217 protein-coding genes, 1 other RNA gene, 7 pseudogenes and 3 riboswitches (2 of these 228 running past the window's edge) are annotated in these 224,273 nt (G+C 70.7%); of the genes and pseudogenes, 104 read left to right on the top strand and 121 right to left on the bottom strand.

Annotated elements, in window-relative coordinates:
- Positions 1–821: the 3' portion of a deoxyribonuclease IV gene (locus tag P3G67_RS04900; protein ID WP_276092442.1), read on the top strand. Its footprint begins 52 nt before the window's first position; 821 of the gene's 873 nt are visible here — the last part of the coding sequence; the start codon falls outside the window, past its left edge; its stop codon occupies positions 819–821.
- Between the two features lie 111 nt (positions 822–932).
- Here P3G67_RS04900 and P3G67_RS04895 read toward each other — a convergent pair whose 3' ends face one another.
- Positions 933–1,547 carry a sulfite oxidase-like oxidoreductase gene (locus tag P3G67_RS04895; protein WP_269854344.1) on the bottom strand — a complete coding sequence of 205 codons (615 nt, stop codon included), beginning with the start codon at positions 1,545–1,547 and terminating at the stop codon, positions 933–935.
- Between the two features lie 171 nt (positions 1,548–1,718).
- Here P3G67_RS04895 and bfr point away from each other — a divergent pair, with 171 nt between their 5' ends.
- Positions 1,719–2,201 (top strand): bacterioferritin, encoded by a 483-nt coding sequence (gene bfr, locus P3G67_RS04890; RefSeq protein WP_269854343.1) that lies wholly within the window; start codon positions 1,719–1,721, stop codon positions 2,199–2,201.
- A gap of 7 nt (positions 2,202–2,208) precedes the next feature.
- On the opposite strand, the gene P3G67_RS04885 is transcribed toward bfr, so the two are convergent.
- Both P3G67_RS04885 and P3G67_RS04880 read right to left on the bottom strand, forming a co-directional pair.
- Positions 2,209–2,505, bottom strand: coding sequence for a (2Fe-2S)-binding protein (locus tag P3G67_RS04885; RefSeq protein WP_276092327.1), 297 nt, complete (start codon positions 2,503–2,505; stop codon positions 2,209–2,211).
- A gap of 128 nt (positions 2,506–2,633) precedes the next feature.
- Positions 2,634–3,983, bottom strand: a complete 1,350-nt coding sequence (locus P3G67_RS04880; protein WP_269854341.1) for a class II 3-deoxy-7-phosphoheptulonate synthase — start codon at positions 3,981–3,983, stop codon at positions 2,634–2,636.
- Between the two features lie 255 nt (positions 3,984–4,238).
- On the opposite strand from P3G67_RS04880, the gene P3G67_RS04875 reads away from it, so the two are divergent.
- Positions 4,239–6,149, top strand: coding sequence for an anthranilate synthase family protein (locus P3G67_RS04875; protein ID WP_276092326.1), 1,911 nt, complete (start codon positions 4,239–4,241; stop codon positions 6,147–6,149).
- A 47-nt stretch (positions 6,150–6,196) separates the two neighbouring features.
- Here the strand turns inward: P3G67_RS04875 and P3G67_RS04870 are convergent, their stop codons facing one another.
- Positions 6,197–7,225, bottom strand: a complete 1,029-nt coding sequence (locus P3G67_RS04870) for a 6-phosphofructokinase (protein WP_276092325.1) — start codon at positions 7,223–7,225, stop codon at positions 6,197–6,199.
- 161 nt (positions 7,226–7,386) lie between these two features.
- Entirely contained in the window at positions 7,387–8,112 is a 726-nt protein-coding gene (locus P3G67_RS04865) for a lysophospholipid acyltransferase family protein (RefSeq protein ID WP_269854596.1), read from the bottom strand.
- Positions 8,113–8,404: 292 nt separating this feature from the next.
- Between P3G67_RS04865 and P3G67_RS04860 the strand changes: the two genes are divergently transcribed.
- Positions 8,405–9,190, top strand: a complete 786-nt coding sequence (locus P3G67_RS04860) for an alpha/beta hydrolase (RefSeq protein ID WP_276092441.1) — start codon at positions 8,405–8,407, stop codon at positions 9,188–9,190.
- Positions 9,177–9,698 (top strand): hypothetical protein, encoded by a 522-nt coding sequence (locus tag P3G67_RS04855; protein WP_276092324.1) that lies wholly within the window; start codon positions 9,177–9,179, stop codon positions 9,696–9,698. Before P3G67_RS04860 ends, P3G67_RS04855 begins: the two co-directional genes overlap by 14 nt.
- Positions 9,699–9,702: 4 nt before the next feature.
- On the opposite strand, the gene P3G67_RS04850 is transcribed toward P3G67_RS04855, so the two are convergent.
- From P3G67_RS04850 to P3G67_RS04825, 6 genes are all read right to left on the bottom strand, one after another.
- A complete protein-coding gene (locus tag P3G67_RS04850) occupies positions 9,703–10,449 on the bottom strand; it encodes an endonuclease/exonuclease/phosphatase family protein (RefSeq protein ID WP_276092440.1) in 747 nt (248 codons plus the stop codon).
- Between the two features lie 25 nt (positions 10,450–10,474).
- Positions 10,475–11,416 carry an ROK family glucokinase gene (locus tag P3G67_RS04845; RefSeq protein ID WP_269854337.1) on the bottom strand — a complete coding sequence of 314 codons (942 nt, stop codon included), beginning with the start codon at positions 11,414–11,416 and terminating at the stop codon, positions 10,475–10,477.
- 55 nt (positions 11,417–11,471) lie between these two features.
- Positions 11,472–11,873, bottom strand: coding sequence for a DUF5304 family protein (locus tag P3G67_RS04840; RefSeq protein ID WP_276092323.1), 402 nt, complete (start codon positions 11,871–11,873; stop codon positions 11,472–11,474).
- 133 nt (positions 11,874–12,006) lie between these two features.
- Positions 12,007–13,158 (bottom strand): ArsA family ATPase, encoded by a 1,152-nt coding sequence (locus P3G67_RS04835; RefSeq protein WP_276092322.1) that lies wholly within the window; start codon positions 13,156–13,158, stop codon positions 12,007–12,009.
- Between the two features lie 5 nt (positions 13,159–13,163).
- A complete protein-coding gene (locus P3G67_RS04830) occupies positions 13,164–13,604 on the bottom strand; it encodes an SRPBCC family protein (protein ID WP_269854334.1) in 441 nt (146 codons plus the stop codon).
- Between the two features lie 135 nt (positions 13,605–13,739).
- Complete coding sequence (locus P3G67_RS04825; RefSeq protein WP_276092321.1) at positions 13,740–14,501, bottom strand: metallophosphoesterase family protein; 762 nt, start codon at positions 14,499–14,501, stop codon at positions 13,740–13,742.
- Positions 14,502–14,800: 299 nt separating this feature from the next.
- On the opposite strand from P3G67_RS04825, the gene P3G67_RS04820 reads away from it, so the two are divergent.
- Entirely contained in the window at positions 14,801–16,600 is a 1,800-nt protein-coding gene (locus P3G67_RS04820) for an AMP-dependent synthetase/ligase (RefSeq protein ID WP_276092320.1), read from the top strand.
- Between the two features lie 130 nt (positions 16,601–16,730).
- On the opposite strand, the gene P3G67_RS04815 is transcribed toward P3G67_RS04820, so the two are convergent.
- Positions 16,731–17,864, bottom strand: coding sequence for a glycosyltransferase family 4 protein (locus P3G67_RS04815; protein ID WP_276092319.1), 1,134 nt, complete (start codon positions 17,862–17,864; stop codon positions 16,731–16,733).
- Between the two features lie 266 nt (positions 17,865–18,130).
- Here P3G67_RS04815 and P3G67_RS04810 point away from each other — a divergent pair, with 266 nt between their 5' ends.
- Entirely contained in the window at positions 18,131–19,204 is a 1,074-nt protein-coding gene (locus P3G67_RS04810; protein ID WP_276092318.1) for a mannosyltransferase family protein, read from the top strand.
- Here P3G67_RS04810 and P3G67_RS04805 read toward each other — a convergent pair.
- The 6 genes from P3G67_RS04805 to P3G67_RS04780 all read right to left on the bottom strand — a co-directional run bounded on the left by P3G67_RS04805 (position 19,192) and on the right by P3G67_RS04780 (position 26,240).
- Positions 19,192–20,337 carry a M48 family metalloprotease gene (locus P3G67_RS04805; protein WP_276092317.1) on the bottom strand — a complete coding sequence of 382 codons (1,146 nt, stop codon included), beginning with the start codon at positions 20,335–20,337 and terminating at the stop codon, positions 19,192–19,194. The genes P3G67_RS04810 and P3G67_RS04805 overlap by 13 nt on opposite strands.
- A complete protein-coding gene (locus P3G67_RS04800) occupies positions 20,334–21,557 on the bottom strand; it encodes a hypothetical protein (RefSeq protein ID WP_276092316.1) in 1,224 nt (407 codons plus the stop codon). The genes P3G67_RS04805 and P3G67_RS04800 overlap by 4 nt, the downstream gene beginning before the upstream one ends.
- 86 nt (positions 21,558–21,643) lie before the next feature.
- Positions 21,644–22,726 carry a C40 family peptidase gene (locus P3G67_RS04795; protein ID WP_276092315.1) on the bottom strand — a complete coding sequence of 361 codons (1,083 nt, stop codon included), beginning with the start codon at positions 22,724–22,726 and terminating at the stop codon, positions 21,644–21,646.
- Positions 22,727–22,988: 262 nt separating this feature from the next.
- Positions 22,989–24,014, bottom strand: a complete 1,026-nt coding sequence (locus tag P3G67_RS04790) for a C40 family peptidase (protein WP_276092314.1) — start codon at positions 24,012–24,014, stop codon at positions 22,989–22,991.
- A gap of 10 nt (positions 24,015–24,024) precedes the next feature.
- Positions 24,025–24,177: riboswitch (cyclic di-AMP (ydaO/yuaA leader) on the bottom strand.
- A gap of 382 nt (positions 24,178–24,559) precedes the next feature.
- Complete coding sequence (locus P3G67_RS04785) at positions 24,560–25,924, bottom strand: NYN domain-containing protein (RefSeq protein ID WP_391858198.1); 1,365 nt, start codon at positions 25,922–25,924, stop codon at positions 24,560–24,562.
- 61 nt (positions 25,925–25,985) lie between these two features.
- Positions 25,986–26,240 (bottom strand): hypothetical protein, encoded by a 255-nt coding sequence (locus tag P3G67_RS04780; protein WP_276092313.1) that lies wholly within the window; start codon positions 26,238–26,240, stop codon positions 25,986–25,988.
- 297 nt (positions 26,241–26,537) lie between these two features.
- On the opposite strand from P3G67_RS04780, the gene P3G67_RS04775 reads away from it, so the two are divergent.
- Together P3G67_RS04775 and P3G67_RS04770 are read left to right on the top strand one after the other, a co-directional pair.
- Entirely contained in the window at positions 26,538–27,233 is a 696-nt protein-coding gene (locus P3G67_RS04775) for a rhomboid family intramembrane serine protease (RefSeq protein ID WP_276092438.1), read from the top strand.
- A 39-nt stretch (positions 27,234–27,272) separates the two neighbouring features.
- Positions 27,273–27,554: an Lrp/AsnC family transcriptional regulator gene (locus P3G67_RS04770; protein WP_269854323.1), complete on the top strand. Its 282-nt coding sequence runs from the start codon at positions 27,273–27,275 to the stop codon at positions 27,552–27,554.
- A 4-nt stretch (positions 27,555–27,558) separates the two neighbouring features.
- On the opposite strand, the gene P3G67_RS04765 is transcribed toward P3G67_RS04770, so the two are convergent.
- From P3G67_RS04765 to ctaE, 6 genes are all read right to left on the bottom strand, one after another.
- Positions 27,559–28,923 carry an aminotransferase class V-fold PLP-dependent enzyme gene (locus tag P3G67_RS04765; protein ID WP_269854322.1) on the bottom strand — a complete coding sequence of 455 codons (1,365 nt, stop codon included), beginning with the start codon at positions 28,921–28,923 and terminating at the stop codon, positions 27,559–27,561.
- A gap of 138 nt (positions 28,924–29,061) precedes the next feature.
- Positions 29,062–29,178: riboswitch (SAM riboswitch) on the bottom strand.
- Between the two features lie 81 nt (positions 29,179–29,259).
- Positions 29,260–30,324 (bottom strand): anthranilate phosphoribosyltransferase, encoded by a 1,065-nt coding sequence (trpD, locus tag P3G67_RS04760; protein ID WP_276092312.1) that lies wholly within the window; start codon positions 30,322–30,324, stop codon positions 29,260–29,262.
- A 210-nt stretch (positions 30,325–30,534) separates the two neighbouring features.
- Positions 30,535–32,178, bottom strand: coding sequence for a cytochrome bc1 complex cytochrome b subunit (gene qcrB, locus P3G67_RS04755; RefSeq protein ID WP_276092311.1), 1,644 nt, complete (start codon positions 32,176–32,178; stop codon positions 30,535–30,537).
- A complete protein-coding gene (gene qcrA / locus P3G67_RS04750) occupies positions 32,175–33,230 on the bottom strand; it encodes a cytochrome bc1 complex Rieske iron-sulfur subunit (protein ID WP_269854319.1) in 1,056 nt (351 codons plus the stop codon). The genes qcrB and qcrA overlap by 4 nt, the downstream gene beginning before the upstream one ends.
- The gene (qcrC, locus tag P3G67_RS04745; protein ID WP_269854318.1) at positions 33,227–34,033 is read right to left on the bottom strand and encodes a cytochrome bc1 complex diheme cytochrome c subunit; all 807 of its coding nucleotides are present in this window, start codon (positions 34,031–34,033) and stop codon (positions 33,227–33,229) included. Before qcrC ends, qcrA begins: the two co-directional genes overlap by 4 nt.
- A 63-nt stretch (positions 34,034–34,096) precedes the next feature.
- Positions 34,097–34,717 (bottom strand): aa3-type cytochrome oxidase subunit III, encoded by a 621-nt coding sequence (gene ctaE / locus P3G67_RS04740; RefSeq protein ID WP_269854317.1) that lies wholly within the window; start codon positions 34,715–34,717, stop codon positions 34,097–34,099.
- Positions 34,718–34,987: 270 nt separating this feature from the next.
- Here ctaE and P3G67_RS04735 point away from each other — a divergent pair, with 270 nt between their 5' ends.
- Positions 34,988–35,395, top strand: coding sequence for a hypothetical protein (locus P3G67_RS04735; protein ID WP_269854316.1), 408 nt, complete (start codon positions 34,988–34,990; stop codon positions 35,393–35,395).
- Between the two features lie 3 nt (positions 35,396–35,398).
- Here P3G67_RS04735 and P3G67_RS04730 read toward each other — a convergent pair whose 3' ends face one another.
- From P3G67_RS04730 to ctaC, 4 genes are all read right to left on the bottom strand, one after another.
- The gene (locus P3G67_RS04730; protein WP_276092310.1) at positions 35,399–36,682 is read right to left on the bottom strand and encodes a L,D-transpeptidase; all 1,284 of its coding nucleotides are present in this window, start codon (positions 36,680–36,682) and stop codon (positions 35,399–35,401) included.
- A gap of 168 nt (positions 36,683–36,850) precedes the next feature.
- Complete coding sequence (locus tag P3G67_RS04725; RefSeq protein ID WP_269854314.1) at positions 36,851–37,249, bottom strand: cytochrome c oxidase subunit 4; 399 nt, start codon at positions 37,247–37,249, stop codon at positions 36,851–36,853.
- Positions 37,246–38,973: an aa3-type cytochrome oxidase subunit I gene (ctaD, locus tag P3G67_RS04720; RefSeq protein WP_269854313.1), complete on the bottom strand. Its 1,728-nt coding sequence runs from the start codon at positions 38,971–38,973 to the stop codon at positions 37,246–37,248. The genes P3G67_RS04725 and ctaD overlap by 4 nt, the downstream gene beginning before the upstream one ends.
- Positions 38,970–40,001 (bottom strand): aa3-type cytochrome oxidase subunit II, encoded by a 1,032-nt coding sequence (gene ctaC / locus P3G67_RS04715; protein WP_276092309.1) that lies wholly within the window; start codon positions 39,999–40,001, stop codon positions 38,970–38,972. The genes ctaD and ctaC overlap by 4 nt, the downstream gene beginning before the upstream one ends.
- Positions 40,002–40,326: 325 nt before the next feature.
- Here ctaC and P3G67_RS04710 point away from each other — a divergent pair, with 325 nt between their 5' ends.
- Positions 40,327–41,715 (top strand): cysteine desulfurase/sulfurtransferase TusA family protein, encoded by a 1,389-nt coding sequence (locus tag P3G67_RS04710; RefSeq protein ID WP_276092308.1) that lies wholly within the window; start codon positions 40,327–40,329, stop codon positions 41,713–41,715.
- 65 nt (positions 41,716–41,780) lie between these two features.
- Here P3G67_RS04710 and P3G67_RS04705 read toward each other — a convergent pair whose 3' ends face one another.
- Positions 41,781–42,755, bottom strand: a complete 975-nt coding sequence (locus P3G67_RS04705) for a carbohydrate kinase family protein (RefSeq protein WP_276092307.1) — start codon at positions 42,753–42,755, stop codon at positions 41,781–41,783.
- Positions 42,756–43,015: 260 nt separating this feature from the next.
- On the opposite strand from P3G67_RS04705, the gene P3G67_RS04700 reads away from it, so the two are divergent.
- Together P3G67_RS04700 and P3G67_RS04695 are read left to right on the top strand one after the other, a co-directional pair.
- Positions 43,016–43,252 carry a hypothetical protein gene (locus P3G67_RS04700; protein WP_269854309.1) on the top strand — a complete coding sequence of 79 codons (237 nt, stop codon included), beginning with the start codon at positions 43,016–43,018 and terminating at the stop codon, positions 43,250–43,252.
- 179 nt (positions 43,253–43,431) lie between these two features.
- Entirely contained in the window at positions 43,432–44,946 is a 1,515-nt protein-coding gene (locus P3G67_RS04695; protein WP_276092306.1) for a hypothetical protein, read from the top strand.
- A 66-nt stretch (positions 44,947–45,012) separates the two neighbouring features.
- On the opposite strand, the gene P3G67_RS04690 is transcribed toward P3G67_RS04695, so the two are convergent.
- Entirely contained in the window at positions 45,013–45,366 is a 354-nt protein-coding gene (locus tag P3G67_RS04690; RefSeq protein WP_269854307.1) for a HesB/IscA family protein, read from the bottom strand.
- A 307-nt stretch (positions 45,367–45,673) separates the two neighbouring features.
- Between P3G67_RS04690 and nadA the strand changes: the two genes are divergently transcribed.
- Complete coding sequence (nadA, locus tag P3G67_RS04685) at positions 45,674–46,861, top strand: quinolinate synthase NadA (protein WP_276092305.1); 1,188 nt, start codon at positions 45,674–45,676, stop codon at positions 46,859–46,861.
- A gap of 11 nt (positions 46,862–46,872) precedes the next feature.
- Here nadA and P3G67_RS04680 read toward each other — a convergent pair whose 3' ends face one another.
- The 5 genes from P3G67_RS04680 to P3G67_RS04660 form a co-directional block, all read right to left on the bottom strand.
- Positions 46,873–47,739, bottom strand: a complete 867-nt coding sequence (locus P3G67_RS04680) for a GNAT family N-acetyltransferase (RefSeq protein WP_276092304.1) — start codon at positions 47,737–47,739, stop codon at positions 46,873–46,875.
- 62 nt (positions 47,740–47,801) lie between these two features.
- On the bottom strand, positions 47,802–48,467 hold the full coding sequence (locus P3G67_RS04675) for a response regulator (protein WP_276092303.1): 666 nt from the start codon (positions 48,465–48,467) through the stop codon (positions 47,802–47,804).
- Positions 48,464–49,735, bottom strand: coding sequence for a sensor histidine kinase (locus P3G67_RS04670; RefSeq protein WP_391858196.1), 1,272 nt, complete (start codon positions 49,733–49,735; stop codon positions 48,464–48,466). Before P3G67_RS04670 ends, P3G67_RS04675 begins: the two co-directional genes overlap by 4 nt.
- Positions 49,736–49,812: 77 nt before the next feature.
- A complete protein-coding gene (gene pspAA / locus P3G67_RS04665) occupies positions 49,813–50,091 on the bottom strand; it encodes a PspA-associated protein PspAA (protein WP_269854302.1) in 279 nt (92 codons plus the stop codon).
- A 31-nt stretch (positions 50,092–50,122) separates the two neighbouring features.
- Positions 50,123–50,917, bottom strand: coding sequence for a PspA/IM30 family protein (locus P3G67_RS04660; RefSeq protein WP_269854301.1), 795 nt, complete (start codon positions 50,915–50,917; stop codon positions 50,123–50,125).
- Positions 50,918–51,132: 215 nt separating this feature from the next.
- Here P3G67_RS04660 and P3G67_RS04655 point away from each other — a divergent pair, with 215 nt between their 5' ends.
- The 3 genes from P3G67_RS04655 (at position 51,133) to P3G67_RS04645 (ending at position 53,684) form a co-directional block, all read left to right on the top strand.
- The gene (locus P3G67_RS04655) at positions 51,133–51,729 is read left to right on the top strand and encodes a DUF3043 domain-containing protein (RefSeq protein ID WP_269854300.1); all 597 of its coding nucleotides are present in this window, start codon (positions 51,133–51,135) and stop codon (positions 51,727–51,729) included.
- A gap of 62 nt (positions 51,730–51,791) precedes the next feature.
- On the top strand, positions 51,792–52,514 hold the full coding sequence (locus tag P3G67_RS04650) for a methyltransferase domain-containing protein (protein ID WP_276092301.1): 723 nt from the start codon (positions 51,792–51,794) through the stop codon (positions 52,512–52,514).
- Positions 52,515–52,586: 72 nt separating this feature from the next.
- Positions 52,587–53,684, top strand: a complete 1,098-nt coding sequence (locus tag P3G67_RS04645; RefSeq protein ID WP_276092300.1) for a S1C family serine protease — start codon at positions 52,587–52,589, stop codon at positions 53,682–53,684.
- A gap of 297 nt (positions 53,685–53,981) precedes the next feature.
- Here the strand turns inward: P3G67_RS04645 and P3G67_RS04640 are convergent, their stop codons facing one another.
- Complete coding sequence (locus P3G67_RS04640) at positions 53,982–54,191, bottom strand: hypothetical protein (protein WP_269854298.1); 210 nt, start codon at positions 54,189–54,191, stop codon at positions 53,982–53,984.
- Positions 54,192–54,308: 117 nt separating this feature from the next.
- Between P3G67_RS04640 and P3G67_RS04635 the strand changes: the two genes are divergently transcribed.
- Positions 54,309–55,514, top strand: coding sequence for a bifunctional adenosylcobinamide kinase/adenosylcobinamide-phosphate guanylyltransferase (locus tag P3G67_RS04635; protein WP_276092299.1), 1,206 nt, complete (start codon positions 54,309–54,311; stop codon positions 55,512–55,514).
- On the opposite strand, the gene P3G67_RS04630 is transcribed toward P3G67_RS04635, so the two are convergent.
- A complete protein-coding gene (locus P3G67_RS04630) occupies positions 55,511–56,464 on the bottom strand; it encodes an IS481 family transposase (protein ID WP_276092298.1) in 954 nt (317 codons plus the stop codon). The genes P3G67_RS04635 and P3G67_RS04630 overlap by 4 nt on opposite strands.
- 188 nt (positions 56,465–56,652) lie before the next feature.
- Between P3G67_RS04630 and cobT the strand changes: the two genes are divergently transcribed.
- From cobT to P3G67_RS04570, 12 genes and pseudogenes are all read left to right on the top strand, one after another.
- Positions 56,653–57,711, top strand: a complete 1,059-nt coding sequence (cobT, locus tag P3G67_RS04625) for a nicotinate-nucleotide--dimethylbenzimidazole phosphoribosyltransferase (RefSeq protein WP_276092297.1) — start codon at positions 56,653–56,655, stop codon at positions 57,709–57,711.
- 404 nt (positions 57,712–58,115) lie between these two features.
- Entirely contained in the window at positions 58,116–58,244 is a 129-nt protein-coding gene (locus P3G67_RS04620; protein WP_276092296.1) for a hypothetical protein, read from the top strand.
- Positions 58,241–58,954, top strand: a complete 714-nt coding sequence (locus P3G67_RS04615; RefSeq protein WP_276092295.1) for a hypothetical protein — start codon at positions 58,241–58,243, stop codon at positions 58,952–58,954. Before P3G67_RS04620 ends, P3G67_RS04615 begins: the two co-directional genes overlap by 4 nt.
- A gap of 38 nt (positions 58,955–58,992) precedes the next feature.
- On the top strand, positions 58,993–59,763 hold the full coding sequence (locus tag P3G67_RS04610) for an adenosylcobinamide-GDP ribazoletransferase (RefSeq protein ID WP_276092294.1): 771 nt from the start codon (positions 58,993–58,995) through the stop codon (positions 59,761–59,763).
- Between the two features lie 73 nt (positions 59,764–59,836).
- Positions 59,837–60,193: a WXG100 family type VII secretion target gene (locus P3G67_RS04605; RefSeq protein ID WP_276092293.1), complete on the top strand. Its 357-nt coding sequence runs from the start codon at positions 59,837–59,839 to the stop codon at positions 60,191–60,193.
- Positions 60,190–64,518, top strand: coding sequence for a DUF6531 domain-containing protein (locus tag P3G67_RS04600; RefSeq protein ID WP_313879559.1), 4,329 nt, complete (start codon positions 60,190–60,192; stop codon positions 64,516–64,518). The genes P3G67_RS04605 and P3G67_RS04600 overlap by 4 nt, the downstream gene beginning before the upstream one ends.
- 158 nt (positions 64,519–64,676) lie before the next feature.
- The gene (locus P3G67_RS04595; RefSeq protein ID WP_276092292.1) at positions 64,677–64,937 is read left to right on the top strand and encodes a hypothetical protein; all 261 of its coding nucleotides are present in this window, start codon (positions 64,677–64,679) and stop codon (positions 64,935–64,937) included.
- A gap of 287 nt (positions 64,938–65,224) precedes the next feature.
- The gene (locus tag P3G67_RS04590; RefSeq protein WP_276092291.1) at positions 65,225–65,842 is read left to right on the top strand and encodes a DUF4291 domain-containing protein; all 618 of its coding nucleotides are present in this window, start codon (positions 65,225–65,227) and stop codon (positions 65,840–65,842) included.
- 833 nt (positions 65,843–66,675) lie between these two features.
- Positions 66,676–68,202 carry a leucyl aminopeptidase gene (locus P3G67_RS04585; protein WP_276092290.1) on the top strand — a complete coding sequence of 509 codons (1,527 nt, stop codon included), beginning with the start codon at positions 66,676–66,678 and terminating at the stop codon, positions 68,200–68,202.
- Between the two features lie 284 nt (positions 68,203–68,486).
- The gene (gene lpdA, locus P3G67_RS04580; protein WP_276092289.1) at positions 68,487–69,875 is read left to right on the top strand and encodes a dihydrolipoyl dehydrogenase; all 1,389 of its coding nucleotides are present in this window, start codon (positions 68,487–68,489) and stop codon (positions 69,873–69,875) included.
- Positions 69,876–69,925: 50 nt separating this feature from the next.
- Positions 69,926–71,716 (top strand): 2-oxoglutarate dehydrogenase, E2 component, dihydrolipoamide succinyltransferase, encoded by a 1,791-nt coding sequence (gene sucB / locus P3G67_RS04575; RefSeq protein ID WP_276092288.1) that lies wholly within the window; start codon positions 69,926–69,928, stop codon positions 71,714–71,716.
- A 108-nt stretch (positions 71,717–71,824) separates the two neighbouring features.
- Positions 71,825–72,613: pseudogene (locus P3G67_RS04570) on the top strand (helix-turn-helix transcriptional regulator); the annotation flags it as partial.
- Here the strand turns inward: P3G67_RS04570 and P3G67_RS04565 are convergent.
- Positions 72,614–73,375, bottom strand: a pseudogene (locus tag P3G67_RS04565) (SDR family oxidoreductase); the annotation flags it as partial.
- A 164-nt stretch (positions 73,376–73,539) separates the two neighbouring features.
- Here P3G67_RS04565 and P3G67_RS04560 point away from each other — a divergent pair.
- The gene (locus P3G67_RS04560; RefSeq protein WP_276092287.1) at positions 73,540–74,058 is read left to right on the top strand and encodes a DUF4240 domain-containing protein; all 519 of its coding nucleotides are present in this window, start codon (positions 73,540–73,542) and stop codon (positions 74,056–74,058) included.
- A 15-nt stretch (positions 74,059–74,073) separates the two neighbouring features.
- Here the strand turns inward: P3G67_RS04560 and P3G67_RS04555 are convergent, their stop codons facing one another.
- Positions 74,074–74,562 carry a GNAT family N-acetyltransferase gene (locus P3G67_RS04555; protein ID WP_276092286.1) on the bottom strand — a complete coding sequence of 163 codons (489 nt, stop codon included), beginning with the start codon at positions 74,560–74,562 and terminating at the stop codon, positions 74,074–74,076.
- A gap of 74 nt (positions 74,563–74,636) precedes the next feature.
- On the opposite strand from P3G67_RS04555, the gene P3G67_RS04550 reads away from it, so the two are divergent.
- Together P3G67_RS04550 and P3G67_RS04545 are read left to right on the top strand one after the other, a co-directional pair.
- Positions 74,637–75,536, top strand: coding sequence for a TIGR01777 family oxidoreductase (locus P3G67_RS04550; RefSeq protein ID WP_276092285.1), 900 nt, complete (start codon positions 74,637–74,639; stop codon positions 75,534–75,536).
- A gap of 244 nt (positions 75,537–75,780) precedes the next feature.
- Positions 75,781–77,040 carry an NAD(P)/FAD-dependent oxidoreductase gene (locus tag P3G67_RS04545; RefSeq protein ID WP_269854282.1) on the top strand — a complete coding sequence of 420 codons (1,260 nt, stop codon included), beginning with the start codon at positions 75,781–75,783 and terminating at the stop codon, positions 77,038–77,040.
- 44 nt (positions 77,041–77,084) lie between these two features.
- On the opposite strand, the gene P3G67_RS04540 is transcribed toward P3G67_RS04545, so the two are convergent.
- Positions 77,085–78,572 (bottom strand): regulator, encoded by a 1,488-nt coding sequence (locus P3G67_RS04540; protein WP_269854281.1) that lies wholly within the window; start codon positions 78,570–78,572, stop codon positions 77,085–77,087.
- A gap of 355 nt (positions 78,573–78,927) precedes the next feature.
- Between P3G67_RS04540 and lipB the strand changes: the two genes are divergently transcribed.
- From lipB to P3G67_RS04520, 4 genes are all read left to right on the top strand, one after another.
- A complete protein-coding gene (lipB, locus tag P3G67_RS04535) occupies positions 78,928–79,710 on the top strand; it encodes a lipoyl(octanoyl) transferase LipB (protein ID WP_269854280.1) in 783 nt (260 codons plus the stop codon).
- Between the two features lie 117 nt (positions 79,711–79,827).
- Positions 79,828–80,802: a lipoyl synthase gene (gene lipA, locus P3G67_RS04530; protein ID WP_276092284.1), complete on the top strand. Its 975-nt coding sequence runs from the start codon at positions 79,828–79,830 to the stop codon at positions 80,800–80,802.
- Positions 80,803–81,018: 216 nt separating this feature from the next.
- On the top strand, positions 81,019–81,252 hold the full coding sequence (locus tag P3G67_RS04525; RefSeq protein ID WP_269854278.1) for an SCO2195 family GlnR-regulated protein: 234 nt from the start codon (positions 81,019–81,021) through the stop codon (positions 81,250–81,252).
- Positions 81,253–81,313: 61 nt separating this feature from the next.
- Positions 81,314–82,000, top strand: a complete 687-nt coding sequence (locus P3G67_RS04520; protein ID WP_269854277.1) for a DUF4191 domain-containing protein — start codon at positions 81,314–81,316, stop codon at positions 81,998–82,000.
- A gap of 89 nt (positions 82,001–82,089) precedes the next feature.
- On the opposite strand, the gene P3G67_RS04515 is transcribed toward P3G67_RS04520, so the two are convergent.
- Positions 82,090–82,557 carry an RDD family protein gene (locus P3G67_RS04515; protein ID WP_276092283.1) on the bottom strand — a complete coding sequence of 156 codons (468 nt, stop codon included), beginning with the start codon at positions 82,555–82,557 and terminating at the stop codon, positions 82,090–82,092.
- Positions 82,558–82,756: 199 nt separating this feature from the next.
- Between P3G67_RS04515 and glnA (P3G67_RS04510) the strand changes: the two genes are divergently transcribed.
- On the top strand, positions 82,757–84,166 hold the full coding sequence (gene glnA, locus P3G67_RS04510; RefSeq protein ID WP_269854275.1) for a type I glutamate--ammonia ligase: 1,410 nt from the start codon (positions 82,757–82,759) through the stop codon (positions 84,164–84,166).
- 110 nt (positions 84,167–84,276) lie between these two features.
- Here the strand turns inward: glnA (P3G67_RS04510) and P3G67_RS04505 are convergent, their stop codons facing one another.
- The 16 genes from P3G67_RS04505 to P3G67_RS04430 all read right to left on the bottom strand — a co-directional run bounded on the left by P3G67_RS04505 (position 84,277) and on the right by P3G67_RS04430 (position 95,094).
- On the bottom strand, positions 84,277–85,545 hold the full coding sequence (locus P3G67_RS04505; RefSeq protein ID WP_276092282.1) for a tyrosine-type recombinase/integrase: 1,269 nt from the start codon (positions 85,543–85,545) through the stop codon (positions 84,277–84,279).
- Between the two features lie 86 nt (positions 85,546–85,631).
- Positions 85,632–85,877: a helix-turn-helix domain-containing protein gene (locus tag P3G67_RS04500; RefSeq protein ID WP_276092281.1), complete on the bottom strand. Its 246-nt coding sequence runs from the start codon at positions 85,875–85,877 to the stop codon at positions 85,632–85,634.
- 88 nt (positions 85,878–85,965) lie between these two features.
- Positions 85,966–87,375 (bottom strand): DNA primase family protein, encoded by a 1,410-nt coding sequence (locus P3G67_RS04495; RefSeq protein ID WP_276092280.1) that lies wholly within the window; start codon positions 87,373–87,375, stop codon positions 85,966–85,968.
- A complete protein-coding gene (locus tag P3G67_RS04490) occupies positions 87,372–87,749 on the bottom strand; it encodes a hypothetical protein (protein WP_276092278.1) in 378 nt (125 codons plus the stop codon). Before P3G67_RS04490 ends, P3G67_RS04495 begins: the two co-directional genes overlap by 4 nt.
- On the bottom strand, positions 87,746–88,651 hold the full coding sequence (locus tag P3G67_RS04485) for a bifunctional DNA primase/polymerase (RefSeq protein ID WP_276092277.1): 906 nt from the start codon (positions 88,649–88,651) through the stop codon (positions 87,746–87,748). Before P3G67_RS04485 ends, P3G67_RS04490 begins: the two co-directional genes overlap by 4 nt.
- An 89-nt stretch (positions 88,652–88,740) precedes the next feature.
- Positions 88,741–89,346 (bottom strand): hypothetical protein, encoded by a 606-nt coding sequence (locus P3G67_RS04480; protein ID WP_276092276.1) that lies wholly within the window; start codon positions 89,344–89,346, stop codon positions 88,741–88,743.
- 20 nt (positions 89,347–89,366) lie between these two features.
- Positions 89,367–89,645 (bottom strand): hypothetical protein, encoded by a 279-nt coding sequence (locus P3G67_RS04475; RefSeq protein ID WP_276092275.1) that lies wholly within the window; start codon positions 89,643–89,645, stop codon positions 89,367–89,369.
- Complete coding sequence (locus P3G67_RS04470; protein WP_276092274.1) at positions 89,642–89,812, bottom strand: hypothetical protein; 171 nt, start codon at positions 89,810–89,812, stop codon at positions 89,642–89,644. The genes P3G67_RS04475 and P3G67_RS04470 overlap by 4 nt, the downstream gene beginning before the upstream one ends.
- A 9-nt stretch (positions 89,813–89,821) precedes the next feature.
- Complete coding sequence (locus P3G67_RS04465; protein ID WP_276092273.1) at positions 89,822–90,289, bottom strand: hypothetical protein; 468 nt, start codon at positions 90,287–90,289, stop codon at positions 89,822–89,824.
- Between the two features lie 14 nt (positions 90,290–90,303).
- Complete coding sequence (locus P3G67_RS04460; RefSeq protein WP_276092272.1) at positions 90,304–90,498, bottom strand: hypothetical protein; 195 nt, start codon at positions 90,496–90,498, stop codon at positions 90,304–90,306.
- Between the two features lie 35 nt (positions 90,499–90,533).
- Positions 90,534–90,785 (bottom strand): hypothetical protein, encoded by a 252-nt coding sequence (locus tag P3G67_RS04455; RefSeq protein WP_276092271.1) that lies wholly within the window; start codon positions 90,783–90,785, stop codon positions 90,534–90,536.
- Between the two features lie 141 nt (positions 90,786–90,926).
- On the bottom strand, positions 90,927–93,134 hold the full coding sequence (locus tag P3G67_RS04450; RefSeq protein WP_276092270.1) for a cell division protein FtsK: 2,208 nt from the start codon (positions 93,132–93,134) through the stop codon (positions 90,927–90,929).
- 100 nt (positions 93,135–93,234) lie between these two features.
- The gene (locus P3G67_RS04445; RefSeq protein WP_276092269.1) at positions 93,235–93,429 is read right to left on the bottom strand and encodes a hypothetical protein; all 195 of its coding nucleotides are present in this window, start codon (positions 93,427–93,429) and stop codon (positions 93,235–93,237) included.
- 29 nt (positions 93,430–93,458) lie between these two features.
- Entirely contained in the window at positions 93,459–93,842 is a 384-nt protein-coding gene (locus P3G67_RS04440; RefSeq protein WP_276092268.1) for an RRQRL motif-containing zinc-binding protein, read from the bottom strand.
- A complete protein-coding gene (locus P3G67_RS04435) occupies positions 93,842–94,828 on the bottom strand; it encodes a DUF2637 domain-containing protein (RefSeq protein WP_276092267.1) in 987 nt (328 codons plus the stop codon). The genes P3G67_RS04440 and P3G67_RS04435 overlap by 1 nt, the downstream gene beginning before the upstream one ends.
- Complete coding sequence (locus tag P3G67_RS04430) at positions 94,825–95,094, bottom strand: DUF6284 family protein (protein ID WP_276092265.1); 270 nt, start codon at positions 95,092–95,094, stop codon at positions 94,825–94,827. The genes P3G67_RS04435 and P3G67_RS04430 overlap by 4 nt, the downstream gene beginning before the upstream one ends.
- A gap of 571 nt (positions 95,095–95,665) precedes the next feature.
- Here P3G67_RS04430 and P3G67_RS04425 point away from each other — a divergent pair.
- Together P3G67_RS04425 and P3G67_RS04420 are read left to right on the top strand one after the other, a co-directional pair.
- Positions 95,666–96,532, top strand: a complete 867-nt coding sequence (locus tag P3G67_RS04425; RefSeq protein ID WP_276092264.1) for a winged helix-turn-helix domain-containing protein — start codon at positions 95,666–95,668, stop codon at positions 96,530–96,532.
- Positions 96,522–97,217 carry an HAD family hydrolase gene (locus P3G67_RS04420; protein WP_276092263.1) on the top strand — a complete coding sequence of 232 codons (696 nt, stop codon included), beginning with the start codon at positions 96,522–96,524 and terminating at the stop codon, positions 97,215–97,217. The genes P3G67_RS04425 and P3G67_RS04420 overlap by 11 nt, the downstream gene beginning before the upstream one ends.
- A 72-nt stretch (positions 97,218–97,289) precedes the next feature.
- On the opposite strand, the gene P3G67_RS04415 is transcribed toward P3G67_RS04420, so the two are convergent.
- Positions 97,290–98,279, bottom strand: a complete 990-nt coding sequence (locus P3G67_RS04415; RefSeq protein ID WP_276092262.1) for an HNH endonuclease — start codon at positions 98,277–98,279, stop codon at positions 97,290–97,292.
- A gap of 406 nt (positions 98,280–98,685) precedes the next feature.
- Entirely contained in the window at positions 98,686–99,141 is a 456-nt protein-coding gene (locus tag P3G67_RS04410) for an SPW repeat protein (RefSeq protein WP_269854256.1), read from the bottom strand.
- A 740-nt stretch (positions 99,142–99,881) separates the two neighbouring features.
- Here P3G67_RS04410 and P3G67_RS04400 point away from each other — a divergent pair.
- Positions 99,882–100,211 carry an antibiotic biosynthesis monooxygenase family protein gene (locus P3G67_RS04400; protein WP_269854255.1) on the top strand — a complete coding sequence of 110 codons (330 nt, stop codon included), beginning with the start codon at positions 99,882–99,884 and terminating at the stop codon, positions 100,209–100,211.
- A 16-nt stretch (positions 100,212–100,227) separates the two neighbouring features.
- Here P3G67_RS04400 and murJ read toward each other — a convergent pair whose 3' ends face one another.
- Positions 100,228–101,835, bottom strand: a complete 1,608-nt coding sequence (gene murJ / locus P3G67_RS04395; protein ID WP_276092261.1) for a murein biosynthesis integral membrane protein MurJ — start codon at positions 101,833–101,835, stop codon at positions 100,228–100,230.
- 98 nt (positions 101,836–101,933) lie between these two features.
- Here murJ and P3G67_RS04390 point away from each other — a divergent pair, with 98 nt between their 5' ends.
- The 4 genes from P3G67_RS04390 (at position 101,934) to P3G67_RS04375 (ending at position 107,379) form a co-directional block, all read left to right on the top strand.
- Positions 101,934–102,566, top strand: coding sequence for a rhomboid-like protein (locus P3G67_RS04390; RefSeq protein WP_276092260.1), 633 nt, complete (start codon positions 101,934–101,936; stop codon positions 102,564–102,566).
- A 64-nt stretch (positions 102,567–102,630) separates the two neighbouring features.
- Entirely contained in the window at positions 102,631–104,562 is a 1,932-nt protein-coding gene (locus tag P3G67_RS04385) for a hypothetical protein (RefSeq protein WP_276092259.1), read from the top strand.
- Positions 104,563–104,598: 36 nt separating this feature from the next.
- The gene (locus P3G67_RS04380; protein ID WP_276092258.1) at positions 104,599–106,269 is read left to right on the top strand and encodes a glycoside hydrolase family 13 protein; all 1,671 of its coding nucleotides are present in this window, start codon (positions 104,599–104,601) and stop codon (positions 106,267–106,269) included.
- A gap of 222 nt (positions 106,270–106,491) precedes the next feature.
- Complete coding sequence (locus tag P3G67_RS04375) at positions 106,492–107,379, top strand: phosphatase PAP2 family protein (protein ID WP_276092257.1); 888 nt, start codon at positions 106,492–106,494, stop codon at positions 107,377–107,379.
- Between the two features lie 8 nt (positions 107,380–107,387).
- On the opposite strand, the gene P3G67_RS04370 is transcribed toward P3G67_RS04375, so the two are convergent.
- The 5 genes and pseudogenes from P3G67_RS04370 to P3G67_RS04355 all read right to left on the bottom strand — a co-directional run bounded on the left by P3G67_RS04370 (position 107,388) and on the right by P3G67_RS04355 (position 112,907).
- Positions 107,388–110,387 carry a bifunctional [glutamine synthetase] adenylyltransferase/[glutamine synthetase]-adenylyl-L-tyrosine phosphorylase gene (locus tag P3G67_RS04370; RefSeq protein ID WP_276092256.1) on the bottom strand — a complete coding sequence of 1,000 codons (3,000 nt, stop codon included), beginning with the start codon at positions 110,385–110,387 and terminating at the stop codon, positions 107,388–107,390.
- 294 nt (positions 110,388–110,681) lie between these two features.
- Positions 110,682–111,044 carry a hypothetical protein gene (locus tag P3G67_RS35980; protein WP_391858195.1) on the bottom strand — a complete coding sequence of 121 codons (363 nt, stop codon included), beginning with the start codon at positions 111,042–111,044 and terminating at the stop codon, positions 110,682–110,684.
- A gap of 22 nt (positions 111,045–111,066) precedes the next feature.
- Positions 111,067–111,753, bottom strand: coding sequence for a DUF4097 family beta strand repeat-containing protein (locus tag P3G67_RS04360; RefSeq protein WP_276092255.1), 687 nt, complete (start codon positions 111,751–111,753; stop codon positions 111,067–111,069).
- Between the two features lie 250 nt (positions 111,754–112,003).
- Positions 112,004–112,090 (bottom strand): annotated as a pseudogene (locus tag P3G67_RS35975) (glutamine synthetase); the annotation flags it as partial.
- A gap of 202 nt (positions 112,091–112,292) precedes the next feature.
- Positions 112,293–112,907 (bottom strand): GNAT family N-acetyltransferase, encoded by a 615-nt coding sequence (locus tag P3G67_RS04355; protein WP_313879558.1) that lies wholly within the window; start codon positions 112,905–112,907, stop codon positions 112,293–112,295.
- A 371-nt stretch (positions 112,908–113,278) separates the two neighbouring features.
- Between P3G67_RS04355 and P3G67_RS04350 the strand changes: the two genes are divergently transcribed.
- Positions 113,279–113,947 carry an 8-oxoguanine DNA glycosylase OGG fold protein gene (locus tag P3G67_RS04350; RefSeq protein WP_276092253.1) on the top strand — a complete coding sequence of 223 codons (669 nt, stop codon included), beginning with the start codon at positions 113,279–113,281 and terminating at the stop codon, positions 113,945–113,947.
- A 345-nt stretch (positions 113,948–114,292) separates the two neighbouring features.
- Here the strand turns inward: P3G67_RS04350 and P3G67_RS04345 are convergent.
- Positions 114,293–114,358 (bottom strand): annotated as a pseudogene (locus P3G67_RS04345) (SAM-dependent methyltransferase); the annotation flags it as partial.
- Between the two features lie 52 nt (positions 114,359–114,410).
- A pseudogene (locus tag P3G67_RS04340) lies at positions 114,411–114,512 on the bottom strand (hypothetical protein); the annotation flags it as partial.
- A gap of 41 nt (positions 114,513–114,553) precedes the next feature.
- On the opposite strand from P3G67_RS04340, the pseudogene P3G67_RS35970 reads away from it, so the two are divergent.
- Positions 114,554–114,688: pseudogene (locus P3G67_RS35970) on the top strand (tyrosine-type recombinase/integrase); the annotation flags it as partial.
- A 75-nt stretch (positions 114,689–114,763) separates the two neighbouring features.
- On the opposite strand, the gene P3G67_RS04335 reads toward P3G67_RS35970, so the two are convergent.
- The 4 genes from P3G67_RS04335 to P3G67_RS04320 form a co-directional block, all read right to left on the bottom strand.
- Complete coding sequence (locus tag P3G67_RS04335; protein WP_276092252.1) at positions 114,764–115,552, bottom strand: hypothetical protein; 789 nt, start codon at positions 115,550–115,552, stop codon at positions 114,764–114,766.
- 319 nt (positions 115,553–115,871) lie between these two features.
- Positions 115,872–117,233 (bottom strand): type I glutamate--ammonia ligase, encoded by a 1,362-nt coding sequence (gene glnA, locus P3G67_RS04330; protein WP_269854247.1) that lies wholly within the window; start codon positions 117,231–117,233, stop codon positions 115,872–115,874.
- A gap of 169 nt (positions 117,234–117,402) precedes the next feature.
- Positions 117,403–118,305: an alpha/beta fold hydrolase gene (locus P3G67_RS04325; RefSeq protein ID WP_276092251.1), complete on the bottom strand. Its 903-nt coding sequence runs from the start codon at positions 118,303–118,305 to the stop codon at positions 117,403–117,405.
- Positions 118,302–119,075, bottom strand: coding sequence for a DUF998 domain-containing protein (locus P3G67_RS04320; RefSeq protein WP_276092250.1), 774 nt, complete (start codon positions 119,073–119,075; stop codon positions 118,302–118,304). Before P3G67_RS04320 ends, P3G67_RS04325 begins: the two co-directional genes overlap by 4 nt.
- Before the next feature lie 88 nt (positions 119,076–119,163).
- Here P3G67_RS04320 and P3G67_RS04315 point away from each other — a divergent pair, with 88 nt between their 5' ends.
- The 3 genes from P3G67_RS04315 to P3G67_RS04305 all read left to right on the top strand — a co-directional run bounded on the left by P3G67_RS04315 (position 119,164) and on the right by P3G67_RS04305 (position 123,230).
- Positions 119,164–119,688, top strand: coding sequence for a hypothetical protein (locus P3G67_RS04315; RefSeq protein ID WP_276092249.1), 525 nt, complete (start codon positions 119,164–119,166; stop codon positions 119,686–119,688).
- Positions 119,689–119,768: 80 nt separating this feature from the next.
- On the top strand, positions 119,769–121,397 hold the full coding sequence (locus P3G67_RS04310; protein ID WP_276092248.1) for a multicopper oxidase family protein: 1,629 nt from the start codon (positions 119,769–119,771) through the stop codon (positions 121,395–121,397).
- Positions 121,398–121,478: 81 nt separating this feature from the next.
- A complete protein-coding gene (locus tag P3G67_RS04305; protein WP_276092247.1) occupies positions 121,479–123,230 on the top strand; it encodes an NAD+ synthase in 1,752 nt (583 codons plus the stop codon).
- A 144-nt stretch (positions 123,231–123,374) separates the two neighbouring features.
- On the opposite strand, the gene P3G67_RS04300 is transcribed toward P3G67_RS04305, so the two are convergent.
- From P3G67_RS04300 to P3G67_RS04290, 3 genes are all read right to left on the bottom strand, one after another.
- Entirely contained in the window at positions 123,375–124,382 is a 1,008-nt protein-coding gene (locus tag P3G67_RS04300; RefSeq protein WP_276092246.1) for an endonuclease/exonuclease/phosphatase family protein, read from the bottom strand.
- Between the two features lie 259 nt (positions 124,383–124,641).
- On the bottom strand, positions 124,642–125,250 hold the full coding sequence (locus P3G67_RS04295) for a TetR/AcrR family transcriptional regulator (RefSeq protein ID WP_269854241.1): 609 nt from the start codon (positions 125,248–125,250) through the stop codon (positions 124,642–124,644).
- Entirely contained in the window at positions 125,247–126,860 is a 1,614-nt protein-coding gene (locus P3G67_RS04290) for an MFS transporter (protein WP_276092245.1), read from the bottom strand. The genes P3G67_RS04295 and P3G67_RS04290 overlap by 4 nt, the downstream gene beginning before the upstream one ends.
- Before the next feature lie 176 nt (positions 126,861–127,036).
- On the opposite strand from P3G67_RS04290, the gene panB reads away from it, so the two are divergent.
- The 6 genes from panB to P3G67_RS04260 all read left to right on the top strand — a co-directional run bounded on the left by panB (position 127,037) and on the right by P3G67_RS04260 (position 132,136).
- Entirely contained in the window at positions 127,037–127,903 is an 867-nt protein-coding gene (gene panB, locus P3G67_RS04285; RefSeq protein WP_269854239.1) for a 3-methyl-2-oxobutanoate hydroxymethyltransferase, read from the top strand.
- A 101-nt stretch (positions 127,904–128,004) separates the two neighbouring features.
- Positions 128,005–128,556, top strand: a complete 552-nt coding sequence (locus P3G67_RS04280) for a sigma-70 family RNA polymerase sigma factor (RefSeq protein WP_276092436.1) — start codon at positions 128,005–128,007, stop codon at positions 128,554–128,556.
- Positions 128,553–129,236, top strand: a complete 684-nt coding sequence (locus tag P3G67_RS04275; RefSeq protein ID WP_269854238.1) for a zf-HC2 domain-containing protein — start codon at positions 128,553–128,555, stop codon at positions 129,234–129,236. Before P3G67_RS04280 ends, P3G67_RS04275 begins: the two co-directional genes overlap by 4 nt.
- A gap of 117 nt (positions 129,237–129,353) precedes the next feature.
- Positions 129,354–130,361, top strand: a complete 1,008-nt coding sequence (locus P3G67_RS04270; RefSeq protein WP_276092244.1) for an ATP-binding cassette domain-containing protein — start codon at positions 129,354–129,356, stop codon at positions 130,359–130,361.
- Positions 130,358–131,209 carry an ABC transporter permease gene (locus P3G67_RS04265; protein WP_269854236.1) on the top strand — a complete coding sequence of 284 codons (852 nt, stop codon included), beginning with the start codon at positions 130,358–130,360 and terminating at the stop codon, positions 131,207–131,209. Before P3G67_RS04270 ends, P3G67_RS04265 begins: the two co-directional genes overlap by 4 nt.
- A 144-nt stretch (positions 131,210–131,353) precedes the next feature.
- The gene (locus tag P3G67_RS04260) at positions 131,354–132,136 is read left to right on the top strand and encodes a site-2 protease family protein (protein WP_276092243.1); all 783 of its coding nucleotides are present in this window, start codon (positions 131,354–131,356) and stop codon (positions 132,134–132,136) included.
- On the opposite strand, the gene P3G67_RS04255 is transcribed toward P3G67_RS04260, so the two are convergent.
- The 3 genes from P3G67_RS04255 to P3G67_RS04245 all read right to left on the bottom strand — a co-directional run bounded on the left by P3G67_RS04255 (position 132,126) and on the right by P3G67_RS04245 (position 133,429).
- Positions 132,126–132,317, bottom strand: coding sequence for a hypothetical protein (locus P3G67_RS04255; protein WP_276092242.1), 192 nt, complete (start codon positions 132,315–132,317; stop codon positions 132,126–132,128). The two genes, P3G67_RS04260 and P3G67_RS04255, sit on opposite strands and share 11 nt — an antisense overlap.
- Before the next feature lie 76 nt (positions 132,318–132,393).
- Complete coding sequence (gene npdG, locus P3G67_RS04250; RefSeq protein ID WP_276092241.1) at positions 132,394–133,119, bottom strand: NADPH-dependent F420 reductase; 726 nt, start codon at positions 133,117–133,119, stop codon at positions 132,394–132,396.
- 70 nt (positions 133,120–133,189) lie between these two features.
- Positions 133,190–133,429, bottom strand: a complete 240-nt coding sequence (locus P3G67_RS04245; protein WP_276092240.1) for a hypothetical protein — start codon at positions 133,427–133,429, stop codon at positions 133,190–133,192.
- 153 nt (positions 133,430–133,582) lie between these two features.
- On the opposite strand from P3G67_RS04245, the gene map reads away from it, so the two are divergent.
- Together map and P3G67_RS04235 are read left to right on the top strand one after the other, a co-directional pair.
- The gene (gene map / locus P3G67_RS04240; protein WP_269854231.1) at positions 133,583–134,440 is read left to right on the top strand and encodes a type I methionyl aminopeptidase; all 858 of its coding nucleotides are present in this window, start codon (positions 133,583–133,585) and stop codon (positions 134,438–134,440) included.
- A 106-nt stretch (positions 134,441–134,546) separates the two neighbouring features.
- Positions 134,547–135,548 (top strand): hypothetical protein, encoded by a 1,002-nt coding sequence (locus P3G67_RS04235; RefSeq protein ID WP_276092239.1) that lies wholly within the window; start codon positions 134,547–134,549, stop codon positions 135,546–135,548.
- 32 nt (positions 135,549–135,580) lie between these two features.
- On the opposite strand, the gene P3G67_RS04230 is transcribed toward P3G67_RS04235, so the two are convergent.
- Positions 135,581–136,309, bottom strand: coding sequence for a bifunctional DNA primase/polymerase (locus tag P3G67_RS04230; RefSeq protein ID WP_276092238.1), 729 nt, complete (start codon positions 136,307–136,309; stop codon positions 135,581–135,583).
- Between the two features lie 283 nt (positions 136,310–136,592).
- Here P3G67_RS04230 and P3G67_RS04225 point away from each other — a divergent pair, with 283 nt between their 5' ends.
- The 3 genes from P3G67_RS04225 (at position 136,593) to P3G67_RS04215 (ending at position 139,850) form a co-directional block, all read left to right on the top strand.
- Positions 136,593–137,261, top strand: a complete 669-nt coding sequence (locus P3G67_RS04225; protein ID WP_276092237.1) for a biliverdin-producing heme oxygenase — start codon at positions 136,593–136,595, stop codon at positions 137,259–137,261.
- Positions 137,262–137,431: 170 nt separating this feature from the next.
- Positions 137,432–138,247, top strand: a complete 816-nt coding sequence (gene ddaH, locus P3G67_RS04220) for a dimethylargininase (RefSeq protein WP_391858194.1) — start codon at positions 137,432–137,434, stop codon at positions 138,245–138,247.
- A 61-nt stretch (positions 138,248–138,308) separates the two neighbouring features.
- Positions 138,309–139,850 (top strand): phytoene desaturase family protein, encoded by a 1,542-nt coding sequence (locus tag P3G67_RS04215; RefSeq protein WP_276092236.1) that lies wholly within the window; start codon positions 138,309–138,311, stop codon positions 139,848–139,850.
- Here P3G67_RS04215 and P3G67_RS04210 read toward each other — a convergent pair.
- From P3G67_RS04210 to P3G67_RS04175, 8 genes are all read right to left on the bottom strand, one after another.
- Positions 139,833–140,855 carry a small ribosomal subunit Rsm22 family protein gene (locus tag P3G67_RS04210; protein WP_276092235.1) on the bottom strand — a complete coding sequence of 341 codons (1,023 nt, stop codon included), beginning with the start codon at positions 140,853–140,855 and terminating at the stop codon, positions 139,833–139,835. The two genes, P3G67_RS04215 and P3G67_RS04210, sit on opposite strands and share 18 nt — an antisense overlap.
- 281 nt (positions 140,856–141,136) lie before the next feature.
- Entirely contained in the window at positions 141,137–141,970 is an 834-nt protein-coding gene (locus P3G67_RS04205; protein WP_276092234.1) for a metal ABC transporter permease, read from the bottom strand.
- Positions 141,967–142,872: a metal ABC transporter permease gene (locus P3G67_RS04200; RefSeq protein ID WP_276092233.1), complete on the bottom strand. Its 906-nt coding sequence runs from the start codon at positions 142,870–142,872 to the stop codon at positions 141,967–141,969. Before P3G67_RS04200 ends, P3G67_RS04205 begins: the two co-directional genes overlap by 4 nt.
- Positions 142,859–143,782, bottom strand: a complete 924-nt coding sequence (locus P3G67_RS04195; RefSeq protein WP_313879557.1) for a metal ABC transporter ATP-binding protein — start codon at positions 143,780–143,782, stop codon at positions 142,859–142,861. The genes P3G67_RS04200 and P3G67_RS04195 overlap by 14 nt, the downstream gene beginning before the upstream one ends.
- A gap of 11 nt (positions 143,783–143,793) precedes the next feature.
- The gene (locus tag P3G67_RS04190; protein ID WP_276092232.1) at positions 143,794–144,759 is read right to left on the bottom strand and encodes a metal ABC transporter solute-binding protein, Zn/Mn family; all 966 of its coding nucleotides are present in this window, start codon (positions 144,757–144,759) and stop codon (positions 143,794–143,796) included.
- 38 nt (positions 144,760–144,797) lie between these two features.
- Positions 144,798–145,988 (bottom strand): serine hydrolase domain-containing protein, encoded by a 1,191-nt coding sequence (locus tag P3G67_RS04185; RefSeq protein WP_276092231.1) that lies wholly within the window; start codon positions 145,986–145,988, stop codon positions 144,798–144,800.
- Positions 145,985–147,355, bottom strand: coding sequence for a multidrug effflux MFS transporter (locus P3G67_RS04180; RefSeq protein ID WP_276092230.1), 1,371 nt, complete (start codon positions 147,353–147,355; stop codon positions 145,985–145,987). The genes P3G67_RS04185 and P3G67_RS04180 overlap by 4 nt, the downstream gene beginning before the upstream one ends.
- A 77-nt stretch (positions 147,356–147,432) precedes the next feature.
- Positions 147,433–147,744, bottom strand: a complete 312-nt coding sequence (locus P3G67_RS04175; protein WP_276092229.1) for a 4a-hydroxytetrahydrobiopterin dehydratase — start codon at positions 147,742–147,744, stop codon at positions 147,433–147,435.
- Positions 147,745–147,823: 79 nt separating this feature from the next.
- Between P3G67_RS04175 and P3G67_RS04170 the strand changes: the two genes are divergently transcribed.
- Complete coding sequence (locus P3G67_RS04170; protein ID WP_276092228.1) at positions 147,824–148,579, top strand: SDR family oxidoreductase; 756 nt, start codon at positions 147,824–147,826, stop codon at positions 148,577–148,579.
- Between the two features lie 105 nt (positions 148,580–148,684).
- Positions 148,685–148,846 carry a hypothetical protein gene (locus P3G67_RS04165; protein ID WP_269854218.1) on the top strand — a complete coding sequence of 54 codons (162 nt, stop codon included), beginning with the start codon at positions 148,685–148,687 and terminating at the stop codon, positions 148,844–148,846.
- A gap of 296 nt (positions 148,847–149,142) precedes the next feature.
- Here P3G67_RS04165 and rnpB read toward each other — a convergent pair.
- Positions 149,143–149,545: RNase P RNA component class A (gene rnpB / locus P3G67_RS04160), an RNA gene on the bottom strand.
- Positions 149,546–149,646: 101 nt separating this feature from the next.
- Here rnpB and yaaA point away from each other — a divergent pair.
- Positions 149,647–150,426: a peroxide stress protein YaaA gene (yaaA, locus tag P3G67_RS04155; RefSeq protein ID WP_276092227.1), complete on the top strand. Its 780-nt coding sequence runs from the start codon at positions 149,647–149,649 to the stop codon at positions 150,424–150,426.
- On the opposite strand, the gene P3G67_RS04150 is transcribed toward yaaA, so the two are convergent.
- A complete protein-coding gene (locus P3G67_RS04150) occupies positions 150,413–150,976 on the bottom strand; it encodes a PadR family transcriptional regulator (RefSeq protein WP_276092226.1) in 564 nt (187 codons plus the stop codon). The genes yaaA and P3G67_RS04150 overlap by 14 nt on opposite strands.
- Before the next feature lie 87 nt (positions 150,977–151,063).
- Positions 151,064–152,413, bottom strand: coding sequence for an FAD-dependent oxidoreductase (locus tag P3G67_RS04145; protein WP_276092225.1), 1,350 nt, complete (start codon positions 152,411–152,413; stop codon positions 151,064–151,066).
- A 194-nt stretch (positions 152,414–152,607) separates the two neighbouring features.
- Here P3G67_RS04145 and eda point away from each other — a divergent pair, with 194 nt between their 5' ends.
- Positions 152,608–153,267: a bifunctional 4-hydroxy-2-oxoglutarate aldolase/2-dehydro-3-deoxy-phosphogluconate aldolase gene (gene eda / locus P3G67_RS04140; protein ID WP_313879556.1), complete on the top strand. Its 660-nt coding sequence runs from the start codon at positions 152,608–152,610 to the stop codon at positions 153,265–153,267.
- Here the strand turns inward: eda and P3G67_RS04135 are convergent.
- The 3 genes from P3G67_RS04135 to P3G67_RS04125 are packed head-to-tail and all read right to left on the bottom strand — an operon-like array spanning position 153,264 to position 156,027.
- Positions 153,264–154,412, bottom strand: coding sequence for a bifunctional RNase H/acid phosphatase (locus tag P3G67_RS04135; protein WP_276092433.1), 1,149 nt, complete (start codon positions 154,410–154,412; stop codon positions 153,264–153,266). The two genes, eda and P3G67_RS04135, sit on opposite strands and share 4 nt — an antisense overlap.
- A gap of 8 nt (positions 154,413–154,420) precedes the next feature.
- The gene (locus tag P3G67_RS04130) at positions 154,421–155,164 is read right to left on the bottom strand and encodes a zinc ribbon domain-containing protein (RefSeq protein WP_269854213.1); all 744 of its coding nucleotides are present in this window, start codon (positions 155,162–155,164) and stop codon (positions 154,421–154,423) included.
- Entirely contained in the window at positions 155,161–156,027 is an 867-nt protein-coding gene (locus P3G67_RS04125) for a Nif3-like dinuclear metal center hexameric protein (RefSeq protein WP_269854212.1), read from the bottom strand. The genes P3G67_RS04130 and P3G67_RS04125 overlap by 4 nt, the downstream gene beginning before the upstream one ends.
- 271 nt (positions 156,028–156,298) lie before the next feature.
- On the opposite strand from P3G67_RS04125, the gene P3G67_RS04120 reads away from it, so the two are divergent.
- Together P3G67_RS04120 and P3G67_RS04115 are read left to right on the top strand one after the other, a co-directional pair.
- Positions 156,299–157,408, top strand: a complete 1,110-nt coding sequence (locus tag P3G67_RS04120) for a hypothetical protein (RefSeq protein WP_276092223.1) — start codon at positions 156,299–156,301, stop codon at positions 157,406–157,408.
- Positions 157,409–157,583: 175 nt separating this feature from the next.
- Positions 157,584–157,739 (top strand): hypothetical protein, encoded by a 156-nt coding sequence (locus P3G67_RS04115; protein ID WP_276092222.1) that lies wholly within the window; start codon positions 157,584–157,586, stop codon positions 157,737–157,739.
- 56 nt (positions 157,740–157,795) lie between these two features.
- Here P3G67_RS04115 and P3G67_RS04110 read toward each other — a convergent pair whose 3' ends face one another.
- From P3G67_RS04110 to P3G67_RS04100, 3 genes are read right to left on the bottom strand one after another with little or no spacing between them, the layout of a single operon-like run.
- A complete protein-coding gene (locus P3G67_RS04110; RefSeq protein ID WP_276092221.1) occupies positions 157,796–158,740 on the bottom strand; it encodes a 3-oxoacyl-ACP reductase in 945 nt (314 codons plus the stop codon).
- A 42-nt stretch (positions 158,741–158,782) separates the two neighbouring features.
- On the bottom strand, positions 158,783–159,859 hold the full coding sequence (locus P3G67_RS04105) for a Zn-dependent alcohol dehydrogenase (RefSeq protein ID WP_269854208.1): 1,077 nt from the start codon (positions 159,857–159,859) through the stop codon (positions 158,783–158,785).
- 14 nt (positions 159,860–159,873) lie between these two features.
- Positions 159,874–160,728, bottom strand: a complete 855-nt coding sequence (locus P3G67_RS04100; protein ID WP_276092220.1) for a MaoC/PaaZ C-terminal domain-containing protein — start codon at positions 160,726–160,728, stop codon at positions 159,874–159,876.
- Positions 160,729–161,191: 463 nt separating this feature from the next.
- Between P3G67_RS04100 and P3G67_RS04095 the strand changes: the two genes are divergently transcribed.
- The 5 genes from P3G67_RS04095 (at position 161,192) to P3G67_RS04075 (ending at position 165,853) form a co-directional block, all read left to right on the top strand.
- The gene (locus P3G67_RS04095; RefSeq protein WP_276092219.1) at positions 161,192–162,346 is read left to right on the top strand and encodes a sensor histidine kinase; all 1,155 of its coding nucleotides are present in this window, start codon (positions 161,192–161,194) and stop codon (positions 162,344–162,346) included.
- 24 nt (positions 162,347–162,370) lie between these two features.
- Complete coding sequence (locus tag P3G67_RS04090) at positions 162,371–163,000, top strand: response regulator transcription factor (protein ID WP_276092218.1); 630 nt, start codon at positions 162,371–162,373, stop codon at positions 162,998–163,000.
- An 82-nt stretch (positions 163,001–163,082) separates the two neighbouring features.
- Positions 163,083–163,748 (top strand): class I SAM-dependent methyltransferase, encoded by a 666-nt coding sequence (locus P3G67_RS04085; protein WP_276092217.1) that lies wholly within the window; start codon positions 163,083–163,085, stop codon positions 163,746–163,748.
- Between the two features lie 137 nt (positions 163,749–163,885).
- The gene (locus tag P3G67_RS04080) at positions 163,886–164,716 is read left to right on the top strand and encodes a DUF5336 domain-containing protein (protein ID WP_276092216.1); all 831 of its coding nucleotides are present in this window, start codon (positions 163,886–163,888) and stop codon (positions 164,714–164,716) included.
- Between the two features lie 126 nt (positions 164,717–164,842).
- A complete protein-coding gene (locus P3G67_RS04075) occupies positions 164,843–165,853 on the top strand; it encodes an LLM class F420-dependent oxidoreductase (RefSeq protein WP_269854202.1) in 1,011 nt (336 codons plus the stop codon).
- A 31-nt stretch (positions 165,854–165,884) separates the two neighbouring features.
- Here the strand turns inward: P3G67_RS04075 and P3G67_RS04070 are convergent, their stop codons facing one another.
- The 4 genes from P3G67_RS04070 to P3G67_RS04055 are packed head-to-tail and all read right to left on the bottom strand — an operon-like array spanning position 165,885 to position 169,994.
- Positions 165,885–166,670 carry a maleylpyruvate isomerase family mycothiol-dependent enzyme gene (locus tag P3G67_RS04070; RefSeq protein ID WP_276092215.1) on the bottom strand — a complete coding sequence of 262 codons (786 nt, stop codon included), beginning with the start codon at positions 166,668–166,670 and terminating at the stop codon, positions 165,885–165,887.
- 60 nt (positions 166,671–166,730) lie between these two features.
- Positions 166,731–167,798 carry a prenyltransferase gene (locus P3G67_RS04065; protein WP_276092214.1) on the bottom strand — a complete coding sequence of 356 codons (1,068 nt, stop codon included), beginning with the start codon at positions 167,796–167,798 and terminating at the stop codon, positions 166,731–166,733.
- A complete protein-coding gene (locus tag P3G67_RS04060) occupies positions 167,795–168,619 on the bottom strand; it encodes a class I SAM-dependent methyltransferase (protein WP_276092213.1) in 825 nt (274 codons plus the stop codon). Before P3G67_RS04060 ends, P3G67_RS04065 begins: the two co-directional genes overlap by 4 nt.
- A 13-nt stretch (positions 168,620–168,632) precedes the next feature.
- Positions 168,633–169,994, bottom strand: coding sequence for a glycosyltransferase family 4 protein (locus tag P3G67_RS04055; RefSeq protein ID WP_391858193.1), 1,362 nt, complete (start codon positions 169,992–169,994; stop codon positions 168,633–168,635).
- A 223-nt stretch (positions 169,995–170,217) separates the two neighbouring features.
- Here P3G67_RS04055 and P3G67_RS04050 point away from each other — a divergent pair, with 223 nt between their 5' ends.
- Positions 170,218–170,823 (top strand): TetR family transcriptional regulator, encoded by a 606-nt coding sequence (locus tag P3G67_RS04050; protein ID WP_276092212.1) that lies wholly within the window; start codon positions 170,218–170,220, stop codon positions 170,821–170,823.
- A gap of 296 nt (positions 170,824–171,119) precedes the next feature.
- Here the strand turns inward: P3G67_RS04050 and P3G67_RS04045 are convergent, their stop codons facing one another.
- Entirely contained in the window at positions 171,120–171,353 is a 234-nt protein-coding gene (locus P3G67_RS04045) for a ferredoxin (protein WP_269854197.1), read from the bottom strand.
- 6 nt (positions 171,354–171,359) lie between these two features.
- Positions 171,360–172,817 (bottom strand): aldehyde dehydrogenase, encoded by a 1,458-nt coding sequence (locus P3G67_RS04040; RefSeq protein WP_276092211.1) that lies wholly within the window; start codon positions 172,815–172,817, stop codon positions 171,360–171,362.
- A 162-nt stretch (positions 172,818–172,979) separates the two neighbouring features.
- Here P3G67_RS04040 and P3G67_RS04035 point away from each other — a divergent pair, with 162 nt between their 5' ends.
- From P3G67_RS04035 to P3G67_RS04010, 6 genes are all read left to right on the top strand, one after another.
- Positions 172,980–174,014, top strand: coding sequence for an MBL fold metallo-hydrolase (locus P3G67_RS04035; RefSeq protein WP_276092210.1), 1,035 nt, complete (start codon positions 172,980–172,982; stop codon positions 174,012–174,014).
- Between the two features lie 19 nt (positions 174,015–174,033).
- Positions 174,034–174,189, top strand: a riboswitch (cobalamin riboswitch).
- A gap of 121 nt (positions 174,190–174,310) precedes the next feature.
- Positions 174,311–175,558: a prenyltransferase/squalene oxidase repeat-containing protein gene (locus P3G67_RS04030; protein WP_276092209.1), complete on the top strand. Its 1,248-nt coding sequence runs from the start codon at positions 174,311–174,313 to the stop codon at positions 175,556–175,558.
- Complete coding sequence (locus tag P3G67_RS04025) at positions 175,558–176,202, top strand: SCO2322 family protein (protein WP_276092208.1); 645 nt, start codon at positions 175,558–175,560, stop codon at positions 176,200–176,202. The genes P3G67_RS04030 and P3G67_RS04025 overlap by 1 nt, the downstream gene beginning before the upstream one ends.
- Positions 176,199–177,335 carry a CbiQ family ECF transporter T component gene (locus tag P3G67_RS04020; RefSeq protein WP_276092207.1) on the top strand — a complete coding sequence of 379 codons (1,137 nt, stop codon included), beginning with the start codon at positions 176,199–176,201 and terminating at the stop codon, positions 177,333–177,335. Before P3G67_RS04025 ends, P3G67_RS04020 begins: the two co-directional genes overlap by 4 nt.
- A complete protein-coding gene (locus tag P3G67_RS04015) occupies positions 177,332–178,951 on the top strand; it encodes an ABC transporter ATP-binding protein (RefSeq protein ID WP_276092206.1) in 1,620 nt (539 codons plus the stop codon). The genes P3G67_RS04020 and P3G67_RS04015 overlap by 4 nt, the downstream gene beginning before the upstream one ends.
- Positions 178,948–179,772: an ECF transporter S component gene (locus P3G67_RS04010; protein WP_276092205.1), complete on the top strand. Its 825-nt coding sequence runs from the start codon at positions 178,948–178,950 to the stop codon at positions 179,770–179,772. Before P3G67_RS04015 ends, P3G67_RS04010 begins: the two co-directional genes overlap by 4 nt.
- Positions 179,773–180,011: 239 nt before the next feature.
- Here P3G67_RS04010 and P3G67_RS04005 read toward each other — a convergent pair whose 3' ends face one another.
- Positions 180,012–180,149, bottom strand: coding sequence for a DUF397 domain-containing protein (locus P3G67_RS04005; protein WP_276092431.1), 138 nt, complete (start codon positions 180,147–180,149; stop codon positions 180,012–180,014).
- Positions 180,106–181,059, bottom strand: coding sequence for a helix-turn-helix domain-containing protein (locus tag P3G67_RS04000; RefSeq protein ID WP_276092204.1), 954 nt, complete (start codon positions 181,057–181,059; stop codon positions 180,106–180,108). The genes P3G67_RS04005 and P3G67_RS04000 overlap by 44 nt, the downstream gene beginning before the upstream one ends.
- 239 nt (positions 181,060–181,298) lie before the next feature.
- On the opposite strand from P3G67_RS04000, the gene P3G67_RS03995 reads away from it, so the two are divergent.
- The 3 genes from P3G67_RS03995 to P3G67_RS03985 all read left to right on the top strand — a co-directional run bounded on the left by P3G67_RS03995 (position 181,299) and on the right by P3G67_RS03985 (position 182,221).
- The gene (locus P3G67_RS03995; RefSeq protein ID WP_276092203.1) at positions 181,299–181,487 is read left to right on the top strand and encodes a hypothetical protein; all 189 of its coding nucleotides are present in this window, start codon (positions 181,299–181,301) and stop codon (positions 181,485–181,487) included.
- A 127-nt stretch (positions 181,488–181,614) separates the two neighbouring features.
- On the top strand, positions 181,615–181,971 hold the full coding sequence (locus P3G67_RS03990) for a hypothetical protein (RefSeq protein WP_276092202.1): 357 nt from the start codon (positions 181,615–181,617) through the stop codon (positions 181,969–181,971).
- A complete protein-coding gene (locus P3G67_RS03985; protein ID WP_276092201.1) occupies positions 181,964–182,221 on the top strand; it encodes a hypothetical protein in 258 nt (85 codons plus the stop codon). Before P3G67_RS03990 ends, P3G67_RS03985 begins: the two co-directional genes overlap by 8 nt.
- A 57-nt stretch (positions 182,222–182,278) precedes the next feature.
- Here P3G67_RS03985 and P3G67_RS03980 read toward each other — a convergent pair whose 3' ends face one another.
- Positions 182,279–183,448 (bottom strand): steroid 3-ketoacyl-CoA thiolase, encoded by a 1,170-nt coding sequence (locus P3G67_RS03980; RefSeq protein WP_276092200.1) that lies wholly within the window; start codon positions 183,446–183,448, stop codon positions 182,279–182,281.
- A gap of 236 nt (positions 183,449–183,684) precedes the next feature.
- On the opposite strand from P3G67_RS03980, the gene P3G67_RS03975 reads away from it, so the two are divergent.
- Both P3G67_RS03975 and proP read left to right on the top strand, forming a co-directional pair.
- A complete protein-coding gene (locus P3G67_RS03975) occupies positions 183,685–184,917 on the top strand; it encodes a cytochrome P450 (protein ID WP_276092199.1) in 1,233 nt (410 codons plus the stop codon).
- A 245-nt stretch (positions 184,918–185,162) separates the two neighbouring features.
- Complete coding sequence (gene proP / locus P3G67_RS03970) at positions 185,163–186,581, top strand: glycine betaine/L-proline transporter ProP (protein WP_276092198.1); 1,419 nt, start codon at positions 185,163–185,165, stop codon at positions 186,579–186,581.
- A gap of 81 nt (positions 186,582–186,662) precedes the next feature.
- Here proP and P3G67_RS03965 read toward each other — a convergent pair whose 3' ends face one another.
- Positions 186,663–188,735 (bottom strand): MDR family MFS transporter, encoded by a 2,073-nt coding sequence (locus P3G67_RS03965; protein WP_276092197.1) that lies wholly within the window; start codon positions 188,733–188,735, stop codon positions 186,663–186,665.
- A gap of 321 nt (positions 188,736–189,056) precedes the next feature.
- Between P3G67_RS03965 and P3G67_RS03960 the strand changes: the two genes are divergently transcribed.
- The 4 genes from P3G67_RS03960 to P3G67_RS03945 all read left to right on the top strand — a co-directional run bounded on the left by P3G67_RS03960 (position 189,057) and on the right by P3G67_RS03945 (position 192,042).
- Positions 189,057–189,572, top strand: coding sequence for a hypothetical protein (locus P3G67_RS03960; protein ID WP_276092430.1), 516 nt, complete (start codon positions 189,057–189,059; stop codon positions 189,570–189,572).
- Between the two features lie 39 nt (positions 189,573–189,611).
- Entirely contained in the window at positions 189,612–189,836 is a 225-nt protein-coding gene (locus P3G67_RS03955) for a hypothetical protein (RefSeq protein WP_276092196.1), read from the top strand.
- 219 nt (positions 189,837–190,055) lie between these two features.
- Positions 190,056–191,201: a serine hydrolase domain-containing protein gene (locus P3G67_RS03950; RefSeq protein ID WP_276092195.1), complete on the top strand. Its 1,146-nt coding sequence runs from the start codon at positions 190,056–190,058 to the stop codon at positions 191,199–191,201.
- Positions 191,202–191,385: 184 nt separating this feature from the next.
- The gene (locus P3G67_RS03945; protein ID WP_276092194.1) at positions 191,386–192,042 is read left to right on the top strand and encodes an HAD-IA family hydrolase; all 657 of its coding nucleotides are present in this window, start codon (positions 191,386–191,388) and stop codon (positions 192,040–192,042) included.
- Positions 192,043–192,102: 60 nt separating this feature from the next.
- On the opposite strand, the gene P3G67_RS03940 is transcribed toward P3G67_RS03945, so the two are convergent.
- Both P3G67_RS03940 and P3G67_RS03935 read right to left on the bottom strand, forming a co-directional pair.
- The gene (locus tag P3G67_RS03940; protein WP_276092193.1) at positions 192,103–192,687 is read right to left on the bottom strand and encodes a TMEM165/GDT1 family protein; all 585 of its coding nucleotides are present in this window, start codon (positions 192,685–192,687) and stop codon (positions 192,103–192,105) included.
- A gap of 221 nt (positions 192,688–192,908) precedes the next feature.
- On the bottom strand, positions 192,909–193,730 hold the full coding sequence (locus P3G67_RS03935; protein ID WP_391858192.1) for an ABC transporter permease: 822 nt from the start codon (positions 193,728–193,730) through the stop codon (positions 192,909–192,911).
- Between the two features lie 84 nt (positions 193,731–193,814).
- On the opposite strand from P3G67_RS03935, the gene P3G67_RS03930 reads away from it, so the two are divergent.
- Positions 193,815–194,249, top strand: a complete 435-nt coding sequence (locus P3G67_RS03930) for a DoxX family protein (RefSeq protein WP_276092191.1) — start codon at positions 193,815–193,817, stop codon at positions 194,247–194,249.
- A 171-nt stretch (positions 194,250–194,420) separates the two neighbouring features.
- Entirely contained in the window at positions 194,421–195,041 is a 621-nt protein-coding gene (locus P3G67_RS03925) for a DedA family protein (RefSeq protein WP_269854176.1), read from the top strand.
- A 1-nt stretch (position 195,042) separates the two neighbouring features.
- Here P3G67_RS03925 and P3G67_RS03920 read toward each other — a convergent pair whose 3' ends face one another.
- From P3G67_RS03920 to P3G67_RS03895, 6 genes are all read right to left on the bottom strand, one after another.
- Complete coding sequence (locus P3G67_RS03920; protein WP_276092190.1) at positions 195,043–195,573, bottom strand: DUF6227 family protein; 531 nt, start codon at positions 195,571–195,573, stop codon at positions 195,043–195,045.
- A gap of 113 nt (positions 195,574–195,686) precedes the next feature.
- Positions 195,687–196,346 (bottom strand): response regulator, encoded by a 660-nt coding sequence (locus P3G67_RS03915; RefSeq protein ID WP_269854174.1) that lies wholly within the window; start codon positions 196,344–196,346, stop codon positions 195,687–195,689.
- Positions 196,343–197,566: a sensor histidine kinase gene (locus P3G67_RS03910; protein WP_276092189.1), complete on the bottom strand. Its 1,224-nt coding sequence runs from the start codon at positions 197,564–197,566 to the stop codon at positions 196,343–196,345. The genes P3G67_RS03915 and P3G67_RS03910 overlap by 4 nt, the downstream gene beginning before the upstream one ends.
- Positions 197,563–198,426, bottom strand: coding sequence for an ABC transporter permease (locus P3G67_RS03905; RefSeq protein WP_276092188.1), 864 nt, complete (start codon positions 198,424–198,426; stop codon positions 197,563–197,565). The genes P3G67_RS03910 and P3G67_RS03905 overlap by 4 nt, the downstream gene beginning before the upstream one ends.
- On the bottom strand, positions 198,423–199,367 hold the full coding sequence (locus P3G67_RS03900) for an ATP-binding cassette domain-containing protein (protein WP_276092187.1): 945 nt from the start codon (positions 199,365–199,367) through the stop codon (positions 198,423–198,425). The genes P3G67_RS03905 and P3G67_RS03900 overlap by 4 nt, the downstream gene beginning before the upstream one ends.
- 182 nt (positions 199,368–199,549) lie before the next feature.
- A complete protein-coding gene (locus tag P3G67_RS03895) occupies positions 199,550–199,909 on the bottom strand; it encodes an ArsR/SmtB family transcription factor (RefSeq protein WP_269854170.1) in 360 nt (119 codons plus the stop codon).
- A 59-nt stretch (positions 199,910–199,968) separates the two neighbouring features.
- On the opposite strand from P3G67_RS03895, the gene P3G67_RS03890 reads away from it, so the two are divergent.
- Positions 199,969–200,994 (top strand): cation diffusion facilitator family transporter, encoded by a 1,026-nt coding sequence (locus P3G67_RS03890; RefSeq protein ID WP_276092185.1) that lies wholly within the window; start codon positions 199,969–199,971, stop codon positions 200,992–200,994.
- 30 nt (positions 200,995–201,024) lie between these two features.
- A complete protein-coding gene (locus P3G67_RS03885; RefSeq protein WP_276092184.1) occupies positions 201,025–201,480 on the top strand; it encodes an ArsR/SmtB family transcription factor in 456 nt (151 codons plus the stop codon).
- Between the two features lie 7 nt (positions 201,481–201,487).
- Here the strand turns inward: P3G67_RS03885 and P3G67_RS03880 are convergent, their stop codons facing one another.
- From P3G67_RS03880 to pabB, 5 genes are all read right to left on the bottom strand, one after another.
- Positions 201,488–202,807: an ABC transporter ATP-binding protein gene (locus tag P3G67_RS03880; RefSeq protein ID WP_276092183.1), complete on the bottom strand. Its 1,320-nt coding sequence runs from the start codon at positions 202,805–202,807 to the stop codon at positions 201,488–201,490.
- Between the two features lie 45 nt (positions 202,808–202,852).
- A complete protein-coding gene (locus P3G67_RS03875; protein ID WP_276092182.1) occupies positions 202,853–204,583 on the bottom strand; it encodes an ABC transporter permease in 1,731 nt (576 codons plus the stop codon).
- A 106-nt stretch (positions 204,584–204,689) separates the two neighbouring features.
- Positions 204,690–205,550 (bottom strand): polysaccharide deacetylase family protein, encoded by an 861-nt coding sequence (locus tag P3G67_RS03870; RefSeq protein WP_276092181.1) that lies wholly within the window; start codon positions 205,548–205,550, stop codon positions 204,690–204,692.
- Between the two features lie 63 nt (positions 205,551–205,613).
- On the bottom strand, positions 205,614–207,353 hold the full coding sequence (locus P3G67_RS03865) for a pyruvate dehydrogenase (RefSeq protein ID WP_276092180.1): 1,740 nt from the start codon (positions 207,351–207,353) through the stop codon (positions 205,614–205,616).
- A gap of 140 nt (positions 207,354–207,493) precedes the next feature.
- The gene (gene pabB, locus P3G67_RS03860; protein WP_276092179.1) at positions 207,494–209,599 is read right to left on the bottom strand and encodes an aminodeoxychorismate synthase component I; all 2,106 of its coding nucleotides are present in this window, start codon (positions 209,597–209,599) and stop codon (positions 207,494–207,496) included.
- Positions 209,600–209,947: 348 nt separating this feature from the next.
- Between pabB and P3G67_RS03855 the strand changes: the two genes are divergently transcribed.
- From P3G67_RS03855 to P3G67_RS03845, 3 genes are all read left to right on the top strand, one after another.
- Positions 209,948–210,595 (top strand): HAD family hydrolase, encoded by a 648-nt coding sequence (locus tag P3G67_RS03855; RefSeq protein ID WP_276092178.1) that lies wholly within the window; start codon positions 209,948–209,950, stop codon positions 210,593–210,595.
- Positions 210,596–210,742: 147 nt separating this feature from the next.
- Positions 210,743–211,564, top strand: a complete 822-nt coding sequence (locus P3G67_RS03850) for a pentapeptide repeat-containing protein (RefSeq protein ID WP_276092177.1) — start codon at positions 210,743–210,745, stop codon at positions 211,562–211,564.
- A gap of 87 nt (positions 211,565–211,651) precedes the next feature.
- Positions 211,652–212,173 carry a hypothetical protein gene (locus P3G67_RS03845; RefSeq protein ID WP_276092176.1) on the top strand — a complete coding sequence of 174 codons (522 nt, stop codon included), beginning with the start codon at positions 211,652–211,654 and terminating at the stop codon, positions 212,171–212,173.
- A 33-nt stretch (positions 212,174–212,206) separates the two neighbouring features.
- Here the strand turns inward: P3G67_RS03845 and P3G67_RS03840 are convergent, their stop codons facing one another.
- Positions 212,207–212,821, bottom strand: coding sequence for a hypothetical protein (locus P3G67_RS03840; protein WP_276092175.1), 615 nt, complete (start codon positions 212,819–212,821; stop codon positions 212,207–212,209).
- 1,518 nt (positions 212,822–214,339) lie between these two features.
- A complete protein-coding gene (locus P3G67_RS03830; RefSeq protein WP_276092174.1) occupies positions 214,340–216,925 on the bottom strand; it encodes a tetratricopeptide repeat protein in 2,586 nt (861 codons plus the stop codon).
- A gap of 959 nt (positions 216,926–217,884) precedes the next feature.
- Between P3G67_RS03830 and P3G67_RS03825 the strand changes: the two genes are divergently transcribed.
- Positions 217,885–219,120, top strand: a complete 1,236-nt coding sequence (locus P3G67_RS03825) for a helix-turn-helix domain-containing protein (protein ID WP_276092173.1) — start codon at positions 217,885–217,887, stop codon at positions 219,118–219,120.
- A 59-nt stretch (positions 219,121–219,179) separates the two neighbouring features.
- Positions 219,180–219,680 carry a flavoprotein gene (locus P3G67_RS03820; RefSeq protein ID WP_276092172.1) on the top strand — a complete coding sequence of 167 codons (501 nt, stop codon included), beginning with the start codon at positions 219,180–219,182 and terminating at the stop codon, positions 219,678–219,680.
- Positions 219,681–219,896: 216 nt separating this feature from the next.
- On the opposite strand, the gene P3G67_RS03815 is transcribed toward P3G67_RS03820, so the two are convergent.
- Entirely contained in the window at positions 219,897–220,283 is a 387-nt protein-coding gene (locus P3G67_RS03815) for a GntR family transcriptional regulator (RefSeq protein ID WP_276092171.1), read from the bottom strand.
- Between the two features lie 1,116 nt (positions 220,284–221,399).
- On the opposite strand from P3G67_RS03815, the gene P3G67_RS03810 reads away from it, so the two are divergent.
- The 7 genes and pseudogenes from P3G67_RS03810 to P3G67_RS03780 form a co-directional block, all read left to right on the top strand.
- Positions 221,400–221,675 (top strand): hypothetical protein, encoded by a 276-nt coding sequence (locus tag P3G67_RS03810; RefSeq protein WP_276092170.1) that lies wholly within the window; start codon positions 221,400–221,402, stop codon positions 221,673–221,675.
- Positions 221,672–221,956: a DUF6303 family protein gene (locus P3G67_RS03805; protein WP_276092169.1), complete on the top strand. Its 285-nt coding sequence runs from the start codon at positions 221,672–221,674 to the stop codon at positions 221,954–221,956. The genes P3G67_RS03810 and P3G67_RS03805 overlap by 4 nt, the downstream gene beginning before the upstream one ends.
- Positions 221,953–222,597 carry a GGDEF domain-containing protein gene (locus P3G67_RS03800; protein ID WP_276092168.1) on the top strand — a complete coding sequence of 215 codons (645 nt, stop codon included), beginning with the start codon at positions 221,953–221,955 and terminating at the stop codon, positions 222,595–222,597. Before P3G67_RS03805 ends, P3G67_RS03800 begins: the two co-directional genes overlap by 4 nt.
- A complete protein-coding gene (locus tag P3G67_RS03795) occupies positions 222,594–223,433 on the top strand; it encodes a DUF2637 domain-containing protein (RefSeq protein WP_391858191.1) in 840 nt (279 codons plus the stop codon). The genes P3G67_RS03800 and P3G67_RS03795 overlap by 4 nt, the downstream gene beginning before the upstream one ends.
- A pseudogene (locus P3G67_RS03790) lies at positions 223,430–223,808 on the top strand (RRQRL motif-containing zinc-binding protein). Before P3G67_RS03795 ends, P3G67_RS03790 begins: the two are co-directional and overlap by 4 nt.
- An 18-nt stretch (positions 223,809–223,826) precedes the next feature.
- Positions 223,827–224,057, top strand: coding sequence for a hypothetical protein (locus tag P3G67_RS03785; RefSeq protein WP_276092167.1), 231 nt, complete (start codon positions 223,827–223,829; stop codon positions 224,055–224,057).
- Positions 224,058–224,150: 93 nt separating this feature from the next.
- Positions 224,151–224,273, top strand: partial view of a hypothetical protein gene (locus tag P3G67_RS03780; protein WP_276092166.1) — the 5' end (the start) only. 1,584 nt of this gene lie beyond the right edge of the window; 123 of the gene's 1,707 nt are visible here — the first part of the coding sequence; it begins with the start codon at positions 224,151–224,153; the stop codon falls past the right edge of the window.

The raw sequence follows: 224,273 nt of genomic DNA, 5'->3' as shown, positions 1-224,273 counted from the left end.
TGGCCGGAGGACTGGCGGCCACCGGCCTGGGGTACGCGCGGGACATCGACGCGGAGACGGTGCAGGTCTTCGTCGCCAACCCGCGCGGCTGGGCGACGCCGGTGGGCAACCCGGCCCAGGACGAGGCGTTCCGCGAACAGTGCGCGGAGGCGGGCATACCGGCGTTTGTGCACGCCCCCTACCTGATCAACTTCGGCTCGCACACCGCGGCGACGGTCGACAACTCGGTGGCCTCGATGCGGCATTCGCTGCGGCGGGGCCGGGCGATCGGGGCGCGGGGCGTGGTGGTGCACACCGGTTCGGCGACCGGCGGGCGCACCCACGCGGTGGCGCTCGCGCAGGTACGGGAGCGGATACTGCCGCTGCTGGAGGAGCTGGCGCACGAGGACGACCCGTGGCTGCTGTTGGAGCCCACAGCCGGGCAGGGCGCCTCGTTGTGCTCGCTGATGGCGGACCTGGAGCCGTACTTCGAGGCGTTGGACCGGCATCCGAGGCTGGGCGTGTGCCTGGACACCTGCCATGTCTTCGCCGCGGGCCACGACCTGGCGGCCCCCGGGGGCATGAAGCAGACGCTGGACCTGCTGACGGAGACGGTCGGCGAGGGGCGGCTGCGGCTGATCCACGCCAATGACTCCAAGGACGTGGTCGGCGCGCACAAGGACCGGCACGAGAACATCGGCGCCGGTCACATCGGCGCGGAGCCCTTCCGGGAGCTGTTCCGCCATCCGGCGACCGAGGGCGTGCCGCTGGTGATCGAGACCCCGGGGCCGAAGGTGAACTACGCGGCCGACGTGGCACGCCTCAAGGCGCTGCGGGCTTAGCGCTTCCAAGGGTCGCGGCCGCTTCGCACCGCCGGTCCACGCCGCGGTGGCTGCCAAGGCGGGTCGGCGGTCCGAGCCAACCGCGACCCGAGGGCGGGATCCGCCGGAAGGCTAGAGCTCTGGGCCGTCGCCCGGTTCCTCCTGGTAGGAGTAGCGCTGTTCGCGCCAGGGGTCGCCGAGGTTGTGGTAGCCGCGCTCCTCCCAGAAGCCGCGGCGGTCGGCGACCATGTACTCCACGCCGCGCACCCACTTGGGGCCCTTCCAGGCGTACAGGTGCGGCACTATCAGCCGCACCGGGAAGCCGTGCTCAGCGGTGAGCAGCTCGCCGCCCCGGTGCGTGGCGAATATCGATTTGTCGTCAGCGAAGTCGTCCAGCCGCAGGTTGGAGCTGAAGCCGTACTCGGCCCAGACCATGACATGGGTGACGTCGGGGGCGGGCGGCGCCAGCTTCAGTACCGTCGAGGTGGCGACCCCGCCCCACTCCACGCCGAGCATGGAGAACTTGGTGACGCAGTGGAAGTCGCCGATCACCGTGGCGTGCGGCAGTGCCGAGAACTCCTCGTGGTTCCAGCAGTGCTTCTCGCCGTCGGCCGTGGCGCCGAAAACCCGGAACTCCCAGCGGTCCGGCTTGAACCTGGGCACCGGCCCGTAGTGCAGAACCGGCCAGCCGCGCTGAAGCCGCTGCCCGGGAGGAAGCTCTCCTTCGCGGCGTTCCGACTGACCCATGACTCCATGGTGACAGACCGGGCGGCATGCTCTTGACCAGCGGTGCGCCAGCCGGTGAGCAATCCGGACAAGCCGCCATGAGTGTGCACTTACTGGATCGCTCCGGGGCTCGGTGCGAGGATGCGCCCATCTGCCCCGCCCCCAGGGCACCAACGAAGGGACGGCGTTGCCATGCAGGGCGACCCCGAGGTGATCGAGTTCCTCAACGAGCAGCTGACCGGCGAACTGACCGCGATCAACCAGTACTTCCTGCACGCGAAGATGCAGGAGAACTTCGGCTGGTACAAGCTCGCGAAATACACCCGGGCCGAGTCGTTCGATGAGATGAAGCACGCGGAGGTGCTCACCGACCGGATCCTGTTCCTGGAGGGGCTGCCCAACTACCAGCGACTGTTCCACGTCAGGGTCGGCCAGACGGTGACCGAGATGTTCCAGGCGGACCGGCAGGTCGAGGTGGAGGCGATCGACCGGCTGCGGCGCGGCATCGAGGTGATGCGGTCCAAGGGCGACATCACCTCGGCCAACATCTTCGAGGACATCCTCGCCGACGAGGAACACCACATCGACTATCTCGACACGCAGCTGGAACTGGTGGAGAAGCTGGGCGAACCGCTCTACATCGCGCAGGTCATCGAGCAGCCGGACGCCTCGTGAACCGGGCTCAGGCCGCCTCGACCGCCGCCGGCACCGGCCGCGGCGCGGCCACGGGCCCGGCGGTGGACGGCATCGCGGAGGGCGCCGCCGGAGTCAGCCGGGCCTGGATCGCGTCACGTGAGGCCTCGCCGCGTGACACACACCCGCCGCCCCGGCCGAGCAGCGCCTGGATGCGGCGGACGCAGGACCCGCAGTCGGTCCCCGCCTTGCACGCGGAGGCCACGTCACGCGGAGTGCAGGCTCCGGCCGCCCGGTGCGCATGCACCTGCGCCTCGGTCACACCGAAGCAGCTGCATACGTACACGCGGTTTCACTCCCAGCGGGTCCCTAGATCAGTGAGGCAAACCTAACCTTACCTGGCGCGGCTGCCCGGGAAAAGCACCGAGGGGCGCGGATCAGTGTGATCCGCGCCCCTCGGCCAGGTCATGGGACCTACTGCTGCCGGTACATCTCCGCCACCAGGAACGCCAGGTCCAGGGACTGGCTGCGGTTGAGCCGGGGGTCGCAGGCCGTCTCGTAGCGCTGGTGCAGGTCGTCCACGAAAATCTCGTCGCCGCCGCCCACGCACTCGGTGACGTCGTCACCGGTCAGCTCCACATGGATACCGCCCGGGTGGGTGCCCAGGCCCTTGTGGACCTCGAAGAAGCCCTTGACCTCGTCCAGCACGTCGTCGAAGCGCCGGGTCTTGTGCCCGGAGGCCGCCTCGAAGGTGTTGCCGTGCATTGGGTCGCACACCCACGCCACCCGGGCGCCGGACGCGGTGACCTTCTCCACCAGTTCGGGCAGCCGGTCGCGGATCTTGTCGGCGCCCATCCGGGTGATGAACGTCAGCCGACCGGGCTCGCGCTCCGGGTCGAGGCGGTCGATCAGGGTGAGCGCGTCCTCGGGGCTGGTCTTCGGGCCGAGCTTGACGCCGATCGGGTTGCGGATCCGGGAGGCGAACTCGATGTGCGCGCCGTCCAGCTGCCGGGTGCGCTCGCCGATCCACACCATGTGCCCGGAGACGTCGTACAGCTTGCCGGTGCGCGAGTCCACCCGGGTCAGCGCCGACTCGTAGTCCAGGATCAGCGCCTCGTGCGAGGAGTAGAACTCGACGGTCTTGAACTCCTCCGGGTCCGTCCCGCACGCCTTCATGAAGTTCATCGCGCTGTCGATCTCCCGGGCGAGCGCCTCGTAGCGCTGTCCGGACGGGGACGACCTCACGAAGTCCTGGTTCCAGGCGTGCACCTGCCGCAGGTCGGCGTAGCCACCGGTGGCGAAGGCGCGCACCAGGTTCAAGGTGGCGGCCGAGGCGTGGTACATCCGCTTCAGCCGCTCCGGGTCCGGAGTGCGGGCCTCGGCGGTGAACTCGAAGCCGTTGACGCTGTCACCGCGGTAGGTGGGCAGGGTGACGCCGTCGCGGGTCTCGGTCGGCTTGGAGCGGGGCTTGGAGTACTGCCCGGCGATCCGGCCGACCTTCACCACCGGCACCGACGCGGCGTAGGTGAGCACGGCGCCCATCTGGAGCAGCGTCTTGAGCTTGCTGCGGATGTGGTCGGCGGAGACCGCGTCGAACGCCTCGGCGCAGTCACCGCCCTGCAGCAGGAACGCCTCGCCACGGGCGACGGCTCCCATACGGCTGCGCAGCAGGTCGCACTCGCCCGCGAAGACGAGCGGCGGATACGACTGGAGGTCCGCGATCACATCGCGCAGAGCCTCGGGGTTGGGCCACTCGGGCTGCTGCGCCGCGGGAAGGTCGCGCCAGGTGTTGCCACCGGCAGTGGATTCAGCGTTCACGGTCACAAGGCCAACACTACGGGGTCCCGTCCAGATCTTTTCTCCGATGCCCGCAAGGTGAGACAACCGGTGTTCATCCGTGGACGTGCGCTAGGGTCGAGGCCATGTACGCACGACCGATGCTCGCCTGCCGCACGGCATGGTGGTGGACCGCTGATCCGGCGGCCCACTGATCACGCGTACCCAAAAGTTTCGCGAAGGCCGCCCGAGGGGCGGCCTTCGGTGTGTCCGGCCGCCCTCCGCATCCCGGAAGGATCCGCCATGGACGCCAGTACCAGCGCACTCGTGGAGCGCCTGTGCTCCCCCGACTGCCCGCCGTTCGCCCTGCTGCACCGCCGTACGCCCGGCCTGGCCACGGACACCGTCGAGCTGCTGCTCGGCCCGGTGACCCGGCACGAGCGGCTGGCCGGCATCCCGCTGCCGTCCGGTGTCCCGGACGGCGGCGCGGCGCTGGACGCGCTGGCGCTGGTGCCGTTCCGGCAGATCCGGGAGCGCGGCTTCGACGTGCGCGACGACGGCACACCGCTGCTGGTGCTGCGGCCTCGGCAGACGCACCGGCTGCCGGTGCCGGAGCTGCTGGCCGCGCTGCCACGGCACGCGGTCACGGTCGAGGGCGGGGCTTTCGACGTGGACGACGAGGCGTACGCGCGGATCGTGCGGCAGGTCGTCGAGGACGAGATCGGCCGGGGCGAGGGCGCGAACTTCGTGATCCGGCGGACGTTCCGCGGCGAGATCCCCGGCTTCACCGCCGCCGACGCGCTCGCCCTGTTCCGGCGGCTGCTGACCGGCGAGCGCGGCGCGTACTGGACGTACGTGGTGCACACCGGCGAGCGCACCCTGGTCGGCGCCAGCCCCGAGGTCCATGTCCGGATGTCGGGGGGCACCGTCGTGATGAACCCGATCAGCGGCACGTACCGCTATCCGGCGACCGGTCCCAGCGCCGAGGGCGTGCTGGCGTTCCTGCGGGACGCGAAGGAGGTCGAGGAGCTGACCATGGTCGTCGACGAGGAGCTGAAGATGATGTGCACCGTCGGTGACCTCGGCGGCCAGGTGGTCGGCCCCCGGCTGAAGGAGATGGCGCATCTCGCGCACACCGAGTACGAGCTGCGCGGCCGCAGTTCGATGGACGTACGGGAGGTGCTGCGCGAGACGATGTTCGCCGCGACGGTGACCGGCTCGCCGGTGCAGAACGCCTGCCGGGTCATCGAGCGCCACGAGCCGCACGGCCGCGGCTACTACGCGGGCGCTCTCGCGCTGATCGGCCGGGACGCGGGCGGCGCGCAGACCCTGGACTCCCCCATCCTCATCCGCACCGCCGACATCACCCCGGACGGACGGTTCGGTGTCTCCGTGGGCGCCACCCTGGTGCGCCACTCCGACCCGCACGGCGAGGTGGCCGAGACCCACGCCAAGGCCGCCGGGGTACTGGCCGCACTCGGGGCAGGCCCGGCCGCCGCACCCGGCACCGGCGGTCCGCGGCCCCGGCTCGCGGACGACATCCGGGTGCGGGCCGCGCTCGACGCGCGCCGGGCGAACCTGGCGCCTTTCTGGCTGCGGATGCGGGAGCGGCGGCAGGCCGAGCCGATCGGCCAGGCGCTGGTGGTCGACGCCGAGGACACCTTCACCGCGATGCTGGCGCACGTACTGCGCTCCTCCGGCCTCGCGGTGACCGTGCGCCGCTACGACGAGCCCGGCCTGCGGGACGCCGCGCTGGCGCATCCCGGCCCGGTGGTCCTCGGCCCGGGGCCCGGCGACCCGTCGGACCGCACCGACCCCAGGATGCGCCAACTGCGCGCGCTGGCCGCCGAGTTGCTCGGCGGCCAGCGCGGCGGCCTGCTCGGGGTGTGCCTCGGGCACGAGCTGATCGCCGCCGAACTGGGCCTGGACATCGTCCGCAAACGGGTGCCGTTCCAGGGCGCGCAGGAGCGGATCGACCTGTTCGGCCGCGCCGAGACGGTCGGGTTCTACAACACCTTCACCGCACGGTGCGACGACGCCGCCGCTCACGAACTGGGCATGCACCGCGTCGAGTTGTCCCGCGACCCGGCCACCGGAGACATCCACGCCCTGCGCGGCCCGGGCTTCGCGGGCGTCCAGTTCCACCCGGAGTCGGTCCTGACGCTGAACGGCACGGGAATCGTCAAGGAGTTGTTGACCACGGTGACGGTCTGAGGGGCCGCGGACGGGTGGGTGGGCGCGAGCCCACCCACCACCGGCGGTCAGCCGAAGAACACCCCGGCTTCCGCGTACAACGCGGGATCAACGGTCTTGAGTTTGGCCGTGGCCTCACCGAGCGCGACGCGGACGATGTCCGTCCCCCGCAGAGCGACCATCTTCCCGAAGTCGCCGTCCTGGACCGCGTCGATCGCATGCAGCCCGAACCGCGTGGCCAGCCACCGGTCGAACGCCGACGGGGTGCCGCCCCGCTGAATGTGCCCCAGGACCGTGGTCCTGGCCTCCTTGCCGGTGCGCTTCTCGATCTCCTTGGCCAGCCAGTCGCCGATCCCGGACAGCCGGACGTGCCCGAAGGAGTCCAACGTGCCGTCCTTGGTGACCAGTTCACCGTCCTTGGGCATGGCGCCCTCGGCGACCACGATGATCGGCGCGTAGCGCACCTTGAAGCGGCTCTCCACCCAGCCGCATACCTCGTCGATGTCGAAGCGCTGCTCGGGGATGAGGATGACGTTGGCGCCGCCCGCGAGCCCGGCGTGCAGCGCGATCCAGCCCGCGTGGCGGCCCATGACCTCGATCACCAGCACCCGCATGTGCGACTCGGCGGTGGTGTGCAACCGGTCGATGGCCTCGGTGGCGATGTTGACCGCGGTGTCGAAGCCGAAGGTGTAGTCGGTGGCGCTCAGGTCGTTGTCGATGGTCTTGGGCACGCCCACGCACGGCACGCCGTACTGGTCGGCGAGGGTGGCCGCCACGCCGAGGGTGTCCTCGCCGCCGATCGCCACCAGAGCGTCCACCTCGTGTTTGGCGAGGTTCTCCTTGACCTTGCGCACCCCGTCCTCCATCTTCAGCGGATTGGTGCGGGACGAGCCGAGGATGGTGCCGCCGCGCGGCAGGATGCCGCGTACCGCCGGGATGTCCAACTGCTTGGTGTGGCCTTCGAGCGGGCCGCGCCAGCCGTCCCGGAAACCCACGAACTCATGCCCGTACTCCTGTACGCCCTTGCGTACCAGGGCTCGGATGACCGCGTTCAGCCCGGGGCAGTCGCCTCCGCCGGTCAGCACTCCGACGCGCATGGATTCCTCCCTGTCTATGACGCTGGCAGCCAACACGGCACACGCTAGCCGTGGTCCAGGTCACAGGGGATCGCCCGTGGCGTGGATTCCCGGCCGTCACAAGGGAGTTGGGGCGCACGCATCACCCAAACGGGTGGCGCGGCCGGTGCGGCGCGAGCCGGTCAGGAACCGGGCCTGTGCTGCTTGGCGGCCTTCTCGGCCTCCTCGGCCTGCTTCTTCGCCTCGGCGATCTGGCGCTTGGCGGCGGTGGCGTAGATGTCCACGTACTCCTGGCCGGAAAGCTTCATGATCTCGTACATGACCTCGTCGGTCACCGAGCGCAGGATGAAGCGGTCGTTCTCCATGCCGTGGTAGCGGCTGAAGTCCAGCGGCTTGCCGATCCGGATGCCGGGGCTCATCAGCTTCGGCACGACCTTGCCCGGCGGCTGGATCTTCTCGGTGTCGATCATGGCGACCGGGATCACCGGTGCCCCCGAGGCGAGCGCGACCCGGGCCAGCCCGCCGGGCTTGCCGCGGTACAGGCGGCCGTCCGGCGAGCGGGTGCCCTCGGGGTAGATGCCGAACAGCTCGCCGCGGGCCAGTACCTCAAGGCCGCTCTTGACCGCCGCCTCACCCGCGCCGCGCGCACCGGAGCGGTCCACCGGCAGCTGGCCCACGCCCTTGAAGAACGCCGCGGTCAGCTTCCCCTTGACCCCGGGTGAGGTGAAATACTCGGCTTTCGCGATGAAGGTGACCTTGCGGTCGAGGACCGCGGGCAGGAAGAACGAGTCGGAGAAGGACAGGTGATTGCTCGCCAGGATCGCCGGGCCTTCCTTGGGGATGTTCTCCAGCCCCTCCACCCAGGGCTTGAAGGCGAGCTTGAGCGACCCGCCGAGCGTCAGCTTCATCACGCCGTAGAACAACCGAGGACCTCCTGTAAGGCGACGGTAGACCTTAACCTGCCCGGGCGGGGGTCCTGCCGCCCGTACATACGAACGCCGCCGCGCGGCGCTTCCGGTGAGGGCGGCGGTGGGCGGCGGGTGGGGAACGCCGACGGCGCGCGGCGCCCGCGTCCGACTGACCTACCGGGTGCCCACCCGGCCGCGTACTGTGAGGTACCTGTCCGTGCCGTGTGCCGTCAGCGCCGCTGAACCGGTACCGCCCCACCCAGGGATCGCGCTCATGAACAGGAGGCCCACGGTGCCGCTCATGCCCGGAGCCGAACCGTACCGCCATGACGGCGGACCGACCGGTGTGCTGCTGTGCCACGGCCTCACCGGCTCGCCGCAGTCCCTGCGCCCCTGGGCGGAGTACCTCGCCGAGCGCGGTCTGTCCGTGTCGCTGCCGCTGCTTCCCGGGCACGGCACCCGCTGGCAGGACCTGGGGGTCACCGGATGGCAGGACTGGTACGCGGAGGCCGACCGGGAACTGCGCGCGCTGCGTGAGCGCTGTGTGCGGGTGTTCGTCTTCGGGCTGTCGATGGGCGGTGCGCTCACCATCCATCTGGCGGCCGAGCACGGCCCGGCGATCAGTGGCATCGTACTGGTCAACCCGTCGGTCAAGGCGGACGGCGGGCGGTTGCGGCTGGTGCCGGTGGCCCGGCACTTCGTCCCGTCGGTGAAGGGCATCGCCAGCGACATCGCCAGGGAGGACAGTGTGGAGCTGGGCTACGACCGCACCCCGCTGCACGCGGTGCACTCCCTGTCGAGGTTCTGGCGGATCGTCCAGGCCGATCTGCCGAAGGTGACCCAGCCCGTGCTGCTGTTCAACAGCCGGGTGGACCATGTGGTGCACCCGGCCAACGGCGACCTGGTGGAGCGGCGGCTGGGCTCCACCGACCTGACCCGCACCATCCTGGAGCGCAGCTACCACGTGGTACCGCTGGACCACGACGCCGAGCAGGTCTTCCGGTCCAGCTACGAGTTCGTACGGCGGTTGGCGCCCGCGCCGGACGGGGAGGCCGAGGTGGCCAGTGGCGGAGCGTGACGAGCCGCCGCAGGACGGCGCGGAGGGCGCGGAGCCGCGGGACCCGGCGGGTGGCGCGGGTGCGCCGCTGGACGAGGAGGCGGCCTGGGCGCAGATCGTCGCGGGGTACGGCGAGGAGCCGGAGCTGCCCGACGGCTGGCCGGACGCCGCGCAGGAGCAGGAGCGGGCGACCAACAGCGGCGTTCCGGAGGTGCCGCGGGAGTTCGTCATACGGGCACCGCGGTCCGGGCCGCGGGACTACGAGGTCGCCGACGACGAGGACGAGGGGCACTTCGTGCCGCCGGAGCCGCCGCCGCTGCCACCGAGCGACGTCACCACCAAGTTCGCCTGGATCGCGGTGCTCGGCGGACCGCTGCTGGTGCTCGGGTTCGTGCTGTTCCAGGAGCCGTTGACCTGGTGGGCGATGCTGCTGGGGGTCGGCGGCTTCCTGGGCGGCTTCACCACGCTGGTGGCGCGGATGAAGGGCCGTGAGGAGGACGACGACCCGCACGGCGGGGCCGTCGTCTAGGCGCTCAGCCCGCCGGGACGCGCAGGGCCGCCAGGACCGGCAGGTGGTCGGTGGCCGCGATCAGGTCGTCCGTCCTGATGCCCGGCAGCTTGTCGGGCACGCCGCAGCCCAGGAACTCCACGCTCTTGGTGGCGAAGACCGCGTCGAGGCGCTGGTACGGGTCACCGGGGCGGGAGGTGAACTCGCCGCCCCACGGCCGTACCGCCCAGCCGTCCTGGAGTTCGCTGGCGATGCGGGAGAACGACCGCCCGTCGGGGTGGTCGTTGAAGTCACCGCCGACCACCAGGTGCGGCTCCCCGGCCGCCGCGACCTTGTCGAGCAGCAGGCCGGACTGCGCGTAGCGCTCGTCGGGGTTGACGCTCAGATGGCAGCTGATCACCCCCAGCCGCGCGGCACCGAACCTCAGCACGGCGGTCGCGAAGCCGCGCTGGTGCAGCCCTGTGGTGCGGGGCAGCAGCAGGTCCTCGGTGTGCTCCACATGGGCCCGCAGATTGGCCAGGATCATCGGCCCGGCGGCGGTGGCCCCGCCGGTGACCGTGACCAGGCCGGACTCCCGGGCCAGCCACGCCGCGTGCTTGCGCCACCGGAAGAAGCGCGGGGCCTCCTGGACGCAGACCACGTCGGGAGCGCAGGCCCGGATCACCCGGGCCAGCGCCGCCCGGTCGTCCCGCATGGAACGCACGTTGTAGCTGAGCACACGGACGACCGCCGAACCGTCCGGTTCGGTACGCGAGTTCGGCAGCTGGTCCACTGTGCCCACGGCGGCTCCTGTTCGGTCAGCCCTGACGTGCCAGGTCGGCCGCGCCGACCAGTCCTGCCTCACCGCCGAGCTGGGCGGCGAGCACCTGGGCGTGCGGCCGCCACTGACCGCCCACCAGCCAGCGGCGGAAGGACTTGCGGATCGGTTCCAGCACCAGGTCGCCCTCGTCGGAGACCCCGCCGCCGACGATGAACGCCGAGGGGTCGAAGAGGGAGGCCAGGTCGGCCAGTCCGGCTCCGGCCCAGCGGGCCAGCTCGCGGAACGAGTCGACGGCCACCGGGTCGCCCTTCCTGGCGGCCTCGCTGATGTGCTTGCCCTCGATGGCGTCGATGGTGCCGTCGCCCAGGCCGAGCAGGACCACCGCGTTCTCCGGCGTGGCCGCCGCGCGCTGCCGGGCGTAGCGGACCAGGGCGCGCCCGGAGGCGTACTGCTCCCAGCAGCCCTGGCTGCCGCATCCGCACAGCAGCCCGTCCGGCACCACCCGGATGTGGCCGAACTCGCCCGCGACGCCGAAGCGGCCTCGGTGCAGCTTGCCGCCGATGATGATGCCGCCGCCCAGGCCGGTGCCGAGGGTGATGCAGACCACGTCGTCGTGGCCCTGGCCGGCGCCGAACCGGTACTCGCCCCAGGCCGCGGCGTTGGCGTCGTTCTCCACCACCACGGGCAGGCCGACCCGCTGTTCGACCTTGTCCTTGAGCGCCTCGTGGCGCCAGTTGATGTTCGGCGCGAACAGTACGGTGGCGCGCTTGTCGTCCACGTATCCCGCGGCGCCGATACCGACGGCGTCGATCCGGTGGGAGGCGCTGACCGTGCGCACCGCGTCCGCGATGGCATCGATGACGCCCTCGGGCGTCGACGGGGTCGGCACCTTGCAGGTTTCGAGGATCGTGCCCTCCTCGTCGACCACGCCGGCCGCGATCTTGGTGCCGCCGATGTCGACGCCGATGGTGAGTCCCATGTGTCCCTCAGATTTTGGTCGAACCCCGCTTAAGGCAACCGTACCCGAGGAGGGCTCAGTCGAGGTCGATGTGTTCACTTCCTGAACGCTGATCTTTGCTGCCGCCCTGGGTCCACCGGCTCTCCTGACCGGTCACCGCGGCCCGGTAGGCGGCCAGCAACTCGGATCCGGCGGCGGCCAGGTGCTCGAACACATCGGGGTTGCGCTCGCGGATCGGCCCGACCGCCGCGCGCACCTGGGAGATCACCGTCTGTGCGGCCAACTCGGCGGCCGGCGAACGCAGTTCGGCGACCTTGTCGGCGACGGCCTCGGCCAGCTTGCGCAGCTCGTCCGCCGCGCTGCCGGGGCGGTAACCGGCCTGCGCACGGCGGCGGGCACGCTCCTCGGCGAGGTCCTCGGCGCAGGCCGCGGCCCATGCGTCGGCGTCGGTTTGCGGACGGTCCTGGCCTTCGCTCATCGCGGACTCCTCAACGGCGTTCCGAGGCGGTGGGTTCACCAGTTGTACTCAATGGTGTGTTCTACACCACTGCGGCGTACCCGGGTGTGGTCATCGTGACCTATCCAACGTTAGCCCGGCGGATACGCCCCGTTCACTGGGGCCACAGCGCCGGATCAGGGGTGAAACGTACCTGCAGGGCACCGTCGCGCAGCGCGGCGCCGGTCACGGTGCAGCGGCGCAGCGCGGACGGCAGCCGCATGATGCGCCGGAACCGCCCCGCGTCCACGACGACTTCGTCGCCCCGCCGGACCAGGTCGAGGGTGTCGCGGGTGGCGCCGGGCAGCGGCAGCCGCCACACCAGTTGCCCCTCCGCCGCCAACCGGTCCTCGACGCTCCACGGTTGGTCGGCCGGTGTGTCGGGCAGCGGACCGACGGCCAGCTCGGGGCCGCCGAGCGCCGCGAGGTCGTCGGGACCGTGCGGATCGCGGCCGAGGTGCGGCAGTTCGCGCACCGGCACGCCGTCGGCGCCGAACTCCTCGTACAGCGCCTTGAGATGCTTCTGCTGCTGTCCGGACAGCGCGGCCAGGAAGGGGTCCGCGGAGCCGGTCGGCAACAGCCGGTTGGCGGTCAGCGACTCCACCCGGTACCCGAACAGGGCGAGGCCGGTACGGGCGGCGCGTACGGCCGCCGCGGCGCGCGGCCCCGGCTCCACGACCAGGCGGACCGTGGTGGCGGCGGACTCGATCACCGTGTTGACCGCGGCGAGTTCGGCGTCCCAGCGGGCGGCCGTCTGGTAAAGCCACTCCGCGGGCATCGGCACCCCGGCGAGCTGGGCGAGCATCGGGCGCAGCGCACGGGCGGCCTGCCGCTCCGGCGGCAGCAACCGGCTGAGGTAGCGGCGCAGTTGCTCCGGCAGGGCCAGCAGGCGGACGGCGCTGTCCACCGGCGGCAGATCGGCCACCACCACGTCGTGGCCGTCCGTGCCACCGAGCGCGTGCAGCAGCGCGAACTCCCGGGAGCCGGGCAGTTCGGTGAACTCCTCGGGGTCGAGCGGGCTGGCGCCGAGCAGTTCGAAGACGGCGGACAGCCGCTGCTGGAGTTCCGCGGCCCGGTCCTGGAAGACACCGGCGCTGTCCAGCGTCCGCACGGTCAGCCCCGGCGTCTCGTCGGCGGTGAGTCCGGGCGGCGGGTCGGCGGTGACCAGCAGGGCGCGGGCACCGGCGCGGGCGGCGGCCAGCGCGGTGGCCGCGGCGACAGTGCTGGTCCCGGCGCCGCCGGGACCGGTGACCAGGACGGTACGCACGAGGGTCAGCCCTGCTCCACGCGCTTCTTCAGCCCGTCGAGCGCACGGTCGATGATGACCTTCTCCGCCTTGCGCTTGATCATGCCGAGCATCGGGATCTTCACGTCGACGGTGAGCTGGTAGGTGACCTCGGTGCGCGTGCCGTCCGCCAGTGGCACCAGGGTGTACGAGCCGTCGAGGGCACGCAGCATCTGCGACTTCACCAGCGACCAGCTGACCTTGTTCGGGCCGCCCCAGGTGTACTTCAGGGTGTGGTCGTCCTTGATCGCCCCGGCGTCGAGCACCAGCCGGACCCGCTCCGCGCGGCCCTCGTCGTCCTTGGCGAGGATCTCGGCCTCCTTGACCTCGCCGGTCCACTCCGGGTACCGCTCGAAGTCCGAGATCACCTTCATCACGTCGGCCGGGGCCGCCTCGATGGTGATGCTAGAGCTGGTGTGTTCCGCCATCGCCGTGGCCCCTCCGGGACTTCGCGTCGGTCCTGCCAGGCGCCCGGCACCGTCGGCGCCGCGCCTGGAGCTTTTCTGGTGCGTCAGGTTATCGCGGGTGGATCGGGCGGTGGGTAGCGCCTCGGTCGGCCTCGTTCACCACTCCAGGACGTACGGGGTGCGGGTGGCGTTGAAGTGGCCGACGTTGACGCACTCGGTGTTCCCTATCCGCATCCGCTGGGCCAGCGGCTGGTGGACATGGCCGAACAGCGCGTACCGGGGGCGCACCGTGTGGATGGCGTCGAGCAGCGCCTGGCTGCCGCGTTCGAAGCGGCGGGCCACGGTGTCGTAGCACAGCTCGGGCACGGCGGGCGGGATGTGCGAGCAGAGCACGTCGACCGGGCCGAGCGCGGCGACCTTGGCCGCGTAGGTCTCGTCGTCGATCTCGTGGGGGGTGCGCATCGGGGTGCGCAGTCCGCCGCCGACGAACCCGAAGACCCGGCCGCCGACCTCGACCGTCTTCCCGTCCAGCACGCGGGTGCCGGGGCGGGCGAACTCCGGCCACAGATCGGGCATGTCGACGTTGCCGTAGGTGGCGTACGTCGGTGTGGGAAGCACCGCGAACATCTCGGCGTACTGCTTGCGAACGGCGCGCTCCACGGCGGCGGCCCGGTCGATGCCGTCCCACAGCATCCGGGACAGGGTGCGGGCCTCCTCGAAGCGGCGGGCGGTGCGCAACTCCACGATGCGGTCGGCGTTCTCGGTGCCGAACAGTTCGGGGAAGATCCCGCGCGAGTGGTCGGCGTAGTCGAGGAAGAGGATCAGGTCGCCGAGGCAGACCAGGGCGTCCGCACCGTCCCCCGCCCTGGCGAGGGGCTCGACGGCGCCGTGGACATCGCTCACCACATGGACCCGCATGACGATCACCCTAACGGGCCGCGCAAGGGGTTCGGCCTGATGGATCGGCGGTTACCTGCGGGTCACCAGACCTCTGCAATAGGGTGCCCGGAGCACCGCTGCGGTCACGTCCGGGCGGCGGGGACGGACAGGGCGGTGGCGCGGGCCACGACGACCGAGGGTGGTGTGACACAGCGAACATCTGCCCCTGACCCCTATCCCGGGAGCTTTACCGATGGGTAACGTCCGGGCCGTCCCATACAGCTCTTGATCACGAGCGCAGCCGACAACGCCGCCGGCGCCGACGAGGAGCATCAGTCTTGCGCGAGTTCAGCCTTCCGGCTTTGTACGAGGTCCCTGCCGACGGCAATCTGACGGATCTCATCCGCCGCAACGCCGCGCAGCATCCCGACGTCCCGGTGCTGGCTCGCAAGCGTGACGGGCTCTGGCAGGACGTGACCGCCAGACAGTTCCTCGCCGAGGTGCACGCGGCCGCCAAGGGCCTGATCGCCTCCGGTGTCGAGCCCGGCGACCGCGTCGCCCTGATGTCCCGTACCCGGTACGAGTGGACGCTGCTGGACTTCGCCATCTGGAGCGCGGGCGGGGTCACCGTGCCCGTATACGAAACGTCCTCCGCCGAGCAGGTGGAGTGGATCCTCAGCGACTCCGGAGCGGTGGCCTGCGTGGTCGAGACCACCGTGCACGAGGACGTGGTGGAGTCGGTACGGGAGCGGCTGCCACGGCTGAAGCACCTGTGGCGGATCGACGCGGGCGCGGTGGAGACCCTCGCGTCGTCCGGCAGTGACGTGTCCGACGCGGAGGTCGACGAGCGCAGCACCATCGCCGACGCCGACACCCCGGCCACGATCGTCTACACCTCGGGCACCACCGGCCGGCCCAAGGGCTGTGTGCTCACCCACCGCAGCTTCTTCGCGGAGTGCGGCAACGTGGTGGCCCGGCTGACGCCGCTGTTCCGTACCGGCGAGTCGTCGGTGCTGCTGTTCCTGCCGCTGGCGCACGTGCTCGGCCGGCTGGTCGAGGTGGCGTGCGTGATGGCGCCGATCAAGCTCGGCCATGTCAGCGACGTCAAGAACCTCACCGATGAACTGGCCTCGTTCCGGCCCTCGTTGGTGCTGAGCGTGCCCCGGGTGTTCGAGAAGGTCTACAACTCGGCGCGGGCGCAGGCGCGTTCGGGCGGCAAGGAGAAGATCTTCGACAAGGCGGCGGACACCGCCATCGAGTACAGCCGGGCGCTGGACACCCCGAACGGTCCCGGTTTCGCGCTGCGGCTGCGGCACAAGGTCTTCGACCGGCTGGTGTACGGCAAGCTGCGCGGCGTGCTGGGCGGCCGGGCCACCCACGCGATCTCCGGCGGGGCGCCGCTGGGCGAGCGGCTCGGCCACTTCTACCGCGGCATCGGCTTCACCGTGCTGGAGGGGTACGGGCTCACCGAGTCCTGCGCCGCGACCGCGTTCAACCCCTGGGACCGCACCAAGATCGGCACCGTCGGCCAGCCGCTGCCGGGCAGCGTGGTGCGTATCGCCGACGACGGCGAGGTGCTGCTGCACGGCGAGCACCTGTTCACCGGCTACTGGAACAACGAGCGGGCCACCGCCGAGGCGCTGGAGGACGGCTGGTTCCACACCGGGGACATCGGCACGCTGGACGAGGACGGCTATCTGACGATCACCGGGCGCAAGAAGGAGATCATCGTCACCGCGGGCGGCAAGAACGTCGCTCCAGCGGTGATCGAGGACCGTATCCGGGCGCACGCGCTGGTCGCCGAGTGCATGGTGGTCGGTGACGGCAGGCCGTTCGTCGGGGCGCTGGTCACGCTCGACGAGGAGTTCCTGCCGCGCTGGGCGGAGCAGCACGGAAAGCCCGCCGGCACGCCGGTGGCCGAACTCCGCACCGACCCGGACCTGTTGGCGGAGGTCCAACGGGCGGTGGACGACGGCAACGCGGCGGTCTCCCACGCGGAGGCGGTCAAGAAGTTCCGCATCCTGCCGACGCAGTTCAGTGAGGAGTCGGGGCATCTGACACCGTCGCTGAAGCTGAAGCGGAACATCGTCCTGCGGGACTTCGCCGACGAGATCGAGGCGATTTACGCTTCGCGCTGAGCGGTTCCGGGCGAGATGGCTGGCGCCCGTCGCGCCCGCTGGCGGTTCTCCGCCCGTCTCCCCCGGTGGGGGAGGGTCTTTCCCCGCCCGTGGGCTTTCCCACCCAGCCCGCAGGCCCCGGCCCCGCCCCCTACCCCAGAAGCCCCCGGAGCCGCTCCGCCAGCAGATCCCAGCGCCAGGCCTCCTCGACCCACTGGCGCCCGCGGTCGCCGAACCGCCGCCGCAGTTCGGGGTCTTCGAGAAGCACGGCGACGCGTTCGGCGGCCTCAGCCGCCGAACCGCCCCGTACGACCCACCCCGTCTCACCGTCGAGGACGGCGTCCGGCGCGCCGCCGGAGTCTCCGGCCACCACCGGCAGCCCCGTGGCGGACGCCTCCAGGTAGACGATGCCGAGGCCCTCCACGTCCAGCCCGCCCCGCCGGGTCCTGCACGGCATAGCGAACACGTCCCCCGCGCCGTAGTGCGCGGGCAGTTCCTCCCATGCCACCGGCCCGGTGAACCGCACGGACTCGGCCACCCCGATCTGTGCGGCGAGCCGCTCCAGTTGCGCCCGGTACGGCCCACCGCCGACGATCAGCAGTACCGCGTCCGGCACCCGTCGCAGGATCCGCGGCATGGCCTGGATCAGCGTGTCCTGCCCCTTGCGCGGCACCAGCCGCGAGACGCAGACGACCACCGGCCGGTCGGTCAGCCCCAGCCGGGCCCGTACCACCGCGCCCCCCGAGGCGGGGTGGAAGGTCTTCTCGTCGACCCCCGGCGGCAGTTGCACCATCCGCGCCGCGGCCCGCCCGCTGAGCGCGGTGGCGATCCGCGACCGGGTGTACTCGCCGAGGTAGGTGACGGTGTCCGTACCCTCGCCGATGCGCCGCAACAGCTCTCTGGCGGCGGGCAGTTGGGCCCAGCCAGCCTCGTGTCCGTGCGTCGTCGCCACGATCCTGCGGGCGCCCGCCGCGCGCAGCGCCGGGGCCATCAGCCCGAGCGGCGCGGCGGCGCCGAACCAGACCGAGGAGCAGCCGTGCTCCCGCAGCAGCCGCACCGCCCGCCGGGTGATCCGCGGCGTCGGCAGCAGCACGCTGGTGCGGTCGCGCACCACCGGGAACGGCTGCTCCGCGTCGAAGGCGGCGACCTCCTCGCCGTCCTTCCAGGTGGAGGCGTAGACAACGACCTTTCCAGGGTCGAGGCGCAACGCCATGCTGTGTACGAAGGCCTGGATGCCGCCCGGCCGCGGCGGGAAGTCGTTGGTGACGATCAGGGTCTTGTTCATCGCCCTCTGACCGTACCCGGTGCCCCGCGGCACGCGCCTGGACAGCACCGGAAGTGGGGGGCGGCGCGGATCGTGGCGTAGCCTCACGGTGACCCCGCCCGACCCGCGCGAAGGAGCCTCCGCTGCCGGACCTCACCGAGAACTCCCCTGTCGCGCCCGCGCACTCCGCGCCGCGCCCGGCGAGGAACGACAGCGACACCGCGCTTTCCGCACCCCTGTCGCGGACCGCCGGCCGGCTGCTGAGTGAGGCCGGTCCCGCGCTCGCCGTGTGGGCGGGCGCGGCGCTGCTGCAACTGCTGATGCTGTGGTGGCTGAGCACCCGTCCGGACTGGTTGCACGCCGCGCTGACGTCGTGGGACAACGAGTGGTACGTGTCGATCGCCGAGCAGGGCTATCCGCACTCGTTCAGCTACGACGCCAACGGCCAGCTGACCGGCAACACTCTGGCGTTCTTCCCGCTCTACCCGCTGCTGATCAAGGTGGTGGCGGCGGTCACCGGCCTCAGCGGGCAGAGCGCGTCCCTCGCGGTCGCCTGGCTGGCCTCGGCGGGCGCGGCGGTGGCCGTGTACCGGCTGGGGCTGCGGCTGTACGGGGAGCGCGTGGCGCTGTGCCTGGTGCTGCTGGTGTTCACCCAGCCGATGGCCATCATCTTGTGGATCGGCTACAGCGAGAGCCTGTTCCTGCTGCTGGCGGCGTGCTGTCTGCTCGCCGCGCACCGCAGGGCGTGGCTGACGGCGGGCGTGCTGGCGCTGCTGGCCGGGCTGGCCAGGTCGACCGGCGCCGCCGTGGCGCTGGCGCTGGCGGTCGCCGCGCTGCCGCCGATGTGGCGGCAGCGGCGGATCGACTGGCGGGCGGTGTCCGGGGTGGCCGTCGGCCTGCTGGGCGTACCGCTGTACCTGGCGTGGGTGGGGCTGCGGCTCGGCAGACTGGACGCCTGGATGGTGATACAGCAGGCGGGCTGGCACACCGCCTGGGACTGGGGGTACGCCACCTGGCAGTTCCTCGCCGACACCCTGCAACGCGGCCACGACTGGGTTCCGGTGATCACCGCGGTGCTGCTGGTGGCGCTGGCGGCGGCGAGCGTGACCGCGGTGCTGCGGCGGCCGTGGCCGCCGTTGGCGGTCTACGGGCTGCTGGTGTTCGCGCTCACCGTGGGGCAGACCAACTACTACCACTCCAAGCTGCGGCTGCTGGTGCCCGCGATGCTCGCCCTGGTGCCGCTGGCCCGGGCGTTCGCGAAGGCGGGGGCGCGCTCGGCGGCGCCCGCGGCGGCGGTGTTCGCGCTGTTCGGCACCTGGTTCGGCGCGTACATGCTGACCAACTGGATCTACGCGATCTGAGCCCGCTGGTAGTCCCGTGCGGCGGCGATGCGCTGCACCGCCGTCGGGTGGGTGCCGAACAGCAGGTGCAGCGCCCTGGGCGGATCCGGGTCGGCCACGTTGGCGACCGTCAGCCGGCGCTGCATCGCGATGAACTCCTCCGGATCCCCGGTCAGTCGCAGGGCGTGCCGGTCCGCGCGCCGCTCCACCCGGCGGGTGAGCGCACAGCCGAACGGCCCGGCGAGCGCCGAGCCGAGCGCCGCCAACGCGGCCAGCAGCGCCATCGACCGAGGGTCGGCGAACCGGTGCACACCGGCCGCCGCCAACAGCGGTGACCACTGCGCCAGTACGGCCAGCAGGCACACCCCGAGTGCCGCGCCCAGCGCGCCCAGCAGTGTGCCGCGCGGTACGTCCCGGTGCTTGACGTGGCCGAGTTCATGCGCCGCGACCAGTTCGACCTCCCGAGGCCGGGCGGTGGCCAGCAGCGTGTCGTAGACGACGATGCGACGCGTCCGGCCGAAGCCGGACACATAGGCGTTGAGCGCGGTGGTACGCCGGGAGGCGTCGGCGACCAGCACCTCGCGCACGGCGATCCGGTCGCGGGCGGCCAGGGCCAGCAGCGCTTCGCGCAGCGGCCCGGGTTCCATCGGCGTGAACCGGTTGAACACCGGCTCCAGCAGCACCGGCGCCAGCCACGACAGCACCACCGCCGCAAGGGCCGCTGCCCCCGCGGCCCAGGCCCACCACCATCGGGTGGCCCCCGCCAGCGCGTAGACCCCGAACAACCCGGCCAGGGCCAGCGGTGCGCCGATCAGCAGCCCGCGCGCCCGGTCGGCGGCCCAGCCCGGCCAGCCCTGGGTCACCAGGCCGAACCGCTGGCGCACCACCCGTACCCGGGCGGCGAACGGCAGCTCCACCGCCTCCGAGGCGAGCAGCAGCGCGAGTCCGCCGAGCAGCACCCGGGCGCTCCAGGCGCCGCCGAACGGCCGTGCCACCGCCGTCACCAGGGCCGCGCCGACCGGTGTCAGCCCGAGCACCAGCAGCAACGCCAGCGACACCACTCGCCCGGCGAGCAGCGGTGGCCACTGCGCCCGGCGCAGCGCGCGACCGCGGGCGATCTGCTCGGCGGAGAAGCCCGGCTGCTCGCCGCTCATCCCAACTCCCTTGCCACATAGGTCTGCCAGCGGGCGGTGAACTGGTCCAGGCCCACGCCCAGCGTGCCGCGCAGCGCGGCGTCGGCGGACTCGCGGCCCGCCGCCCGGTACAGCCGCACCAGCGCGCCGCTCCCCCACTGCTCGGCGACCATCCGGCAGGCCAGCCAGGCGCCCTCGTAGGCCTGCGGCAGGCCGCGGTTGGCACTGCCGAAGTCCGCGTTGGACGGCAGTTGTCGCGGCTGCCGTCCGGCCCGCACGTCGGCCCGCAGCTCGGCGGCCACCTGCTGTACGGGCTGGCCGGTACCGGTGTTGCCCACCCACTCGGCGAAGCCCTCGGTCAGCCACAGCGGGGTGTTCGGGGTGGTCGCGGTGCGGGTGGCCACATGGGTCAACTCGTGGGTGAGCACGACGCGTCGGCCCAGCGGGCTCAGTCCGGAGAAGGCCTGCGGGTTGACGATGACCCGGTCGGCGGGTGCGCTGCCGTTGCCGTGCAGTTCGGCGGTGGTCACCGCGGCGATCCCCTGGTACGCCGACGGCTGGGCACCCAGCAGGGCGGCCATGTCGGCTTCGGTGGGCGGTACTTCGACGATCGCCCTGCCCGGCCACTCGCCCCGCCAGGCGTTCTGGACGACGGGCACGGCGGCGTCGGCGAGGTCCGCGTACCCGGTGAGCCGCTGTGCGCCGCCCTGGCCGAGGACCAGGCTGCGCCGCCCGGCGACCACGGTGAGGCTGCCCTGGTCCCAGGGCTGGACGGTGGTGTGCCGGCCCGCGGGTTCGCCGTCGGTCTGCGCGGCCACGTACCAGTGGCCGCCGCGTTCGGTCATCGTCAGATACGCCACCGAGGAGACCGGCGCGGTGTCGTAGCCGCGCAGCGTGTACTCCAGCTCCACCTGTGCGGCGACCCGCCGTTGGGCGTCCGACTCACTGGTGAGCGGGAAGGCGTCGGTGCGTTGGAGGCGGTACGACCAGGAGCCGACCGGCAGCTTGACCAGGTTGCCGAACACCTGGCGCTGCGAGTCCCGGAACCCGGTGGCCGTGGGGTCGACGCTCGCGAGGAACGCCGCCTCGTCGTGCCGCAGTACGGCGCGCGCCCGTGCGTCGAGCACCGTCCGTACGGCCCGGTCGACGTCCGTCGGGCTCCCCCCGGCGCCGCAACCGGCCAGCACGGCCAGGGCCACCAGGGCGGCAGCCAGCCGGAACCACATCCACCGCGACGGCACGCCTCGATCCTACGGTCGGCGCAACCGGAGCATCACGGGCCCGCACCGGCGCCCCTGACCGCCGCCGACCCGGCGGGAGCGGCCCGTCAGGGCCGGACGACGGCCGCCACCGGCATCATGTTGACCGGGTCGTAGCGGACCCGCGCGCCCGGATAGGGGGCGTGGATGACCTTGCCGCCGCCCACGTACATGCCCACGTGGCTGGCGTCGCTGCGGTAGATGACCAGGTCGCCGGGGCGGGCCTGGGACAGCGGGACGTGGTGTCCCGCGGAAAGCTGCTCCTGGGAGGTGCGCGGCAGGGTCATGCCCGCGTGCTGGTAGGCCCAGTACATCAGCCCCGAGCAGTCGAAGGCGCCCGGTCCGGAGCTGCCCCAGGCGTACGGCGAGCCGATGGCGGCCCTGGCCGCGGCGACCGCCTCGGAGGCCCGGCCGTCCAGCGGCCCGAGGTCCGCAAGGGCCGCCACCCCGTCCGGAGCGGAACCGGAAGCGGAACCCGAAGTGGAATCCGGTCCCGGGCTGCCGGTGCGGTTGTCCGCGGCGGGTCCGAAGCCGATCGCGTCCCGCTGGGTGGCGGGCAGCGCGGCGAGCAGCCGTTGCGCCTCGGCCAGCTTGCCCTGCACGGTCTTCTTGTGCTCCTCCAGGGTGCGGCGCAGCCGGTCCAGTTCGGCGAGCTTGGTGGCGGCCTGGTCGTGCTCCTGGGCGAGGATCCGCTGGGCGTCCTGCAACGCGCGCAGTTGCTCGGCCCGGCGGCTGTCGACGCGGTCCAACGTGGCGGCCCGGTCGAGGTAGTCGCCGGGGTCGGAGGAGAGCAGCAGGGCCAGCGCCGGATCGACGCCGCCGTCCCGGTACTGGGCGCCCGCGACCTTGCCGAGCGCGTCCCGCATCCGGTTGACCGCGTCCTGGCCGCGGGCGAGTTCGCTGCGCAGGTTCTCCAACTCGCCGCGCAACCGGGCGGCCCGCTCCTGGGCGGCGTCGTACTTCTCGGTGGCCTGCTCCGCCTGCTGGTACAGCCCGTCCACCCGCGACTTCACCTCGTCGGGGCTGTCCTGCGGCGCGGCGCCCGCCGGAGCGGTGGCGGACACCGCCGCGGCCATGGCGGCCGCGGAGAGCACCGTGAACCGGGTGGCCCGCGCCAGACCCGGCCGCGTAGGACGGCGATGGATCGCCATGGGGGCCGCACCTCCTTCTGTGCCGGGCAGACAGTAGCGTCGCCGTCACAGTCGGTTCAAAACACCGGTGCCCACCGAAAATTGACGCCGCGTCGGATTCGCAGGTCACCGGCCCCGTAGGGGCTCGGCGCGACACTTCATGTCACCCGTCCGGCGCACTTTCGCCGCGCGGCCCGCGGCCACCCGTGGAGGTGATCCGGGTGCGCGAAGGGCCCCGCTCGGATGAACGGGGCCCTTCGGTGTTGCCTTGGCGAGGTGCCGGTCAGCCGCCGACCCGGACGCCGAACTGGAACGGCATGTCGTTGATCGACTCGAACCGCACGCTGGCACCGGTGTGCGGGGCGTGCAGCACCATGCCGTTGCCCGCGTACAGGCCGACGTGGTGCAGGTCGCCGAAGAACAGCACCAGGTCGCCGGGCTGCAACTGGTCCATGCTCAGGTGCGGGCCGATGTTGGCCTGGTCCCAGGTGGTGCGGGGTATGGAAACGCCCGCCTGCGCGTAGGCCCAGGAGGTCAGGCCGGAGCAGTCGAAGGTGCTGGGACCGGTGCCGCCCCACTGGTACGGCGCGCCGATGACGCCCTCCGCGGCGGCCAGCGCGGCGGCGGCGCGCTGCGAGGCGGCCGGGGAGTTGCCGAGGTTGGGGCGCTGGGTGTCACGGCTGGCCCGGTTGCTCTGGTCGATGCTGGCGCGCTGCTGCGCGGTGAGCGAGTTGAGCAGGTCCTGCGCCTTGGACAGCTTCTGCTGGACGTCCTTCTTCTTCTGCTCCAGCTGCGTCTGGACGCTGTCCAGCTGCGCGAGCTTGGAGGCGGCCTCGGTGCGCTCCTGGTCGAGGACGCGCTTCTGCTGCTCGATCTGCTTGAGCTCGTCGGCCTGCTTGCCGCTCAACTGGTCGAGTGTGGAGGCCTTGTCGAGGAAGTCGCTGGGGTTGGAGGAGAGGAACAGCTGGACCGACGGGTCGATGCCGCCGTCGCGGTACTGGGAGGCGGCGAGCGCCCCGATGTTGTCCACCAGCTTGTTCAGCGCGGCCTGCTCCCGGGCCACCTTGTTCTGCAGGTCGTTGACCTGCTGCTGGAGCTGGTCGTGCTGGGCCTTGATGCCGTCGTACTGCTGGGTGGCCGTCTCCGCCTGCTGGTTCAGATCGTCGACCTGGGACTTGACGTCCGAAGTACTCGGCTTCGGGTCGGCGTTGGCCGCCTGGGTGGAGAGGGCGACGGCTGCCGCGGCGGTCGCGGTGAGCAGAGTCACGCGGGTGCGACTGGCGGGCTTGGGACGACGGTGGGACGCCACGGAGGCGAGCTCCTTCTTCCTGCGGCCGCCTACCGGGTGAGCTGTCGGGTTCGGGCCGGAAGTAGCCCTACGAGGTCTCACCGCGTCCTGGTCGACGCGACCTGACCCCGATTCACCCCGGGAACGGTGGTTCCCCGGCTCCGAGCGTCGGCATCCCCCGTCATACGTACCGGCGCGTCGAACTCGGCGGTAACCCCCACTGCCATCCGGGCTGGATGATCGACTGCGCGGAGGTTCGAGGCCTGACCCTAGTAACCAGGTTGTGATCCGTTCAAATCCTCACGGGAAAAAAGTTGGCCAGTAGACGAGTTCTTTACGGACACCGCACCGCCGGTGACCGCCAATTGACCCAACGTCTAGGGACATTGCACCGGAAACCGGCCGTACCGACTTTCTGTGATGTGCGCCACAAAAATGCGCCGGGCCGTCGGCACACCATCCAACCGGCCCACAGAAAAGCCGCCTTGAATAGCGCAAGCCCCAAAAACGGACTTCCCCGGCGCAATTGGCGAGTCCGGGAAATTCGCGCGGGTCCGCCCGCCCGGTCAGCCGCGGGCGAGTCTGCGCAGCAGCAGCGTGGAGGACACCGGCCGCGCTCCGGCCCTGGCCACCCCGTCGGCCACCTCACGGTCCGCGGAGACCACCACCACCGGGCGGCCCGGGGGCTCGGCCCGTACCAGCCGCCGGATCAACTCGTCGGCGGTCTCACCGGGTTTGCTGAACAGCACCCGCACCCCGCGCGGTGGCGCCAGCAGCACCGGCGCCGCCAGCTCGGCCCCGTCGAAGACACAGGTGACCTCGGCACCGGTCTGCGCGGCGAGCACGGCGAGGCCGCCCAGCAGGCGCAGCCGCTGCTTCTCCAACGGCAGCGTCGGATAACCGGTCTTGGTGACGTTGTAGCCGTCCACCACCACATGTGCCTGGGGCAGCGCCAGCAACTGGTCGAGCAGGGCCGGATCGTCCTCGGACAGCGCGCGCCGGGCCACGTCCCTGGGGTTGATCGCACCGGGCGCCACCGCCTCCACGGTGTCCGCCGGCCGCCCGAAGACCGGCGGCAGCGCCAGTTCGCGGCGGATTCCCTGGGCGGCGTCCAGCACGGTGTCCAGCAGCAGGCGCAGCCGCATGTCCTCCACGCTGCGCCCCTCGCGCACCGCCCGCCGACTGGCCTCCAGCGCGGACTCGGCCTCGGTCAGCCGGGCCCGCAGCCTGCGGGTCTCGCCCTCGGCGGCGGCCAGTTCCGCGGCGGCCGCGGCGCGGGCCTGCGCGGCCTCGGTCTCGGCCTTGCGCAGAGCGGCCTGGCCGCGGCGCAGGTCGCTGGTGACGCTGCGCAGCTTGCGTTGCAGCGCTTCGGCCTCCCTGCGGGCCGTCTCCAGCTCGGCGCGGGCGGCCTGCACCTCGGTCTGGGTGGCCCCGCGCAGCCGGGCCAGCTCCGCCTTGACCTGCTGTAGCTCGCGTGCGGTCTCCGCGCCGACCTGGTCGGCGTGGGCACGCTGGGCTTCCTCGCCCGCGGCGGCGACGAGTTTGGGCCAGCCCGCGGGACGCAGCAGATAGGCGGCCGCCGCGACGTCGATCGGATCGGCGGCGGGCGGCGGGGTGCCCGCCTCCAGCGCGGCGGCCAGTTCCGGCTGGCCCTCACGCAGCCGTCCGGCGATGCGCTGCCGGAACACCGGGTCGGTCTCCAGGGCGGCGGCCAGCGCGTTCCCGGCGAACTTGGCACGGCGGGAGGGGGTGAAGCGGGCGTACTGCCGCAGCTGGGCGGGGAGTTCCGCCGGGGTCAGCGAGCCGAAGGCCTCGGCCGCTATCGAGACCACCCGGTGGCGCACCCCTTCGGGCAGCGGCCGGTCGAGCGGCTCGTCAAACCCGGCGGCGCCCTCCGGTTCCGCCTGCGGATTGCCGCCCGTACGCTCCACCAGTCACTCCCGTCAGTATCCACCCCCGTCGTACGTCCTCATTGTCCCCGCCCGGGGCGGGTCAGACCTGCCCTGGCTCCGTGCCGGGGGCCGGGCGGTCCACCAGTTCGACCTGGTCGGCGGCGTTGCACCAACGACAGCGCACCGATTCCACCGTCTCGCTGAGCACCTCGCGCTCCTCCACCCTCGGTTCGCCGGCCAGGTCCAGGTGGACGTACTCGACGACCCGGCTGGAGCGGGTGACGTCGAACCGGGTGAGGTTGCCGCACAGCGTGCAGCGCCATCTGGTGCTGGCCGTCGGCAGTGGCACCGGCATCTGTCGTCCTCTTCTCAGCTCTTGGCCGGGCTCACGACGGGCACGGCCAGGTCGGCCTGGCTCAAAGAATGCGGTTGCGCTGCGGGCAACCCTACGGCCTAGCGGCTCGCCCGCGCTGCGGGTGTACAGCAGGCGGTCCGGCGAGGCGGCCTATGCCCGTTAGGCCCGTTCCGCCATGATCGGCCTATGCCCGCGCTCCGCCCCGTCACACAGTTCCTGGGCCAGGCCACACACCGGCTGGGGCGTCCGCTGCCGGTGGTCACCTACACGGTCATCGGACTGTGCGTGGTGGTCTTCATGATCGGCCCGATCTCCGGCCTGGACCCCGCGTACGGCTCCGGGCAGGCGCAGCTGTGCGCGCAGGCGCTGTACTTCGACCGCTGGGGGGTGATCCCCAGCGAGCTGTGGCACGGCCCGCTGCACACCGCCACCCTGGGGCTGCCGCCCGGCTGCCACGTACCACCGGGGCGGGTGAAGGTGCCGATACTGTCGGTGCTGACCGCGCTGTTCGTGCACGGCGGCTGGCCGCACCTGCTGGGCAACATGCTGTTCCTGGCGGTCTTCGGCGCCGGAGTGGAGCGGCGGATGGGGCGCTGGCGGTACGCCCTGTTCTATCTGGCGGCCGGGTACCTGGCCACGTTCGGCTACGCGCTCGGCCACGCCCGTTCCGCGCAGACGCTGGTGGGCGCCTCCGGGGCCATCGCGGGGGTGCTCGGCGGCTATCTCTACCTGTACCCGAAGGCCCGGGTGACCAGCCTCTTCCCGTTCCTGATGGGGCTGCCGCTGCGCTTTCCCGCCTGGCTGGTGCTGGGTTTCTGGTTCGCGCTCCAGTGGCTGTCGACCCGGATTCCGCAGCACGGTCCCGGGGTCGCCTACCTCGCCCACGTAATCGGGTTCGCGTTCGGGTTCCTGTGTACGTGGGTGTGGTTCCGGTTCCGGGGGTCGGGCGCCGGGGGCCACCGCCGCGTCCAGGATCCGCCGCACAGCCCCTAAGCTGACCGCACAGGCCGCGACCCGAGGAGACAGTCAGCCGTGATCACCGCGATCGTGCTCATCAAGACCGACGTCGACCGTATCCCCGAGATCGCCGAGTCGATCGCCGCGTTGGAGCACGTGAGCGAGGTCTACTCGGTGACCGGCACCTACGACCTGGTGGCGATGGTGCGGGTGGCCCGGCACGACGACCTCGCGGACGTCATCCCGGGCCGGATCAGCAAGATCCCCGGCGTCGCCGCCACCGACACCCACGTGGCGTTCCGCACCTACTCCCAGCACGACCTGGAGGCGGCGTTCGCCATCGGCCTGGAGGGCTGACCGGTCAGCCGCGGTCCGGCACGCAACGGCCGTCCTCGGTGCGGTAGTTCCACTTCGCACCGTCCCTGACCAGTTCCGCCACCGCGCCGAGGAAACGCTCCACGTGCTCGTCGGGGGTACCGGCGCCGAAGCTGACCCGGATGGCGTTGAGCGAGCGCTCGCCCGGCTCCGCCTCCGGCGCACCACACTCCCCCACCGCGTCCGGCTCACCGCCGAGCAGCGTACGCACCAGGGGGTGCGCGCAGAACAGCCCGTCGCGGACTCCGATGCCGTACTCCGCGGAGAGTGCGGCGGCGAAGTGCGAGCTGTTCCAGCCCTCCACCACGAACGAGATCACGCCCACCCGCGGGGCCTGCTCGCCGAACAGCGAGAGCACCTTGACCTGCGGGATCTCCGCCAGCCCGGACAGCACCCGGGAGACCAGCGCCTGCTCGCGGGCGACCAGCGCACCGAACCCGGCCTCGGTCAGCGCCCGGCAGGCGGAGGCGATGGCGTACACCCCGATCACGTTCGGCGAACCGGCCTCGTGCCGGGCGGCCGTACTGTGCCATTCGACGTCCACCGCGCCGTCGGCGCGCCGGGCGACCCTCCTGCTGGCACCGCCGCCCGCCAGGTACGGCTCGGCGGCCTGCAACCAGTCGGCGCGCCCGGCCAACACCCCGGCGCCGAACGGCGCGTAGAGCTTGTGCCCGGAGAACGCGACGTAGTCCACGTCCAACCCGGCGATGTCCACCGGGTGGTGGGGGGCGAGCTGTGCGGCGTCCAGCACGATACGGGCGCCGTGCGCGTGCGCGGCGGCGGCCAGTTCGCGTACCGGCCACAGTTCACCGGTGACGTTGGAGGCGCCGGTCACACAGACCAGGGCAGGGCCGTACGGGGCGCGGTCGGCGAGCGCCCGCTCCAGGGTGTCGACCGCCTCGCGCGGGGTGCGGGGGGCGTTGAGGTACGTGACCTCGCCGTCGCGCCAGGGCAGCAGCGAGGCGTGGTGCTCGGTCTCGAAGACGAACACCCGGGTGCCGGGCGGCAGTACGGCCGCGAGCAGGTTGAGCGAGTCGGTGGTGGAGCGGGTGAAGACGAGCTGGTCATCCGGGCGGCAGCCGAGGAACTCCGCGACGGTTGTCCGGCTTTGCTCAAAAAGGTCGGTGGACAACTGGGACAGATATCCCGCGCCCCGGTGCACGCTGCCGTAGTACGGCGCGTATCCGGCCACGTCGTCCCATACCCGCTGCAACGCGGGAGCGCTGGCCGCGTAATCCAGTGCGGCATAGGTGACCTCGCCCCCGGTCACCAGGGGAACGAGTACATCACGCCCGAGAACGGGCAGCGGGGCACAAATTGTCTGTTCGACGGCAGAGTTGAGCACGGACATGGCGAAATCTCCCTGGAGGGCAAGCGGCGGCACGAGGCAGAAGCCTCGGGGAAATGGGAAAAAGGGGCCGACAGGCCCTATCGCATTCGCTTGCTCACAAAAACTCCCGCGATAACCAGGACCCCCTGGATTCGCGAGGGTCCGCGCTTGCCGTAGACCTCGCTGCCTACGGCCTGGTCATCACCCGGGGCACCCCGCCACGGACGGAGGGTTGCCGGACAGCAAGCCGGGGCATTTTCGCTGTCGCTCGTGACCTTGGGCAGGATTGTAGCAGCACGTGATCCCTGGGGCTCCGCCCTCCCACAGGAGGCAGGGGGCGGAACCACAGGAGGACCTCTAGCTGTTGCTGGCCGCCACCCAGCGGTCGAGGGCGGCCTGGGCGGCGCCCGAGTCGATGGACTGCGCGGCGCGCCGCATGGCCGCGGCGATGCTGTCCGTCAAGGGACCCTCGCCCGGCGAGAGGGCGACGAGGGCCGCGGCGGAGTTGAGCAGTACCGCGTCCCTGACGGGACCCCGCTCACCCGCCAGCACACGCCGCGCGACCTCCGCGTTGTACGCGGGGTCCGCGCCCCGCAGCGCCTCGACCGGAACGAGGTCGAGGCCGACGTCCCGGGGGTCGAACGGGACCTGGTCGACCTTGCCGTCCCGTACCACCCACACCTGCGAGGTCGCGGTGGTGGTGAGCTCGTCGAGCCCGTCGTCGCCGCGGAAGACCAGCGCGGAGGAGCCCCGGTCGGCCAGCACGCCCGCCAGGATCGGCGCCATGCGCGCGTCGGCGACACCGGTCGCCTGGGCCCGTACCCGGGCCGGATTGGTCAGCGGACCGAGGAAGTTGAAGGCCGTCGGGATGCCCAACTCCCGCCTGGCACGGGCCACATGGCGCAGCGCGGGATGGAACTTCACGGCGAAGCAGAACGTGATGCCCGCCTCCTGCGCGACCTCGGCCACCCGCTGCGGCGACAGCTCCAGATTGACGCCGAGCCGCTCCAGCACGTCGGAGGCCCCGCTGGCGGAGGAGGCGGAACGGTTGCCGTGCTTGACCACCTTCGCCCCCGTACCGGCCACCACGATCGCCGACATGGTCGAGATGTTGACCGTCTTGGCCCGGTCCCCGCCGGTGCCGACGATGTCCACCGAGGGGCCCGGCACCTCGATGAGCCTGGCGTGCTCGTACATCGTCCGGACGATCCCGGACACCTCGTCGACCGTCTCGCCCTTGGCACGTAGTGCCACCGCGAACCCGGCGATCTGGGCGTCGCTCGCCTCGCCGCTCATGATCCGGTCCATCGCCCACGCGGTGTCGTCCGAGGACAGGTCCCGGCCGGCCAGCAGGTCGCTCAGCACGTCCGGCCAGCTGCGCGCCGCCACGGTCTCGCCTCCGGCTGAGGTCTGGGCGTTCATGGTCCACGCTCCTGGCGGTCGACGCTCTGGCTTCCGGTACGTTCCCGGCACCCCTGAGCCTATCGGCGTGCCGAGGCCGCACGGGCACCGCGCCCGCACTGCGGACACCCCGGGACGTGCCGGGAAACGCCAGGACCCCGGCCCGGTCCCTGTGGCGGGGACCGGACCGGGGTCCTGGTCTGTGGCGATCAGTGCCGGTTGACGGCGGGATCAGTGGTGGCCGTGGCCGCTGGTGATCTCGGCGTGCTCGGCCGCGGTCGGCTTGGGGATCTGCGCCCCCTCGCCGTACACCGCGCGCGAGAGCTTGGCGCGCAGCTTGGTCTTGCGGTCCAGCTTGCGCTCCACACCGTTCTCGTCGACCTCGGGGCCGATCTCCAGCGGCTTGGGCTGGTCGTGAGCGGTGAGGGTGTGCAACTGGTCCTGCGGCAGCGGCTCGTGCACCTCGATGAACTCACCGTGCGGCAGCCGCTTGATGATGCCGGTCTCGCGACCGTGCAGCACCTTGTCGCGGTCACGACGCTGCAGACCCAGGCAGATCCGCTTGGTGATCACGAACGTCAGCACCGGGACCAGGAAGAAGCCGATGCGGACGGTCCACGTGATGGCGTTGATCGACAGGTGGAAGTGGGTCGCCCACAGGTCGTTGCCACCACCCACCAGCAGGATCAGGTACCAGGAGATCCACGCCGCACCGAAGCCGGTGCGCACCGGGCGGTTGCGCGGCCGGTCCAGGATGTGGTGCTCGCGGTCGTCACCGGTGACCCAGGCCTCGATGAACGGCCAGACGGCGATCGTCACCAGCACCAGCGGGAAGATGATCAGCGGGATGAACACACCCAACTGGAGGGTGTGGCCCCACAGGTTGATCTCCCAGCCGGGCATGACACGGATCAGGCCCTCGGAGAAGCCCATGTACCAGTCAGGCTGCGCACCGGTGGACACCTGGTCCGGCCGGTACGGGCCGAACGCCCAGATCGGGTTGATCGTGGCGATCGCCGCGATGGCCGCGATGACGCCGAAGACCAGGAAGAAGAAGCCGCCCGCCTTCGCCATGTACACCGGCAGCAGCGGCATGCCGACCACGTTCTTGTTGGTACGGCCGGGGCCCGCCCACTGCGTGTGCTTGTGGTAGAAGACCAGGATCAGGTGGCCCACCAGCAGCGCGGCCATGATGCCCGGCAGCAGCAGGATGTGGATCGTGTAGAAGCGCGAGACGAAGTCGTGCCCGGGGAACTCGCCGCCGAACAGGAACATCTGCAGGTAGGTCCCGACGATCGGGACCGACAGGATCGCGCCCTCCATGAACCGGACACCGGTACCCGACAGCAGGTCGTCCGGCAGCGAGTAACCGGTGAAACCGGTGAACATGCCGAGGACCAGCAGCAGGAAGCCGAAGACCCAGTTGACCTCACGCGGCTTGCGGAACGCGCCGGTGAAGAACACCCGCATCATGTGCACGAGCATCGCGGCCACGAAGACCAGCGCCGCCCAGTGGTGGATCTGACGGATCAGCAGACCACCGCGCACCTCGAAGCTGATGTGCATGGTCGACTCGAAGGCCTCCGACATGCGGATGCCCTGGAGCGGTACGTAGGGGCCGTTGTAGACGACCTCCTGCATGCTCGGGTGGAAGAACAGCGTCAGGTACACACCCGTGAGGATGATGATGACGAAGCTGTAGAGCGAGACCTCACCGAGCATGAAGGACCAGTGGTCCGGGAAGATCTTGCGCATGTTGGCCTTGGCGAGGCCGTAGATACCCAGCCTGCCGTCCGCCCAGTCAGCCAACCGCTCACCGGCCGGGGCCTTGCCCCGCCGTGCGGAGGCGTTCGCCTCATGGCTTGCAGTGCTCATCCGCGCTCCCAGAAGCTCGGGCCGACGGGCTCCGCGAAGTCGCCGAGCGCTTCGAGGTAGCCCTGTGCGTTGACGCTGATCCGCAGCTGCGGCAGGGCGTGGCCCGCCGGGCCGAAGATCACCCGACCACCGTCGGAGAGGTCGAACGTCGACTGGTGGCAGGGGCACAGCACGTGATGCGTCTGCTGCTCGTAAAGGCTGATCGGGCAGCCGACGTGGGTGCAGATCTTGGAGTAGGCGACGATGCCCTGGTGCGACCACTCAAGCTCGCGCTTGTCCTTGATGTCCTCCGGGTTGAGCCGGACGATCATCAGCGCGGCCTTGGCGATGACGGTCTGGAAGTTCTCGTCGTCCTCGCTCAGGCCTTCCGGCTTGGCGAACGTCAGCGAGCCGACGCCGATGTCCTCGGGACGCAGCGGCTGATTGGTGTTCTCGTTGATCAGCTTCATGCCCTTGCGCCACGCCGTGGTCCGCAGCTTCTTCTCCGGCAGCGGGCCGAGGTCGCGCAGCAGGACGACGCCGGACAGCGGGACCAGGGACAGGGCGCCCATCATCGTGGTCCGGATCAGCTTGCGGCGGCCGTACTGGCTCTCCTTGACGCCCTGGCGGAAGTCGGCGAAGACCTTCTCGCGGACCTCGGGCGTCGCCTCGATGGCGTGCCGCTCGTCCGGGATCTCCTCGTCCGACATCAGCGTGCGGGCCCAGTGGACCGCTCCGGCGCCGATGGCGAACAGCGCGACACCGAGGGTCAGGCCCAGGGAGAAGTTCAGCGCGCTGACGTGCCCGAACGGGAAGATGTAGACGATCTTGCCGATCGGGAAGATCACGTAGGAGGCGATGAAGCCTACGGTCGCGATCATCGACAGCACGAACAGCAGCGCCACGGTGCGCTCGGAGCGCCTGGCGGTCTGTTCGTCGATGTCCTGACGGCGCGGCTCGTGGGGCGGCAGGCCCGGGTCGGCGAACGGGTCGCCGACCGGCTCGACCGCACCGTGGTGAGCGTGCTCCCGCTCACTCGGCAGGTTTGCTTCTGACATGTCCTCGTTGCTCATGACTTCCTGGCCTTTGCCGTGTGAGCGGCGACCCAAATGGCCACGGTGATCATTGCACCGAGACCGAAGACCCAGGCGAAGAGACCCTCACTGACCGGTCCGAGGCCGCCGAGCTCAAGACCACCGGGGCTCTCGCTCTTGGAGCTGTCGACCTGCCCGAGGTAGGCGACGATGTCCTTCTTGTCCTTCGACGGCAGGGTGCTGTCCGGGAAGTTGGGCATGTTCTGCGGCCCGGTCAGCATGGCCTCGTAGATGTGCTTGGGGTCGACACCGTCAAGCGTCGGTGCGAACTTGCCCTCGGACAGCGCACCACCCTTGCCGGTCGAGTTGTGGCACTGCGCGCAGTTGGTACGGAACAGCTGGCCGCCGTTGGCGATGTCGGCGCCGTCGGGGCTGTACTGCTGCTTCGACGGGATGGCCGGGCCGGGACCGAGCGAGGCGATGTACGCGGCGAGCTGGTCGATCTGGGCCTGGTCGTAGATGGCCTTCTTCCGCGGGACCTGCGCACCCGGCTGCTGGGCGGGCATACGGCCGGTGCCGACCTGGAAGTCCACCGCGGCGGCACCGACACCGACCAGGCTCGGACCGCTGTGGGTGCCCTGCCCGGAGGTGCCGTGGCAGGAGGCACAGCCCACGGAGTAGAGCTTCTTGCCCTCCTCGGTCGCTAGGGACTGCGCGGAGTCGGCCTGCGCCTTCTCAGCCGGCGCGAACGCGGCATACAGCCCCCCGGTGGCCGCAAGCGCGAAGAGTAGGACGACGAGCGCCGCCAGCGGGTGGCGCCGTCGTGCGGAGAGCTTTTTCACGGATTACCCCGGTGTCAGGATCTTCTGCGTCGATGCTTCTGGTGTGGTCCTCTGCGGACCGAATTACTTGATCAGGTAGATCGTGGCGAAGAGGCCGATCCAGACGACATCGACGAAGTGCCAGTAGTAGGACACGACGATGGCCGCCGTGGCCTGCTCGTGGGTGAACCTCTTGGCCGCGTACGTCCTGCCCAGGACCAGCAGGAAGGCGATCAGACCGCCCGTCACGTGCAACCCGTGGAAGCCGGTGGTCAGGTAGAACACCGAGCCGTAGGGGCTGGACTTCAGGGAGAGACCGTCGTGCTTCACCAGGTCGGTGTACTCGAAGATCTGTCCGCCGATGAAGATCGCGCCCATGATGAACGTGATCACGAACCAGAGGCGCAGCTTCTTCACGTCACCGCGCTCGGCAGCGAACACGCCGAGCTGGCAGGTGAGCGAGGAGAGCACCAGGACCGTGGTGTTCACTGACGAGAACGGCACGTTCAGCGCGTCGTTCTGGCTGTGCCAGAAGGCCGTGCCGGTCACCGATCGCAGGGTGAAGTACATCGCGAAGAGGGCCGCGAAGAACATCAGCTCGGAACTCAACCAGATGATGGTTCCCACGCTGACGAGGTTCGGCCGGTTGACCGACGGGTGCGCGTGCCCGGTTTCTACTGCTGTTGCTGTCGCCACGACCGACATTATGTCGGTCGCTTATCTCGCGCTCACTCCGGGGGGTGCGATTCGGTGTGTCAAGGGCTGTTCGGCGACTCGCGTGGCGTACCGCGCCCGTCCCTCGAAGGAGCGAAGCCACGGCCGTCCTCGGCCCGTCCGCCCAGCCCACGCCCGCTACTGACGGCACGTCGGGAGTTTCCCGTACCGTTCCGGGCGGGCCGTGGCGGGAGTAGCATCGCCGCGACCGCGCCGCGGTCACCGGCCGCGCGGCGAACCTCGACGAGGAGGCTGAAGCCCATGCAGCAGACCGCCACGGTGCTCGTCTACAGCGACGACAGGAACACCCGGGAGCAGGTCCGGCTGGCGGTCGGGCGCCAGCCCGCGGCGGACGTGCCGCGGGTGGAGTTCGTGGAGTGCGCCACGGTCCCGGCCGTGCTGTCCGAGTTGGACAAGGGCGGGATCGACGTCTGCGTGCTGGACGGCGAGGCGGTCCCGGCCGGCGGCATGGGGGTGTGCCGCCAGATCAAGGACGAGGTCTTCCGTTGCCCGCCGGTGCTGCTGCTGATGGGGCGCCCGCAGGATGCCTGGCTGGCCACCTGGAGCCGGGCGGACGCCGCCGTGTCCCACCCGATCGATCCGATGGCGCTGGCCGAAGCGCTGGCGGGCTTGCTGCGCGACCGGGACCGCTCGCCCGCCAACACCTGACGGTCACATCCGCGGGGTGAGCCTTGCCGGGCTGGTCGGCCGCGGCGCGGAGGGGTTCTGGCCGCCGGGCCGGTTGACGCCGCGGGCGCCCATCGCGCTGCCCTTCGTCCACTGGTCCCACGTCAGGTTCCAGTCGCCGAAGCCGTTGCCGAACGGTTCCATGGTGGCGCCCTGGCTGTTGACCACCTGGACGATGTCTCCGTTGCGCACCTGGTCGAAGAACCAGTGCGCGTTCTCGGTGCTCATGCCCGTGCAGCCGTGGCTGACGTTGTCCGAGCCCTGCGAGCCCACCGACCAGGGCGCGGCGTGCACGAACTCACCGCTCCAGGTGACCCGGGTGGCCCAGTGCACCGGCAGGTCGTAGGAGTCCGAACTGCCTTCGGCTATGCCTATCGTGCTGCTCTTCATGCGGACGAAGGACTCCTTGTCCAGCACCACCTTGATGCCGTTGCGGGTGGAGAAGCCCGGTTTGCCGGTGGTCACCGGGATGACGCGCTGGACCTTGCCGTTGCGGCTGAGGGTGAGGTGGTGCGCCGCTGCGTCGGTCACCGCGATGACCTGGTCGCCGGTGTGCAGCGTCACGGGTTTGGCTTCGCCGCCGTAGAGCTGACCCTGTATTCGGGCGCCGAGCAGGGTGCTGGTTACGTTGATCCTGGCGTCGGTCGGCCAGAACTCGCGCGGCCGGTAGTGCAGGGTGCGGTCGTCCACCCAGTGCCAGGCGCCGGTGACCGCCGGGACGGAGCTGACGTGCAGGGCGCTCTCCACGACCACCCGGGCGGCCGGGTCCTTGACCGGCTGGCTGAGTTCGGCGGTTATGGGCTGTCCGACGCCGTAGTCGCCGGAGTCCGGGCCGAGTTTGACGCCGAGGGTGTCACGGGCGGGCCGGGTGTCGAAGGCGATGCTCTGGCGGCCCTGGGCGCCGTTGGCGTTCTCGGTGCTCACCCGGACCGTGTAGTGGGCTCCTGCGGCGAACGGAGAGGTGCTGTGCCATCTGGTGCGGTCGGCGCCGAGTTCGCCGCGCACGAAGTGTCCTGCGGCGTCGGTGGCTGTCACGTCGGTTATCCGGTTGCCGTCGCCCTTGATGGATATGTCCAGAGGCCTGTTCGGGTCGACCTGGCGACTGCCGTCCCCGGTGCTGTACGAGACCTGTCCCGCCGCGTCGTACGGCGCGGCGGCCAGCGGGTTCCCGGATCCCCCGCAGGCGGTTAGCTCGGCCGCCAGCGGCGCCAGCAGCGCCAGGTACGAAAGACGGCATATCACCCAGTGACCGCGAGATATCTGACTCATGGTCACAAGGTAAGAAATATCACCCGTCCCCGCGCGTCGCGTTCCGGCAATCGGGGAGCCGTACCGCCACGCGGGCGAGGTCCCGCCCCCCGTACGGCGCAAGGGCCGGGGCCCGGACCCGCTGTGGAAGCGGTGTCCGGGCCCCGGCCCTGCGGTCTGCCCTGCGGCTCAGTAGCGCTGGTCCGCGCCACGGTAGTACTCGAACACCCAGCCGAAGATGCCGACCAGGATGAACGGGGCGGAGAAGTACATCAGCCACCAGCCGAAGATGATGCCCAGGAAGGCCAGCGCACCACCGACGGCGAGGGCCAGCGGCTGCCAGCTGTGCGGGCTGAAGAAGCCCAGCTCGCCGGCGTCGTCCGCGACATCGGCGTCCGGCCGGTCCTGCGCACCGGTGTCGGCGCGGCGCGCGGTGAAGGCCAGGTAGTAGCCGATCATCACGCTCAGGCCGAAGGCTAGGAAGAGGGCCGTGGTGCCCGCGGGCTCGTGGGACCACACGCCGTACACGATGGCCATCAGCAGGATGAACACCGCCAGCCACAGGAACATCTTGCCCTGGATCTTCACTTTCCGGCCTCCTTACCCTCGGCACCGGCCAGGGCCTTCTCGCCGTGGGCTTCGAGCTCCAGCGCGGCGATCTCCGGGTGGTGGAGGTCGAACGCCGGGGATTCGGAGCGAATGCGCGGCAGCGTGAGGAAGTTGTGCCGCGGCGGCGGGCAGGACGTCGCCCATTCGAGCGAACGGCCGTAGCCCCACGGGTCGTCGACCTCGACCTTCTTGCCGTACTTGGCGGTCTTCCACACGTTGTAGAAGAACGGCAGCATCGACAAGCCGAGCAGGAACGAGCTGATGGACGAGATGGTGTTCAGCGTGGTGAAGCCGTCCGCCGCCAGGTAGTCCGCGTAGCGGCGCGGCATGCCCTCGACGCCCAGCCAGTGCTGGACCAGGAACGTGCCGTGGAAGCCGATGAACAGCGTCCAGAAGGTGATCTTGCCAAGCCGCTCGTCGAGCATCTTGCCGGTCATCTTCGGCCACCAGAAGTGGAAGCCGGCGAACATCGCGAAGACCACGGTGCCGAACACCACGTAGTGGAAGTGGGCCACCACGAAGTACGAGTCGGAGATGTGGAAGTCCAGCGGCGGCGCGGCCAGGATGACACCGGTCAGACCACCGAAGGTGAAGGTGATCAGGAAGCCGATCGCCCACAGCATCGGGGTCTCGAAACTCAGCGACCCCTTCCACATCGTGCCGATCCAGTTGAAGAACTTCACACCGGTCGGCACCGCGATCAGGAACGTCATGAAGGAGAAGAACGGCAGCAGCACACCACCGGTGACGTACATGTGGTGCGCCCACACGGTCACCGACAGACCGGCGATGGTGATGGTCGCGGCCACCAGGCCGATGTAGCCGAACATCGGCTTGCGGCTGAAGACCGGGATGACCTCACTGATGATGCCGAAGAACGGCAAGGCGATGATGTACACCTCTGGATGGCCGAAGAACCAGAAGAGGTGTTGCCACAGCAGCGCACCGCCGTTGGCCGCGTCGAAGACATGCGCCCCGAACTTGCGGTCCGCCTCCAGCGCCAGCAGCGCGGCGGCCAGCACCGGGAAGGCGAGCAGCACCAGCACCGCGGTCAGCAGCACGTTCCAGCAGAAGATCGGCATCCGGAACATCGTCATGCCCGGAGCGCGCATGCAGATGATCGTGGTGATGAAGTTGACCGCACCGAGGATCGTGCCGAAGCCGGAGAGGGCCAGACCCATGATCCACATGTCCGAGCCGACACCCGGCGAGCGGACCGCGTCCGACAGCGGCGAGTAGGCGAACCAGCCGAAGTCAGCCGCACCCTGCGGGGTGAGGAAGCCACCGACCGCGATCAGCGAGCCGAACAGGTACAGCCAGTAGGCGAACATGTTCAGCCGCGGGAACGCCACGTCGGGCGCACCGATCTGCAGCGGCATGATCCAGTTGGTGAAGCCCGCGAACAGCGGCGTCGCGAACATCAGCAGCATGATCGTGCCGTGCATCGTGAACGCCTGGTTGAACTGCTCGGTCGACATGATCTGCAGACCGGGGCGGGCCAGCTCGGCGCGCATCAGCAGCGCCATGATGCCGCCGATGATGAAGAAGCCGAACGACGTCACCAGGTACAGCGAGCCGATCGTCTTGTGGTCGGTGGTGGTCAGCCACTTCACGACCGCGTTGCCCGGCTGCTTTCGCCGTACCGGCGGCAGCTCGGTGGCTCCGCCGACGGCAGCACCCTGGGGTTCGTTGAGGATGCTCACTTGTCACTCTCCGACTGGCTGTTGCCCGGCGTGCCGGTACCCGTCTGGTTGACGGTCGTGCTGCCCGGCTGCCGGTTCGTCTTCGCGTCGCGCGTGTTACCCGTGGTCGGGATGCCCGCCGGGAGGTAGCCGGTCTGCCCCTTGCTCGCGAGGTCCTTCAGGTGCGCCTGGTACTGGGCCGGGGTGACGACCTTGACGTTGAACAGCATCCTGGAGTGGTCGACGCCGCACAGCTCCGCGCACTTGCCCATGAAGGTGCCGAGCTTGTTCGGGGTGACCTGGAAGACGTTGGTGTGGCCGGGGATGACGTCCATCTTCATCAGGAACGGCACCACCCAGAAGGAGTGGATGACGTCCCGCGAGGTGAGGACGAACTTGACCGTCTGGCCCTCGGGAAGCCACAGCGTCGGGCCGGGGCTGGGGTTGCCCGGGTCCCATTCGGCCGGGGTGCCGGTCTCGTAGACACCGCCGGCGTTCGCGGGCATGCCCTCCAGGGCGGTCGGCGGGATGCTCGACAGCTCGGCCGGGACGGCGGTCGGGGACTTCGGGCTGCCCGGCACGTCCTCGATGTAGTTGAACGCCCAGCTCCACTGGAAGCCCACCACGTTGATGATGTGGTCGGGCTTCTTGGATGTCTCCAGAAGCTTGGACTCGTCACGGGCGGTGAAGTAGAACAGCACCGCGATGATGACGAGGGGGACCACGGTGTACAGCGCCTCAAGCGGCATGTTGTACCGGGTCTGAGTGGGCACCTCGATCTTCGTCCGGCTGCGCCGGTGGAAGATCACGGACCAGATGATCAGGCCCCAGACGAGCACACCGGTCGCCAGTGCGGCGGCCCAGGAGCCCTGCCAGAGCGAAAGGATTCGCGGTGCCTCTTCCGTGGCGGGGCTGGGCATGCCGAGGCGGGGGAAGTCCTTGTAGGTGCAACCGGTAGCGGTCACCAGGACCAGGCCCGCGGCCAACGCCTGCGGCAACCGCCGCCGCATCGGGCGCCGCGACTTGCGGTCGGAGCCGTTGGGACTCACGTAGCGCCTTCCCGAGAGTCTCGCCCGCGCGCCCCGGATCCCGGCCGTTGCGTGCGGTCGGCGCCCTGGCGCGGGCAGGGTTTGGATGTTTATGCGGACCAAACCCTACTGGACGCTTATCGGGGCCACGCGGGGAGGGGTCCCAACGCGCCGGACCGGCCGGAGGATGGCCCCCGAAGGGGTGGAATCCCCCACTCCGAGGGCCAATTGACGGAGCGCTGGGCGGGTGGCGGTTTGTGCGGTTTGCCGGATGCCGCCTTCGGGGGAGCACGGGCCGGGTGACCGGCGTTCCGCCTGGTCGGCCGGGAGGGGTAGCGTCGGGAGCGTGCCTTACTTCGACGTGGCGTCCACCGCCCCGCTGCACCCCGTCGCCCGGCAGGCGCTGCTGGCGGCGCTGGACGAGGGGTGGGCCGACCCGGCCCGGCTGTACCGGGAGGGGCGGCGGGCCCGGATGCTGCTGGACGCCGCGCGGCAGACGGCGGCGGAAGCGGTCGGCTGCCGCCCCGACGAGCTGAGCTTCACCTCTTCGGGCACCCGGGCGGTGCACACCGCCGTCGCCGGGGCGCTGGCGGGACGCCGCCGGACGGGCCGTCACCTCGTGGTGTCCGCCGTGGAGCACTCGTCGGTGCTGCACGCGGCCGAGGCGCACGAGGCGGACGGCGGCACGGCCACCGAGGTGGGCGTCGACCGCACGGGGCGGGCGGCGCCCGAGGCGTACCGGGCGGCGCTGCGCCCCGACACCGCGCTGGCCTGCCTGCAGTCGGCCAACCACGAGGTGGGCACGGTGCAGCCGGTGTCCGAGGTGGCGGCGGTCTGCCGGGAGGCGGGGGTACCGCTACTGGTGGACGCGGCACAGTCGTTGGGGTGGGAGCCGGTGCCGGGCGACTGGTCGCTGCTGACGGCCAGTGCCCACAAATGGGGCGGTCCGCCGGGAGTTGGGCTGCTGGCGGTGCGCAAGGGAGTGCGGTTCGCGGCGCCCGCGCCCGCGGACGAACGGGAGCGCGGACGGGCGCCCGGCTTCGAGAACCTTCCGGCGATCGTGGCCGCGGCGGCGTCGCTGCGCGCGGTACGGGACGAGGCCGCGGCCGAACGCGAGCGGCTGGCCGCCCTGGTGGACCGGATCCGCACGCGGGTTCCGCAACTCGTCCCGGACGTCGACGTGGTGGGCGATCCGGTACGGCGGCTGCCGCACCTGGTCACCTTCTCCTGTCTGTATGTCGACGGTGAGGCGCTGTTGGGCGAGCTGGATCGGTCCGGTTTCGCGGTCTCGTCCGGTTCGTCCTGTACCTCCAGCACGTTGACGCCGAGCCATGTGCTGCGGGCGATGGGCGTGCTGTCGGAGGGCAACGTACGGGTGTCGCTGCCGCGGGGCACGACAGGGGCGGACGTCGACCACTTCCTCGACGTGCTGCCCGCGGCGGTACGGCGGGTACGCGGCCACCTCGCGGAGACGGCCGACGCGCCGGCCGAGGGCGGCGCCGAGGGCGGCGCCGACCTGGTCCTGGACACACTGGGCAAGCGGTGCCCGATCCCGGTGATCGAACTCGCCAAGGTGATCGGCGACGTTCCGATGGGGGGCACGGTGACGGTCCTGTCCGACGACGAGGCGGCGCGCCTCGACATCCCCGCCTGGTGCGACATGCGCGACCAGCAGTACGCCGGCGAACGCCCGGTCCCGGGCGGCACGGCCTACGTGGTCCGCCGCCACACGTAACCCGCCCCGCGGAGGGTGGCTGCCGTCCGCACGCCGTCGCCAAGAGCCCCACGGCGCGGCGCCCGTTACGCCAGGTGCACCCGCAGCTCCGCCGCCGCCTGCTCCCCGTACGCCTTGGTGAACCGCTCCAGGAAGTGCGCCCTGCGCAACTCGTACTCCTGGGTGCCCAGGGTCTCGATGACCAAGGTCGCCAGCATGCAGCCCACCTGCGCCGACCGCTCAAGGCCCAGCTGCCAGGCCAGTCCCGTCAGGAAGCCCGCGCGGAAGGCGTCGCCCACGCCGGTCGGGTCGACCTTGCGCTCCTCCTCCGCGCAGCCGACCTCGATCGGCGCCTCCCCGGCCCGTTCGACCCGTACGCCGTTCGCACCGAGCGTGGTCACCCGGGTGCCGACCTTCGCCAGCACCTCCTCCGGCGACCAGCCGGTCTTGCTCTGGATCAGCGCCGCCTCGTACTCGTTGGTGAACAGGTAGTCCGCCCCCTCCACCAGCAGCCGGATCTCGTCACCGTCCAGCCGGGCGAGCTGCTGCGACGGGTCCGCGGCGAACGCGAGGCCGCGGGTCCGGCACTCCTGCGTGTGCCGCAGCATCGCCTGCGGGTCGTCCGCGCCGATCACCACCAGGTCGAGCCCGCCGACCCGCTCGGCGATCGGCTGGAGCTCGATCTGCCGGGCCTCGCTCATCGCACCGGTGTAGAAGGACGCGATCTGGTTGTGGTCGGCGTCCGTGGTGCACACGAAGCGCGCCGTGTGCAGCACCTCGGAGATCCGTACCGACTCGGTGTCCACGTTGTGCCGGTCGAGCCACGCCCGGTACTCGCCGAAGTCCGAGCCCGCGGCGCCGACCAGGATCGGCCGCAGCCCGAGCACGCCCATGCCGAAGCAGATGTTCGGCGCGACCCCGCCGCGCCGCACGTCCAGGGTGTCGACCAGGAAGGAGAGCGAGACCGTGTGCAACTGGTCGGCCACCAGCTGGTCGGCGAAGCGGCCGGGGAAGGTCATCAGGTGGTCGGTGGCGATGGAGCCGGTGACAGCGATACGCACGACGGGTGTGCTCCTGCGGTGGGGGCGATGGCGGGCTGGACTGCTGGGTGGCGGGCGGGCCTACTGGACCAGCCAACGCTACCGGGTCGCCATGCGGCGCCGGTACCGAACCGTTCCGGCCAGGACCGGCTGGCCGAGGACCACGCCTTCGGGGGTCCTCCAGGAAATTACCGGAAAGTACTGCTTTCCACCCCAGTAAACGGCGCATAAAGTCACCAGTGCGCACGATTCCCTCGCGCCCCTCAGAACCGGGAGCCACCATGTCCGAGCAGGCCGAACACCCCGAGCTCACCGAACTGCCTGGTGTGCCCGGCTTCCCGGGTACGGAGTCCGGCTCCCCCGCGGATCTGCTGGACGACTGCCGCCGCATCGCCTCCCGCTGGGCGACAGCCCACCTGGATGCGGCGCCTCCGGTTCCGCCATCGTCCATTCACGGTACGAAGGTCCCCGCCGCCTCCGCGCACGCCGTCGAGGAAATGTCCGAATACGGCAGCTGAAGCCCGGCCGGAACACATCAGTCCGCCCGCCCCGCGGCAGTCCGCCGCACCCCCGAAGCAGCCCACCGCGCTCCGAAGCTGTACGCGGAACCGTACGGCACTCGGCTCCGTCCAAGTCACGTCCGCCACACGGCGGATGGTGACATCCACACCGTCACGGAGCCGAAAGGAGCTGAACGGTGGGCATCGAGCGCACCCCGGAGAGCAGGCCCGGGAACGGGTCACCAGCCGGTACGTCCGGCCTGTCGGAGCGAACCGGTGAGCACCGCGGGCGCCGAACGCCGCTGGCCGTGGCACTGGTCGCGGGGGCGGTCCTGGTGGCGGGCGGCGGCAGCGCCTACTGGGCGGCGTCGGCCGCCAGCGGCGCCCCCGGCCCGACGGCGCCCGGCGCCGGGTCCAGCCCGGCCCCACTGGCGCTGAGCGGCTGGGGCCAGAGCGACGCGGGCACCCCGGGGGTGCGGTACCAGGCGACCGGAGCCCTGCCGTCCGGTCCGGGCTCGGCCCCCGTGTATCAGGCACGCGGCCAGGTCTCCCGGGACGACGTGGCCAAGCTCGCGACCGCGCTCGGCGTGTCCGGCCCGATCGCGCTGGACCACGGCCTGTGGCGGGCCGCCCCGAGCCACAACGCGCCGGGCCCGACGTTGCAGGTGACCCAACAGGCGCCCGGCAGTTGGGCGTTCGCGCGGAACGGGGCTGGCACCGGATGCCACCCGTCCACCGCGAGCGGCGGCGCGGACGGTGCCGGGCAGGCCGTCTGCTACTCCCCCGAGGACGCCATGCGGTCGACGGCGCCCGCGGTCCCGTCCCCCGGCCCGGCCGTACCGCCCGACCAGGCGAAGCGTGCCGTCGCCCCGGTGTTGACGGCGCTCGGCCTGGGCGGGGCGCGGGTGGACGCCTCGCGGGCGGCGGGCGGTGTGCGCACCGTCGAGGTTGACCCGATGGTGGGCGGTCTGCCGACGCACGGCTGGCAGACCATGCTCCAGGTGGGCCCGGACGGGCGGCTGCTGAGCGGTTCGGGGCGGCTGGCGGCGCTGGCCCGGGGCGCCGCGTATCCGGTGGTGAGCGCGCGGCGGGCGCTGGACGAGCTGAACGGATCCGGCGCCACCCCGGGCACCGGTCCGTGCCGCACCATGCACCCGGGCGCCACGGGCCTGGCGGGCGCCGACCCCGGTGGCCCCGCCGATCCCGGAGACCTGCCGGTGCGCCCTTCCGCGCGCTGCGTCACCGGCGCCCCGCTGACCTTGGACGTACGGGCGGCGCGGTTCGGGCTGTCCGCGCAGTTCGTGGGCGGACAGTCGGAGCTGGTGCCGTCCTGGCTGTTCCAGGTGGCCCAGCCCGCGGCCCAGCAGCCCGTGGAGATCGCCCAGCCAGCGGTGGACCCGAAGTACGTCGCGCCCCCGCCCAGCGCGGCGCCCTCGCCGGGCACCGCCACGCACGTCGAGTCCTACGCGGCGGACAGCCGCACGCTCACTCTGCGCTTCTGGGGCGGGGTGTGTTCGACGTACTCGGCGAGCGTGGTCAGCCAGTCGGCCGACGCGGTGAAGGTCCGGATCACCAGCTCCGCCAAGGACCCCGAGCGGATCTGCGTGATGCTGGCGAAGTCGATCAGCGAGCGGGTGACGCTGGACGCTCCGCTCGGCACCCGTACGGTCTACGACGCCTCGGACGGCCGGGCGGTGCCGCAGCGCGGCTGAACGGTGCCGGATACGCGAGCGGCGGTGCCCCGGCCTGGGGGGCACCGCCGCATGGTCACGTAGGACTCAGTGGAACGAGTCGCCGCAGGCGCAGGAGCCCGTGGCGTTCGGGTTGTCGATGGTGAAGCCCTGCTTCTCGATGGTGTCCACGAAGTCGATCGAGGCACCGCCGAGGTACGGGGCGCTCATCCGGTCGGTGACGACCTTGACGCCGCCGAAGTCCTTCACGACATCGCCGTCGAGCGAGCGCTCGTCGAAGAACAGCTGGTAGCGCAGACCGGAGCAGCCTCCGGGCTGAACCGCGACACGCAGCGCGAGGTCTTCGCGGCCTTCCTGTTCGAGCAGGCTCTTGACCTTGGCCGCGGCGGCGTCGGACAGGATGATGCCCTCGCTTGCGGTGGTCTCGTCCTGAACCGTCATCTGTTCACTCCCGGGTTTCTACGCAACGTCGGTCTTTCTGCCGCCGACTGGAACCGCCGCCGCCCGGAAAAAATTCCGGGTCGGATCCGGCATCCCACTCACGCCTTCCATTCATGCTCGCACACCGCTCACGGCAAGGTCACCTCATGGCCCGGGCGGATCAACCTGTTGGCCAGAACGAGCCGGATACGTCACATCGACACGATGCCCATCGTCAATCTGACGCGAACCGGCTATGATAGATAGCGTCAGTTAGACGAAAAGGTGCATGTCGACAGCACGTGCCAAGAGAAAGGGCGCCCCGCCCGTGACCACCACCGAACCCCTGGCCCCCGGATCGCTGGACGTCCAGCCCACGCCGCTCGCCCTGCTGCTGCTCGGCCGCGAGGCGGACCCCAAGAGCGAGCGGGGAGTGGAGTGCCCCGGCGACCTGCCCGCGCCCTCCGACCCCGACCTCGTCGAGCGCGCCCGGGCGGCCAAGGCGAAGCTCGGCGAGCGGGTCTTCGTGCTCGGTCACCACTACCAGCGTGACGAGGTCATCGAGTTCGCGGACGTCACGGGTGACTCGTTCAAGCTGGCCAGGGACGCCGCGGCGCGCCCGCAGGCGGAGTACATCGTCTTCTGCGGTGTGCACTTCATGGCCGAAAGCGCGGACATCCTGACCACCGCCGACCAGCAGGTCATCCTGCCGGACCTGGCCGCGGGCTGCTCGATGGCCGACATGGCCAGCGCCGAGCAGGTCGCCGAGTGCTGGGACGTGCTGACCGAGGCCGGGGTCGCGGACGTCACCGTGCCGGTCTCGTACATGAACTCCTCGGCCGACATCAAGGCGTTCACCGGACGGCACGGCGGCACCATCTGCACCTCCTCCAACGCCAAGCGCGCGCTGGAATGGGCGTTCTCCCAGGGAGAGAAGGTGCTGTTCCTGCCGGACCAGCACCTCGGGCGCAACACCGCGGTCCGCGAGATGGGCTTCTCTCTCGACGACTGCGTGGTCTACAACCCGCACAAGCCGGGCGGCGGGGTCACCCCCGAGCAGCTGCGGGCGGCCAAGATGATCCTGTGGCGCGGGCACTGCTCGGTGCACGGCCGGTTCTCGCTGGACTCGGTGGAGGACGTACGGTCCCGGATACCCGGGGTGAACGTGCTGGTGCACCCCGAGTGCAAGCACGAGGTCGTGGCCGCGGCCGACTACGTGGGCTCGACCGAGTACATCATCAAGGCGCTGGAAGCCGCCCCCGCCGGTTCCTCCTGGGCCATCGGCACCGAGCTCAACCTGGTGCGGCGGCTGGCGAAGGCGCACCCGGACAAGCGGATCGTCTTCCTCGACAAGACCGTCTGCTTCTGCTCGACCATGAACCGGATCGACCTGCCGCACCTGGTGTGGGCGCTGGAGTCGCTGGCCGAGGGCACCGTGGTCAACCGCATCGTGGTGGACGAGGAGACCGAGCACTACGCCAAGCTCGCCCTGGAGCAGATGCTGGCACTGCCGTAACGCGCCGCCCTCTACAGGAACGTGTCCGACGGGATGTACGGGGTCGGCGGCCGCATGCCGCGTAGGCACACATAGCCGGAGTTGGCCAGTTCCAGCCCAGCCGTCAACCCCACGTCCAGCGCCCACTGCTGATCGCTCGTCAGATGCGGTACGCAGGCCGTGCCGCCCGGCGGTACGGACAGCAGTGCCGCGGTGAGCAGTCGGGTGGCGAGCCGTCGCGAGGTGGCGGCCAGCAGTTCGACGCGGCCGCGGTCGGCGTAGCAGTACCCGCTGCCCGCCAGGTCGTCCACCACGAACAGGCGGCAGCCGCCGATGAGTTGCTCGTGATCGGGGCCGTGCGCACCACCCCTGGTGCGCCGGTCGACCGAGTCCATCAGGTCCCGGTGCCGTGGTGTGCCCTCGTGCACGGCGCCGTCCAGCGGTTCGAGCCGCGCCGGGTCGACCACCCCCTTGAGCCGCATCGCCGGATGCAGGGTGAATCCGGCGCGGCGGTAGGCGCGGGCCGCCACGGGGTGCCGGGTGCCGCACAGCAGACCGCGCAGACAGCCGCGTCCGTACCCCATCGCGCGGGCAAGCAGCGCCTTGCCGACTCCCTTGCCCTGTGCGGTCGGTACCACGGCGAGCAGTGAAAGCCCCCACAGGAACTCGCGCTTGAGGGCCAGTGCCACGCCCACCGGACCGGCCACCACGTCCTCGGCGATCCAGCAGCCGTCGGGGTCGGTCCTGGCGAAGTACCGCACCCGAGCGTGGAACCGGACCACCCGTTCCGGCGGCCAGTCGCCACCCGGCAGCGCCCTGGCATCCCCGAACGACGCGGCGGTGATGGCCTGCACGGCCTCGGCATCTTCAGCGGTGTCCCGCACCGGACGCAGCAGCATCCCCCCATGCTGCCGCGATCGCGCACCGCGCGGGCCGGTCCGCGCGGAATGCACCCGACCGGTCAGCCCGTCGAAGGCCGGACCAGTCCGGTCTCGTAGGCGATGACGACCAGTTGGGCGCGGTCGCGGGCGGAGAGCTTGGCCATCGTGCGGTTGACGTGGGTCTTGACGGTGAGCGGGCTGACCCCGAGGCGTTCGGCGATCTCCTCGTTGGACAGCCCGGCCGCGACCTCGGCGAGCACCTCCCGCTCCCGCGCGGTCAGTACCGCCAGGCGCTCCTCGGCGGCCCTGGACGGACCGCCGGCGCCGAGGAACCGGGCGATCAGGCTCTTGGTCGCGGCCGGTGACAGCAGCGACTCCCCGGCGGCGACGGTACGGATGGCGGTCAGCAGTTCGTCGGGTTCCGCGCCCTTGCCCAGGAACCCCGCGGCACCGGCGCGCAGCGCCTCGATCACGTACTCGTCCGCCTCGAAGGTGGTCAGGATCAGCACGTGCACGCCGCCGAGGTCGTCGGCGGCGGTGATCTCCCGGGTCGCGGCGATCCCGTCCGTCCCCGGCATCCGGATGTCCATCAGCACCACATCGGCACCGGTCCGGCGGGCCACCGCCACGGCCTCGGCTCCGTCACCGGCCTCGCCGACCACCTCCATGTCCGGCTCGGACTCCACCAGCACCCGGAACGCGCCGCGCAACAGCGCCTGGTCGTCGGCGAGTACGACCCCGATCATCGTCGCCCCTCCCCCGTGGCGGCGGCCTCGCCCAGCGCGCCGGAAAGCCGCGCCGGGGCGGCCGACGGCAAGCGTACGAAGACCCGGAAGCCGCCCTCCGGCCGGGGCCCCGCCTCGAACCGGCCGCCCAGCGCCGTGGCCCGCTCGCGCATCCCGATCAGCCCGTGTCCGCCACCGTGCCCGGCGTCCGCCGCCGCGCCGCCGGTGCCGTCGTCCAACACGGTGATCTCCACCCCGGTGCCGTCCCGGACGATCCGCACCCTCACCCGGGCGTCCGGCCCCGCGTGCTTGTGGGCGTTGGTCAGCGACTCCTGGATCACCCGGTACGCGGTCAGGTCGACGGTCGCGGGCAACGGCTCGGCGGCGTCCGCGAGTCCTTCGGTGACCACCTCGGCGCGCAGTCCGGTGCGGACGAAGCCGTCGACCAGCCGGTCCAGATCGGCCAGGCGCGGCGCCGGTTCCATGGGCGCCTCGGGGTCGCCCGCCTGCCGCAACAGGCCGACCGTGGCGCGCAGTTCGTCCAGCGCCGAGCGGCTCGCCTCGCGGACGTGCGCCAGCGCCTGCTTGGCCTGCGCGGGTCGGCTGTCCATGACGTGGGCGGCGACTCCGGCCTGCACGTTGACCAGCGCGATGTGGTGGGCGACCACGTCGTGCAGCTCCCGGGCGATGCGCATCCGTTCCTCGGCGACCCGGCGGCGCGCCTCCTCCTCGCGGGTGCGCTCGGCTCGTACCGCGCGCTCCTCGATCGCGGCGACGTAGGCGCGGCGGCTGCGCACCGCGTCACCGCCCGCGGCGGCCATCCCGGTCCAGGCGAAGACGGCGAGGTGTTCCTGGCTGTACCAGGGCGCGGGCCCGTAGCGCATGGACACCGCGGTCAGCGTCGCGCAGGTGGCGGCGCCCACCCGCCAGGTGGTGGGCCGGTCGGTGCGGGCGGCGACGGTGAACAGCGCCAGGAAGACGGTCACCACCACCGGCGCGGAGCGCGAGGTCCGGTCGGCGACGAAGCCGAGCGCGGCGGCGACACTGGTGAAGGCCAGCACCGAGCGCGGAAAGCGGCGCCGCACCACCAGTGCGGCACAGGCCAGCACCGCCAGGGTGACGTTGGCCGGCTCAGCCCGGTAGTGGTGCGCGGGCGGCCCGGGCACCGAGCTGACCAGGATCAGCCCGAGGACGACCGCCGCCAGAGCGCCGTCCACGGCGAGCGGATGTGCCCGCGCCCAGTGGCGCGATCGGGCGAGGAGAGTCACGCCACCACACGGTACGGGCATCGGCCGGGCCGCACAGCACGGGCGCCCTGGCCCCGTGACGGGTGGGACCAGGGCGCCCGGTGGTGCTGGGGTGCCGGTTATCCAGGGATCAGCCCGTCGTCGGCGAGCATCTCCCGTACCTCCTCCAGGGAGGCGTCCGGGGCGGGCAGGATCAGCTCGGACGGCTCCAGTGCGTCGTCCGCCAGCGGCTCACCGAGCCGCCGCACGGCGTCCAGCAGCGCGCCGAGGGTGCGCCGGAACTCCGTCTCGTCGCCACTCTCCATGGCGCCCAACAGCTCGTCGTCCAGCTTGTTCAGCTCGACGAAGTGGCTGTCGGCCAGCCTCACCTGGCCCTCCCCCATGATCCGTACGATCATGACGGTCTCCCTTCGAGGTGCGCGCGGACGCTCAGTTCTTGTCGAGACGCGGCTGGTCCTGCGGCTGCTGGTGGTTGGCCTGGCCGGCCTTGTTGCCCTCGATGGCCTGCTGACCGCTGCTGCCGCCGGCCAGCTCGGCCTTCATCCGCTGCAGCTCCAGCTCGACGTCGGAACCGCCGGAGAGCCGGTCCAGCTCCGCCGAGATGTCGTCCTTGGCCAGCCCGCTCGGGTCGTCCAGCGCACCCGAGGCCAGCAGTTCGTCGATGGCACCGGCGCGCGCCTGCATCTGCGCGGTCTTGTCCTCGGCCCGCTGGATGGCCAGGCCGACGTCGCCCATCTCCTCGGAGATCCCGGAGAACGCCTCGCCGATCTTGGTCTGCGCCTGGGCGGCCGTGTAGGTGGCCTTGATGGTCTCCTTCTTGGTGCGGAAGGCGTCCACCTTGGCCTGCAGCCGCTGCGCCGCGAGAGTGAGCTTCTCCTCCTCACCCTGCAACGTCTGGTGCTGCGTCTCCAGGTCGGTGACCTGCTGCTGGAGCGCGGCACGCCGGGTCAGCGCCTCGCGCGCCAGGTCCTCACGGCCGAGCGCCAGCGCCTTGCGGCTCTGGTCCTCAAGCTTGGACGACTGCTGCTGCAAGCCGGTGAGCTGCAGCTCCAGCCGCTTACGCGACGTGGCCACGTCCGCGACGCCACGACGTACCTTCTGCAGCAGCTCAAGCTGCTTCTGGTACGAGTAGTCGAGCGTCTCGCGCGGGTCCTCGGCCCGGTCCAGGGCCTTGTTGGCCTTCGCGCGGAAGATCATCCCCATCCGCTTCATGACACCGCTCATGGGCCTGGCGCGCCCCCTTCTGCGACTTGCTCCGGCACCTCTGTTGACCCCTACAGTACGGGCCCCGCTTCCATTACCGCACCGTTCGGCGGCGGATGCGCTCATCCTGAGGGACGATCACGCACCGAGCGCATCCCGCCCAAGGAGTAGGTGGCGGTGCCGGGCTGGCACGTGGGGGTGGGGACCGGTCCCGGCAGCACGTACCCTTGGGCCTTGTGTTCCGACGTCGTTCCAAGGATGAGCAGGCCGCGACCCCGATGGTGACCGCAGAACCGGTCGACCAGCGCCGCGACCCGCAGGCCCCGAAGGGCCGCCCCACGCCCAAGCGCAACGAGGCGCAGACGCAGCGCCGCCAGCGCGTCACCGTGCCCGGCGACCGCAAGGCCGCCGCCAAGCAGGCCCGGGAGGCCCGCCGGGTCGAGATGGCGAAGCAGCGCGAGGCGCTGGCCAGCGGTGACGAGCGCTATCTGCCGGTGCGCGACAAGGGACCGGTGCGCAAGCTGTGCCGGAACTACGTTGACACCCGGTACCACGTCGCCGAGCTGTTCCTGCCGCTCGCGGTGGTCATCCTCGTGCTGAGCATGTTCCCCAGCATGAACGTCAAGGACATCTCGCTGCTGCTGTGGCTGCTGCTGATCGTGCTGATCGTGCTCCAGTCGGCGTTCACCGCCTTCCGGTTGAAGAAGGTACTGCGCCAGCGCTTCCCCAGTGAGAACCTGCGCGGCGCGGTCGCCTACGCGCTGATGCGCACGCTCCAGATGCGCCGGATGCGACTGCCCAAGCCGCAGGTCAAGCGCGGTGAGCAGATCTGAGCAGCGGGTTTTCCGGCGGGGCGGAAGCCTGGCTGGCGGGTCTCGGCGGCCTGCGCAACGCCGTGCGGCAGGAGTTGGTGGCGCGGCAGCTCGATGAGCAGATCACCGCGCGGTTCCCGGTGGGACGCCGGCTGCGGGTGCTCGACGTCGGGCTCGGCCAGGGCACCCAGGCGCTGCGGCTGGCACGTGGCGGCCACGAGGTGACCGGTGTGGAGTCGGATCCGGCGATGCTGGAGACGGCTCGCGAGGCGCTGTCGGTGGAGCCGGAGGGCATACGGGAGCGGGTCCGGCTGGTCGAGGGCGACGGCCGGGAGACCGGCCGGTACTTCGACGCGGGCAGCTTCGACGTGGTGCTCTGCCACGGGGTGTTGATGTACGTGGCGGATCCGGACGCGCTGCTGGCCGGTCTGGCCCGGGTGCTGGCGCCCGGCGGGTTGCTGTCGCTGCTGGTGCGCAACGGGGACGCGCTGGCGATGCGGCGCGGGCTGTCCGGCGACTGGGAGGGCGCGCTGGCGGCGTTCGACGCCACCGGGTACACCAACCGACTGGGACTGACCGCGCGGGCCGACCGGCGGGAGACGCTCACCGCGACCCTGTCGGCGATCGGCGCGCCGCTGCACGCCTGGTACGGGGTGCGGGTGTTCACCGACACCGCGCCGGACGAGACCAAGGCCGGCGATGTTCCGGACCTGGACCGGCTGCTCGCCGTGGAGGACCGGGCCGGGCGCACCGATCCGTACCGCGCGGTGGCCGCGCTGCTGCACCTGTGCGGGGTACGGGACTGAGCGGGGTCCGACACGCGCGGCACGGGCGCGGAGATACTCGCTTGATAAACCGACAAAAGGGACACTCCGGGCATGAGTGGATCACGTATGCCCGGATTGGCGGGAGCCCTCGGCCGCCGCTCGGCGGTCCGACCGCTGCTGGCGGCCGTGTGCGCGGTGGCGCTGCTCGCCGGCTGCTCCGGCGCGGCTAAGACCTCAACGGCGGCGTCCAGGTCGAACGGTCCGGGCGCGGGTCCCGCTCCCACGGTGAGCAACAGCCTTCAGGACGACTACGAACGGGTGGTCAAGAACGTCCTGCCGTCCGTCGTCCAGATCACCACCAGCGCGGGCCTCGGCTCGGGCGTGGTGTACGACACCAAGGGCGACATCGTCACCAACGCCCATGTCGTCGGCAACGCCAGGAACTTCCAGGTCACCCTCGCCACCGGCAAGAGCACGCTGAAGGCCGACCTGGTGGGCAGCTACCCCGCCGACGACCTGGCGGTCATCAAACTGGCCAACCCGCCCGGCGACCTCAGACCGGCCGCGTTCGGCGACGCCTCGAAGGTGGCCGTCGGCCAGATCACCCTGGCCATGGGCAATCCGCTGGGCCTGTCCAGCAGCGTGACCCAGGGCATCGTGTCGGCCGTCGGACGCACCGTCAACGAGGGCGGCAACGGCGGCACGGGCACCACCATCGTGAACATGGTGCAGACCTCGGCCGCGATCAACCCCGGCAACAGCGGCGGTGCGCTGGTCAACCTCTCCGGCCAGGTGATCGGCATCCCCACGCTGGCGGCCACCGAACCGGAGTTGGGCGGCGGTACGGCGCCCGGCATCGGGTTCGCCATCCCGGTCTCCACGGTGAACAACATCGCGCGCCAGCTCATCAGGAGCGGCAAGGTGACCGCCTCCGGCAAGGCCGCGCTCAACGTCTCCGTACGCACCGTGCTGAACAGCAACCTCGAACCCGTGGGCGTCGTCGTGGTCACCGTCACCACCGGGGGCGCGGCGGACAAGGCGGGCCTGCGCCCAGGCGACATCATCACCAAGGTGGACGACGTCCCCATCACCACGGACGCGTCCCTCTCCGAGACCCTGGCCGTCTTCAAACCCGGCGACAAGACCAGCGTCACCTACGAACGCGACGGCCAGCCGCGGACGACCCAGGTGACCCTGGGCCAGCTCTGACGCCTACCGGCGACCTGGGTGCTGGGGGCCGCCCCCAGCACCCACGGCTCCGGCGGCGTTGGGGGCGGCCCCCAACCGACCTCGGCCGCAAGGGAGTTGGAGGCGCTCCCCCAACCTGCCTCAACCGCCCAGGCGTTGGAGCGTCTCCCCAACCGACCTCACCCCGCCGAGGAGTTGGGGGCGAGCCCCCGACAACGCCGGTGCTGGGGTCTGAGGGCTTACCCCCGAAAGATGCCGCCGAGCGCGGCCCCGCGGTGCCGAACCGACCGCGCCCCAGGGATTCAGGCAAGCCCGGCGCTAGCTGCCCGCATGCAGACTCATCGGCGCCGGGTACACCTCCGTACCGTCCTCGAAGAGCCGCACCTGGTCCACCCCGCCGTCCAGCAGCGTCTTCCACTCCTCGCCGATCCAGGACTCCGCGTCGCCCTGGGTGCTGAACTCCTCGGGTTCCACCGCCGGTACGGCCTCCGTGCCGTCCGTCTTCTCGAACCGCCACGTCCATGCCATGCCAAGCCCCTCTCCGTCCTGTCCGCGCAGGTTAACGGAGATCACCGCCGCCGGTCAGCCACACCGCCAGGCGGGGCGGTGCGCGACCGGCCAGGCGTCGTACGCGACGATGTCCGCATGGAGATCACGCTGCTGGGCACGGGTGGGCCCGAGGGCCTGCCGCAGTCCGGCTGCCCCTGCGCGGCCTGCGCCGCCGCGCTCGGCGCCGGCGCCCGCAACCCTGCCTCGCTGCTGGTCGACGGAGTACTGCTGCTCGACCTGACGCCCGGCCCGGCGCTGGCCGCCGCCCGCGCCGGACGCTCGCTCGGCGGCGTACGCCAGGTCCTGCTGACGCACCCCCAGGCGGGGCCGCCGGTCGACCTGCCGGCCGGTCTGCCCGCCCCCGGCCGGGTGCCGGACGGCGAGCAACTGACGCTGCTTTCCGGCCACCGGGTCCGCGCGTTGCCGCTGGACGCGCCGGGCACCGGATACGAGGTGACCGGACCCGCCGGGCACCGCCTGCTGTATCTGCCCGCGGGCGCCGCTCCCGCCGGTCTCGGCAACGGACGCGACCGCCCGGTCCCGTACGACATGGTGCTGCTCGACGTGACCCGCCGCCCCGACGCCCTGGCCCGGCTGCGCGCCGCGGGCGCGGTGGGCCCCACCACCGATGTGATCGCCGTCCACCTCGGCCACGACGCCGCGCCGGAACCGGAACTGCACCGCAGGCTCAGCGCGGACGGCGCCCGTGCGGTGCCGGACGGCAGTGCGCTGGTGGTCGGCGCGTACGAGTCCGTACCGGACATCCCGCGCCGCACGCTGGTGCTGGGCGGCGCGCGGTCCGGCAAGTCGGCGGAGGCCGAGCGGCGGCTCTCCGCCTTCCCCGGCGTGGTCTACGTGGCCACCGGCGGCAGCCGGGAGGACGACCCGGACTGGGCGGCCCGGGTCCATCTGCACCGGGAGCGGCGCCCGGCCAGCTGGCGCACCGAGGAGACCTGCGACCTGGTGCCGCTGCTGAACACGGACGGGCCGCCGCTGCTCATCGACTGCCTGGCGCTGTGGCTGACCGACGCGATGGACGCGGTCGGTGCGTGGGACGAGCGGCGATGGGCGTCCGGCGGCCGCCGCCAACTCGCCCTGCGGGTGGCCGAGTTGACCGCCGCCTGGCGGGAGACCCGCCGTACGGTGGTGGCGGTGAGCAACGAGGTCGGCTCCGGTGTGGTTCCCGCCACGGCGTCAGGCCGCCGGTTCCGCGACGAGTTGGGCCGGTTGAACGCGGCCGTCGCGGCCGAGTCGGAGCGCGTGCTGCTGGTCGTGGCGGGCCTGGCGGTGACGCTGCGCTAGGTGTATTGCCCTGAGAGGTTAGGAACGCGGCTGGCGGGTGGCTGGCCCTTGAGCGCGGTGTGTCCGCGGTGGTGATTGTAGGTGTGCAGCCATTCGGGGAAGGCGTTGCGTCGTTCCTGTTCCGAACGGTAGGAGCGGGCGTAGGCCCACTCATCGAGCAGAGTGCGGTTGAAGCGTTCGACCTTGCCGTTCGTCTGCGGGCGGTAGGCGCGGGTTCGTTTGTGCGTGATCCCGGCTGCTGCCAGGGCATCGCGCCACAGACGGGACTTGTAGCAGGAGCCGTTGTCGGTCAGGACGCGTTCGACGGTGATCCCGCAGGAGGAGAAGTACGCCTGGGCGCGGCTCCAGAAGCCGACGGCGGTCTCCTTCTTCTCGTCGGCGAGGATCTCGCTGTAGGCCAGGCGGGAGTGGTCGTCGACGGCGGTGTGCAGGTAGCTGTAGCCGACGCCGGAACGCTTCTTGCGGCCCGCTTGGCGGCCGAGGACTTTGTGGCCGCCGCCGTCGGGGACGTTGCCGAGCTTCTTGATGTCGACGTGGACCAGCTCGCCGGGCTTGTCGCGTTCGTAGCGGCGTATGACGCGGCCGGTGGCTCGGTCCAGGTGCGTCAGGCGGGCCAGGCCGTAGCGGGTCAGCACCCGGTGCACGGTGGAGGGCACCAGTCGCAGCAGGTGCGCGATCCGGGCCGGTCCCCACCGGCGCAGGACGCGGACCTTGATGATCCGGCGTTCGGTGCGGGTCGGGGTGCGGCGTGGACTGGCGTGCGGGCGGCTGGAGCGGTCGGCCATGCCCGCCTCCCCGAACGCCCGGTAGCGGTCGGCCCACCGCTGGGCCGTGCTGACGGAGACCTGGAAGCGTTCCGCGGCCCGCCGTAGGGGCCAGTTGTCCTCCACGACGCAGCGGGCCAGGCGCAGGCGGCCGGTCTCGGTCAGTGGTGCGTTACGGTGCGGCATGAGGGCCTTTCTGGTCGTCGGTGCAGATGTGGCAATCCACACCGAGCCAGAGGGCCCTCACCCATTGCAAGATCACAGGTCAGTGATCGCTGTCACCAACCTCCGTGGACAGAACAGCTAGGCCGCCCGCGCTGACGTCGGCGCCCGTACATCACCGTCACGGCAACCTCACCGGTAAGGTGCGAGTCGTGAGCCCCCTGGACCTAGACGACTTCGCCGCGCTGATCGACCGCCCCGAACCGGCGCTCCGGCACGACTCCAAAGCGCTCCGCGCCCGTACGGCCACCGCCGGAAAGCTCGGAAAGCTGGAAGACCTAGGCGACTGGCTGGCCTCCGTACAGGGCCGCGCACCGGCGAGGCCGATCGAGCGGGCCCGCGTGATCCTGTTCGCCGGGGACCACGGCATCGCCAAGCGAAACGTCTCCGCACGCCCCGCGGGCAGCGCCGGCACCCTGGTGCGCTCGGTTCTCGCGGACGAGGCCGCGGTGAACGTCCTGGCCCGCACGTACGGAGCGCGGGTACGCGTCGTCGACATGGCCGTGGACTGCGACCCCGGCGAACTGCCCGCCGAGGTGGTACGGCACCGGGTACGGCGCGGCTCCGGGCTCATCGACGTCGAGGACGCGCTGACCGAGGCGGAGGCCGAGCAGGCGTTCCGCGCCGGCATGGCGATCGCCGACGAGGAGGCGGACTCCGGCACCGACCTGCTGGTGCTGGGCGATCTGAGCGTCGGCGGCACCACACCCGCGGGGGTGCTGATCGCGGCGCTGTGCGGCACGGACGCGTCCGTGGTGACCGGTCGCGGTTCGGGGATCGACGACCTGGCCTGGATGCGCAAGTGCGGGGCGATCCGCGACGCGCTGCGCCGGGCCCGGCCGGTGCTCGGCGACCCGTTGAAGCTGCTGGCCACGGTGGGCGGCGCGGACCTCGCGGCGGCCACCGGGTTCCTGCTGCAGTGCGCGGTGCGCAAGCTGCCGGTGGTGCTCGACGGGGTGGTCTCGGCGGCGTGTGCGCTGGCCGCGCAGCGGGTGGCGTTCCGGGCGCCCGACTGGTGGCTGGCGGGCCAGTCGTCGGGCGAGCCCGGCCAGGCCAAGGCACTGGACCGGCTGTCCATAGAACCGCTGCTCGACCACGGCGTCCGGCTCGGCGAGGGCACCGGCGCGCTCCTCGCGGTGCCGCTGCTCAAGGCCGCGGCGGCGCTGGCCGCCGAGCTGCCGGGCCAGCCGGAGCCCACCCCCGAGCCGTAGCACCGGGGGCGTCGCGCCATGGGCATCGCAGCCTCGGTCGTCGCGGCAGAAAGCTAATTCCCAAGCAAACCCCGTCAATCGCGACATAAGATCGCTGTTCATGGGATCGCTCCGTATGGCGTACACCGAACCGTCCCGGGCGTTCCCGGCCCCAGGACGGTCAGGATCCCGGCGAACACGTTCGGCGTTCTTCACAACCGCGGACCGGGTGAATGTCGTCATCAACATCATGACTGCGATCACCCGCGATTCGGCCATCGCGCGGCGAGGGCCCCGCGGAGAGGCTCTGGCCTCCGGCGATCCGATCGGAGACCCTGAAACGTGGCCCGGCCCGACCATGCCGCGGCCCGAGCAGCCCTGCCCGCACGGCCGTACGCCCGCCGTGCCGGGTCCGGGCGAGAAGGGTGGAACGATCTACCCGCGAGGGGGGCACGAACGCGTTGAGGGCCGCCGGTTTCACCGTGGAGGGGCGGGCGATGCGCACCGTACGCCAGGCCTGCCACCCGGCCCGTACCGGCGCGGGAACGCTGTGAGTACTGCCGAAGCGCGGCTGCGCCGCGCCGCGTACCGCGAGTGGGGCGCGCTCGTCGCCGACCTGCGCATCGCCTCGGTACGCAGGAGATGGCGGGCGATTCCGCTGACGATCGCCGCCGTGGTGCTGATCTCCGTACTGCAACTGGTGCAGCACACCGCCTGGGGCGACGACCTGGTGAACCGGTCCGGGGTGGTCAGCGCGACGCTGCTGTGGTGGAAGGCGCTGCTACGCACCCCGCTGTCGCTGTTCGTGCCCGCCCTCGACCTGCCGGTGTGGGGCGCGCTCGCCCAGGTGCTGGTGGTGTTCGGCATCGCCGAGATCACCCTCGGCAAGGCCCGCACCGTCGGCATCGCGTACCTGTCCACGCTGGCCGGTACGACCTACGCGCGTTGGGGCGTCTCCCGAGGACCGCACGCGGTGCTCGGCCTGGCGCCGATCGACGCCTTCATCCGGGACACCGGCCCGTCCGCGGCGGTGGTGGCGCTCGCGGTCTGCGTCGCCTGGCGGTACCGGGCGTGGTGGACGGCGGGGGTGGTGGCCGGGTCGATGGTGGTGGAGGCGGCACTGTGGCCGAACCTCGCGGGTTGGGAGCACCTGGCCGCGATCCTGACGGCGGTCGGCTGGTGCCTGGTGGACGACGCGGTGCGCCGCCGCCGCAAACGCCGTACCGACCGCCCGGCCGAAGGACGCCCACCGGCCAGGCTGTAGCGTTCCCCTGACGTGGGCGGTATCGGTTTGGGGGACGTGTGGCGATCGACGACGGACCGCGGTTCGCCTTCGGCACGCTGACCGTACTGCCGGTACGGGTCAGGCGCTGGGACCGTACGGCCGGTCGGGCCGGAATGCTGTGCGCACCGCTGGTCGGCCTGGCCCTCGGCCTCACCGCCGCCGTGCTCGGCGGCCTGTTGCTGCTGGGCGGTAACCCACTGCTGGCCGCCGTCGCCACGGTCGCCGTACCCGCCGCCCTCACCCGCGGTCTGCACCTGGACGGTCTGGCCGACACCGCGGACGGCCTGGGCAGCGGCAAACCGGCCGCCGACGCGCTGCGCATCATGAAGCAGTCGGACATCGGCCCGTTCGGTGTGCTCACCCTGGTCCTGGTGCTGCTCGCCCAGGTCGCGGCACTGGCCCGGATCTACGCGTCAGGCTGGCCCGAGGCGGCCACCGCGACCGCCGTCGCCGCCCTGACCGGCCGCACCGCGATGACCCTCGCCTGCCGCGACGGCGTCCCCGCCGCCCGTGAGGACGGCCTGGGCCGCACCGTCGCGGGCACCGTCCCAACCCGCACCGCCTGGCTGCTGGCCGCCCTGACCACCTTGGCGGCGGCGGCAGTTGGCGCCCCCTTCGGCCCGTACGCCGCCGCCCACTACGCCCTGGCGACGGCCCTCGCCCTGACCGCCTCCGAACTCCTCCTGCGCCGCTGCCGCTCCCGCCTCCACGGCGTCACCGGCGACGTCTTCGGCGCCCTGTGCGAGACGGCTGTCACGGCGGTGCTGGTGGTGCTGGGGGTGTGGTGACGCGGGCTGCCGGGGGTCAACTCCCGCTCTAGTAGGGTCGGATGGCTCACACCAGCGACCACGAGGGGGAACCGTGGGCGGCACTCCACCGGACCTGCACATATCGACGGCTGACCTGAAGTCGTCGGCGCCCACGTTCCACGACCAGAGCAAGGCCCTCGGCCAGGCCGCGGCGACGCTGAAGAAGAAGCTGGACGAGCTGGGTTCGCCGTGGGGCGACGACGACTCCGGTAAGCAGTTCCACGCCTCGTACGGTCCCAGCCGGACGTCGGTCGAAAAGGCGGTCGGCATCCTGGTGCAGGGGTTGGAGAGCATCTCCGAGGCGTTCAAGGACATGGCTGACGGCCACTCTGGCAACGACCACCAGGTGGCGGCCATGTTCAAGAAGGCGGCCGGGCTGGAGCACGGTGACGGTAAGGGCGGCAAGTGAGTTTCCTCGGCCTGCCGAGCATCGAGGACTGTGCGGGGTGGCTCGCCAAGCACATGGGGATGCCCTGGCCGAAGGGTGATCCCGGCAAGCTGCGTCAGGCGGCGGCCGCCTGGCGTGGGTTCGCCAAGGCCGTGGGTCCGGTGTGCACCGCGACGAACGGCAAGTCGGCGGCGCTGGTCCACAACAACAAGGGCGAGGCGATCGACGCGTACGCCGAGTTCTGGCACCGCTACCACGGCCCCGGGGGCAAGGGCTGGTTGGACGACGTCGCCAAGGCGTCCACGCATATGGCCGAGATGCTGGAGAACTACGCGGACGGCATCGAGAAGGCCCGGAAGAAGATCGAGCACCGGATCGAGATCGACATCGCGGTCCTGGCCGCCGCGATCGGCGTGGCGATGGCGACCGGTGGCGCGCTGTCCGGCGCGGCGGCGGCCGCCGCCGATGCGGTGATCGAGGCCGCCGGAGCCATCGGGCTGGAACTGTCGGCGGTCGCCGCCGATGTGCTGGGTACGGCGGTGGCGTCGGCGGCGTTCGGCGGTGTGGAGTCGGTGGCCGTCGACGCGGCGGTGGCGCAGCCGTTGCAGATGGCGTTCGGCCTGCAGGACCACTTCAGCCTGGACGAGCTGAACTCCGCCGCCAAGGACGGCATGGTCTCCGGCGCCCTCTTCGGCGCCGCGGGCGGCGCGACGAAGGCGGCGGTCGAAGCCGGGATGTTCCCCCGGCTGTTCGGCGGCGGACTGGACCCGTCGCTGCTGTCCGGTCTGCCGACCGACCTGGACGGACTGGGCGGGCTGCGCGAGCCGCCGAGTCTGGACATGGAGAAGCCCCCGTCCGACCCGATCCGCCCCGACGACGCCGAACTGCCCGCGAACGCACGCCCCACCGACTCGGTCGAGGCGTGCAATGACCCGGTCGACATCGCGACCGGCACGATGTTCCTGCCGCAGACCGACGTCTCCCTGCCCGGTCAGCTTCCGCTGGTGATCGAGCGGACACATCTGTCGTCGTACCGCGCGGGCGGATGGTTCGGCCGCTCATGGGCCTCGACGCTTGACGAACGGCTGCAACTCGACGCCCAGGGCGTGGTGTTCGCCGCCACCGACGGCAAGCGGCTGGTCTACCCCGTACCACGGCCCGGTCAGCCGGTACTGCCCGCGCGGGGTCCGCGACTGGCGTTGACCTGGGACGGGCGACCGGACGGCGTGATGACCATCACGGACCCGGCCACCGGCGTGGTGCGCACCTACACCCACCCCACGTCGGTCGACCCGGACGAGGCCGTCGACCTGCCACTGAAGTCCATCGAGGACCGAAACGGCCACCGCATCGACATCGACCGCACCGCGTCCGGGATCCCCACCGGTATCCGCCATTCCGGCGGCTACGACATCGCCGTGGACACACACGGCGGGCGCGTCACCGCGCTACGGCTCCTGGACACGGTCCTGGTGCGTTACGAATACGACGGCGCGGGCAACCTGTCCGAGGTCACCAACTCCAGCGGCACACCGCTGCGTTTCACCTACGACCCGGACGGCCGGATCACCTCCTGGACCGACCGCAACGGGACCGCGTTCACGTATGTCTACGACGAACACGGCCGGGTGGTACGCACGCAGGGCTCGGACGGCTTCATGTCCGGCGCCTTCACGTACGACGACCGGACGCGGACGAACACGTACACCAACTCGCTTGGCGCGACCAGCACTTACCGCTACAACGAGGCGTGCCGGGTGGTGGCCGAGACCGACCCCCTCGGCCATACGACCACCACCGAGTGGGACCCAAACGGCCAACACCGCCTGTCGGTCACCGACCCACTGGGCCGCACGACGCGTTACGCGTACGACGAGGCGGGCAACCTGGTGGGGATCACCCTGCCCGACGGTTCCACCGGACAGGCCGCGTACAACGCGCTGAACCTTCCGGTGGAGGTCAGCGAGCCGGGCGGCGCGGTCTGGCGCCACACCTACGACCCCAACGGCAACCTGCTGGCGACGGTGGACCCGACGGGGGCGGAAACCGTTTACGCGTACGACGCGTCCGGCCACGTCACGTCCATCACCGACGCGCTCGGGCATGTCCAACGGGTTGAATGCGACGCGGCGGGCCTGCCGATATCCGTCACGGACCCGCTGGGCAATAGCACCACGGTCCAGCGGGACATATTCGGCCGCGTCACTCAGGTCACCGATCCCCTGGGGCACACCAGCCGCATGGGCTGGACCCCGGAAGGCAAGCCCGCGTGGCGCGAACAGCCGGACGGCGCGCGTGAGGAGTGGGAATGGGACGGCGAGGGCAACCTCGTCTCACACACCGATCCGGCGGGCAACACCACCCGCCACACCACCACCCACTTCGACCTGCCGTCGTCCCGCACGGACCCTGACGGCACGGTCTACGACTTCGCGTACGACACGGAGTTGCGCCTGACGGGCGTGACCAACCCGCAGGGCCTGACGTGGTCGTACGAGTACGACGCGGCGGGCCGCCTGGTGGCGGAGACCGACTTCAACGGCCGCAGGCTGGCGTACGCCCACGACGCGGCCGGACAACTGCTGGCCCGCACGAACGGCGCGGGCGAGACGTTGGCGTTCACCCGGGACACGCTCGGCCGCACGACGGCCACGCTGGCGGACGACGGCACGCGGACCACGTTCGCGTATGACGCGTCCGGCCACCTGCTGCGCGCCGTCAACCCCGACGCGGAGGTGGTGTGGCAGCGCGACGCGCTGGGCCGCGTGCTGTCGGAAACCACCAACGGCCGTGCGATGCGGTACACGTACGACGCGGCGGGCCGCCGCACGGAGCGCACCACGCCGGGCGGCACGGTCTCCCACTGGACCTACGACGCGGCGGGCCACCCGACCGAACTCCGCACCGACACCGGGGCGTTGGCCTTCACGTACGACGCGGCGGGCCGCGAGGTCGAACGCCGCATCGGCGAAGGCGTCCACCTGGCCCAGACGTGGGACAGCAACGACCGCCTGACCACCCAGACCCTCAAGGCAACCGCTGCGGACGCCCTCCTCCAACACCGCACCTACGCCTACCGCCCCGACGGCCTGCTGACCGGGATCCGCGAACTGACTTCCGGCACGCGGCACTTCACCCTCAACAAGACCGGCCGAGTCACGGCGGTCACGGCCCACGGCTGGTCCGAAACCTACGCTTACGACGAAGCAGGCAACGTAACCCACGCGGAGGCCCCAGCCCACCAGGCCGCGGGCGAGCGCGAGTTCACCGGAACACTGATCCGCCGCGCGGGCCGCACGACCTACGAACACGACGCCCAGGGCCGCCTGATCCGCAAGTCCCGGAGACTCCTCAACGGCCAGAAGCGCACGTGGCTGTTCTCATGGAACGCCGAGGACCGCCTGACGGCCGCCGTCACGCCTGACGGCGAACGCTGGCACTACGTATACGACCCACTGGGCCGCCGCACAGCGAAGCGGCGCTTGGCGGACGACGGCTCGGTTACCGAGGAAACCACGTTCACCTGGGACGGCACCCGCGTAGCCGAACAGACCGCAGACGGTAGCCACACCACAACGTGGGACTACGCTCCGGGCACCCATCGGCCCCTATCCCAAACCGACCGCGAGAAGCCGGCCGCCCCCGGTTCCCTGATCGCCCGCCTGGGCGAGCCAGCCACCTTCCACTCGGTGGTGACGGACCTGGCAGGCACCCCCACAGAACTGGTCACGCCTGACGGAGCAGTCACCTGGCAAATCCGCACGACCCTCTGGGGCACCCAACTCCCAGCCCCAACAACAGACGGGGCCAATGTCGACTGCCCTCTGCGCTTCCCCGGCCAGTACTGCGACTCCGAAACGGGCCTGAACTACAACTATTTCCGGTACTACGACCCCGAAATCAGTCGGTACGTTACGCCGGATCCGCTCGGCCTCTCCCCTGCCGACAACCACCACGCTTATGTGGTAAATCCAATCAGCTGGATCGATCCACTAGGACTGAAATGCAAAGACCCCACCGAGGGAAGTGACGAGGAAAAGCCACTGGTATTCCGGTCGATCCCGAAGCACGGGAAGGCTCAGCGAGGGCGGGCGGCACCAGAGCCGAGCGACCCCCAGGGATCTCTGGAACAGTCAATCCCACTAGGACCTAACACTACACGACGGATCGCAGCCAACTACGATACCGGCGAATTCTCGGTGTTTGACGAATCCCACCCCGATTCCAATATTTACCATGGGCATGCACGTTCCTGGGATGAACTTGATCAGCCTATGCAAGCAGCCCTACGCAAGGCGAAATTGGTGAACAAGAAAGGAAAGATACTGCCCGCGCCCGCTCCATAGATCGAGGGGTGTGCAACAATACCCTCAGTCATGCAACAACCTACAGGAAATCAATACGACGGGATGCTTCGTTGAGCATGAGGTACCAGTCCCCTGAGCCAATCTCCAGGGACCAGGCACTGCAAACCTTTCAGTCTGGGACCCCTCAGGAGATCAGCATGACTCTCATTTCGGTCGCCCTGTACGAGGACGATCGAGGATGGGTGGAAAGTTGGATCATCAAATTGTCCAAACACCGAGATGTTGGCGTGAGGGGGACCGCTGCAGTTTCCCTCGGGCACGTCGCGAGACTGCACGGGGAAATTTCTTCGCCAGCACTGGACGCCATCCGCACACTACTGGACGACGAAAGGACTGCCGGCGCAGCCAGTAATGCAATCTCCGATGTGAAGATGTTCGTTGGCAAAAATTTCGACTGACCGATTGGCGATAGCCATTCTCAATAGTCGGGTTGCACGTAAGGCAGGGATGCAACCGAGCCATCGGGATGGGATGGGACAGCAGTCCGTGGAACGGTCGACATCTGACTCGCGGGTGCGCTGCGGGAAATCATGCAGTGCAGTTGCCCTGGGCTGGGAAGCCGCAGTCGCCCGCGAGTTCGGGAAATACGGCTCTACGTCATACACGGCTGGTGCCTCGCGCGTCGACGGACCAGTGGTCCGACGAGCCGAGGCATGGGCCGCAGAAGCTGCAAAGGGGTCCTTTGATGTCTCCTGAGACCGGAACGAATGTACTCACGCGCACGGTGAGAGCCGTCTACGGAGAGTCCACCATCACGGTCTACCAGGCGTACCCGAACGAAATCGCGGAGCGGGCCGTACAGGCCGGGACGTTTGTGGCGCCGTTCAAGGTTGAGCGGATGACCTGGATCAAACCGTCCTTCCTATGGATGATGTACCGGTCGGGGTGGGCGACCAAGCCCAGCCAGGAGCACGTACTCGCCATCGAGATCACGCGAGCGGGCTTCGAATGGGCACTGGCTCACTCTTCCTTGAGCCACCGCGACCGCTCGGTACATTCGGACGCGGATGCTTGGCGACGAGAGCTCAGCGAAAGCCCGGTGCGAATCCAATGGGATCCTGACCGTTCGGTCTCCCTAGGCCAACTCCCGACGAGAGCAATCCAGATCGGCCTCTCCGGAGAAGCAGTGGAACGCTACGTGCGCGACTGGATCGTCAGCATCACCGACGTCACGGAACTCGTCCACTCCATCCACTCCGATGTACGCCAGGGCCACTTCGATGAAGCGACGCGGAAGCTACCAGCCGAGCGGTACTACCCACTTCCTGAGAACATCCGGAAGCGGATCAGCGCGGATGGCTGAAGCGCGTTGCGCGTGAGTTCGCCTTTACCGCGGCTCAGAAAGCCACCAACTCGAACCTGATCCGTTTGCCGCCGAACGGCTCCTGTCGATGGCCTAGCCGCCCCACTCGCCGGAGAGGAGGTCGAGGATGAGCAGGCCTCTGCCGCAGCATGTCCTCTTCTGGGGCGCGTAGGGAGGGGTGGCGTCAGTCCAAAGTCGCTGTGCTGTCAGTTCTGACGTCAACGGGACGCCTTGTTGATGAGTTGCGGCAGGCCGTGGCGGGTCAGGAGGGATCGCAGGGGGCCCCTTTCGATCCCCGTCCCCGGTGCGCGGGGGTCGCGGGGGATTTTGGACACCGGGCCGCTCGACACGGCATACGGTGCGTACTTCGCAGACTCCTCCCACTCGCCAACTACCGGTCGCTACTGGACCTGATGGAACGCTTCGTGCTGCCTCCCGACAAGTCCCGGGACCTCATCTGGTGCACCGCCCGCGACCGGTGAGAGGAACGGACATGTCCGAGCCCGCTCGGCAGAAGTCGTCATCCTGTGGCAGCGGCGGCAACAACTGCACAGAACTGACCACCGACCACCACCACATGCGTATCCGGGAGAGCCTCCCGACGTGGCCCTGACGACCGCCGCCCGCCCGTCTCCGGGACTTTCTCGGGGAACTCAAGTCCCGGCAGTACGACCAGTCGCCGCGAGCGGTTCGTGCTGGGCCGAAGCGGACCGGCGCCGTATCACGGGCGTAGGCTCACGAGAAGCCGTACGGGGCGGAACGCCCCGTCGGCACCTCACCGGCAACGACGCCGTTGAGGCAACGGACCTCGACGGAAGAGGAACTTCAACACCGTGACTGCACTGACTCTCAGCACATCCTCCGCCGCAGCGTTGCGTGCGGACGCCGTCGTGGTCGGCGTGGCCAAGGGGTCCAAGGGGCCCGTGGTCGCTCCCGGCGCAGAGGCGGTGGACGAGGCCTTCAACGGCAAGCTGGCCGCCACCCTGGAGACCCTGGGCGCCACCGGCGCCGAGGGCGAGGTGACGAAGCTGCCGGCGCCGACTGGTGTCAAGGCCCCGGTCGTGCTGGCGGTCGGCCTGGGCGACGCGCCCGCCAAGGGAGACGGCTACGCCGCCGAGGCGCTGCGCCGGGCCGCGGGCGCCGCCGCCCGTGCGCTGGCGGGCTCGAAGAAGGCCGCGTTCGCGCTCCCGGCCGCCGAGGTCGCGGACGCCGAGGCGGTGGCCGAGGGCGCGCTGCTCGGCGCGTACGCGTACAACGCGTACCGGGGCAACGGCGACAAGAAGAACGGCAACGGCGTCAAGGAGCCGCTCGCCGAGGTCGCCCTGCTCGGCGGCAAGCCGCGGGACAAGGCGTTCAAGGCCGCCGCCGCCCGCGCCATCGCGCTGGCCGAAGAGGTCAACCGGGCGCGTGACCTGATCAACATGCCGTCGAACGACCTGTTCCCGAAGTCGTTCGCCGCCGCCGTCCAGCAGGCCGCCAAGGAGCACGGCCTCAAGGTCGAGGTGCTGGACGAGAAGGCGCTGGTCAAGGGCGGCTACGGCGGCATCATGGGCGTCGGCCAGGGGTCGGCCAACCCGCCGCGCCTGGTGAAGGTCGCGTACACCAACCCCAAGGCGAAGAAGCACGTGGCCTTCGTCGGCAAGGGCATCACGTACGACTCGGGCGGCATCTCGCTCAAGCCCGCCGGTCACAACGAGACCATGAAGTGCGACATGTCCGGCGCCGCCGCCGTCTTCGCCGCGGTGGTCGCCGCCGCGAAGCTCGGCGTCGAGACCAACGTCACCGGCTGGCTGGCGCTCGCCGAGAACATGCCGTCGGGCACCGCCACCCGGCCGGGTGACGTGCTGAGGATGTACTCGGGCAAGACCGTCGAGGTGCTCAACACTGACGCCGAGGGCCGCCTGGTGCTCGCCGACGCCATCACCCGCGCCTCGGAGGAGAACCCGGACGCGATCGTCGACGTGGCCACGCTGACCGGTGCGATGGTGCTGGCGCTCGGCCACCGGCACTTCGGGATCATGGCCAACGACGACGACTTCCGCACCGCCATCCACGGCATCGCCGAGGAGGCCGGCGAGCCGTCCTGGCCCATGCCGCTCCCCGCCGAGCTGCGCAAGGGCATGGACTCCCCGGTCGCCGACATCGCGAACATGGGCGACCGGATGGGCGGCGGCCTGGTGGCCGGGCTGTTCCTGAAGGAGTTCGTCGGCGAGGGCATCACCTGGGCCCACCTGGACATCGCGGGTCCCGCGTTCCACGAGGGCGCGCCGTTCGGCTACACCCCCAAGGGCGGTACCGGCACAGGCGTGCGGACCCTGGTGCGGCTGGCCGAGCAGGCGGCCGAGGGAACGATCCTCTAACGGATCGGCCAACGCTCAGCCACGGCCCCGGGCTACCGCCCGGGGCCTTGCCGTTCGCCCTCAACGAAATCCGGTCGCCTACTCACCAGTAGCACATGGCCTGTGCACGTACAGCGCTCGTACACCCCGGCCCCGCGTCCCAGCAGCCGTCAACAAGTGCGAAGATGTTGTACCGGCACGACAGGGCCCATTTTGAACAAGCGTTTAAACAAGCGGCCGAACATAAAGCCGCCGCCCGGTCACGTAGGACCGGCTCCGGCGTACCCATGCATGGAGGACGTGACGTGGCGAACGACGCCAGCACCGTTTTCGACCTAGTGATCCTCGGCGGTGGAAGCGGCGGCTACGCCGCGGCGCTGCGCGCGGCTCAGCTGGGCCTGGACGTCGCCCTGATCGAGAAGGACAAGCTCGGCGGTACTTGTCTGCACCGCGGCTGCATCCCCACCAAGGCTCTGCTGCACGCCGGTGAGATCGCCGACCAGGCTCGGGAAAGTGCCCAGTTCGGTGTCAAGGCCTCCTTCGAGGGCATCGACATCGCCGGTGTGCACAAGTACAAGGACGACGTGATCTCCGGCCTGTACAAGGGCCTGCAGGGCCTGGTGGCCAGCCGCAAGGTCACGTACGTGACCGGCGAGGGCCGCCTGTCCTCCCCCACCTCCGTCGACGTGAACGGCCAGCGCTACACCGGCCGTCACGTCCTGCTGGCGACCGGCTCGGTGCCGAAGTCGCTGCCGGGTCTGAACATCGACGGCGAGCGCGTCATCTCCTCGGACCACGCGCTGGTCCTGGACCGGGTACCGAAGTCCGCGATCATCCTGGGCGGCGGTGTCATCGGCGTCGAGTTCGCCTCCGCGTGGAAGTCGTTCGGCTCGGACATCACCATCATCGAGGCCCTCCCCCACCTCGTCCCGGTTGAGGACGAGAACAGCTCCAAGCTGCTGGAGCGGGCCTTCCGCAAGCGCGGCATAAACTTCTCCCTCGGCTCCCGTTTCTCGGGCGTCGAGTACACCGCCGACGGTGTCAAGGTCTCGCTGGAGAACGGCAAGACCTTCGAGGCCGAGCTGCTGCTCGTCGCCGTCGGCCGCGGCCCGGTCTCGCAGGGCCTGGGCTACGAGGAGGCCGGGGTCGCGATGGACCGCGGCTATGTCCTGGTGGACGAGTACATGCGCACCAACGTGCCGACCATCTCGGCCGTCGGTGACCTCGTCCCGACCCTCCAGCTCGCGCACGTCGGCTTCGCCGAGGGCATGCTGGTGGCCGAGCGGCTGGCCGGTCTCAAGGTCGTGCCGATCGACTACGACGGCGTGCCGCGTGTCACGTACTGCCACCCCGAGGTCGCCTCGATGGGTCTGTCCGAGGCCAAGGCCAAGGAACTGTACGGGGCCGACAAGGTCGTCACCCTGAAGTACAACCTGGCGGGCAACGGCAAGAGCAAGATCCTCAAGACCGCGGGCGAGATCAAGCTCGTCCAGGTCCGGGACGGTGCCGTGGTCGGCGTCCACATGGTCGGTGACCGGATGGGCGAGCAGGTTGGCGAGGCTCAGCTGATCTACAACTGGGAGGCGCTGCCCTCCGAGGTCGCGCAGCTCATCCACGCGCACCCGACGCAGAACGAGGCGCTCGGTGAGGCCCACTTGGCGCTCGCGGGCAAGCCGCTGCACTCGCACGACTAACCCCTCGACACGCCCGCAATCCGCACAGATCGTTAGGAGCAACCGAAACCATGGCGGTTTCCGTAACCCTGCCGGCGCTCGGTGAGAGCGTGACCGAGGGCACCGTCACCCGCTGGCTGAAGGCCGAGGGTGAGCGTGTCGAGGCCGACGAGCCGCTGCTCGAGGTCTCGACCGACAAGGTCGACACCGAGATCCCGGCCCCCGCTGCCGGCATCCTCACCTCCATCAAGGTGGCCGAGGACGAGACGGTCGAGGTCGGCGCCGAGCTGGCCGTGATCGACGACGGCACCGGCGCGCCCGCCGCTGCCCCGGCTCCGGCCGCCCAGCCCGAGCCCGCCCCCGCCGCCGCCCCGGCTCCGGCCGCCGAGGCCCCCGCCGCCGAGGCTCCGGCCGCTCCGGCACCGGCCGCCGCCCCCGCGGGTGGCGCCGAGGGCACCGACGTCGTCCTGCCCGCGCTCGGTGAGTCGGTCACCGAGGGCACCGTCACCCGCTGGCTGAAGCAGGTCGGCGAGTCGGTCGAGGCCGACGAGCCGCTGCTCGAGGTCTCCACCGACAAGGTCGACACCGAGATCCCGGCGCCGGTCTCCGGCACCCTGCTGGAGATCGTGGTCGGCGAGGACGAGACCGCCGAGGTCGGCGCCAAGCTCGCCGTGATCGGTGCCGCGGGCGCCACTCCGGCCGCCGCCCCCGCCCCGGCTGCCCCGGCTCCGGCCCAGGAAGCCCCGGCCGCCGCTCCGGCTGCCCCGGCTCCGGCCGCCCCGGCCGCTCCGGCCCCGGCTGCCCCGGCCGCTCCGGCCCCGGCTGCCCCGGCTGCTGCCGCCGCTCCGGCTCCTGCTGCCCCGGCCCCCGCCGCCCCGGCTCCGGCCGCCCCGGCTCCGGCCGCCCCGGCCCCCGCCGCTCCGGCGACCGCCGAGGCCGAGGGTGCCTACGTGACCCCGCTGGTCCGTAAGCTCGCCGCCGAGCACGGTGTGGACCTGTCCACGCTGAAGGGCACCGGCGTCGGTGGCCGGATCCGCAAGCAGGACGTGCTGTCCGCCGCCGAGACCGCCAAGGCCGCCGCTCAGGCCGCCCCGGCGGCTGCCCCGGCCGCCAAGACCGCCGCCGCGGCCGCGCCGTCCCCGCTGCGCGGCCAGACGGTCAAGATGTCGCGGATCCGCAAGGTCATCGCCGAGAACATGATGAAGGCGCTGCACAACCAGGCGCAGCTGTCCTCCGTCGTCGAGGTCGACGTCACCCGGATCATGAAGCTGCGGACGCGGGCGAAGGAGTCCTTCCTGGCTCGTGAGGGCGTCAAGCTCTCCCCGATGCCGTTCTTCGTCAAGGCCGCGGCCGAGGCGCTGAAGGCCCACCCGTCGATCAACGCCAAGATCAACGACGACGGCACCATCACCTACCACGACGTCGAGAACATCGGCATCGCGGTGGACTCGGAGAAGGGCCTGATGGTCCCGGTCATCAAGGGCGCCGGTGACCTGAACATCGCCGGTATCGCCAAGAAGACCGCCGAGCTGGCCGGCAAGGTGCGCACCGGTGGCCTGAGCCCGGACGACATGTCCGGCGGCACGTTCACGATCAGCAACACCGGTTCGCGCGGTGCGCTGTTCGACACGATCATCGTGAACTACCCGCAGGTGGCCGAGCTGGGCATCGGTGCCACCGTGCGCCGCCCGGTCGTGATCGACCACCCGGAGCTGGGCGAGACCATCGCCATCCGCGACATGGTCTACCTGACCCTGTCGTACGACCACCAGCTGGTCGACGGCGCGGACGCCGCCCGCTACCTGTCGGACGTCAAGGCCCGCCTGGAGGCCGGTGAGTTCGAGGGCGACCTGGGGCTGTAAGTCCCGGTAGTCGCACCGGTGTGCCCCCGATCCCGCTGCTGGGACCGGGGGCACACCCTTTCCGGCGGGCGGTGGCCGGTAGGTGGGTTCCGGTACGGGGAGGCATGGATGCGGGCGGCGCGTCTGATCCATCTGGTGCTGCTGTTGCAGTCGCGCGAGTCGATGACGGCGGCCGAGCTGGCGGCGGCGCTTGAGGTCTCGCAGCGGACGGTCGGACGCGATGTGCTCGCGCTGTCCGAGGCGGGCGTGCCGGTCTACGCCGACCGCGGCAGGACCGGCGGCTACCGCGTGCGCTGCGCGCGATGGGGCTGGCGGACGCCGCCTCGGCTGCCCGGCTGAAGGTGTCGGCGGCCCTGCTGCCGGAGCTGCGGGACGCTCCGCGCTCGGCGGCCCAGCGCTTCCACCTCGACGCGCCCGCCTGGTACCAGGAGCCGCGCACCCCGGCGGAGTTGCCGCCTGTCGCGGAGGCGGTCTGGGACGACCGGCGCATCCGCGTCACGTACCAGCGCCAGAGCGCCGAGGTGGTAAGGGAGTTGGAGCCGTACGGTCTGGTGCTCAAGGCGGGCGTGTGGTACTTGGTGGCGCGTTCGGCGGAGCAGTTCCGGGTGTACCGGGTGGACCGCGTGGTCTCGGTCTCCTCCTGCGGTGAACGCTTCGAGCGGGACGCGGAGTTCGACCTGCCGGATTTCTGGGCCCGCCGGGCGGCCGAGTTCGCCCGCTCGATCCTGCGGGACGAGGTGGTACTGCGGTTGTCACCGGACGGCGCGCAGGCTTCCGTACGTGACCGACCGGGCGGCGGCCCGGTCGGCACTGGCGGCGGCCGGGGAGCCGGAGGGCGGATGGGTGACGGTGCGCCTGCCGGTGGAGAGCCTCGATGTGGCGTACGAGCAGTTGCTCGTCCGGGTCGGTGGCCAGGGCCGCGACCGCCCGTCCCACGTACACCGGAGACTCGGCAACGGCGAAGTGCGGGTCCACCGCGACCGCGTCGCGCCAGTTCCGCTCGCGCACGCCGAAGTGGTCCAGCATCTCCTCCGACCGCAGGAACCCTGGCGTGAGGGAGACGGCCGTACCGCCGTACTCCGCCAGCTCCTCGGCGAGGCCGAACGCAATCCGGTGCGGGGCGTTCTTCGCCAGGTCGAAGAAGAGGTTCTCCCGGTACCTGCGGTTGAAGTCGGCCGTCCCGTCGGTCACTTCGACCACCAGCCCACCGGACCGCCGGACCAGCAGCGGCAGCGCGAGGTGGCTGGTGACCAGATGCGCCTCCACGCCGAGCCGCAGCATCCGCAGCCCGTCCGCCAGCCGCAGCTCCCAGGCCTTCTTGCCGAACTCCAGCAGACGGTCACCGCCCCACACCCCGTTCACCAGTACGTCCAGTCGCCCGTGCGTCCGGTCCATCCGCTCCACCAGCGCCCGCACCTCCTGCGGCTGGAGGTGGTCCGTGGGCACGGCGATCCCCGTGCCGCCCGCCGCGGTCACCAGTTCGGCCGTCTCCTCGATGGTCTCCGGCCGGTTCACCTCGCTTCGCCGCTCCCGGGTCGTCCGGCCGGTGACATACACCGTCGCCCCGCACCGGCCGAGTTCCACCGCCATCGCCCGGCTCGCGCCCCGGGTCGCTCCCGCCACCAGCGCGACCTTGCCGCTCAGCGGACCCTTGTCCATCTTCGACCTCCTGCTCCTCGCCGTGAACGCTCCACCGACCCTCGCAGCGATACCCGACACCTCCTGTCGGGTTTTCCTACGAGATCGGTGCCGCGTAACGACACGGACGCATCCGGGGTACTCCGCGTGCGTGCCGGGGCGACAGCCAGGATGCTGGAGCGGTGATGGACGAAACGGAGTTCTGGGAGATCATCGACGGCGCCCGTGCGGACGCCGGAGGCGACCCCGACGAGCAGGCGGACCTGGTGGTCGACCGGCTGACCCGGCTCGACCCCGAGGCCGTGCAGGACTTCGCCCGGCACTTCGAGACCCGCTTCCGCCGCGCCTACCGCTGGGACATGTGGGGCGCGGCGGACATCATGCTCGGCGGCGCCGACGAGGACGCGTTCTCCGCTTGGCGCTGCTGGCTGATCGGGCAGGGGCGGCGGGTCTTCGAGGGCGCGCTGCACAGCGACCCGGACGACCTCGCCACGCTGCTGGAGGACTTCGACGAGGAAGCGGACGGCTACGCCGAGGATCTGGGGTACGCCGCCGACGAGGCGTACGAGCAGCTGACCGGGGAACGGCTGCCGGACCTGGACCTGGAGCAGCCCATCAAGCCGGAGGGCGAGCAACTCGACTTCGACGACCCGGACCAGATCTCGGCGCGCTTCCCCAAGTTGTGGCAGCGCTTCAACGGCTGACCCGCACCGCACGCGCTACCGCAGGCTCCGTGCCATCAGTACGTCGTCCACGTACCCGCCGTCGAGGAGGAACTCCTCCCGCAGCACACCCTCCACCACGAAGCCCGCCGTCTCGTACAACCGGCGGGCCGGGGTGTTGTGGCCGAGCACCCGCAGAGTGAGGCGGCGGGCGCCCTGGGCACGGGCGGTGTGACAGGCGGCCCGAAGCAGCGCCCTGGCGGCGCCGCGACCGCGCGCCCAGTCGTCGACGGCCAACCCCTGGATCTGCCGGACGTGGGCGTTGGACGCCAGCGGGGTCGGCGGGACCACCCGTACGTATCCGGCCACCCGGCCGTCGGTCTCCGCGACCAGGACCTGATCGGGGCGGTGCCGCTCGTCGAAGAAGTGGCCGCCCGGTTCCGGCCGGGGCGTCACCGCGTGCAGCGGCGACCAGATCCGCAGGTCGAGGCCGGACAGGGCGGGGTCGTCGTCGGCCGTCGCGGGTCGGATGCGCGTCTGGGACACGGGGGCACTGTGCCATCGCCGGACAGGGGTGTCACTGCGTTATTCCGCGCCCGGTCAGCGGGCAGGATGTCCCCATGCGTATCGCAGTCACCGGTGCTTCAGGGCTGATCGGTTCCGCGCTTGTCCGCTCCCTGCTCGCCGACGGGCACCAGGTGCTCCGTCTGGTGCGCCGCGAGCCCACCGCCCCGCGTGAGGTCCGCTGGGATCCCAGGCGACGGTACGTGGACGTCGACGGGCTGGCCGGGTGCGAGGCGGTGGTCCACCTCGCGGGCGCCGGAGTGGGCGACCACCGTTGGACGGAGGCGTACAAGCAGGAGATCCGGGACAGCCGGGTGCTCGGCACCGAGGCGGTAGCCGATGCCGTGGCCAAGCTGGATCCGCAACCGAAGGTGCTGGTCAGCGGATCGGCGATCGGGATCTACGGGGACACCGGCGACCGTGTGGTGGACGAGTCGACGCCGCCGGGCACCGGGTTCCTGGCCGAGGTGTGCCAGGAGTGGGAGCAGGCCACCGCGGCGGCCGGCGCGGCCGGGGTGCGGACCGCCATCGCCCGTACCGGCCTGGTGGTGGCGCGCGGCGGTGGGGCCTGGGGCAGGCTGTTCCCGCTGTTCAAGGCCGGGCTCGGGGGGCGGCTGGGCAGCGGACGGCAGTACTGGAGCTTCATCGCGCTGCATGACCACATCGCGGCGCTGCGGTACCTCATCGACACCCCGGGGCTGTCCGGGCCGGTGAACCTGACGGCGCCGGAGCCGGTCACCAACCGGGAGGTGACGGCGGCGATGGGCCGGGTGCTGCACCGCCCGACGCTGGCGGCGGTGCCCGCGCCGGCGCTGCGGATCGCCCTGGGCGAGTTCGCCCAGGACGTACTGAGCAGTCAACGCGTCGTCCCCCGACGCCTGTTGGAATCCGGCTTCGCGTTCGCGCTCCCGGAGATCGACCAGTCGATCCGCGCGGCGCTCGCCGATGAGCGGTGACCGTTGGCCCGGACATCTCCGGGCGCCGGCGTGGCCCGGCGGTGTCCGGTGGGCTGCATTCAACTAACCAGATTCTGAACGGAGTTGGCCGCTTTGCGACACCTTCTGGCGTCGAATGTCGTCAACTCCAGGAGAAACTGCCGGTATTGGACCGGGCGGATACGGGCATGACCCATCCAGCGCGGCGCGCGGCACCCGCCGCCGCGTCAGCGGGGAGCCTAATCCGACCCCGGGGAGGGGCACCGTGCCGTTCCACGCATCCCACACGGACGTTGTCATCATCGGCGCAGGCCTGGCCGGCCTGTCCGCCGCACACCATCTGATCAGCGCGGGGGTCACCGTCACCGTGCTGGAAGCCACCCCCCGCGTGGGCGGGCGGATGGCCACCGAAACCGTCGGCGGCTTCCGCCTGGACCGCGGGAGCCAGCTGCTGAACACCTCCTATCCCGAACTGCGCCGCACCCCCGGCCTGAGCGCGCTGCGGCTGCTGCCGGTCTCGCCGACCGTGGGCCCACCGGGCACCTGGCCCCCGGCGGGCCGCGGCCACCGCACCGTCCATCCGCGCGGCGCCCTGGACAAGGCGCGGCTGAACGCCGCCCTCAGCAGGCTCGCCCTGGCCTCCACCGACCGGCTGCTGGCCCGGCCGGAGACCACCACGGCCACCGCGCTGGCCGCCCGCGGCCTGCCGCCCCGGGTGGTGCACGGCTTCCTGCGGCCGCTGCTGACCGCGCTGCTGCACGACCCGCGGCTGGTCACCTCCAGCCACTGTGCGGATCTGGTGCTGCGCGGTTACGCACGCGGACGGCTCGGGCTGCCGGCAGGGGGCGCGGCTGCGGTTCCGGAACTGCTCGCGGCGGCGCTGCCGTCCGGCACCGTACGGCTCGGGGTGCGCGCCACCGCCGTCGCGGCGAACGCCGTGAGCACCGCCGACGACGGTGAACTCCCGTGCCGCGCCGCCGTGGTGGCCACCGGCGCGCGGGACGCGGCGGCGTTGCTGCCGGGCCTGCGGCTGCCCGGGTTCCACCCGGTGACGGTGGTGCACCACGCCGCCGACCGGGCACCCGCGCGAGAGCCGCTGCTGGTGCTGGACACCGAGCGGCGCGGTCCGGTGGCGCACACCATGGTCGCCAGCGCCGTCGACCCCTCCCGGGCGCCCACCGGGCGCACCCTGATCACCTCGACCGTGCTCGGCCCGCCCCCGTCCGACGTGGACGCCGCCGTCCGCCCGCACCTGGCCGAGCTGTACGGCACGGACACCCGGCGCTGGGAACTGCTCGCCGTCCACCACGACCCGGACGCGGTTCCTGCGATGCCGCCGCCGCATGACGTACGGCGGCCGGTGCGGGTGCTGTGCGGGCTGTACGTGTGCGGCGACCACCGTGACACCAGCACGGTGCAGGGCGCGCTGTTCTCCGGCCGACGCGCCGCGCACCACGTGATGCGGGACTTCGGAATCCGCCCGGGGTACGGCGACACCGCCCGCGACCTGCCGGCGGTGGCCTGACCGCGCGGGGCGGGCCGTACGTCGTATACGGCCCGCCCCGCAGGTCAGCCCATCGGGACGCCGAGCGACGCGGCGCGCTCGTGGAACGCCCGCACCGGTGGCGCGTCCCGGTACGGCTCGACGCGGCGGCCGAAGTCCCGTACGTACTCCAGCGCCCGTACCGACCGCATCTCGGAGGCCTGTTGCAGCGCCTCCGAGGCGAGGGTGCAGGCCTGCTCCAGCTCGCCGAGGCCCAATCGGGCGGTGGCCAGCACGGTGCGGCAGAACACCCGGCTGCGCGCGTAGGCCATCCCGCGCAGTTGCAGCGAGCGCTCGGCGTGCTGGGCGGCGGCCCGGTACTGCTGAAGGTCGCGGTGGCAGTGGGCGAACTCGTCGGCGAGCTGGGCCTCGTCGAAGAACCGCGCCCAGTACGGCGCCTCGTCGCCCGCCCGTGCCGCCTCCAGGGCCCGCTCGGCTCGGGCCAGCGAGGCGGCGCACGCCCGCGCGTCGCCGAGCAGCCCGTGTCCGCGCGCCTCCGCGGCGTGCAGCAGCGCCTGGACGACCGGGGGCGCGCCGGTTCCCACGCCCTGCTGGGCGACCCGGGCGAGCTGGATGGCCTCCCGGCCGTGGCCCAGGTAGACCGCCTGGCGGCTCATGGTGACCAGCACGTATCCGCCGTAGACCCGGTCGGCGGCGGCCTGGGCGAGCCGAAGCGACTGCACGAAGTACCGCTGGGCCAGCCCGTGCGCGCCGATGTCGTAGGACGTCCAGCCGGCCAGCCGGGTCAGGTCGGCGGCGGCGGCGAACAGCCGTCGGCCGAGCGCCTCCCCGTAGCTGCCGCGCAGCATCGGCTCCGCCTCGTGCTCCAGGTACCGCACCAGGGCCTGCCGGGCGTGGCCGCCGCCGTACGCGTGGTCCAGCGAGCGGAACAGCTCGCCCACCGAGCGCAGCGCGTGGACGTCCCCCGCGCTCACCCTGCGCCCCGGCTCACGGGCCGGTCCGCCGCGCCCGCCCGCTCCCTGGCGGCCACGGGTCTGTGCCGGGACCCTGGCCGACAGCTGCGGACCGTCGGGCGTGGTGTCATGGCCACTGCCCGGACCCCGGGCGACCCGGTCGTCGGGGCGGCCGATCAGCCAGTCCCTGCTGGGCACGACCAGTCCGGCCGGGGTGAAGGCGATCCTGCGGAGTTCGGCCTGGCTGCCGGTGTCCTTGCGCCACAGTCCGCTGACGATGTCCACCGCCTCCTCCGGTGTGGCCGCGAACTCAAGCCCGGCGTACACCGGGGCGCAGGCGTCCAGGCCGAGGTCCTGGGCGGACAGCCGCCGGCCCAGGCGGCGGGTGAAGACCTCGGCGATCAGTGCCGGGGTGGTGCCGCGTGGCTGTTGGCCGCGTAGCCAGCGGGTCACCGAGGTCTTGTCGTAGCGCAGGTCCAGGCCGTGCTCGACGCCGAGCTGGTCGACCCGGCGGGCCAGGCCCGCGTTGGAGAATCCCGCCTCGGCGATGAGTTGGGCCAGCTGGCGGTTGGGTGGGCGCTGCGTGGTTCGATCCGTCATGTGCTGTGCGGTCCCCTCCTCGGAGGGATGGCGGTACGCGGTGGGCGGGCGGTCTGGGTGGTGCGTGGTGGACGGTGGTGCGGAGCTGGTGTCGTGCGGTGCTCAGGCGGTGCTTGAGCCCGGCGCTCGCTACGTCGCCTAGCGCCGGGAACGGCGCGAATGTAACTGTCCGCACCGCCCTCTTCGCCGTACCTGCCCCACATTCGCCGAAATGGGTGAACCACTCCGGTGCACCACCCCGGAATCCGTCCCTCCGCCCGGGTTGGCGTGGTAAAAGCGGCAGCCGCTTCTCGGCCATCGGCACCCCAGCCGTACAGTTGCTACGGCGCCATGAGCCAAAACCTGAGGAGCCGCTGTGAGTGACCTGCGCTTCGTCCACCTGGGATTCGGGCCGGACGCAGTCGAGTACCAGGAGGCCTGGCAGGAGCAGCGCCGGGTGCACGCCGCCCGCTTCGCGGACGAAGTCCCGGACACCTGCCTGCTCCTGGAGCATCCACCGGTCTACACGGCGGGACGCCGCACGGCCGAGAACGAGCGCCCGCTGGACGGCACCCCGGTGGTGGACGTGGACCGCGGCGGCAAGATCACCTGGCACGGACCCGGCCAGCTGGTCGGCTACCCGATCCTGAAGCTGCCGCGCCCGGTCGACGTGGTCGCCCACGTACGGCGGCTGGAGGAGGCGCTGATCCGGGCCTGCGCCGAGTTCGGTCTGGAGACCACCCGCGTCGAGGGCCGCAGCGGGGTGTGGGTGCTCGGCGACCCGGTGGAGGAGCGCCCGGCGGTGCCGGGGCTGACCCTGGACTTCGACCCCCGGCTGCACGACGAGGAGTTCGACCCCCGGCTCAACGGCCCCGAGTACGCACCGTCCAACGCGGGCCAGCGCCGGGAGGACCGCAAGCTGGCCGCCATCGGCATCCGGGTCGCCAAGGGCGTGACGATGCACGGCTTCGCGATCAACTGCAATCCGGACAACACCTGGTTCGACCGGATCGTGCCTTGCGGCATCCGGGACGCCGGTGTCACCTCGCTCTCCAACGAGCTGGGCCGCGAGGTCGCGGTGACCGAACTGCTGCCCGTGGTGGAGAAGCACCTGCACGAGGTGCTGACCTCGGCGGCACCGCTGCCGCGCGCGGTATGAGCCCTTCTGTTCAGGGGAATGCGCCCGCGAGGTCGCGGGTTCCCTAGGGCGGAAGGCGTGTAAACAACGGGCGTACCCTGGTGTACGCCGAAGAATCGAAGTCACAGGGAGCCCGCCGTGTCCGCAGTCGCACCCGACGGACGCAAGCTGCTGCGCCTGGAGGTCCGCAACAGCCAGACCCCCATCGAGCGCAAGCCCGAGTGGATCAAGACCCGGGCGAAGATGGGCCCCGAGTACACCGAGCTGCACAGCCTGGTGAAGCGGGAGGGCCTGCACACCGTCTGCCAGGAAGCGGGCTGCCCGAACATCTACGAGTGCTGGGAGGACCGCGAGGCGACCTTCCTCATCGGCGGCGACCAGTGCACCCGGCGCTGTGACTTCTGCCAGATCGACACCGGCAAGCCGCAGGCGCTGGACCGTGACGAGCCGCGCCGGGTCGGCGAGTCGGTGGTCACCATGGACCTCAACTACGCCACCATCACCGGCGTCGCCCGTGACGACCTGGAGGACGGCGGGGCCTGGCTGTACGCCGAGACGGTGCGTCAGATCCACGCGATGACCGCGGCCCGCGAGGCCGGCCGCACCAAGGTCGAGCTGCTGATCCCGGACTTCAACGCGGTTCCGGAACAGCTCGCCGAGGTCTTCTCGTCCCGTCCCGAGGTGCTGGCACACAACGTGGAGACGGTGCCGCGGATCTTCAAGCGGATCCGGCCCGGCTTCCGCTACGAGCGCTCCCTTGAGGTGATCACCAAGGCGCGCGAGGCGGGCCTGGTCACCAAGTCCAACCTGATCCTGGGCATGGGCGAGACCCGCGAGGAGATCAGCGAGGCGCTGCAGGACCTGTACGACGCCGGGTGCGAGCTGATCACCATCACCCAGTACCTGCGGCCGAGCCTGCGGCACCACCCGGTGGAGCGCTGGGTGAAGCCCGCCGAGTTCATCGAGCTCAAGGAAGAGGCCGAGGAGATCGGCTACGCGGGCGTCATGTCCGGTCCGCTGGTGCGCTCCTCGTACCGCGCGGGTCGGCTGTACCAGCAGGCGATCGAGGCCCGCGAGGCGGCGCTCTCGGCCACGGCGACGCAGGCCGTCTGACGCCGTCGCGGCGCGTGCCTCAGGGCCGGGGTCGGCAGGCGTAAAGGCCGTGCCAGGGTTTCACGACCGTTTGACCCGTCCGTCACCGACTGGTAACACAATGTGGTGATCCTGGGTTCGAGCCTCCGAACCCAGTCAGATACGCGCCCCACAGGCACGAGCACCCAGCAGTACGAGCACAGTCCTGCGTTCCTTCCGGCCCGAGGGAGACCGACCATGCAGGCGCACCCCGCGCATGCACATGCGAGCTCTACCGCCGCTACCACCACATCCGTCACCGGCGCCCTGCGCGCCGTGGAGGCGTTCTTGTTGCGCGGCGGCCAGCAGACCGCCCGGCGCAACGCCTGGACGGCGGTACTGGAGGACCGCAGGCGCGCCAAGGACCGCCGCGAGGCTCAGCACGTACTGGAGACCCTCACCACATCGGGACGGGACGGGGCCGACGGCTGAGTTGCTCAGGCGCCACCATCCGGTGGCGCCTCAGCCGTTCGAGCCACGTATCCTGTGCGGCATGGCGAGGGAGAAATCTGAGAACCCCGGGCGGCTGAAGCAGATCGGCCTGACCTACAAGATGACCCGGCGGGTCGACCCCAAGGTCGGTCTTGTGGTGGCGGGTGTGGGCATCGTGACCTTCGGTGTGCTCCTCGCCGTCGGCTTCTTGATCGGTCACCCCGTCTACGCGGGCATCCTGGGCTTCCTGCTGGCCTTCCTCGCGATGGCGATCGTCTTCGGCCGCCGAGCCGAGCGGGCCGCCTTCGGTCAGATGGAGAACCAGCCGGGCGCCGCGGCGGCGGTGCTGGAGAACATCGGACGTGGCTGGACGGTGACGCCCGCGGTGGCGATGAACCGCAACCAGGACCTGGTGCACCGCGCGGTCGGCCGGGCCGGGATCGTGCTGGTCGGCGAGGGCAACCCGAACCGGGTCAAGGCCCTGCTGGCCGCGGAGAAGAAGAGGATGGCGCGGGTCGCCGTGGAGGCCCCGGTCACCGACATCATCGTCGGCAGCGGCGAGGGCGAGGTCTCGCTGAAGAAGATCCGCACCACACTGCTCAAGCTGCCGCGGGTGCTGCCCGGCCAGAAGGTCACGGAGATCAACGACCGGCTCAAGGCGCTGGGCGACCTGATGAGCAACATGCCGATCCCGAAGGGGCCGATGCCGAAGAACGCGCGGATGCCCAGGAACGGCAAGATGCGCTGACACCGCGGACACCGAAGCGGACGTCAAAGGGGTTCGGGGCGAATGCCCCGAACCCCTTTCGCCTATGCGCCCGTTTCGGCCGCGACGCGCTAGATCCGCACCTGTACGGCGCGCGCCGCCTTGTCGTGCAGTCCTCGGCTGTCCCGGTCCCAGATCGCCGCCGGAACGACCAGGAGCAGCAGCACGGTGCGCAGTACCACCGCTCCGACGCCCAGCCGCCCGCCGTCCTCACGGACCACCCGCAGGCCCAGCAGGCGCTTGCCGGGGGTGCAGCCGACCGTTGCCAGGGTGAGCAGGCTGAGCACCCCGAACAGGGCGAAGGTCCAGTTGCTGGCCGCCTGCGTGCTGCCGTGGGCCAGCAGCCCGTACGCGATCAGCAGGCACAGCGCCCAGTCGACGCACAGCGCCGCGATCCGCCGGCCCACCGGCGCGATGGAGCCGGACCCCTCCTGGGGCAGCCCCAGGCGCTTGCCCCGGTAGCCGAAGTCGGCGCCCATCTGCTCGGCCGCCGCACGCGGGCCGGAGATCCACGATCCCAAAGCTTCCCGTTTGTCCACCCGTCCAAGGTACTGCCCCCGGCCATGCGCCCAACGCTGGCCCCACGGGCACCGCAGGCGTCGGTTAACGTCTGCGAAACAAATGGGTCATCCTTGAGAAATGCCGGATCCATATGGTCGGGACCAGCGTGCGCCACCGCACTGGTCGCACGGACCAGCAAGCCCCGAGCCACGCCAGGCCGGGCCGAGGAGGAGTTGGATGTTCCAGAACGCCGACGAGGCCAAGAAGTTCCTGCGGGACGAGGACGTCAAGTTCGTCGATGTCCGGTTCTGCGACCTGCCCGGCATCATGCAGCACTTCACTGTGCCGGTGGAGGCGTTCGACCCCGCCGAGGACCTGATGTTCGACGGCTCCTCGATCCGCGGCTTCCAGGCCATCCACGAGTCCGACATGGCGCTGCGCGCCGACCTGTCCACGGCCCGGGTCGACCCGTTCCGCCGGGACAAGACCCTCAACATCAACTTCTTCATCCACGACCCGATCACCGGCGAGCAGTACAGCCGTGACCCGCGGAACGTGGCGAAGAAGGCCGAGGCCTACCTGGCCTCCACCGGTATCGCGGACACCGCGTACTTCGGCCCGGAGGCGGAGTTCTACGTCTTCGACAGCGTGCGCTTCGAGACCAAGTCGAACGAGTCCTTCTACCACATCGACTCCGAGGCGGGCGCCTGGAACACCGGTGCGCTGGAGGACAACCGCGGCTACAAGGTCCGCTACAAGGGCGGCTACTTCCCAGCCCCGCCGGTGGACCACTTCGCCGACCTGCGCGCCGAGATCTCGCTGGAGCTGAACAAGGCGGGCCTGAAGGTCGAGCGCCAGCACCACGAGGTGGGCACCGCGGGCCAGGCCGAGATCAACTACAAGTTCAACACGCTGCTGGCCGCCGCCGACGACCTGATGCTGTTCAAGTACATCGTCAAGAACGTGGCCTGGCGCAACGGCAAGACCGCGACCTTCATGCCGAAGCCGATCTTCGGCGACAACGGCTCGGGTATGCACTGCCACCAGTCGCTGTGGAACGCGGGCGAGCCCCTGTTCTACGACGAGCAGGGCTACGCGGGCCTGTCGGACACCGCCCGCTACTACATCGGCGGCATCCTCAAGCACGCTCCGTCGCTGCTGGCCTTCACCAACCCGACGGTGAACTCCTACCACCGCCTGGTCCCGGGCTTCGAGGCCCCGGTCAACCTGGTCTACTCGCAGCGCAACCGCTCCGCCGCCATCCGCATCCCGATCACCGGCGCCAACCCCAAGGCCAAGCGCATCGAGTTCCGCGCCCCCGACCCGTCCAGCAACCCGTACCTGGCCTTCTCGGCCCTGCTGCTGGCCGGCCTGGACGGCATCAAGAACAAGATCGAGCCCGCCGAGCCGGTCGACAAGGACCTCTACGAGCTGGCCCCCGAGGAGCACGCCAACGTCCCCCAGGTCCCGACCTCCCTCCCGGCCGTCCTGGACGCCCTGGAGGCCGACCACGAATACCTGCTCCAGGGCGGCGTATTCACCTCGGACCTGATCGAAACCTGGATCGACTACAAGCGCACCAACGAAATCGCCCCGATGCAACTGCGCCCGCACCCGCACGAGTTCGAGCTGTACTTCGACATTTAAGAACGTCGCAGGTCAGAGCGGATTTCCGCTCACCTGGGCCGTCTGTGGGCCGTCGGCCGTGTCCCTCCCCTACCGGAAGGGCACGGCCGACGGCCATTTTGCGGCTAGCGTCAGGCGGCGGCCATCACCTCGCCATCATCGCCGTCGTCTTCCGCCGCTGCGCCGAACGCGGCGTCGATGGCCTTGCGGGCGCGGTCCTGGCTGTTGGGCATCAGGTGCGTGTACGTGCGAAGCGTGAAGCCGGGGTCCGAGTGACCGAGGTACTCAGCCAGGGCCTTGATGTTCTCCCCCGCGTCCAGCAGCACAGACGCGTAGTAGTGCCGTAGCGCGTGCATGCCGTGCTCGCGCGATTGCTTGAACCTCTCCCCCGGCTGACGCTCCGGAATGACGCCCGCGGAGACCAGCGCGGGCTTCCACAGGTACATGTTGAAGTAGTTCCGGTTCAGCGCTTTCCGCTCGCGCGAGTAGAAGATCAGCGGTGCGGTGACTGGCGGGCCGTCTGGCGTCTTCCATGGCAGCGTGACATCAATGGGCGGACGTTTGGTGATGTGCGCGGCAAGCGCGTACGACACCACGTCGGGCAGCGGCACGTCACGAAGCTTCCCGCCCTTGGGCGGGGCGAACACCAGGTGCGAGCCGACCATCTTGACCTGCCGGACGACGTGGACGACGCCCCCGAGGAAGTCGATTTCATCCACAGCGAGTCCGAAGATCTCACCTTGGCGAAGTCCGCAACCGGCGCCCACGTCCACAGTCGTGGCGTATTGCTCCGGCAGCCCGTCTTGGACAGCAAGCACCCGCTCACGGGTCCACGGCTTGAGCTTCCGGGCGTCCGGCTTCGGAGCTCTTACTGAACCAGCCCGGCACGGGTTTCTGGTAATGATGCCGTCGTCCATGGCCGCCCCGAACACGGCGGAGACGTTCGCGAAGATGACGCGCTGGTACGAGGACGCCATGCCAGAGTCCTTCAGCGTCCGGGCCCAGGTGCGGATGTGACCAGGCTGGAAGGCGCTCAGTGAACGCGACCCGATGTGCGGGAAGGCGTGCAGCCTAAGCCGGAGTTCCATGGCCACGATGGTGGCCGGGTCGGTGGTCTGCGACGCAAGCCACTGTGTGGCGAATTGCTGGAACGTCACCTTCCCCGCAGACGGGTCAACGTATTGGCCGCGGGTCATGTCGGCGGCAATCTGCGTCAGCCAGGCTTCGGCGAGGCGCTTTTGCTTGTCAGGGAATGAGCGGCTGCGTTCACTCCCGTCCGGCGCCACGTACCGGGCGCGGTAGCGCATGCCGGTGCCGTATCGGTCAGTCTTGACCCGCCGGGTCTTGCCATCGGGTCCGGTCTCGGTTTTGAACCAACGGTCTTGGATGTGGCCTGCCACAGCAGTTCCTCTCAGGGGCAGTGTGGGCACGAAAAAGGGCCAGGTGCAGCGACTTGGCTGCACCCGGCCCTTGATGACGGCAGGTGCTAGGCGGCTGCGTCCTCAGCCATACGTTTGGCGGTCCAGTTGCTTACGGCGACGGGGTCGTAGCGGATGTGCTTGCCGATGCGGAACCCGGGCGGGCCAGTGCGCTTCTTACGCCACTGGTAGACGGTCTCTTTGGGCACGTCGAACAGTTCGGCTATGTCGTCAGGGGTGAGGTACCGGTCCGGGAGTCCACCGCGGAGGGTGGCGCGGGGATCGGTCTCCTCCGGGACACGGGGCGGCTTCACTGCGACCTCCGGAGTTGGAGCCACATTGCTCTGAGACGCGACTCATCGCGACTCAGAGCGGGTCGGCAGGGCGTTGAGTCGCGATGAGTCACGGCTCAGGCAAATGTGGTTCGGACTGGTTGAGGGTGATCCCGTTGTAGGTGGGCACCTGTCGGCCGTACTGGTCTCGGGGCCGTGTCCGGTGAAGCTGAGGCACGACGGATTGCAGGTTGCGGCCGAACACCTGCTTCGTGCCGACGGCGCGCACGCCGTTGTCCTCGGCCCACTCCCGCCAGATCGCCCACAGCGTGTCAACGGGCACGCTGCACGTGGGTCCGGTGGTGCAGCGTTCACGGACGAATGCGCTGGTCGGGGAGGCTGTGTCTTGCATGGTGATGACCGCTTCTCGACTGGAGGGCGGTTCGGTGATCCGGCCGGTGTGCTCCAGCCGGGCCAGCCCGTCCAGTGCCCAGTTGAGGATGCCGGGCATCTCCGCTGCCAACTTGTCGGTCAGGCCGGTGTCTTCCTTGCCGAGCCAGGAGACGGTCATGTTCAGCACGACGAACCGGCGGGCTATCACCCCGGAGGAGTCGCCGAAGTTCGGCAGCTCGTTGGTGAGGATCATCAGCCGGGTGGGCAGCTTGCCCGTCCACGGGTCACGGTACTTGCGGTCGATGTCGATGGTGTCTTCACCGGAGATAGTCAGCAGCCGCTCCACGACCTGTCCGCCGTCATTGCCGGACAGGCGCGCGTCAGAGATGACCGCGAGCGGCTTGCCCAGCAGGGACGACAGGCCGAAGTTGCTGCCGAGCCCGGCCAGGGTGGGCCCGGCGAGGTTCTCGCGCCCGACCAGCTCTTTCAGGACGCGGGCGATGGTGCCCTTCCCGGACCGCGACGGGCCCTTGACGAGCAGGATCTTTTGCTGGTCGGTGCGGCCAGATAGGACGTAGCCGAACCACTCCTGCAACGCGTCGATGGCAGGCTGGTCATCGGGCCAGATCTGCCTCAGGAAGCGTTCCCAAGTTGGGGCGGTGGCCTGCGGGTCGTAGGCGTAAGGCACGGACACGAGGTTGAAGAACCCCGGCCCGTGCGGCAGCAGAACACGATCCCAAATCCGCAGTAGCCCGTTGCGGCAGGCCACGATCGGGCTGCGGTCATGCTCGTCCGCCTGCCGGTCGATCCACGCCGGGGCGTCAACGTCGGTGGGCAGCAGGGTGATTGCGCCCAGCGCGTCCAGCAGGTTGCTGATCTTCTGCTTCGTGGGTGCCCAGTCGCGGATGTCCGGCTGCCCGTCCTTGTCCGTCCCTGCGGTGTAGGTGGCGTGCTCCAGCCGCCTATAGAGCGAGGCTCGCATCTGCTGGTCGTCCAGCTCGCGCCAGCAGGTACCGGTCCACCGCATCCATGAACCGCGCCAGCGTCGGCACAGCAGGTTCCCGTCCGGGGTCTGCCAGTCGGGGAGGAGCCGTCGCGCGACGGCCATGGGGTTGGACGGGGCGGGTAGTTCTTCCGGCTCGGTCATGCGGCCCTCCTCTCGGTGGGGTTGTGGAGCGGGCAGTACTCGCGGTGGGCGGTGTGGGCTTCGACCAGCCGGAGCACGTTGGTGCGGCCGGTGGCGGTGCGGTACCGGCCGCACTGGCACCACGATGTGGCCGACGGGATCGCTTGCCGGTCGGGAGGTGCGGTGACGTGGAGCCAGGCGACCGGGGTCCGGCCGTCCCCGCGGGGCGGGGTAGCCGGGTGCGGGTCAGGGCGCAGAGCAGTTCGGACGCCCTGACGGGCGGCGTCTTTCAGCGCGCTATGGCCGGTGGTACCGCCGGTCGCTTCGGCGGTGCTGGGCCGGTCGCGGGTGGGCGGGATGCTTTTCAGGGCGCGGCGGGGCGGGCTGGTGGTCATGCCGTCTCCCGGGGCCTGGCGGTGCGGATGGACCAGTCCAGTGCGCTGCGGATCGTGGCGCGGCACTCGGACGCTGGCAGTCCCGCCGTCTCGCCCGCCGCCTGAAAAGCCGCTTCTACGGTGGCGCGGTCGAGGTCGTGCCAGGCCACGAACCGGCCCACCGCTCGTACGGCGCGCAGGAGTTCGGCGTTACGGCCGCCTTTGGCCGTACTGGCGACCGTGGCTGCCTCGCGGTCGAGGACGACGGCGGCGTACCGGCTGCGACTGCGGGTGGGCATCGACAGGACCGGGGCCGCCACTGGCTTCTGCGGGGCCGTCAGGGCGTTTTGAAGCCATTCGGGTAGGTCCGCAACGGGCGAGTCGTCCAGAACCGTGTACGGGCCGTGGGGCGTCGCGCTGCCCGGGGCGACGACTTGCCCGCCCCAGGCGCGAGTGTCGATCTTCGGGGCGAGAGTCCCCGCGGTGTTGTGCAGCCTGACGCCGGGCGGGGCGGTGAAGTACAGGTGCTGTCCACCGCTGGGAGTCCGGATGCGGCGGGTGGTGGGGACGGGCTGTCCGGCGCGCTCGCAGAGCGCCAAGAAGCTCGTCACGCCGTCAGGCGTGCCCTTTGTGTCTTTGGGCTTGAGCGTGTCGAGGTCGATGACCAGCAGCCCGGCGGGGCCGGTGGCGATGCCGACGTTGAATGGGCCAGCCGACCAGCAGCGTTCGATGCGCTCGGGGGCGAGGGTGGCTCGCTGCTCGAACGTGCGGTGCCCGTCGGCGCACTCGCCGGTGCGGGGGCAGTGGCGCTCACCGTGGAGGGCGGGGACTTTCCCGCCGGGTCGGAGCGGGATGACAGGCCACCCTTGGGCGGCAGCGTCCAGCGCCGCGCGGAGCAGCGCGGAGCGGGGGGCATGGGTCATGCTGGAGGTCTCCAGTTCTGTGATGAGGGCTGTGAGAGCCGGGACGGCCGCGGTTCTTTGGCGAGATGTGGCGGCCGTCCCGGGCGTAGTCAGGCGTCGGGGTGGTCAGCGCAGGTGCACTGGTGCTGGGGCCAGGCGCAGTTGGGGCAGCAACCTGCTGCGAGCAGGGCCGCGCGGTGTTGGGCACGGCCTTCCTTGGCCCACCACTGGGCGTATTCCTGGCGGACGTAGCCGCGGGGGTTGGCCTCGGCGGCGGGGTGTTCGGGCCAGTAGCCCCGGCCGTGGTACCGGCCGCCTGCGCTCTTGTCGGTGTCGAGCAGCATCACGGCGGCGGCTTCGGCGGTCTCGGTGGCGTCGCGGGGTTCGTCGGGCTCGTCCAGGAGCGCGATGCGGTCCAGCAGCGCGGCTTTGCGGAGGTAGTACGCGCGGTCCAACTCGGTGAAGCACTCGGCTTCGGCGGTGGTGCGGACCGCCCACCCGATTTCCTGGTCGATGCTCGGGGCGTCGGCGTATGCCTGCCTCGGTGTCGGCCACGGTCCCGGCTCGGGGCGGTGGTCAGCGGTGGCGTACAGGCGGGTTCGCTGCCCGTCGCGGGTGGGGTACTGGCGAATGGCGCCGGTGGCGAACGTGCTACTGAGCGCGGTGGTGACGCGGTCGGTGTCGGTCAGGTCGCAGATGACGCGGATCTCGAACATGGGATTCCTTCCGTGATTGGTCAGAACGGGGGTTCGTCGCTGTAGCCGCCGGTAGCCCACGGGTCGCGCCCATCGCCCCGCCGCAGCCATCGAGGCAGACGCGGGAGCGGCAGCAGGACACAGCGCCAGTGCGTCCAGCCCGCGTACTCGCCCGTCTCGGGGTCTCCGTAGTCGTGCTCGGTGCCGCCCTGACGGTGGCACTCGCGGCAGTCGGGGCGGGGTGTGTCGGTCAGGACCAGGGCTGGGCGGGGCCATATGGTGCGCTGGACGCGCAGGCGGGGCAGGTTGCGGCGGCTCATGCGGTGCGCTCCTGCGTGGACTCGGTTTCGCCTGCCATGTCGTCGATCTGCAGGAGCAGTTCGCCGAGTTGCCGGCGGGTGATGTCCTGGCTGTAGGTCTCCGGCAGCCACCCGCCGTTGTCCCAGCTCAGTTCGACGGTGACGATCTCGTTCGGGTCGACGTCCATGGGCGCTCCTCAGCCGTGGAAGTGGTTGCGCTTGATGACGGCCTTGCGGATGTTGACCGTCGTCCCGCCCCCGCCAGAGCTGTGGCCGAAGACCTGGACGACGACCCAGCCGCCGAAGCTGACGGCAGCGAGGATGACGAGCGCGTGGATGAACGCGGTCAGGGCAGCGAGGAACGCGGTCAACAGGAACAGCCCGCCGCACACTGCGCCGAACCCGATACCTCCGAGGGCGACGTTCACCGCCACACGAGAGACGGCGGGTTTGACCGTGACGGGCTCGGGCTTGGCGGACTCGATGGCGTAGCCGGTGACGACTCGCCCGTCCGGCAGGACCACGCTCGCCACGGCCGGGACGTTGCCGGGCTGGACGGGTGCGAGCGGCGCGGTGTGCGCGGGCGTGACCGGGGCGGGGCGGTGGACCTGTAAGGCTGCTGTGTCGGGTCCGGCAGGGCGGCGGAATGGGGTGGGTTCGTTCACGGTGGACCTCCTGGTTAGGCGCGCAGTTGGGCGAGGAAGTGGGCGAAGGACTGGCACATGCCGTTGATGGCTCCGGCGGCGCTGCTGTGGGCGGCGAAGAAGCCGAAGAGGAACAGCACGACGGCGGCGCCGACCTTGGCGGAGCGCATCTTCAGGGCGAGGAACGCCGCGATACCCAGCAAGGCCACGGCGGAGAAAGTGAGCGTCATGACGGTGCTCCGATCGGTTGCAGGAGCAGGGGAGTTCAGCGGGTGCCGTCGTGGTGGATGCGGGCGGCGCGGTTGAACAGCCAGCGGCCTATGCGGATGCGCTTGCCGGTGGCGTCGCAGCGGCGGCACGGCTTGCCGCGCTTGAGGCGGCCTTTGCGGTCGGTCTTGGTCGCGTAGCCCCAGCCGTGGCACTTGCGGCAGTTACCGAACGGCGAGGCAGCACACACAGCGACGTAACACAGCGTTACGGCTATGAGCAGGGTGATAGCAAGCAGGGCAGGGGTCATCACGGCCCTCCAAAGCGGGTTTTCCGGGGTTTGCGCAGGTGGGCCGCTATCCGCTAGCGGCCTGATCAGAGCGGGTTTGGGGCGCTAGCGGGGCCGCTAACGTTAGCGGAGTGTGCCGCTAGCGCTAGCGGCCCCGGACGGTCAGCCCGCGTCCCGCTTTCCGTCACGCTCCGCGATCGCTGCGGTGATGTGGGAGCGGTCGATACCGCGCCGGTTGACGACCTTGCCGTTCACCCGGCGGCCGACCTGGATGGTGCCGATGCCTTGCGGCTTGAGCGCCGCGCTCAAGGCTTCGGGGTCCCAGCCGTCGTAGACCTCGGGCCGCAGGTCGGCGAGCCGGGCGACGACGGTCTCGGACCACACCTTCGGCTCGTCAGCGGGGACGACGGCGAGGATGTCGGCGAGCAGGTCATAGCCCGCATCCACGCGCTCGGGTTCCTCTCCGAGCGCGTGCCCGGACAGGGTCCCGAGCTTCTCGCGCATCGTGCGGGCGCGGGCGCCGATGGCTTCGGCGTCGCGGCCGTCGACGTAGATGGAGCGCACGATCCGGGCGTCGGAGCCTTCACCGACGAAGTAGTGAATGCCCTTGTCGGCCCAGGCGAACATGGTCGCCCGCACACCCCGCTTGTACGCGGAGGTGCCCAGCACCATGTCGTTTTCCAACTGGCCCATGACCTTCAGGCACCAGCGGGCCGACGCGTTCGCGGAAATGCCCGTGGGCAGCGCCTTGGCGTCGGGGCGCTGCGTGGCCAGCAGGACCACGATGCCGGTAGCAGGTCCCCGCTTGACCAGGTCGGTGATGATCTCCTCGAACTCCTTGCCGTGCTCGGCGTGCTCGAAGAGGACTTGGCACTCATCCACCGCGAACACGATCGGGTGCAGCCCCAGCGAGCGCTTGTCGGCCAGCTCGCTGGTCACCTTCGATTCCGGGCAGATGTCCCGCGGCAGGGAGCGGATCACCTTCGTGCGCCGCCGCAGTTCCTCGCGCAGCGCCCGGCAGTCGTTCAGGCAGTACACGATCGACTCATCATCGTCACCGGCGGCATGCCGGTGGGAGACGGCGTTGCCGACCGGGTCCAGGTCGCCGGTGCCCTTCATGTCGTAGGTGTGCAGCTCCGCCCGCGGGTCCAGCGCCGCGATCAGCAGCAGCAGGCGGAGCAGGAAGGTCTTGCCCATGCGCGGGATGGCGCCAATGACGCCCGCGATGTACATCAGGGTGGCTTCGACCCAGCGCCCGCGCTGGTCGGTGCCGTAGGCCACCGGCTTGAACAGGTCCACCGAACCGGCCTTGAGCAGCGGCCACTTGGGCTGGCTGGCGCGGGACATGTCCTGATCCCCCACCCACAGCACCAGGTGCCCGGTGTGCTCGTCCGGCACCGCCTCGGGCCACACGCAGCCCAGCGGGCGCCGCAGACCCGACGCGAGCCGCTCGCGCCGCTCGATGATGTCGGTGACGGTCACGCCGTACGGGAGGTTGCCCTCCGCCCGCCAACCCGGACCATCGCGGGTGATCGGAGCGGTGAACTCGAACCCGTCCCGGCCCTTGGCCTGCGCGGAGTTGATGGCCGGGATGCCCAGCGCACCGAGCGCGCGCAGCACGATGTCAGAGGTGAGCTTGGTCGCCTTTGGAAGCTCCACCGCCCGGTGGATGACCGGGTCATCCGCCTTACGGCCCGCGTAGCCCAGCGCCATGACCACCGCGCCCACCGACACCACCTGGAGCCACCCGGGGGCGAGCACGTAGATGGCCAGCGCCGCCCCGACCCCGACGAACAGCGCCAGCACCGCCACCAGCGTCCGCAGCCGCACCCGACCATCCCGCTGCCGCGACAGCTTCAGGTACTCGGCCGCGTCCTCACGTCGCACGGCGGCGGCTCGGACGGGCTCGCCCTCGCGGTCGGCCATCCACCGCAGGGTGCCGCCGACGAACTTGGCGGCGCCGGTGGGTGCTTGGAGGGTGAGGCGGGCGGCGTAGACCGGGGCCCGCAGCCCGTGATACCCGGCGACGTGCGCGTAGTGGCGCGCCACCCAGCCGGTAGCGGTCTTCAACTCCGCCGTGGACTTCAGCCACTCCGGGACGACCGCACGGCGCTTCGCGCTGAGCAGCCGACCCAGGTAGCCCGGACCGGCCGGGGCGGTCGGCTGGTCGACCATCACGCGGTTGGCCGGAGCATCCGACTCGCTACCCGACTGACCCGGTTCGGAGTCGGCCGAGGAGTCGGTAACGGAGTCGGGCGACCCGGTACGGGCCGACCGTGCCTTGCCAAGGTCGACTACCTCAGCGCCCGAGTCGGTAGCCAGGTCGGCTTCGAGGCGCTTGAACAGTTCGTTCTCGTCGTCGTGGTTCACTGAGCTTCCTTCCACAGATGGTTTTGGAGGGATCGGGGCCCGGCCGCTGCTTTGGTCGGACGTGACCGGGCCCCGACTCGCGGTGGCGTGATGTGATCTGTCAGTGCTGGGCGGGCCGGATGGTGAAGAACAGCACGTGACGGAATCCGCGCTCCGCCAGTGCGGCGCAGGCGTCGCGGTGCGCGTCATCGGGGGTGTAGCCCTCCGGCCCGCTGCTCGTGCCCTTGGCCCACGCGGGCGCACCGTTGGCCTGCAGTTCCGCGGTCCACTCGTACGTCACGGCGTCGTTGGTCATGACAGAACTCCTTGGAAGGGTTGGGGTGTTCAGGCGGCGCGCTGTTCGTCGGGGTAGGCGCAGGCCACGCACGTCCCGATCGAGGTGGGGATGACGTATCCGGCGTCTCGGCCGCAGGCCGGGCAGGTGCGGCGGGCGAGCATCGCCAAGGCGAGCGCTCCCCACTTGCGGGAGGTCATGGGCCGGACGGGCTTGGCCCGTTTGATCTCGTACAGGAAGGCGACTTGAGTGCCGCCGCAGCGACGGTTGACCCGCATCACCTGTGCGGCGACCGGCTGTCCGCCCGGCCGTAAGCCTCGGGCGCGGAGCTGGCGGCGGGTGGCGTAGCCGTCCGGGGCCAATCGCCACGGGAATGTGGGTATCCCCCAGCGGGCGCCGGTCGGGTCGTAGCACTTGCCGAATGCCGCGGACATCAGGCGGCCACCGCCTCGACGCTTTCGGGTTCGTCTTCGGCGTCGGCCGGTAGCGGGGCGGCGTCCGCTCGCTCAGCCTTGAGCGCGTCGCGTAGCTTGCGGGCGTTGGCTTGCGAGACGTGCACCGCGGTGCGGATGCGGTCCGCGGTCAGCTCAGTGTCGCCCCAACCGGCCGTGACCTGGCGGGCGTTGTCTAGCAGTTCGGCCGGTGTCCGCTTGGCCTTAGTGGTGCTGCGGCGTCGGGCCCGCTTCGCCTTGGGCTCCGGCGCGGGCCCGTCCTGGGGTTGCTTGGGCGGCTCGGGCTCGTCTTGCTGCGGTGCTTCCTGGTTCGCTGGGGCGAGCTCGCCCAGCTTGAGCAGGACGCGTGTCCGGCGCGGGGTGTGCTTGCGCCAGCGGCGCCCGTACTGCTCGCGCAGCTCCGCGCGGGCGAGCTGCCGCTCCTTCTCCAGCGCGAGAGCGGTGGTGTAGGAGGTGACCTCCCATAGCGTCATGCGGCGCCACAGGGCGAAGGTGGAGGGGAAGGCCAGCAGCCAGCGGGAGAATCGGATCTTCTCCATCCGGCGCCCGGTCGCGGCGCCGATCCGCACGGCGTAGATGTGGGCGGCGACCTCGGAGAAGACGACCCACAGCAGCGGCATGGTGCCGTGGGCCAGCTTCGCCCACAGGTTGGGGCCGGCTGCGACGTTCAGCCCGCATGTGACCAGCGTGAGCACCCAGGGCACGAACCGCACCCACGCCAGCGCCATATCCGTCCGGATCAGCAGCAGGTTGGCCACGGTGAACACGGGGATGGCCAGGTCGATACCGACCGGCAGCATCCACGGCGCGCCGAAACCCCACCGCAGCGCGGCGGCCGACACTGCGTCGAAGGAGGTGGCCAAGCCCAGTGCGCCGACTCCGGCCGCGGCCAGCGTGGCGAGCCCGGCAAGGCCCAACTCCGGGCGGGTCAGCGGCGGGACACCCGGCCGGTTCGGCTCGGTTGTCAAGCCGCACCCCCCGGCACCGTCCCGCCGACCGCGCGGTTGGCCAGGGCACGGCGCTCGGCGAGCACCCGGCGCCGCGCCCGGCGGATGCGCCGCGCGTCCAACTCGGTCGGCGTGCGGTCAAGAGTGATGATCTGCGCGTCGAGCAACTCGACTTCCGCCGTGATCAGCGGCATCTCGCGCTCGATCGCGTCCAGCTCCGCGGCCGACGGCTCGCGGCCGAACTCATCGGCGGTAACAACCGCCTGAAGTGCACCGATGTCCCTCACGGGTCGTGCTCCCTTCACCAAGAACGGCCCCAAACAGCGGCCCCGGTGGTGCAACACCGGGGCCGCGCGCCGTTGAAGTCGGTACATCCGGCTCCCCACGCCCCCGCCCGTACGGCCCCCGCGCAGTGCGCGGATCCGGACGGGCGAAGGAGGCAACCGGCCGCAGCCCTAGCCGCTGCGATGGCAGGAGGCGCCGCCATGTGGTTGACCCGCGGCGGCGCCCATCAATGTCGTCGGAGCACCAGAAGCGCCCTTCTGCTGTCGATTCACTGGGAGTTGCACTGCAAGGGGGACCAAGTCCCCACCCTCCGGCCGTTGCTCGCGGTCACCGGGCCACCTCGCCAGTACGGGCCGAAACCCTGTTCCACCTGGCCTTTAGCGGGATTGCAGCGTCCCCGCCCTGTGCATGGGAGCAGCCGTAAAGACCACTCTGACGTGCAGCGTTACGCTGGTGACTGCCCTGGCTAGCCAGGTTGGCCACGGGAAGAACGTAGAGCGACGTGGCTAGCCATGTCAACACCTGACTGAGGTGGCTGTCCTGATTCGGGATTCGCCGCGTAGCATCGAAGCCATGACCTTCGTGCCTGAGCCCCTGGACCCCGACGACGACCGGCCGCCGTACGAGCAGGTGGCAAGCAGCCTCGGTGCGGCGATCCGCACCCGGAGGCTGGCGCCTGGCGACAAGTTGCCATCGCAGAAGGAACTCACCGCGCTGTATGGATTTGCCAGGGCCACCATTCAGCGGGCGCTACGTGACCTTGAAGACGAAGGGCTCGTCGTGTCCCGCAAGGGCAGCGGCGTGTTCGTGCGCAACCGGACGGAGCGGCCTGCCGGTCTCAGGCCGTATGTGGAGCAGGCGTTCTCTGAGGAGCACGTGTCCATCGACTTTGCTGGCTTTTCCAGCGAAACCCTTCGTGGTGCGCTACAAGAGCCACTCGACAAGATCCGAGTAGGGCGGCTCACTCCCGCAAGCGTCAGCGTTCGGATTCTCGTCCCGGACATGTCTGTTCCGCAGGCGGTCCCGGTACTCCGGGCGGACTGTGAAGATGATCCTCGCCTACGAACTCGGGCCCGCGAAATCACGGCAAGCTCGATTCGCGGGGTTATGAACTCAGTAAATGAGCTTGGCCACCTCGGCCTGGTTAAGGAGACACAAGTTCAGGCCCGAGTTCACAGCGGGAGTCAGTTTTTCAAGCTATACGTCATCAACAAGCAAGACGCATTCTTCGGGTACTATCCGGTGCGCCCCAACAAGGCCACCATTCAGGGCGAGACCGTAGATTTCTTCGACCTGCTTGGAGTGGACGCAACCCTGTTTCACTACTCGGTAAACGACCAGGACCCATCAAGCGGTACGCAACAAGTCGAACAGGCTCAGATGTGGTTCGACAGCGTATGGAACTCCATCGGAAGGGATTACGACCCTGATGGGCACTGACACGGGCACTGACAGCCTGGCGTCGGCACTCGCCTCCTCGTCAGGGGTGCTGTTCGACTTTGACGGGCCCATCTGCCACGTGTTCCGCGGCCTACCGGCAACGTTGGTCGCCCGTGAGTTGAGCCAGGCCGTAGCCGAGTACGACCCGACGCTCAGCGCGAAGACGGAGGGAATCGAGGACCCCCTGGAGATTCTCAGGCTGTCACAGCAAGCCAGCAAGAGACTGGTTCTAGCCACCGAACGCACACTCCAGGAGAGGGAGATAGAGGCCGTAGCGGTGGCTGGGGATCCAACCAGCGGAGCCAGCAGCGCGATTCAGACGGCTTATGCTTCCGGCCGTGGCGTAGCCATCGTGAGCAACAACTCGGAGCAATGTGTGCGGGCATTTCTCAACCGACATGGGTTGCTTTCTTATGTCCACGTGATCGTGGGGCGCCCCGAACATCAACCGGAACGCATGAAGCCCCACCCTTATTCGGTGCGCCGGGCAGTTCAAGCACTCGACATGCGTGCCGAAGATTGTGCGCTGCTCGGTGATTCTGTGACGGACATCGAGGCTGCCCATGCCGCCCGCACGAAGGCCATCGGCTTCGCTAACAAACCCCATAAGTATGAGGCACTCCGCGCCGCTGGCGCGGACGCGATCACGTCAAGCATGAGCGCAGTAGCCGAAGCTTTGGCGTGACCAGAACACTCGCGACAGGCCCCCGGAAACGCCGGGGCCTGTCGCCCGAAAAACAGCGTGTTTCTGCGGCTCTTATCGCCGCGCTTCGACTATTTCCCGCAACTGCTTCGGGGTCGGCCACGGTGCCTGTCGGTGGATCACGCGGTGGCAGTTCGCGCAGATAAGGGCAAGGTCTGCGAGCTTCGTCCGACCCTCGCCCGCTTCATGGAGCGGCACTACGTGATGGCATTCGATGTAGCCCGCACCCCGCTCCCCGTACTGCCGCTCAAAGTCGAACCCGCATGCCTCACAGGCAAGAGTCCCCCCTTGCCTGAGAACTGCCTCAATCTTCCGCTTGCGGAGTCCCCTGTTTCGCTCACGAGCAAGGTGCTGGCGTAGGAGAAGCCGCCCCTCCGGCGCGCTGTAGTCGTCCATCTCATCGTCGCTCACGGGCGCAGCGGCCGTCAGTTCACCGGAGGCGATGCCCTCACGGAGGAGGCGGGCGGAGTTCTCCATCTCCGCGGGACGGTCGAGGAAATCTTGCAGGACTATCCGGTCCAACGCGCCCCCATTGGTGGGCTTGCCGCGATAGTCGGGGTGCCGGGTCGCGATGTCGAACGTCTTGCGCGCAACGCCGTTGGGGTTGCGGAAGGTCTCGTTGCGATCCGCCTGCGCGTGTACGGGCATGAGCTGTAGAAGCTGGGACAGCTCCACCACCCTGGGGTTGCCCGCGTCGAGTCCTCGCCAGTCGTTCTTGGCGACAAGGTCGCACGCGAGGATCAACTCATCACGGGCCCAGTCGGGGTTGCGTACGGACTTCACGTGGAAGCCCAGATCCCTGAGCCACCTGGCCGCGTGGTCTCGTCCCCCGCTGAATTCGTCCGGCCTGAGCGCCCTGCCGTGGACGTGTTGGTGCGCCACGCCCGCCACGGCCTTGGAGTCGTATTCCTTGCCCTCGTGGACGAGCAGGTAGGACCGAGCCTCCCCATAGCCGTATGCAGCCAGGAACGCCTCGCGTCCCATCCGGTCGTACTCGTCCAGCGTCTTGAGCACCGCTTCGCGGTCGATGGCCCCCTTATGCATAGCTGCACCCTAGGCGCAGCCACTGACAACGGGCCCAGCGTTTCGGTTGGGCCGTCTCTGGGCCGTCCGACGGCGCCCAACGATGACCAATGACGACACCCAACGACGGCATCGGCGCTGCTCACGGCAGCGGCTCGAACTATCGCCCGAGGTGGCCGCTTCGCCGCATCAGTTCTTCGACATCTAAGCCCCTCGGTCCCGGCGCGACGACACGACGGCGAGGGCCGCCGCCCGTACACGGGTGGCGGCCCTCGCCGCGTTTCAGGGGACCGCGTGGCGGAGGAACCGGCCGTCGGGCCGTCACCCCACCGACGCGCAGGGAAGCCGCCACCCGGCCCAACCGCGCTTCCCCGCAGTCACTTTAAGCCCGGAGGGGCCGCCCCCGCGGGCGGGGGCGGCCATTGGCTCAGCGTGCAGCCGTAACGGGCTCCTTGCCCCGCATCACCGTCCCTGCGGCTACCAGGCCCAACAGGCAGATGACCGCGCCGACGACGACGTTGCTCCAGATCACTCCGGCGTTGGGCGCGCGGGTGACCACCCAGGGCGAGATGATCAGCCAGATCCCCATCGCGGCCGCGGCCCAGGTAAGGCCCTGCATCCGGGCCGGTGCCATGGTGAGGCCGAGGCCGATCACGGCGACGGCGAGGCCGATGATGAGGTTGTTGATCATGAGGTCAGGACGGGTCGTGTTGAAGTGGACCGTCCATGCCGAGATGGCGCACCACAGACCCGCCAGGAGGACCAGCCCGTCAACGGCCACCTCCTTCCGCCCGGCTTCCACGCGGGCGTAGCGCTCCCGCATCTCGTGCACATCGGGGTGCTGCGAGAGATCACCTGCGTGGTGGCGTGAGACGTCGGCCATACGACTCATCTCCTTCACTGCGCACACAACTGGACCGCGCCTCGCGGCGCGGGGCCGCATGTCTATTGTGCGCTTTTTGCCCCGTTACCGGAACCTCGGATTCCTCCACTACGGCCCAGGCCAGGGGCTGAGGGTGCCCCGCGAAGGAGCGAGCCGTTGATCGGCAACCCCGCAAGTGCGTGGTACCGGACTGTCCCGACGTGACGTAACTCGTCCGCGCCCACCAGCAGTTGCTCGGCGGCGAGGCGAACCGTCCCGACCCGCGCTGGGCCGGGGGCGGTGACTGGGCCACCCCGCCCGCCCCCCCCTCCGGCGCGGTGCTCGCCTTCCAGCGGGCCGCCGGCCGACGACCGCCGCGCGGGGCCGACCGGAGCAACCCCAGCAGTTCCACCATGACATCGGTGTCACGGACCTCGACGCGGCCGCGCGAGGCACTCGGGCTCGGCGCCACCTTCCTCGACGCCGGGGACGGGGTGCGCGGCCGGCGGATCTACGTCCGGCCCCGCGGGCCACCCGGTTCTGCCTGGTCCGGGAGGCGGCGGCGTGGCCTGGCCCGGTTCATGCCGGTCACCCGGAGCAAGGGCGTGCGCCGGAGCTTACTGGCCTATTTGGTGTGCCAGCCGCAAAAAGGACCGCGCGCCCGGGCGACGGCGGCGGCGGATGGCCGTAACGTCCTGATGAGGGAGTGTTTGCCGACCGCGCTGGCCGACCCCGGGTGAATCAGCGAGAAGGGGACCTCGATGATCGTCGAGTACATCCGCTACCGCATCGCGGACCACGAGCGCCGCATCGCCTTCGAGAAGGCGTACACGGCCGCGGCCGAACAACTCGATCTGGCCCCGCAGTGCCTGGGCTACGAGCTGATGCAGGGTGTGGAGGAGCCCGAACGCTATGTGCTGCGCATCGAGTGGGCCTCGGTGGAGGAGCACGAGCGGGGGTTCCGCGGCGGGCCGTACTTCCGCGGGTTCCTCGCGGAGATCCGCCCGTACATCGGCGACATCGAGGAGATGCAGCACTACCAGCGGACCTCCGTGGTCTCCCGGGGCCTTCGCTCGCCGTCCCCCCGGTAGCGGGTCGACCAGCGGGTCAACGCACCGCGCTCTTAAGGCTGTTCAGCTCGGCGACCCGCAGCACCCGGGCGATGAACAGGAACAGCGCCGCCATCACCGCACCGCCCACGGCCAGTTCGAGCACCGGAGAAGTGGCGGACGCGGTGCGCCCGGCCGCCCACCCCACGGCGGCCGCGGCCAGCGCGGCGGCGCCGAGCTTGCCGTAGGTGCGCAGCAGCCGCTTCCCGTCCAGCCGCCCCTCCAGGCGGCGGCGCAGCAGCGCGGCGGTGACCAGCAGCCCGACGCCGTACGAGAGGGCGTACCCGGCCGCCATCCCGGTCACCGCCCAGCGCACCGGCAGCAGCCAGTGGCAGACGGTGGCCAGCGCGATGTTCACCGCGGAGATCAGCACCGCGGTCCAGAAGGGGGTGCGAGTGTCCTCGAAGGCGTAGAAGCCTCGCAGCAGCAGGTACTGGGCGGAGAACGGGACCAGGCCGAGGCCCAGCGCCTGGAGCATGTGGCCGCAGGGCAGGGTCTCGGCGGCGGTGGCGTGGCCGTGCGCGAAGGCCAGCTCGGCCAGTTGCGGGCCGAACGCCACGAAGAAGAACGCGGCGGGCACGATGACCACCCCGGTGACCCGCAGCGCGTGGGACAGCCCGAGGCGTACGTCGTCCAGCCGCCGTTCGGCGACCGCGCGGCTCATGTGCGGCAGCAGCGCGGTGACGACGGAGACGGTGACGATGGACTGCGGCATCGTCCACAGGCTCTGCGCGTAGGTGTAGGCGGTGTTGCCCACGCCCGCCTTCGGCAGCCGGGTGTCGGCGGCGATGGCGTAGTTGCTGACCACGGTCATCGCCACCTGGTTGGCCAGCAGGAACAGCAGCGTCCAGCGGGCCGCCGCCACGCTCTTGCGCAGCCCGGCCCCCCGCCAGTCGAAGCGCGGCCGGAACCGGAATCCGGACTCGCGGACGTACGGGATGAGGGCGACCGCCTGTAGGACGATGCCGATGGTGGTGCCGATGCCGAGCAGCCGCACGTCGGCGGGGGTGACGTCGCTGGGGTCCTCCGGAACCGCCACCATGCTCAGGTAGAGGCCGAACATGGTGATCAGCACGACGTTGTTCAGAACCGGGGTCCAGGTCATCGCCCCGAATCTGCCGCGGGCGTTGAGGACCTGGCCGAGCATGAAGAACAGCCCGTAGAAGAAGACCTGCGGCAGCAGGAACCGGGCGAAGACCACGGTGAGTTGGAATGCCTCGTGGTGGTGCGGGGTGTCCCGCATATAGACGCTGACGATCTGCGGCGCCGCCCACACGGCGAGCGCGGTGCCGGCGGACAGCACGCACAGCACGAGGGTGACCATCCGCTGCTCGAACGCCCGCCCGCCGTCGGGGTGTTCGGTGCGGGCCCGGACCAGTTGTGGCACCAGCACGGAGTTCAGGGCGCCACCGATCAGCAGGAAGTAGATGCTGGTCGGCACCGAGTTGGCGGCGCCGTAGGTGGTCGCCAGCAGCCCGGTGCCCAAAGCCGCGCCCTGCAGCATGATGCGGATCAGACCGGTGGCCCGGGACACCAGCGTGCCCAGCATCATCATCGTTGCGGTGCTCGGCCGCGGGCAACGGGGTCTGCGGGTCTCCACGGTCATTCGGCGTCCTCCTGCGGCGACTTGGGGTTCCGTTCCCGACAACTGGAGAGTGCGATCGGGGCGGCAACGGTTCCGCGAAGATCACCGATGATGGACCGATGAGGTCATCACGCTCCCGTCTGCCCTGGGTCACGGCGACGTACGCGGGCGCGCTGGGGATCGGCGCGTACGGGGTGGGCCGCATGGCCCCCACGCGACGCGAGCGGTTGTTGCGCGCCCATTCCACCAACGTCGACAACCTCCGCGCCGGTCACTGGCACACCCTGGTGACCAGCGCCTTCCTCACCGAGCAGACGCCGGGCCCGGCGTTCGCCGCGCTGCTGGTCGGGGCACTGGGCCGGGCGGAGACCGCCTGGGGCGCGCGCCGCACGGCGGGGGTCTTCGCGCTGGGGCACATCGGCGCGAGCCTGCTGGTGTACGGCGGTCTGCGGGCCGTCGGCGCGTCACCGCGAACGGCCGGGGCGGTCGACGTGGGACCCAGTTACGGCCTGGGCGCCGTAGTGGCCCGGCACGCCGCGAGCATCCGGCATCCCGCGCTGCGCGCGGCCGCCGTGACGGGCCTGTTGGCCCTCGGCGTACGGCCGTTGCTGCGGCGGGCGCCCGGGTTCGTCGACGTGGGACACCTCGCCGCGCTGGTCATCGGGCTCGCGGGCGGGCATCCGCCGGCCCCCGCCGGAGTCCGCGGCGAGTCAGCCGGACCGGCACTGGCCGGAACGCGATCCCCCCGGTAAACGATCACGGTGACCAACGTCTGGACGGCTCGTTTGACGGGACGTGGATACGCAGCAGGCAACCGTGGCCGACGCCGTAGAAGCCGAGCCGGTCGAGGTGGACGACGCCGAGGCGGCGCTGGTCGAGCACTATCCGCGGCTGGTGCGGATCGCGTACGTCACGCTGCCCGCCGCCCTCGGGCGGCACCGACGGGTGCTGCTCGCGCACCGGCTGGCGCAGCGGGCGCTGCCGCGCACCCGGCGGCCGGTGACCGGGGCCGCCGAGGGCGAGGACCCGGCGTACGCCCTGGTGCGAGGCGAGGTGCTGCGCGGCGCGCTGGCCTACGGCAAACGGCAGGCGGGATGGCGGCGTTGGGGGCGCAACGCCCTGGTGGCCGCTCCGCTGCCACCGCAGGTGATCGGGCTGCGGCTGTTCCCGCGCACCGGCGACCTGGACGACCTCGATCTGGACCGCGCCCTGTCCGAGCTGGACGCCCCGGCCCGGGCCGCGTACGCGCTGCGCGCCGTCGAGGGCCTGGACGAGGAGCGGACCGCGGCGCTGCTGGCGGCGGCCGGGGTGGCCGGGCCGCGCAAGGCCGTGCACGACGCGTCCACCGCCGCCCGGACGGTGGACTTCCGCACGCTGGCCGACAGCGAGTTCGACCCCTGTGTGGTGCACGCCCGGCCGACCGACCTGATGCGCAGGCGGCAGCACGCCCGGGCCGGTGCGGCGATCGCCGCGGCGGCGACCGTCGCCGCCGCGCTGCTCGGCGTGCCGGGAGACGGCGGCGGCAGCGGTTTCGGGGCGGCCGGGCCGCTGGGGCCGCAACAGGCCGCGCTCAACCGGATGTTGAACCCGGCGTCGGTGGTGCGCGCGGACGCCGGCGCCTGGACCCGCACCTCCCGGCTGGACTTCGCGTCCTGGCCCGCCCGCGGCGACCGCACCGACGACCGGGGACTGCTGCAGCGCGCGCTCGACGTGTGGGCGCGGCCGGGTTCCGCGGTACGCGTGTCCGCCACCCCGGGCACCGCGCAGACTCCGCCGGTCACCGCGCCGCAGCTGCTGTTCGCGGGGGACGTGGACGGCGCGGGCGTGGTGCTGCTCTACGACGGGCTGCGGCTGGTGCGGTACGCCGAGCCCGCGGACGGCGGCGGTGCGCCGGTGCTGGACTTCGCCCGGGTCGACGGGGCGTCCGCGGCGAACGCGTCGGCGGTGGTGGTCGCCAGGTCCACGGACGGCAACGCCCGCTATCTGACCGCCCCGTGGATCGACCGCACGCAGTTGCGGAACCTGCTCAAACCGGATGCGGCGCCACGGCCGCTGAAGCGCTCGTCGGACGGTGTCACCGACCCGGTGCCGGTGCCCGCCGGCGACGGCTCGTGCGGCACCGCCGACTCCTCGTGGACCGCGATGCAGTTCACCCCCAGCGCGAACGCCCCCGACCAGCAGCCGTTCCTGCTGACCGACCTGGCGGAGCTGATCCCCGCCCATCTCACCCATGCCGCCGGGCCCGGCGCCAGGCAGGGCGAGGCCGACGACGCGCAGGCGCTGGGCGACTGGGCACACGCCGCCTGCCGACTCGCCGCGGACCGCGGTCAGGGCGTACGTACCGTGGGGAACTGGCAGTTCGCCGACCAACGGCTGCCGGACGACGCCGGTACCGCGAACTGGCTGTGCACGCGGGCAGACTCCTGGTCCGGCGCCGACCACGTCTCGGTGCAGTTCGTGCCGCCCGGCACCGCGCCGGGCACCCCGGCCACCATCGCCGCGCACGGGCGGTCCACCGCGGCCTGCGGCCCGATGGCGCCGGGTGTGCTGTCGGGCGTGCTGTGGAAGTCCCCCACCGGACACTGGTACCTGGTGGCGGCGGGCAGTCCGGAGGTCGGCTCGATCACCGCGGGTGGTCTGGGCGGCGCCTCGGACGGCCACACCCTGGTGGTGCCCGCCAGGCCCACCAGCCATCCGGAGTTGAGCGGCAGGCTGCCGGACGGCAGTACCCTCGCCGCACTGACGTAGCCCCTGGCCGCGCCACCCGGAGGTCCAGCCGAATCCATGACCAGCCAGCATCTCGCCGACGCCGTCTGCCCGTCACCCCGCCGCTCCGACCGCGCGCAACCCTCCGACTGGTGGCGTGACGCGGTCATCTACCAGGTGTATCCGCGTAGTTTCGCCGACTCGGACGGTGACGGCACGGGCGATCTGCCCGGTGTCCGGTCCCGGTTGCCGTATCTGAGGGCGCTGGGCGTCGACGCGGTGTGGCTGTCGCCGTTCTACGCCTCGCCACAGGCCGACGGCGGGTACGACGTGGCGGACTACCGCGCCGTTGACCCGGCGTTCGGCACCCTCGCCGACGCCGACGACCTGGTGCGGGAGGCGCACGCGTTGGGGCTGCGGGTGATCGTGGACGTGGTGCCCAACCACTGTTCCGACCAGCACGAGTGGTTCCGCCGGGCGCTGCGCGAGGGGCCCGGCTCGGCGACCCGGCAGCGGTTCCACTTCCGTCCCGGCAAGGGCGCGGACGGCCAACTGCCGCCGAACGACTGGGAGTCCATCTTCGGCGGGCCCGCCTGGACCCGGGTGACGGAACCGGACGGCTCGCCCGGCGAGTGGTACCTGCATCTGTTCGCCCCGCAGCAGCCCGACTTCAACTGGGAACACCCGGCGGTGCGCGAGGAGTTCCGGTCGATCCTGCGGTTCTGGCTGGACCTCGGGGTGGACGGCTTCCGGGTCGACGTGGCGCACGGGCTGGTGAAGGCGCCCGGTCTGCCGGACGTCGGGCACACCGAGCAGGTGAAGCTGCTGGGCAACCAGGTGCTGCCGTTCTTCGACCAGGACGGCGTGCACGAGATCTACCGCGACTGGCGCCGGATCCTGGACGGTTACCCGGGAGAGCGGATCGCGGTGGCCGAGGCGTGGACGCCGACGGTGCGGCGCAGCGCGCTGTACCTGCGCCCGGACGAGCTGCACCAGGCGTTCAACTTCGCGTACCTGACCGCGGGTTGGGACGCGGAGGAGCTGCGCCGGGTGATCGAGGACTCGCTCGCCGCGATGGGCGCGGTCGGCGCACCCGCCACCTGGGTGCTGTCCAACCACGACGTGGTGCGGCACACCACACGGCTGGCGATGGGCGATCCGGCGCGTGGACTGCGCCGGGCGCGGGCGGCGACCCTGCTGATGCTGGCGCTGCCCGGCTCCGCGTACCTGTACCAGGGTGAGGAGTTGGGACTGCCGGAGGTGACCGAGCTGCCGGACGAGGTACGGCAGGATCCGGCCTTTTTCCGCGGCAGCGGTCAGGACGGTACCCGGGACGGCTGCCGGGTGCCGATCCCGTGGTCGGGCAGCGCGCCGCCGTACGGCTTCGGGCCGCTGCCGGGCGGCCCGAGTTGGCTGCCGCAGCCGGAGTCCTGGGCGAAGCTGAGCGTCGAGGCGCAGACCGGCGACCCGGGGTCGACGCTGGAGTTCTACCGCTCGGCGCTGGCGGTGCGCGCCCGGCATCCGGCGCTGGGCGCGGGAGACGGGGTGAGCTGGCTGGACGCCCCCGGGGGCGTGCTGGCGTTCCGTCGGGACAGCGATCAGGGCGGCCTCGTGTGCACCGTCAACCTGACCGGGCGTCCTGTGTCCATGCCGGTACCCGGGCAGCTGCTGCTGGCCAGCGCGGACGTACGGGCGGCGGGCGGACGGGTGGCGCTGCCTGACGACACGGCGGCGTGGTGGGGTGTGTGAGCCACGCCCGCGGCACCCGTTTTTTCACCCGTTCGGCGGTATGGGAACATGATCAAATCGGCCTCGTAGGTTCCCACGACCGCGCGCGCCTTCCGATTTGTCGCCTCCGGGCCGTACGGGTCCGAACCGTACCGGCAGTCGGACCTGAGGCGTACTGGGGATGTCGAAGACCCGACCAGGGGATGATCTGTGACTCCAGAGCATCTGGCAGACTGTCCGCCTATGGGGGAACCGACAGCGAAGATCCTGGAAGGCCGTACGGCCGTCCCTCCGCGCTCCACCGGTTCCATCGACGTCGATGGAGCAGCGCGGGAGGACCACCGCACGGAGGTGCGGCACACGCTGATCTCCAGGTTCCGCAAACCCCGTAGACCGCGGCTGTGGTTCGAGATCGCGCTGATCGGCGTCAGCTACTGGGTGTACTCGCTGGTACGCAACGCGGTGCCGGAGCAGGAGAAGTCCGCGATGCATCACGCGCTCCAGGTCTGGCACTTGGAGCAGAGCCTCGGCGTCGCCGTGGAACAGCACATCAACCACGCCATCAACTCGGTGACGTGGCTGATCGTGGGGATGAACTACTACTACGCGACGCTGCACTTCATCATGACGATCGGGGTGCTCGTCTGGCTGTTCCGCAGACATCCGGGGCGGTACGCGTCGGCCCGGCTCACCATCTTCGCGACCACCGGGATCGCGCTGGTGGGCTTCTACTTCTTCCCGTTGGCGCCACCACGGCTGATGCACGGCGGCCCCGGTTTCGTCGACACCGTCGCGGTGCACCACACCTGGGGTTCGATGGCGTCAGGTGATCTGGCCCATGTGTCCAACCAGTTCGCGGCGATGCCGTCGATGCACATCGGCTGGTCGCTGTGGTGCGGCATCACCATCGCGACGCTGGCCCGCCCACTGTGGGTACGGGTGCTGGGGGTGCTCTACCCGGTGGCGACGCTCGTGGTGATCATCTCCACCGCCAACCACTTCTGGCTGGACGCGCTCGGCGGAGTCGTCTGCCTCGGCATAGGGTTCACCGTCTCCTTCGCGGTGTACGGACGGCTGACCTACCGGCTGCCGCGGTATGTGTCAGCGGCGCCGGTGAAGGCCGTCGGATAACCGGCGCCTCACCCCTCGTACTCGTAGAACAGCCGCTCCACGACCGCCCGCGCCCTCCTGGTGATCCGGCGGTAGTCGTCCAGCATGGCGCCCACCTGGCCGGGGCCGTACCCGAGGTAGCGGCCGACGGCGGCCAGTTCCCGGCCGTCACTGGGGAAGGTGTCTCCGGGGCGGCCGCGGACCAGCATGACCGCGTTGCGCACCCGGGTCGCCAGTACCCACGCCTCGTCCAGCACGGCGGCGTCCTCGGCGTCGACCAGACCGGCCGCGCACGCGGCGGCCAGCGCCTCGCGGGTACGGGTGGTGCGCAGGCCGGGCTCGACCCAGCCGTGCCGCAGCTGGAACAGCTGGACCGTCCATTCCACGTCGGACAGCCCGCCGCGGCCGAGCTTGGTGTGCGTGGTGGGGTCGGCGCCGCGCGGCAGCCGCTCGGCCTCCATACGGGCCTTCAGCCGCCTGATCTCGCGCACCGCCTCCTCCCCCAGCCCCTCGGCGGGGTAGCGCAGCGGGTCGATCAGCTCGATGAACCGAGCGCCCAGTTCGGCGTCCCCGGCCACCGGTGCGGCGCGCAGCAGCGCGTGGCTCTCCCACACCAGCGACCAGCGCCGGTAGTACGCGGCGTACGAGGCCAGCGAACGCACCAGCGGGCCGCTCTTGCCCTCGGGACGCAGATCGGCGTCCACCACCAGCGGCGGGTCGGTGGTGGGGATCTGCAGCAGCCTGCGCAGCTCGTTGGCGACCTTCAGCGCGGCCTTGGCGGCCTCGTGCTCCTCGGCGCCCGGCTGCGGATCGTGGACGAAGAGCACGTCCGCGTCGGATCCGTAGCCCAGCTCGCGCCCGCCGAAGCGGCCCATGCCGATCACCGCGATCCGGGTCGGCAGCGGCTCCCCCGCGCCCACGGCATCCACGGCGGCCCGCAGGGCGCCGGCGAGGGTGGCGGTGGTCAGGTCGGAGATGGCGGTGCCGACCGCGTCCACGGCGGCGCCCGGATCGTCCTCCGGGTGGAAGCCGCCGGTCAGGTCGGCGGCGGCGGTACGGAACAGCTCGCGGCGGCGCACCCCGCGCACCACGGTGACCGCGGCCTCAGCGGTGTCGGCACGCTTGGCGGCGGCCAGCACCTCCTGCTCCAGGGCGGGCAGGGCGCGTGGCCGCAGCCCCTCGGGGTCGCCGAGCAGGGCGACCGCCTCGGGGGCGCGCAGCAGCAGGTCGGGGGCGAGCCGACCGGCGGAAAGCACCCGGGCCAGGTTCTCGGCGGCGGCGCCCTCGTCGCGCAGCAGCCGCAGGTACCACGGGGTGCGGCCCAGGGCGTCGGAGACCTTGCGGAAGTTCAGCAGACCGGCGTCCGGGTCGGCGGAGTCGGCGAACCAGCCGAGCAGCACCGGCAGCAGGGTGCGCTGGATCGCCGCCTTGCGGCTGACGCCGGAGGCCAGCGCCTCCAGGTGGCGCAGCGCGGAGGCCGGGTCCGCGTAGCCGAGCGCCTCCAGGCGCTGCCGGGCGGCGTCCGGGCTGAGCCGGGCGGCACCGGGTTCGAGCTGCGCGAAGGCGTCCAGCAGCGGGCGGTAGAACAGCTTCTCGTGCAGCCGCCGCACCTCGACGGAGTGCCGCCGCCACTCCCGCTGCAGTTCGGCCACCGGGTCGGAGCGGAAGCCCAGCGATCTGCCGAGCCGACGCAGATCGGCCTCGTCCTCGGGCACCAGATGGGTGCGGCGCAGCTTGTGGAGCTGTATGCGGTGTTCCATCGAGCGCAGGAACCGGTACGCGGCGTCCAGCGCGGCGGCGTCGGCGCGGCCCACGTAACCGCCCTCGGCGAGCTGGCTCAGCGCGGTCAGCGTGGTGCCGCTGCGCAGCGCGGGGTCGGTGCGGCCGTGCACCAACTGCAGTAGCTGTACGGCGAATTCGACGTCGCGCAGGCCGCCCGGGCCGAGTTTGAGCTCGCGGTCGAGGTGCGCCGCGGGGATGTTGTCCACCACGCGGCGGCGCATCTGCTGTACGTCGGTGACGAAGTGCTCGCGCTCGGCGGCCTGCCAGACCATCGGTGCCACCGCGTCGACGTAGTCCTGGCCCAGGGCCTCGTCGCCCGCGACCGGGCGGGCCTTGAGCAGTGCCTGGAACTCCCAGGTCTTGGCCCACCGCCGGTAGTACGCGAGATGGCTGCTGAGGGTGCGCACCAGCGGGCCGTTCTTGCCCTCGGGGCGCAGGTTGGCGTCGACCTCCCAGATGGTGCCCTCGGCGGTGGTCGCCGAGCAGACCCGCATCATGCGGGCGGCGAGCCGCGTGGCCGCCTGGAGCGCCTTGCCCTCGTCGCCGCCTTCCGGGGTCTCGGCGACGAAGATCACGTCGACGTCGGACTCGTAGTTCAGCTCCCGGCCGCCCGCCTTGCCCATGGCGATCACCGCGAGCCGGCAGGCGGCGGCGTCAGCGGGCTGCTCGCTCTCGGCGATGGCGAGGGCGGCACGCAGGGTGGCGGTGGCCAGGTCGGCGAGTTCGGCGGCGGTCTCGGCGAGGTCGCTGGTGCCGCAGACGTCGCGGGCGGCGATCGCCAGCAGGCAGCGGCGGTACGCGGCGCGCAGCGCGTCCTCTGATGTGGCGGGGGCGACGTCCGCCATGCCCTTGCGCAGCCCGGCTTCGAACTCCTCGACGCCCGGGTGCAGATCGGTGGACTCGTAGGTCACCAGCGCGTGCCAGTCGTGCGGGTGCCGGGCCAGGTGGTCGCCGAGCGCCTCGGAGGCGCCGAGCACCCCGAGCAGCCGGTCGCGCAGCGGTTTGGATCCGGTCAGCGTGTCCAGCAGCGCGTGCCGTTCGGTGGGCTCCTGCGCCTCGGCCAGCCGCACCAGACCGCGCAGCGCCAGATCGGGGTCGGCCGTCGCTCCCAGCGCGTCGAGCAGCACCGAATCGTCGCGCACCGACGACAACTCCGGGCCTTCGAGCAGCCGCTCGGCCGCGTCCGGGTCGGTGAACCCGTGCCGCAGCAGCTTGCTGAACGTGCTGCTGCGCCGCCCTTCCAGCATGGGCTTCTCCTCCTGGTGGCTCCGGGACGCGGGTGCCGTCGTCGCGCGCTTCGATCGTTCGCCGTGTCCGCCGCGAGCGTATCCGTCGCGGGCTGCGGCTGGTACGTAACCGTCGTCCTTCGGCCGCCTCGGCCGTATCCATAGCGTTCCCCAGATCCTCACCGTCCGAGCACGGACCGGACGGCGCTCCGCTCCCAGTCTGACGGAGCTCCGCACGCACAGCCCCGGTACTTCCCCCACAGACACGGAGGCCCGCAGCGCCCAGCACCGATCTTCGTACGTCTCGCCGTGCCCTCACCGCCCCCGCGTCCGCCGTGTCACTGACCGCGGCACGGGCGGCCACCGGCACGCCGACCACGTCATCGTGGTGGTGCTGGAGAACCACGGGTACGGCCAGTTCATCGGCAACTCCCCCGCCCCGTACATCAACTCGCTGGTGAGCAGCGGCGCGAACCTGACCGGCATGCACGCGGAACGCGGCGGCTGCGCGTGGAGGCCGTGGACGGACAGCGCCTCGGTGATCACGGCGGCGAACGCGAGGGTCACGATCGAGGGCATGCTGCGACGCGGCACGGACAGCACAGCCACTACCGCCGTGAGCGGCGCGAGGCCGATGGCCAGCGCCGAAGGCGGCACGGCGGCATTCGCTGCCGTCAACTCCCCGCACGCAAGCGGCGGTTCACCCCGTACGGACCGTCACGTCGCCGGTCTCGGCCTTCGCCGTGATGGTGTGCGAGTTGTTGTCGGCCCGTGGGACGCCGATGTGGACCTTTCCGGTCTGCGAGCTGGCCTGGACCGCGTACGGCGTGCCGCGCGGGACGGTGACCTCGACGCTGCCGGTCTGGGAGGTGGCGTAGACGGTGGCCGGGGCGTGGGTGAACGTCGCCCGCACATCGCCGGTCTCGGACGTCAGGTGCGCCTGGCTGGTGGCGAGTTGGTCGCCGGTGACGGTTCCGGTGTCGGTACTCGCCGTCACCGGGCCGCCTATCGAGGTGATCGACACATCGCCCGTGTTCGCGGTGACGGCGACCGTCGTACCGGTCGGAACCCGCACGTCGTAGTCGACCCCGCAGTCATGGCAGTCGTAGCCGAGGGTCAGCGTGCCGTCGGTGGTGGTGTGCGTGGTGTGCGGCGGGGCGCTCTTGTAGTTCTGTCTCTCGGTCACGCTGACCGTGGAGCCGCCACCCGTCACCCGTACGTCCCCGGTGTGGCCCTCGATGACCAGCCTGTGCACCGGGGCGCTCACCCCGTAGCTGACCTCGCGGTGCTGGTCCGGCGCCAGCCCGGAGCAGGCGGACAGCAGCGCGGCGGCGCCCGCGGCGGCGGTGGCGACACTGAGCAGGCGGATTCCTGGACGGTGGATCATCACGTTCCCCTTCGACGGTCTTCTCGACGGTCACAGAGTCCCATCCACCAGCCGCGTGAAGATCCCCCGCACGAGCGGTTTGCCGGTATCCCTCACAAGAGCGGTGCGCGCCAAACGCCGAGCGGCCATCCCCGAAGAGGACAGCCGCTCGACTCGATCCGAATGCCGCGGTAGCGGGACGGCCCCGTACCGGCCCGGACTGCTGTCTCCGGTAGCCGCTACGGCCGAGAAACCCGGCTACGGCCTGCCCCTACAGCACCGGCAGCAGGTTGCGCAGTTCGAACGGGGTGACCTCCGACCGGTACTCCTCCCACTCCTGCTTCTTGTTGCGGAGAAAGTTATGCGGCGCGGTGGGTACCTCGGGCGATGGTTCTAGACGCCACTGTGAGCAGCCATCAGGTCGTCCTTGGTTGTCGTTGTTGGTCCCTGCCGGACGTCGTCGGACGGCCCAGGGACGGCCCCACTGAGACACGCGGGACGATGAGCGCCGCTTTAGGGGTTCGGTCCGGCGGCTCTCCAGATACTGAAGCCCGTTGAAGTCACTCGTGGATGTCAACCTGCTCATCCAGGCCAAACCACGGCAGGCACTCCCGCAGACCTTCGATCTTCACCGGGACTGCTTGGCGTTGCTCCCACTGTTCGGCCGTGAGACGGAGTCTGCGTAGCACGGCGGGTTTGCCGCGTACGGCGTGACGATCGATCCCATCCTCGCTGTAGCCCAGCTTGCGCGATACCCCTAGCGAGGCAGCGTTGTCCGTGAACGCCGACGAGACGGCATCCCGTGCTCCGAGGCCAGCGAACGCCAGGTAGAGAACCGCTGCGCGCATCTCTGTACCCACGCCCTGGCCGTGATGCGCCCTGCCGAGCCACGAGCCGGTCCCTACCTCACGGCATGTGGCGAAGTCCCGCGCGATGAGGGCCTGCATGCCCATGACGACGCCGTCTCGCACGACCGCCAGGTTCAGCTCCCAGTCCTCCGGCTTCCACGCAGCCCAGCAGCGCCAGTGATACTGCATGGTGGCTTGAGCTCTTTGCCCGGGCGGGACATCCGTCCATGCCGCGGTAAAGGGCTGCACCGATGGGTCGTGGATGCCGTCGGCAGCCAAGGAAGCCAGCGCGGCGAGCTCGTCCGAGTTCGGCAGTCGCAGTTCCAACCGCGGAGTGGCCAACCGCAGCCCGGCAAGAGGCCAGTGGGATACCAAGCTCATGACCAGGGAGTCTTATTGCTCCGAGCCGCCGAAGCCACTGCATTTATGACGGCTCGGAGTCAGAGCCAATGGTGGTGGACTGGGGTTTCTGGGCTGGCGGTGCTCCGACCTGCGGCGGAGCTGTCGGTGGTTGTCAGTGCTGTCAGCGTTGAGCGGCGCTTCACGGCCCAGAGACGGCCCGGAGCGGCGCCTCCGGGCAGAGGGCTGCGGCTGGTGACAGCTCGGTTTCGGTTACGGCGACTCGTGCGCTTCCTCCGCGCCTCACCCGTAGGCTGCCGCACGATGGCAGGCCGACGTGACGGCATAGGGGGCGCCTCATGGAAAAGCTGCGACGGCTGGTGGACCGTTACGGCGAATGCCCTCAGGAGCCGGTGCGCTTCCGCCCAGAGACGTGGCGCCCCTGGCTGGAGCCGCACGGCGCTGCGCACGTCCTGAGCCTTGGTGCCGAGTGCTCCACTGGGCAACGAGGCGACCGCCTCATCAGTCGCGGCGACCTGACCGCGCTACGAGAACGCGCTGGCGGCGATCCTGACGGCCTACGGGATCTGTTCGTCGCCGTCATGATCTGGGGCTCAGGGACCAGCAACGGCCGGGGCCCGCGCTACACCTGCCGTGCCCTGTCGGACACCCGCATGTCTCAAGTCCTCGAAACGACGCGGCAGTCCATCCAAGATGGCGAACTGAGCAGTGCCTACAGCCAGTTCGCACTCAACGGGGTAGGGCGCCCCTTCTTCACCAAGTGGTTCGCCGCAGTCGACGCCCGCGACTCCGAGTGCGAGCGGGCCCTGATCCTCGACGCCCGGGTCTTTCGCTCCCTGAACGCCCTGGGCTGGTACAGCTGGAAGGCAGCTGGCACGCGCCATTGGCCTACGCGGTACGCCACGTACGTAAGCACCATGCACGGCTGGGCCACGCGGCTGGGGGTCACGGCGGACTGGCTCGAATGGCTCCTGTTCTGTGTGAACGGTCGGGTGGAGGAGCTCTGAGCTTGGGAATCACCGGGTGGGGAGCTTCGATGTCAGCCGACGACAGTCAGCCACGACAACGGGCGCGTCGACCGATCAGGCACGCCTATGTCTCGCTGCACCCCCGCCGCCTTAGCCACCGCCAGGGTCGTTGCCGTCGACCACAGCAAGCCACGATGGTGACCCGTTGACTAGGGCACGGCACCTGGAGATCCTCGGCCTGCGCCAGCGGATGCGACGGGGGACGAAGCACCTGAGAGCCAGGGGTGCTGCCCGACTGTCATCGGCCCTCGGTGGAGAGGGCGATGAGCCCGAAGGTGAGGTAGGCCCCCGCTCGCACATACGTAGGTGTTGACAGCGAAGGAAGTCCAGCCCCAGGTCGTGCAGCATGGCCGTCAGATGTCCAGGTCCGCACCCGACGTCGGCTGCCTGCCCAGCTGCGCCAGACCGACGAGCATCCACCGTCCAGAGAGCTGCCACCGATAAGCAGATGCTCGAGCCATTCCCTGGCGACGCGGGCCTGGTTGAGAACCGTGAATCGCGCCTGGTAGTTCTGGAAGCGCTCGCCGGAGGTAGCCCGCCAGATGGCGGCCAGTTCGTCATCGGGAGCGAGCGTCGGCCCTCCAGAGCCACTACCTCGGCCACGGCGATCCAGGCTTCACCCTCCGGGTCTACACGCACCTGATGCCGAGCAGCGAAGGGCGCACCCGAAAGGCCGTGGACAGCATGTACGCCGCCATCGATCCGGCGCTGGGCGAGTAAACGTCCTCGGGGTCGACAGCCAGTGGCCGTCGACCCCCGAGACCCGGAGGTGGAAGCCAGGACAAGGGCCCGCGCTCACAGAGTGCCGACGCGTTGTTCCACACGCCGGAGGATGTCCTCGCTGAGCTCCCAACGGTCAGTGTCCCGTTGAAAGCGATGACCTTGCTGAGACCGAAGCGTCTCGGCAAGCCGTCTGAGCTGCGCGGTGTTGAGATCATCAACCATGAGCTTGGCGAGAAGCACAGCGTGGTACTGCTCGAATGCGCTGTGCGAGTCCTCGATGGCCGCGACCACGGCCTCAAAATTCCGCAGTTCACGGCTAGCCTGCATCATGGCCAAGGCAATGACACGTTCCCCATCGGTCCCCTCGCGCAGCCAACGCACGACCTCGGTCGGCTCGAACGGCCGCTCTTCCGGAAGCCGCCGGGCCCGGGAGACCAGCTGTTCCATTGCGAGGGTGCGCTCTCGACCCGGGCGCATTGAATGACGCAGGGACCAGTAGCGCTCCGCGATGGGCCCTGCAGCCTCCAGCAGAGCTTGCGCCTCCGCACGGAGCTGTTCTGCCGTCGTCGTGTCTCCCCAGCGCTCGGACTCCTCCGCCAGCGCAAGTCTCTCCGCCGCTGCGGCGCGCAACTTGAGGTTGGCCCCGCCGAGCTCGAAGCTCTCAACGCGGTTACCGAACAGAGCAAGAACGAGTAAGACCCCGCCAAAAGCGAGCAGCACGCCCGTTCCGGTCCCGTTGTCGGTTGCGAATACCGCACACACCCCAGTCCCGAAGGACCCTGCACCCAGCAGGCCCATGGCAGCCCGCACAACGGGCGTAAATGGACCTGCTGTTGAACGCTCTTCCACCGGCTTCTCCACCCCTCGCCTCTAATGGCAGGAAGCTACCGTGAGCAGGGTGCCCCTGGGGCCTGGGCGTCGATGTCAGGCATTCGGGGGAGCCGTGGGGATCGGCCCTATCAAGAAGTCGTAGATCGGGCGTGCAACGTTGTCGGCGGCCCTGCCGGACAGCGGCGCCGCGCGAGCCGCACTCGGAAGCCGCGCACGACGGTTACGAGGCCGCCGATCCGCTGCTCGACGGCCCACAGACGGCCCAGCCCCGTGAAACGGCTCCGGGCCAGCGGCTCGCCACCGCTGGCCCGGAACGTCACTGCACCACCAAAGCCTCTCTGACCTGCCCCTACAGCACCGGCAGCAGGTTGCGCAGTTCGAACGGGGTGACCTCCGACCGGTACTCCTCCCACTCCTGCTTCTTGTTGCGGAGGAAGAAGTCGAAGACATGCTCCCCGAGTGTCTCGGCGACGAGTTCGCTGCGTTCCATCAGGGTGATGGCCTCGCCGAGGTTCTGCGGGAGGGGTTCGATGCCCAGGGCGCGGCGTTCGGCGTCGGAGAGGGCCCAGACGTCGTCGTCGGCGCCCGCCGGGAGCTCGTAGCCCTCCTCAACTCCCTTGAGACCGGCGGCCAGCAGCACCGCGTAGGTCAGGTAGGGGTTGGCGCCGGAGTCGATGGAGCGGACCTCGACGCGGGTGGAGACGGTCTTGCCGGGCTTGTACATCGGGACACGGATCAGGGCGGAGCGGTTGTTGTGGCCCCAGCAGATGTACGAGGGCGCCTCGCCGCCCGCGCCCGCGGTGCGCTGGGAACCGCCCCAGATGCGCTTGTAGGAGTTGACCCACTGGTTGGTGACCGCGGAGATCTCACCGGCGTGGTGCAGCAGTCCGGCGATGAACGAGCGCCCCACCTTGGACAGTTGGTACTCGGCGCCGGACTCGTGGAACGCGTTGCGGTCGCCCTCGAAGAGGGACAGGTGGGTGTGCATCCCGGAACCGGGGTACTCGGAGAACGGCTTGGGCATGAAGGTGGCCTGCACCCCCTGCTCCAGCGCGACCTGCTTCATCACCAGCCGGAACGTCATGATGTTGTCGGCCGTGGACAGCGCGTCCGCGTACCGCAGGTCGATCTCCTGCTGGCCGGGCGCACCCTCGTGGTGGGAGAACTCCACCGAGATGCCCATGGACTCCAGCATGGTGATGGCCTGTCGCCGGAAGTCCTGGCCGACGTGCTGCGGGGTGTGGTCGAAGTAGCCCGAGGAGTCGGCGGGGGTCGGCGGGGTGCCGTCCGACGGCTTGTCCTTCAGCAGGAAGAACTCGATCTCCGGGTGGGTGTAGAAGGTGAACCCGAGGTCGGAGGTCTTGGACAGGGTCCGCTTGAGCACGTAGCGCGGGTCCGCGTACGACGGGGAGCCGTCCGGCATGAGGATGTCGCAGAACATCCGGGCCGTGCCGGGGGACTCGGCGCGCCACGGCAGGATCTGGAAGGTCCCCGGATCGGGCTTGGCCAGCATGTCGGACTCGTAGACCCGGGCGAAGCCCTCGATCGCGGATCCATCGAAGCCGATGCCCTCGTCAAACGCCTGCTCAAGCTCGGCGGGCGCCACCGCGACGGACTTCAGGAAGCCCAGCACATCGGTGAACCACAGCCGGACGAACCGGATGTCGCGCTCCTCCAGCGTGCGGAGCACGAATTCCTGCTGCTTATCCATGGGCTCTATCCTCGCAGGTCGGACGGGCAGGTCAGACGGCTTGCTCGCCGGGATCGGCGCACTGTAGCGGAGCGCTGCCCAGGGCACACCAGTATCACCGAGGAGGGTTTCCGACGCGTTACACGCAGCGTCACGCCCTCACGGCCATTGTGGAACACGCACCGGCACTTCAGGTACGCACCCTCCCCAGGGGAATTCCCGGGTCGAGCAGTGCGGAGGCCACCGCCCGCGGCCGGTCGATCATGATCAGGTGCCCCGACGGAGTGACGATCTTGAACCGGGCGCCGAGCACGTTGGCCAGCAACAGCTGCCGTCGCAGCCAGTGCAGCGCCCGGCGCGAGCCACTGCCGTCGTACGCGGCCAGCACGGTCACCGGTACCGCGGGCAGTGGCCGGCGGGCGCGCAGCTCGCGGATCTCGTCAGCCATGTCCGGGTAGCGGGTGTTCTCCAGCAGGGCGGCGCGCAGCATCCGGCCGGTGCGGTAGGTACGCCGCACCAGTGGCGTGGGGGCCGGGTCGCGGCCGTCCAGCGTGGTGGCGCTCCACAGCAGTCGGCGTCCGGTCGGCCCGAGTGCGTACGGTACGGCGGCGGCGGTCAGCGCGGTGGCCAGTGCCCGGGCGGCGGCGGTGCGCAGCCCGCTGGCCGTGGGCGTGCGGGGTGCCTCCTCGACACTGGCGTCCACCAGCAGCAGGGCGGCGGTGCGCTCGGGGTAGAGCCGGGCGAAGGCCTCGGCGTGGAAGCCCGCCAGCGAGTGCCCGGCGACGGTGCACGGTCCGTGCAACCCGAGCGCGTCCAGCACCCGCCGGATCCGTTCCGCCTCGGTGGCGGCGGTGGGCGCCACGACCGGCGGGGCGCTGAGCCCGTAGCCGGGGCGGTCGAACCGCACCACCGTGCGGTGCGGGGTGAGCAGTGGGATCACCGCGTCCCAGTCGAACCAGCTCAGCCCCAGCCCACCACTGAGCACGCAGACCGGTCCCGCGCCCTCGCGCAGTACGTGCAGCGGCACGCCTCCGACGCGCAGGATCCAGCCGGGCGGCGCGGCGCCCGGCACGGGGTTGGCGCGGGCGGTCATGGCGGCGGGGGTGTCGGTTGGCAGGACGGCGGAGGTGTCTGTTGGCGGGACACGGAGACGGCCAGCGCGCCGATCCAGACGGCGACCAGCAGCGTCTGGAGCCGCTGCCCCGCCCCCAGCGACCAGGTGCCGCGCCCGGTCTGGAAAGCGGCCGTGGCGCCCAACGCCCATGCGGTGGCGGCCAGTTCGGCGCAGACCAGCGGTGGTCCGAGAGTGCGCAGCGGGAGCGGCCAGCCGTACCGCCGGGCCGCATGGGTGAACGTCACCAGCGCGGTGAGGGCGGCGAGCACGGCGGTCGTGCTGCTCACCGCATGCGCGGTATGCGTGGCGGGGACCAGCCCCGCCGTCTCGCGGGCGGCGCAGCTCTCGTCCCGGGTCGGGGCGCAGCTCAGCGGCAGCCGCGAGTCCACCGAGGTGGCGGCGCCGAACACCGCCAGTGCGGCCCAGCCCGTGGTGGCCCAGCGGCGGCGCGGCAGCAACAGGAGCGCGCAGCACGATCCGATGAGCACGGCGAGGCCCGCCAGCAGGTCGGTGGCACGGAACAGGCCACCGAGCGGTTGGTCCACGGCGGCCAGTTCGCTGAGATACGCCCGGAGCGGGTCGAGCCCGGTGGCGAGGACGACTTCCAGCACCCAGGCGGTGTAGGCGGCGGCTCCGAGCAGCAACGGCACGGACGTCACCAGGACCGGGGCAGGGCGGTCGCGGCCCGGCCGTCGGCGGCGGTGCGGGGTTGGCGCCATGGAGGTCCGTTCGTCGCGCTCTGGCTCCATCGTCGGGCGGTGGCGCGAGGGACGCATTCCGGGACTGAGCCGTTGTCAGTGGCGGTGTGTAGGGTTCTTTGTCGAAGGTGCTGCCCGCGTGGCAGGAGTTACCCAGGAGACACCAGGGGGGTGTGCGATGCTCCGCCGACTGCTGCTGTTCGCCGCCCTGCTGTTCGGGATCTTCACCATGCACACCATCGGGCACCCAGCGATGCCCGCAATGCCGGGGATGTCCGCGGCGGCGGAGTCCGGTCCGACGGCGGCGTCGGCCCCGGCCGCTGAGACGGACCCGACGGCCGAGACGGATCTGGCGGCACCGGTCGCTGCCCACGGGCGCCCCGCGCCGCCGTCCACCGCGGCCCCGGCCGCGCAGGCGCCCTCCCCCGGTCACGTTCGGCACCCTCAACCCGCCCATTCCATGGACCCGTTGTCGGTCTGCCTCGCCGTGCTCGGCGCGTGGGGCAGCGGGCTGCTCGCCGCCCTCGGGCTGGCGCTGGAGTTGGCCGAGACGGGTGCGGGCGTCGCACTGGCCGCGCTGCGCACACGTCTCGCGGGGGCGCGGCCCGTGCCGCCGCCGCGCATATCGCTGTCCCTCGCCCGTCTGTCGGTGTCGCGCATATAGGTCCCGCCATCGGCCGCTTCCGCGCGGCCGCATGCCACCACCCGTATGCACATCCATCGACACCACGAGGTGCACTCCCCATGCGCACGTACACCCGCCGCGCCATGCTCGGCGCGGGTCTCGGCCTGGCCGGAACCGGGCTGCTCGCCGCCTGCTCGTCCTCCGGCCCGGGGCGGCACGGCCCGTCGGCCGACGGATTCGTCTCCCCTGACGGCCCGCAGGTCGCCGCCGCCGAGCGGCGGCGCGGCAGCGGTCCGCTGCGCCAAGTCCGGCTCACCGCAACCGAGTCGACGCTGGACCTGGGCGGCCCGAAGGTCCGCAGCTGGAGCTACGGCGGTCAACTCCCCGGCCGGGAGATCCGCGTCACCGCGGGCGACAGCCTTGAGGCCCTGCTGGTCAACCACCTTCCCGAGCCCACCACGGCGCACTGGCACGGGCTGACGCTACGCAACGACATGGACGGCGTCCCCGACGTCACCCAGCGGGCGGTCGCCCCCGGCGCCGGGTTCGCCTACCGCTTCACGGTGCCGCACCCGGGCACGTACTGGCTGCACCCGCACACCGGCGTGCAGCAGGACCGCGGCCTGTACGCGCCGCTCATCGTCGAGGACCCCAAGGAACCGCTCCGGTACGACAGGGAGTGGGTGGTCATGCTGGACGACTGGGTCGACGGCGTGGACGGTTCCACGCCGGACGCCGTGCTCGGCGAGTTGTCCGGCGGGATGTCGTCGGGGACGCACGGCGGCCACGGCTCCGGCGGCCCCGGCGGCCCCGGCAACGGCGGGCATGGCGGCACTGGCGGTCACGGATCCGGCGGCGATGACCGCGACGGCATGTCCGACATGCCGGGGATGGGCGCCATGGGCTTCTCCGCTCCCGGCCCGAGCCGCATGCTGATGGGGGCGACCAGCGGCCTGCTCGGCGGCGACGCGGGCGATGTCGCGTACCCGTACTACCTGGTCAACGGCCGTACCGCGGACGACCCGCAGACCTTCACCGCCAAGCCGGGCGAGCGGCTGCGCATCCGGATCATCAACGCGGGCGGCGACACCGCCTTCCGCGTCGCCCTCGGCGGTCACCGCATGACCGTCACCCACGCCGACGGCCTGCCGGTCGCCCACACCACGGCGGACTCGCTGCTGCTGGGTATGGGCGAGCGCTACGACGTCCTGCTCACCGCGGGCGACGGGGTGTTCCCGCTGGTCGCGCTGGCGGAGGGAAAGAACGCGGTAGCGCGGGCCGTGCTGCGCACCGCCGCCGGGGAGGCGCCCGGGAAGGACGCCCGCCCGGCGGAACTGGACCGGCCACCGCTGACCGCCGCGAGGTTGCGCGCCGCGCCCTGCGTGGCGCTGCCCGCCAAACGGCCGGACACCACCGTCGCGCTGCGTCTGACCGGCGGTATGACGAAGTACGACTGGGGCTTCAACGGGGAGAGGTATGACCCCGCGCGACGGATTCCGGTGCGCTCCGGCGACCGCGTGCGGCTGTCGTTCCGCAACGACACCGCCATGTGGCATCCGGTCCATCTGCACGGGCACGCCTTCGCCCTGCCCAACGGCGGACCGCGCAAGGACACCGCGATAGTGCTGCCCCGGCAGACCCTGGACGTCGAGTTCGACGCGGACAATCCGGGGTTGTGGATGATCCACTGCCACAACGTCTACCACGCGGAGAGCGGCATGATGGCGCTACTGGGCTACCGGCGGTAGCCGCCCTGGGCCCGCGGGGTGTGAGCCAGCCGACGCGCCCCGCGGGCCCCATAGCGTCGATCAGACGATTACGCTGGGGCCGTGCCTCAACTTCGTCTCGCCCTCAATCAGATCGACTCCTGCGTCGGTGACATCTCCGGCAACTCGGACGCGATAGTGCGCTGGACCCGGCACGCGGCCGACCAGGGAGCGCATCTGGTCGCCTTCCCGGAGATGGCGCTGACCGGTTACCCGGTCGAGGACCTCGCGCTGCGCGCGTCGTTCGTGGAGGCGTCTCGCTCCGCGCTGACCGCGCTGGCAGCCCGGCTCGCCGCCGAGGGGCTCGGCGAGGTCCCGGTGGTGGTGGGCTACCTGGACCGCAGCGAGAAGGCCGAGCCGCGGTACGGCCAGCCGGCGGGCGCGCCGCAGAACGCGGCGGCGGTGCTGCACCGCGGCGGCGTGGTGCTGTCGTTCGCCAAACACCACCTGCCCAACTACGGCGTGTTCGACGAGTTCCGCTACTTCGTGCCCGGCGACACGCTGCCGGTGATCCGGGTGCACGGCATCGACGTGGCGCTGGCGATCTGCGAGGACCTGTGGCAGGACGGCGGGCGGGTGCCCGCCACCCGTACCGCCGGGGCCGGGCTGCTGCTGTCCGTCAACGCCTCCCCGTACGAGGTCGCCAAGGACGACACCCGGCTCGACCTGGTGCGCAAGCGCGCGCAGGAGGCGGGCTGCACGCTCGCGTACCTCGCGATGACCGGCGGGCAGGACGAGTTGGTCTTCGACGGCGACTCGATCGTGGTGTCGGCCGAGGGCGAAGTGATCACCCGTGCGCCGCAGTTCGAGGAGGGCTGCGTACTGGTCGACCTGGAACTGCCCGCCGCCGGCGCGGTCCCCTCGGGCACGGTGGACGACGGCCTGGTCATCGAACACCGGACGATCTCGGCGGAGCCGCTTGCTCCGTACGAGCCGCAGGTGCCCGGGGAGCAGGCGCCACGGCTGGGTGACGACGAGGAGATCTACACGGCACTGGTCGTGGGGCTGCGCGCCTATCTCACGAAGAACGGTTTCCGCAGCGTTCTGGTCGGGCTCTCCGGCGGTATCGACTCGGCGCTGGTGGCGGCCATCGCGTGTGACGCGATCGGCGCGCAGCACGTGTACGGGGTGTCGATGCCGTCCCGCTACTCCTCCGATCACTCCAAGGGCGACGCGGCCGAGCTGGCGCGGCGCACCGGGCTGAACTTCCGGACCGTGCCGATCGGCCCGATGTTCGACGCCTTCATGGCCTCACTGCATCTGTCGGGGCTGGCCGAGGAGAACCTCCAGGCGCGGCTGCGCGGTACGACGCTGATGGGGATCTCCAACCAGGAGGGCCACCTGGTGCTGGCCCCGGGCAACAAGTCCGAGCTGGCGTGCGGCTATTCGACGCTCTACGGGGACGCGGTGGGCGGCTTCGCGCCGATCAAGGACGTCTTCAAGACCAAGGTGTGGGAGCTGGCGAAGTGGCGTAACGCGGCCGCCGCCGAGCGCGGTCAGGTTCCGCCGATCCCGGAGAACTCCATCGTCAAGCCGCCGAGCGCGGAGCTGCGGCCGGGCCAGGTCGACACCGACTCGCTGCCGGACTACGACGTGCTGGACGTGGTCCTGGACCGGTACGTGGAGCAGGACCAGGGCCGCGCGCAGATCGTGGCCGCGGGCTTCGACGAGGCGCTGGTGGAACGGATCGTCCGCCTGGTCGACACGGCCGAGTACAAGCGGCGGCAGTACCCGCCGGGCACGAAGATCACCGCCAAGGGCTTCGGCAAGGACCGCCGCCTCCCGATCACCAACCGCTGGCGGGAACGGGGCTGACGCCCCCTCGGGGGCACGTAGGCGCTTTTCCGGGGGCGGCGGCCCCCCGGCCCCTTCCCTGTTTCCGGGGGCGGCGGCCCCCGGCCCCTTCCACGGCGGGCCAGGGCTGACGGCGCACGGGCTAGCGGGAGGAGCGACCCCCCGCTAGCCCACCCGCAGGGTCGCCGCCACCGGCAGGTGATCGCTGCCAGTGGCCGGCAGCACCCAGGAGCGGGCAGGCGCAATCCCCCGCACCATGATCTGGTCGATCCGCGCCATGGGAAACGACGCGGGCCAGGTGAAGCCGAACCCGTCTCCCGCCGCGCCCTGCGCGGAGCGCATCTGCGCGGTGATCGGCGACAGACTCCGGTCGTTCATCGTCCCGTTGAGGTCCCCGAGCAGGATCACCCTCCGCTGCGGCTCCCGAGCTATCGCGTCCCCCAGGGCCGCCGCACTGCGGTCCCGCTGCCCGGCGGTGAACCCGCTGTCCAGCCGCACCCGGACCGACGGCATGTGCGCCACGTAGACCGCCACCGGGCCCTGAGGCGTGGCCACCGTGGTGCGCAGCGCCCGGACCCAGCCGAGCTGGATGTCCACCGGCCGGGTGTCGCTGAGCGGGTACTTGCTCCACACCGCGACCGTGCCCTCCACCTCGTGGTAGCGGTAGGTGTCCGCCAGGCCCCGCTCGTAGACGGGGAGCGCGTTGCCTGCCAGTTCCTCCAGCGCGACGATGTCGGCGCCCGAGCCCGCGATGTCCTTGGCGGTGGCGGCCGGGTCCGGGTTGCCGGCGTTGACGTTGTGGCTGACGACGGTGAGGTTGCCGCCGCCGGACGACTTGCCGGTCAGCAATCCGCCGAACAGGTTCACCCACACCACCGCGGGCACCAGTAGCGCGGCCAGCGCCACCGCCGAGCGCCGCACCAGGGCGAAGGCGAGCAGCACCGGCACCACGAGCCCCGTCCAGGGCAGGAACGTCTCGAACAGGCTGCCCAGGTTGCCGACGCTGTTGGGAACGCTGGAGTGGAAGAACATCAGCAGCCCGACGACCAGCGCGATCGCGGCGATCACCCAGCCGCGCCGCCAGATGCCCGCGTCCCGCCAGTGGAACGCGGGTCGGCTCGGGCGTGTCTCGTGCTCGTCGCGCTCACCGTGCGCCGTGTCCGCCTGGGCCATGGGTCCTCACCTGTCCGCGTGCCTGTGTGTACGCGCCGAACCGCGGTCGCCCCGGAGGGGCGAGGGTCCGCGCCTCCGACCCTAGGGGCGGACGGGGTACGGCGCTCATCTGAGGGACGGACCGGATGACACGGTGGTTTCCGTCCACGGCGCTGCTCCGGCTCCTGTGACACGATGCGCATATTCGGCAGCCGGACCAGCACATTCCCGATACGTTCCGGGCACCGCACCGCGCTCAGGACCGCGCGAACGGCCCAGGTCAGTCCTGGTGGACGGGGCGTACCCCGTCGAGTACGGCGTCCACGATCCGCTCCGCCAGCCCGTCCTCCATCGGCGCCCGCTCGTACAGCAGCGCACGGGCCAGCATCGGCCCGGCGATCAGGTCCACGAGCAGCCGTACGTCGAGGTCGTCGCGGATCTCCCCGGTGCGCACCCCGCGCCGCAGCACCGCGTACATCGCCTCGCGGCGGGTGCGTACCACCGTGTCGTGGTACTGCCGCCACAGCTCGGGGCTGTGCTGGAGGTGGCCGATGACGTTGCGCAGCACCGCCGAGGAGCGCTTGGCCAGCGCGCCCTGGCGCATCGCCTCCAGCAGCGCCACCAGGTCGTCGCGCACCGACGCCCCGGCCAGCGGCGGCAGCGGTTCGTCAACCGCCCGCACGACGTCCACCAGCAGGGCGTCCTTGTTGGCCCACCGGCGGTAGACGGTGGCCTTGCCGACTCCGGCCGAGCGGGCGATGCGCTCCATGGACAGCTCGCCGAGCGTCACGCCCTCCTCCAGCAGCCGCAGCACCGTCTCCACGATCGAGCTGTCCGCCGCCGCGCTGCGCGGTCGGCCCCGCCCGGTGGCCATGGTGCGCGTCCTCATCCCCCGCTCCGCGCCGCCGACCTCTCCGGTTCGGCGGACGGTGGCCGCACGGCGTCGCCGTGCGGCAGGAACAGCCAGGCCACCGCGGCGCCCAGGAAGGCGACGGCCGCCGATCCGACGGCCGTGGCGTGCATGGCGTGGATGAACGCGTTGTCGGCCGGGCCGACCAGCGCCTGGCCCACCGGCCCCAACTGCTGCGCCACGCCCAAGGTGGCCTCGACGGACTCGCCCGCCGTGTGCTGTACGTGCGCCGGCAGTCCGGGCACCGCGGCGAGTTCGCCGCGGATGCTGTGGCGGTAGACGGTGGACAGCACCGAGCCCAGCACGGCGACTCCGACCGCGCCGCCCACCTGCCGGAAGGTGTTGTTCACCGCGGATCCGGAACCGGCCTTCTCACGCGGCAGCGAAGACATGATCATGACGGTGGCGGGCGGCATGACGTGCGCCATCGCCGTACCCATCACGAAGAACACGACTTCCAGTACCCACACCGGAGTCGACCGCCCCAGCAGCAGGAAGCCCAGGAACGCCACCGAGGTCAGCAGCATGCCCCCGGTGCACACCGCGCGGGCGCCGAACCGGTTGACCACCAGCCGGGCCCGCGGCGCGAAGATGATCTGCGCGGCGGCCAGCGGAAGCAGCAGCAGCCCCGACTGCAACGGGCTGAACCCGCGCACGCTCTGGGTGTAGAAGACGAAGAAGAACGTCACGCCCATCAACGCGAAGAACACCAGGCCGATGGTGACCACCGAGGCGGAGAACCGCCGGTCGCGGAAGTACCCGACGTCGAAGGCGGGATGGCTGCTGCGCCGCTCGTACAGCACGAAGAGGGTGAGCACGGCGAGCCCGCCCAGTATGGCCGCCCATGACCTGGGCGTGCCGAAGTCGGCCAGCTGGCCGCCCTTGATGATCCCGTAGACCAGCAGCACCAGGCCGATGACGGACAGCAGCACGCCCAGCGGGTCCAGCCGCCCGGGGTGCGGGTCCCTGGAGTCGGGGACCAGGAACGACATCGCGATCAGTGCGGCCAGCACGATCGGCACGTTGACGAAGAAGACCGAGCCCCACCAGAAGTGCTGGAGCAGCAGCCCACCGGCGATCGGGCCGAGCGCGATGGCGAAGCCCACCGAGCCGGTCCAGATGCCGATGGCCTTGGGCTGCTCCTCGCGTTCGAAGACGTTCATGATGATGGCGAGCGTGGACGGCATGACGAACGCCGCGCCGAGCCCCATCACCGCGCGGAATCCGATGAGTTGGACCGCTGAGCTCGCCTCCGCCGAGAGCACGGAACCGGTGCCGAACACCAGCATGCCGAACAGCAGCACCTTCTTGCGGCCCAGCCGGTCACCCAGCAGCCCGGCGGTGAACAGCAACCCGGCGAAGACCAGCGTGTAGGCGTTGATCGCCCACTCCAACTGGCTCTGGGTGGCGCCCAGGCCGGTGGGCTCGGGCTGGGCGATGGTCTTCATCGCCACGTTGAGGATCGAGTTGTCGAGCACGACGACGAGCAGGCTGAACAGCAGCACGGCCAGAATGGCCCAGCGGCGGCGGTGCACCGCTTCGGGGATCCGCGGGGTGGACGATGTCACAGCAGCGTCATCTGCGGGCATGGGTTCCACGCTAGACGCGGTTACGATACGAATCCGTCTCGTATCGTAAATGGCGGGCAAAGCCGGGCGGTGGAAGAACGGGGCACCGGCCTTTCGGCCACCGCCGCGGCATGTCAGCATGGAGGCGATCCGGAGACGCCGTCAGGGCGCTTCGAGACATGAACAGGAGCCTTTCCATGACGCACGTTGAGGCTGCCCAAAAGCAATCCGACAGCAGCAAGGCGCTGTACGGAGGAACGGGCACCCGCCGCATCACCGTGAGGGACATCGCCGCGGCCAAGCAGCGCGGCGAGAAGTGGCCGATGCTCACCGCGTACGACGCCATGACCGCCTCCGTCTTCGACGAGGCGGGCATTCCGGTGCTGCTGGTCGGCGACTCCATGGGCAACTGTCACCTCGGCTACGACAGCACGGTCCCGGTCACCATGGACGAGATCACCATGCTGTCCGCCGCCGTGGTACGCGGCACCAGCCGCGCGCTGATCGTCGGCGACCTGCCGTTCGGCTCCTACCAGGAGGGCCCGACGCAGGCGCTGCGCAACGCCACCCGGCTGGTCAAGGAGGCCGGGGTGGGCGCGGTGAAGCTGGAGGGCGGCGAGCGCTCGGCGCACCAGATCGAGCTGCTGGTCTCCTCCGGCATCCCGGTGATGGCGCACATCGGCCTGACCCCGCAGTCGGTGAACGCGTTCGGCGGCTACCCGGTGCAGGGCCGGGGCGAGGAGGCCGCCCAGCAGTTGCTGCGGGACGCCAAGGCGGTGCAGGACGCGGGCGCGTTCGCGGTGGTGCTGGAGCTGGTACCGGCCGAGCTGGCCGCGGAGGTCACCACGATGCTGCACGTGCCCACCGTCGGCATCGGCGCGGGCCCGGACTGTGACGCGCAGGTGCTGGTGTGGACCGACATGGCGGGGATGACCGGCGGGCGGCTGCCGCGCTTCGTCAAGCAGTACGCACGGCTGCGTGAGGTGCTCGGCGACGCGGCCAGGTCGTTCGCCGACGAGGTGGTCGACGGGGCGTACCCGGCGGCGGAGCACAGCTTCCACTAGCCGTTGAGCAAAGCCGGGCCACCTCCCGTATGTCCTGATGAACCCACGGTGACATACGGGAGGTGGCCCCACTCGTGCTTCAGGTCGACCGCGGGCCGGGCCTGCGCGAGGATGCCAGCGTGGAACGCCACCGCTTCCCGGGCCACGGCTCGGAGGAGGAACTGATGCGGGCGCTCTACCGCGATCACGCGGGTCCGCTGATGGCCTATGTGCTGCGCCTGGTCGCAGGAGACCGCTACCTCGCCGAGGACGTGGTGCAGGAGACCCTGCTGCGGGCCTGGCGCAACGCCTCGCACCTGGACCCGAGCGGACGCGGCCTGCGGCCGTGGCTGGTGACCGTCGCCCGCCGGGTGGTCATCGACGCGCACCGCGGCCGGCTCGCCCGCCCGGCCGAGGAGGGCGGCGCCGACCTGGAGCAGGTGCCCGCCGACGACGAACTCGACCGCGCGCTACGGCTGATGACCATCTCCGACGCGATGGGCGACCTGACGCCCGCCCATCGCCAGGTGCTGGTGGAGACGTACTTCAGGGGCCGGGACACCAACGAGACCGCCAAGGTGCTCGGGGTGCCGCCGGGCACCGTACGGTCCCGGATCTACTACGCGCTGCGCAGTCTGCGGAACGCACTGGAGGAGAGAGGAGTGACCTCGTGACCGAGTACGCACGACCCGACCCGCACATCGACGTCGGCGCGTATCTGCTCGGCGTGCTGGACGACGCCGAGATGGACCGGTTCGAGCGGCACCTCGCCGAGTGCGACGTCTGCGCCACGCGGTTGGACGAACTCGGCGGCCTGGTCCCGGTGTTGGCGGAGCTCGGGAGCGCGGGCGCACCGGAGCCGCCGAGCGAGGCGATGCTGGACCGGCTGCTGGGCGAGGTGGCGGCGCAGCGCAGGACCAGGGTGCGCCGCCGGTGGCTGGCGGCGGTGGCCGCCGCGGTACTGATCGTCGCCGGTCCGACCGCGGCCGTGCTGGCCAGCCAGGGGCAGCCCGCGGTGACCGGTGTGCAGGCCGCGGCGTTCCAGCGCGCCGCGACCGACCCCGTGAGCGGGGCGTCGGCCATCGTCGGGCTGACCGGCAAGCCCTGGGGCACCCAGATCGACCTGCGGCTGTCCTACGTCTACGGGCCGCGCACCTGCCATCTGGTGGTGGTCGGCAAGGACGGCCGCCAGGACACCATCGCCAGTTGGACGGTCTCCGGCCAGGGCTACGGCACCGACGAGCATCCGCAGCCGCTCGACCTCAAGGGCTCCACCTCGATGTCCCCGTCCGACATCTCCCGGTTCGACGTCATCACCTCCCAGGGCCAACGGCTGATCTCGGTGAAGGCCTAGCCGGGAGCGTTGGGGGGCCGCGCCCACCGCCGTGCCTTTGACCCGCTTGGCCCGCCGCGGGCGAGCCTGTCAGCGGCCTGTCAGCGCCCTGTCGGCGGCGTCGGCGACCGTGGTCGCATGAAACCGCTCAAGACGACGACCAGTGGCGGCGGCAAAGCCGTGGAAGTACGGGGCCTGGCCAAGCGCTTCGGCGAGACGAAAGCCCTCGACGGAGTGGATCTTGAGGTGTCCCAGGGCACCGTACTGGGCGTGCTCGGCCCGAACGGTGCCGGGAAGACCACCCTGGTACGGATCCTGTCCACTCTGATCAGGCCGGACGCCGGGACCGCCCGGGTCGCCGGGCTCGACGTGCTGACCCAGCCCCGGCAGCTGCGCCGGGTGATCGGGCTGACCGGCCAGTACGCGTCGGTGGACGAGAAGCTGTCCGGCCGGGAGAACCTGTACATGATCGGGCGGCTGCTCGACCTGTCCCGGAAGGACGCCAGGTCCCGCGCGGACGAGCTGCTGGAGCGCTTCTCGCTGACCGACGCGGCCCGGCGTCCGGCGATGAACTACTCGGGCGGTATGCGCCGACGGCTCGACCTCGCCGCCAGCATGATCGGCCGCCCCGCGGTGCTCTACCTGGACGAGCCCACCACCGGGCTCGATCCGCGCACCCGCAACGAGGTGTGGGAGGAGGTCCAGCGGATGGTGGCCGACGGCGCCACCGTGCTGCTGACCACGCAGTACATGGAGGAGGCCGAGCAACTCGCCGACGAGTTGACGGTGATCGACCGCGGCCGGGTGATCGCCGAGGGCCGGATCGACGAGCTGAAGGCGAAGGTCGGCGGCCGCACCCTGCGGATCACCCCCGGCGACCGAGCCGAACTGCCGCGGATGGTGGCCGCGTTGGCCCAGGCCGGGCTGGACGGCATCACGGGGGCGACCGCCGACGAGGCCGACGGCACGGTGCACGTACCCGTCATCAGCGACGAGCAACTGACCGCCATCGTCGCGCTGTTGGGGGCGCGCGGCTTCTCCATCGCCGGTATCGGCACCCATCTGCCCAGTCTGGACGAGGTGTTCCTGGCCCTCACCGGCCAGAAGACCGCGCGGTCCAGCGAGTTCGAGGAAGTCGGAGCATGACAGCGAAGCGAAGTGTCCCGGTTGAGGTCGGCGACGGGCGACCGGTGGGCGTGAGCACTGTGACCGCCGCACACGACGGCCGCATCGGGCTGCGGGCCAACCTGCGGCACATCGGGGCGCTGGCGCGCCGCAACCTGATGCGGATCAAGCAGGACCCGGAGTCGATGTTCGACGTCCTGCTGATGCCCGTGATCTTCACCCTGCTGTTCGTCTACGTCTTCGGCGGCGCGGTCGCCGGAAACCAGCACGCCTACGTCAACTACGTGATCCCGGGACTGATGGCGATGATGGGCATGAACATCGCCATGGCCGTCGGCTCGGGCATCAACGACGACTTCAAGACCGGGGTGATGGACCGGTTCCGTACCATGCCGATAGCGCGCTCCTCGGTGCTGATCGCGAAGATCGTGGTGGAGATCGGCCGGATGCTGGTCGCCACCACGCTCCTGCTGGTGATGGGCTTCGTTCTGGGGCTGACCATCGAGACCTCGGTGCTGCACCTGCTCGCCGCGGTCGGCCTGGGGCTGGTCTTCGGCGCCTCGCTGATGTGGATCTTCATCCTGCTGGGGCTGACCGTGAAGACGGCGCAGGCGGTGCAGGGGCTGGGCATGCTGGTGCTGATGCCGCTGCAGTTCGGCAGCTCGATCTTCGCCAAGCCGACCACCATGCCGGGCTGGCTGCAGGCCTTCACCAAGGTCAATCCGCTGTCGGCGCTCGCCGACGCCAACCGGAGCCTGGTCAACGGCGGGCCGGTCGCCCATTCGGCGCTGCTCACCCTGGCCTGGGCGGCGGGCATCACCCTGGTCACCGCCCCGCTGGCGGTGGCGAAGTTCCGCGACCGCACCTGACACCCGTCCGGCGGCGGCCACACGTCCGGTCATGGAACCGAACCCCATGACCGGACGTTTCCGAGGTGCCGGACACAACACGCGGCCGGATCGGCCTGTACGGTCGGGAACCGATCACGTCCCGGACCCGATGGAGCTTCGCGCATGGCCACCGCAACCACCCGTCACGACCGACAGGTCTCACCCGTGTTCCTCGGGCTGGTCGCGATCATGCTCGTCGCCGGGTGGGCGGTGTGGCACGGGTTCGCGGCCAACACCGGCTTCGCGGTCTTCCTGTTCGTGGTCTCCGGCTGGATCGTCTCGCTGTGCCTGCACGAGTACGCACACGCCCGTTCCGCACTGCACGGCGGCGACATCACGGTGGGCGCCAAGGGTTATCTGACCCTGAACCCGCTGCGGTACACCCATGCGGCGCTGAGCATCGTGCTGCCGGTGGTCTTCGTCATCCTGGGCGGCATCGGCCTGCCGGGCGGCGCGGTGTTCATCGAGCGCGGCCGGATCAGCGGCCGCTGGAGGCACAGCCTGATCTCGGCCGCGGGACCACTGACCAACGCCGCCTTCGCGCTCGCCCTGATGCTGCCGTTCACCCTCGGCGGGCTGGACTGGGCGCCGACGCCGTTCCTGGCCGCGTTCGCGTTCCTGGCGATGCTCCAGCTGACCGCGGCGGTCCTCAACTTCCTGCCGGTGCCGGGGCTGGACGGCTACGGCGTCATCGAGCCGTGGCTGTCGTACAAGGTGCGCCGCCAGGTCGAGCCGTACGCCCCGTTCGGGCTGATCGCGGTCTTCGGCTGCCTGTGGATCCCCGAGATCAACACCGTGTTCTGGGACGTCATCGACGCGATCATGCGCGCCTTCCACATCCCGGACGTGTACTCGGCGTACGGCTACCGCCTCTTCCAGTTCTGGAAGGGCTCGCCTACTGGCTGACCGGCTCCGCGGCGGCCCGGGCGGCCTTCGCCCTGCGCAGGTAGAACCACGCCATGTTGCTGGAGATGCCCGCCATCAGCACCCAGACGACGCCCAGGAAGCTGCCCTGCACGAAGGAGACGACGGCGGCGGCTACGGCGAGCACGCAGACGGCGATGGCGAACAGCGCGAGGCGGGGCATGGGCGGGGCTCCTCGGGTCAACGGCCGGTGACGACTCACCCCATTCTGACCCATGCCCCCCGCGCCGCGACGTCGGCTACACGTCGGTGACGCGCAGTCCCGCGTGCGCCTTGTACCGGCGGTTCACCGAGATCAGGTTGGCCACCAGGGACTCCACCTGGTGGGCGTTGCGCAACCGCCCGGCGAACACCCCGCGCATGCCCGGGATCCGCGCCGCAAGCGCCTGCACGACGTCGGTGTCCGCGCGGCTGTCGCCCAGCACCATCACGTCGGTGTCGATCCGCTCCACGGCCGGGTCCTGGAGCAGCACCGCGGACAGGTGGTGGAAGGCGGCGGTGACCCGCGAGTCGGGCAGCAGCGCGGCGGCCTGCTCGGCGGCGCTGCCCTCCTCCGGCTTCAGCGCGTACGCGCCCTTCTTGTCGAAGCCCAGCGGGTTGACGCAGTCGACGACCAGCTTGCCCGCCAACTCCTCGCGCAGCGCCTCCAGCGTCTTGGCGTGCCCGTCCCACGGCACCGCGATGATCACGACGTCACTGGCCCGCGCGCACTCCGCGTTGTCCAGGCCGCGTACGCCCAGGCCCAGTTCCTCGGCGGCGGTGCGCGCCCGCTCGGTGCTGCGGGAACCGACGATCACCTGCTGCCCGGCCTTCGCCAACCGGTACGCGAGACCGCGCCCCTGGTCGCCGGTGCCGCCCAGCACGCCCACGACCAGACCGGAGACGTCCGGCAGGTCCCAGGGGTCCTTGGCCGCGGGCTTCGCCGCGGCGGCGCCGCTGTCAGGGGTGTTCGCATCAGTAGTCATACCGGTGATCCTGCCAGCCGACCCGGCACCGCGGCGGTACGGGGGCCGGGTCGCGGGCGGCGGCGTGGCGTCAGCTGCCGGTGCCACGGGGTGCGGAGCCGCCCTGGTCGTTCCAGCGCGGGTCCTGCTCCCACTCCTCGTTGCGCTCCTCCGCGGTGTCGATGGCCCGCGCGGCCTCGGCCGCGGTCGGGTACGGGCCGAGCCGTTCCAGCGCGGGACATTCCGGCCCCTCCTCGACCTTGTGGTCCTTGAGGCAGTAGTACCACTCGCCCGGTTTGCCGGTCGCCTTCTTACGTCTGAACAGAGCCATGCCGCACTCCTACCGCGTTCTGCCGGGGCCAACCCCCGGGCCCCTGGTGTTTCCCTGTCCGCCAATCGTTCCCGCCGGCCGCCCATCGCCACCCTCGGCGGAGATACCGTGCGGCCGCAGCTTCGATTGTGCGGCGCCGATACACTCACTGGCATGTCTGGCCAGTCGCTTCTCGTTCCCGGCACGCTTTCGCCGACCCGCCGAGTGCCCGCGTCGATCCCGCGCCCGGAGTACGTGGGCAAGCCCGCGCCCACGCCGTACACCGGACCGGAGGTGCAGGACACCGAGACGATCGAGAAGATGCGGGTCGCCTCCCGCATCGCCGCCCAGGCGATGGCGGAGGCCGCCAAGGCGATCAAGCCCGGGACCACCACCGACGAACTCGACCGGATCGCGCACGAGTACATGTGCGACCACCAGGCCTATCCGTCGGACCTGGGCTACCGCGGCTTCCCCAAGTCCATCTGCACCTCGCTCAACGAGGTCATCTGCCACGGCATCCCGGACTCCACGGAACTGCGCGACGGCGACATCGTCAACCTCGACGTGACCGCCTACATCCACGGGGTGCACGGTGACACCAACGCCACCTACCTGTGCGGCGAGGTCGACGAGGAGTCACGGCTGCTGGTGGAGCGCACCCGGGAGTCGCTGAACCGGGCGATCAAGGCGGTCAGGCCGGGCCGCCAGATCAACATCATCGGCCGGGTCATCGAGTCGTACGCCAAGCGCTTCGGCTACGGCGTGGTGCGGGACTTCACCGGTCACGGGATCAACTCCTCGTTCCACTCCGGGCTGATCATCCCGCACTACGACGACCCGCGGGCGACCACCGTGATCCAGCCCGGCATGACCTTCACGATCGAGCCGATGCTCACCCTGGGCACGTACGACTACGACATCTGGGAGGACGGCTGGACGGTGGTCACCAAGGACCGCAAGCGCACCGCCCAGTTCGAGCACACGCTGGTGGTGACCGACACCGGCGCCGAGGTGTTGACGCTGCCGTAGCCGCGGCTGCAGGGTGTGGACGCCGTACCGCCTCCGACGGCCGGGGCGGGGGGCGGTCCCGGTAGTGTTTGCGGCCGATCGCGAACACACTAAGGAGCCGTCCGCCATGACCGCGCGTGCCCCGCTGCCCATACGGCCGCGCCGCAGGCTGTCCAGCCTGGCGGCGCTGGCCCTACTGGCGTGCACGGCGACGGGCTGCGTCACCGTGCACGGCGCGGACGCGGTCGTCCCGGCGGTCGGCAAGGCCGGCGCCCCGGCCGCGCTCGACCACTTCGCCCAGGTGGTCAACGACGCCGACAGCAAGCTGGACCCGTCGCTGAACGCCCAGGTGGAGACGGGGGCGTTGGGCGCCATCGACGGTGCCGGGATCAAGGCCCGGCACGTCAACAGCCCCTCGGGGAACCCCGGTTACCAGCCGCTGCGGTTCAGTGACACCCGCTTCCTGATCCCACGGGAGCGCGGCTGGCCGAAGTGGTTCGTCGCGGACACCGCCAACAGCCGGGACCGCGACCGCTGGTTGCTGGTCTTCACCCGGGACAGCGTGAAGGACGCCTGGCGGGCGTCGTACCTGTCGGTGCTGGCACCCGGCCAGCTGCCGGACTTCGCCACCGACGGCCAGGGCTACGCGGTGCCGGTGCCGGTCGGCGGAACCGACCTGCTGGTCCAGCCGGGCGAGTTGGGCGCCCGGTACACCGCGTACCTCCAGCAGGGCGACAAGGGCTCCACGGCGTTCGCCCAGGGCAGCCAGACCTCCGGGCTGCGCGCCCAGCGCCGCACCCAGTACGCGCCGACCTCTCAGGTGGTGACACAGTTCGCGGACGAGCCCGCGGACCCGGTGCAGTACGCCCCGGTGGCCCTGCGGCTGCGGGAGGGCGGGGCACTGGTGTTCTTCACCACGCGTCACGAGATGAAGCAGACGGTGACCAAGGGGCCGGTGGTGATCAAGGATCCGAACGTTAACGCGCTGCTGACCGGCACCCCGAACAGGTCGGTGACGCTGTACAAGGTGGCGGAGCAGGTCGTGAAGGTGCCCGCGCGGTCGGATACGGGCGCGAAGGTGGTCTTCCTCAACCGCATCGAGGGGCTGGTTTCGGCCAGCGGCGCCTAGAACGCCGCCTCGGCGGGGCGCACGGACGGCGCCTACCGGCCGCCCGGGAGCCAGCCGCCGGCCGCCTCCGGCCGCGCCTCGGTGGCGACCTGGGCGCACGCGTCGGTCAGCACCGCGAGCAGCGGCAGCGGGTCCGGCAGCGGCAGCTCCGGCGGGCGGACCCAGTCCACCACCGAGCCGTCCGGCAGCCGGGACGGCGGCAGCAGCACATAGCTGCCGCGGCAGTGCCAGCGCAGCCCGGGGTGCTCGTCGAGGGTCTCCGGGTGGCAGTCGAGCTCGCACGGCCACCACTCGTCCTCGTCCGCCGGGGCCCGGGTGGCGGTGAAGAACAGCATCCGGTCGGCGCCGTAGCGCGCCACCGGGCCGGCCGGCACACCCTCCGCGTCCAGTCGGCGCAGCGCGATCCCGCCCGCGGCGGCGGGTACGTCCAGTACGTCGTGGTTGGCGCCGGTGGCGGTGATGAAGTTGGCCAGCGGCTGGGCGGCCAGCCAGCGGGTGATCTGCTCGGGGTCGGTGGTGGCCTGGGTCTGCCAGGCGAACGAGACCGGGTGCATGCCCGGCGTGGGACAGCCGATCCGGTCGCAGGAACAGCTGAAGCCGGACGGGTGGGCGGCCGGTGCCACCGGGAACGAAGCCGCTGCGGCACCGAGGAGGAGCGCGTCCCGGTCCGGGGCGGCGGCGCGGTCGGAGGCACGGGGCCTGTCGCCCGTGGAGCGTGGGCGGCGGCGCAGCCACTCGGACATCCTGCCCCTGCGTTCCATAGAACCCCTCTCGTCGGTGGGCGTTTCGCCGGATGCACTGTCCATCCTGCTCCCTGCGCGTCGGCCGCGTGAACGCGGGGTGGCGTCAGCGGGGGCGGTGTGCGTGGTGTGACGGACGTGCGGTCGCGGCGCGGTAAATGGCCGAATCCTCTCAGGTCCCCCGGATGAGCGATTCCGAATGGATCACCGGCGGGTATAGCCTTTTCCGACAACATGTCGGCAAGTCGTGCGGTGGGTGCCGTCCTCGCGGCGCCGCCAGCGCGCCGCAGCCGCGCCGTAGCCGATGGAGGCCCGTGTGACCGCCACCCAGTTCGCCCGCTTCTCCGATCTCATCCGCTCCGCGACACACGCCCAGCACACCGAGGCCGAGGAGTCCGCGTTCATGGCCGACCTGCTCGGCGGGCGGCTGGGCGTGGAGGCGTACGTCCGCTACACCGAGCAACTGTGGTTCGTCTACCGCGCGTTGGAGCAGACGGCCGACCGACTGGCCGCCGACCCGGTCACCGGCCCGTTCATACGCCCCGAGTTGCTGCGGGTGGCCGAACTCGAACGGGACCTGGAGCATCTGCGCGGAGCCGACTGGCGCACCGCGGCCTCGCCGCTGCCCGCCACGGCCGCGTACTGCGACCGCGTCGCCGAGGTCGCCGCGGCCTGGCCCGCGGGCTACGTCGCCCACCACTACACCCGCTACCTCGGCGACCTGTCCGGCGGCCAGGTCATCCGGGGCATCGCGGAACGCACCTGGGGCTTCCAACGCAAGGGCGACGGCGTGCGGTTCTACGTCTTCGAGGGTATCGGCAACCCCGCCGCCTTCAAGCGGGAGTACCGCGAACTGCTCGACGCGCTGCCGGTGGACGAGCCGGAGCGGCACCGGGTGGTCGACGAGTGCAGATACGCGTTCACCCTGAACAGCGCGGTCTTCGCGGACCTCGCCTTGACCTTCGCCGGGTAACCCGGCGCGCGGGTAAGGCAATTGCGCACGGGGCGCGAAAAGAACCACCCGAACGGATCGGTGTTTTTCGCGCCCTCCGGGTGGACCATTTGTGCGCGGCTGCGTTTCCCGGGGGCCGCCCCGGGGCCCAGCCGAGCGCCCATCGGAGCCTCAACGGCGAGGAGCCCGCCTTGCGCCCAGAACGTGTCGCCACGCCCCGGCGTTATCTGATGTGCCCACCGAACCACTACCGGGTCAGCTACTCCATCAATCCATGGATGGATCCGGACAAGCCGGTGGACCCCGCGATCGCCCTCTTCCAGTGGGAGGACCTGCGGGACCGCTATCTGTCACTGGGCCACCGGGTCGAGGTGCTCGAACCGGTGCCCGGCCTGCCGGACATGGTGTTCGCCGCCAACGGTGCCACGGTCATCGACGGTCGGGTGTTCGGCGCCAAGTTCGCCAACGCCGAACGAAGAGGCGAAGCGCCCGCACACCTCGCCTGGTTCCGGGATCAGGGCTTCACCGAGATCCACGAACCCGAGCACATCAACGAGGGCGAGGGCGACTTCACCGCCACCGCGTCCTGGATCCTGGCGGGCGCCGGATTCCGTAGCAGCCCGCAGGTCAGGGCCGAGGCGCAGGAGTTCTTCGGCCGCCCGGTGATCGGCCTGGAACTGGTGGACCCGCGCTACTACCACCTGGACACCGCGCTGGGCGTGCTGGACGGCGACGAGATCATGTACTACCCGGGGGCGTTCTCCCCCGGCAGCCGGGCGGTGCTGGCCCGGCTGTTCCCGGACGCGCTGATCGCCACCGAGGAGGACGCGGCGGCGCTGGGCCTCAACGCGGTCAGCGACGGACGCCATGTGCTGCTGCCGCTCGCCGCCACCGGCCTGTTCCAACCGCTGCGCGACCGCGGCTTCGAGCCCATCGGCGTCGATGTGTCCGAACTGCACAAGGCGGGCGGCAGCGTGAAGTGCGCGACCATGGAACTGCGCTGCTGAGCGGAGGTACGTTCGGGTCGAGAGGCTGAACGGTCGAGACCCGAACAAGGGAGCCGCGCGGATGAGCGGAGTGCCGGACCACCCCTACTACGACGCGGTCATCGTCGGCGGCGGCCACAACGGGCTGACCGCCGCCGCGTACCTGGCGCGCGCCGGGCGCTCGGTGCTGGTGCTGGAGCGACTGCCGGTGACCGGCGGGGCGGCCGTGTCCGCCCGGGCCTATCCGGGCGTGGAGGCACGGCTGTCCCGCTACTCCTACCTGGTCAGCCTGCTGCCCCAGAAGATCGTCAGGGATCTGGGGCTGCGGTTCACGGTACGGCGGCGGCGGATCTCCTCGTACACCCCGGACCGGCGCGGTGGCGGACTGCTGGTGGACGTCGGCGATCCGGCGGCCACCCGGGAGGGCTTCGTCCAACTCACCGGCTCCGACCGCGACTTCGCGGCGTGGCAGCGGTTCTACGGAATGACGAGCCGGGTCGCCGAGCGTGTCTTCCCGACGCTCACCGAACCGCTGCCGTCGCGCGCCGAGTTGGCCCGGGCGGTGGACGAACCGGACGCGTGGCAGGCGCTGTTCGAGCGCCCGCTGGGCGAGACCGTGGAGTCGGCCTTCACCGACGACCTGGTACGCGGTGTCGTACTCACCGACGCCCTGATCGGCACGTACAGCCACGCCCACGATTTGTCGCTGGTGCAGAACCGCTGTTTCCTGTACCACGTGATCGGCGGCGGCACCGGTGACTGGAACGTTCCGGTGGGCGGCATGGGCGCGTTGACCGACGCGCTCGCCGACGCGGCCCGCGCGGCCGGGGCCGAGATCGTCACGGGCTGTACGGCGACCGGCATCACCACCGACGGCACCCGGGCCGAAGTCCGCTTCGCCACAGGGCAGGTGGAGACCCGGCACGTACTGGCCGCGGTCTCCCCGCACGCGCTCGCCGAACTGCTGGACGAGCCGGCTCCGGCGAAGCCGGAGGGGTCGCAGCTCAAGGTCAACATGCTGCTGCGGCGACTACCGCGGTTGCGGGACACGGCGGTTGACCCCCGTGCGGCGTTCTCCGGCACGTTCCACATCGCCGAGGGCTACCGCAACCTGGCGGACGCGTACCGGCAGACGGCCGGTGGCGCGCTGCCCACCGCGCCGCCCTCGGAGATCTACTGCCACTCGCTGACCGACCCATCCATCCTCTCCCCCGAACTGGCCGCCCGCGGCTGGCACACGCTCACCCTGTTCGGACTGCTGGCCCCCGGGCGGCTGTTCGCCTCCGACCCCACCGGAACCAAGGAGGCGCTGCTGAAGGCCACGCTGGCGCAGTTGGACGCGGTGCTCGCCGAGCCGATCGAGGAGTGCCTGGCGCTGGACGCCGAGGGAAAACCGTGCATCGAGGCCAAGTCACCGCTCGACCTGGAACGGGAGGTCGCGCTTCCGGGCGGGCACATCTTCCACCGCGACCTGTCCTGGCCGTACGCCACACCGGAGACAGGCCGTTGGGGTGTCGAGACCGCGCACCGCAACGTCCTGCTGTGCGGCGCGGGCGCGGTGCGCGGCGGCGGCGTGAGCGGGATACCCGGTCACAACGCGGCGATGTCAGTCCTCGGCCGCTAGCGGCGGCCAGGCGTCGCCCCACTCCGCGTCCCGGGCGGCGCGGTAGAGGTCGCCGTGCCGCTTGGAGACCGTTGTACGGCGCAGCCCCTCGTCGCGGGTGCACAGGTCCAGCAGGACCTGGCCCTTGCGGATCTGCGGGTGGCGCACCACCCGGCTGACCGCCGGGGGCACGGGGTCGCGCATCGCGGCGACGTAGCTGAACTTCTCGTCCTCGTACGGCAGGGAGCCGCCCTTGACCTGGCGGTGCAGCGAGGAGCGGTTGACCCGGGCGGCGAAGTGGCACCAGTCGGGGTCCTGCACCGGGCACTCTCCGTTGTGCGGGCAGGGTGCGACGACGCCCAGCCCCTCGTCGACGAGTTGCTGGCGGGCGCGGAGGATCCGGCGGTAGCCGTCGGGGGTGCCGGGTTCCACCACGAGCACGGTGCGGGCGGCGCGGGCGGCCGTGGCGACCACCGACTCCCGGTCGGACTCGGTGAGTTCGCCGAGCACGTAGCTGATGGTGACCAGGTCGCTGGGCGGGAGCGTGAGGGCGCCGCCGATCGGCTGGCGGTGCCACTGCGCCTGGCGCAGGGACGGGTGCGGGGCCTCGGCGGCCAGGGCGCGCCCGAGGTCCAGGGCGGGCTGGGCCCAGTCCAGGACGGTCGTGGAGTGCCCGGCCGCCGGCCAGGCGTCGGCCACGGCCCAGGTGGCGGCGCCGGTGCCGCCACCGATGTCGACATGGGTCTTCGGCGACCACTCGCCCGCCCGTGCGCGGAAGGCGGCGAGCGCCGACCGCACCGCCTCGAACGTGGCGGGCATCCGGTACGCGGCGTACGCGGCGACGTCGGCCCGGTCCCGCAGTACCGGGCTGTCGGTGGGCGTACGGCCACGGTAGTGGGCGATCAGCCGCTCGACGGCCGCGGCGGTCTGGCGCGGGGCATCGCTGGGCACCGCGTGCAGGCGGTCACGCAGGGCGGCGCGCAGGTCGTTCTCGGTCGCAGCGGGTACGGGGACGGGGGCGTTCACGCCCCCACCCTATGTTCCCGTCGGCCCGGTCGGGCACGGGCGGTGCGTGGCTGCGCTGCGGGTCTTTTCCACCCACCCGCCCACCCGATTGCCCTCGGCCTTTGACTGCCGTTGCGCACGGTTGGTTGTGGGTCGGGGGCGCGCCGGTAGCTGCGAGAAGGGCGGGTGGGTGGGTACAAAACACCCGCAGCGCAGCGGAGAGCGCACCGCCCGTGCGCAACAGCAGGCAAAGGCCGACGGCAAACGGGCGGGCGAACCCCGAACAGCGGCGCCGTCGCAACTCAGCCCACCGACAGCGCGCGGGTCGGTCGGGGCAGCCGTACGAACGTCAGCCCGTAGACCAGCGCCCCGGCGGCGATGACGCCGAAGCTGGGCGGGACGTTGGGTACCACGTACCCGACCGCGAGCCCCGCCCACATCTCCGCCACCGCCAGCGCGGCGGAAAGCCCCAGCGCCCGGTACGGCGAGTCCGTGAGCCGCTGCGCGGCCCCCGCCGGCGCCGCCAGCAGCCCGAGCAGCAGCAGCGAGCCCACCGCCTGCGTGGCCTCCGCCGCACACGCCCCGACAAGGGCGAGGAAGACCAGCGAAAGCGCCCGCACCGGCACCCCGCGCGCGGCGGCCACCGACTCGTCGACCGAGGCGAACAGCAACGGCCGTGCGACGGCCAGCAACGCCACGCACAGCACCACGGCCACCCCCACCGCCGTCCACGCGGACGACGCGGACAACCCGAAGATCGACCCGAACAGCACGCTCACCCCGGCCCCGCCGTTGGCCGTCGACCGGGTCGTGGTGTAGAGCGTCAGGAAGAAGACCCCGAGCCCCAGGATCCACGAGAAGACACCGCCGATGGCCACGTCGTCCGACCGTCCCCGGCGCCCGAGGAACCCAAGCAGCACCGCCACCCCGATGGTGGTGGCGAACAGTCCGATCCGCAGGTCCCAGCCGATCGCCAGTGCCGCCAGCGCACCGGTGAACGCCGTGTGGCTGAGCGCGTCCCCGGTGAACACCTGGGCTCGCAGTACCAGGAAGTACCCGGCGAGACCGGCCGCGGCGGCGATCGCCGTACCGGCCAGCAGGGCGTGCAGGAAGAAGGGGTGCGCGAAGGCGCTCATGCGGCACTCCTCAACAGCGGGCCGCGCCGCACCAGCGACGCCTGCCGGGCGACGGCAACCAGCCGGGCCAGTACGTAACCGCCGAAGGCGAAGGTCGTGACGTAGAAGCCGACCGGGTACGGCGAGAAGTACGCCACGGCCAGCCCGAGCCAGGTCACCGCCAGACCGATGACCATGGCCAGCACCAGGCTCAGCCCGGGGCGGGGCGTGAGCACCTGGGCGGTCGCGGCGGGCAGCACCAGCAGCGCGAAGACCAGCAGCGAGCCGGTGATCTGGCTGGCCTCGGCGGTGGCCGCGCCGAGCAGCACCAGGAAGACGGTGGACAGCGCACGTACCGGCAGTCCGCGCGCCGCGGCCACCGACTCGTCCACGGAGGCGAACAGCAACGGCCGCCCGATGACGGCCAGTACGCACAGCACGACCGCCGCGACCGCGGTGAGCAGCAGCACCTGGCTGCTGGTGATGCCCAGGAAGCTGCCGAACAGCAGCGAGTTCACCCCTTTGAGGAACCCCTTGTACAGGGCGACGAAGAGGAATCCGCAGGCGAGAAGGAACGCCTGGATGGTCCCGGTGAGCGCCGACTCCTCGCCCCGGCCCTTCCCCGAGCCGGGCAGCATCGCGATGAGGACGGCGGCGCCCACGCAGAACGCGAAGTAGCCGTATCCGGCGGCGACTCCGACCAGTACCGCCCCGGACGCACCCGGGAAGCCGACCACCGAGAGGGTGTGCGCGGCGAAGGTCTGCCTGCGCAGCACCACGAACCAGCCGACGGCGGCGGCGAGCACGGCGATGACGGCCCCGGCCCGGAAGGCGTTGACCATGAACGGGTAGGACCACATCACCTGGAAGTCGGTGAGCAGGTTCCATGACCAGGAAGTGGTCACCGCGTCAGCCAGCGGCACGGCCCGCCCCCTCCCCCGTCGACTCCGCGGGGGCCGCCGGCTCATGCCGGTCGCTGTGGCGCGCGGGTGCCTCGGGCTGGCCGACCACCACCAGCCGTCCGTCGGAGGTGCGCAGCACCTCGACCGGCGTGCCGTACAGCCGGGTCAGCGTCTCGGAGGTGATGACCTCCCGCGGGGTGCCGGTGGCGGCGCCGCCCTCGGCGAGGTAGACCACCCGGTCGAGGTAGCTCAGGATCGGGTTGACGTCATGCGCCACCATGATCACCGAGACGCCCTCCACGCTGCAGATCCGGCCGATCAGGGCCGCCACGGCCGCCTGGTTGGGCAGGTCGAGACTGTCCAGCGGCTCGTCCAGCAGCAGGATCTCCGGCCTGCGGCACAGTGCCTGGGCGATCAGCAGCCGCTGCTGTTCACCACCGGAGCACTGGCCGATGGGCCGGTGCGCGTACTTCGTGGCTCCGACGAGCTCGATGACCTCTTCGATCCGGGCGCGGGCAGCGCGCCGCCGCGGGCTGAATCGTTCCGGCACCGGCAGCGGCACGCCCCAGCGGTCGCCGTCCAGTCCCAGGCCCACGATGTCGGTGCCCCGGATGCGCAGCGAGGCGTCGAAGTTGCGGCGCTGCGGCAGATAGCCGACCCGGCGTCCGGCCTGGCCGGGCGCCTGGCCGAGCACCCGTATCTCGCCCTCGGCGAGCGGCTGCAGGCCGAGCACGGCCTTGATCAGGGTGGACTTGCCGACCCCGTTGGGGCCGAGGACGGCGGTGAACTCACCTGCTCCGATGGACAGTTGGACACCTGACCACAGGGTCCGTCCGCCGACCCGCACGCCCGCGTCACGCAACTGCAGCACGGGCCCCGTGGTGGGCTCGGCACGGGTCTGCGCGGGTATGCCGGAGGTCACCGCCGTCATCTCACTCACCCTCACTTACCGGTCGCCTTGGCCAGCGCCTGCTCGATGCCCTTCAACTCCCCGACCTGCCACTGCTGGAAGGTGTCACCCGCGGGGTCGAGCGTCTCGGTGACGGTGGTGACCGGTATCCCGGCCGCCTTGGCCGCGTTGACCTGGGCCTGGATGTCAGGCGTGGAGTTCTGGCTGTTGTAGACGTAGACCTTGATCTGCTTGTTCTTGATCTGCTGGTCGATGGTGGCCTTGTCCTGCGCGGTGGGGTCGGTGCCCTCGCTGATCGCGTCGAGGAAGGACTCGGGGGTGAGCATCTTCAGCCCGAGGCCCTCGGCGAGCGGGGTGACGATGGACTCCGAGGCGCCGATCGGGGTGCCCGCGTACTTGGACTTGATCTGCGAGATCAACTGGCTGTACTCGCCCAGGGACTTGTTCTCGAAGTCGTTCTTCTGCTGGTCGAAGTAGGCGGCGTTGGCCGGGTCGATCTTCTTGTAGTCGGCGGTGATCTTCTCGATGACCTGGTGGACGTTGTCCGGCGAGTACCAGCGGTGCGGGTTGCCGCCGGGCTTGACGCCGACCAGGTCGCCGACCTTGAGTTCGGTGCGGCCGGTGCCGGGGTTGGAGGCGAGCAGCTTGTCGGCCCAGGAGTCGTAGCCGATGCCGTTGACGATCGCGTACTGGGCGCCGCTGACGGTACGGGCGTCGGCGGCGGTCGGCTCGTAGTCGTGCGGGTCGGTGGCCGGGTTGGTGATGATGCTGGTCACCTTGACGTGGCTGCCGCCGAGCTGGGTGGCGATGCTGCCCCAGAAGTTCTCCGCCGCCACGACGTTGATCACCTTGCCGCCCGACGCGTTGCCGCTGGCGCCGCCGCCGCTGGACTTCGGTGAGGAAGTGGCGCAGGCACTGGTCGCGGCGAGAGCCGCGACCACTAGACCGCCGGCGGCGATACGGGCGAGTCGGGCGGGACGGGATATCGCAGGGGTCATGACGCGGAACGCTCCTCAACACTGGGCTGGCCCCCAGATTACTGGAAACGATTTTCACCACCAAGCCCTTGAGTGACATTATGACAATCGTTGCCAACTCTTGACCGGGGTGAGCCGTGTCCATACCGGGCCAGCCACGTTGCGGCATCAGCCCGTGGCGCGTTGCCCTGGCGCCAGGTCCTGACCGGATGGACGGCGTTGGCGAGCAGCACCACATAGCGGCCCGAGGCGAAGTCGACCACCAGGCTGGTACCGGTGAACCCGGTGTGCCCCGCGGTGCGCGGCCCGGCCAACTCCCCCATGAACCAAGGCTGTTCCAGCTCGAATCCCAGCCCCTGCGATCGCCCTGGAATCCCCGCGTCCGCCAGCATCAGCCGCACCGACGCCGGGGCGAGGACGCCCGCGCCGCCGTCCAGCAGCGCACGGCACAGCGCGCCGAGGTCGGCGGCGGTGGAGAACAGTCCGGCGTGACCGGCGACCCCGCCCATCGCGTACGCGTTCTCGTCGTGCACCACACCGTGCAGCAGCCCGCGATCCAGCCTCCCCCACGGGCGGCGCTGGTCCTCGGTGGCGGCGATCCGTGGCCGCCAGGACGGCGGCGGGCAGTAGCGGGTCGAGGTCATGCCCAGCGGCCGGGTGATCCCGTCCCGTACCAGCCGCGCCAGCGAGCGGCCAGTGGTGCGCTCCAGCACGTGTTGCAGCAGCAGCGGGTTGAGGTCGGAGTAGCGGTACGTGCTGCCCGGCTCGGTGAGCGGCTCCTCCTCGGCCAGCCGCGCCAACCGCCGCTCGGGGCCGCGGTACTCGTACAGCGGCAGTTCGGCACGGAGTCCCGAGGTGTGGGTGAGCAGCTGCCGTACGGTGATCCGGTGGTCCGCGGCGGCGGTCAACCGCGGCGCGTAGGCGCCCAGTTGCCCGTCCAGCGCGATGGTGCCGCGCTCGATCGCCTGGAGCGCCGCGATCGCGGTGAACGGCTTGGTGAGCGACGCCAGATCGAAGACGGTGTCCCGGCGCATCGGGATCCACCGCTCGCGCGGCAGTTCCACGCCCCGGTCGGCCCGCGCGTCGTACCCGGAGTAGCGCAGCGCCCAGCCGACCGCCTCGTGGAGCACGACGTCCCGGCCGCACCCCGCGAGCACCACGGCGCCCGCGCACCAGGGGTGTACCGGCGCCGGCTCGGTGGCCGCCCGCAGCTGTCGTAGCAGCCCGGCGGACGCGTCGTCTTCGGTCACTCCGCGACAGTAGCCGCGGCCCCGCGCCAGGGGCGGCACAGCGCCAGGAAGCAGCCGATCGCCAGCACCGCGCAACTCACCTGGACCAGCGCCATGGGCACCGCCGTGTGCCCGCCCGCGATCCCGACCAGCGGCGAGGCGACCGCGCCGATGAGGAACTGGCCGGTACCCAGCAGCGCGGACGCCGAGCCCGCGGCGTTCGGGGTGCGCATCAGCGCCTGGGCGTTGGTGTTCGGCATCGCCAGCCCCATCGCGGACATCAGCACGAACAGCGCGACCGCCACCGGCACCAGCCCCACCGGGCCGAAGACCCCGCAGGTCATCAGCAGCAGCGCCACCGCCGCCACGACGATCACCGCGAGCCCCACGCCCAGCGCCCGGTCCAGCGGCACCCGGCCGACCAGTACCTTGCCGTTGAACTGGCCGACCGCCACCAGGCCGACGGAGTTCAGCCCGAACAGCAGGCTGAACGTCTGCGGCGAGGCGCCGTAGATGTCCTGGATGACGAACGACGAACCGGAGATGTACGCGAACAGCGCGGCGAAGGCGAAGCTGCCCGCCAGCAGGTAGCCGGTGAACATCCGGTCACCGAGCAGCCCGCGCATGGTGCGCAGCGCCTGCCCCAGCCCGCCGTCGTGCCGCCGCTCGGCGGGCAGCGTCTCGGGAAGCTGGCGCAGCACCAGCACGGTGAGCAGCGTGCCGACGGCGGTGAGCACGACGAAGACCCCGCGCCAGTCGGTGAAGCGCAGGATCTGGCCGCCGATCAAGGGGGCGATGATCGGGGCGACGCCGGAGATCAGCATCAGGGTGGAGAAGAACCGCGCCATCGCCACGCCGTCGTACAGGTCGCGCACCACGGCGCGGGCGATGACGATGCCCGCGGCGCCGGCGAGCCCCTGCAACAGCCTGAAGCCCACGAGGAGTTCAACGTTCGGCGCGAAGGCGCAGACCGCGGTGGCGAGCACGTACACCACCATGCCGATGAGCAGCGGGCGCCGCCGTCCCCACTTGTCGCTCATCGGTCCGACGGCCAGCTGGCCCAGCGCCATGCCGAGCAGGCACGCGGTGAGCGTGAGCTGGACCGTCGCCGCCGGACTGCGCAACGCGGTGGTGACGGCCGGCAGCGACGGCAGGTACATGTCCATCGACAGCGGGGGCAGCGCGGTGAGGCCGCCGAGGACGAGGGTGACGAGGAGGCCGGTGCGGCGCTGGGCCCGGGGGGACGCGGAGTGTCCGGGCGATGCCTCGGCATGGCCGGTCAGGACCTCAGCGTGCCCGGGCGATGCGAAATGCCCGCCATTTCGCGGTATCCGAGAGTCGGGCGGGGTGTCACGCTCCATGTCCCCGGCCGCGCCGGGCTCCGTCATCCTGGGTTCCATGGGTGGTTGCAACACCGGTCGGCCGCCCGGGATTCCGGTTCAACCCGTGACGTTGGTTACTCCGGTCACTCAGCCCCGTGCTCCGGCGCGATCCGGGCGATGCGGCGGGCCAGTTCGAAGTCCTTTGCGGTGATCCGTCCACCCGCCTCATGGGTGGCGATCGACACCGCGAGCGTGTTGTAGCCCAGTGTCAGATCCGAGTGGTGGTTCAACTCGTCCTGGATACGGGCGATGTGCACGGCGAAGATCGCGGCGGGCAGATGCGCGAGACGGTACGTCCGCGTGATCCGGGAGTCGTCCGGCGCCGCCTCCCAGCCGGGCAGTTCCGCGAGCTGGTCCTCGATCTCCTTGTGCGACAGCGGGTCGGCGGTCGGCATTCGGTCTGCTCCCTCCGTTTGGGATGTGTGACGGGCAGGGGTGCGTGGTCGATCGTCCCACCCCCTACCCTGCGGGGGCATGAGCGAAATCCAGAAGGTTGCCGTGGTGACCGGCGCCGGGTCCGGCATCGGCCGTGCGGTGGCGCTGGCGCTGGCCGGGGCGGGCTGGTCGGTGGCGCTGGCGGGACGCCGCGAGGAGGCACTGCGGGAGACGGCGCGACTGGCGGACGAGGGCGCGCCGCTGGCGGTGCTCCCGACGGACGTGACGGTCCCCGAGCAGGTGGACGCGCTGTTCGAGGCCGTACGGGAGCGGTTCGGCCCGCTGGGCCTGCTGTTCAACAACGCCGGGAGCGGCACCCCGCCGATCCCGGTGGACGAGCTGCCGTACGAGCGGTGGCGCGAGGTGGTCGACGTCAACCTCAACGGCGCGTTCCTGTGCGCCCAGGCCGCCTTCCGCACGATGCGCCACCAGCGGCCGCAGGGCGGACGGATCATCAACAACGGCTCGATCTCGGCCCACGTACCCCGCCCCAAGAGCATCGCGTACACCGCCACCAAGCACGCCATCACGGGCCTGACCCGGTCGCTGTCCCTGGACGGCCGCCCCTTCCGGATCGCCTGCGGGCAGATCGACATCGGCAACGCGGCCACCGAGATGACCGCCCGGATGGCCACCGGCATCGAGCAGGCCAACGGCAGCGTGCTGGCCGAGCCGGTGATGGACGCGGCCGACGTTGCGCGCACCGTGCTGCACATGGCCTCCCTGCCCCTGGCGGCGAACGTGCAGTTCGCGACGGTGATGGCCACCACCATGCCGTACATCGGGCGGGGGTGACGCCCGCCGGGATCCCCCGTTCGGAGCACTCAAACGAGCGCCGGATGGTGGGGCGGTGCATGTTTGGAGCGGCCTTCCGCTTCACGCCCATGGAGGAACGACAGGATGCGCACCGGGGACAAAGCCCGAATACCGGGAACCGAAGCCAAGACCTTCGACCAGCTGATGGCCGAGGCCGATCGCACCCCGCCCCCGTGGGCGGCCCGGGAGGAGCGCGGCGCCGGCCCGGCGGAGGGCGAACAGGAACTGCGGGAACAGCACGGATAGCGTGCGGACCGCCCACACGTGAGGCGAGACGGCCGTCGGGATCAGCGGTGCCGCCCCGGCCGTCTTCGCCGCGCTCGAAGCCTCGGCTACGGAGCGGACCGGTGGAACAGGAACGCATTCGGGTCCTGAGCGGTCATCAGCCGCACCGGGACTGGGTGATGAGCGATCCCATCAGCACGGCGAGGCCGACCTCAACGACCACTGGCGTTCAGCCGATCCCTGCGGCCGAGGGGCTCACCGCTCACTGTGGGAGACGCCCTCCGGGAAGCCGTCCCGACCAGCCCGACGAGGAGCGGCAGACGAGCCGAGCTGTACGCCGGGTTCTGTGCCCGGGGGCCTCGCGGCCCGCCGGGTGGCGGTCATCCATCTAGGGTCAGCGTTGCCGCTGACCTCGTGCGGTCTACCCGCGGACTCGGGCGGGCCGCCCTCGAACATCCGCGCAGGGCCGTCTCGCGACGGCCCCTTCTTGACCTTGCTCCAGGTGGGGTTTACCTAGCCGTCCAGGTCACCCTGGACGCTGGTGGTCTCTTACACCACCGTTTCACCCTTACCGGGTGCCTTTCGGCGCCCGGCGGTCTGTTTTCTGTGGCACTGTCCCGCGGGTCACCCCGGGTGGGCGTTACCCACCACCTTGCCCTGTGGAGCCCGGACGTTCCTCGGCGGAACCAGGGGTTCCGACGCGACCGCCCGCTCGGCTCGTCTGCCGTACCTACATCGTAGTGGAGGCCGGGCGGGGTGCCGACCAGGGCCGCCTATGCTGCTCCAGGGTGTGACGTCGTGACGTACGAGGGAGATGTGCCGTGCTCGTCCTGCTGCCGCCGTCCGAGGGGAAGTCCCAGCAGGGCTCCGGGGCCGCGCTGGAGCTGGGGTCGCTGTCGCTGCCGGGGCTGACCGAGGCCCGGCGGACGGTGCTGGACGAGCTGGTCGGGCTCTGCTCCGGGGACCCGGAGAAGGCGCTGGACGTGCTGGGCCTCGGCGCGAAACTGCGCGGCGAGGTGGCCAAGAACGCCGGGCTGCGGTCCGCGCCGACGATGCCCGCCGGGGAGTTGTACACCGGGGTGCTCTACGACGCGCTGGGGCTGTCCACCCTGGACGCGGGCGCCGCCCGCCGGGCGCGCGACACGCTGCTGGTCTTCTCCGGGCTGTGGGGCGCGCTGCGCATCGACGACCCGGTCCCTTCGTACCGCTGTTCCATGGGGGTCAAGCTGCCGGGGCTCGGCGCGCTGGGCGGCTACTGGCGCGCGCCGATGGCCGAGGCGCTGCCGCAGGTGGCGGGCGACGGGCTGGTGCTGGACCTGCGCTCCGCCGCCTACGCCACCGCGTGGAAGCCGAAGGGCGAGCTGGCCGGGCGGACGGCGACGGTCCGGGTGCTCCAGGTGCGCACCGTGGACGGGGTGGAGAAGCGCAGTGTGGTGAGCCACTTCAACAAGGCCACCAAGGGGCGGCTGGTACGGGCGCTGCTGACCGACGGCGCGACGCCCCGCGACCCGGCCGAACTCGCCGTGGCGCTGAGGGACTTGGGGTTCACCGTGGAGACCCCGGCGCCGGGCAGGCTGGACGTGCTGGTCACCGAGGTGTGAGTTCGTCGATCAGGCCCCGCAGCCAGGCCAGCTCCGCGGCCCGCATGGTCCGCAGGTAGTCGTACTCGACCACGTTGATGCGGTCCAGCCCGCCGGGCAGTGCCGCGATCCCCGCCTCGACCTCGGCGTCCTCGCGCTCGATGGTCCGCCGCAGCGTCTCGGCGCGCTCCCGCAACGCCTCCAGCGCTGTCTGCCGGGGCAGCGCGCCGAGGAACGCCAGGGCCGCGGGGAACGCGGGGTACTCGTCCACGGGTTCGGCCAGCAGGTCCAGCAGCCAGCGCCGGGCGACCGCGTCGCCCTCCTCGGTGGTGCGGTAGAGGGTCTTGTCCGGGCGGTTGTCCTGCTGGGCGGTCTCCACCGCGGTGACCAGTCCGGCGCGCTCCAGCCGGTCGACGGTCTGGTAGACGGAGTTGCGCTGGCTGACGTTGACCACCCGGTCCTTGTCCCACTCGTGGATGCGCTGCCGCAGCCCGTACGGGTGCAGCGGCTCGATGCCGAGCAGCAGCAGTACGGCCATGGCCAGCGGTGAGCGGCGGGGTTCGGAGGGCATCGGGGGTCTTCTCTCGTCGTGCACGCGGTGGCGGGCGGCGCCTGGTGCGCATCGTATGCGGCAACGGGCGCGCCCGCCGTAGCGGCCTCACTCCTCGCGGCCGCTCCCCCGGGTGCCCGCCATCTGTGCCGTGAACTTCCGCTTCAGCGGCGGTGTGTGGTTCACCGTGCGCAGCATGGTCCGCTGCAGCCCGAGCGCCGCACGGCCGATGTACGGCTTGTGGATGAGGGCCTCGGCGTTCATCCGTTCCCGGGAGGCGAGCACCGCCCGGTACCCGTAGTCACGCATCCGCGTCTCGTACTCGCCGACGGCCTCCAGCAGCGGCAGTCGACCGTCGCGGTGGGCGGTGAGCTTGCGGCACAGCAGTACGGCGTCGCGCAGCGCGGTGTTGGCACCGACGCCCTGGCCGGGGGTCATGGTGTGGATGGCGTCACCGAGCAGCGTGACCGGGCTGGGCCGCCAGGGGGCGACGGGGACCGAGGTGCGGATGTTGATGGCGAACGCGGAGGAGTCGTCGGAAAGGTCCATCAGCCGCCGCAGGTTGGGGTGCCAGCCGGGGGTGAGCCGTAGCGCGAGGTCGGCCACGTCCCGGCCGCGCCGGGTCAGCACGTCCGCGGGGAACTTGCCCTTGGCCGCCCAGATGGCCCAGTTGATGTAGTCGCGGGTGTTGTCGTAGAGCAGGCCGGGCCAGCGGGAGATCAACTCGGCGTCGTTGCCGCCGACGTCGTGTTTGAGGGTGCCGTCGCGGTCCCACTTGAACTCCATGGTGTGCAGGATTCCGCCGAAGCCCCTGGGTGCCATGACCAGGCCGACGCCCATCCGGACGTGCTCCGGGAGGAGGTCGCGCGTCGCGTCGGTGAGCGGGACCTTGGCGGTCAGGCCGATGATGCCGGAGTCCAGCACCTGGGCGTGCGGCAGATACTGCCTGCGTACACGGGAGTTGGCGCCGTCGGCGGCCACCAGCAGGTCGCCGGTCGCCGAACCGCCGTCCGCGAAGTGGGCGGTGACCGTGCCGTCGTCGTGCTGCTGGTAGTGGGTGAAGGCCTTGTCGAAGTGCACGGTGTCCTCAAGTCCGGTCAGCAGCACCTGACGTAGCGTCATGCGGCTTACGGAGTGCTCGCTTTCGGCCGGATCGCTGCCGGGGTCGAACGGGATGTCCAGGGTGGTGCGCAGCTTCTCACTGACCATCGTGAGGCCGCGCGGCGGACGGGCGCAGGTGGCGGCGAAGGTGTCGAACAGGTCGGGCGGCAGGCTGGCCTTGAGCGCGCGGGCGCCGTCGGGGTCGATGCCGACGCGGTAGCCGTGCAGGCCGTCGGCGCGGGTGCGGTCGCGCTCGTGGACGTCCACGGCGATTCCGGCCCGCTTCAGGCCGTGCGCGAGGCACAGGCCGCCGAATCCGGCTCCGATGACGATGACGCGCGGGGGCGAGGTGGGCATGGCGGGTCCTTCGGGGTCGCGGTAGCGGGAGACGCGCTGTATTCACAGTCGCACTATTCATGTTATGGCTATCGCGACAGGCGTCAAGCGCTATATCGCGTTTCAGGTGGGGCGAAGTGCGGGAACCCGTTCCCCGCGCGAGGCCGTTGCATTCTCCGCAACGATCGTTGCGCTCTGCGTAGTCAACCCGCACGATGACGGCCATGGAATCCGTGCTGGACCTGGCCCCCGTCATCCCGGTCGTGGTCCTGGAGGACGGTGACGACGCGGTACCGCTGGCCCGCGCGCTGGTGGCGGGCGGGCTGTCGGCGATCGAGGTCACGCTGCGCACCCCCGCCGCGCTGGGGGCCATCCGGCACATCGCCGCCGAGGTGCCGCGGGCCACGGTCGGCGCGGGGACGCTGCTCACCCCGGGGCACGTCGGGGCCGCGGTGGCGGCCGGGGCACGCTTCCTGGTCAGCCCGGGCTGGACCGACCGGCTGCTGACCGCGATGCGCGACTCCGGGGTGCCGTACCTGCCGGGGGTGTCCACCACGTCGGAGGTGGTGGCGCTGCTGGAGCGCGGGGTGACGCAGATGAAGTTCTTCCCCGCGGAGGCAGCCGGGGGCACGGCCTATCTGAGGTCACTGGCATCGCCGTTCCCCGGGGCACGCTTCTGCCCGACGGGAGGCATCGACGCCGAGCGCGCCCCCCGCTATCTGGCACTGCCCAATGTGGGCTGTGTGGGCGGGAGTTGGATGCTGCCGCAGGACGCTCTTCGCGCGAAGGACTGGGGCCGCGTCGAACGGCTGGCCCGGCAGGCCGCGGGCTTCGGCCCCCGACTCCCCCGTGGCGACGGGGGCTTGCTCGCCTAACCCCGCAGATGTCCCGTGTCGTTGAGCAGGCGCAGTGAGGCGTTGCCGTCCGAGTAGTACGCCACCACGGACAGCGAGGCCGCCGAGACCTCCATCCGGAACAGCGACTCGGGCGGGGCGCCCAGCGCCAGCCGCACCAGGGACTTGACCGGCGTGACATGCGTGACCAGCAGCACCGTACGGCCCGCGTAGCGGGCGATCAGCCGGTCGCGGGTGACCGCCACCCGGCGGGCCACCGTCGCGAAACTCTCGCCGCCACCGGTCGGTTGGGCCTTCGCGGACGCCAGCCAGGCGTTGAGGTCGTCCGGGTAGCGCTCTTGGACCTCGGCGAAGGTCAGTCCCTCCCACGCCCCGAAGTCCGCTTCGCGCAGGCCCTCTTCGACCCGTACGTCGAGTCCGAGCCGGGCCGCCACCGTCTCGGCCGTCTGCCGGCAGCGGGTCAGCGGTGAGCTGACGACGGCCTGGACGCTGCCTCGTGCCCCCAGCACCTCGGCGCAGCGCCGCGCCTGCCAGTGGCCCTTCTCCGACAGCTCGGGGTCCGCGCCGCCACTGCCGGAGAACCGCTTCTCGGGCGTGAGCGGCGTCTCCCCGTGCCGTAGCAGGACGAACGTGGTGGGCGAGCCGAGGTCCGCGGCCCAGCCGACCGGCGGCGGGACCGCGGCGGCGACCTCGGCGGTCCGCTCGCCGTCCAACGGCGGCGTGCCCACGGCCGAGGGCTTGGGCTCCCACTGCCTGCCCGCCTTGCCCGCGTCCATCGCCTCGTTGGCGAGCCGGTCCGCCTGCTTGTTGCGGGAACGGGGGATCCACTCGTACGTCACCCGGCCGGACGGGAAGATCGCCTGCGCCTCCGCGGCGAGCGGCCGCATGTCGGGGTGCTTGACCTTCCAGCGGCCCGTCATCTGCTCGACGACGAGCTTGGAGTCCATCCGCACATGAACCGTCGCCTCCGGGTCCAACTCCCGTGCGGCGCGCAGCCCGGCGATCAGGCCCTTGTACTCGGCGACGTTGTTGGTGGCGGTGCCCAGGTACTCGGCACGCTCGGCGAGCGTCTCGCCGGTGGCCGCGTCGATGACGACCGCGCCGTAGCCCGCGGGCCCCGGGTTGCCCCGGGACCCGCCGTCCGCCTCGACGACGAACTTCGCCATCTCGACCGTCACAGACCGGAGTCCGGGGTACGGACCAGGATCCGGCGGCAGTTCTCGCACCGTACGACCTCGTCGGCGGGGGCGGCGCGCACCTCGTTCAACTCGGTGATGTTCAGCTCCAGTCGGCAGCCCTCGCAGCGCTTCTGGTAGAGCTTGGCCGCGCCCACGCCGCCGAACTGGCCGCGCAGCTTGTCGTAGAGCTTGAGCAGCTCGTCGGGGACCGAACCGGCGATCACCTCGCGCTCCTTGGCGGCGGTGAAGCCCTCGGCGTCGAGCTCCTCCAGCGTGCTGTTGCGGCGCGCCTCCGCCTCGGTGACCTTGGACTGCACGGCGGCCAGCCGCTGCTCCAGCTCGGCGGCGCGGGCCTGGGCGGCCTCGCGGCGCTCCATGACCTCGAGCACCACGTCCTCCAGGTCACCCTGGCGCTTGGCGAGCGAGGCGATCTCGCGCTGGAGGTTCTCCAGATCCTTGGGCGAGGCGACCGCACCGGAGTCCAGGCGCTGCTGGTCGCGGGCGGCGCGCTGGCGCACCTGGTCCACGTCCTGCTCGGCCTTGGTCTGCTCGCGAGCGGTGTCGCTCTCCTCGGTCCTGGCGGCCACCAGCAGGTCGCGCACCTGCGCGGCGTCGGCGCTCAGCCGCTCGATCTCGGCGTGCTCCGGGAGGTTCTTGCGCTTGTGGTCCAGCTGCCCGAGACGCGAGTCGAGGGCCTGGACTTCGAGAAGTCGGATCTGGTCGGCGGGCGCGGCTTTCAAGCGGAAGCTCCTGGGCTAGTGATGGGGGACGGTTGGTCTGTGCTCGGCGCGTGGAGCGTCCACGGGTCGGTGACCTGGCGCGACACATGCGTACGCAGCGCCCAGCCGTGCCGGTCGGAGATCTCGTCCAGCTCCGCGGCGGCCTGCTCGCACCAGGGCCACTCGGTGGCCCAGTGCGCGGCGTCCAACAGCGCGGGCCCGCCGTGCTGTTGGGCCTCGGAGGCGGGGTGGTGGCGCAGGTCGGCGGTGAGGTAGGCGTCGACTCCGGCGCGCCGCACCTCTTCGAAGAGGCTGTCGCCGGAGCCGCCGCACACCGCGACGGTACGGATCTGCCGTTCCGGGTCACCGGCCACCCGCAGCCCGGTGGCGGTGGCGGGCAGCGCGCGGGCGGCCCGGGCGGCGAACTCGGCCAGCGGCAGCGGCGCCGGAAGCTCGCCGATCCGGCCGAGGCCGCGGCGGCCCGCGGGGTCCTCCGGGTCGGGCACCAGCGGCCCGCTGATGCGCAGCCCGACGGCCGCGGCGAGCGCGTCCGAGACGCCGGGGTCGGCCCGGTCGGCGTTGGTGTGCGCGACGTGCAGGGCGATATCGTTCTTGATCAGACCGTGCACCACCCGGCCCTTGAACCCGCTGGCGGCGACCGTCGTGGTGCCGCGCAGATAGAGCGGATGGTGGGTGACCAGCAGGTCGGCTCCCATGCGTACCGCCTCGTCGGCGACCTCCTGGACCGGGTCGACGGCGAACAGCACCCGGCGCACCTCGGCGTCCGGATCCCCGCAGACCAGGCCCACGGCGTCCCACTGCTCAGCCCGTTGCGGGGGCCAGAGGGTTTCGAGGGCGTCGATCACATCGGACAGTTTGGGCACGGGTGGAAGGTTACCTCCCGCCCGTGCTCCCCGGATCCCCCGAGGGGTCCGTTCATCTGCTGCTTCGCCGGGCCGAGCGGCGAGCCCGCGGGACCGCGCGGCGGGCAGGTAAGGGGAGCCTTACCTGGACCCGGTCACGGGACACAGCACACGCCGGTTTCCGATCCACGGCGAACCGGGAGACAGCCACCCTTATGTGTGAAGCATTTCAACTCGCGTTGTTCGGCTGGAAGTACGAAAACTAGCTTCTGAGCCGGAGGTGACGCGGAACATGACGGCCTGCGCCACAGAGACCTCAGCGGCGTCCGGTACCACACGGCGCTCGGGATTCAACATCGCGGCGGACGGCTCTTACGCCGCCTGCCTCGCCCAGGGCGGGGAGCCGGACGGCACCGGCTGGTTTCCGGAACGCTGGACGCTGAGCGGCCCCGAGCCGTACACGGTGCCGCTGCCCGGGCAGCGGCCGGAGGCGGCGGACTCCCAGGTGCTGCCGCTGCCCGACGGCCGGGTGCTGATCCGCCGCCGCGGCGCCGACCGGCACGATCTGGCACTGATCTACCCCACCGGCCCGGGCACCGGTGAGCTGCCGGTGGGCTTCCTGCACGGCGAGTCGGTACGGCTGCTGCCCGCGCTACCCTGCGGCAGCGTCTACGCGCTGGTGTACGCGGACGGCAGGTCCACCGTGTGGCTGGTGCACGGCGGGCCGGGTCTGGAGCAGCGCGCGGAGATCGGCGGCCGGTGCACCGGCGGGGTCTGGCTGGACCGCACCGGCCGGATGCTCGCCCTGGACCGCACCCACCAGGGGCGCACCAAGACCATCGCGGTCGACCTGGACACCGGGTCGGTCAGTCCGCTGCTGCAGATCACCGAGGAGAGCGACGACCGGCTGCTGCTCGCCGATCCGGACAGCAAACTACTGCTGGTCCGCAGCAACGCGCCGGGCACCGACCGGTTGGGCTGGGGCGTGCTGGACAGCAGACGGCCGGTGCGGTTCCCCGACTGCCTGCGGGAGCCGGACCGCACCGCGGCCATCGAGCCGCTCGCCATCCAGCCGGGGCAGTTGCTGATGCCCGAGGCGTGTGCGGTGGTGCTGCGGATCCTCAACCGCGCCGTGCTGTGGCGGCCGTCGGCTCGGACACTGTGGCCGCTGCCCACACCGCCGGGCTGGCTGGTCGGGTGCGCGTGGTGGTCGGCGAACGGCACGCTGCGGCTGCCGTTCGCGCGCCCCGATCAGCCCTACGGGGTGCGCGACATCATCTCCGAGGCACTGGTGAGCCCGTTGCCGCGGCCGCCGCGGCCGGAGCCGAGCGAGCCACCGCCCACGGCTCCGGTCAGCCGGGTACTTCCGCTGCAGCAGGCGCCGCTCGCCGCGGTACGGTAGGGGGCTTGGCCGATGGATCTTGTCCGCCGTTAGACTCGATCAGGGGCCGTACGGCCGTGTCGACCCGGCCACCGGTGGGTAGCGCGAGGTTAACGGGCGGCCGTGATAGGCGTGTTGTGTACGCTTCCGCCCCAATTCGCCATCTCCTTAAGCGATCCCGACGGAGAAAGTTCTGATGCCCGAAGCCCGTACCGAAAGCACCGACGACCGCGCCCAACAGGCGGCCGCCCTGGGGGCCGAGGGGGGACGGCACCGCGGCTCCGCCGCCCCCGTGGAAGAGGACTCCGTCCCGGCTCACGGCAAGCACCGGCGCCCGGACCACGACGTGTGACGCTTGGGGCGGGCCCTCAGGTCCCTTGAGGGGCGGGGGGCTCGCCCCAAAAGCACCTAGCCCCGCACCGAGTGCTTGAGGCCCAAGATCTCGGGGGCCGCGAACGTCTCTTCCGGATCCCGCCCGGCAAAGTACGGCGTGAGCAGATCCTCCAGTTCCTCGTAGGAGAAGACCTCCTTGCCCGTGTCGAACCGCGCGGCGACGCGCGGTCGGTCCAGTACGGCGACCATGCCGCCGTGTACTACCAGCACCTGCCCGTTGACCCGCTGCGCGGCGGGCCCGGCCAGATAGCCGACCAGCGGAGCGACATGCTCCGGCGCCAGCGGATCCACCCCTTCCGCCGGAGCCGCGAACCCCTCGAACACGTCCCGCGTCATCCGCGTGCGGGCCCGCGGGCAGATCGCGTTGACCGTCACCCCGTACTTGCGCAGCGCCAGCGCGCTCGACGTCGTCAGCCCGATGATCCCGCCCTTCGCGGCGGCGTAGTTGGGCTGCCCCGCCGACCCGGCGACGAACGCCTCGGACGAGGTGTTGACGATTCGCCCGTACACCGTGCCACCGGAGGCCTTGGCGCGTTCCCGCCAGTGCGCCGCCACGAAGCGGACCATGTTGAAGTGGCCCTTGAGATGGACCCGGATCACCGAGTCCCACTCGTCCTCGGACATCGAGAAGACCATCCGGTCGCGCAGGATGCCCGCGTTGTTGACCAGGATGTCCAGCGATCCGTAGGTGTCCAGGGCGATTTGGACCAGTCCCCGGGCCTGCTCGAAGTCCGCCACGTCGCCGTGGTGGGCCACCGCCTCGCCGCCCGCCGCGACGATCTCGGCCACGACCTGGTCGGCGGGGGCGGCCGACGCCTCCCCCGTGCCGTCCCGGCCGGGCTGCCCGAAGTCGTTGACCACGACCCTCGCGCCCAGTCTGGCCAGTTCCAGCGCCTCGGCGCGGCCGAGACCGCGCCCCGCGCCGGTGACGATCGCGGTCCTGCCGTTCAACACGGCCATACCTCCACCTCCGATGTGCGCGGGACGAACAGGGCGGGCGGCTCACACAGTGATGGATGTCCTGAGCGCCTCACCGCTGCGCATCTGCCGCACCGCCTCATTGACCTCTTCCAAGCGCACCCGGTGGGTGATCAACCCGGCCAGATCGATCCGCCCGGCGCGCCACAGCCTGATCACCCGCTGGTAGGAGCGCAGCACATCGCCGCCTCCGTAGAGCGACGGCAGGATGCGCTTCTCGTCGAAGAACAGCTCAAACATGTTGATCTTGAGGAAGTCGTCCATCGCGCCCGCCCCCACGACGCAGAGCGTGCCGCCGCGCCGGGTGGTCTCGTACGCGGTACGGGCGGTGTCGGAGCGGCCGACGACCTCGAAGACGTAGTCGAAGCCCTCACCACTGGTGAGCCGGTTCCTGGCGTCGGCCAGTTCCTCCGGGCCGACCGCCTCGGTGGCCCCGAACCGCACCGCGCCCTCGCGGCGCGCCGCGACCGGGTCGACGGCGACGATCTCGGCGGCACCGGCGGCCCGCGCACCCTGGATGACGGAGATGCCGACGCCACCGCAGCCGAGCACGGCGACCGACGAACCGGCCCGCACCTTCGCGGTGTTGAGCGCGGCGCCGATTCCGGTGGTGACCCCGCAGCCGATGAGCGCGGCGATCTCGTAGGGCACATCGTCCGGGATCGGTACCGCGCACGCGGCGTCCACCACCAGTTCCTCGGCGAACGTGCCGGTTCCGGCGAAGCCGAACACATCCCCGGAGGCGCAGCGGTAGTTGGGAGTGGCCGCGTTGAGGAACCCGGTGAGGCACAGATGGGTCTGGCCGCGCTGGCACGACGGGCACTGGCCGCAGGCGGGCAGCCAGCAGACAAGCACCCGGTCTCCCGCCTTGAGTCGGTCGACGCCCTCGCCGACCTCCACGATCTCGCCCGCGCCCTCGTGCCCCGGGATGAACGGGGCGGGCTGCGGCAGCACGCCGTTCATCGCCGACAGGTCGGAGTGACACAGACCGGTGGCCTTGATCCGCAGACGTACCTTGCCGGGGCCGAATCCCACCGCCTCGGCGTCGTCCACGACTTCGAGCTTGTCCTGTCCGATCTCCCGTTGTACGGCCGCACGCATGACGCGTCCCTTCGCTACGAGTGCTGGATGACGGTGTCGGTGAGCACCGGGGCGTCGTCCCGTTCCACGGCGGTGGCCGACACCTGGACGCGCCCCTCCTCAGCCCACATCCGGATGCGCAGCGTCTCGCCGGGGAAGAAGATCCCGGCGAACCGGGTGGCGTAGGAGGTCACCCGGGCGACCTCTCCGCCGAGCACGGTGTCCACCACGGCCTTGAGCACGATGCCGTAGGAGCACAGCCCGTGCAGGATCGGCCGGTCGAATCCCGCCAGCTTGGCGAACTCCGGGTCGGCGTGCAGCGGGTTCCAGTCGCCGGAGAGCCGGTAGAGCAGCGCCTGGTCCGGCCTGGTGGCGCGCTCCACGATCCGGTCGGGTTCACGTCGCGGCGGGTCGAGGCGGACGGACGGGCCGCGCTCGCCGCCGAAGCCGCCCTCGCCTCGGACGTATATCTGGGTGTCGCAGGTCCACAACGGTCCGTCCGCGTCCGCCACGTCGGAGCGCAGCAGGATGACGGCGGCCTTCCCCTTGTCGTACACCGCGGCGACCCTGGACTGCTGAACCGCCCTGCCGCTGACCGGGATCGGCCGGTGCAGTTCGACGCTCTGCCCGCCGTGCAGCACGGCGGCCAGGTCGACGTCGATGCCGGGTGCGGCCATGCCGCCGGCGACGGCCATACCGCCGCCCGCGACGGTGGCGAAGCTGGGCAGTACGTGCAGTCTGCTCTCCAGCGTGTACCGCAGTTCGTCGGCGTCCGTGGCGGGGACGCCCGCGCCGATGCCCAGGTGGTAGAGCTGGACGTCCTTGTGTCCCCAGGTGAGTTCGGTGCTGCGGGCCTCGGCGGCTGTGGCCCGGGCGACGTCGATCGGCATCTGCGCGGCTCCTCACGGCGGTACGGGGCGGCGGCCCCGGAGAAACGGACGGTCGGTCGGGACCCCGGCGCGACCGTCCGCACCGTCGGCCGCGCCGGGGTCGTTCAGGGCCATCGCCTGGCAACACGTAGAACGCGTTCTAGTCGATGGGGCCTGTATAACGCATCACGGTTTCACAGGGAATACTTGACGCACAGTCAGCCGATGGGTGGATCTTCGGCGCCCCGGAGTATGAGGCGCCAATCAGCCCTCCGGCGCCGATCGGCAACCGATCCCCCGATGACGCGCGGCCCGGCGCACCTCCATCATGGAATTCGACCAGCACGACCAGAACGGACGAAGGACGATGACGGGGACACGGGGGAATGAGTGGACATGGGCCGGCGAAGGGTTTCGGGCCGCCCGGGAGCGATGGCGTTGCCGCAGGGAGCACCGCCAACAGGGACTGCTCGACGCGCATGAGATGCGGCACCTGCGGGGCGCCGAACTGGACAGGTACATAGAGAAGCTCAAGGCGCCCACCGCCGCCGCGATGATCCCCTGGCTGACGATGCTGATCGCACCGGGCGCCGATGTGGCGCACGGCCGGGTCGGACCGGCTTGGCTGGCCTATCCCGCGCTCGCCGTGTTCGCCGTGGTCTATGTGATGGCGGTCAGGGCGGCGTTCGACGAGAGCCTCAAGGACGGGCGGCGACCGCGCTGTCTGCTGCTGGCGCTCGCCGCGCTCACCTACGCGACCGCCATCCCGTTCGGGCACAGCTGGCTTCTGCTGTTCATCATGCTCTCGCTGGCCTGCGGGGCGGCGCTGGGCGGCAGGCAACTGGGCATGGCGCTGGTCGCTCTGTCCGCCTCCGACGGGGTGATATCCGGCTTCCACAGTGGCGCCTTCTGGGACTCCGCCGGCACCGCGTACGGAACCCTCCTGTCCGGACTGGTGACCGCCGCGGTCCTCTCACTCCACCAGGTCATAGCCCAACTACGCGCCACCAGGCAGGAGTTGGCACGGGTCGCGGTCAGCCAGGAGCGGCTGCGCTTCTCCCGCGACCTGCACGATCTGCTCGGTCACACCATGTCGGTGGTGGCGGTGAAGGCGGAGGCGGTGCGCCGTCTGGCGCCGCGCGACCTGGACGCCGCGCTCAGCCACGCGTCCGACATCGAGTCGGTGAGCCGCCAGGCGCTCACCGAGATACGGGAGGCGGTATCCGGCTACCGCGACGGCAGCCTGGCGACCGAACTCGACCGCGCCCGCTCCGCGTTGGACGCCTCCGGCATACAGGCCACCGTGCATGAGTCGGGCCCACCGCTGCCTCCGCAGACCGAGGCGCTGATGGGCTGGGTGGTGCGGGAAGGCGTGACGAACGTCGTACGGCACAGCCGGGCGTCGTCCTGCCGAATAGAGCTGGACACCGGCGGCGACCGCGCGGTCCTGCGCATCAGCGACGACGGCGACGGCAGCGGCGAGGCCGTCGGGGCCTCGACCGGGGGCAACGGCCTGAAGGGCCTGACCGAGCGCCTCGCCATGGCGGGCGGCTCCCTGAGCGCGGGCCCGGCGCCCCGCCGCGGCTTCCAGCTGACAGCCGAACTGCCCGTGGAGGAGGACCACTTCGCGAGGCCATGAGCACCGCCGCCCTACGATCTGCCCATGACCGAGCAGCATCCCGCCAAGTCCATCAAGGTCCTCCTCGCCGAGGACCAGCGCATGATGCGTGGCGCGCTGGCGCTGCTGCTGGGGCTTGAGGACGACATCGAGGTCGTCGCGCAGGTCTCGGACGGGGACGCCATCGTGCCCACCGCCAAGGAGGTGCGCCCCGACGTGGCACTGCTCGACATCGAGTTGCCGGGCCGCAGCGGTCTGGACGCGGCGGCGGAACTGCGGCTGGCGCTGCCGCGGTGCCAGGTGCTGATCCTCACCACGTTCGGCCGTCCCGGGTATCTGCGGCGCGCGATGGAGGCCGGAGTGAGCGGCTTCCTGGTCAAGGACGGCCCTGTCGAGGAACTGGCGGCCGCGATCCGGCGGGTGCTCGCCGGAGAACGGGTGGTCGACCCCACCCTGGCCGCCGTCGCGCTCACCGCGGGCCCCAACCCGCTCACCACCCGTGAGCGCGACGTCCTGAACGCGGCAGCGGACGGCGCGACGGTCACCGACATCGCGGCCAGGCTCCATCTGTCGGCGTCCACCGTCCGCAACTACCTGTCGTCGGCGATCGGGAAGACCTCGACCCGCAACCGCATGGAAGCGGTACGCGCCGCGCGCACCAACGGTTGGCTGTGACCGGAAAGGAGACGACAGCGCCGCAGGCCGGCGGCGCCACCCACCCGAAGTGCGCCGCTGGCGATGGTGCACGATGGCCCTCATGACCGCCACCCAGCCGCAGGCGCCCTCGCAGCCCAGCCCCGACACGATCGCCGCCTTCCAGGCGGCCAAGGGCTTCATGCCGCTCGACGAGGGCCTGGCCCTGTACGCGGCCGCGACCGAGGCGGCGCCGCTCGGCCTGCCGCTGCTGGAGATCGGCACATACTGCGGCCGTTCCACGATCCTGCTCGCCGCCGCGGCCCGCGACGCCGGGCTGACCGCGGTGACCGTCGACCACCACCGCGGCAGCGAGGAGCAGCAGCCCGGCTGGGAGTACCACGACCCGGAGCTGGTCGACCCCGAGGTCAAGGCGATGGACACGCTGCCGACGTTCCGCCGTACGCTGCGCGCGGCGGGCCTTGAGGAGCATGTGGTCGCGGTGGTCGGCCGGTCACCGCGCGTCGCCGCGCTGTGGCAGACCCCGCTCGGCCTGGTCTTCATCGACGGTGGCCACACCGACGAGCACGCCACCGCGGACTACGAGGGCTGGGCCCCGCACGTCGCCCAGGGCGGGCTGCTGGTCATCCACGATGTGTTCCCCGACCCGGCGGACGGCGGCCAGGCTCCGTACCGCGTCTACCAACGCGCCCTGGATTCGGGGGCGTTCACGGAGGTCTCGGTGACCGGTTCGCTGCGCGTGCTGCGCCGCACCGGCGCGGGCGGCTAGGGTCCGCCAACCGTCCCCGCTGACCAGCGGGCCGCCACACCCGTACCATGGGTGCCCCCCGCACTCCGCCTTGCCGAGCGGAGCGCGCTGCGCGTACCGGCGACAGCGACGACACCGAACTGACAAAGGACCACTACGTGAACATCCGCTCCCTCACCCGAGGCGACGGCGCGGTGATCGGTGCAGCGGTGCTGCTGCTCATCGCGTCATTCCTGGACTTCTTCTCGGTAAGCGACTGCGGCAACCTGTGTGGCCAGGTCACGATGCCGAACGCGTGGAAGTCGTCGTTGTTCCCCGTGCTTCCGTCGATCTTCCTGGCCGGGATAATCGCCGCGGCCCTGATCGTCGGCGCCCGCTTCCTGCCCGAGGGCCGCAAGCCCGCGGGGCTCACCCTGGACCAGTGGGGCACGGCACTGGCGGTGTTCGCCGCGTGGAGCGCGCTGTGGGCCCTGATGGGCGGCGGCCAGGGCGTGAGCCCGGGCATCGGCGCCATCCTCGGCTTCGTGGCCACCGCGGCGATGGCCGCCGTCGCCATCGTCGCGCCGCGCGTCCCGGCGCTGAAGGCCGCCCTGGTCAGCGCCCCCAAGCCGGCGCCGGCCCAGCCCTACGGCGGACAGCCCGTCGGTGGCCAGCCGTACGGTATGGAGCAGTCCCACGGTTACGGCTACCCCGCTGGGCAGCAGCCGTACGCCGACCAGTCGCAGCAGCCGGGTGCCCCGCTCGGCGGCGGTCAGCCCGCGGCGGCCGCTCAGGTACCGTCCGGCGGCGTGGAGTTCGCACCGTTCTGGTTCGCGGTGCCGGTGCCGCGGCCGATCTACTCGGAGGACGGTTCGCCGACCCCGGTCGCCGAACTGACCCCGGGCACCTGGTACCTCGCGGTGGACCAGCGCGGTGCCGCGCTGGTCGCGCAGACCCAGGACGGACGGCGCGGGGTGCTCCAGGACACCACGGGCATCCAGCGCGGCTGAAACGCTTCCGCCGAACAGCGCAGAGCGGCCCCTGTCGAACTTCCGGTTCGGCGGGGGCCGTTGCGTCGCGCGGGCACCGACCGTACCGTTCCTGACGAAGCGTCAGAAGTGGTGAGGGGGAAGGCGATGCGGCTAGGCCTGGCACTCGGCTACTGGGGACGCGGCCCCGACCCCCGGCATCTCGACCTCGCCGTCGAGGCCGAACGGCTCGGCTACCACTCGGTGTGGACCGCCGAGTCCTGGGGCTCGGACGCCTTCACGCCGCTGACCTGGATCGCCGCCCACACCTCCCGCATCCGACTGGGCACCGCGGTGGCGCAGATGGCCGCCCGCTCCCCCACCGCGACCGCGATGCACGCGCTCACCCTGGACCACCTCTCCGGCGGCCGGATGATGCTGGGCCTCGGACTGTCCGGGCCGCAGGTGGTCGAGGGCTGGTACGGCCGCCCCTTCCCGCGCAGCCCGCTGACCGCCACCCGCGAGTACGTCGACGTCGTCCGCCAGGCGCTGCGCCGCACCGCGCCCGTGCGGCTGCGCGGCGACTACCACGGCCTGCCGTACCAGGGCCCGGACGGTACGGGACTCGGCAGGGCGCTGAAGTCGGTCACCCATCCGCTCCGCGCCGATCTACCGGTGCTGCTCGGCGCGGAGGGGCCGAAGAACATCGCGCAGACCACGCGGATCGCGGACGGTTGGCTTCCGTTGTACTGGTCGCCGCTGCGCACCGACGTCTACCAGCCCTCGCTGGCGAAGGCGCCCGAGGGGTTCATGGTGGCGCCGATGGTACGGGCCCAGGTCTGCGACGATCCGGCGGAGGCGCTGGCCGCGGTGAAGCTGACGCTCGGCTTCTACATCGGCGGCATGGGCGCCAGGTCCCGCAACTTCCACGCCGATCTGATGGCCCGTATGGGGTTCGAGGAGCAGGCCCGGCGGATCCAGGAGCTGTTCCTCGCCGGGCGGCGCGAAGAGGCGGTGGCCGCCGTGCCGGACACGTTCGCCGACGAGATCTCGCTCGTCGGACCACGGCAACGGATCGCCGAGCGCCTGGAGTTGTGGCGCCGCGGTCCGGTCACCGACCTCCTGGTGACGGCGCCTGATCCGACGACGCTGAGGGTGCTCGCGGAACTGAACTCCTAGACCCTCCCAGTCCCGCGAGCACCTGGCGGCGTCACAGGGCGGTGAGCCGCAACCAGTGCTCCAACAGCGCCTGGTCGCCCAGTACTTCGAGACGTTCGTCGTCCAGCGGCAGCCGCCGGTAGAAGGCCAGCAGCACCTCGGTGAGCGGGCCGCGCAGTGCCACGTCGCCCTTGCCGTGCTCGCGCCGCCAGGCGACGCCGTCCGGCTGCCGCTCGATCAGCCACTCGGCGGCCAGCACGGCCGGGGTGTCGGTGGCGTGCAGATGGATCGTCTCCCCGGCGCCCCGCAGTTCGGCCAACTTCGGCCGGAACGCCAGGGCTTGCGGCCAGGTGAGAAGCTGGAGCAACTCGTCGACGGCGTCGGCCGCCAGCTCACCGTCCGCCTGGTACGGGCGGCCGACGGTGAGGAAGGCGTCCGCGCGGTGGATCAGCGTCTCCAGCGCCATCCGCCGGGCGTAGAAGGAGGTCCGCTGGACGGGACTCCAGCTCCACACCTCCACGTCCGGGCCCGCCGCGCGCAGCGCCTTCGCCAGGGCCTCGGCGCCCTCGCCGAGCCAGCGGTCCAGCTCGGCCGGGTCCTCCGGTGCCTGCTCCCGGCGGGCGATCGCCTCCTTGATGTCGTACTCAAGGGCCCGGGTGCGCACCACCTCCTCCGCCAGCCGGTGCGCACCGCTGAGGTGCGTGGCCAGCTCGCGCAGGTCCCACTCCGGGCAGGTGGGCACCGTGGTGCTCAGGTCGGCGCCGCGCAGCGCCTCCCGCAGCCGGTCGGTCTCGTCGACGATGTGCGAACAGTAGGTGTCGTGGTCCAGTTCGGCCATGCCGCTACCCCGTTCTCGAAGGCCCTTGGAAGGCGAGTACGCGGCCAGCCTACCGACACGTCAACAGCAGCCGTCCGAGGGCTCGGTGAAGCCGAGCGGCAGCCGTTCGCCGTCGAAGACGGCGGTGGTGGCCTCGTCCCCGCCGAGCGCGGCGACAGCCAGCAGCAGCGCCCCCGCGGTCCAGGCGGTCTTCTCCTCGGGCCAGACCGCCGAGTCCTGGAAGACGTAGCCGGTCCAGTACATACCGTCCTCGGCCCGCAGGTGCTGGATGGACCTGAGGATCTCCACCGCCCGGTCGGACTCCCCCATCGCCCACAGCGCCAGGGCGAGTTCGGCGCTCTCGCCGCCGGTCACCCAGGGGTTGGGCAGTACGCAGCGCACCCCGAGACCGGGGACCACGAACTCGTCCCAGCGGGCCTCTATCCGCTCCTTGGCCGCCGGACCGCGCAGCGCACCGCCCAGCACCGGGTAGTACCAGTCCATCGAGTAGTGGCTCTTGTCCAAGAACCGCTCGGGATGGTGCCGGATCGCGTGCGCCAGCCGCCCGGTCGCCAACTCCCAGTCGGGCTGCGGATCTTCGCGTAGCTCGGCAACCGCCAGGGCGCAGCGCAGCGCCTGGTAGACGGACGAGCAGCCGGTGAGCAGCGCCTCGCCGGGGTGGCCGCCGTCCTCGTCGCGCCGCCACGCTATCTGGCCGCCGGGCAGTTGCAGCGCCAGCACGAACTCGACGGCCGCGAACAGGTGCGGCCACATCTGGTCGACGAACGCCTCGTCGCCGGTGGTCAGATAGTGGTGCCAGACGCCCACCGCGATGTAGGCGCAGAAGTTGGTCTCCCGGCCGCGGTCCGTCGGCACGCCGTCCACATAGGCGGCGTACCAGGAGCCGTCCGGGTTCTGGTTGTCGGCCAGCCAGCGGTACGCGGCGGCGGCGCTGGCGTGTTCCCCGGCCGCGTCCAGGGCCATGGCGGCCTCGACGTGGTCCCAGGGGTCCAGGTGCCCGCCGGTGAACCAGGGTATGGCGCCGTCCGGCCTTTGCACCGCCAGGATCCCGGCCACCGTCTGCGCCGCCTGCTCGGCCGAGAGCACGCCTGGCAGGACCAGATGCTCGGTGCGCCCGGGACTCGTCACGCGCGCACCTTTGCGTCCGCTTCTCCGCCCGCGCGGCGAAGGTTCCCGTCGTCCTCCGACTGCCGACCGGCAGCCGCACCCGCGTCGCGGATAGTCGCCCCGCCGGGCTCGTGCGGCTTGGTCGCGTACGCCACGAAGCTCTTGCCGATCAGCGGGTTGAGCGCCTGCTCGGCGACCCGGGTGGCCAGCGGTTTCTTCATGATGTCCCAGACCAGCAGCTTGTGGTACGCCTTGACCGGCAGTGCCTGGTCGTTGTCCACGCCGAACGCGCACTTGAGCCACCAGTACGGGCTGTGCAGTCCGTGCGCGTGGTGGGTGCCGTACGGTTTGAGTCCCGCCTCGCGCATTTTGGCCAGCAGTTCGTCGCCGCGGTAGATGCGGATGTGCCCGCCCTCCACCTCGTGGTAGGCGTCCGACAGCGCCCAGCAGATCTTCTCCGGCAGCCAGCGCGGCACGGTGACGGCTATCCGGCCGCCGGGCCGCAGCACCCGTACCATCTCGGCGAGCACGCCCTTGTCGTCCGGGATGTGCTCCATGACCTCGGAGATGATGACGACGTCGAAACTGTCGTCGGGGAAAGGCAGTTGGAGCGCGTCGCCCTCCATGGCGACGGCCGAGGCGCCCGCCGGTGCCTCCCCGGCCTCCTTCATGGCCGCGAACCACTTGGCGACCTCGCGGATCTCCTCACCGTTGCGGTCGAGGGCCACGACGTTGGCGCCGCGCCGGTAGCACTCGAAGGCGTGGCGCCCCGCGCCGCATCCGAGGTCGAGGACCCGGTCGCCGGGGGCGAGCGGGAAGCGGGAGAAGTCGACGGTCAGCACGAGGACTCTGCTTTCACTTGGGCGTACGGGGACTTGCCCCGGAAGAACTCCTGCTCTGGGAGATCGCCGCGCGGTAGCGCTCCACGGTTCCGCGCGCCGCCTGTTCCCAGGTGAACCGGGCCAGTACCCGGTCACGCCCCGCGGCGCCGAGCCGGACGCGCAGCCGCGCGTCGCCCAGCAGTCTGGCCAGCGCACCGGCCAGCGCCTCCGGGTCGCCGGGCGGTACGGCGAGGCAGGTCTCTCCGTCCGGACCGGCCACCTCGGGGATGGCACCGCCGGTGGTGGCGACCAGCGGGGTGCCGGTGGCCATCGCCTCGGCGGCGGGCAGTGAGAAGCCCTCGTAGAGCGAGGGCACACAGGAGATCTGCGCCCCGCGCACCAGATCCACCAGTTCGGCGTCGCTGATGCCCTTGACGAACTCCACGGCGCCGCCCAGCCGGTGCCGTTCGATGGCGGTGGCGACCGGACCCTTCTCCGGGCGCTTGCCGACCACGACGAGGTGGGCGTGCGGGTGCTCTCGGCGGACCACGGCCAGTGCCTCGATCAGATGGACCAGGCCCTTGAGCGGCACGTCGGCGCTTGAGGTGGTGACGATCCGGCCGGGGATCTCCGGTACCGACGGATCCGGGGAGAACAGGCGGGTGTCGGCGCCGATGGGGACCACGTGGATGCGGTCCGCGTGGACCCCGAGGTCCTCGATGATCTCGTGGCGGGATGAGCCGGAGACGGTCAGCACCGACGGCAGCCGCCTGGCGACACGTTTCTGCATCTGGGTGAACCCGTACCAGCGCCGGACCGAAAGCCGCCGCTTCCAGTTCGGCGCGGCGTCCAGTTCCAGTCGGCGGTCGACGGTTATCGGGTGGTGGATGGTGGTCACCAGCGGCAGGCCGATCCGCTCCATGCCCAACAGGCCGTAGCCCAGCGTCTGGTTGTCGTGTACGACGTCGAACTCACCGCGCCGCCCGGCCAGATGGCGGCGTACGCGCAGCGAGAAGGTCAGCGGCTCGGGGAATCCGCCGGTCCACATGGTGCCGACCTCAAGGGCGTCGATCCAGTCCCGGATCTCCTCGCGCCTGGGGGTGCGGAACGGGTCGGGCTGCCGGTAGAGGTCCAGGCTGGGCAGTTCGGTGAGGGTCAGCCGACCCGGTTCCGGTGCCTGGTCGAGCACCGGGTACGGCTGGGCGCCGATGACTTCGACGGTGTGGCCGAGGCGGGCCAGCTCACGGGAGAGATGGCGCACGTAGACGCCCTGGCCGCCGCAGAAGGGGTTGCCCTTGTAGGTCAGCAGCGCGATGCGCAGCGGCCTTTCGCCAGCGTCCCGCGCGGGGGGTGCGAGCGATGCAGGCCCGACCACCGGAGCGGCCTCAGTCGTCACTCACGGCCCCCTTCTCACTGCAGTTCAGCCGGAGCGTAACCGGTCGCGCTAATCTAGAACAAGTTTCAGACTCGCTCGTCCAACGAACCCCGAATCTACCGGCAGCCAGTGCGACCGGCAGGGGCGCATCAGGTGATTCGCGCCACGGCTCGGCATCCTGCCATCATGCGCACACCGCCCCAGTGCGCCGCGCCTCGCGAACGGACTCCACGGAATGGGACAAATGGCCACAGAACAGAAACCGGCCTCTCCGCCCCTGACCGAACGTCAGGAAGCCCGCCGTCGCCGCATCCTGCACGCCAGTGCCCAACTCGCCAGCCGTGGCGGCTTCGACGCCGTGCAGATGCGGGAGGTCGCCGAGAACTCCCAGGTCGCCCTGGGCACGCTGTACCGCTACTTCCCCTCCAAGGTGCACCTGCTGGTCGCCACTATGCAGGACCAGTTGCAGCAGATGCACGAGACGCTGCGCAAGCGCCCACCCGCCGCGCAGGCCCCGTCCGCGCGGGTGGCCGAGACGTTGATGCGGGCGTTCCGCGCGTTGCAGCGCGAGCCGCAGTTGGCCGACGCCATGCTCAGGGCGCTGACCTTCGCCGATCGCTCGGTCAGCCCCGAGGTGGACACCGTCTCCCGACTCACCACGGCGATCATCCTGGACGCGATGCGGCTGCCCGGTCCGCCGACCGCCGCACAGCTCTCCGCCGTGCGGGTCATCGAGCACACCTGGCACTCGGCGCTGGTCACCTGGTTGTCCGGGCGGGCGTCCATCGCTCAGGTGAAGATCGACATCGAGACGGTGTGTCGGCTGATCGACCTGACCGCCAGCGAGTGACGGAACACCCTTCCGGCCGCGCGGTGGACCCCAGGGGGAGCTTACGGTGCGGTAACGGCGCGCGCCTGCACGGCGTGCGCGGTGGCGTGGAGACGGGGACTGAACAGGTTCAACGGGATGCCCCGTTACGGCCCCTGGATGGGGGCCGGCTTGTGGTCCGGCCGCGCTGGTGGCGGCAGGACTCCCCCTTGGTCCGCGTGGGGTTGAGATTTCCATGCGAACCAAGGGCCGGAACAGTCACGTCTGTCACGAAGCGGCCGTGAGGAATGCACGGTGTGGGGCCTGCCCACACAGGGTTACTCGTCCGGCGGGAAGACCGGCTCCCCCGTCCCGGCGCGGGTGACGGTGATCGCCTCCACCGGGCAGCCTTCGGCCGCCGCCAGCAGCGAGTCGCCCGCGTCGGTCTCGGTCGCCGTCGGATGGGACTGCCGGGCCGAGTCAAGGGTGAACGCGGTGGGCGCCGTGCCCGCGCACAGGCCGGAGCCGATGCACACCGAGCGGTCCACCGCCACGTGCCAGCGCTCGCCCATCGGCGCTCACCCCTCCCATCCGGCCGGAAGGTGGATCGTCTTGTGCTCCAGGTACTCCGAGTACCCCTCCGGCCCGAACTCCCGCCCGACTCCCGAGTCCTTGTAGCCGCCGAACGGACCCAGCATGTCGAGGCTGAACGTGTTCACCGAGTACGTACCGGTGCGCACCCGGCGGGCGATGTCGATGCCGTGTGCCACGTCGGAGGTCCAGACGCTGCCGGACAGGCCGTAGTCGGAGTCGTTGGCGATCCGTACCGCCTCTTCCTCGTCCGTGTACGGCAGCAGGCAGACGACCGGCCCGAAGATCTCCTCGCGGGCGATCCGCATGCCGTTGCCGACCTCGCCGAACAGTGTCGGCTCGACGTACCAGCCGTGCTGCTGGGACGCCGGACGGCCGCCGCCGGTCAGCACCTTGGCGCCTTCCCGCTGGCCGAGGGCGATGTATTCGAAGGAGCGCTGCTGCTGGCGGCGGGCGACGAGCGGGCCGACCTGGGTGGCCGGGTCGAGCGGATCGCCGACGACGAGCGCACCGGCCGCCGCCGCGAGCCGCTCGGCGATCTCGTCGTAGTGCTCTCGGGGCGCCAGGATCCGGGTCTGCGCCACGCACGCCTGGCCGTTGTTCATCCAGGCGTTGGGCACGATCCCGGCGACGGCCGCCTCCAGGTCCGCGTCGGGCAGGATGACGGCGGCGGACTTGCCGCCCAACTCCAGGGTGACACGGGTGAGATGGCGTGCGGCGACCTCCATCACCCGCCTGCCCGCGGCGACGGATCCGGTGAAGGAGACCTTGTCGACGCCGGGGTGCCCGACGAGGTACTCGCTGACCTCGCGGTCGGCCGGGAGTACGGACAACACCCCCTCGGGCAGTCCCGCCTCGGCGGCGATCTCCGCCAGCAGGTAGGCGTCCAGCGGTGACTCGGGGGACGGCTTGAGGATCGCCGTACAGCCGCTGAGCAGCGCGGGGCCGAGCTTGGCGGCGGCCACGAACTGCGGCACGTTCCACGGTACGACGGCGGCGACCACGCCGACGGGTTCCCGCCGCACCAGCAGCGGGCCGAGGACGCCCGCCCGGCGCTCCTCGTAACGGAAGTCACGGGCGACGGTGATCGCGGCGTCCCACACCATCACCGCACCGAGCGCCTGCGCCAGGACGCTCCATGAGTACGGTGAGCCGTTCTGCGCGCTGATGAGCCGGGCGAACTCCTCGTGCCGCGCCGTGATCGCGTCCTTGATCCGGGTCACCACCGCGATTCGCTCCGCCAACGGCGTACGCGGCCACTCCCCCTCGTCGAACGCCCGCCGCGCCACCCCCACCGCGCGATCCACATCCCCCCGCGAGGCATGCGGCACCCGCCCGATGATCCCCTCGCTGTGCGGCGAGACCACTTCGATGACCCCCGCGCCCAACGGCTCGACCAACTCGCCACCGACGAACAGCTGCCCGTGCTCGATCAGCTCGGTCATGACCGGAAGCCTCCGCGTTTTCTGACGGCCTTTCAGGTACTGGTACCAGCTGCGGGCGGAGGAGTCCACGGCGAGCGCGGTCGGGAGGCGCCCCCTACAACTTCCCGGGGAATGGGGGAGCTTGAAGAGGAGCCCTGAAACCCGTTCTAGTTATAGTGGGCCATGCGGACGACCTCGGGGGGACCCATGGTGACCGACCACGGCGGTGGGGTGTGGAGCGTCCAGGTGCCAATACCGGACAATCCGCTTGGGTACACCCTCGTTCACCTTCTTGACACCGATCGCGGGCCGGTGCTCGTGGACACCGGGTGGGATGACCCGGATTCCTGGGACGCGTTGGTGAACGGGCTCGCGGAGTGCGGGACTTCGGTCGGCGAGGTGTACGGCGTGCTGCTCACCCATCATCATCCCGATCACCACGGGCTGTCCGGGCGGGTGCGGGAGGCGTCGGGGGCGTGGCTGGCGATGCATCCGGCGGACACCGCCGTCGTACGGCGGACCCGCGAGGCCCCGGCGCGACTGTGGCTGGACTACCTGATCGACAAGCTCGCCGCGGCGGGCGCACCCGACGAGCACCTCGTACCGCTGCGCACCGCGCGCGCCGCCGGGCGGGGGCGTGTACTGCCCGGGGAGCGTCCCGCGCTTCCGGACCGGGAGATCGTGCCCGGTGAGCTGGTGGACGCGCCCGGGCGGCGGCTGCGGGCGATCTGGACGCCGGGGCACACGCCCGGCCACGTCTGCCTGCATCTGGAGGAGGGGCGGCGACTGTTCTCCGGCGACCATCTGCTGCCCGGCATCACCCCGCACATCGGGCTGTACGAGGACCCCGAGGACGGGACGGCCAGCGATCCTCTGGGGGACTACCTGGACTCGCTGGAGCGGATCGCACGGCTCGACCCGGCCGAGGTGCTGCCGGCACACCAGCACGCCTTCGCCGGCGCGCCGGACCGGGTACGGGAGTTGCTGGCGCACCACGCGGAGCGGCTGGCCGATCTGCGGGCGCTGATCGCGGTTCGGCCGTCGACCCCGTGGCAGCTCGCGGAGAGCATGCGCTGGAACCGCGCCTGGGACGAGCTTCCGCACCGCTCGCGCAACATCGCGGTGGCCGAGGCCGAAGCCCACCTGCGGCGGCTGGTCAAGTTGGGCTTGGCGGAGCCGGTGGCGGGTTCCCACCCGGTGAGGTACGCGGCGGCGTAGCGAGCCCACGGCCAGGCGAGGAGCCCCCTCGGGTCCGCGTAAAGTAGGCGGGACAATTTCATCCGCTTACGAACGGGGAAAGCCGGTGCAATTCCGGCGCTGACCCGCAACCGTGACGCGGACGCTCACGGAGTGTCCGCTCAGCCGGAGTGCCCGTGCGTACGCGAGCGGCTCCCGGTGGTGGCGCGGCTGCGCGCGACCACCGGCACCGTCGAGGTATACGGAGCCGGAGCCCGGCGCCGCGCGGACGGCGCCGGGCTCCGGCTGCGCTCCGCTCATCGAAAGGCAACCGACTCATGGCCCCCTCACGCAGGCCGCGTCCGGCCGCGCTCGCGCGGTGCGCCGCCGCACTGGCCGCCGTCGCGCTCCTCGGCGCGGCGGCGCCGTCCCCGTCGACGTCCAGCCTGCCCGTCGGCCTGTACGGCGGCGCGGACCCCACGTACAACGGGGTGTGGCGGCAGTCCACCGCGCTGCTGGCGCTGAGCACGGTGAAGGTCACCCCGGCGAAGGAGGCCGTGGACTGGCTGGTCGGGCAGCAGTGCGCCGACGGCGGCTTCGCCACCTACCGGGCCAACCCGGACACGTCGTGCGCCCCGAAGACCGAGGACACCAACTCGACCGCGGTCGCCGTCCAGGCGCTGGCGGCGGTCGGCGGGCACGGGACCACCGTGAGCAAGGCCGTGCACTGGCTGAAGTCGATGCAGAACAGCGACGGCGGCTGGGGCTACCAGCCGGGCACGCCCAGCGACGCCAACTCCACAGCCGTGGTGATCGGTGCGCTGACCGCCCCCGGCGAGGACGTGGCGAGCGTGACCAGGGGCGGCAAGTCGCCCTACGACGCGCTGTTGTCGTTCCAGATCGGCTGCGGCACCAAGGGCGCGCAGGACGCGCAGCGCGGAGCGTTCGCCTACCAGCCGGACAAGTCCGGCACGCTCGCCCCCAACGACAAGGCGACCGCTGACGCGGCCTTCGCGGCGCTCGGCAAGGGGTATGTGATCGGCGCGCCCGCGAAGAACACCGACCCGAAGGGGTTCGACTGCTCGGCGACGCAGAAGGCGAACGATCCGGCCACCGCCGCCGACGCCGCCTCCGCGTACCTCGCCACCACGCTCTCCGCGAACGGCGACCACCTGACCACCGCCCAGCCGGGCTCCACCCAGAAGACCCCGGACTACGGCACCACGGCCGACGCGGTACTGGCGCTGGCCTCGGGCAACCACCTGGAAGCGGCGAAGAAGCCGTACATCTGGCTGACGAAGAACGCCGCCGGGTGGGCCAAGGGCGACCCGGCCGCGCTGGGCTCGCTGATCCTGGCGTCCGCCGCGACCGGCGCCAGCCCGCACGACTTCGCGGGCAACGACCTCGTGCAGCAGCTGGTCGACACCGGCCCGCGGCCCGAGGAGTCCACGTCACCCGCGGCTTCCGCGGACCACAAGGACAGCGGTGGCAGCGGCGCGTCGGCGTGGTGGATCGTGGGCGCCGGTCTGGTCGCGGGCATCGGCATCGGCTGGGCGTTCAGCATGCGCAACAAGAAGCAGGTCTGATGCGAAGAGTGCTGGCCGTGCCGCTGCTGGCGGCGACGGTGCTGTTCGCCGCGCCCCCGGCGCAGGCCGAGGGCTACCGTTACTGGTCGTTCTGGGAGCGTGACGGCGGCTCCTGGTCGTACGCGCGGACCGGGCCCGCTATGGCCACGCCGTCCGACGGCGACGTCGAGGGCTGGCGGTTCGCGGTCAGCGCGGACTCGGCGAGCGCGGCGAAGCCGCGGGGCGGTGCGGAGTTCGGCACGATCTGCGCCCACACCGAGACCAGGCCCGGCATGAAGCGGGTCGCGCTGGTACTGGACTTCGGCACTGCGGCCGACGCCCCGAACGGCGCCACCCCACCGCCCGCGCACACCGCGTGCGCCCAGGTGCCGCAGGACGCCAGTGCCGCCGACGCGTTGGCGGCGGTGGCCAAGCCGCTGCGCTACAGCTCGGCGGGGCTGGTGTGCGCGATCGCCGGTTATCCGCAGTCGGGTTGCGGGGAGCAGGTCGGCTCCAGTCCGCGGCGCGGTCCGGCGCCGTCCGCCGCCGCGCGGCCCAAGGCGTCGGGCGGCGGCCCGTCACTCGGCCTGTTCGCGGGCGTCGCCGTGGTCGTCGCGCTGGGCGCGGGCGCCGTCTGGCAGTCCCGTAGGCGGCGGTCCGGGTGACGGGGCCGCGCGGCTGGTTGCGACAGCCCGCGGCCACCCGCTCCAACGCGCTGCACGCGGGCGCCTGGTGGCTGTGGGCGCTGGGCCTGGCGACGGCCGCGTCGCGCACCAGCAATCCCCTGCTGCTCCTGCTTCTGGTCGCGGTGGCGGGCTATGTGGTGGCGGTCCGCCGGACCGACGCGCCGTGGGCCCGCTCGTACGGTGCGTTCCTCAAGCTCGGGCTGCTGGTGCTGACGTTGCGGGTGGTTTTCGCGGTCCTGCTGGGCTCGCCGATCCCGGGCGCCCATGTGCTGTTCCGGCTGCCGGAGGTCCCGTTGCCGCACTGGGCGCAAGGGGTGCGGCTCGGCGGTGCGGTGCGGGCCGAGCAGGTGGTGTTCGCACTGTGCGACGGGTTGAAGCTGGCCACCCTGCTGGTGTGCGTGGGCGCGGCGAACGCGCTGGCCAATCCGGCGCGGCTGCTCAAGTCGCTGCCCGCGGCGCTGTACGAGGCGGGGGTCGCGGTGGTGGTGGCGATGACGTTCGCCCCGAACCTGGTGGCCGATGTGCAACGGCTGCGCGCCGCACGGCGGATGCGTGGTCGCGCCGACCGGGGCTTCAAGGCGCTGCTCCAGGTGGGACTGCCGGTGCTGGAGGGGGCGTTGGAGCGTTCGGTGGCGCTGGCGGCGGCGATGGACGCTCGCGGCTACGGCCGTACCGCCGAAGTCCCGCCGCGGGTGCGGCGGTTGACCGCCGCACTGACGCTGGGCGGACTGCTCGGGGTGTGCGCGGGAACGTACGGGCTGCTGGCGGCGCAGGGCGCGGGCTTCGGCCTGCCGGTGCTGGTGCTGGGCCTCGCTGCGGCGCTGGCCGGGCTGTGGCTGGGCGGCCGGCGCAGCGTACGCACCCGGTACCGGCCGGACCACTGGGGCGCCCGGGCCTGGCTGGTCACCGCCTCCGGGGTGGCCGTCGCCGCACTGCTGATCCACGCCGCGGCCAGTGAACCGGCCGCGCTGAACCCGCCGGTGGTACCGCTGAGTGCGCCGACGTTGCCGTTGTGGCCCGCGGCGGCGGTGTTGCTCGGGCTGCTGCCCGCGGTCGTGGCACCGGCGCCGCGCCGCGACCCGCGGCCCGACTCGAAGGGAGCCGAGCGGTGATCCGCTTCGACAACGTCTCCGTCAGCTATCCGGGCGCGGCGCGGCCCGCGCTGCGGGACGTCGAGCTGACCGTCCCGGAGGGCGAGCTGTGCCTGCTGGTCGGCCCGTCCGGGGTGGGCAAGTCGACGTTGCTGGGCGCGGTCAGCGGCCTGGTGCCGCACTTCACCGGCGGGACACTGCACGGCCGGGTCACCGTGGCGGGCCGGGACACCCGCACCCATCGGCCGCGTGAACTCGCCGACGTGGTGGGCACGGTGGGCCAGGACCCGGTGGCGCACTTCGTCACCGACACCGTGGAGGACGAACTCGCCTACGGGATGGAGTCGTTGGGGCTGCCGTCCGACGTGATGCGGCGGCGGGTGGAGGAGACGCTGGACCTGCTGGGCCTGGCGGAGCTGCGGGACCGGCCGATCGCCACGCTCTCCGGCGGACAGCGGCAGCGGGTGGCGATCGGATCGGTGCTCACCGTGCATCCGAAGGTGCTGGTGCTGGACGAGCCCACGTCGGCCCTTGACCCGGCGGCGGCCGAGGAGGTGCTGGCCGTGCTCCAGCGGCTGGTGCACGACCTGGGCACCACGGTGCTGCTCGCCGAGCACCGGCTGGAGCGGGTGGTGCAGTACGCGGACCAGGTGGTGCTGCTGGCCGAGCCGGGCATGCCCCCGGTGATCGGGGATCCGGCCGAGATCATGGCGGCGTCTCCGGTGTTCCCGCCGGTCGTCGGCTTGGGCAGGCTGGCGGGCTGGTCACCGCTGCCGCTGTCGGTACGGGACGCCCGGCGGGCGGCGCGTCCGCTGCGCGAGCGGTTGGCGGACCGCGGGCCGACGCCGGTGGTTCCACCGCAGAAGACGGCACCGGTCGCCGAGGTGTCCGGGCTTTCGGTGCGGCGCGGCCGGGCCGAGGCGCTGCGCGGGATCGACCTGACGGTGCGGCCGGGTGAGACGGTGGCGCTGATGGGCCGCAACGGCGCCGGGAAGTCCACCCTGTTGGGTACGCTCACCGGTCTGCACGAGCCCGCCTCCGGCGGGGTACGGGTCGGCGGGGTGGTCCCGCACCGCACGGCGCCGCGTGAACTGGTGCGGCGGGTCGGGCTGGTGCCGCAGGAGCCGCGCGATCTGCTGTACGCGGACACGGTCGCGGCCGAGTGCTCGGCCGCCGACGAGGACGCGGGCGCCGCGCCGGGCACCTGCCGGGCGCTGGTGACGGAGTTGCTTGCGGGCGTACCGGACGAGACGCATCCGCGTGACCTGTCCGAGGGTCAGCGGCTGGCGCTGGCGCTGGCCGTCGTGCTGGCCGCCCGGCCACCGCTGCTGCTGCTCGACGAGCCGACCCGGGGCCTCGACTACGCGGCCAAGTCCCGGCTGGTGACCCGGCTGCGGGCGCTGGCGGCGGACGGCCACGCGATCGTACTGGCCACGCATGACGTGGAGTTGGCGGCGGAGCTGGCGCACCGGGTGGTGATCCTCGCCGACGGTGAGGTCGTCGCCGACGGCCGTACCGAGCAGGTGGTGGTCTCCTCGCCCGCCTTCGCCCCGCAGGTGGCGAAGATCCTCCAGCCGGGACCGTGGCTGACGGTTCCGCAGGTCGCGGCGGCGCTGGCGGACGAGGCGCGGGCATGAGGCGCGCGGAGCACATCAGGCCGGTTCGGCTCGGGCCTCGGTCGGCGGTGGCGCTCGCACTGCTGTCGCTGGTCGGTCTCGCGGCGTTCGGCTGGCCGCTGCTGGCCGACCCCGGCTCCGGGCTGGCGCACAGCGCTGACGCGCCGTGGCTGTTCGCCGGGCTGCTGCCGCTGCTGCTGGCGGTGGTGGTGGCGTCGATCGCCGACACCGGGCTGGACGCCAAGGCGATCGCGATGCTCGGGGTGCTCGCGGCGGCGGGCGCGGCGCTGCGCCCGCTGGGCGCGGGGACGGCGGGCATAGAGCCGATGTTCTTCCTGATCGTGCTGGCGGGCCGGGTCCTCGGTCCGGGCTTCGGCTTCGTGCTGGGCGCGGTGTCGATGTTCGCCTCCGCGCTGCTGACCGGCGGTGTGGGACCGTGGATGCCGTTCCAGATGCTCAGCATGGGCTGGGTGGGCATGGGTTCCGGACTGCTGTGGCAACGGCCGCGTGGCCGCGCCGAGTTGGTGATGCTGGCGGGGTACGGGGTGGTGTCCTCACTGCTCTACGGCACGGTGATGAACCTCCAGGGCTGGCCGTACATCGGCGGCCTGTCCTCGGGGATCGGCTATCTGCCGGGCGCGCCGCTGGCGGAGAACCTCGCGCACTTCGTCGCCTACTGCCTTGCGACGTCCATGGGTTGGGACCTGCCACGGGCGGCGGTGACCGCCGTACTCACCCTCGCCCTGGGCGCGCCCGTGCTGAAGGCGCTGCGGCGCGCTACTCGCCGGGCGGCGTTCGAGGCTCCGGTGGCGTTCAGCGATGCTGGGCGGGCGGGGCTGTGATCGCTCCCCTTGGGGTTCAGCGTTTTTCCCACCCGCCCACCCGATTGCCCTCGGCCTTTGCTTGCCGTTGCGCACGGTTCGCGTGAGGTCGGGGGCGCGCCGGGGTGACTCCTCGGGTGGCTCCCTGCACCCGTAACGCGGCTTTCAGGGAAGTTCGATCGCCACCCTGCGGGGACACCCCGGCACACCCCCTCCTGTGGTGCCCTGCGAAAGGGGCGGGTGGGTTGGGGAAAACGCCCTCAGCGGGCGGGCCGGAAGTCCCCCGCCTTGACCCCCGCCACGAACGCCGACCATGCGTCCACACCGAACATCAAGGCCGGACCGTGCGGGTCCTTACTGTCGCGGACGGGGACGGCGCCGGGGAAACCGGGGGCTATTTCTATGCAGTCCCCGCCGTTGTTGTCGCTGTAGCTGCTCTTGCGCCACACTGCCGCGCTGAGGTCGTTGCTCGTCATCATTGCCGTACCCTTCCATCGCTTCTCTGATCACAGCGGCAGATTCAGGGACCGAGAGGGCGTCCGCCCGCAGCAGATCATAGGTGCGCGTGTGCCTCGCGATTACTGCCGGATCATCGCTGAAGTGCCCACGGTCCAAAGACTCCGAGTAGAGCCACTCATGGCCGTCTGGCAGCGCAATCAACGACATGGGCCTCCTCGGCAGTACGAGGCGGCCGTCCTGGAACGGCGCTACCTGAATGCGGACATTCGGCCGTTTGCCGACCGTCAGCAGGTGCGCGCACTGCTCGCGCATCACCCCAGCGCCTCCTACGACCTGCCGAATGCAACTCTCGCCCAGGACCGCGACCAGCAACGGGCCACCGTCGCTCAGGAAGCGTTGTTGTCGGCTCATACGTGCCGAAACCCGTTCCTCCACTACCCCTTCGTCGGACTCGACCTGGGCGAACAGAGCCCGCGCGTACGCCTCTGTCTGCAACAGGCCAGGCACAAGCTGGGTTTGGAACACCCGCAACGCCACCGCCACCGCGTCCATCGACGCGCGACGCTTGAACCAGTCGGGGTGTTCCACCGTTGGATACCAGTCGATGCGGCGCCACAGCCGAAGTAACAGACCCTCGGTGCCCAGCAGTTCGTCACACGTCTTGGCGAAATCCTCCTGCGGTACGCGTGTGCCCGCCTCCACGCGCGTGATCAGCGAACGGTCGCACGGGATCTTCGCGGCCAGATCGCCCTGGCTCCAACCCGCCCGTTCGCGGGCGTCCCGCAGCACTTCCCCGAAGAGGGCGCCGGACGTGGCAGCTGGTCCGCCTGCGCCGTTACGACGGCTCATGGCAACAACTCCCCTTGGTGACAGCTCATCTGTGGCACCAGCTAACCCCTGTTCAGCGTACGCGCGCAGGGAAACGCTGTGGAAGCATCCGATCACGGAACGCACATCAGCCGCGAAGACCCCGGCGACCGCCGTCACGGTCCCGGGGCGTGGTCAACGCCGCATAGGAGCGTCAACATGCTTGAGCCTATCCCCCGTTGGTTCGCCGGAGTCCGGGCGCGCGGTGCGGAGGTCGCACGATGACCACTCCGGCCCTGCCGTACCAGGAGACGTGCGAGGAGTGCACGCGACTGAAGACCGCGGAACGGGCCGCGCGATCGGACCGGGACCCGAGCAAGGAGGTGGACTACCGGGTCCTGGCCCGCCGCCACCTACGCGAGGTGCACGGCGTGCTGTCGATCGTTGGTGCGGCAGTGGGGCGGCAATGAGGGCCACTCCCAGCTCGCGCCGCGAGGAGCAGGCCCTCACCTATACCGGTGGCCAGAGATGGGCCCCTGGGGCCGGATGCGGGTACGGTGACCGGGGGCATCCCCGGGAGAACAGAGGGAGAACAGCATGACGGCGCACCCTGCCGAGCCTGATGGGCCGCTCATCCCCAGACCCGCGAAGACGTTCCCGGCCCTCCGAGCCGCCCTCGCCCAGGTGGCGCCTTCCCGGCTGCCAGAGATGACGGCCGAGCGTGACACGGTCTTCACGATGGCCACGCAGCACAACAGCTTCGGCCCCATCGCCATGTTCCAGCTCAAATGGGCGACCGTGATCGAAATCGAACGGTTCCCGGGCGTCGCCCAGCGCTTCCATGCGGCGGAGCAGGCCGCTCAGGACGCGGAGGACCGCGAATCCCTTGATCACGCCATGCGCCGGATCCGAGAGATCATGGACCACGCCCGGTCACAGGTCGCCGGTGAGTGAGTGGGCCTGGGAGTACTTCCCGGACGCGCACGAGGTCATCGGCGATACCCCGAACCTCGCCCTCATCGCCCAGATCGAGGAACGCGCGGACGAACTCGTTCGCGCGGCGGCGGTCGAATACCCGGACGGAACCGCCTACCAAGGCCACTCCCCCGGCCAGCGTGAGGAAATCGTGCCCAATGGCATGTTCGAGTACCTGACCATCGTCAGACACGAACGGATCTACATCACCCAGATCACGGGGTACTAGGCCTTGGCGGTAGCGCTGACGCGGGGCGCGGCCATGCCATGGTCGCGCCCCGCGCGCTCAGAGCCGCTGGATGATCGTTCCCGTCGCCAACGCGCCGCCCGCGCACATGGTGATCAGGGCGAACTCCCGGTCGGTACGTTCCAGTTCATGGAGCGCGGTGGTGATCAACCGCGCTCCCGTGGCGCCCACCGGGTGGCCCAGGGCGATCGCGCCGCCGTTGACGTTGACCTTGTCCATGTCGGCGTCGAAGACCTGGGCCCAGGACAGCACCACCGACGCGAAGGCCTCGTTGATCTCGACCAGGTCGATGTCCCGCAGCGTCATGCCCGCCTTGCCCAGCACCGCCCGGGTGGCGTCTATCGGCCCGTCGAGGTGGAAGTGCGGATCGGCGCCGACCAGGGCCTGAGCCACGATCCTGGCCCGGGGCCTGAGCCGTAGCGCCCGGGCCATCCGCTTGCTGGCCCACATCACCGCCGCCGCGCCGTCGGAGATCTGCGAGGAGTTGCCCGCGGTGTGCACCGCGGTCGGCATGACCGGCTTCAGGCCCGCCAGCGCCTCCGCGCTGGTGTCGCGCAGGCCCTCGTCCCGGTCGACCAGCCGCCACATGCCGCCGCCCGCGAGCTGTTCCTCCTCGGTCGTCGGCACCTGGACCGGATAGGTCTCACGCTTGAAGCGCTCCTCCGCCCAGGCCGTGGCCGCCCGCCGCTGGGACAGCAGGCCCAGCGCGTCCACCCGCTCCCGGCTCAACCCGCGCCTCTTCGCGATGCGTTCGGCGGCCTGGAACTGGTTGGGCAGGTCGACGTTCCACTCGTCGGGGAACGGCCTGCCGGGCCCGTGCTTGGAGGCGCTGCCCAGCGGGACCCGGGACATCGCCTCCACCCCGCAGCCGATGCCGACGTCGATCACACCGCTGGCGACCATGTTGGCGACGATGTGGTTGGCCTGCTGGGACGAGCCGCACTGGCAGTCCACCGTGGTGGCCGCCGTCTCGTACGGCAGTCCCATCGCCAGCCAGGCGTTGCGGGCCGGATTCATCGACTGCTCCCCGGCGTGGGTGACGGTTCCGCCGACGATCTGCTCGACGCAGTCGGGCTGGATACCGGTGCGGGCCAGGAGTTCGCGGTAGGTCTCGCCCAGCAGGTAGGCGGGGTGGAGGTTGCTCAGCGCGCCGCCGCGCTTGCCTATGGGGGTGCGTACTGCCTCGACGATGACGGGTTCAGCGGCCATGAATCTCGTCCTCTCCTCGGCTCCGGGCGTCCCGGCGCCCGGAACCCACGGCGGAACTAGTACGCGTTCTAGTTCTCCTCGCAGTTGTATTACCCGCGGTACGGGTGCGCAAGGGGCGACGCAGGCCAACGAGCGCTCATGGCGGGTAACGGATGCCGCGCGATCCCTTGCCAGTTGACGCGGCCGTCACTAGCTTCTACAGCCCATCTGACGAGCCGTCAGCTACGGAGTCGCCGATGCCCTGTCCCGCGCTGCCCGATGGCTTTGACTTCACCGACCCCGACCTCTACCACCAGCGGGTTCCACTGCCGGAACTCGCCGCACTGCGCGGCACCGCACCGGTGTGGTGGAACGCCCAGCGGCACAACATCGCGGGCTTCGGCGACGACGGCTACTGGGTCGTCACCCGGCACCAGGACGTCAAGGAGGTCTCCACCAGGCCCGAGACCTTCTCCTCCAACCTCAACACCGCGATCATCCGGTTCAACGAGTCGATGACCCGCGACCAGATAGACGTCCAGAAACTGATCATGCTGAACATGGACCCGCCGGAGCACACCCGGGTCCGCCAGATCGTCCAGCGCGGCTTCACCCCCCGCGCGATACGCGCCCTGGAGGACGCGCTGCGCGAGCGGGCCCGCCGGATCGTCGCCCGGGCCACTCGGGCGGGCAGCGGCGACTTCGTCACCGACATCGCGGTGGAGCTGCCGCTCCAGGCCATCGCCGAACTCATCGGCATACCCCAGGAGGACCGGGCCAGGATCTTCGACTGGTCGAACAAGATGATCGGCTACGACGATCCGGAGCTGGCCATCACCGAGGAGATCGGCCGCGACTCAGCACTGGAGCTGATCTCCTACTCGATGAACCTGGCCGCCGCCCGCAAGGAGTGCCCGGCCAAGGACATCGTCAGCGCACTGGTCGCCGCCGAGGACGAGGGCAACCTGGGCACCGACGAGTTCGGCTTCTTCGTACTGCTGCTGGCGGTGGCCGGAAACGAGACCACCCGCAACGCCATCACCCACGGCATGCACGCCCTGCTGGCCCACCCCGAGCAGTGGGAGCTGTACAAGAGCGAGAGGCCGAGGACCGCCGCCGACGAGATCGTGCGCTGGGCCACGCCCGTGGTGTCCTTCCAGCGCACCGCGACCCACGACACCGTGCTCGGCGGTCAGGAGGTGAAACGCGGCCAGCGCGTGGGCATCTTCTACTCGTCCGCCAACAACGACCCCGAGGTGTTCGACGCCCCCGAGCGGTTCGACATCACCCGCGACCCCAATCCACACCTCGGCTTCGGCGGCGGGGGGCCGCACTTCTGCCTGGGCGCCAACCTCGCCCGGCTGGAGATCGACCTGATCTTCAACGCCATCGCCGACAGCTCCCCCGGCATCCGGCTCGTCGGCGAACCGCGACGACTGCGCTCCGCCTGGCTCAACGGGGTGAAGGAGCTACGTGTCACATACACATGACCGACCGCTACCCAGGTCCGTCATATCCGACATAAAGAGGTGACAAAGCTCACCGAAAGATCACCAGTCAGCCGTCCGCCGGCTCTGTGTTTCCGCAGTTCGGAGCGGGGTTTCCGTAAACATCACCATGTCCGCGGGCTCGCCCACCGTCCTGTCAGCACTGTCTAAGGTCGAAGTCCGGCCATTTCCGAGACACGCGGTCCCACCCGGCCTCGGAACCCCGAGACAGGAAGCAGGCAGTCAGCGTGACCACGGCCACCCGATATACCGGCACGGAAGCGGCCACACGCCCCCGCAGCGCTCCGGACGTCACAGTCGTCGACCAGCGGATGGTCAAGCGCGCGGTCAGCGCCGCGGCGCTGGGCAACGCCATGGAGTGGTTCGACTTCGGTGTCTACAGCTACATCGCGGTCACCCTCGGTGAGGTCTTCTTCCCCTCCAGCAGCCCCACGGCGCAGCTGCTGTCCACCTTCGGCGCGTTCGCCGCGGCCTTCCTCGTCCGCCCCGTCGGCGGCATGGTGTTCGGGCCGCTCGGCGACCGGATCGGTCGGCAGAAGGTGCTGGCCATCACCATGATCATGATGGCCGCGGGCACCTTCGCCATCGGCCTGATCCCGTCCTACGCCACCATCGGCGTCGGCGCGCCGCTGCTGCTGCTCGCCGCCCGGCTGGTGCAGGGCTTCTCCACCGGCGGTGAGTACGGTGGCGCGTCCACCTTCATCGCCGAGTACTCGCCGGACAAGCGGCGTGGATTCCTTGGCAGCTGGCTGGAGTTCGGCACGCTGGTCGGCTATGTGGCGGGCGCGGGCATGGTGGCCGTGCTGACCGGGCTGCTCAGCCATGGCCAACTGCTCTCCTGGGGCTGGCGGATTCCGTTCCTGATCGCCGGTCCGCTGGGACTGATCGGCCTCTACCTGCGGCTGAGGCTCGAAGAGACGCCCGCGTTCGCGCAGTTGGAGCAGCAGGCCCGCGCCAAGCAGGTCGAGCAGTCAGCCAAGCGCAAGGGCACGTTGCGCGAGATCCTGGTGGGCCAGTGGCGCGCGATGCTGCTGTGCGTGGCGCTGGTGCTGGTGTTCAACGTCACCGACTACATGCTGCTGTCGTACATGCCCAGCTACCTCTCCGGGCAGCTGCACTACGACGCCAGCCACGGGCTTGTGGTGGTGCTGGTCGTGATGGTGCTGATGATGGCGGTCCAGCCGTTCGCCGGAAAGCTCTCCGACCGCTTCGGGCGGCGGCCGGTCATTGGACTGGGCTGCCTGGGCTTCCTCGTACTGTCCATCCCGGCGCTGCTGTTGATCCGGCAGGGCAGCCTGGCGGGGGTGTACGTCGGCATGGCCGCGCTCGGCCTGCTGCTGGTGTGCTTCACCGGTGCGATGCCCTCGGCGCTGCCCGCGTTGTTCCCCACCCGGATCCGGTACGGGGCGCTGTCGATCGGCTTCAACATCTCCGTGTCGCTGTTCGGCGGTACGACGCCGCTGGTGGTCACCGCGCTGATCAGTGCGACCGGCAACCCGATGATGCCCGCCTACTACATGATGGCCGCCGCCGTCATCGGCGGTATCGCGGTGGCCTGCATGCCGGAGACTGCCCGCAAGCCCCTTCCGGGCTCGCCGCCGGCGGTCGCCACTCAGGCGGAGGCGGAGGCGCTCGCCCGGCGGTAAGGCGGTTCTGACCGCGGTGGGTCCGGCACCGTCGCTCTCCACCGTCAGGGTTGCTCACCGCCGCGGTGTGAACTCTTCGGATCACGACGCCCGTTCCTGCGACCACGACCGGCTGCCCGAAGGCCGGTCGTGGTCGTCGCCACACAGCTGCCCGCTCAACTTACTGAGCAGATCGTGCAGATCACCCGTGGTGTGCTTGGGATCCCACCAGTCGCCGAGGAGTTCGGCCAGCACCTTTGTGCGGGCCTCCACCAGCCGTTCCGTGGCGCGGCGACCCTCGGAGGTGAGCACCAGCACCAGGCCCTCGCGACGGGTGAACCGCCGCAACTCCGTCTCGGCGGCGGCCTGGTAGACGATGTGCGGCGGAACGCTCGCCCGCTCCGCCAGCAGTTGCGGCGCGGCCGACCCGTAGCGGTTGATCCGCAACAGCAGCCAGCTTGAGGCGGGATGCAGATCGAGTCCGGCCAGGTCGGTGATCTTCTGGTAGAGGTCGCGGCGGCCCTCCTTGGTGCCCAGCGCGGACAGGGCACGGGCCACCTCTTCGCGGGAGGTCCGCTCGACCGGGTTGGAGGCGTAGGTCTCGCTGGCGTCGGGAGCCCGCACCGAGCCGCGCAGCGGCTGCTCCTTGAGGAACCACGCCAGTACGAAGGCCAGCGCCGCCACCGGTACCGCGTACAGGAACACATCGGTGATCGCCCCGGAGTACGCGTGCAGCACCGCCGCCCTGGTGATCGGCGGCAGCGCGGCGATGCTGTGCGGATCGGACTGGAGCAGCTTGGGGTCGAAGCCGGGTGGCACCGGCTTTCCGAGCAGCGCCGAACCCATCTTGCTGGCAAGCTCGTTGGCGAAGATGCTGCCGAAGATCGCCACGCCGAACGACGCGCCGATGGACCGGAAGAAGGTCGCCCCGGAGGTGGCCACGCCCAGGTCCTCGTAGCCGACGGCGTTCTGCACCACCAGCACCAGTACCTGCATCACCAGGCCGAGGCCGAAGCCGAAGACGAAGAAGTCCACGCTCATCGTCAGGGTGCCGCTGAACTCGGTGAGCCGGTGCAGCAGGAGCAGGCCGACGATGATCACGGCGGTGCCCGCGATCGGGAACACCTTGTACCGGCCGGTACGGCTGACGATCTGGCCGGACGCGGTGGAGGCGATCAGCAGCCCGAGGACCATCGGCAGCATGTGCACACCGGAGAGCGTGGGACTGACCCCGTGCACGACCTGGAGGAACGTCGGCAGGAAGGTCATGGCGCCGAACATCGCGAAGCCGATGACGAAGCCGATGACCGAGCACAGCGAGAACGTGCCGCTGCGGAACAGCCGCAATGGAAGTACGGGTTCCGCCGCCTTGCGCTCGATGGCGATGAAGACCGCCAGCAGCACGGCACCGAGCACCGCGAGCCCGATGATCTGCGGCGAACTCCAGGCCCAGGTGGTGCCGCCGAGTGAGGCGACCAGTACCAGGCAGGTCGCCACCGCGGCGATGACGGCGGTGCCCGCGTAGTCGATGACGTGCTTGGCGCGGTGCCGTGGGATGTGCAGCACGGCGGCGATGACGGCGAGCGCGACGACGCCGACCGGCAGGTTGATGTAGAAGACCCAGCGCCAGGTGAGGTGGTCCACGAACAGCCCGCCGAGCAGCGGTCCGAGCACACTGCTGGCGCCGAACACCGCGCCGAACAGCCCCTGGTAGCGACCTCGGTCGCGGGGCGGCACGATGTCGCCGACGATCGCCATCGACAGCACTATCAGTCCGCCGCCGCCCAGGCCCTGCAGGGCCCGGAAGCTGATCAACTGGCCCATGTCCTGGGCGAGTCCGCACAGCGCGGACCCGGCCAGGAAGATGACGATCGCGGCCTGGAACAGCTTCTTGCGCCCGTACTGGTCGCCGAGCTTGCCCCACAGCGGGGTGGCGGCGGTGGAGGCGAGCAGGTACGCGGTGACCACCCAGGACAGGTGCCGCATTCCGCCCAGGTCGCTGACGATGGTGGGCAGCGCGGTGGAGACGATGGTCTGGTCGAGCGCGGCGAGCAGCAGGCCCATGAGCAGCGCGCTCATCGCCAACAGGATGGTCCGCCGCGACTGGCCCTCGCCCGGCCCCTCGGCCGGGCGAGCAGCGGATTCATGGAAGGTTGCCGCGTCGTCCTGCGCCATGGACGCCTCCTCGCACATCGCTACGGGCGCTTTGCCCATCCTCACGCTCTTGGCCCCACCCCGCCTGTTGGGCGCCGCCCCGGGGCGTGGCGGCCACCGGCACCCTGGTGGTTTGGAGGCTCGCCCCGAAGAGAAGCCCGCCGCGGCGGCGGCCCCCCATGCCGCAGCCCGGCGGCGCGAAGCCGACCGCGATCCGGGCGGCGCCCCGCCCGGCTGGGCGTCTAAGCGGCGCCGGGGCGAGGTCCCGGGGCGTGGGAGGGTGGGCGGGTGGGTATCCCAGGCTTCGGCCCCGACCAGTTCCAACTCGTTCTGCTGCGGCGCATGGCGGACCACCAGCCCGGCCTGGTGGAAGACGCGCTGCGCGCCCTCGGCGCGACCCGGGCCGACCTGCGTGAGGCGCACCGCCGCTGGCAGGCGATGGTCCGCTCGCGTACCTTCCCGCACGGCGAGCGCCGCTACCTGGCCGTTCTCGGAGCCCCCGAGGCGACCGAGGAGCGGCGGATCGGGGATCTGAGCTGCCGCGCGCTGCTGTGGCCGCTGCCGCTGTGGCCGGACCTGCGGTACGAGGTGATGGTGGCCCCGGGCGGCCGGGTGTGGAACGAGTGGCTGGTGCGGGCGCCCGGCTCCCCGGCCCCCGTACCGCGCACCGCGGCCGACCTCACGCCGTGGTGCTGCACGGTCGACGAGGTGGCGCGCGCCTTCCCGCCCGCCCAGCCGCTGGAGGGCGACGCCCCCACACGCTGGCGGCTCGCCTTCACCGATCCGGCGACCGGCGTCCGCCACGTCGCGCACTTTACGTACGGGCTGTTGCAGTACCTGGACGAGTCGGCCTCGTAACCCTTTCGCCCGTGCCGGTCCAGGGCACACCGTGGGCGTATGACCCGAACCAGAAGGCCGTGGCTGCTGCTCTTTCTGCCGGTGTTCCCGCTGCTCGCACTGGCCCGGCTGCTGGCCCGCCGCCGGGCGCGGCCCGGACTGCGCGGCGGACCGGGCGGACCACCGCCCGCGGGCGTGCGGGAGCCGCGCCGCCCCAGGCCGTCACCGCCCGCGGCGGTGATCGCGCTTTCCGAGCCCGGCCGCAACGGCAGCGGACCACGCTGACCGGGGCCGTTGGCGGGACGCGGAACTCTTTTGTATCGTTGAGAAACAAAGTGGCTCCACCCGTTTCCCCTGACCGGCGGGTGGGGCCACTGCCCTTTCCGCCGAGGACGCCACCGAGCTGCGGAAAATCGCTCGAAGCAGGGCAGAGGCAGTCCCTATCGTGGCCGGGCCGACGGCCGATGAGGGCCTGTGCGCCCCGCGCGAGGAAGAGGATGTCAGGTGGATCACAACGGGTGGGTCGACGAGGGCTTCGGAGCCGTCGCGGAGGAGTTCCACCGCAACTTCACCGAAGGGCGTGAACTCGGCGCGGCCGTCACCGTGTTCGTGGGCGGGCGCAAGGTGGTGGACCTGTGGGGCGGCACCGCCGACCACCGCACCGGCCGCCCCTGGGAGCGGGACACCGTGGTCCCGGTCTTCTCCTGCGCCAAGGGTGTGGTGAGCGTCTGCGCCCATCTGCTCGCCCAGCAGGGACAGTTGGACCTCGACGCGCCGGTGGCCCGCTACTGGCCGGAGTTCGCCCAGGGGGGCAAGGAGCGGATCACATCGCGCATGGTGCTCACACACCGCGCCGGAATCCCGCTGTTCGACCGGAAGTTGACATTCCAGGAACTCGCCGAGTGGACCCCGGCGATCCGCGCCCTTGAGGAGCAGGAACCGCTGTGGGAGCCCGGCACCGCCCACGAGTACCACGCGCACGCCTTCGGCTGGATCATCGGCGAGGTGATCCGCCGGATCACCGGCCGCACCCCCGGCACGTACTTCCGTGAGGCCGTCGGCGACAAGCTGGGTCTGCGCACCTGGATCGGGCTGCCAGAGGGAGAGTTGCACCGGCTGGCCCGACTCGTCGAGGCGCAGGGGCGGCCTCCGATGCCGGACGCCGAATCGCTGATCGTCCGGTCGGTCACGGTGAACGGCGCGCTGGTCTTCCCCGGGCTCGACCATCCGCACGGCTGGAACTCCCGCGCGCTGCTGACCGCCGAGTTCCCCGGAGCGGGCGCGGTCTCCTCGGCCGCCGGCCTGGCCGGGCTGTACGCGGCGGCGGCCACCGGGCTCGACGGGGCGGCGCCGCTGCTCACCCGGGACACCCTCAGCGACGCCCTCGCGGAGCGGACCGGCGGGGTGTCGTGGTCGGGGTTCCCGGACCTCGGGGTGCGCTGGGGCACCGGGTTCATGCTGGACTCCGCACGCTTCCGCCCGCTGCTCGGCCCGCGGAGCTTCGGCAACGACGGGGCCGGCGGCCAGTTCGGCTTCGGTGACGACGAGTTCGGCGTCGGCTTCGGCTACGTCGCCAACCGGATGATCGGCCATGGTGACGCCCGGGCCAACGGGCTGATCGCGGCGCTGCGCAAGTGTGTGGGGGGCTGACGTCGGGTGCCTCGGGAGTCGCGCCCAGCAGACGGATCCCCGCCGTTGCGGCGGGATGAGCGTTGCGCCGTTTGGCGGTGCGGACCTGGTTTTGTATCGTAGGAAAACAAAGTGGCCCCGCCCGCAACCCCTGACCTTCGGGCGGGGCCGCTTGTCCCGTCCCGTCCGACCCCAGGAGTGCGGCATGTCCACGACGATCGGTGTGTTCAAGGCCGCGCTGCTCGACATGGACGGCACGCTGGTCAACTCCGATGCGGTGGTGGAGCGTTGCTGGCGGAGCTGGGCGGACGAACACGGGCTTGACCCGGTCGAGGTGATGAAGGTCGTGCACGGCCGCCAGGGCTACGCGACGATGGCCGTGCTGCTGCCGGACCGACCGATGGCCGAGAACCACGCGGACAACGCCCGGATGCTGGCCCAGGAGACCGCCGACACGGAGGGCGTGGTGCCGATCGCAGGCGCGCCCGCGTTCCTGGCCGCGCTCCGCGACCTGCCGCACGCCCTGGTGACCTCCGCCGACGCGGCCCTGGCCCGGGCCCGGATGACGGCCGCGGGGCTGCCGATGCCCCGGGTGCGGATCACCGCGGAGTGCGTGAGCGCCAGCAAGCCCGACCCCGAGGGCTTCCTCAAGGGCGCTGCCGAACTGGGATTCGCCCCCGCGGACTGCGTGGTCTTCGAGGACTCGGAAGCGGGCGTCACCGCGGGCCTGGCCGCCGGTATGCGGGTGGTCGGCGTGGGGCCGCGGGCCGCCGCGCTGAATGTGACCGCACACATCGACACCCTGGACCAGATACGGGTGGAGGCCGCCGAGGACGGCGGCTTCGCCCTCTGGATCGGCTGAGCGGCGCATCTCGGCCGAACGGCGGCGGCACACCCGTCCGTGTGCCGCCGCCCCCGTACGTCAGCCGGCGATCGCCTCGTAGAGGCTGAACCCGGCCATCACCACCATCACCGCCGCCGCGACCTTGGTGATCAGCGACAGCGGCACCCGCCGCATCAGCGCCCGGCCGCCGACGATGCCGATCCCGGCGACCGCCCACAGCGCCAGTACCGCGCCCACGCCGACGGAGAGCGGACTGCCGTAGCGGGCGGCCAGGTTGGCGGTCATGATCTGGGTCAGATCGCCGAACTCGGCGACCAGGATGAGCATGAAGCCGCTGCCCGCGACCCGCCAGAAGCCCTGTTCCCTGGGCGCGTTGACGCTCTCGTCGTCGTCCTCGTCCTTGTGCCAGAGGATCATGGCCGCGCCCGCCAGGAAGAGCAGGCCCACCACGCCCTGCACCCAGCGGTGCGGCAGCAGCGTCAGCAGGCTGCCGGCGGCGATGGCGATCACCACATGGACCGCGAAGGCGGCGGCGATGCCGCAGAAGACGTGGCTCGCCCGGAAGCGGGTGCCGAGCATCAGGCTGGCGAGCGCCGTCTTGTCGGGCAACTCGGCCACGAAGATTACGCCGAAGACGATCGCGGCGACGGTGAGGCTGAACACGGGGTGGAGGCTCCTGGGGCACTCAGGCGCCGCGCCGGGCTTCCTCGGGGAGAGGGGTCGCTTCGGCACGGCAGCGTCGGACACTGCGGCCGAAGGTCTCGCTGGCGCGGTACGTACCTGACGTACCCGCCTCCGGGCGCCGGCCGAAACCTCGCGGTTCGGCAGTATGTCGACGGTCCGGCGTTGAGCTACTCCCCTTCTGCTGGGACCAGCCTAACCGGTCACCTGCCGGTCCCGTCCCGGGTGAGCAGACCGCGGGCCACCAGTTCCAGTACCACCGTCACCGCCACCGCCTGCACGGCGAGCAGCGCGATCAGCACGAACAGCTGGACCACGCCCGCCTTCAGGGGTGACGCGCCGCCGATGAGCATGCCGACGAAGGCGCCGGGCAGCGTGACCAAGCCCACGGTCCTGGTCTGGTCCAGTCCGGGGACGAGCGCGGTGGCGGCGGCCGGCCTGGCGATCTCCAGCCGCGCCTCCCGGTCCAGCAGTCCGATCGCCAGCCCGGCCTCCACCTCGCCGTGCCGGGTGCGCAGCTCGTCCAGCGCGCGCTGCCCGGCCAGTACGGTGGCGGTCAGGGCGCCGCCGATGAGGATTCCGGCGACGGGGATGAGCGCCACGCCCTTGAGCGGCACCAGGCCGACCACGACCAGCAGGGCGACCACCGGCAGCGCGCCCGCGGCCACCGGCGCGGCCGCCCACCACCAGGTGCGGTCGCGGGTGATGCGGCGCCCCGCGGTGCGGGCCGCGACCGCGTACATCACGAGGACGAAGCCGAGCAGCGCGGGCAGATAGCGGACCACCCAGCCGATCACCAGGGCCACGGCGGCGAGTTGGACCACCGCGCGCAGCCCGGCGAGGGCGATGGCGCGCGCATAGTTCTCCCGGTCATCCCTGAAACGGGCGTAGAACGCCACCGTGGTGGCCGCGACGAGCAGTGCGGCCAAGACGACGCCCAGCGTGTTGTTCACGGGGAGCAGGGTGGCGGAGGAGGCGGCGGCGAACACCGCCCCACCGTATGGCGGATCACCCTCGGGCGACATACTTGAAACTTGCAGTATTTAGTTAGTAGCGCCTAATCTCGAACCCTGTTCGGTTCCGTCCCCCCACCGACCGCAGGAGAACCCATGCCCTTCACCGAGACCGCCAAGCCCCACGTCCTAGCACTGTTCCGGGTCGTGGTCGGCGTGATGTTCGCCAGCCACGGCGCCGCCTCCCTGTTCGGCATACTCGGCGGCGCCGCGGGCACCCACGGCGGCACGGTGGCCACCGGCGTCTGGCCGTACTGGTACGCCGCGGTCATCCAGCTGGTCGGCGGCGCGCTGGTGGCGCTGGGCCTGGGCACCCGGGTGGCGGCGCTGATCAGCTCCGGCTCGATGGCGTACGCGTACTTCACCGTGCACACCAAGGTGGCGCTGTGGCCGCTGCAGAACGGCGGCGAGCCCGCCGCGCTGTACTCCTGGGCGTTCCTGCTGATCGTCTTCACCGGGCCGGGCGCCTGGGCGCTGGAGTCGCTGTTCACCGCCCGGCGGACGCGTACCGCCGGGGTCGCCGCCGCCTGATCGGGCGAACCGCGTGGGACTCACGGCGACCCGGCGGTCGCTGTGAGTCCCTTATGAGAACAACGTCACGCCGCCCCGCGCGATCAACCCCGGAGCCCCGCGCGTACGCTGTACGGCTGTGGCGCGCAGACCGCCCGCCCCGGCAGTCCGTGCGGACCAGGAGAAACGACGGTGCTCGATCGAGTGGGTTCACTTGTCGACTCGCCATGGGCGCTCCTGCTGGTCGGGCTCTCCGTGCTGCTCGATGTCTTCCTTCCGGTGCTGCCCAGCGGCGTGCTGCTGATATCCGCCGCCACCGCGGGCACGGCCGGCTCCAACGGGGCCAAGGACTTCCAGGACGTCGTCGAACTGCTGCTGTGCGCGTCCGCAGCGTCCTGCCTGGGCGACCTCGCGGCGTACCGGCTCGCGTACCGCGGCGGTGACTGGCTGGATCGGCGCCTTGAGCGTTCCCGGCGGCTGTCCTCAGCGCAGGAGCGGCTGGGCCAGGTACTGCTGCGCGGCGGCGGTGCGCTGGTGGTGCTGGCCCGGTTCGCGCCCGCCGGGCGCTCCGTGGTGAGCCTGGGCGCGGGCGCGGCCCACCGCCGCCCTGCCGAGTTCCTCCCCTGGTCCGCGCTGGCCGGTCTGGCCTGGGCCGCCTACGGCGTGGGACTCGGCTACGTGGGCGGCAAGTGGTTCGGCGCCACCTGGCTGGCCACCGTGGTCTCACTGATCGCCCTGTTCGGGGCGGGCGCCGTCGCGGCGTACGTCTTCCGCCGGGAGCGTGAGCAGGACCCGGTCTCCATCGAGGCCTAGCTCACCACGGCCCCGGATCCGCGGGGCCGCCCCCGGGATCGGGGAAGTCGTCCTGCGCGTACTCATGGCGCGCCTCGGCGAAACCCGCACCGCCGTACGGGCCCTCGCGGCGCACGTCGAAGTGGACCTCCGCGATCAACCGCCCCTGGCCGAAGTCGAATTCGGGGAAGACCGAGTCACCGAACCGCTCCCGCAGCCGCTGCTCCACCGCCGCCTGGCTGGTGAACAACTCGCGCACCACCGCGTCGGCGTCGCCGGTGTCGTCCTCGACCTCCCACAGCGTCGCGCTGCCGCCGTCCGGCAGCAGGAAGACGTGCTTGACGGTGCGGTGGCCGCGGGTGCGGGTCGGCCCCTTGGAGAAGCGCATCGAGTGCAGGTCCACGCAGTGCATCAGCGCGCCGCGCAGCCGCCGCAGCAGCGCCGGGTCCAACTCGGCCGCGTTGTGCGCCCGCGCCAGCAGCCGGTCGAGATGACTGTCCGGATCGTCGTCGTGCGGCCCCGCGGCGTCGCCGCCCGATCGCGTGTTGTCCATGTGGCCCTCCCGCGCCTCGCTCCGCCATTCCCCGCCGAGCGCTTCGTACACTTTTCGCACACACACCGTAGCGGGTCAACTGCCGTGCGTGTCCGATGTTCGGTCCAAGTGCTTCAGGACGGCTTGATCAGCCGGGTCTCGTAGGCGAAGACCACCGCCTGCACCCGGTCGCGCAGTTCGAGCTTGACCAGGACCCGGCTGAGGTGGGTCTTCACGGTGGCCTCCGCCAGGTGGAGCTCCGCGGCGATCTCCGCGTTGGACTTGCCCCTGGCCACCTCGGTGAGGATCTCCAACTCGCGGGCGGTCAGCCGGTCGAGACGGGAGTCCACCGGGCCGTCCGGCGTGGGCAGTTGGTGCGCACAGGTCTCCAGCAGCCGACGGGTCACCCGGGGCGAGACCACCGCGTCACCTGCGGCGACGGTGCGGATCGCCGCCAACAGCTCCTCCGGCAGCGCGTTCTTGATCAGGAAGCCGGAGGCGCCCGCGCGCAGCCCGGCGAAGGCGTACTCGTCGAGGTCGAAGGTGGTCAGGATCAGCACCCGGGTGTCCGGGCAGGCAGCGATGATCTCCTCGGTCGCCTCGATGCCGTCCTTGCCGGGCATCCGTACGTCCATCAGCACCACGTCCGGCCGCAGTTGCCGGGCCAGCCGCACCGCCTCCGTACCGTCGCCCGCCTCGCCCAGCACCGCCAGATCGGGCTGCGACTCCAGCACCAGGTTGAACGCGACCCGCATCAACGGCTGGTCGTCGACGAGCAGCACTCCGATCGTCACGACTCCCCTTCCACGTCCGCCGGTTCCGGATCCTCCAGCTTCAGGCAGGCGGCCACCCGCCAGCCCCCGCCGGGCAGCGGCCCGGCCTCGACCTGTCCGCCGTAGGCGGCGACCCGGTCCCGCATCCCGTCGATCCCGTGCCCGCCCTCCCCGGACGACGGCACGGGGTGGCCGTCGTCGCGGACCTCGACCTCCACCCGGTCGCCGGGGCAGCTTACGCGGACCGAGGCGCGGACACCGGCGGCGGCGTGCTTGAGGGTGTTGGTCAGAGCCTCCTGAACCAGCCGGTACACGGTCAGCTGGGCCGCCGCCGGTACCGACGCCACATCGCCTTCGACCCGCAGCCGCACCGGCAGCCCCACCGCGCGGACCTGGGCGGCCAGCCCGTCCAACTGGCCGATGCCGGGCTGCGGATGGCGCAGCGCGTCGGGTTCGTCGGCGCGCAGCACGCCGAGGAAGCGGCGCATGTCGGTGAGCGCCTGCCGTCCGGTGCCGGAGACCTGCTCCATGGCCGCGGCGGACTTCTCCGGTGCGCGGGTGGCGGCGAAGGCGGCGCCGTCGGCGAGCGCCACCATGACCGACAGGCTGTGGGTGACGATGTCGTGCATCTCACGGGCGATCCGGGCCCGTTCGCCCGCCACCGCGAGTTGGGCGCGCTGGTCGCGCTCGCGCTCCAGCCGGGCCGCGCGGTCCTCCAGCGCGGCCAGGTACGCGCGGCGGTTGCGCATGTTGGCGCCGATCATCCCGGCGGCCAGGGCCAGCGCGCACAGCCCGACGAACGTCTTGGCGCCGCGTTCCGGGCTCGACCAGCGCACCACCGCCAGCAGGTTGCCCAGCGCGATCACCCCGGAGGCGGCCAGGGTGCGGCGCCGGGGGCAGTGCGCGGCCACCGTGTAGAGGGCGACCAGCAGCGCCACGTCGCCGGGCAGTACGCGCCCCGCGTACAGCCACTGCACGAGGGCGACGGCGGAGATCACGGCGAAGACCACGAGTGGCGCGCGCCGCCGCCAGGCCAGCGGCAGCAGCAGCGCCAGCTGGTAGCACAGCAGCTCCGGATGGCGGCCGAACATGAGGTGCATGGGCGCCGAGGCCACCAGCGCCAGCAGCGCCGTCAGCAGGGCGTCGCCCACCACCGGGTGACGCCCGGCGAACGTGCGCAGGGCGGAGCCCCAGGGCGGCAACTCCGCCCCGGGGCCCTGGACTTGGTCGTACCGCGTCACGCATCCCGCCGCTTGAGCAGCACCGCCGCGATCACCACGGTCACGGCCACGTAACCGGCGAACAGTCCGGCACCGGTCCATGGCGCGAGCTGGTGGGGTTCGGCGTGCAGCACGGTCAGCGCCTGCCCGGCGTTGCTCGGCAGGTACGGGCCGATGTTGTCGACCCAGGAGGACGGCAGCGCGTGCAGGATCAGCGGCAGCACGAACAGCATGCCGAAGACGCTGGCGATGCCGCCCGGCGTGGACCGGGTCACCGCGCCCATGGCGACGCCGAACAGCCCGACCAGGGTGAGGTAGATCGCCGTGCCGAAGACCACCCGGGGCACACCGGGCGCCGACAGCGTGGTCTGGATGTGCTGGGAGGCGAGCATCGACTGTCCGGCGAAGAAGGACAGCAGCGAGGCGATGGATGCCAGCACCAGGGTCACCCCGCCGAACACCGCCATCTTCGCCCACAGCACCGGAAGCCGCTTGGGCACCGCGGACAGGGTGGCGCGGATCATGCCGGTCGAGTACTCCCCGGTGATCACCAGTACCCCGAGCACGCCGATGGCGAGCTGCGCGAAGACGTAGCCGTCGATGCTGCGTCCCGCGGCGTCGAAGGCGGCCCGCTCGGCCATGGGCAGGTGGTTCCAGCGGTTGGCGGCGGCCCAGCAGGCGAGCAGGGCGATGCCGATCATGGCGGCGACCGCGATCAGCAGGGTGAGGTAAGTGGAGCGCAGCGAACGGAACTTGATCCACTCCGAGTTCAGGACCCGGCCCAGAGTCACCTTCCCGGTGCGCGCGGGGGCGGAGTCAGCGCCGAGGCCCGAAGGGCCACCGTTGAGGGTGGTGGTGGGCGACGGGTGGGCGGTGCTCATGCTGCGGTTCCTTCGGTCACGTTGGCGCGGGTGGCGGAGGGGACCGCCTGGTACTCCACCGCGTCCCGGGTCAGTTCCATGAAGGCCTCTTCCAGCGAGGCCTGCTGGGTGGCCAGTTCGTACAGCACCACCTGGTGCTCGGCGGCGGTGATGCCGATCTGCTCGCTGCTCAGCCCGGAGACCGTCAGCACACCGGCCTCCTCGCTGGTGATCGTCACGTCGGGCCCGGCCAGCCGCTCGCGCAGCCGCTCGGCGTCGGGGGTGCGGACCCGTACGGTGTTGGTGGACGCCTGCTGGGTGAACTCCTCGACCGAGGTGTCGGCGATCAGCCGACCGCGGCCGACGATGATCAGGTGCTCGGCGGTGAGCGCCATCTCGCTCATCAGGTGGGAGGAGACGAACACCGTCCGCCCCTCGGCCGCGAGACTCTTCAGCAGGTTGCGGATCCAGAGAATACCCTCGGGGTCGAGTCCGTTGACCGGCTCGTCCAGGATCACCGTCGCCGGGTCGCCGAGCAGGGCGCTGGCGATGCCGAGTCGCTGGCCCATGCCGAGCGAGAAGCCGCCCGCCCGCTTGCGCGCCACGTCGGCGAGGCCGACCAGTTCGATCACCTCGTCCACCCGCGAGCGCGGAATGCCGGTGGTGGCGGCGAGGGCCAGCAGGTGGTTGAAGGCGGTGCGTCCGGTGTGGATCGCGCGGGCCTCCAGCATGGCGCCGACCTCGTGCAGCGGCGCCGCGTGGTCGGCGTAGCTCTTGCCGTTGACCAGCGCGCTGCCGGAGGTGGGGGTGTCGAGGCCGAGCAGCATCCGCATGGTGGTGGACTTCCCGGCGCCGTTCGGACCGAGGAAGCCGGTGACCACGCCGGGCTTGACCTGGAAGCTGAGGTCCTCGACCGCGGTCTTGGGTCCGTAGCGTTTGGTGAGTGCGGTGGCTTCGATCATGCTGCTTCCTCGTCGGCGTGCGCCTCCCCCAGACGGGTCCGGCTGCGCCACCACGCTAGGCGGCCGCGCCAAGCGGCACGATCCCCGCCGGACGGAACCTCAGGCCGCCGGGCGTGCGCCCGGGGGCTGACGTGTGTACTCCGGAGGGTGTACGCAGGCCGCCCGATGCGCCGGTACGCCGCTCAGGCGTGCGCAGGGGCTCCGCCGAGTTGGTGGTCGGCGAAGTTCAGCGCCTCGGTGACCAGTCGCCGCAGGTGCCCGTCAGGCATCCCGTAGATCACCCGGCGGCCTTCCTTACGGGTGGTGACCAGGCCGGACAGCCGCAGTCTGGCCAGGTGCTGGCTCACCGCGGGACGGGCGGCGCCGCAGCGTGCGGTGAGTGTGCTGACGTCCGCCTCGCCCTGCGACAGGCAGTGCAGCAGCGCGAGCCGGGTGCGGTCGGCCAGCAGCCCGAGCACGGTGGCGGCGTGGGTGAGTTGCTCGGCGCTCGGGTTGCGCGGATGCGAACCATGCGCAGCTGATAGTTGCATGCGTGCACTCATACGCACACAATGGCGCATGGAACCGCTCCGCGTCCACCACCATGCCCCGGGAGATGCCCATGAGCGAGCATGAGCACCACCACCATCACCACCACACCTCCGGCATACGGCACCGCGTGGGCCATGTCCTGCGACCGCACTCGCACGCGACGACCGACAAGGTCGACCAGGCGATGGAGGCCTCCGCCGAGGGGATGCGCACCCTGTGGATCTCCCTGGCGGTACTGGCGCTGACCGCCGCGCTCCAGGCCGCGGTGGTGGCCCTCTCCGGCTCGGTGGCGCTGCTCGGGGACACCGTGCACAACGCCGCCGACGCCCTGACCGCCGTACCGCTCGGCATCGCCTTCGTCCTCGGGCGGCGGGCGGCGAACCGCCGCTATCCGTACGGCTACGGGCGCGCCGAGGACCTGGCAGGTGTCGCCATCGTGCTGACCATCGCCGCGTCCTCGCTGTTCGCCGGATACCAGGCGGTGGACCGGCTGATCCATCCGCGGGCGATGTCGCATCCGGGCGCGGTCGCGGCGGCGGCGCTGATCGGCTTCGCGGGCAACGAGCTGGTGGCCCGCTACCGGATGCGCACCGGGCGCAGGATCGGTTCCGCCGCCCTGGTCGCCGACGGGCTGCACGCCCGCACCGACGGCTTCACCTCGCTCGCGGTGCTGCTCGGCGCGGGCGGTGCGGCGCTGGGCTGGCCGGTGGCCGACCCGGTGGTGGGCCTGCTGATCACGGCGGCGATCGCGCTGGTGCTGCGGGACGCGGCGCGGGAGGTCTACCGACGACTGATGGACTCGGTCGACCCGGCGCTGATCGACCTGGCCGAGACCGCACTGGCCCGGACCGACGGGGTACGGGCGGTGGGCGCCGTCCGGATGCGGTGGATCGGGCACGCCCTGCGCGCCGAGGCCGACATCGTGGTCGCCCCCGAACTCAGCGTGGTCGCCGCCCACGCGGTCGCGGTACGGGCCGAACACGCCATGTTCCACGCGGTGCCCAGGCTCACGGCCGCCACCGTGCACGTCGACCACGCGCCCGTGGGCGCCGGTGCACACGATCCGCACGATGAGCTGGCCCACCACGCCGCGTGAAGCCCAGGGTTGGCCGGTTAACCTCTTTGCATGGACGCGCAAGCTTCGTCACGGGAATCGGATGGCCGGAGTTCGGACGGACCGCATGGCGACGGGGTCGAGGAAGCGGTCGCGGTGCTGAAGGCGGTGGCCGACCCGACGCGCTTCCGCCTGCTGTGGGCGCTCAGCCAACAGGAACTGCCGGTGGGCAGGTTGGCGGAACTGGTCGGCGCCCACGTCGCCGCGGTCTCGCAGCACCTGGCGAAGCTGCGCACGGCGGGCCTGGTGGCCTCCCGCCGGGACGGCACCCGGATCTTCTACCGCGTCTCCGGCGAACACGTCCGGGGGCTGCTGGAGGAGGTCGTGGTGGTCGCCGCCTCCAGCGGTGACTCCGGCACCGGGCCGGGCGACTCCGGCCCCGGCTCGGCCGCCGAACCGGCCCCCGCGCCGCGCGCCCTGCGCTGGCCGAGGGCGGTGGGCCTGCGCCCGGTGCGCAGGCCGACGTAGGCCCGGGTCACCCGTCGACGCGGGCGAACTGGCGCGGCCCGGCGTCGTACTCGTACAGCTCCGCGTACCGGCCCCAGTCGGTGGCGGTCTCCAGTTGCTGGGCCACCTGCTCGCTCGTGTAGTGATGGGCGAGCAGGTCCCGGACGAACCCGTCCCGCAGCAGGCCGCCGGCGGACTTGCGCACACTGGTGGCGATCAACCGCACCAGCGGCACATCCCACACCGCCTCCGCGAAGATCTTCTTCGACTGCCGGACATCGGCGCCCGCGAACCCCACCCCGCGCGGCGTCAGCAGCAGGTCGTTGTCCTCGACGAACGCCATGCCCAGCGCCTCCAACGCGTCGACCAGCGGCAGCAGATCGTCCACCGCCAGTCCCAGGTCGTCGGCGAGGTCCGCCAGATCGCAGCGCCCGTCGTGCTGGGCGAGGATCTCGGCCAGCCCGGACAGCCCGTCCACGCTGGCCCGCGGCAGCGGCGCGGTGGCGATGGTGCGCCGCCCGTCCCCCGCCTCCGCGGGCACCGGGCCCCTCGGCCGCAGTGTGTCCGTCGGCCGCCCGGTCATGGTCTGGTACAGCGTGTCGACCATCTCCTGGAAGGCCGCCGAGTGCCGGTCGCGGGGCCGCTCAAGCGGCACCGGGAACGCGGCCCGCAGGGTGCCGGGATGGGTACCGAGGACGACGACCCGGTCCGCCATCAGCACCGCCTCCTCGATGTTGTGGGTCACCAGCACGATGGCCCGGGTCGGGAACTGCCCCGACTCCCACAGCTCCATCAACTCACCGCGCAGGTTCTCCGCGGTGAGCACGTCGAGGGCGGAGAACGGCTCGTCCATCATCAGTACGTCCGGCTCGACCACCAGCGCCCGGGCGAACCCCACCCGTTGCCGCATGCCGCCGGACAGCTCCTTGGGGAACGCCGACTCGAAGCCGTCCAGGCCGATCAGGTCGATCGCCTTGACCGCGGCCTCGGCCCGCTCCCGGGGCGGGACCCCGCGGGCCTCAAGGCCGACCTCCACGTTCTGCCGGACGGTCAGCCAGGGCAGCAGCGCGAACGTCTGGAACACCAACGCGGTACCGGGGTTGGTGCCGGTCAGCGGCCTGCCACGGTAGGAGACGGTACCGGAGCTCACCGGGATGAGCCCGGCCAGGCAGCGCAGCAGCGTGGACTTGCCGGAACCCGACTTGCCCAGCAGCGCCACCACCTCGCCGTCCCGTACGTCCAGGTCGACACCGGCCAGCACCGGCAGCTCACCGTCGGCGCCCGCATAGGACTTGGTCACCCCGCGGGCGGACAGCAGGATCTCGCCACAGGCACTCGGCGCGGCCATCGCGGCCTCCTTACGTACGGTCTCGCTCCCCTCCATCGTCACCGATCACCCCATGCTGTACCGGGTCTCCGCCAGCCGGTACAGCCGCCGCCACACAAGCCGGTTGAGGGCGACGACGTACAGGCTCATCACCGCCACCCCGGCCAGCAGATGCGGGTAGTCGCCGGCCGCGGTGGCGTGCGCGATGTACGCGCCGAGCCCGGTCGCGGTCAGCGTGCTGCCGCCGAAGCTGACCACCTCCGAGACGATGGAGGCGTTCCAGGCGCCGCCCGAGGCGGTGACGCCACCGGTGACGTACGCCGGGAAGATGCCGGGGATGATCAGCCGCCGCCAGCGCTGCCAGCCGCGCACCCCGAGGTCGTCCATCGCCTCGCGCAGATCGGTGGGGATGGCCATGGCGCCGGCGATGGTGTTGAACAGGATGTACCACTGGGCGCCCAGCGCCATCAGCAGGATGCCGCCGACGTTCAGGCTCAGCCCGGTCCGCAGGAAGAACCAAGTGGCCAGCGGGAAGAGGAAGTTGGCCGGGAAGCTGGCGAGGATCTGCACCAACGGCTGGGCGATCCTGGCCAGTCGGGGCGAGAAGCCGATCTTCACGCCGACCGGTACCCACACCACCGTGGCCGCCACCAACAGCACCAGCACCCGCCCCAGGGTGGCCAGCCCGAGCAGCAGCGGCGTGCCGAACACCCCCAGTCCGGTGTGCTGCCGGAGGTAGCGGCCGAGGTCGAACAGGCCCCAGCCGATCACCACGGTGGCGGCGGTCCCGAAGGCCAGGTCGCCCGCCCTGCGGCGTACCGGGCGTACCAGCAGCGGGCGGTCGTCCACCCCGAACACCCGGCCCGCCCGGCCCGCCGCCCGGGCGGCGGGGGCCAGCACGCGGCCGAGCAGCCGGGGCCAGTGCGAGCGGCGCAGCAGGTCGAGCACCACCGACCGCTGTACCTCGGTGGCCTCCGCCTGCTCGTTCTTGAACCGCTCCGCCCACGCGGTCAGCGGCCGCCAGAAGAAGAAGTTGACGCCGACCACCATCACCGTCATGGTCAGCACCGCCCAGCCGACCTTCCCCAAGTCGCCCTCGGCGATCGCCGCCCCGGCGTACGAACCCACGCCCGGCAGCGCGTAGCTGTGGTGGGAGACGCTGATCGCCTCGGAGGCGACCAGGAAGAACCAGCCGCCGCCGAAGCTCATCATGCCGTTCCACACCAGCCCGATGGCACCGGACGGCAGCTCGATGCGCCAGAACCGCATCCAGCGGGTGAAGCCCAACGACCGTGACACCTCGTCGAGTTCACGCGGCAGGGTGATCAGCGACTGGTAGAAGCCGAACGTCATGTTCCATGCCTGCGAGGTGAAGATCGCGAAAATCGCGGCGCACTCCAGACCCAGCAGCGAACCCGGGAACAGGGCGGTGAAGCCGGTGACGGCGATGGTCAGGAAGCCGAGCACGGGTACCGACTGCAGGATGTCCAGCGCCGGGATCAGGATCCGGTGCAGTCGCCTGCCGCGGGCCGCGGTGTAGGCGTACAGCAGCGAGAAGACGGTGGACACCAGCAGCGCGGCGAACATCCGCAGCAGGCTGCGCGCCGCGTAGTAGGGCAGGTTGGCCGGGTCGGTGCTGACCGCCGCCGTCCGGCTGGGGGTGAACGACACCGCCGTACCCCGGCCCACCCGCAGCACCACGTACAGGCCGACCAGTACCGCCCCGGCCACCAGCAGGTCCACCCAGCTCGGCCTGGTCAGCCGGCTGACCGCCCGGACCGGCGCCGAACGCGGCATCACACGCCCACCCGCGCCGCGGCGGCGAGCAGACCCCGCCGCGACGGCGAGCGACCACGACGCCGTGCACCGGCGGTCACGCCACCACCACAACCCATCACAGCCACTACGCCGACGGCGCCTGGATGTAGTCCTCCAGGCGGGCGACGGCGAAGCCTTGTTCCTGGATCCGCTTGAGGAGGTTGCCGAACATCTCGGTCATGGTGGTGCCCTTGAGCTCACCGGGCCCGCGGAAGTGGGCCAGGATGATGTCGCCGGGGCGCAGCTTGTGGTCCGCGGCCTGGTACTGCATGTCGTTTATCTGCATCGACTCGCGCCACCACACGATCGCCCGGGGCCCGCACTCGCCCACCGCGGTCTTGGTGTTCGCGTTGTACGCGCCGTACGGCGGCCGGAACAACAGCGGCGCGGTGCCGTACTGGTGGGTGAGGATCTTCTGGTCCCCGCACACCTCCTCCTTCTGGCGGGCCAGCGGGACGGTGTTCATCACCGGGTGGTGCAGGGTGTGGTTCTGGATGTGGTTGCCCATCTCCTGCAGCGGTTTGAAGTACCCGTAGCCGTCCTTGATGGCGTCGTTCATCAGGAACATCGTGATCGGCACCTTCAGGTCCCGCATCATCTCGATGAACTTCGGGTCCTTCTCCGCTCCGTCGTCAAGGGTGACGAAGACGACCTTCTGCGCGGTGGGGATGTGCGCGAGCACCGGAACGGTGCCGGTGGCCGAGAGCTTGACGGGCTTGTCGGCGGGCGGTTCCGGGGCGGCGGGCAGCGGTGACAGACCCCACTTGCGCCATGCCGCCGTGTCCACGGCCGGTGCGCTGCCGGACGCGCTCGTGCCGACGGCGGCCGAGGGCGGTGCCGCGTCGGACGAGGAGTGCGCCGCGCCGCAGCCGCCGGCGGTCACGGCCAGGGTGACCGCGCCCGCCAGCGCCCCGTAGAACCTGCTCCGCCCGTGGTGCCGCTTCACCGCGCTGTGCTCCCGAATGTGCTGGTCGTTTGCTGTTTCGCCACTCGGGAACGTTACCGGTACTCAGGGGCGGGGAATGTTGCGCAGGTTGGAGCGGGCCATCTCCAGCATCGTGCCGACCCCGCCCTCCAGTACGGTGCGGCCCGCGGAGAGCGCGAAGCCCCTGACCTGGTCCGCGGTGATCCGGGAGGGGATGGACAGCGCGTTGGGGTCGGTGATCAGCTCGACCAGCGCCGGGCCCGGCCGGTCCAGTGTCTCGCTGAGCGCGTCGCGGACGGCGTCCGGCCGCTCCACGCGCACCGCCGGGATGCCGACGCCACGGGCGATGCTGGTGTAGTCGACCGGCGGATGGTCGGTCTGGTAGCTCGGCAGCCCGTCCACCATCATCTCCAACTTCACCATGCCCAGCGAGGAGTTGTTGAAGACCACGGTCTTGATGTTCAGATCGTGCTGTCGCACGGTGATCAACTCACCGAGCAGCATGCTCAGCCCGCCGTCTCCGGAGAGCGAGACGATCTGCCGTCCGGGATCGGCGAAGGCCGCGCCGATGGCGTGCGGCAGCGCGTTGGCCATCGTGCCGTGGCTGAACGAACCGATCACCCTGCGGCGGCCGTTGGGGCTCAGATAACGCGCTGCCCACACGTTGTTCATCCCGGTGTCCACGGTGAACACCGCGTCGTCGGCGGCGAGTTGGTCCAGCAGACTGGCCGGGTACTCGGGATGGATGGGCAGATGGCTTTCGACGTTGCGGGTGTAGGCGCCGACCACCTTGGTCAGCGCCCGTTCGTGCTTGCGCAGCATGTCGTCGAGGAAGCGCCGGTCCCGCTTGGCGTCCAGCAACGGCAGCACCGCCCGCAGCGTGACCCCGACATCCCCGTGCACGGCGAGTTCCAGCGGGGTGCGCTTGCCCAGCTTCCGGGCGTCCCGGTCGACCTGGATGGTGTGCGCCTGCGGCAGGAACGCGTCGTACGGGAAGTCGGTGCCCAGCATCAGCGTCAGATCGGCCTCGTGCAGCGCCTCATGGCAGGCGCCGTAGCCCAGCAGCCCGATCATGCCGACGTCGTACGGGTTGTCGTACTGGATCCACTCCTTGCCGCGCAGCGTGTGGCCGACCGGCGCCTTGACCGCCTCGGCGAGCCGCATCACCTCGGTGTGCGAGTCGCGCACCCCGGCCCCGCAGAACAGGGCCACCTTGTCGGCCTCGTTGAGTGCCTCGGCCAGCGTGCGGACGGCGGTCTCGTCGGGGTGGACGACACCGGGCGCCGCCGGCGGTGAGGGCCGCCCGGTGGGATGGGCGGCGGGGCGGTCGGCGATGTCACCGGGGAGCACGAGCACGGAGACGCCCGGGGTGGCGATCGCGTGCTGGACGGCGATCCGCAGGATGCGCGGCATCTGCTCCGGCTGGGAGACCAACTCGCAGGAGTCGGCGGCGTCGGCGAACAGCTTCTCGGGGTGGGTCTCCTGGAAGTAGCCGGTACCGATCTGCCCGGCCGGGATGTGCGAGGCGATGGCCAGCACCGGGGCGGCACTGCGCTGGGCGTCGTACAGCCCCTGCACCAGGTGGGTGTTGCCGGGCCCGCAGGATCCCGCGCACACCGCGAGCCGCCCGGTGATCTGCGCCTCGGCCGCCGCGGCGAACGCGCCCGCCTCCTCGTTGCGTACGTGCACCCAGTCGATGCCGTCGGTGCGGCGGACCGCGTCGACCAGCGGGTTGAGGCTGTCCCCCACCACACCGTAGATCCGCTCGACTCCCTCTTGCCGCAGCACGGAGATGAACTGGTCCGCGATCTTGGGGGTGGCCAAGGTGACGCCTCCTCGCGAGATGACCGGGGCAGGATCGTGACCGACCCTACGCCGGGTGGCGCACGGGAGCCGTGCTTACGCGGCTAAGCGAGTGGCGGTCCCACCGGGCCCGGTCGCGGCGGGCGTCCCCCCGGGCGCGGTCAGTCGGAATGGCCGTGCGGAGCGGTGCGGGCCATGTGGCGCTGCGGAAACTCACCGCCGGTCAGCGCGAGCAGCGGTGCGGCCTTGACCGCGGTCTCCTCGAACTCCTGCTCGGGATCGGACAGCGCGACGATGGCACCTCCGGTGCCGTAACGGATCCGGCCGGGCGTGAGCACGGCGGTACGGATCACGATGCTCAGGTCGGCGGCGCCGGTGAGCGAGAAGTAGCCGATCGCGCCGGAGTAGACGCCGCGCGGGCCTTCCTCGAGCCGGTCGATGATCCGCATGGTCCGGATCTTGGGCGCACCGGTCATCGACCCGCCGGGGAACGCCGCACGCACGCAGTCGACGGCGGTGCGGTCGGCGCGCAGCCGCGCCCTTACCGTGCTGACCAGTTGGTGCACGGTGTCGTACGTCTCCACCTCGAACAGTTCGCGCGCCTCCACCGAACCGGTCTCGGCACAGCGGCCCAGGTCGTTGCGGACCAGGTCGACGATCATCAGGTTCTCGGAGTGGTCCTTCTCGTCAGTGGCCAACTCCCGGCGCAGCGCGGCATCCCGCTCGGGGGTCGCCCCGCGCGGCCGGGTGCCCTTGATCGGACGGGACTCGGCGCGCCCGTCGGCGGTCACGCTGAGGAACCGTTCCGGCGAAGTACTCAGCACCGAGACGCCGTCGAACTGCAACAGCGCGCCGAACGGCGCCGGTGACGCCCGCCGCAGCAGCCGGTACGACTGCCAGGCGTCGGCGACCGCCTCCACCTCGACCATGTTGGTCAGGCACACCTCGTACGTCTCACCGGCCGCGATCTCCTCCTGCGCGATGCCGATCAACTCCAGGTAGCGGTCCCGGTCATGGCGCAGCCGGACGGCGTCCGGCGCGGCGGGCCGCGCCACGGGCACGGCGGTACGGCCGATCAGCCCGCCGAGCAGCGCGGCGGTCTCGTCCAGCCAGGCCCGGGCGGGGCCGGGCGTGCCGGGCCGAGCGAGGGCCAGCAGATGGGTGGTGCCGGTGGCGTGGTCCACGACCACGCCACGGTCGGCGAAGACCATCACGGCGTCGGGCTCGGACGAGCGGTGCGCCTTGCGGCCGCCGCACTGCGCCTTCAGCTCGTAGCCGAGGTAGCCGACCCAGCCCAGCGCGAAGCCGCACGGCGGCAGGCCGTCGGGGGTGGACAGATCCGTGGCCCGCAGGTCCTGGTCGAGCCAGTCCAGGAAGTCACCGGTGACCAGGTGCTCGCCGTCCTTGGAGTGCACGGTCAGGGTGCCGGTCCACACATCGGCGGTGGCGACCCGGGCGAGCGGCCCGGAGGCGTCGCCCATGATCGAGAAGCGTCCGGCTCCGGCGTCGGGACGGCTGCTGTCCAGCCAGAACGCGTACGGCCGGTCGCGAAAGACCGCGTCGTAGGCGGCCTCGTCGTCCCAACGGGTGGGTATGGACTCCACCAGGAGTTCGTAAGTGGTGGTCCCGGCCGGTGCGGTCGGGGCGGCCGCCGATCGGGGCGCGGGCACCGGGAGCGCTCGGGGTGCGTGGTGCCGCCGTACGAGTTCCGCGAAGTTGCGCAGCAGGCGGTCGCCGTACTGGGTGCAGATCGACTCGGGGTGGAACTGCAGGCCCCACATCGGCCGGTGCCGATGCCGGATGCCCATCAGCACCCCGTCCGGGGTGTGGGCGACGGCCTCCAGCTCGTCCGGGAGCGCGGTGACGGTGAGCGAGTGGTACCGGACCACCTCGAACGGGGAGGGGATGCCGTCGAAGATGCCGGTTCCGGTGTGCAGCACCGGCGAGGTACGGCCATGGCGCGGTTCCGGGGCGCGCTCGACGGTGCCGCCGAAGCCGGCGGCGAGGCCCTGGTGGCCCAGGCAGATGCCGAGCAGCGGCAGCTCGCACCGCTCGATGACCTCACGGCAGATGCCGAAGTCCGCCGCGCGCTCCGGGGTGCCGGGGCCTGGGGAGATCACCACACAGTCGAACTCCGCGAGCCGTTCGATCCGCCATTGCGGATCGTCGTTGCGGATGACAACGGGTTCCCGGCCGGTAGCGGCGGCGATTCCGTGCACCAGGTTGTAGGTGAAGGAGTCGTAGTTGTCGATCAGAAGCGTGCGCATCGTGCCGGGATCACCTCAAGACCCCATTTTCCCACGTCCCAGGGGGTCCGGAAGCGGCGGGGGCGGCGAAGGGCCGCCGCCCGCCGCGAAACCTCCCGACCACGGCGGCGAGCGTCCCGCGGCGCGGCCCGGCGACCACCAGGCCCGCCTCAGCCCACGCGACCCCGAGCGCACCCACCCCGCCGCACCCGCGAATCTCTCTCCCCGCCGCAATGGCGAGCGCCCCCACAGCGCTGGCCCCGCGGCGCCGAGCCCACCCCAGCCCAACGACCCACACCCCGGCACAGGCCGAAAGGCCAACCGCGCCCAACCCCCAAATCCACCGGAAAGGCAATAGACTTGGGCGACATGATCGAAGCCGTCGTCTTCGACATCGGCGAGACCCTGGTCCACGACGACCGCTACTGGGCCTCGTGGGCGGACTGGCTGGGCGTTCCCCGCCACACCCTCTCCGCGCTGATCGGCGCGGTCGTCGCACAGGGCCGCGACAACGCCGACGCCCTCCGTCTGCTGCGCCCCGGCATCGACCCGCCCGCCGAGTACGCGGCCCGCGAAGCCGCCGGACGCGGCGAACACCTCGCAGAGACCGACCTCTACCCGGACGTCCGTCCTACCCTCTCCGCCCTGCGAGCGCGGCGGATCGGCGTGTTCGTGGCGGGCAACCAGTCCGCCAGGGCAGCCGAGTTGCTACGCGCCCTCGATCTGCCCGCCGACGCGATCGCCACCTCCGGCGAATGGGGCGTGTCCAAACCGCACAGGAAGTTCTTCGACCACGTCATGGCCCTCACCGGCCGCGCCCCACACCGCACCGTCTACGTCGGCGACTACCCCGCTGTCGACATCACCCCCGCCCGGGCCGCGGGCCTACGCACCGCCCACATCCGCCGCGGCCCCTGGGGCCACTTGTGGGCCGACACCCCAGAAGCGGCAGCCGCCGACTGGCGCATCGACTCCCTGACCGAGCTGACCACGATCACCGAGATCACCGCGCCCTGACACCCGCCCGGCCGCCAGCGGCACCCGCCGAGTCCCACTGGCGAAACCCACTCTGACCGGTCGGTCAGACATCTGGCCGCCCGGTCGGAGCGCCTCGCGGCATGGGAGAATGCAGCGCGTCCAGAGCCACGGGAAACGGAACTCGCCTTGACCCAGCAGCACGTAGCACGGCCCACCGACCTACAGGCCGACTGCGCGAACTGCTTCGCCCTGTGCTGCGTGGCCCTGCCCTTCGCCAGGTCGGCCGACTTCGCGGTCAACAAGGACGCCGGCCAGCCGTGCACGAACCTCCAGGCCGACTTCCGCTGCGGCATCCACACCCGCCTACGCGACAAGGGCTTCTCCGGCTGCACGGTCTTCGACTGCTTCGGCGCCGGCCAGAAGGTCTCCCGGGTCACGTTCGGCGGCCAGGACTGGCGCCAGGCCCCGCACACCGCGCGGCAGATGTTCGACGTGTTCCCGGTGATGCGCCAACTCCACGAACTGCTCTGGTACTTGACCGAGGCGCTGACGCTGCCGCAGACCCGGCCCGTCCACGCCGACCTGCGCCGCGCGCTGGACAACACCGACCGCCTCACCCGGAGCAGCGCCGAACAACTCGCGGACCTGGACATCGCGGCACACCGCGCCGACATCAACGCCCTGCTGCTACGCACCAGCGAACTGGTACGGGCGGACGTCCCCGGCCGCAAGAGGAACCACCGCGGCGCGGACCTGATCGGCGCCCAGCTGAAGGGCGCCGACCTACGCGGCGCGAACCTGCGGGGTGCCTACCTGATAGCCGCCGACCTGACCGGCGCCGATCTGAGAACCGCCGACCTCATCGGCGCGGACCTCCGAGACGCCAATCTGCACGGCGCCGACCTCAACGGCGTCATCTTCCTCACCCAGCCCCAACTCAACGCCGCCAGGGGCGACGCCACCACGAACCTTCCCCCCGCGCTCGCCCGCCCAGCCCACTGGCGGTAAGCCTCCCCCACCGGGCACGGGCCGCCGACACAACGGCCACCCCCCATCTATGATCAACACACTTCAGCGGTATCCGGGGGGATGGTCATGCACGTCAGCTCAGTCATCAGGATCGCGATCCCATCAGTGCTCCTGGTAGGGGCACTGACTGCCTGCTCCTCCGGTACGGCCCGGCCCTCTGGAGCGGGCCATCCCTCTGGAGCGACGACGGCATCCAGCGCTCCGTCCACCGCCCCAGCCACTACTGCCACTAGTCCATCCCCCACGGGCTCCTCAGCAGCACCGGTAGTACCAGTCGCAGAGGTCCGCGATGCCTTCGCCGTACTCCAGGCCACCTACAGCGACCCCGGCTGCGCCGCCTCCGAGGGAAACTGCGAGTACTTCCTGAAGCGAATACTGGACAACCTCAACGCCCTCGACGCCTCCATGAAGGCCACTCCCGAGGGTCCCGCCCACTTCAAACAATCCCTCGCATGGGTCAACCAGATGCGGACGACCCTGGCTGGCGATTTCTCCTTCCCCAATCTCAGGAAGCACCAGGCACTGTTGACCGGCACCCGCGACAGGATCAACACCTGGATGCAGTCCCACCCGGAGGACTACCGCTGACGCCCCGGCGAACGGCGAAGCGCCTGCCCCCGTTCATCCGCTGCTGGCCCTGCGCACCGCGTGTGCCAGCTCCCGATGGGCGATGCCCGGGGCATCGGCCGCCAAGTAGAGGCGCCGCGCAGTTAGTTGGGAGCCGTTCGCCAACCGCAAGTCCATCGGCTCGATGAGATCCAACGCGATCTCGGCGGAACCGGCGACGGTGCACATCACGTCCCCGTCCCGGTCTGGTACCTGCCGCACCCCACGCCCCTTGGCCGAAAGCATCTCCCGCCGAACGGCACGAATGGTGTTGAGCGGCACCGCGATCTCGTCGTACAGCCCGGCCCGGATGTGCAGCGCGCCCGAGGTGAGCCGATGCGGGTTGCGCTTGGTCAGCGCCGCGAAGATGGTGGACAGATCGATCATCAGGGCCATCCACAGGTAGTGGAACGGCCGCAAGGCGGGCGGTATCACCGACATGTCCATCATGCCTTCGACCAGCACCTCGACACCGACCAAGAGGAACACAGTGCTCCGCAGTGTGGAGGAGTGCCCGATCACGACGTCCCCAGGTCGGGCGACAGGCCGCCAAGTCAGCCAGCCGATCAGGTCCTTCACCGTCCGGCCGACCCAGCCCCCGTGCCGGTCCACCTCAATCGCCACGCCCATGCATTTCTCCCCCGCCCTCGCCCTTGATCGATAAGAACACGCGAACCCGCCTGTTGCCAGAGGGATTTGGGGCACTGCACCCAACGATGTAGCCGCGGACCCCGCTCGGGGGTGGAGATCCTGAACCAGGAGCTCGCGGCCGACTACCGCAGGCTGGCTGAAACGTCGCCCCATCATCATGGCGGCCGCTACGTGTCCGCGATGCACAACCGGAAGCGGTCGAGGCAGCCTGGCCCCCCGAGGCGCGCCTCTTGAGCGTCGAGTTCCCCGACCTGGACCGATCCAAGGAACGGTACGCCTCCCGGGGGCGCAAAGACACTGAAGGTACGAAGGCCCCCAGCCTTCGCGGCGGATGTCAAAAGCCCCGAAGCTTGATCGCTTCGGGGCTTGTCTGCTGGTGGGCACAGACGGATTCGAACCGCCGACATCTGCTTTGTAAGTTCGTCCGTAGCGGGCCAGCAGTAGGAGCACATCGCCCACCGTTGCCACGAGCCGTCCCGCCCAAGTAGTTCAAGGATCGCCAATGTCCGACGATGTTGCCGTCACCCGCTGCCGTCAGCCACTGGACTCAGCGGTGCCGCCTCGCCTCAGCCAACGGTAGGCAGCCACGTTAGCGGGCGCGGAGGCCGATCAGGCGCGCGTATGCCTGGCGCAACCTTGTCGCAATCGACAGCCTGCACCGGTAGCTCCCACTGCGCGCCCTTGTAGCAAGTCTGTTGGTGAGTCAACGTCAGATTGGAGCAGTTGCAGTTGCCTCTGACAGTGCCACTAGAACGAGGGAGAACCAGATGATGGAGCCGAGTGCAGGCTCGGACTGGTCGCGAAGCGTCTTCGGTGAGTTGGTGGTGCCGCTGTCGAAGATGATCCCAGAGTGCATAGTCAGGGCGCACGAACGAGCACGAGACGGGCACCGAGGCGTAGGGACACAGACGCTGGAAGCGTACGGGCATGGCCTATACGCCTCACAGTACGAGGAGCTTGCGAGTGGCTTGACCCAGCTTCCCAGCGCCACAGCAGTGCGCCTCCAAGCGCGCACTGTGATGGTTGTCGCCAGCCATGTGCTCTATCCGATCCGCTATGCCAAACGGAATGTGCCAGTCACCGTGGCTCGTCTACGCCGCGCGGTCGGTCTCCGAGCTGACCTAATTCGACGCCATGGACCCGACCCCATGCAGCGAGAACTGGACCTGGGACTTGATGAGCTACAGCAACAAGAGTTTCACAAAGACCTAAGCCAACTCGAACCGGACATCGGGCTGGTCTTATTGGCCTACGCGTGTGCCATGGACACCGGAGTCATGCGCCTTGAATGGGGGGACGCGGAGCTACGCCGCGGAGACCGTCACTTGCTTTGGCACCATCATGAGCCCCTTGACCTCCCTGATGCACAGCGATCAGCTTGACGACAAGCGTGGAGACGGAGAAAGCACTTAGAGGAAGCTGATCACGTTCGAAATGCCCGAGGGAGCTTCTAGAGTAGCGTAGAAGCTCCCTCGCGATCATAGTGCAGTTCCGTGCTCAATCATCACCAGGCCAAGGAGGCGAGGGCTGGCCACCAGGCTCGATCCCAAAACGCCTCATTTGCTCCGCACTAGAATATCCCTCCACCTTCTCAACAATACCAGCAAGGTTCCATAGAACCGAAGAGTACCCTCCGTCCAACGCTCGACGATAAAACCTTATGGCACCTTGCCAATCTGCGCGTTGCGCACACGCGACACCGAGATCACGTGCTGCGACTTCATCACCGAAATCCATCGCGTGATGTAAAAGCTCCTCAGCACCACGCTGATCTCCCGCTTCACTCCTGCCTACCGCTAAGGCATTCAGCGCGTAGACGTCCCTCGTTTCGAAGGCCCTTGGCAGGAGAGTTTCCGCGTCAGCGAGTCGCCCTCCAGCTACACGAATTTTTACGAGTTCCGACAGCAGATTAATCTGTTTTGCCGAGGCTAGGCGGACAAGGCGCTCCGCACCGTCAGTATCGGATCGACGCTCCCGGATTTCCAGCAGTTTCGAAATGCCCCAGTGGCTGGCACTGGAAGCTTCACCTAGGGTGGCCTTCTCCGCTCGCTCACCTTCCCCTCGTTCCTCCCACGCTTCAAGGAAGATTTCGGTGTGCAACTTCTGGAAGCCTGGGGTTCGCTTACCAAACATCAATTCTTCGGCTTCCCGAAGCTTTCCCATACTTATCAGAATCTCGCAGAGTCGTCGCACCGCACACGCTGGATCAACGCCAAAAGCTCGGCGCAGGATTTCGAGTTCTCCCGGCGTGTCGCCATCCTCTTGCCGCATTTCACTAAGCTTAAGGAGGGCCCAAATGTGGTTACAATCGACCGCGTTCTGCAATACAACTTTAGCCGCATCCGATTTTCCTTGCTGCCGCAGATGCCGCCAAAGCTCTTCTTCCCTTTCCGTGTCACCGCGCGCCGCTCCTTCGCGTAGCCTCTGCTCCTTTCTTTCTGCGCTCTCGGATCGGCGCTGAAATGCCTGCAGCAAGTCCATTGCGACGCGGCAACCGGCAGCGTGAGCCTGTTGGAGGAGTATCTCCACGTCAATGGCACCCTCTCCGTCGCTCCAGATACGAGACATGGCAAGGTCCCATTGTGCATCAGGGTCCCCTGCTTCAGTGGCGAGCTCCGCATACCTCCGCGCCATAGAAGAGTCTCCCTGAATATCCAGGATCTTGGCTAGCCTCCGCAGCGACCAGGCATCGTTGATGGCGGCAAAAGGGCGTAATAGTTTTTCCGCGACCGACCAGTTGCCGATGCTAAACCGGTACTCAGCCGCCATTCTGAGGACGTGCGGAACTCGCGCTGCCGCCACGCGCTCAACAAGGTTATCCGCATAAGAGAAATCACCAGCAACATCCTTGATGTGGGCGACTGGAGCCAACGCATTAAAATTCCCAAAATCTGCCGCACGCTCCGCAAAGAGAGCTTGATAGCGAATACGCCCTCTCCGACTCGCAGAATTTGCGAGCGTCACTAGATCATCGGGATTCGAATTATTTTGCAAGATGGCATCCCACCAGCTCGCCGGTGGGCATGTCAGTTGCCGACGAGCAACGAGATGTTGGTGGAGGTAATCGGCGATGTTGTAGTGATCCGGAAGAGCTCCGAAACCCGTGGGGTTAGGGGTCGGAAGAAGTGCCGCAGTGACCCCTTTTATCATGCGACACGCCTGTTTAATAGATTTTTCGTACCAGTCAGGCGTAGCGCGGGCACGCTGAATTGGTGTCAGGTAATCTAGGGCAGCGTCCCGCAACAGACTTCCGCGTAGAGGCGAGCTCACACCTAGGCGAATGGCATCGCTTGCGGCTACGATCAGAGCTCTCGTGCACGCATCAATTACGTGTTCATAATAATCGACAAGCTCTGGACCGGCTGCCAAGGTTTGCGTAATCCTTGCGTCCGGACTTGTCTGCTCCGCATGAGCCAATGAATGGTCTGTGTAAGCGCACGTACGTAGGGCACGCAAGGACTCGTCATCGAAGGAGTCAGGCACACACAGGGGCATCACCGGTCCGAGTAGGGATCTAGAGTGTGTGTGTTGATCGTGCCCGTACTCCGGAGTCTGGGTCAGATCGTCATAGTATTTGGGCCACAACGTGGCGATTATTAATACGGGGCCAGGCTCTTCCAATTGTGTGCGCAATGCGGCTGCTGCAGCCTCACCAGAGGATCCCGTGAGATAATTCTGAGCTTCGTTTAGCCAAAGCACAGTGCGCGGCGTGAGTGCACGGGCGGCCAGTACAGCTAGCAAGCTGTCCGCAGTTTTAGGGAAGACCAGTTGCCAACCTTCGAGACAAGCACGGATTCCCTCAAAAGCGGTGCGAGTCTTTCCCGTACAGGACTCGCCACGAATCACAATTAGGGCCGTCCCATTTCCGGCCGCAATTGAACGCAGGCGCTTTCGCAGCACACGGTCATGCCGCCTTTTAATATAGGTGGGAAGCGTGAAATCAGCCATTGCTCCAAGGTCATCGGTGCCTGGGATGGCGGGGTGAACTCCAAGCTGCTCGGCGGTCCACAGCTCCAGCGGGCGTGGTTTGTCGGTCAACGCGGCGTATCTGGCGTTGCTTTCCGAATGGCTTAGCGCGTCCACGGCTTGGGCTCGTAGAACGCCCACACGTACCCTCGCGGCTCGTTGCCGAGCGACGGACCGATGGCGCTCTTTCCAGGCGACTGCGTCCAACAGGCCGTCGGGACATTGAACCTGGGCTTGATCAGCAACCATACGTAGTTGCTCAATCAGGGCGATAAGACGGTCTTCCCGATGAGGGAAGGTACTCCCCTTGAGCCAGTTACTCACTGTGCTTGGCGACGTTCCGATGGCGCGAGCCAGCGATCTAGACGTCCGTCGCTTAGCCAGGCGGGTCTCATAGAACTGGTTGAGGCGCCGCAGGTCTGCGTAGAACTCCTTCTCTGGGTCCTCGCTCTGTTCTGCTCTCACTCGGGCTCCCGACTTGGTCACTGTCCAAAGCGCTCGGTTTGGACACCTGAGAAGCGTAGGGCTCGACCAGCGCAGACGCACTGTAATCGTCCAATCTTCCGTGGGAGGCTGCTGGACAGGTTCGTGGACAAGCACTCTCTGAGACGTCGCCTAACGGAACCGCCAAGGGCACAGTCGAACGGAGACTTGCTTCGTGAGCATCACCCAAAACATGCGTCACGGGGTCGCGCACGTAGTCGCAACCGCAAGCCCAGCAGCTGCTGTTGTGCTCGTTGTGTTCCTCTGCCTCTACGCTGGAGTAATCCTTCCAGCTGTTTGGTCTCGGTACCCCTACCGTCGGGCTGCCGCCCGAAAGGTCCTGGCCGCTCTCCTCGATCACTCTGCCCGCATCCTGCGGCGACGCGGGCTCTCGTGACGGAGCGCAGGATGGGCGGGACAGCCCGAAGCGCACCTTCGGCCTAGGAAGTCAGAGGCTGGAACGTAACGGCCGGGTCTCTTCGTATTGAGCTGGACACGCTCGTAGCGATGTCGGCGCGAGGACCGGCTGCCCGCCCCATCACCGGCTCTGTACTGTGAAGCAAGCCCCCACAACCAGCAGGAGGCAGCACGCAATGCGTGGTCTCGGAGATCACCTCACCATCGGCGAGCGGATCGCGTTCTACCGGAAGCGTCGCGGCTACACGCAAGAGGTGCTGGCTGGACTTGTCGGCCGTAGCACCGACTGGTTGGCGAAGATTGAGACTGGCCGCAGGAAGCCGCCGCGGATCGACATGCTCGCAGAGCTGTCCCGCACCCTCCGTGTCCCTCTCGGAGACCTGCTTGGACAGGCCGTGCTCGTGGAGGACGAGAGGCAACAGGACGACGTACCGGCCGTGCGAGACGCCCTCATGAGCCCGCGTCGACTTTCGCGTCTCCTCTTTGGGCCCGAAGCTGATGTACAACTTCCGACTCCCGCGCCGGTCGCCGTACGCGTCGAACAGGCATGGAACGACTATCAAGGCGGTCGGCTCGGCAGCGTGATCGCGGCTCTCCCGGCACTGCTCCAGACGGCGCAGGAACTGGAGGACCGTGCTGCTCGTCGGGGCGACGACCGGCGCGACTGCTGGGCCGTGTCGGCTCGGGCCCACCACTTGGCGGCAACGACGCTTGCGAAGATCGGGGAATCGGATATCTCGTGGCTGGCCGCCGAGCGTTCGATGAGAGCCGCCGACGAGTCTGACGACCCGCTCGTTCTGGCATCGGCTGCACGTTCCGGCACACATGCGCTGCTCGCCAACGGCCGCTATGACGATGCCCTGGAGCTAGGCAATACGACGGCCGCGTGGCTGTCGCCCCAAGTAGCTGAGAACGACCCGGCAGCACTGAGCTTGCTCGGAATGATTCACCTGCGCGCGGCGGTTGCCGCAGCACGCCACCAGGATCGACCGAGCGCGACCAGTCTGTTGGCCCGCGCCGAAGAACTCGCGGGCGCTCTCGGCTCGGACGAGAACTACTGGCAAACCGGCTTCGGGCCAACGAACGTGCTGCTCCACCGGCTCTCCGCCGAACTCGACCTGGACAACGTCTCGTACGTCGTGGAGCACGGACAGATCAACGTGGACCACATGCCACAGGAGCGCAGCGTGTCTCACCGCATCGACTTCGCTCGGGCACTGTCGCTTGCGGGCCGCGGAGACGAAGCATTCGCAGAGCTGCGGACTGCGGAACGGACATCGCCACAGCTCGTGCGTAACAATCCCAGGGTGCGCGAGACGCTGCGGGACCTGATCAAACAGTCCCCGGTGACCGGTGGCTCTCGTTCATCCGAGGTGTTCGTAATGGCTCAACGATGCAGGGCGGTGCAGTGAGTTCAAGCAAGCGCGGGGTGCTGGGAGTCGTTGGTTCAGCGGCCGGTGGGTTGGAGGCGGTGCGCACCGGCCTGGTCGAGCCTGCGATGGAGCGCGGTTGGCAGGTGGCCGTGACGCTGACGCCGACAGCGGGCGACTGGCTGCGGGTAAACGGCGAAGCAGAGCGGCTGGAGAGGCTGACTGGTTTGCCCGTCCGCGACGCACCGCGACGTCCCGACGAACCCCGTCCGCACCCGGAAGTCGACTGCTACGTCGTCGCCCCAGCGAGTGCCAACATGGTCGCGAAGTTGGCGACAGGAATCATGGACAATCAGGCGCTGACGCAGGTTGGTGAGGCGCTGGGCACCAATGACCTGCCGGTGGTGGTCTTCCCGCGCGTGAACGCCGCACACGCTCGTCATCCGGCATGGCAACGACACATCGACAGCCTGCGGGCGGGAGGCGTTCACCTCGTCTACGGACCCGACGTGTGGCCGCTGTACGAGCCCCGGGAGGCACCGTCGGGGCGTGAACTCCCGTGGTTGGCCGTGCTCAACGCCGTCGATGAGGCAACGAGGTAACGGGGCGTCAACGCATCTGACCAGCAAGGAAAGAGGACCCGGACAGATTGTCCGGGTCCTCTTGTGTGGGCACCCGCATGCTCATTGGCATGTCAGGAAGCAATGAGTGCCGCACCGCCGAGCTGGGCATGAGCGCCGCTGAATTGGCTTTGATCAAAGCCAGCTTGCGCGAGGCCCGCGCCAAGACGGAATCCCTGCTGGGCCGTGCCGACAAGCTCACCGGGCAGGTGGTTTTTCATCGCCTCCGACAAGCCTCTCCAGCCGGTCCATCCGGTCGCCGAGCTGCCGGAGCGCCTCGTGAATCGTGCTGAGTTCCGAAGCCAGCGCGGTGAACGCTGGGCTACTGCCCGATTCGGTACCAAGGGGCACAGCTGGGTCGCGGACGAACGTTCCGCGCCCCTGCTGGGTGATGACAAGCCCCTCGGCACGAAGCTGGCCGTACGCGCTTTGCACGGTCATGAGCTGGACGCCGAGCTTCTTCGCGAGACCGCGGGCTGCGGGCAGCCGGTCATTGGGGCCGTACACCTCGTTCGCGATGTCCTCACGGAACTTCGCTGCGATCTCCTTGGCCGTCGGCTTGTGCGCCCCAGGGCTTAGGTCCATGCCACGAGCGTAGCTGTCCTAGGTCAATCCGAGTTCGGTAGATCGGCTTGACAGCAAGATTGACCTGGGTCAATCTGGAATCGCTTTCGCCCGGCCCCGAGGAGCGGTTCCCGAAAGCGTCTGCTTGACCTGCGTAAACGCGCCTGAACGTCCTGGAAACGGGGCGGGAGGGGAGCGGTCGTTGTTTGAGAACTGCACAGTGTGCCGCCCCAGCCACCTGCACACGGGTGGTCGATGGGGCCGCCTCCAGCCCAGCGGCATCGGGCTCGGGAGGCCACCTCCAACCTCCGGCAAGGGTTCGGGAGGTTGCCCGGAGCGATCCGGGCCGCACGCCGCCGCCCCGTGGATAGGGCGGTCCGGGGCCACCACCTCCCCGGGGCGAAGAAAGGGGCACTGCTCACTGACCCGTCGGGAGTGAGCAGGGGCCGCACCGCGAATCCCCAGCCGTCAGGCCGGGCTGCAAGCGGGTGGCTACCGATCACCTGAGAACCGGACCACCTGAAAGGGGACCCCTGCCATGGGTCGCCGACATACCCAGGGCGCCGCCGTACTGGACCGGCACGACGGCGACCCCGACTGAGTCACCCCGGTGAGATCAACCCAGCCGCAAACGGCGGCTCCGGTTGCGCGAGCGCGCACGGTCCTCGACAACGCCACCCGGCGTTGCCGAGGGTCGTGGCTGCTCGCCCCGAGTGGTCAACACGCCAGCGGCGCCCAGGGCTTAGGCCCCCTGAGCGCCGCACTACAGGACCTGCATCGGAGGACCTGTGATCACCAGTCTGACAGACCAAGAGCGCGACGCGCTCTCCCGCAAGAACGCCGACGCCAACAAGCGCAGCGAAGACGACGCCCGCGCGAGGGGTGGTCGGCGGTGAGTGAACACGAGCGCGACGAACGCGAGCCTCTGCCCGTCCGCGTGCCGCGCCCGCATCCGCACCAGGCGGAGCGGCTGAGGACTGAGGCGGACGCCCGCCACACAGCCGCACTTGCCCTGGCTACCCGCATCCGCACGCACCGGATCTGGTGACCAGCGCGCAGCGCTCCCGGGGCGGTCGCCTCTCGCCAATGACCGCGACCGCCCCGGCTCTTCGTTCCCTTCGACTTCTGGAGATTTCTATGCGTACGTTCATCGCGTACCACGAGGCAGTCAGCGCCTCGGAGTTCATTGAACTGGCCGTCGGTATCGTGCCAGAGCTCTGGCTGGGCCAGGACAACGAGAGCCCCGAGGAGCGCGCGGCTCGCCACGACGCGGCTCGCGACATCCTCGCCGACGACCCGGAGTTGTTCGACCGCGTCACCCGCCTCGTACCGGAACTGATCACGTCCCGGGCGCTGCCCAAGGTCGTCAGCCTCCACCGCCGCATCCAGCGCGCGGAGGTGGCCGCCGCATGAAGGCGCAGATGTCTTCCAGGGGCGATAGCTGGTGCCTGTACGTCGTCCTGTGGGGAACCGCCTCGCGGTGGCCCGAACGCTGCTGGGGCTCTGGCGCCGCGATCCCCACTCCCGTTCAACGCGCCGAAGCTCTCCGTGAGTTGGGGTACGAGGTCGCACCCGGCGCCACGTGGGAGTGGTACGAGATCAACGCAGTCCCGGGTGACCCGTCATCGCCGGTCGAACTGATCGCCCACATCAGGGTTCAGTCGACCCCGTCTTCGGATCGGGGTGCGGCATGAGCGCCGTCACTGATGCTTTGGCTGCGGTGGGGGCGGTCGGCTGGTCGGAGGCCGCCTGGATGCGGCACCGACTCAACAGGGCCCGACGGGATCCATTGACCGCGCTGCCGCTGCGTCCCGCCTTTGAGCGCCGCGCGGCCCGCCTGATCCGCCGTGGCCCGGTCGCGTCGGTGGTCATCGACCTGGACGGTTTCAAGGCGGTCAACGACACCTTCGGGCATGCGGCAGGTGACGCGGCGATCCGCGAGATTGGTGCGCGCCTCGCGGAGTGGGCTGACGGGCTCGGAGTCGTCGCCCGTCTGGGCGGGGACGAGTTCGCCGCCGTCCTCCCGCTGGGTGACTGGGATCTGTGGGTGGAACTGGTCAGCCTGCACGAATGGCTGTGCCAGCCCGTCCCGTTTGACGGCCGCTCGCTGGTGCTGGGGGCTTCCATCGGCGCCGCGTTCACACTGCCGGGCCGCCCTGCGGGCTACGCGAGTCTGATGCGGCGGGCGGATGAGGCCATGTTCGAGGCCAAGGGCAAGGGCGGCGGTTGCCTGCTGACCGAAGCCCCGACGCCCGTCATAGCGACCGTCAACGGCTGCCGCGCCGGACGACCCGGAACCCACGACGCCCGCCATGCCGAAGGAGGCGCGTGGTGATCACCGACTGTTCAAAGGCTCGCCGGAACCGGGTGCGGTCGACGGCCGTCGACGGGGCGTCGACGCCCGTCACCGTCGAGGGCGTGATCACCGCGTTGGCAGGTGCGCTCACGGTGGTGCTGACGGCCGCGGCGTTCTGGCTGAGCTACGAGCACCTGCAAGAGGTCGCCGCCCGTCATGGCATGGGTGACGCCGCCGTGCGGTCGTGGGCGTGGCCCGCCACCGTCGACCTTTTCATTGTCATCGGCGAATTACTCATCCTGCGGGCGTCGTTGGCCCGCCGGGTGGACGGGTGGGCGGTCGCCCTGGCCAGCATTGGTTCCGGCGGTTCCATCGCGTTGAACGTGGCGGGCGTGGGAGCGCAAGCCCAGCCCATGGACTACGTGGTGGCCGCCGTGCCACCGGTCGCCGCCTTGCTCGCGTTCGGTGCGCTGATGCGGCAGGTCCACGCCTACCTCGCCCGGCGGGTGGTGACGCCCGTCGAGCCCCCGTCGACGCCCACAACGGTGACCGTCGACCAGCGACAGGTTGACGACGCCGCGCCGGAACACGTCGAGGCGGCGCCCGTGCCGGAGTTGCCGCCGTCCGCGCCTGCCGTCGAGGCTCGGTCGACGGCCGTCGACGTGTGCCCGCCGGTCGTCTACGCCAACCGCGTCGACGGACTGGTGCGGGCCTTGTTCGGGACACTGGGCGCCCAGCCGACCACGAGCCAGATGACGGCCGCCATGGCCGCAGCAGGGCTGGGCGCGTCGGAGTCGACAGCCCGTACCGCCCGCGGCCGGGTCAAGAACCGCGAACCGCACCTGGCTACCCTCCCCGCGTCTATCGCCAGTTGACCGCCGTGCGGTTCTACGACCCCACCGGCGCCAAGTACGGCATCCCCACCTACCCCTACCGCCTCGCCCCGGACGGATACGCCACCCGCCGCCAACTACGCGCCCAGGGCCTGCGCCCCGGCGGGCAGGACATCGCCGCACAGGTCATGTGGCGGACGCGCCGGTACGGGCGCCGGGTGCGGGTGGCGTACCTGTACCGCGTCGACGCCGCCTTGCCGGTCAGGACGATGACCCCAGCGAAATGGGCGGCGCTCGCCAAGGCGAACGCCGCCCGCCGCCTCTGCCCGCGCTGCGACCGCGACGCGGGCTACACCCTCCCCCACCTCGCTCGGCATCTGCGCCGCTTGCGCGGATGCGCCCGACCTCGCCGCATGAATCGAATGGAGAGTTGCTGTGAGCAGCCAGACCGCTGAAGCACCGGCCACCGAGCAGACCACTGCCTACTTCTGGATCATCACCGCGCAGACCGCTGGCGGCGTGTTCACCACGGTCTCCAACGTCTTCGACGCGCCCGGCGGCATGACGCGCAATGAGATCTACAAGCAGGTGCGCGCGTACCTGACGACGCAGATCGGTGAGGAGTTCACCGTCTTGTTCTGGTCGCTGGAACCCAACCAGCTCTGACATCCCGCCCGTTCCTGACGGCGCCCCCGACTTGCTTCCTACGGCCCGGCCGGGGGCGCCGCCTTTGCACTCCTGGAGAGGAGTAGCACCAGCATGACCGACGCCACCATCACCCCGGGCGAAGTCCTCGACGCCGACCCGGATGACGACCTGACCGAAGTCGACCCCGCCGACGGCCAGCCGGACCTGTCCCCGTCGCAGCCGTCGACACCAACG

Origin of the sequence: Streptomyces silvisoli, from assembly GCF_029269905.1 — a bacterium.
GTDB classification, from domain to species: domain Bacteria; phylum Actinomycetota; class Actinomycetes; order Streptomycetales; family Streptomycetaceae; genus Streptantibioticus_A; species Streptantibioticus_A silvisoli_A.
Note: the sequence above shows the minus strand (reverse complement) of the source record. Positions and strands in the feature narration are given on the sequence as shown.

Coding starts and splice junctions, on each gene's coding strand:
- P3G67_RS04035 (WP_276092210.1), top strand. CDS start 172,980: ATGCGGACGACCTCGGGGGGACCCATGGTGACCGACCACGGCGGTGGG.
- P3G67_RS04455 (WP_276092271.1), bottom strand. CDS start 90,785: ATGACCCCTGCCCTGCTTGCTATCACCCTGCTCATAGCCGTAACGCTG.
- P3G67_RS03810 (WP_276092170.1), top strand. CDS start 221,400: ATGCGTACGTTCATCGCGTACCACGAGGCAGTCAGCGCCTCGGAGTTC.
- map (WP_269854231.1), top strand. CDS start 133,583: ATGTCTGGCCAGTCGCTTCTCGTTCCCGGCACGCTTTCGCCGACCCGC.
- P3G67_RS04120 (WP_276092223.1), top strand. CDS start 156,299: ATGACGGCCTGCGCCACAGAGACCTCAGCGGCGTCCGGTACCACACGG.
- P3G67_RS03975 (WP_276092199.1), top strand. CDS start 183,685: ATGCCCTGTCCCGCGCTGCCCGATGGCTTTGACTTCACCGACCCCGAC.
- qcrA (WP_269854319.1), bottom strand. CDS start 33,230: ATGAGCAACGAGGACATGTCAGAAGCAAACCTGCCGAGTGAGCGGGAG.
- P3G67_RS03980 (WP_276092200.1), bottom strand. CDS start 183,448: ATGGCCGCTGAACCCGTCATCGTCGAGGCAGTACGCACCCCCATAGGC.
- P3G67_RS03825 (WP_276092173.1), top strand. CDS start 217,885: ATGCGTGGTCTCGGAGATCACCTCACCATCGGCGAGCGGATCGCGTTC.
- P3G67_RS03845 (WP_276092176.1), top strand. CDS start 211,652: ATGCACGTCAGCTCAGTCATCAGGATCGCGATCCCATCAGTGCTCCTG.
- P3G67_RS04300 (WP_276092246.1), bottom strand. CDS start 124,382: ATGGCCCAGGCGGACACGGCGCACGGTGAGCGCGACGAGCACGAGACA.
- P3G67_RS04490 (WP_276092278.1), bottom strand. CDS start 87,749: ATGACCACCAGCCCGCCCCGCCGCGCCCTGAAAAGCATCCCGCCCACC.
- P3G67_RS04320 (WP_276092250.1), bottom strand. CDS start 119,075: ATGGAGCCAGAGCGCGACGAACGGACCTCCATGGCGCCAACCCCGCAC.
- P3G67_RS04865 (WP_269854596.1), bottom strand. CDS start 8,112: ATGAAGCTGACGCTCGGCGGGTCGCTCAAGCTCGCCTTCAAGCCCTGG.
- P3G67_RS04540 (WP_269854281.1), bottom strand. CDS start 78,572: ATGACGGATCGAACCACGCAGCGCCCACCCAACCGCCAGCTGGCCCAA.
- P3G67_RS04040 (WP_276092211.1), bottom strand. CDS start 172,817: ATGACCGAGCTGATCGAGCACGGGCAGCTGTTCGTCGGTGGCGAGTTG.
- P3G67_RS04135 (WP_276092433.1), bottom strand. CDS start 154,412: ATGGCGAAGTTCGTCGTCGAGGCGGACGGCGGGTCCCGGGGCAACCCG.
- eda (WP_313879556.1), top strand. CDS start 152,608: ATGACGGCCATGGAATCCGTGCTGGACCTGGCCCCCGTCATCCCGGTC.
- P3G67_RS04195 (WP_313879557.1), bottom strand. CDS start 143,782: ATGACGGCGGTGACCTCCGGCATACCCGCGCAGACCCGTGCCGAGCCC.
- P3G67_RS03995 (WP_276092203.1), top strand. CDS start 181,299: ATGACCACTCCGGCCCTGCCGTACCAGGAGACGTGCGAGGAGTGCACG.
- P3G67_RS03930 (WP_276092191.1), top strand. CDS start 193,815: ATGCCCTTCACCGAGACCGCCAAGCCCCACGTCCTAGCACTGTTCCGG.
- P3G67_RS04550 (WP_276092285.1), top strand. CDS start 74,637: ATGCGTATCGCAGTCACCGGTGCTTCAGGGCTGATCGGTTCCGCGCTT.
- P3G67_RS04225 (WP_276092237.1), top strand. CDS start 136,593: ATGGAGGCCCGTGTGACCGCCACCCAGTTCGCCCGCTTCTCCGATCTC.
- P3G67_RS04775 (WP_276092438.1), top strand. CDS start 26,538: ATGATCGGCCCGATCTCCGGCCTGGACCCCGCGTACGGCTCCGGGCAG.
- P3G67_RS04030 (WP_276092209.1), top strand. CDS start 174,311: ATGGCCCCCTCACGCAGGCCGCGTCCGGCCGCGCTCGCGCGGTGCGCC.
- P3G67_RS03875 (WP_276092182.1), bottom strand. CDS start 204,583: ATGCCGCGTTCGGCGCCGGTCCGGGCGGTCAGCCGGCTGACCAGGCCG.
- P3G67_RS04235 (WP_276092239.1), top strand. CDS start 134,547: ATGACCGCGCGTGCCCCGCTGCCCATACGGCCGCGCCGCAGGCTGTCC.
- P3G67_RS04460 (WP_276092272.1), bottom strand. CDS start 90,498: ATGACGCTCACTTTCTCCGCCGTGGCCTTGCTGGGTATCGCGGCGTTC.
- ctaE (WP_269854317.1), bottom strand. CDS start 34,717: ATGTCGGTCGTGGCGACAGCAACAGCAGTAGAAACCGGGCACGCGCAC.
- P3G67_RS04440 (WP_276092268.1), bottom strand. CDS start 93,842: ATGTCCGCGGCATTCGGCAAGTGCTACGACCCGACCGGCGCCCGCTGG.
- P3G67_RS04230 (WP_276092238.1), bottom strand. CDS start 136,309: ATGGAACGCAGGGGCAGGATGTCCGAGTGGCTGCGCCGCCGCCCACGC.
- P3G67_RS04730 (WP_276092310.1), bottom strand. CDS start 36,682: ATGAGTCAGATATCTCGCGGTCACTGGGTGATATGCCGTCTTTCGTAC.
- P3G67_RS04640 (WP_269854298.1), bottom strand. CDS start 54,191: ATGGCATGGACGTGGCGGTTCGAGAAGACGGACGGCACGGAGGCCGTA.
- murJ (WP_276092261.1), bottom strand. CDS start 101,835: ATGACCGTGGAGACCCGCAGACCCCGTTGCCCGCGGCCGAGCACCGCA.
- P3G67_RS04270 (WP_276092244.1), top strand. CDS start 129,354: ATGAAACCGCTCAAGACGACGACCAGTGGCGGCGGCAAAGCCGTGGAA.
- P3G67_RS04840 (WP_276092323.1), bottom strand. CDS start 11,873: ATGAGCGAAGGCCAGGACCGTCCGCAAACCGACGCCGACGCATGGGCC.
- P3G67_RS03900 (WP_276092187.1), bottom strand. CDS start 199,367: ATGATCGAAGCCACCGCACTCACCAAACGCTACGGACCCAAGACCGCG.
- P3G67_RS04875 (WP_276092326.1), top strand. CDS start 4,239: ATGGACGCCAGTACCAGCGCACTCGTGGAGCGCCTGTGCTCCCCCGAC.
- P3G67_RS04090 (WP_276092218.1), top strand. CDS start 162,371: ATGACCGAGCAGCATCCCGCCAAGTCCATCAAGGTCCTCCTCGCCGAG.
- P3G67_RS04480 (WP_276092276.1), bottom strand. CDS start 89,346: ATGTTCGAGATCCGCGTCATCTGCGACCTGACCGACACCGACCGCGTC.
- P3G67_RS04690 (WP_269854307.1), bottom strand. CDS start 45,366: ATGACGGTTCAGGACGAGACCACCGCAAGCGAGGGCATCATCCTGTCC.
- P3G67_RS04245 (WP_276092240.1), bottom strand. CDS start 133,429: ATGGCTCTGTTCAGACGTAAGAAGGCGACCGGCAAACCGGGCGAGTGG.
- P3G67_RS04290 (WP_276092245.1), bottom strand. CDS start 126,860: ATGCCCGCAGATGACGCTGCTGTGACATCGTCCACCCCGCGGATCCCC.
- P3G67_RS03945 (WP_276092194.1), top strand. CDS start 191,386: ATGTCCACGACGATCGGTGTGTTCAAGGCCGCGCTGCTCGACATGGAC.
- P3G67_RS04805 (WP_276092317.1), bottom strand. CDS start 20,337: ATGAGCGGCGAGCAGCCGGGCTTCTCCGCCGAGCAGATCGCCCGCGGT.
- P3G67_RS04165 (WP_269854218.1), top strand. CDS start 148,685: ATGCGCACCGGGGACAAAGCCCGAATACCGGGAACCGAAGCCAAGACC.
- trpD (WP_276092312.1), bottom strand. CDS start 30,324: ATGAACGCCCAGACCTCAGCCGGAGGCGAGACCGTGGCGGCGCGCAGC.
- P3G67_RS04045 (WP_269854197.1), bottom strand. CDS start 171,353: ATGGGCGAGCGCTGGCACGTGGCGGTGGACCGCTCGGTGTGCATCGGC.
- P3G67_RS03935 (WP_391858192.1), bottom strand. CDS start 193,730: ATGTCGCCCGAGGGTGATCCGCCATACGGTGGGGCGGTGTTCGCCGCC.
- P3G67_RS04830 (WP_269854334.1), bottom strand. CDS start 13,604: ATGGCGGAACACACCAGCTCTAGCATCACCATCGAGGCGGCCCCGGCC.
- P3G67_RS03840 (WP_276092175.1), bottom strand. CDS start 212,821: ATGGGCGTGGCGATTGAGGTGGACCGGCACGGGGGCTGGGTCGGCCGG.
- P3G67_RS04675 (WP_276092303.1), bottom strand. CDS start 48,467: ATGATCGGGGTCGTACTCGCCGACGACCAGGCGCTGTTGCGCGGCGCG.
- P3G67_RS04870 (WP_276092325.1), bottom strand. CDS start 7,225: ATGCGCGTCGGAGTGCTGACCGGCGGAGGCGACTGCCCCGGGCTGAAC.
- qcrB (WP_276092311.1), bottom strand. CDS start 32,178: ATGAGCACTGCAAGCCATGAGGCGAACGCCTCCGCACGGCGGGGCAAG.
- P3G67_RS04645 (WP_276092300.1), top strand. CDS start 52,587: ATGAGTGGATCACGTATGCCCGGATTGGCGGGAGCCCTCGGCCGCCGC.
- bfr (WP_269854343.1), top strand. CDS start 1,719: ATGCAGGGCGACCCCGAGGTGATCGAGTTCCTCAACGAGCAGCTGACC.
- P3G67_RS04110 (WP_276092221.1), bottom strand. CDS start 158,740: ATGGCCGTGTTGAACGGCAGGACCGCGATCGTCACCGGCGCGGGGCGC.
- P3G67_RS04010 (WP_276092205.1), top strand. CDS start 178,948: ATGAGGCGCGCGGAGCACATCAGGCCGGTTCGGCTCGGGCCTCGGTCG.
- glnA (WP_269854247.1), bottom strand. CDS start 117,233: ATGGATAAGCAGCAGGAATTCGTGCTCCGCACGCTGGAGGAGCGCGAC.
- P3G67_RS04590 (WP_276092291.1), top strand. CDS start 65,225: ATGTCTCCTGAGACCGGAACGAATGTACTCACGCGCACGGTGAGAGCC.
- P3G67_RS03880 (WP_276092183.1), bottom strand. CDS start 202,807: ATGGCCGCGCCGAGTGCCTGTGGCGAGATCCTGCTGTCCGCCCGCGGG.
- P3G67_RS04070 (WP_276092215.1), bottom strand. CDS start 166,670: ATGGCCGAACTGGACCACGACACCTACTGTTCGCACATCGTCGACGAG.
- P3G67_RS04780 (WP_276092313.1), bottom strand. CDS start 26,240: ATGCCGGTGCCACTGCCGACGGCCAGCACCAGATGGCGCTGCACGCTG.
- P3G67_RS04295 (WP_269854241.1), bottom strand. CDS start 125,250: ATGAGGACGCGCACCATGGCCACCGGGCGGGGCCGACCGCGCAGCGCG.
- P3G67_RS03960 (WP_276092430.1), top strand. CDS start 189,057: ATGGCGGACCACCAGCCCGGCCTGGTGGAAGACGCGCTGCGCGCCCTC.
- P3G67_RS04895 (WP_269854344.1), bottom strand. CDS start 1,547: ATGGGTCAGTCGGAACGCCGCGAAGGAGAGCTTCCTCCCGGGCAGCGG.
- P3G67_RS04085 (WP_276092217.1), top strand. CDS start 163,083: ATGACCGCCACCCAGCCGCAGGCGCCCTCGCAGCCCAGCCCCGACACG.
- P3G67_RS03885 (WP_276092184.1), top strand. CDS start 201,025: ATGGACGCGCAAGCTTCGTCACGGGAATCGGATGGCCGGAGTTCGGAC.
- P3G67_RS04485 (WP_276092277.1), bottom strand. CDS start 88,651: ATGACCCATGCCCCCCGCTCCGCGCTGCTCCGCGCGGCGCTGGACGCT.
- P3G67_RS04445 (WP_276092269.1), bottom strand. CDS start 93,429: ATGACCAACGACGCCGTGACGTACGAGTGGACCGCGGAACTGCAGGCC.
- P3G67_RS04495 (WP_276092280.1), bottom strand. CDS start 87,375: ATGACCGAGCCGGAAGAACTACCCGCCCCGTCCAACCCCATGGCCGTC.
- P3G67_RS04095 (WP_276092219.1), top strand. CDS start 161,192: ATGCGGCACCTGCGGGGCGCCGAACTGGACAGGTACATAGAGAAGCTC.
- P3G67_RS04390 (WP_276092260.1), top strand. CDS start 101,934: ATGAGGTCATCACGCTCCCGTCTGCCCTGGGTCACGGCGACGTACGCG.
- P3G67_RS04735 (WP_269854316.1), top strand. CDS start 34,988: ATGCAGCAGACCGCCACGGTGCTCGTCTACAGCGACGACAGGAACACC.
- P3G67_RS04370 (WP_276092256.1), bottom strand. CDS start 110,387: ATGCTGGAAGGGCGGCGCAGCAGCACGTTCAGCAAGCTGCTGCGGCAC.
- P3G67_RS04765 (WP_269854322.1), bottom strand. CDS start 28,923: ATGTCCGTGCTCAACTCTGCCGTCGAACAGACAATTTGTGCCCCGCTG.
- P3G67_RS04525 (WP_269854278.1), top strand. CDS start 81,019: ATGCAGGCGCACCCCGCGCATGCACATGCGAGCTCTACCGCCGCTACC.
- P3G67_RS03815 (WP_276092171.1), bottom strand. CDS start 220,283: ATGGACCTAAGCCCTGGGGCGCACAAGCCGACGGCCAAGGAGATCGCA.
- P3G67_RS04470 (WP_276092274.1), bottom strand. CDS start 89,812: ATGGACGTCGACCCGAACGAGATCGTCACCGTCGAACTGAGCTGGGAC.
- P3G67_RS04265 (WP_269854236.1), top strand. CDS start 130,358: ATGACAGCGAAGCGAAGTGTCCCGGTTGAGGTCGGCGACGGGCGACCG.
- P3G67_RS03800 (WP_276092168.1), top strand. CDS start 221,953: ATGAGCGCCGTCACTGATGCTTTGGCTGCGGTGGGGGCGGTCGGCTGG.
- P3G67_RS04170 (WP_276092228.1), top strand. CDS start 147,824: ATGAGCGAAATCCAGAAGGTTGCCGTGGTGACCGGCGCCGGGTCCGGC.
- P3G67_RS03955 (WP_276092196.1), top strand. CDS start 189,612: ATGACCCGAACCAGAAGGCCGTGGCTGCTGCTCTTTCTGCCGGTGTTC.
- P3G67_RS04670 (WP_391858196.1), bottom strand. CDS start 49,735: ATGCCCGTACCGTGTGGTGGCGTGACTCTCCTCGCCCGATCGCGCCAC.
- P3G67_RS04100 (WP_276092220.1), bottom strand. CDS start 160,728: ATGCCGATCGACGTCGCCCGGGCCACAGCCGCCGAGGCCCGCAGCACC.
- P3G67_RS04815 (WP_276092319.1), bottom strand. CDS start 17,864: ATGAACAAGACCCTGATCGTCACCAACGACTTCCCGCCGCGGCCGGGC.
- P3G67_RS03920 (WP_276092190.1), bottom strand. CDS start 195,573: ATGGACAACACGCGATCGGGCGGCGACGCCGCGGGGCCGCACGACGAC.
- P3G67_RS04310 (WP_276092248.1), top strand. CDS start 119,769: ATGCGCACGTACACCCGCCGCGCCATGCTCGGCGCGGGTCTCGGCCTG.
- P3G67_RS03905 (WP_276092188.1), bottom strand. CDS start 198,426: ATGAGCACCGCCCACCCGTCGCCCACCACCACCCTCAACGGTGGCCCT.
- npdG (WP_276092241.1), bottom strand. CDS start 133,119: ATGACTACTGATGCGAACACCCCTGACAGCGGCGCCGCCGCGGCGAAG.
- pabB (WP_276092179.1), bottom strand. CDS start 209,599: ATGCGCACGCTTCTGATCGACAACTACGACTCCTTCACCTACAACCTG.
- P3G67_RS04260 (WP_276092243.1), top strand. CDS start 131,354: ATGGCCACCGCAACCACCCGTCACGACCGACAGGTCTCACCCGTGTTC.
- P3G67_RS04360 (WP_276092255.1), bottom strand. CDS start 111,753: ATGATCCACCGTCCAGGAATCCGCCTGCTCAGTGTCGCCACCGCCGCC.
- P3G67_RS04205 (WP_276092234.1), bottom strand. CDS start 141,970: ATGAGCGCCTTCGCGCACCCCTTCTTCCTGCACGCCCTGCTGGCCGGT.
- panB (WP_269854239.1), top strand. CDS start 127,037: ATGACGCACGTTGAGGCTGCCCAAAAGCAATCCGACAGCAGCAAGGCG.
- P3G67_RS04400 (WP_269854255.1), top strand. CDS start 99,882: ATGATCGTCGAGTACATCCGCTACCGCATCGCGGACCACGAGCGCCGC.
- P3G67_RS04255 (WP_276092242.1), bottom strand. CDS start 132,317: ATGCCCCGCCTCGCGCTGTTCGCCATCGCCGTCTGCGTGCTCGCCGTA.
- P3G67_RS04475 (WP_276092275.1), bottom strand. CDS start 89,645: ATGAGCCGCCGCAACCTGCCCCGCCTGCGCGTCCAGCGCACCATATGG.
- P3G67_RS03855 (WP_276092178.1), top strand. CDS start 209,948: ATGATCGAAGCCGTCGTCTTCGACATCGGCGAGACCCTGGTCCACGAC.
- P3G67_RS04630 (WP_276092298.1), bottom strand. CDS start 56,464: ATGCCGCACCGTAACGCACCACTGACCGAGACCGGCCGCCTGCGCCTG.
- P3G67_RS04425 (WP_276092264.1), top strand. CDS start 95,666: ATGACCTTCGTGCCTGAGCCCCTGGACCCCGACGACGACCGGCCGCCG.
- P3G67_RS04145 (WP_276092225.1), bottom strand. CDS start 152,413: ATGCCCACCTCGCCCCCGCGCGTCATCGTCATCGGAGCCGGATTCGGC.
- P3G67_RS03965 (WP_276092197.1), bottom strand. CDS start 188,735: ATGGCGCAGGACGACGCGGCAACCTTCCATGAATCCGCTGCTCGCCCG.
- P3G67_RS04150 (WP_276092226.1), bottom strand. CDS start 150,976: ATGCCCTCCGAACCCCGCCGCTCACCGCTGGCCATGGCCGTACTGCTG.
- P3G67_RS04215 (WP_276092236.1), top strand. CDS start 138,309: ATGAGCGGAGTGCCGGACCACCCCTACTACGACGCGGTCATCGTCGGC.
- P3G67_RS04375 (WP_276092257.1), top strand. CDS start 106,492: ATGGGGGAACCGACAGCGAAGATCCTGGAAGGCCGTACGGCCGTCCCT.
- P3G67_RS04190 (WP_276092232.1), bottom strand. CDS start 144,759: ATGACCCCTGCGATATCCCGTCCCGCCCGACTCGCCCGTATCGCCGCC.
- P3G67_RS04415 (WP_276092262.1), bottom strand. CDS start 98,279: ATGCATAAGGGGGCCATCGACCGCGAAGCGGTGCTCAAGACGCTGGAC.
- P3G67_RS04350 (WP_276092253.1), top strand. CDS start 113,279: ATGGAAAAGCTGCGACGGCTGGTGGACCGTTACGGCGAATGCCCTCAG.
- P3G67_RS04420 (WP_276092263.1), top strand. CDS start 96,522: ATGGGCACTGACACGGGCACTGACAGCCTGGCGTCGGCACTCGCCTCC.
- P3G67_RS04115 (WP_276092222.1), top strand. CDS start 157,584: ATGCCCGAAGCCCGTACCGAAAGCACCGACGACCGCGCCCAACAGGCG.
- P3G67_RS04075 (WP_269854202.1), top strand. CDS start 164,843: ATGCGGCTAGGCCTGGCACTCGGCTACTGGGGACGCGGCCCCGACCCC.
- P3G67_RS03895 (WP_269854170.1), bottom strand. CDS start 199,909: ATGAGTGCACGCATGCAACTATCAGCTGCGCATGGTTCGCATCCGCGC.
- P3G67_RS04595 (WP_276092292.1), top strand. CDS start 64,677: ATGACTCTCATTTCGGTCGCCCTGTACGAGGACGATCGAGGATGGGTG.
- P3G67_RS04175 (WP_276092229.1), bottom strand. CDS start 147,744: ATGCCGACCGCCGACCCGCTGTCGCACAAGGAGATCGAGGACCAGCTC.
- P3G67_RS03990 (WP_276092202.1), top strand. CDS start 181,615: ATGACGGCGCACCCTGCCGAGCCTGATGGGCCGCTCATCCCCAGACCC.
- P3G67_RS04410 (WP_269854256.1), bottom strand. CDS start 99,141: ATGGCCGACGTCTCACGCCACCACGCAGGTGATCTCTCGCAGCACCCC.
- P3G67_RS04105 (WP_269854208.1), bottom strand. CDS start 159,859: ATGCGTGCGGCCGTACAACGGGAGATCGGACAGGACAAGCTCGAAGTC.
- P3G67_RS04180 (WP_276092230.1), bottom strand. CDS start 147,355: ATGACGGAGCCCGGCGCGGCCGGGGACATGGAGCGTGACACCCCGCCC.
- P3G67_RS04825 (WP_276092321.1), bottom strand. CDS start 14,501: ATGCGGGTCCATGTGGTGAGCGATGTCCACGGCGCCGTCGAGCCCCTC.
- P3G67_RS04845 (WP_269854337.1), bottom strand. CDS start 11,416: ATGGGACTCACCATCGGCGTCGACATCGGCGGCACCAAGATCGCGGCC.
- P3G67_RS04000 (WP_276092204.1), bottom strand. CDS start 181,059: ATGAGCCGTCGTAACGGCGCAGGCGGACCAGCTGCCACGTCCGGCGCC.
- sucB (WP_276092288.1), top strand. CDS start 69,926: ATGGCGGTTTCCGTAACCCTGCCGGCGCTCGGTGAGAGCGTGACCGAG.
- P3G67_RS04795 (WP_276092315.1), bottom strand. CDS start 22,726: ATGGCGATCCATCGCCGTCCTACGCGGCCGGGTCTGGCGCGGGCCACC.
- P3G67_RS04380 (WP_276092258.1), top strand. CDS start 104,599: ATGACCAGCCAGCATCTCGCCGACGCCGTCTGCCCGTCACCCCGCCGC.
- P3G67_RS03890 (WP_276092185.1), top strand. CDS start 199,969: ATGAGCGAGCATGAGCACCACCACCATCACCACCACACCTCCGGCATA.
- pspAA (WP_269854302.1), bottom strand. CDS start 50,091: ATGATCGTACGGATCATGGGGGAGGGCCAGGTGAGGCTGGCCGACAGC.
- P3G67_RS04700 (WP_269854309.1), top strand. CDS start 43,016: ATGTCCGAGCAGGCCGAACACCCCGAGCTCACCGAACTGCCTGGTGTG.
- P3G67_RS04660 (WP_269854301.1), bottom strand. CDS start 50,917: ATGAGCGGTGTCATGAAGCGGATGGGGATGATCTTCCGCGCGAAGGCC.
- glnA (WP_269854275.1), top strand. CDS start 82,757: ATGTTCCAGAACGCCGACGAGGCCAAGAAGTTCCTGCGGGACGAGGAC.
- P3G67_RS03805 (WP_276092169.1), top strand. CDS start 221,672: ATGAAGGCGCAGATGTCTTCCAGGGGCGATAGCTGGTGCCTGTACGTC.
- P3G67_RS04520 (WP_269854277.1), top strand. CDS start 81,314: ATGGCGAGGGAGAAATCTGAGAACCCCGGGCGGCTGAAGCAGATCGGC.
- P3G67_RS04680 (WP_276092304.1), bottom strand. CDS start 47,739: ATGCTGCTGCGTCCGGTGCGGGACACCGCTGAAGATGCCGAGGCCGTG.
- P3G67_RS04025 (WP_276092208.1), top strand. CDS start 175,558: ATGCGAAGAGTGCTGGCCGTGCCGCTGCTGGCGGCGACGGTGCTGTTC.
- P3G67_RS04635 (WP_276092299.1), top strand. CDS start 54,309: ATGGAGATCACGCTGCTGGGCACGGGTGGGCCCGAGGGCCTGCCGCAG.
- P3G67_RS04560 (WP_276092287.1), top strand. CDS start 73,540: ATGGACGAAACGGAGTTCTGGGAGATCATCGACGGCGCCCGTGCGGAC.
- P3G67_RS04325 (WP_276092251.1), bottom strand. CDS start 118,305: ATGACCGCCCGCGCCAACCCCGTGCCGGGCGCCGCGCCGCCCGGCTGG.
- P3G67_RS04050 (WP_276092212.1), top strand. CDS start 170,218: ATGGCCACAGAACAGAAACCGGCCTCTCCGCCCCTGACCGAACGTCAG.